At 71.5% G+C, this 224,680-nt stretch carries 219 protein-coding genes, 3 tRNA genes and 2 pseudogenes (2 of these 224 running past the window's edge); 133 read left to right on the top strand and 91 right to left on the bottom strand.

Annotation, left to right across the window (positions count from 1 at the left end; all coding sequences use genetic code 11):
• Positions 1–511, bottom strand: the beginning of a protein-coding gene (locus AB0P29_RS05735; RefSeq protein ID WP_363379031.1) for a DUF222 domain-containing protein. It extends 905 nt beyond the left edge of the window; the window shows 511 of its 1,416 coding nt (coding positions 1–511); the start codon lies at positions 509–511; its stop codon lies beyond the left edge, outside the window.
• Between the two features lie 414 nt (positions 512–925).
• Between AB0P29_RS05735 and AB0P29_RS05730 the strand changes: the two genes are divergently transcribed.
• Positions 926–1,747 (top strand): tryptophan-rich sensory protein, encoded by an 822-nt coding sequence (locus AB0P29_RS05730; protein ID WP_363379030.1) that lies wholly within the window; start codon positions 926–928, stop codon positions 1,745–1,747.
• 90 nt (positions 1,748–1,837) lie between these two features.
• Here the strand turns inward: AB0P29_RS05730 and AB0P29_RS05725 are convergent, their stop codons facing one another.
• The 4 genes from AB0P29_RS05725 to AB0P29_RS05710 form a co-directional block, all read right to left on the bottom strand.
• Positions 1,838–2,563 (bottom strand): GMP synthase, encoded by a 726-nt coding sequence (locus AB0P29_RS05725; protein WP_363379029.1) that lies wholly within the window; start codon positions 2,561–2,563, stop codon positions 1,838–1,840.
• A gap of 42 nt (positions 2,564–2,605) precedes the next feature.
• A complete protein-coding gene (locus AB0P29_RS05720) occupies positions 2,606–3,316 on the bottom strand; it encodes a LysR substrate-binding domain-containing protein (RefSeq protein WP_363379028.1) in 711 nt (236 codons plus the stop codon).
• 25 nt (positions 3,317–3,341) lie between these two features.
• Positions 3,342–3,872 (bottom strand): thermonuclease family protein, encoded by a 531-nt coding sequence (locus tag AB0P29_RS05715; protein WP_363379027.1) that lies wholly within the window; start codon positions 3,870–3,872, stop codon positions 3,342–3,344.
• A 66-nt stretch (positions 3,873–3,938) separates the two neighbouring features.
• On the bottom strand, positions 3,939–4,346 hold the full coding sequence (locus tag AB0P29_RS05710; protein ID WP_363379026.1) for a transferase: 408 nt from the start codon (positions 4,344–4,346) through the stop codon (positions 3,939–3,941).
• 96 nt (positions 4,347–4,442) lie between these two features.
• On the opposite strand from AB0P29_RS05710, the gene AB0P29_RS05705 reads away from it, so the two are divergent.
• Positions 4,443–5,108 carry a YitT family protein gene (locus AB0P29_RS05705; protein ID WP_359920221.1) on the top strand — a complete coding sequence of 222 codons (666 nt, stop codon included), beginning with the start codon at positions 4,443–4,445 and terminating at the stop codon, positions 5,106–5,108.
• Positions 5,108–5,407 carry an antibiotic biosynthesis monooxygenase gene (locus tag AB0P29_RS05700; protein ID WP_254631850.1) on the top strand — a complete coding sequence of 100 codons (300 nt, stop codon included), beginning with the start codon at positions 5,108–5,110 and terminating at the stop codon, positions 5,405–5,407. The genes AB0P29_RS05705 and AB0P29_RS05700 overlap by 1 nt, the downstream gene beginning before the upstream one ends.
• 7 nt (positions 5,408–5,414) lie before the next feature.
• Here the strand turns inward: AB0P29_RS05700 and AB0P29_RS05695 are convergent, their stop codons facing one another.
• The 5 genes from AB0P29_RS05695 to codB all read right to left on the bottom strand — a co-directional run bounded on the left by AB0P29_RS05695 (position 5,415) and on the right by codB (position 15,974).
• Positions 5,415–6,188, bottom strand: coding sequence for a DNA-formamidopyrimidine glycosylase family protein (locus AB0P29_RS05695; RefSeq protein WP_363379025.1), 774 nt, complete (start codon positions 6,186–6,188; stop codon positions 5,415–5,417).
• Between the two features lie 9 nt (positions 6,189–6,197).
• Positions 6,198–10,949 (bottom strand): ATP-dependent helicase, encoded by a 4,752-nt coding sequence (locus AB0P29_RS05690; protein WP_363379024.1) that lies wholly within the window; start codon positions 10,947–10,949, stop codon positions 6,198–6,200.
• A 59-nt stretch (positions 10,950–11,008) separates the two neighbouring features.
• Positions 11,009–12,787, bottom strand: a complete 1,779-nt coding sequence (locus AB0P29_RS05685; RefSeq protein ID WP_363379023.1) for an ATP-binding cassette domain-containing protein — start codon at positions 12,785–12,787, stop codon at positions 11,009–11,011.
• Between the two features lie 323 nt (positions 12,788–13,110).
• Positions 13,111–14,646, bottom strand: a complete 1,536-nt coding sequence (locus AB0P29_RS05680; protein WP_363379022.1) for an amidohydrolase — start codon at positions 14,644–14,646, stop codon at positions 13,111–13,113.
• Entirely contained in the window at positions 14,643–15,974 is a 1,332-nt protein-coding gene (gene codB / locus AB0P29_RS05675) for a cytosine permease (protein ID WP_363379021.1), read from the bottom strand. The genes AB0P29_RS05680 and codB overlap by 4 nt, the downstream gene beginning before the upstream one ends.
• Before the next feature lie 173 nt (positions 15,975–16,147).
• On the opposite strand from codB, the gene AB0P29_RS05670 reads away from it, so the two are divergent.
• Positions 16,148–17,233, top strand: coding sequence for a PucR family transcriptional regulator (locus tag AB0P29_RS05670; RefSeq protein ID WP_253034807.1), 1,086 nt, complete (start codon positions 16,148–16,150; stop codon positions 17,231–17,233).
• Between the two features lie 3 nt (positions 17,234–17,236).
• Here AB0P29_RS05670 and AB0P29_RS05665 read toward each other — a convergent pair whose 3' ends face one another.
• Complete coding sequence (locus AB0P29_RS05665) at positions 17,237–17,896, bottom strand: dienelactone hydrolase family protein (RefSeq protein ID WP_217529512.1); 660 nt, start codon at positions 17,894–17,896, stop codon at positions 17,237–17,239.
• A gap of 92 nt (positions 17,897–17,988) precedes the next feature.
• On the opposite strand from AB0P29_RS05665, the gene AB0P29_RS05660 reads away from it, so the two are divergent.
• On the top strand, positions 17,989–18,615 hold the full coding sequence (locus AB0P29_RS05660; RefSeq protein ID WP_217529510.1) for an NUDIX hydrolase family protein: 627 nt from the start codon (positions 17,989–17,991) through the stop codon (positions 18,613–18,615).
• A gap of 172 nt (positions 18,616–18,787) precedes the next feature.
• Here AB0P29_RS05660 and AB0P29_RS05655 read toward each other — a convergent pair whose 3' ends face one another.
• The gene (locus AB0P29_RS05655; protein ID WP_217529508.1) at positions 18,788–19,855 is read right to left on the bottom strand and encodes a low specificity L-threonine aldolase; all 1,068 of its coding nucleotides are present in this window, start codon (positions 19,853–19,855) and stop codon (positions 18,788–18,790) included.
• 65 nt (positions 19,856–19,920) lie between these two features.
• Between AB0P29_RS05655 and AB0P29_RS05650 the strand changes: the two genes are divergently transcribed.
• The gene (locus AB0P29_RS05650; RefSeq protein WP_363379020.1) at positions 19,921–21,336 is read left to right on the top strand and encodes an MFS transporter; all 1,416 of its coding nucleotides are present in this window, start codon (positions 19,921–19,923) and stop codon (positions 21,334–21,336) included.
• 57 nt (positions 21,337–21,393) lie between these two features.
• Here AB0P29_RS05650 and AB0P29_RS05645 read toward each other — a convergent pair whose 3' ends face one another.
• Positions 21,394–22,806: a DUF6421 family protein gene (locus AB0P29_RS05645; protein ID WP_363379019.1), complete on the bottom strand. Its 1,413-nt coding sequence runs from the start codon at positions 22,804–22,806 to the stop codon at positions 21,394–21,396.
• Positions 22,807–22,924: 118 nt separating this feature from the next.
• On the opposite strand from AB0P29_RS05645, the gene AB0P29_RS05640 reads away from it, so the two are divergent.
• From AB0P29_RS05640 to AB0P29_RS05615, 6 genes are all read left to right on the top strand, one after another.
• The gene (locus AB0P29_RS05640; RefSeq protein WP_217529504.1) at positions 22,925–23,383 is read left to right on the top strand and encodes an Lrp/AsnC family transcriptional regulator; all 459 of its coding nucleotides are present in this window, start codon (positions 22,925–22,927) and stop codon (positions 23,381–23,383) included.
• Positions 23,384–23,562: 179 nt separating this feature from the next.
• Complete coding sequence (locus tag AB0P29_RS05635) at positions 23,563–24,510, top strand: diacylglycerol kinase family protein (protein WP_363379018.1); 948 nt, start codon at positions 23,563–23,565, stop codon at positions 24,508–24,510.
• 59 nt (positions 24,511–24,569) lie between these two features.
• Positions 24,570–25,733, top strand: a complete 1,164-nt coding sequence (locus AB0P29_RS05630; RefSeq protein ID WP_363379017.1) for a histidine kinase — start codon at positions 24,570–24,572, stop codon at positions 25,731–25,733.
• 19 nt (positions 25,734–25,752) lie between these two features.
• Complete coding sequence (locus AB0P29_RS05625; protein ID WP_363379016.1) at positions 25,753–26,394, top strand: response regulator transcription factor; 642 nt, start codon at positions 25,753–25,755, stop codon at positions 26,392–26,394.
• Positions 26,395–26,495: 101 nt separating this feature from the next.
• On the top strand, positions 26,496–27,257 hold the full coding sequence (locus AB0P29_RS05620; protein ID WP_363379015.1) for an ABC transporter ATP-binding protein: 762 nt from the start codon (positions 26,496–26,498) through the stop codon (positions 27,255–27,257).
• A complete protein-coding gene (locus AB0P29_RS05615) occupies positions 27,254–28,723 on the top strand; it encodes an FtsX-like permease family protein (protein WP_363379014.1) in 1,470 nt (489 codons plus the stop codon). The genes AB0P29_RS05620 and AB0P29_RS05615 overlap by 4 nt, the downstream gene beginning before the upstream one ends.
• A 74-nt stretch (positions 28,724–28,797) precedes the next feature.
• On the opposite strand, the gene AB0P29_RS05610 is transcribed toward AB0P29_RS05615, so the two are convergent.
• Entirely contained in the window at positions 28,798–29,304 is a 507-nt protein-coding gene (locus tag AB0P29_RS05610) for a hypothetical protein (protein WP_253034816.1), read from the bottom strand.
• Between the two features lie 90 nt (positions 29,305–29,394).
• On the opposite strand from AB0P29_RS05610, the gene AB0P29_RS05605 reads away from it, so the two are divergent.
• Both AB0P29_RS05605 and AB0P29_RS05600 read left to right on the top strand, forming a co-directional pair.
• Entirely contained in the window at positions 29,395–31,854 is a 2,460-nt protein-coding gene (locus AB0P29_RS05605; RefSeq protein ID WP_363379013.1) for a glycoside hydrolase family 3 C-terminal domain-containing protein, read from the top strand.
• Positions 31,851–32,510, top strand: coding sequence for a 2-phosphosulfolactate phosphatase (locus AB0P29_RS05600; RefSeq protein WP_363379012.1), 660 nt, complete (start codon positions 31,851–31,853; stop codon positions 32,508–32,510). Before AB0P29_RS05605 ends, AB0P29_RS05600 begins: the two co-directional genes overlap by 4 nt.
• Here the strand turns inward: AB0P29_RS05600 and AB0P29_RS05595 are convergent.
• The 3 genes from AB0P29_RS05595 to AB0P29_RS05585 all read right to left on the bottom strand — a co-directional run bounded on the left by AB0P29_RS05595 (position 32,497) and on the right by AB0P29_RS05585 (position 34,508).
• Complete coding sequence (locus AB0P29_RS05595; protein WP_217529482.1) at positions 32,497–32,985, bottom strand: SprT-like domain-containing protein; 489 nt, start codon at positions 32,983–32,985, stop codon at positions 32,497–32,499. The genes AB0P29_RS05600 and AB0P29_RS05595 overlap by 14 nt on opposite strands.
• A 43-nt stretch (positions 32,986–33,028) precedes the next feature.
• Entirely contained in the window at positions 33,029–33,556 is a 528-nt protein-coding gene (locus AB0P29_RS05590; protein ID WP_064003759.1) for a hypothetical protein, read from the bottom strand.
• Positions 33,557–33,644: 88 nt separating this feature from the next.
• Complete coding sequence (locus AB0P29_RS05585) at positions 33,645–34,508, bottom strand: fused MFS/spermidine synthase (RefSeq protein WP_363379011.1); 864 nt, start codon at positions 34,506–34,508, stop codon at positions 33,645–33,647.
• 149 nt (positions 34,509–34,657) lie between these two features.
• On the opposite strand from AB0P29_RS05585, the gene AB0P29_RS05580 reads away from it, so the two are divergent.
• The 3 genes from AB0P29_RS05580 to AB0P29_RS05570 all read left to right on the top strand — a co-directional run bounded on the left by AB0P29_RS05580 (position 34,658) and on the right by AB0P29_RS05570 (position 38,374).
• Complete coding sequence (locus AB0P29_RS05580; RefSeq protein ID WP_363379010.1) at positions 34,658–36,328, top strand: ABC transporter substrate-binding protein; 1,671 nt, start codon at positions 34,658–34,660, stop codon at positions 36,326–36,328.
• Between the two features lie 85 nt (positions 36,329–36,413).
• Positions 36,414–37,418, top strand: coding sequence for an ABC transporter permease (locus tag AB0P29_RS05575; RefSeq protein ID WP_363379009.1), 1,005 nt, complete (start codon positions 36,414–36,416; stop codon positions 37,416–37,418).
• Positions 37,415–38,374 carry an ABC transporter permease gene (locus AB0P29_RS05570; RefSeq protein WP_064003763.1) on the top strand — a complete coding sequence of 320 codons (960 nt, stop codon included), beginning with the start codon at positions 37,415–37,417 and terminating at the stop codon, positions 38,372–38,374. Before AB0P29_RS05575 ends, AB0P29_RS05570 begins: the two co-directional genes overlap by 4 nt.
• Before the next feature lie 381 nt (positions 38,375–38,755).
• On the opposite strand, the gene AB0P29_RS05565 is transcribed toward AB0P29_RS05570, so the two are convergent.
• From AB0P29_RS05565 to galT, 3 genes are all read right to left on the bottom strand, one after another.
• Positions 38,756–40,417, bottom strand: a complete 1,662-nt coding sequence (locus tag AB0P29_RS05565) for an ABC transporter ATP-binding protein (RefSeq protein WP_363379008.1) — start codon at positions 40,415–40,417, stop codon at positions 38,756–38,758.
• Positions 40,418–40,487: 70 nt separating this feature from the next.
• The gene (gene galK / locus AB0P29_RS05560) at positions 40,488–41,666 is read right to left on the bottom strand and encodes a galactokinase (RefSeq protein WP_363379007.1); all 1,179 of its coding nucleotides are present in this window, start codon (positions 41,664–41,666) and stop codon (positions 40,488–40,490) included.
• Positions 41,663–42,847, bottom strand: a complete 1,185-nt coding sequence (gene galT, locus AB0P29_RS05555; protein ID WP_363379006.1) for a galactose-1-phosphate uridylyltransferase — start codon at positions 42,845–42,847, stop codon at positions 41,663–41,665. The genes galK and galT overlap by 4 nt, the downstream gene beginning before the upstream one ends.
• A 105-nt stretch (positions 42,848–42,952) precedes the next feature.
• Between galT and AB0P29_RS05550 the strand changes: the two genes are divergently transcribed.
• Positions 42,953–43,891 (top strand): LacI family DNA-binding transcriptional regulator, encoded by a 939-nt coding sequence (locus tag AB0P29_RS05550; protein WP_363379057.1) that lies wholly within the window; start codon positions 42,953–42,955, stop codon positions 43,889–43,891.
• A 127-nt stretch (positions 43,892–44,018) separates the two neighbouring features.
• On the opposite strand, the gene galE is transcribed toward AB0P29_RS05550, so the two are convergent.
• From galE to AB0P29_RS05535, 3 genes are all read right to left on the bottom strand, one after another.
• Entirely contained in the window at positions 44,019–44,996 is a 978-nt protein-coding gene (gene galE, locus AB0P29_RS05545) for a UDP-glucose 4-epimerase GalE (protein WP_363379005.1), read from the bottom strand.
• Between the two features lie 108 nt (positions 44,997–45,104).
• Positions 45,105–46,745 carry a phosphoglucomutase (alpha-D-glucose-1,6-bisphosphate-dependent) gene (gene pgm, locus AB0P29_RS05540; protein WP_363379004.1) on the bottom strand — a complete coding sequence of 547 codons (1,641 nt, stop codon included), beginning with the start codon at positions 46,743–46,745 and terminating at the stop codon, positions 45,105–45,107.
• 61 nt (positions 46,746–46,806) lie between these two features.
• The gene (locus AB0P29_RS05535) at positions 46,807–47,742 is read right to left on the bottom strand and encodes a LysR family transcriptional regulator (RefSeq protein ID WP_363379003.1); all 936 of its coding nucleotides are present in this window, start codon (positions 47,740–47,742) and stop codon (positions 46,807–46,809) included.
• A gap of 72 nt (positions 47,743–47,814) precedes the next feature.
• Between AB0P29_RS05535 and AB0P29_RS05530 the strand changes: the two genes are divergently transcribed.
• Both AB0P29_RS05530 and pheA read left to right on the top strand, forming a co-directional pair.
• A complete protein-coding gene (locus AB0P29_RS05530) occupies positions 47,815–48,738 on the top strand; it encodes an EamA family transporter (protein WP_363379002.1) in 924 nt (307 codons plus the stop codon).
• Entirely contained in the window at positions 48,735–49,697 is a 963-nt protein-coding gene (pheA, locus tag AB0P29_RS05525) for a prephenate dehydratase (protein WP_064003770.1), read from the top strand. Before AB0P29_RS05530 ends, pheA begins: the two co-directional genes overlap by 4 nt.
• Before the next feature lie 124 nt (positions 49,698–49,821).
• Here the strand turns inward: pheA and AB0P29_RS05520 are convergent, their stop codons facing one another.
• Together AB0P29_RS05520 and AB0P29_RS05515 are read right to left on the bottom strand one after the other, a co-directional pair.
• On the bottom strand, positions 49,822–50,865 hold the full coding sequence (locus AB0P29_RS05520) for an LLM class flavin-dependent oxidoreductase (protein WP_363379001.1): 1,044 nt from the start codon (positions 50,863–50,865) through the stop codon (positions 49,822–49,824).
• A gap of 51 nt (positions 50,866–50,916) precedes the next feature.
• Complete coding sequence (locus AB0P29_RS05515) at positions 50,917–51,951, bottom strand: LacI family DNA-binding transcriptional regulator (RefSeq protein WP_363379000.1); 1,035 nt, start codon at positions 51,949–51,951, stop codon at positions 50,917–50,919.
• 157 nt (positions 51,952–52,108) lie between these two features.
• On the opposite strand from AB0P29_RS05515, the pseudogene AB0P29_RS05510 reads away from it, so the two are divergent.
• A pseudogene (locus tag AB0P29_RS05510) lies at positions 52,109–52,624 on the top strand (beta-galactosidase); the annotation flags it as partial.
• A gap of 73 nt (positions 52,625–52,697) precedes the next feature.
• On the opposite strand, the gene AB0P29_RS05505 reads toward AB0P29_RS05510, so the two are convergent.
• Both AB0P29_RS05505 and AB0P29_RS05500 read right to left on the bottom strand, forming a co-directional pair.
• The gene (locus AB0P29_RS05505; RefSeq protein ID WP_363378999.1) at positions 52,698–54,062 is read right to left on the bottom strand and encodes a deoxyribodipyrimidine photo-lyase; all 1,365 of its coding nucleotides are present in this window, start codon (positions 54,060–54,062) and stop codon (positions 52,698–52,700) included.
• Positions 54,063–54,123: 61 nt separating this feature from the next.
• Positions 54,124–55,293 (bottom strand): diacylglycerol kinase family protein, encoded by a 1,170-nt coding sequence (locus tag AB0P29_RS05500; RefSeq protein WP_253034831.1) that lies wholly within the window; start codon positions 55,291–55,293, stop codon positions 54,124–54,126.
• Positions 55,294–55,396: 103 nt separating this feature from the next.
• Between AB0P29_RS05500 and serS the strand changes: the two genes are divergently transcribed.
• The 10 genes from serS to AB0P29_RS05450 all read left to right on the top strand — a co-directional run bounded on the left by serS (position 55,397) and on the right by AB0P29_RS05450 (position 63,533).
• On the top strand, positions 55,397–56,662 hold the full coding sequence (serS, locus tag AB0P29_RS05495; RefSeq protein WP_064003780.1) for a serine--tRNA ligase: 1,266 nt from the start codon (positions 55,397–55,399) through the stop codon (positions 56,660–56,662).
• Complete coding sequence (locus AB0P29_RS05490) at positions 56,659–57,564, top strand: HAD-IIB family hydrolase (RefSeq protein ID WP_253034832.1); 906 nt, start codon at positions 56,659–56,661, stop codon at positions 57,562–57,564. The genes serS and AB0P29_RS05490 overlap by 4 nt, the downstream gene beginning before the upstream one ends.
• Before the next feature lie 100 nt (positions 57,565–57,664).
• Positions 57,665–57,749, top strand: a tRNA-Ser gene (locus AB0P29_RS05485).
• 20 nt (positions 57,750–57,769) lie between these two features.
• Positions 57,770–59,071 (top strand): LCP family protein, encoded by a 1,302-nt coding sequence (locus AB0P29_RS05480; RefSeq protein ID WP_363378998.1) that lies wholly within the window; start codon positions 57,770–57,772, stop codon positions 59,069–59,071.
• Positions 59,072–59,145: 74 nt separating this feature from the next.
• Positions 59,146–59,234 (top strand) — tRNA-Ser (locus AB0P29_RS05475).
• 376 nt (positions 59,235–59,610) lie between these two features.
• Positions 59,611–60,132 carry a DUF1877 family protein gene (locus AB0P29_RS05470; protein ID WP_363378997.1) on the top strand — a complete coding sequence of 174 codons (522 nt, stop codon included), beginning with the start codon at positions 59,611–59,613 and terminating at the stop codon, positions 60,130–60,132.
• A gap of 77 nt (positions 60,133–60,209) precedes the next feature.
• On the top strand, positions 60,210–61,451 hold the full coding sequence (locus AB0P29_RS05465; RefSeq protein WP_363378996.1) for a hypothetical protein: 1,242 nt from the start codon (positions 60,210–60,212) through the stop codon (positions 61,449–61,451).
• A 163-nt stretch (positions 61,452–61,614) separates the two neighbouring features.
• Positions 61,615–62,079 carry a helix-turn-helix domain-containing protein gene (locus tag AB0P29_RS05460; RefSeq protein ID WP_363378995.1) on the top strand — a complete coding sequence of 155 codons (465 nt, stop codon included), beginning with the start codon at positions 61,615–61,617 and terminating at the stop codon, positions 62,077–62,079.
• A gap of 78 nt (positions 62,080–62,157) precedes the next feature.
• A complete protein-coding gene (locus tag AB0P29_RS05455; RefSeq protein WP_363378994.1) occupies positions 62,158–62,826 on the top strand; it encodes a hypothetical protein in 669 nt (222 codons plus the stop codon).
• Positions 62,805–63,533, top strand: a complete 729-nt coding sequence (locus AB0P29_RS05450; protein WP_363378993.1) for a hypothetical protein — start codon at positions 62,805–62,807, stop codon at positions 63,531–63,533. The genes AB0P29_RS05455 and AB0P29_RS05450 overlap by 22 nt, the downstream gene beginning before the upstream one ends.
• Positions 63,534–63,634: 101 nt before the next feature.
• Here AB0P29_RS05450 and AB0P29_RS05445 read toward each other — a convergent pair whose 3' ends face one another.
• The gene (locus AB0P29_RS05445; RefSeq protein ID WP_363378992.1) at positions 63,635–63,943 is read right to left on the bottom strand and encodes a hypothetical protein; all 309 of its coding nucleotides are present in this window, start codon (positions 63,941–63,943) and stop codon (positions 63,635–63,637) included.
• A 166-nt stretch (positions 63,944–64,109) separates the two neighbouring features.
• Here AB0P29_RS05445 and AB0P29_RS05440 point away from each other — a divergent pair, with 166 nt between their 5' ends.
• Both AB0P29_RS05440 and AB0P29_RS05435 read left to right on the top strand, forming a co-directional pair.
• Positions 64,110–64,532 (top strand): IS5 family transposase, encoded by a 423-nt coding sequence (locus AB0P29_RS05440; RefSeq protein ID WP_363378991.1) that lies wholly within the window; start codon positions 64,110–64,112, stop codon positions 64,530–64,532.
• A 28-nt stretch (positions 64,533–64,560) separates the two neighbouring features.
• Positions 64,561–65,010: an IS5 family transposase gene (locus tag AB0P29_RS05435; protein WP_363378990.1), complete on the top strand. Its 450-nt coding sequence runs from the start codon at positions 64,561–64,563 to the stop codon at positions 65,008–65,010.
• A gap of 9 nt (positions 65,011–65,019) precedes the next feature.
• On the opposite strand, the gene AB0P29_RS05430 is transcribed toward AB0P29_RS05435, so the two are convergent.
• A complete protein-coding gene (locus AB0P29_RS05430; protein WP_363378989.1) occupies positions 65,020–66,267 on the bottom strand; it encodes an IS256 family transposase in 1,248 nt (415 codons plus the stop codon).
• Between the two features lie 304 nt (positions 66,268–66,571).
• On the opposite strand from AB0P29_RS05430, the gene AB0P29_RS05425 reads away from it, so the two are divergent.
• The 12 genes from AB0P29_RS05425 to AB0P29_RS05370 all read left to right on the top strand — a co-directional run bounded on the left by AB0P29_RS05425 (position 66,572) and on the right by AB0P29_RS05370 (position 78,741).
• Positions 66,572–67,753, top strand: a complete 1,182-nt coding sequence (locus tag AB0P29_RS05425) for a cobalamin-independent methionine synthase II family protein (RefSeq protein WP_363378988.1) — start codon at positions 66,572–66,574, stop codon at positions 67,751–67,753.
• Between the two features lie 149 nt (positions 67,754–67,902).
• Positions 67,903–68,997 carry an MSMEG_0568 family radical SAM protein gene (locus AB0P29_RS05420; protein ID WP_363378987.1) on the top strand — a complete coding sequence of 365 codons (1,095 nt, stop codon included), beginning with the start codon at positions 67,903–67,905 and terminating at the stop codon, positions 68,995–68,997.
• A 2-nt stretch (positions 68,998–68,999) separates the two neighbouring features.
• Complete coding sequence (locus AB0P29_RS05415; protein WP_363378986.1) at positions 69,000–70,415, top strand: MSMEG_0567/sll0787 family protein; 1,416 nt, start codon at positions 69,000–69,002, stop codon at positions 70,413–70,415.
• A gap of 119 nt (positions 70,416–70,534) precedes the next feature.
• Entirely contained in the window at positions 70,535–71,062 is a 528-nt protein-coding gene (locus AB0P29_RS05410) for an MSMEG_0572/Sll0783 family nitrogen starvation response protein (protein ID WP_363378985.1), read from the top strand.
• Between the two features lie 10 nt (positions 71,063–71,072).
• Positions 71,073–71,975: a carbon-nitrogen hydrolase family protein gene (locus tag AB0P29_RS05405; protein WP_363378984.1), complete on the top strand. Its 903-nt coding sequence runs from the start codon at positions 71,073–71,075 to the stop codon at positions 71,973–71,975.
• A complete protein-coding gene (locus AB0P29_RS05400) occupies positions 71,968–72,267 on the top strand; it encodes an MSMEG_0570 family nitrogen starvation response protein (protein ID WP_363378983.1) in 300 nt (99 codons plus the stop codon). Before AB0P29_RS05405 ends, AB0P29_RS05400 begins: the two co-directional genes overlap by 8 nt.
• Positions 72,264–73,523 (top strand): MSMEG_0569 family flavin-dependent oxidoreductase, encoded by a 1,260-nt coding sequence (locus tag AB0P29_RS05395; protein ID WP_363378982.1) that lies wholly within the window; start codon positions 72,264–72,266, stop codon positions 73,521–73,523. The genes AB0P29_RS05400 and AB0P29_RS05395 overlap by 4 nt, the downstream gene beginning before the upstream one ends.
• 30 nt (positions 73,524–73,553) lie before the next feature.
• Positions 73,554–74,411: a carbon-nitrogen hydrolase family protein gene (locus tag AB0P29_RS05390; RefSeq protein ID WP_363378981.1), complete on the top strand. Its 858-nt coding sequence runs from the start codon at positions 73,554–73,556 to the stop codon at positions 74,409–74,411.
• A 33-nt stretch (positions 74,412–74,444) separates the two neighbouring features.
• Positions 74,445–75,587, top strand: a complete 1,143-nt coding sequence (locus AB0P29_RS05385) for an MSMEG_0565 family glycosyltransferase (protein ID WP_363378980.1) — start codon at positions 74,445–74,447, stop codon at positions 75,585–75,587.
• Positions 75,556–76,998, top strand: a complete 1,443-nt coding sequence (locus AB0P29_RS05380) for an AMP-binding protein (protein ID WP_363378979.1) — start codon at positions 75,556–75,558, stop codon at positions 76,996–76,998. Before AB0P29_RS05385 ends, AB0P29_RS05380 begins: the two co-directional genes overlap by 32 nt.
• 14 nt (positions 76,999–77,012) lie before the next feature.
• Positions 77,013–77,501 (top strand): hypothetical protein, encoded by a 489-nt coding sequence (locus AB0P29_RS05375; protein ID WP_363378978.1) that lies wholly within the window; start codon positions 77,013–77,015, stop codon positions 77,499–77,501.
• A gap of 49 nt (positions 77,502–77,550) precedes the next feature.
• A complete protein-coding gene (locus AB0P29_RS05370; protein ID WP_363378977.1) occupies positions 77,551–78,741 on the top strand; it encodes an aminotransferase class I/II-fold pyridoxal phosphate-dependent enzyme in 1,191 nt (396 codons plus the stop codon).
• 10 nt (positions 78,742–78,751) lie between these two features.
• Here AB0P29_RS05370 and AB0P29_RS05365 read toward each other — a convergent pair whose 3' ends face one another.
• A complete protein-coding gene (locus AB0P29_RS05365) occupies positions 78,752–79,069 on the bottom strand; it encodes a hypothetical protein (protein ID WP_363378976.1) in 318 nt (105 codons plus the stop codon).
• 69 nt (positions 79,070–79,138) lie between these two features.
• Here AB0P29_RS05365 and AB0P29_RS05360 point away from each other — a divergent pair, with 69 nt between their 5' ends.
• From AB0P29_RS05360 to AB0P29_RS05325, 8 genes are all read left to right on the top strand, one after another.
• A complete protein-coding gene (locus AB0P29_RS05360) occupies positions 79,139–79,840 on the top strand; it encodes a TetR/AcrR family transcriptional regulator C-terminal domain-containing protein (protein ID WP_363378975.1) in 702 nt (233 codons plus the stop codon).
• A gap of 68 nt (positions 79,841–79,908) precedes the next feature.
• A complete protein-coding gene (locus AB0P29_RS05355) occupies positions 79,909–80,295 on the top strand; it encodes a DUF1304 domain-containing protein (RefSeq protein WP_363378974.1) in 387 nt (128 codons plus the stop codon).
• On the top strand, positions 80,292–81,269 hold the full coding sequence (locus AB0P29_RS05350; RefSeq protein ID WP_363379056.1) for a Gfo/Idh/MocA family oxidoreductase: 978 nt from the start codon (positions 80,292–80,294) through the stop codon (positions 81,267–81,269). The genes AB0P29_RS05355 and AB0P29_RS05350 overlap by 4 nt, the downstream gene beginning before the upstream one ends.
• Positions 81,270–81,291: 22 nt before the next feature.
• Entirely contained in the window at positions 81,292–81,891 is a 600-nt protein-coding gene (locus AB0P29_RS05345; RefSeq protein WP_363378973.1) for a DUF1349 domain-containing protein, read from the top strand.
• A 51-nt stretch (positions 81,892–81,942) separates the two neighbouring features.
• On the top strand, positions 81,943–82,584 hold the full coding sequence (locus AB0P29_RS05340) for a ThuA domain-containing protein (protein WP_363378972.1): 642 nt from the start codon (positions 81,943–81,945) through the stop codon (positions 82,582–82,584).
• A gap of 120 nt (positions 82,585–82,704) precedes the next feature.
• Positions 82,705–83,850 (top strand): zinc-dependent alcohol dehydrogenase, encoded by a 1,146-nt coding sequence (locus AB0P29_RS05335; protein WP_363378971.1) that lies wholly within the window; start codon positions 82,705–82,707, stop codon positions 83,848–83,850.
• A gap of 13 nt (positions 83,851–83,863) precedes the next feature.
• The gene (locus AB0P29_RS05330; protein WP_363378970.1) at positions 83,864–84,439 is read left to right on the top strand and encodes a hypothetical protein; all 576 of its coding nucleotides are present in this window, start codon (positions 83,864–83,866) and stop codon (positions 84,437–84,439) included.
• Between the two features lie 214 nt (positions 84,440–84,653).
• On the top strand, positions 84,654–85,460 hold the full coding sequence (locus tag AB0P29_RS05325; RefSeq protein ID WP_363378969.1) for a lytic murein transglycosylase: 807 nt from the start codon (positions 84,654–84,656) through the stop codon (positions 85,458–85,460).
• 76 nt (positions 85,461–85,536) lie between these two features.
• Here AB0P29_RS05325 and AB0P29_RS05320 read toward each other — a convergent pair whose 3' ends face one another.
• Positions 85,537–85,689 carry a hypothetical protein gene (locus tag AB0P29_RS05320; protein WP_363378968.1) on the bottom strand — a complete coding sequence of 51 codons (153 nt, stop codon included), beginning with the start codon at positions 85,687–85,689 and terminating at the stop codon, positions 85,537–85,539.
• 383 nt (positions 85,690–86,072) lie between these two features.
• On the opposite strand from AB0P29_RS05320, the gene AB0P29_RS05315 reads away from it, so the two are divergent.
• The 4 genes from AB0P29_RS05315 to AB0P29_RS05300 all read left to right on the top strand — a co-directional run bounded on the left by AB0P29_RS05315 (position 86,073) and on the right by AB0P29_RS05300 (position 87,741).
• On the top strand, positions 86,073–86,363 hold the full coding sequence (locus tag AB0P29_RS05315; RefSeq protein WP_363378967.1) for a hypothetical protein: 291 nt from the start codon (positions 86,073–86,075) through the stop codon (positions 86,361–86,363).
• A gap of 98 nt (positions 86,364–86,461) precedes the next feature.
• Positions 86,462–86,779 (top strand): hypothetical protein, encoded by a 318-nt coding sequence (locus tag AB0P29_RS05310; protein WP_253035674.1) that lies wholly within the window; start codon positions 86,462–86,464, stop codon positions 86,777–86,779.
• A gap of 70 nt (positions 86,780–86,849) precedes the next feature.
• Positions 86,850–87,080, top strand: coding sequence for a hypothetical protein (locus AB0P29_RS05305; protein ID WP_253035673.1), 231 nt, complete (start codon positions 86,850–86,852; stop codon positions 87,078–87,080).
• A gap of 103 nt (positions 87,081–87,183) precedes the next feature.
• Positions 87,184–87,741 (top strand): DNA starvation/stationary phase protection protein, encoded by a 558-nt coding sequence (locus AB0P29_RS05300; RefSeq protein WP_064003810.1) that lies wholly within the window; start codon positions 87,184–87,186, stop codon positions 87,739–87,741.
• A gap of 32 nt (positions 87,742–87,773) precedes the next feature.
• On the opposite strand, the gene AB0P29_RS05295 is transcribed toward AB0P29_RS05300, so the two are convergent.
• A complete protein-coding gene (locus AB0P29_RS05295) occupies positions 87,774–88,103 on the bottom strand; it encodes a hypothetical protein (protein WP_253035672.1) in 330 nt (109 codons plus the stop codon).
• 61 nt (positions 88,104–88,164) lie between these two features.
• On the opposite strand from AB0P29_RS05295, the gene AB0P29_RS05290 reads away from it, so the two are divergent.
• Both AB0P29_RS05290 and AB0P29_RS05285 read left to right on the top strand, forming a co-directional pair.
• Positions 88,165–88,488 carry a hypothetical protein gene (locus tag AB0P29_RS05290; RefSeq protein WP_064003812.1) on the top strand — a complete coding sequence of 108 codons (324 nt, stop codon included), beginning with the start codon at positions 88,165–88,167 and terminating at the stop codon, positions 88,486–88,488.
• On the top strand, positions 88,466–88,954 hold the full coding sequence (locus AB0P29_RS05285; RefSeq protein ID WP_363378966.1) for a CinA family protein: 489 nt from the start codon (positions 88,466–88,468) through the stop codon (positions 88,952–88,954). Before AB0P29_RS05290 ends, AB0P29_RS05285 begins: the two co-directional genes overlap by 23 nt.
• Positions 88,955–89,136: 182 nt before the next feature.
• Here AB0P29_RS05285 and AB0P29_RS05280 read toward each other — a convergent pair whose 3' ends face one another.
• Positions 89,137–89,490: a hypothetical protein gene (locus AB0P29_RS05280; protein ID WP_253035670.1), complete on the bottom strand. Its 354-nt coding sequence runs from the start codon at positions 89,488–89,490 to the stop codon at positions 89,137–89,139.
• Between the two features lie 311 nt (positions 89,491–89,801).
• On the opposite strand from AB0P29_RS05280, the gene AB0P29_RS05275 reads away from it, so the two are divergent.
• Positions 89,802–90,014, top strand: a complete 213-nt coding sequence (locus tag AB0P29_RS05275) for a hypothetical protein (RefSeq protein WP_363378965.1) — start codon at positions 89,802–89,804, stop codon at positions 90,012–90,014.
• Between the two features lie 33 nt (positions 90,015–90,047).
• The gene (locus AB0P29_RS05270; protein WP_217529395.1) at positions 90,048–90,554 is read left to right on the top strand and encodes a MarR family transcriptional regulator; all 507 of its coding nucleotides are present in this window, start codon (positions 90,048–90,050) and stop codon (positions 90,552–90,554) included.
• Positions 90,555–90,583: 29 nt separating this feature from the next.
• Here AB0P29_RS05270 and AB0P29_RS05265 read toward each other — a convergent pair whose 3' ends face one another.
• Positions 90,584–91,135 carry a flavin reductase family protein gene (locus AB0P29_RS05265; protein ID WP_363378964.1) on the bottom strand — a complete coding sequence of 184 codons (552 nt, stop codon included), beginning with the start codon at positions 91,133–91,135 and terminating at the stop codon, positions 90,584–90,586.
• Positions 91,136–91,366: 231 nt separating this feature from the next.
• On the opposite strand from AB0P29_RS05265, the gene AB0P29_RS05260 reads away from it, so the two are divergent.
• The 3 genes from AB0P29_RS05260 to AB0P29_RS05250 all read left to right on the top strand — a co-directional run bounded on the left by AB0P29_RS05260 (position 91,367) and on the right by AB0P29_RS05250 (position 94,617).
• On the top strand, positions 91,367–92,359 hold the full coding sequence (locus tag AB0P29_RS05260) for a pyridoxal-phosphate dependent enzyme (RefSeq protein WP_363378963.1): 993 nt from the start codon (positions 91,367–91,369) through the stop codon (positions 92,357–92,359).
• A complete protein-coding gene (locus AB0P29_RS05255) occupies positions 92,356–93,513 on the top strand; it encodes a cystathionine gamma-synthase (RefSeq protein WP_253035667.1) in 1,158 nt (385 codons plus the stop codon). The genes AB0P29_RS05260 and AB0P29_RS05255 overlap by 4 nt, the downstream gene beginning before the upstream one ends.
• Positions 93,514–93,633: 120 nt before the next feature.
• Positions 93,634–94,617 (top strand): Gfo/Idh/MocA family oxidoreductase, encoded by a 984-nt coding sequence (locus tag AB0P29_RS05250; protein ID WP_253035666.1) that lies wholly within the window; start codon positions 93,634–93,636, stop codon positions 94,615–94,617.
• A gap of 3 nt (positions 94,618–94,620) precedes the next feature.
• Here the strand turns inward: AB0P29_RS05250 and AB0P29_RS05245 are convergent, their stop codons facing one another.
• On the bottom strand, positions 94,621–95,202 hold the full coding sequence (locus AB0P29_RS05245; RefSeq protein WP_253035665.1) for a DUF1992 domain-containing protein: 582 nt from the start codon (positions 95,200–95,202) through the stop codon (positions 94,621–94,623).
• A 93-nt stretch (positions 95,203–95,295) separates the two neighbouring features.
• Here AB0P29_RS05245 and AB0P29_RS05240 point away from each other — a divergent pair, with 93 nt between their 5' ends.
• The 3 genes from AB0P29_RS05240 to AB0P29_RS05230 are packed head-to-tail and all read left to right on the top strand — an operon-like array spanning position 95,296 to position 99,484.
• Positions 95,296–95,913: a PadR family transcriptional regulator gene (locus tag AB0P29_RS05240; protein WP_253035664.1), complete on the top strand. Its 618-nt coding sequence runs from the start codon at positions 95,296–95,298 to the stop codon at positions 95,911–95,913.
• The gene (locus AB0P29_RS05235; RefSeq protein WP_253035663.1) at positions 95,910–96,629 is read left to right on the top strand and encodes an ABC transporter ATP-binding protein; all 720 of its coding nucleotides are present in this window, start codon (positions 95,910–95,912) and stop codon (positions 96,627–96,629) included. Before AB0P29_RS05240 ends, AB0P29_RS05235 begins: the two co-directional genes overlap by 4 nt.
• Positions 96,626–99,484: an FtsX-like permease family protein gene (locus tag AB0P29_RS05230; RefSeq protein ID WP_253035662.1), complete on the top strand. Its 2,859-nt coding sequence runs from the start codon at positions 96,626–96,628 to the stop codon at positions 99,482–99,484. Before AB0P29_RS05235 ends, AB0P29_RS05230 begins: the two co-directional genes overlap by 4 nt.
• A gap of 12 nt (positions 99,485–99,496) precedes the next feature.
• On the opposite strand, the gene AB0P29_RS05225 is transcribed toward AB0P29_RS05230, so the two are convergent.
• Genes AB0P29_RS05225 through AB0P29_RS05210 form a run of 4 tightly spaced genes read right to left on the bottom strand, consistent with a single transcriptional unit; the run spans position 99,497 to position 105,040 of the window.
• Positions 99,497–100,879: an aspartate aminotransferase family protein gene (locus AB0P29_RS05225; protein WP_253035661.1), complete on the bottom strand. Its 1,383-nt coding sequence runs from the start codon at positions 100,877–100,879 to the stop codon at positions 99,497–99,499.
• A 59-nt stretch (positions 100,880–100,938) separates the two neighbouring features.
• Positions 100,939–102,300: an aminotransferase class V-fold PLP-dependent enzyme gene (locus tag AB0P29_RS05220; protein ID WP_363378962.1), complete on the bottom strand. Its 1,362-nt coding sequence runs from the start codon at positions 102,298–102,300 to the stop codon at positions 100,939–100,941.
• Positions 102,297–104,009: an amidase gene (locus AB0P29_RS05215; RefSeq protein WP_253035659.1), complete on the bottom strand. Its 1,713-nt coding sequence runs from the start codon at positions 104,007–104,009 to the stop codon at positions 102,297–102,299. The genes AB0P29_RS05220 and AB0P29_RS05215 overlap by 4 nt, the downstream gene beginning before the upstream one ends.
• Positions 104,006–105,040: an agmatine deiminase family protein gene (locus AB0P29_RS05210; protein ID WP_253035658.1), complete on the bottom strand. Its 1,035-nt coding sequence runs from the start codon at positions 105,038–105,040 to the stop codon at positions 104,006–104,008. The genes AB0P29_RS05215 and AB0P29_RS05210 overlap by 4 nt, the downstream gene beginning before the upstream one ends.
• Positions 105,041–105,106: 66 nt before the next feature.
• Here AB0P29_RS05210 and AB0P29_RS05205 point away from each other — a divergent pair, with 66 nt between their 5' ends.
• Positions 105,107–105,730 carry a TetR family transcriptional regulator C-terminal domain-containing protein gene (locus tag AB0P29_RS05205; protein WP_253035657.1) on the top strand — a complete coding sequence of 208 codons (624 nt, stop codon included), beginning with the start codon at positions 105,107–105,109 and terminating at the stop codon, positions 105,728–105,730.
• A 130-nt stretch (positions 105,731–105,860) separates the two neighbouring features.
• Here the strand turns inward: AB0P29_RS05205 and AB0P29_RS05200 are convergent, their stop codons facing one another.
• The 6 genes from AB0P29_RS05200 to AB0P29_RS05175 form a co-directional block, all read right to left on the bottom strand.
• Positions 105,861–106,496, bottom strand: coding sequence for a hypothetical protein (locus tag AB0P29_RS05200; RefSeq protein ID WP_253035656.1), 636 nt, complete (start codon positions 106,494–106,496; stop codon positions 105,861–105,863).
• Position 106,497: 1 nt separating this feature from the next.
• Entirely contained in the window at positions 106,498–107,199 is a 702-nt protein-coding gene (locus AB0P29_RS05195; protein WP_253035655.1) for a hypothetical protein, read from the bottom strand.
• A gap of 205 nt (positions 107,200–107,404) precedes the next feature.
• Positions 107,405–107,860 carry a hypothetical protein gene (locus AB0P29_RS05190; protein WP_253035654.1) on the bottom strand — a complete coding sequence of 152 codons (456 nt, stop codon included), beginning with the start codon at positions 107,858–107,860 and terminating at the stop codon, positions 107,405–107,407.
• 36 nt (positions 107,861–107,896) lie between these two features.
• Positions 107,897–108,364, bottom strand: coding sequence for a hypothetical protein (locus AB0P29_RS05185; protein ID WP_253035653.1), 468 nt, complete (start codon positions 108,362–108,364; stop codon positions 107,897–107,899).
• Between the two features lie 81 nt (positions 108,365–108,445).
• Positions 108,446–109,792 carry an FAD-dependent oxidoreductase gene (locus AB0P29_RS05180; protein ID WP_363378961.1) on the bottom strand — a complete coding sequence of 449 codons (1,347 nt, stop codon included), beginning with the start codon at positions 109,790–109,792 and terminating at the stop codon, positions 108,446–108,448.
• Positions 109,789–111,225 (bottom strand): aminobutyraldehyde dehydrogenase, encoded by a 1,437-nt coding sequence (locus AB0P29_RS05175; RefSeq protein ID WP_363378960.1) that lies wholly within the window; start codon positions 111,223–111,225, stop codon positions 109,789–109,791. The genes AB0P29_RS05180 and AB0P29_RS05175 overlap by 4 nt, the downstream gene beginning before the upstream one ends.
• Before the next feature lie 116 nt (positions 111,226–111,341).
• Here AB0P29_RS05175 and AB0P29_RS05170 point away from each other — a divergent pair, with 116 nt between their 5' ends.
• Positions 111,342–112,949 carry a PucR family transcriptional regulator gene (locus AB0P29_RS05170; protein ID WP_363378959.1) on the top strand — a complete coding sequence of 536 codons (1,608 nt, stop codon included), beginning with the start codon at positions 111,342–111,344 and terminating at the stop codon, positions 112,947–112,949.
• Between the two features lie 7 nt (positions 112,950–112,956).
• Here AB0P29_RS05170 and AB0P29_RS05165 read toward each other — a convergent pair whose 3' ends face one another.
• The 9 genes from AB0P29_RS05165 to AB0P29_RS05125 form a co-directional block, all read right to left on the bottom strand.
• Complete coding sequence (locus AB0P29_RS05165) at positions 112,957–113,292, bottom strand: cupin domain-containing protein (RefSeq protein ID WP_253035739.1); 336 nt, start codon at positions 113,290–113,292, stop codon at positions 112,957–112,959.
• A complete protein-coding gene (locus AB0P29_RS05160; protein WP_363378958.1) occupies positions 113,289–114,725 on the bottom strand; it encodes an FAD-dependent oxidoreductase in 1,437 nt (478 codons plus the stop codon). Before AB0P29_RS05160 ends, AB0P29_RS05165 begins: the two co-directional genes overlap by 4 nt.
• Complete coding sequence (locus AB0P29_RS05155) at positions 114,722–116,374, bottom strand: amidohydrolase family protein (protein ID WP_363378957.1); 1,653 nt, start codon at positions 116,372–116,374, stop codon at positions 114,722–114,724. The genes AB0P29_RS05160 and AB0P29_RS05155 overlap by 4 nt, the downstream gene beginning before the upstream one ends.
• Positions 116,375–116,377: 3 nt before the next feature.
• Entirely contained in the window at positions 116,378–117,289 is a 912-nt protein-coding gene (locus AB0P29_RS05150; RefSeq protein WP_363378956.1) for an ABC transporter permease, read from the bottom strand.
• A complete protein-coding gene (locus AB0P29_RS05145; RefSeq protein WP_363378955.1) occupies positions 117,286–118,170 on the bottom strand; it encodes an ABC transporter permease in 885 nt (294 codons plus the stop codon). The genes AB0P29_RS05150 and AB0P29_RS05145 overlap by 4 nt, the downstream gene beginning before the upstream one ends.
• Entirely contained in the window at positions 118,163–119,350 is a 1,188-nt protein-coding gene (locus AB0P29_RS05140; protein ID WP_363378954.1) for a spermidine/putrescine ABC transporter substrate-binding protein, read from the bottom strand. Before AB0P29_RS05140 ends, AB0P29_RS05145 begins: the two co-directional genes overlap by 8 nt.
• A gap of 37 nt (positions 119,351–119,387) precedes the next feature.
• Positions 119,388–120,539 carry an ABC transporter ATP-binding protein gene (locus tag AB0P29_RS05135; RefSeq protein ID WP_363378953.1) on the bottom strand — a complete coding sequence of 384 codons (1,152 nt, stop codon included), beginning with the start codon at positions 120,537–120,539 and terminating at the stop codon, positions 119,388–119,390.
• Between the two features lie 296 nt (positions 120,540–120,835).
• A complete protein-coding gene (locus tag AB0P29_RS05130) occupies positions 120,836–121,516 on the bottom strand; it encodes a helix-turn-helix domain-containing protein (protein WP_363378952.1) in 681 nt (226 codons plus the stop codon).
• The gene (locus AB0P29_RS05125; protein ID WP_363378951.1) at positions 121,509–123,023 is read right to left on the bottom strand and encodes an APC family permease; all 1,515 of its coding nucleotides are present in this window, start codon (positions 123,021–123,023) and stop codon (positions 121,509–121,511) included. The genes AB0P29_RS05130 and AB0P29_RS05125 overlap by 8 nt, the downstream gene beginning before the upstream one ends.
• Positions 123,024–123,241: 218 nt before the next feature.
• Between AB0P29_RS05125 and AB0P29_RS05120 the strand changes: the two genes are divergently transcribed.
• The 4 genes from AB0P29_RS05120 to AB0P29_RS05105 all read left to right on the top strand — a co-directional run bounded on the left by AB0P29_RS05120 (position 123,242) and on the right by AB0P29_RS05105 (position 128,200).
• Positions 123,242–124,714: an APC family permease gene (locus tag AB0P29_RS05120; RefSeq protein ID WP_253035748.1), complete on the top strand. Its 1,473-nt coding sequence runs from the start codon at positions 123,242–123,244 to the stop codon at positions 124,712–124,714.
• Between the two features lie 19 nt (positions 124,715–124,733).
• Positions 124,734–126,743, top strand: a complete 2,010-nt coding sequence (locus AB0P29_RS05115; protein ID WP_253035749.1) for a primary-amine oxidase — start codon at positions 124,734–124,736, stop codon at positions 126,741–126,743.
• Positions 126,706–127,242, top strand: a complete 537-nt coding sequence (locus tag AB0P29_RS05110) for a hypothetical protein (RefSeq protein ID WP_363378950.1) — start codon at positions 126,706–126,708, stop codon at positions 127,240–127,242. The genes AB0P29_RS05115 and AB0P29_RS05110 overlap by 38 nt, the downstream gene beginning before the upstream one ends.
• A 118-nt stretch (positions 127,243–127,360) precedes the next feature.
• Positions 127,361–128,200, top strand: a complete 840-nt coding sequence (locus tag AB0P29_RS05105) for a sulfurtransferase (RefSeq protein WP_363378949.1) — start codon at positions 127,361–127,363, stop codon at positions 128,198–128,200.
• A 3-nt stretch (positions 128,201–128,203) separates the two neighbouring features.
• Here AB0P29_RS05105 and AB0P29_RS05100 read toward each other — a convergent pair whose 3' ends face one another.
• The gene (locus AB0P29_RS05100; RefSeq protein ID WP_363378948.1) at positions 128,204–129,442 is read right to left on the bottom strand and encodes an FAD-dependent oxidoreductase; all 1,239 of its coding nucleotides are present in this window, start codon (positions 129,440–129,442) and stop codon (positions 128,204–128,206) included.
• Positions 129,443–129,494: 52 nt separating this feature from the next.
• Between AB0P29_RS05100 and AB0P29_RS05095 the strand changes: the two genes are divergently transcribed.
• From AB0P29_RS05095 to AB0P29_RS05060, 8 genes are all read left to right on the top strand, one after another.
• Positions 129,495–130,529, top strand: coding sequence for an alcohol dehydrogenase catalytic domain-containing protein (locus AB0P29_RS05095; RefSeq protein WP_253035753.1), 1,035 nt, complete (start codon positions 129,495–129,497; stop codon positions 130,527–130,529).
• A complete protein-coding gene (locus AB0P29_RS05090; RefSeq protein ID WP_363378947.1) occupies positions 130,526–131,479 on the top strand; it encodes an aldose 1-epimerase family protein in 954 nt (317 codons plus the stop codon). The genes AB0P29_RS05095 and AB0P29_RS05090 overlap by 4 nt, the downstream gene beginning before the upstream one ends.
• A 29-nt stretch (positions 131,480–131,508) precedes the next feature.
• Positions 131,509–132,984 carry a serine hydrolase domain-containing protein gene (locus tag AB0P29_RS05085; RefSeq protein ID WP_363378946.1) on the top strand — a complete coding sequence of 492 codons (1,476 nt, stop codon included), beginning with the start codon at positions 131,509–131,511 and terminating at the stop codon, positions 132,982–132,984.
• A 49-nt stretch (positions 132,985–133,033) separates the two neighbouring features.
• Entirely contained in the window at positions 133,034–133,678 is a 645-nt protein-coding gene (locus AB0P29_RS05080) for an asparagine synthase (protein WP_363378945.1), read from the top strand.
• 62 nt (positions 133,679–133,740) lie between these two features.
• A tRNA-Arg gene (locus tag AB0P29_RS05075) sits at positions 133,741–133,813 on the top strand.
• Positions 133,814–133,916: 103 nt separating this feature from the next.
• Entirely contained in the window at positions 133,917–134,108 is a 192-nt protein-coding gene (locus tag AB0P29_RS05070; RefSeq protein WP_363378944.1) for a hypothetical protein, read from the top strand.
• A gap of 36 nt (positions 134,109–134,144) precedes the next feature.
• Positions 134,145–134,585 (top strand): MarR family transcriptional regulator, encoded by a 441-nt coding sequence (locus AB0P29_RS05065; protein WP_363378943.1) that lies wholly within the window; start codon positions 134,145–134,147, stop codon positions 134,583–134,585.
• Positions 134,586–134,598: 13 nt separating this feature from the next.
• Positions 134,599–135,021: an organic hydroperoxide resistance protein gene (locus AB0P29_RS05060; protein ID WP_363378942.1), complete on the top strand. Its 423-nt coding sequence runs from the start codon at positions 134,599–134,601 to the stop codon at positions 135,019–135,021.
• 40 nt (positions 135,022–135,061) lie between these two features.
• Here AB0P29_RS05060 and AB0P29_RS05055 read toward each other — a convergent pair whose 3' ends face one another.
• Together AB0P29_RS05055 and AB0P29_RS05050 are read right to left on the bottom strand one after the other, a co-directional pair.
• Positions 135,062–136,498 (bottom strand): DUF3459 domain-containing protein, encoded by a 1,437-nt coding sequence (locus tag AB0P29_RS05055; protein WP_363378941.1) that lies wholly within the window; start codon positions 136,496–136,498, stop codon positions 135,062–135,064.
• A 45-nt stretch (positions 136,499–136,543) separates the two neighbouring features.
• Positions 136,544–138,595 (bottom strand): prolyl oligopeptidase family serine peptidase, encoded by a 2,052-nt coding sequence (locus AB0P29_RS05050; RefSeq protein WP_363378940.1) that lies wholly within the window; start codon positions 138,593–138,595, stop codon positions 136,544–136,546.
• Positions 138,596–138,734: 139 nt separating this feature from the next.
• Here AB0P29_RS05050 and AB0P29_RS05045 point away from each other — a divergent pair, with 139 nt between their 5' ends.
• Positions 138,735–139,184 carry an Hsp20/alpha crystallin family protein gene (locus AB0P29_RS05045; protein WP_253035427.1) on the top strand — a complete coding sequence of 150 codons (450 nt, stop codon included), beginning with the start codon at positions 138,735–138,737 and terminating at the stop codon, positions 139,182–139,184.
• A gap of 74 nt (positions 139,185–139,258) precedes the next feature.
• Here AB0P29_RS05045 and AB0P29_RS05040 read toward each other — a convergent pair whose 3' ends face one another.
• Positions 139,259–139,687, bottom strand: a complete 429-nt coding sequence (locus AB0P29_RS05040) for a MarR family transcriptional regulator (protein WP_064003846.1) — start codon at positions 139,685–139,687, stop codon at positions 139,259–139,261.
• Between the two features lie 36 nt (positions 139,688–139,723).
• Between AB0P29_RS05040 and AB0P29_RS05035 the strand changes: the two genes are divergently transcribed.
• The 4 genes and pseudogenes from AB0P29_RS05035 (at position 139,724) to AB0P29_RS05020 (ending at position 141,998) form a co-directional block, all read left to right on the top strand.
• Positions 139,724–140,248 (top strand): hypothetical protein, encoded by a 525-nt coding sequence (locus AB0P29_RS05035; RefSeq protein ID WP_363378939.1) that lies wholly within the window; start codon positions 139,724–139,726, stop codon positions 140,246–140,248.
• Between the two features lie 56 nt (positions 140,249–140,304).
• On the top strand, positions 140,305–140,577 hold the full coding sequence (locus AB0P29_RS05030) for an LPXTG cell wall anchor domain-containing protein (RefSeq protein WP_363378938.1): 273 nt from the start codon (positions 140,305–140,307) through the stop codon (positions 140,575–140,577).
• A 303-nt stretch (positions 140,578–140,880) separates the two neighbouring features.
• A pseudogene (locus tag AB0P29_RS05025) lies at positions 140,881–141,417 on the top strand (SDR family oxidoreductase); the annotation flags it as partial.
• Complete coding sequence (locus tag AB0P29_RS05020; RefSeq protein ID WP_363378937.1) at positions 141,414–141,998, top strand: TetR/AcrR family transcriptional regulator C-terminal domain-containing protein; 585 nt, start codon at positions 141,414–141,416, stop codon at positions 141,996–141,998. The pseudogene AB0P29_RS05025 and the gene AB0P29_RS05020, both read left to right, overlap by 4 nt.
• Before the next feature lie 41 nt (positions 141,999–142,039).
• Here AB0P29_RS05020 and AB0P29_RS05015 read toward each other — a convergent pair whose 3' ends face one another.
• Positions 142,040–144,109 (bottom strand): PhoX family phosphatase, encoded by a 2,070-nt coding sequence (locus tag AB0P29_RS05015; RefSeq protein ID WP_363378936.1) that lies wholly within the window; start codon positions 144,107–144,109, stop codon positions 142,040–142,042.
• A 218-nt stretch (positions 144,110–144,327) separates the two neighbouring features.
• Here AB0P29_RS05015 and AB0P29_RS05010 point away from each other — a divergent pair, with 218 nt between their 5' ends.
• Positions 144,328–146,037, top strand: a complete 1,710-nt coding sequence (locus AB0P29_RS05010) for a long-chain-fatty-acid--CoA ligase (protein WP_363378935.1) — start codon at positions 144,328–144,330, stop codon at positions 146,035–146,037.
• A gap of 80 nt (positions 146,038–146,117) precedes the next feature.
• Positions 146,118–147,002 (top strand): aldo/keto reductase, encoded by an 885-nt coding sequence (locus AB0P29_RS05005; RefSeq protein WP_359920072.1) that lies wholly within the window; start codon positions 146,118–146,120, stop codon positions 147,000–147,002.
• A 260-nt stretch (positions 147,003–147,262) separates the two neighbouring features.
• On the opposite strand, the gene AB0P29_RS05000 is transcribed toward AB0P29_RS05005, so the two are convergent.
• Complete coding sequence (locus AB0P29_RS05000; protein WP_363378934.1) at positions 147,263–148,981, bottom strand: RecQ family ATP-dependent DNA helicase; 1,719 nt, start codon at positions 148,979–148,981, stop codon at positions 147,263–147,265.
• Between the two features lie 66 nt (positions 148,982–149,047).
• Between AB0P29_RS05000 and AB0P29_RS04995 the strand changes: the two genes are divergently transcribed.
• Entirely contained in the window at positions 149,048–149,620 is a 573-nt protein-coding gene (locus tag AB0P29_RS04995; protein ID WP_363378933.1) for a cysteine hydrolase family protein, read from the top strand.
• A gap of 43 nt (positions 149,621–149,663) precedes the next feature.
• On the top strand, positions 149,664–151,748 hold the full coding sequence (locus tag AB0P29_RS04990) for an alpha/beta fold hydrolase (protein WP_363378932.1): 2,085 nt from the start codon (positions 149,664–149,666) through the stop codon (positions 151,746–151,748).
• 176 nt (positions 151,749–151,924) lie between these two features.
• Here the strand turns inward: AB0P29_RS04990 and coaBC are convergent, their stop codons facing one another.
• Entirely contained in the window at positions 151,925–153,166 is a 1,242-nt protein-coding gene (gene coaBC / locus AB0P29_RS04985; protein ID WP_363378931.1) for a bifunctional phosphopantothenoylcysteine decarboxylase/phosphopantothenate--cysteine ligase CoaBC, read from the bottom strand.
• A gap of 42 nt (positions 153,167–153,208) precedes the next feature.
• On the opposite strand from coaBC, the gene AB0P29_RS04980 reads away from it, so the two are divergent.
• Both AB0P29_RS04980 and AB0P29_RS04975 read left to right on the top strand, forming a co-directional pair.
• Positions 153,209–153,910, top strand: a complete 702-nt coding sequence (locus AB0P29_RS04980) for an NRDE family protein (protein WP_253035437.1) — start codon at positions 153,209–153,211, stop codon at positions 153,908–153,910.
• Positions 153,911–153,943: 33 nt separating this feature from the next.
• Entirely contained in the window at positions 153,944–154,582 is a 639-nt protein-coding gene (locus AB0P29_RS04975; protein ID WP_363378930.1) for a YdeI/OmpD-associated family protein, read from the top strand.
• Here the strand turns inward: AB0P29_RS04975 and AB0P29_RS04970 are convergent.
• Positions 154,565–155,494: an NAD(P)/FAD-dependent oxidoreductase gene (locus AB0P29_RS04970; protein WP_363378929.1), complete on the bottom strand. Its 930-nt coding sequence runs from the start codon at positions 155,492–155,494 to the stop codon at positions 154,565–154,567. The genes AB0P29_RS04975 and AB0P29_RS04970 overlap by 18 nt on opposite strands.
• A 67-nt stretch (positions 155,495–155,561) precedes the next feature.
• Between AB0P29_RS04970 and AB0P29_RS04965 the strand changes: the two genes are divergently transcribed.
• Both AB0P29_RS04965 and AB0P29_RS04960 read left to right on the top strand, forming a co-directional pair.
• On the top strand, positions 155,562–156,113 hold the full coding sequence (locus AB0P29_RS04965; protein WP_217529297.1) for an XRE family transcriptional regulator: 552 nt from the start codon (positions 155,562–155,564) through the stop codon (positions 156,111–156,113).
• A gap of 31 nt (positions 156,114–156,144) precedes the next feature.
• Entirely contained in the window at positions 156,145–156,726 is a 582-nt protein-coding gene (locus AB0P29_RS04960) for a hypothetical protein (RefSeq protein WP_363378928.1), read from the top strand.
• A gap of 3 nt (positions 156,727–156,729) precedes the next feature.
• On the opposite strand, the gene AB0P29_RS04955 is transcribed toward AB0P29_RS04960, so the two are convergent.
• Together AB0P29_RS04955 and AB0P29_RS04950 are read right to left on the bottom strand one after the other, a co-directional pair.
• On the bottom strand, positions 156,730–157,104 hold the full coding sequence (locus AB0P29_RS04955) for a VOC family protein (protein ID WP_363379055.1): 375 nt from the start codon (positions 157,102–157,104) through the stop codon (positions 156,730–156,732).
• 61 nt (positions 157,105–157,165) lie between these two features.
• Positions 157,166–157,795, bottom strand: coding sequence for a hypothetical protein (locus tag AB0P29_RS04950; protein ID WP_363378927.1), 630 nt, complete (start codon positions 157,793–157,795; stop codon positions 157,166–157,168).
• 175 nt (positions 157,796–157,970) lie between these two features.
• On the opposite strand from AB0P29_RS04950, the gene AB0P29_RS04945 reads away from it, so the two are divergent.
• Positions 157,971–159,212, top strand: a complete 1,242-nt coding sequence (locus AB0P29_RS04945) for a DUF222 domain-containing protein (protein WP_363378926.1) — start codon at positions 157,971–157,973, stop codon at positions 159,210–159,212.
• Positions 159,213–159,218: 6 nt separating this feature from the next.
• On the opposite strand, the gene AB0P29_RS04940 is transcribed toward AB0P29_RS04945, so the two are convergent.
• The 6 genes from AB0P29_RS04940 to cofE all read right to left on the bottom strand — a co-directional run bounded on the left by AB0P29_RS04940 (position 159,219) and on the right by cofE (position 165,203).
• The gene (locus AB0P29_RS04940; protein WP_253035445.1) at positions 159,219–159,575 is read right to left on the bottom strand and encodes a hypothetical protein; all 357 of its coding nucleotides are present in this window, start codon (positions 159,573–159,575) and stop codon (positions 159,219–159,221) included.
• Positions 159,576–159,583: 8 nt separating this feature from the next.
• A complete protein-coding gene (gene pgi / locus AB0P29_RS04935) occupies positions 159,584–161,266 on the bottom strand; it encodes a glucose-6-phosphate isomerase (RefSeq protein WP_217529290.1) in 1,683 nt (560 codons plus the stop codon).
• Positions 161,267–161,563: 297 nt separating this feature from the next.
• Positions 161,564–162,421, bottom strand: a complete 858-nt coding sequence (locus tag AB0P29_RS04930; RefSeq protein WP_363378925.1) for a hypothetical protein — start codon at positions 162,419–162,421, stop codon at positions 161,564–161,566.
• Positions 162,418–163,110, bottom strand: coding sequence for a response regulator transcription factor (locus tag AB0P29_RS04925; RefSeq protein WP_253035447.1), 693 nt, complete (start codon positions 163,108–163,110; stop codon positions 162,418–162,420). Before AB0P29_RS04925 ends, AB0P29_RS04930 begins: the two co-directional genes overlap by 4 nt.
• Positions 163,098–164,369: a histidine kinase gene (locus tag AB0P29_RS04920; protein WP_363378924.1), complete on the bottom strand. Its 1,272-nt coding sequence runs from the start codon at positions 164,367–164,369 to the stop codon at positions 163,098–163,100. The genes AB0P29_RS04925 and AB0P29_RS04920 overlap by 13 nt, the downstream gene beginning before the upstream one ends.
• A 63-nt stretch (positions 164,370–164,432) precedes the next feature.
• On the bottom strand, positions 164,433–165,203 hold the full coding sequence (cofE, locus tag AB0P29_RS04915) for a coenzyme F420-0:L-glutamate ligase (protein ID WP_311285321.1): 771 nt from the start codon (positions 165,201–165,203) through the stop codon (positions 164,433–164,435).
• Positions 165,204–165,236: 33 nt separating this feature from the next.
• Here cofE and cofD point away from each other — a divergent pair, with 33 nt between their 5' ends.
• Complete coding sequence (gene cofD, locus AB0P29_RS04910; RefSeq protein ID WP_363378923.1) at positions 165,237–166,208, top strand: 2-phospho-L-lactate transferase; 972 nt, start codon at positions 165,237–165,239, stop codon at positions 166,206–166,208.
• A 15-nt stretch (positions 166,209–166,223) separates the two neighbouring features.
• Here cofD and AB0P29_RS04905 read toward each other — a convergent pair whose 3' ends face one another.
• Entirely contained in the window at positions 166,224–167,570 is a 1,347-nt protein-coding gene (locus AB0P29_RS04905) for an aminotransferase class I/II-fold pyridoxal phosphate-dependent enzyme (protein ID WP_363378922.1), read from the bottom strand.
• Positions 167,571–167,685: 115 nt separating this feature from the next.
• Here AB0P29_RS04905 and AB0P29_RS04900 point away from each other — a divergent pair, with 115 nt between their 5' ends.
• The 14 genes from AB0P29_RS04900 to AB0P29_RS04835 all read left to right on the top strand — a co-directional run bounded on the left by AB0P29_RS04900 (position 167,686) and on the right by AB0P29_RS04835 (position 183,822).
• Complete coding sequence (locus AB0P29_RS04900; RefSeq protein WP_359920013.1) at positions 167,686–168,534, top strand: nitrilase-related carbon-nitrogen hydrolase; 849 nt, start codon at positions 167,686–167,688, stop codon at positions 168,532–168,534.
• 23 nt (positions 168,535–168,557) lie between these two features.
• Positions 168,558–169,994: a dihydropyrimidinase gene (gene hydA / locus AB0P29_RS04895; RefSeq protein ID WP_253036024.1), complete on the top strand. Its 1,437-nt coding sequence runs from the start codon at positions 168,558–168,560 to the stop codon at positions 169,992–169,994.
• 23 nt (positions 169,995–170,017) lie between these two features.
• Positions 170,018–171,034, top strand: coding sequence for a TIGR03842 family LLM class F420-dependent oxidoreductase (locus tag AB0P29_RS04890; protein WP_363378921.1), 1,017 nt, complete (start codon positions 170,018–170,020; stop codon positions 171,032–171,034).
• Complete coding sequence (locus tag AB0P29_RS04885; protein ID WP_363378920.1) at positions 171,031–171,912, top strand: ABC transporter permease subunit; 882 nt, start codon at positions 171,031–171,033, stop codon at positions 171,910–171,912. Before AB0P29_RS04890 ends, AB0P29_RS04885 begins: the two co-directional genes overlap by 4 nt.
• Positions 171,913–171,943: 31 nt before the next feature.
• Entirely contained in the window at positions 171,944–172,738 is a 795-nt protein-coding gene (locus AB0P29_RS04880) for an ABC transporter ATP-binding protein (RefSeq protein ID WP_253036021.1), read from the top strand.
• 7 nt (positions 172,739–172,745) lie between these two features.
• Positions 172,746–173,510, top strand: coding sequence for an ABC transporter permease subunit (locus AB0P29_RS04875; RefSeq protein ID WP_359920002.1), 765 nt, complete (start codon positions 172,746–172,748; stop codon positions 173,508–173,510).
• 72 nt (positions 173,511–173,582) lie between these two features.
• Positions 173,583–174,761 carry an ABC transporter substrate-binding protein gene (locus tag AB0P29_RS04870; RefSeq protein ID WP_363378919.1) on the top strand — a complete coding sequence of 393 codons (1,179 nt, stop codon included), beginning with the start codon at positions 173,583–173,585 and terminating at the stop codon, positions 174,759–174,761.
• Positions 174,762–174,826: 65 nt separating this feature from the next.
• Positions 174,827–176,131, top strand: a complete 1,305-nt coding sequence (locus AB0P29_RS04865) for an aspartate aminotransferase family protein (RefSeq protein WP_253036018.1) — start codon at positions 174,827–174,829, stop codon at positions 176,129–176,131.
• 20 nt (positions 176,132–176,151) lie between these two features.
• A complete protein-coding gene (locus tag AB0P29_RS04860; protein ID WP_363378918.1) occupies positions 176,152–177,660 on the top strand; it encodes a CoA-acylating methylmalonate-semialdehyde dehydrogenase in 1,509 nt (502 codons plus the stop codon).
• Positions 177,661–177,668: 8 nt separating this feature from the next.
• Positions 177,669–179,921 carry a 7,8-didemethyl-8-hydroxy-5-deazariboflavin synthase CofG gene (gene cofG, locus AB0P29_RS04855; protein WP_363378917.1) on the top strand — a complete coding sequence of 751 codons (2,253 nt, stop codon included), beginning with the start codon at positions 177,669–177,671 and terminating at the stop codon, positions 179,919–179,921.
• Positions 179,918–181,387 carry an NAD(P)/FAD-dependent oxidoreductase gene (locus tag AB0P29_RS04850; protein WP_363378916.1) on the top strand — a complete coding sequence of 490 codons (1,470 nt, stop codon included), beginning with the start codon at positions 179,918–179,920 and terminating at the stop codon, positions 181,385–181,387. Before cofG ends, AB0P29_RS04850 begins: the two co-directional genes overlap by 4 nt.
• The gene (gene fgd, locus AB0P29_RS04845; RefSeq protein ID WP_363378915.1) at positions 181,384–182,391 is read left to right on the top strand and encodes a glucose-6-phosphate dehydrogenase (coenzyme-F420); all 1,008 of its coding nucleotides are present in this window, start codon (positions 181,384–181,386) and stop codon (positions 182,389–182,391) included. Before AB0P29_RS04850 ends, fgd begins: the two co-directional genes overlap by 4 nt.
• On the top strand, positions 182,388–182,987 hold the full coding sequence (cofC, locus tag AB0P29_RS04840) for a 2-phospho-L-lactate guanylyltransferase (protein WP_359919985.1): 600 nt from the start codon (positions 182,388–182,390) through the stop codon (positions 182,985–182,987). Before fgd ends, cofC begins: the two co-directional genes overlap by 4 nt.
• 4 nt (positions 182,988–182,991) lie before the next feature.
• Entirely contained in the window at positions 182,992–183,822 is an 831-nt protein-coding gene (locus tag AB0P29_RS04835; RefSeq protein ID WP_363378914.1) for an aldo/keto reductase, read from the top strand.
• 14 nt (positions 183,823–183,836) lie between these two features.
• On the opposite strand, the gene AB0P29_RS04830 is transcribed toward AB0P29_RS04835, so the two are convergent.
• On the bottom strand, positions 183,837–185,006 hold the full coding sequence (locus tag AB0P29_RS04830; protein ID WP_363378913.1) for an RtcB family protein: 1,170 nt from the start codon (positions 185,004–185,006) through the stop codon (positions 183,837–183,839).
• Between the two features lie 407 nt (positions 185,007–185,413).
• Positions 185,414–186,202, bottom strand: coding sequence for a siderophore-interacting protein (locus tag AB0P29_RS04825; protein WP_363378911.1), 789 nt, complete (start codon positions 186,200–186,202; stop codon positions 185,414–185,416).
• 110 nt (positions 186,203–186,312) lie between these two features.
• On the opposite strand from AB0P29_RS04825, the gene AB0P29_RS04820 reads away from it, so the two are divergent.
• The 4 genes from AB0P29_RS04820 to AB0P29_RS04805 are packed head-to-tail and all read left to right on the top strand — an operon-like array spanning position 186,313 to position 190,043.
• Entirely contained in the window at positions 186,313–187,299 is a 987-nt protein-coding gene (locus AB0P29_RS04820) for an ABC transporter substrate-binding protein (RefSeq protein ID WP_363378909.1), read from the top strand.
• The gene (locus AB0P29_RS04815) at positions 187,296–188,285 is read left to right on the top strand and encodes an iron chelate uptake ABC transporter family permease subunit (protein WP_363378907.1); all 990 of its coding nucleotides are present in this window, start codon (positions 187,296–187,298) and stop codon (positions 188,283–188,285) included. Before AB0P29_RS04820 ends, AB0P29_RS04815 begins: the two co-directional genes overlap by 4 nt.
• A complete protein-coding gene (locus AB0P29_RS04810) occupies positions 188,278–189,291 on the top strand; it encodes an iron chelate uptake ABC transporter family permease subunit (protein WP_363378905.1) in 1,014 nt (337 codons plus the stop codon). The genes AB0P29_RS04815 and AB0P29_RS04810 overlap by 8 nt, the downstream gene beginning before the upstream one ends.
• Positions 189,288–190,043: an ATP-binding cassette domain-containing protein gene (locus AB0P29_RS04805; RefSeq protein WP_363378903.1), complete on the top strand. Its 756-nt coding sequence runs from the start codon at positions 189,288–189,290 to the stop codon at positions 190,041–190,043. The genes AB0P29_RS04810 and AB0P29_RS04805 overlap by 4 nt, the downstream gene beginning before the upstream one ends.
• Here AB0P29_RS04805 and AB0P29_RS04800 read toward each other — a convergent pair.
• From AB0P29_RS04800 to AB0P29_RS04790, 3 genes are all read right to left on the bottom strand, one after another.
• Complete coding sequence (locus AB0P29_RS04800) at positions 190,040–190,252, bottom strand: hypothetical protein (protein ID WP_064003883.1); 213 nt, start codon at positions 190,250–190,252, stop codon at positions 190,040–190,042. The genes AB0P29_RS04805 and AB0P29_RS04800 overlap by 4 nt on opposite strands.
• A 24-nt stretch (positions 190,253–190,276) precedes the next feature.
• Positions 190,277–191,212, bottom strand: a complete 936-nt coding sequence (locus AB0P29_RS04795) for a DNA-3-methyladenine glycosylase 2 family protein (RefSeq protein WP_363379054.1) — start codon at positions 191,210–191,212, stop codon at positions 190,277–190,279.
• Positions 191,213–191,282: 70 nt separating this feature from the next.
• Positions 191,283–192,008 (bottom strand): winged helix-turn-helix domain-containing protein, encoded by a 726-nt coding sequence (locus tag AB0P29_RS04790; RefSeq protein WP_363378901.1) that lies wholly within the window; start codon positions 192,006–192,008, stop codon positions 191,283–191,285.
• Between the two features lie 424 nt (positions 192,009–192,432).
• Here AB0P29_RS04790 and AB0P29_RS04785 point away from each other — a divergent pair, with 424 nt between their 5' ends.
• Positions 192,433–192,732 carry a GNAT family N-acetyltransferase gene (locus AB0P29_RS04785; protein ID WP_311285343.1) on the top strand — a complete coding sequence of 100 codons (300 nt, stop codon included), beginning with the start codon at positions 192,433–192,435 and terminating at the stop codon, positions 192,730–192,732.
• Positions 192,733–192,736: 4 nt separating this feature from the next.
• On the opposite strand, the gene AB0P29_RS04780 is transcribed toward AB0P29_RS04785, so the two are convergent.
• A complete protein-coding gene (locus AB0P29_RS04780; protein WP_253036043.1) occupies positions 192,737–193,069 on the bottom strand; it encodes a hypothetical protein in 333 nt (110 codons plus the stop codon).
• Positions 193,070–193,188: 119 nt separating this feature from the next.
• Between AB0P29_RS04780 and AB0P29_RS04775 the strand changes: the two genes are divergently transcribed.
• The 5 genes from AB0P29_RS04775 to AB0P29_RS04755 all read left to right on the top strand — a co-directional run bounded on the left by AB0P29_RS04775 (position 193,189) and on the right by AB0P29_RS04755 (position 199,419).
• Positions 193,189–193,446 (top strand): hypothetical protein, encoded by a 258-nt coding sequence (locus tag AB0P29_RS04775; RefSeq protein ID WP_363378898.1) that lies wholly within the window; start codon positions 193,189–193,191, stop codon positions 193,444–193,446.
• Positions 193,447–193,529: 83 nt separating this feature from the next.
• Positions 193,530–195,011 (top strand): MFS transporter, encoded by a 1,482-nt coding sequence (locus tag AB0P29_RS04770; protein WP_363378896.1) that lies wholly within the window; start codon positions 193,530–193,532, stop codon positions 195,009–195,011.
• Between the two features lie 55 nt (positions 195,012–195,066).
• Positions 195,067–196,215, top strand: coding sequence for an exonuclease SbcCD subunit D (locus AB0P29_RS04765; RefSeq protein WP_363378894.1), 1,149 nt, complete (start codon positions 195,067–195,069; stop codon positions 196,213–196,215).
• Complete coding sequence (locus tag AB0P29_RS04760) at positions 196,212–199,214, top strand: SMC family ATPase (RefSeq protein WP_363378892.1); 3,003 nt, start codon at positions 196,212–196,214, stop codon at positions 199,212–199,214. The genes AB0P29_RS04765 and AB0P29_RS04760 overlap by 4 nt, the downstream gene beginning before the upstream one ends.
• Positions 199,215–199,239: 25 nt before the next feature.
• Positions 199,240–199,419, top strand: a complete 180-nt coding sequence (locus tag AB0P29_RS04755; RefSeq protein WP_064003890.1) for a hypothetical protein — start codon at positions 199,240–199,242, stop codon at positions 199,417–199,419.
• A gap of 11 nt (positions 199,420–199,430) precedes the next feature.
• Here AB0P29_RS04755 and AB0P29_RS04750 read toward each other — a convergent pair whose 3' ends face one another.
• Together AB0P29_RS04750 and AB0P29_RS04745 are read right to left on the bottom strand one after the other, a co-directional pair.
• A complete protein-coding gene (locus tag AB0P29_RS04750; protein WP_064003891.1) occupies positions 199,431–199,988 on the bottom strand; it encodes a nucleosidase in 558 nt (185 codons plus the stop codon).
• Positions 199,989–200,011: 23 nt separating this feature from the next.
• Positions 200,012–202,078 carry an NAD(+) synthase gene (locus AB0P29_RS04745; RefSeq protein ID WP_363378889.1) on the bottom strand — a complete coding sequence of 689 codons (2,067 nt, stop codon included), beginning with the start codon at positions 202,076–202,078 and terminating at the stop codon, positions 200,012–200,014.
• A 100-nt stretch (positions 202,079–202,178) separates the two neighbouring features.
• On the opposite strand from AB0P29_RS04745, the gene AB0P29_RS04740 reads away from it, so the two are divergent.
• A complete protein-coding gene (locus AB0P29_RS04740) occupies positions 202,179–205,682 on the top strand; it encodes a TM0106 family RecB-like putative nuclease (RefSeq protein WP_363378887.1) in 3,504 nt (1,167 codons plus the stop codon).
• Between the two features lie 11 nt (positions 205,683–205,693).
• Here the strand turns inward: AB0P29_RS04740 and upp are convergent, their stop codons facing one another.
• On the bottom strand, positions 205,694–206,326 hold the full coding sequence (gene upp / locus AB0P29_RS04735) for a uracil phosphoribosyltransferase (protein ID WP_363378885.1): 633 nt from the start codon (positions 206,324–206,326) through the stop codon (positions 205,694–205,696).
• Positions 206,327–206,393: 67 nt separating this feature from the next.
• Between upp and AB0P29_RS04730 the strand changes: the two genes are divergently transcribed.
• The gene (locus AB0P29_RS04730; protein WP_311285572.1) at positions 206,394–206,822 is read left to right on the top strand and encodes a nucleoside deaminase; all 429 of its coding nucleotides are present in this window, start codon (positions 206,394–206,396) and stop codon (positions 206,820–206,822) included.
• 15 nt (positions 206,823–206,837) lie between these two features.
• On the opposite strand, the gene AB0P29_RS04725 is transcribed toward AB0P29_RS04730, so the two are convergent.
• A complete protein-coding gene (locus tag AB0P29_RS04725) occupies positions 206,838–207,950 on the bottom strand; it encodes an alpha/beta hydrolase (RefSeq protein WP_363378883.1) in 1,113 nt (370 codons plus the stop codon).
• A gap of 42 nt (positions 207,951–207,992) precedes the next feature.
• Between AB0P29_RS04725 and proC the strand changes: the two genes are divergently transcribed.
• On the top strand, positions 207,993–208,826 hold the full coding sequence (gene proC, locus AB0P29_RS04720) for a pyrroline-5-carboxylate reductase (RefSeq protein WP_311285352.1): 834 nt from the start codon (positions 207,993–207,995) through the stop codon (positions 208,824–208,826).
• Positions 208,827–208,835: 9 nt separating this feature from the next.
• Here proC and AB0P29_RS04715 read toward each other — a convergent pair whose 3' ends face one another.
• Positions 208,836–210,098: an MFS transporter gene (locus AB0P29_RS04715; protein ID WP_363378881.1), complete on the bottom strand. Its 1,263-nt coding sequence runs from the start codon at positions 210,096–210,098 to the stop codon at positions 208,836–208,838.
• A 64-nt stretch (positions 210,099–210,162) separates the two neighbouring features.
• Between AB0P29_RS04715 and AB0P29_RS04710 the strand changes: the two genes are divergently transcribed.
• The gene (locus AB0P29_RS04710; RefSeq protein WP_311285354.1) at positions 210,163–210,660 is read left to right on the top strand and encodes a MarR family transcriptional regulator; all 498 of its coding nucleotides are present in this window, start codon (positions 210,163–210,165) and stop codon (positions 210,658–210,660) included.
• A 28-nt stretch (positions 210,661–210,688) separates the two neighbouring features.
• Here the strand turns inward: AB0P29_RS04710 and AB0P29_RS04705 are convergent, their stop codons facing one another.
• The 3 genes from AB0P29_RS04705 to AB0P29_RS04695 are packed head-to-tail and all read right to left on the bottom strand — an operon-like array spanning position 210,689 to position 213,925.
• On the bottom strand, positions 210,689–211,789 hold the full coding sequence (locus AB0P29_RS04705; RefSeq protein ID WP_363378878.1) for a hypothetical protein: 1,101 nt from the start codon (positions 211,787–211,789) through the stop codon (positions 210,689–210,691).
• 29 nt (positions 211,790–211,818) lie between these two features.
• A complete protein-coding gene (locus AB0P29_RS04700; RefSeq protein ID WP_217530617.1) occupies positions 211,819–212,490 on the bottom strand; it encodes a TrkA family potassium uptake protein in 672 nt (223 codons plus the stop codon).
• Positions 212,483–213,925 carry a potassium transporter TrkG gene (locus AB0P29_RS04695; protein WP_363378876.1) on the bottom strand — a complete coding sequence of 481 codons (1,443 nt, stop codon included), beginning with the start codon at positions 213,923–213,925 and terminating at the stop codon, positions 212,483–212,485. Before AB0P29_RS04695 ends, AB0P29_RS04700 begins: the two co-directional genes overlap by 8 nt.
• Before the next feature lie 67 nt (positions 213,926–213,992).
• Between AB0P29_RS04695 and AB0P29_RS04690 the strand changes: the two genes are divergently transcribed.
• The 5 genes from AB0P29_RS04690 (at position 213,993) to AB0P29_RS04670 (ending at position 215,518) form a co-directional block, all read left to right on the top strand.
• Positions 213,993–214,397 carry a metalloregulator ArsR/SmtB family transcription factor gene (locus tag AB0P29_RS04690; RefSeq protein ID WP_064003902.1) on the top strand — a complete coding sequence of 135 codons (405 nt, stop codon included), beginning with the start codon at positions 213,993–213,995 and terminating at the stop codon, positions 214,395–214,397.
• 99 nt (positions 214,398–214,496) lie between these two features.
• Positions 214,497–214,688, top strand: coding sequence for a helix-turn-helix domain-containing protein (locus AB0P29_RS04685; protein ID WP_018186843.1), 192 nt, complete (start codon positions 214,497–214,499; stop codon positions 214,686–214,688).
• A gap of 81 nt (positions 214,689–214,769) precedes the next feature.
• Complete coding sequence (locus AB0P29_RS04680; RefSeq protein WP_003792170.1) at positions 214,770–214,868, top strand: AURKAIP1/COX24 domain-containing protein; 99 nt, start codon at positions 214,770–214,772, stop codon at positions 214,866–214,868.
• A gap of 96 nt (positions 214,869–214,964) precedes the next feature.
• Entirely contained in the window at positions 214,965–215,222 is a 258-nt protein-coding gene (locus AB0P29_RS04675; protein ID WP_363378874.1) for a glutaredoxin family protein, read from the top strand.
• Complete coding sequence (locus AB0P29_RS04670) at positions 215,219–215,518, top strand: Dabb family protein (protein WP_311285358.1); 300 nt, start codon at positions 215,219–215,221, stop codon at positions 215,516–215,518. Before AB0P29_RS04675 ends, AB0P29_RS04670 begins: the two co-directional genes overlap by 4 nt.
• A gap of 5 nt (positions 215,519–215,523) precedes the next feature.
• Here AB0P29_RS04670 and AB0P29_RS04665 read toward each other — a convergent pair whose 3' ends face one another.
• The 6 genes from AB0P29_RS04665 to aspS form a co-directional block, all read right to left on the bottom strand.
• A complete protein-coding gene (locus AB0P29_RS04665) occupies positions 215,524–216,630 on the bottom strand; it encodes an ABC transporter ATP-binding protein (protein WP_363378871.1) in 1,107 nt (368 codons plus the stop codon).
• Positions 216,627–217,430 carry an ABC transporter permease subunit gene (locus AB0P29_RS04660; protein WP_253035503.1) on the bottom strand — a complete coding sequence of 268 codons (804 nt, stop codon included), beginning with the start codon at positions 217,428–217,430 and terminating at the stop codon, positions 216,627–216,629. Before AB0P29_RS04660 ends, AB0P29_RS04665 begins: the two co-directional genes overlap by 4 nt.
• Positions 217,427–218,245, bottom strand: a complete 819-nt coding sequence (locus tag AB0P29_RS04655) for an ABC transporter permease (RefSeq protein WP_363379053.1) — start codon at positions 218,243–218,245, stop codon at positions 217,427–217,429. The genes AB0P29_RS04660 and AB0P29_RS04655 overlap by 4 nt, the downstream gene beginning before the upstream one ends.
• 122 nt (positions 218,246–218,367) lie before the next feature.
• The gene (locus AB0P29_RS04650; protein ID WP_363378869.1) at positions 218,368–219,504 is read right to left on the bottom strand and encodes an ABC transporter substrate-binding protein; all 1,137 of its coding nucleotides are present in this window, start codon (positions 219,502–219,504) and stop codon (positions 218,368–218,370) included.
• 136 nt (positions 219,505–219,640) lie between these two features.
• On the bottom strand, positions 219,641–220,789 hold the full coding sequence (locus tag AB0P29_RS04645) for a mechanosensitive ion channel family protein (protein WP_363378867.1): 1,149 nt from the start codon (positions 220,787–220,789) through the stop codon (positions 219,641–219,643).
• A 102-nt stretch (positions 220,790–220,891) separates the two neighbouring features.
• Positions 220,892–222,232: an aspartate--tRNA(Asn) ligase gene (gene aspS, locus AB0P29_RS04640; RefSeq protein WP_363378865.1), complete on the bottom strand. Its 1,341-nt coding sequence runs from the start codon at positions 222,230–222,232 to the stop codon at positions 220,892–220,894.
• A gap of 111 nt (positions 222,233–222,343) precedes the next feature.
• Between aspS and AB0P29_RS04635 the strand changes: the two genes are divergently transcribed.
• The 4 genes in view from AB0P29_RS04635 to AB0P29_RS04620 are tightly spaced (at most 24 nt apart) and all read left to right on the top strand, a layout consistent with a single transcriptional unit that may run on beyond the window.
• The gene (locus AB0P29_RS04635; protein ID WP_363378863.1) at positions 222,344–223,024 is read left to right on the top strand and encodes a DedA family protein; all 681 of its coding nucleotides are present in this window, start codon (positions 222,344–222,346) and stop codon (positions 223,022–223,024) included.
• Positions 223,025–223,048: 24 nt separating this feature from the next.
• Entirely contained in the window at positions 223,049–223,696 is a 648-nt protein-coding gene (locus AB0P29_RS04630; protein WP_363378861.1) for a histidine phosphatase family protein, read from the top strand.
• A complete protein-coding gene (locus AB0P29_RS04625) occupies positions 223,693–224,292 on the top strand; it encodes a TlpA disulfide reductase family protein (protein ID WP_253035509.1) in 600 nt (199 codons plus the stop codon). Before AB0P29_RS04630 ends, AB0P29_RS04625 begins: the two co-directional genes overlap by 4 nt.
• Positions 224,289–224,680, top strand: partial view of a cytochrome c biogenesis protein CcdA gene (locus AB0P29_RS04620; protein WP_253035510.1) — the start only. 424 nt of this gene lie beyond the right edge of the window; only the first 392 of its 816 coding nucleotides appear in the window; it begins with the start codon at positions 224,289–224,291; the stop codon falls past the right edge of the window. Before AB0P29_RS04625 ends, AB0P29_RS04620 begins: the two co-directional genes overlap by 4 nt.

Raw genomic sequence — 224,680 nt, 5'->3', positions numbered from 1 at the left:
CGTGCCGTTCCGCGAACGAGCGAGGATGCATCCGGTGCGCGAGGATCTCCAACTCGCCTCGCACCCGGTTCGGAGTATCACGCTCGCACCGGGTGATCGCCACTTGTTCGAACTCCGCCCACATCACCGCCGGCAGGGTGGTCCCGGTCTCAAGGATCGCGATCGCGTGGCCCCGGACGATGCGACCCTGCTCCCACGCCTCGACCGTTGCGGGGAAGCCCTCGACCAGAGTCCGCGCCTCACCGATCCGGCGTTGCACGGTCCGATCCGTCACGCGCATCACCCCGCCGACCTCCGCCGAGATCGACCGCAACGCCATGTCGTGGACCTGCACGCGGGCGTTGCGCTGCGCGATCTGCGCTTCGGCGAGACGGCCGGCGGTGGCCAGCATCCGCAGCTCCCGGACCTGCGCCCTCGCAAGCTCGACGGCCACATCACCCGCATCCGCGACGATGCCCGCCAGGGCGGCGAGATAGTCCTTGCCACCGGGGGTTTCCGCCGCATCCGTCATACCTGCACTCTGCCACCGACCACCGACATCCACCCCGTCGAAACCGGCCCGGATCACATGATGTGGACACCTCGAAAATGAGAGTCCTCTCATCTTCCGAGGTGCTGGATGAGCACGCGCGGATCGCACTCAGCGTCTCGCCCGGACCACGTCGCAGCGTCGGACACCGTGCCTCCCACGGCGAACCGCTCTGCGAGCCCATCGGCCGCCCGCCCGCGCCCGCACCCCACCCCGTCATCCATCTCGCCGTCCCCGGGATTCGGAGAACGTCCCCGGATTCGGATGCCAACCGCTGGTGTGGTCCGAATCCGGCGCGCACATCCGAATCCGTGACACCCGCGACCGCGCTGGGCGCCCCGGCATCCGACTGTCAAGAGCTCGCTGCGCCGCCGGGGCGCGACGTACCGTCGCGCCATGATGAGCTCCACCGCATCCCGCTCCTCCGACCTGACCCGTCAGATCGTCGTCATCTCGGCGGTGACGTTCATGATCATCGCCGCGCTGTTCGGCTCGGGCGTCTTCGGCGGCACCCCGGTGCAGGATCTGCAGAACGGCGCGCTCTCCGCGACCTCGACCGTGCTCGCGCCGGCGAGCTCCGCGTTCTCGATCTGGAGCGTCATCTACACGTTCATGATCGCGTACACGGTCTGGCAGGCGCTGCCGTCGCAGCGGGGCAGCGTTCGTCAGCGTCGCGTCGGCTACCCGATCGCCCTGACGGCCGTCCTCAACGGTCTGTGGCTGCTTGCGGCCCAGTACACGACGCTCCTGCTGACCGTCGTGACCATCGTCGCGCTCCTCGTCGCGCTCGGCTGGACCATGCGTCTACTCGTCCTGAACCCGCCGCGGACGGTGGCCGAGACGTTCTTCACGGACGTCACCGTGGGGCTTCACCTCGGATGGGTGACGCTGGCGACGGTCGCCAACACGACAGCCTGGCTCACGACCGAGGTCGCCCCCGAGTCGTGGGGTCAGGCCGCGAACGCGTGGGGCGTCGCCGTCCTCATCGTCGTCGCCCTCATCGCCGCGGCCAGCGCGATCGGCACGGGCGGCCGCCTCGCCCCGGCCCTCGCCTCGGCGTGGGGCCTGCTCTGGATCGGCGTCGGCCGCACCGTGAGTGAGCCCCAGTCGACCCCGATCGCCATCGCGGCGTTCATCGCGGCCGCCGTCGTCGTGCTCGTCCCGATCGCGCTCTGGATCCGCGGACGCCGCGGCGAACTCGTTTTCGCCCGCGCCTGACGTCCGCACGACCCGTGGGGTCGGTGTCGCCTCACGCGGCTCGCGTGTGCACACCAGCACCACGCATCGTGCAGGTGCCCGGCGACCGGGTCAGAACATGGCGGCGAAACGGCGCAGCAGACGCTGCGGCTCGGCGAGGTCGGCCGACAGCACGTGCGCCGCGACGGCGTCGTACTCGTCCGCGTCGAAGTAGCCGTGGTTGCGGTAGATCGTCATCCGCTCGGTGAAGGCGACCCCGGTCGGCTCGGGGTGGAACTGCGTCGCGTACAGCCGCTCGCCCAGCCGGTACGCCTGCACCGGGCAGTCGTCGTTCGTGGCGAGCAGCACGGCACCCTCGGGCAACCGCGAGGTGCCCTCCTTGTGCGCCGTCAGCGCGCTGAACTCCGGCGCCAGGTCGCCGAACAGCGGATCGCGTCGACCGTCCTCGGTGAGACGGATGCCGGTGGGCCCCGTCCCCTCCGGGTAGTCCCGCGTCACCTCGCCGCCCAACGCGCGCGAGGCGACCCCGATCCCGAAGCACGTGAACAGCGCGGTCGTCCGGCCCGCCGCGGCAGCCTGCGCGACCGCACCGAGGCCCGCCTCGATCCGCCGCTGCTCCACCGGCTTCGTGTCGGCGGGATCGGTCGTGTTGTACGGGCTCCCGCCGACCACGAACCCGCGCCACCGGGTGAACGCGTCGACGGGAAGGTCGTCCTCGACAAGGTCCCACCGCTCGAGCCCGGTCTCGTCGACGCCCATCGCGCGCTGGAACGACGCGTACTCGCCGTCCGCGGCATCCACCTGCGGGCGCACGCAGAGGTAGACGAGCGGGGCCATCCGTCCAGTCTAAATGCCCGGTCGGAGGCCGAACGCCGTGTGTCAGCGGGACGAGTTGGCGGTGCGGCCCCGCACGATGCCCACGAACGCATCGACCAGCTCGGTCGTCCCGTCCGCCGGCCACGCCAGGGCGACAGCGGATGCCGGGGCCCCCGCGAGCGGACGGAACGTCACGTCCTTGCGGTGATGCAGCCGTGCGAGGGACATCGGCACGACGACCATCCCGACGCCGGCGGCGACGGTCTCGATCGCCTCGCCCGTCGTCGCAGGTGCGGCGAAGCGGGGTGCCTCGGTTCCCGGCAGGTCGACGCCGAGCACATCGTCGCGCGGGACGATCCGCACCTCGCCGGCGAGGTCCTCGACGGTCAGCTCATCGGCGGCGGTCAGGTGCGAGTCCGCGGCGCACACGACGACCGTCGTCTCCTCGTACAGAGGGATGACGTGCAGTCCGTCGCGGTCGATGGGCAGCCGCACGATCGCGGCGTCGACCTCGCCCCGCTCGAACGCCCCGCGCTGCTCCGCGACGAGCAGGGGGACGAGCTCGAGCGGCGTGCGAGGCATCCGCGTCTTCCAGGTGTCGATCCACTTGCCGGGGGTCGCGCCGGGCACGGCACCCAGCCGGAACGGTCCCGCGGGCGGTGCCGCGACGGTCGCCGGCTCCGGCACGGCCTTCGCGCGCGACTTCGGCTTCGCCGAAGCCTTGCCCAGGCCGGGGCGGCCGCCCTTGCGCTGGGGTCCGCCGCGTGTCGCCATGCCTGTCAGCGTAGCCGCGCGGGTCTCAGCACGACCCCCACCGGCCGAGGCCCTCCGCCTCGGCGGTGCGCTGGGCGTCGGCGAACCGCGTCGCGTAGCGCGTGTTCGGCGGGATGCGGAGCGTCTCGGCGTGGCCCTCGGCGACGAGCGTCTCGTTCACGAACACCCCGTCGGACGTCCAGAGGTAGCGCAGCGCACGGTCGTACCGGTCGACCGCCTCCCGGTCGGCGGTCGCCCAGACCCGGCTCCCGTCGGGGGCGAGTTCGCGCAGTCGGGCGGTCGCGGCATCCGCTCCGCACTCTGGATCGGGCCGGGCCTCGGGGGTGTCGATGCCGATGAGGCGCACACGCACCTCGCCAGCCGGCCCTCGCGCGACGAGGGTGTCGCCGTCGACCACCCGTTCCACCGTGTAGGCGACCGCGTCCTCGGGGACACCCGCGTCCTCGGGAACACCGGCGGGCTCGGGCGCAGCGGACCACGCCACCCAGAGCCCGGCGAGCACCAGCAACCCGATCACGGCCGCCAGGGCGACACGACGCGACCGGGGAGTACTCACCCGCCGAGGCTAACCCGCGGCACGGACAACGACCCGACCGGGTGAGGGTCGGGTCGTCCGATCAGGTCAGGCCGCCAGTCGCAGCCCGCGACGGTCGGTCGCGACACGCTCGCCGTCGCCGATGCTCTCGTCGTCGCCGATCAGCGACTCGTTCGCCACACGGGCGCCCGCCCCGACGAAGCAGCGCACGCCGATCTTCGCGCCCGCGCCGATCACGGCGCCCGGGCCGATGTGCGCGTGCGGCGCGATCTCGGCGTTCGGGCCGATCATGACATCGGGTTCGATCCAGACGCCGCGTCCGATCCGCGCCCCGGCCCCGATCTGCGCTCCCGGTTCGACGTAGGCGCCCGCTTCGACGACCGCGCTCGGGTGCACCTTGGCGCCGTTCGCGATCAAGCCACGTCCGTTGGTGTGCTTGCGGTAGCGCAGCGTCTCGCCTCGGTCGTTCTCGATGTCGATGTAGTTCTTGCCCACGGGTCCTCCTTGACGGATACAACGTCCCACAAGGCATTTCATTCCCCCGACAGCACCGAAATCATGGGGTTGACCTCCGCTGGGTAACCTGATTCGGTGACCGTGCCCGCAGATCCGATCGACGCCGACGCCCCCGAGACAGGTCCGTCGCTCGTGTTCGAGCAGAAGGCCGCCCCGCATTCATGGCTCGACGACGTCGTGGGGTTGGCGACGGGCACTTTCACCGTCTCGCTCGGCCTGTTCCTGCTGCACCTCAGCACCGCGGTCACCGGCGGAACCGCCGGGCTCTCCCTGCTTCTCAACTACGCGGTCTCGTGGCCCTTCTGGGCCTTGTTCGCGGTGGTCAACCTGCCCTTCGGCGTCCTCGCCGTCTGGAAGCGCGGCTGGGACTTCGCGCTCCGCACCCTGGTCTGCATCGGCGCCGTCTCGGGGTTCTCGGTGCTCATCGAGCACTTCTTCGTCGTCGAGCGCATCGACCCGATCTTCGGCACCGTCGCCGGGAACCTCCTCGCCGGCATCGGGCTGCTCATCGTCTTCCGCCACGGCGCCAGCCTCGGCGGCGTCAACGTCGTGGCACTGATCATCCAGGATGCGACCGGCATCCGCGTCGGGTGGACCATGATGGTCTTCGATGTCCTCGTCATCCTGCTCGCCCTCCTCGTGGTCCCGTGGCCGAACGTCCTGCTCAGCGCTGCGGGGGCCGTCGTGCTGAATCTCGTGCTCGCCCTCAACCACCGGCCCGGCCGGTACATCGGTCACTGATGGTCGACATCGGAGGAGTGCGTCTGTCGGGCCGCATGATCTGCCACACGCAGGAGGAAGCGGATGCCGTGCGTCGCCACCTCGACGCGCACATCGAGCGCACGCGGGCCGAGCCCGGATGCCTGCTGTTCGAGATCACGCCGCTCGGCGGGGGTCGCGCCTGGTCGGTCGAGGAGCTCTTCACCGACGCGCAGGCGTTCCGCGCCCACCAGCGTCGCACGGCGGAGAGCGAGTGGGGCCGCGCGACGGCGGGCATCGAACGCCGCTACCGCGTCGAGGGGCTGCCGCCCGAGGAGTGAGCCTCTGTCACGGCTGGCAGACGGGACACCAGAAGACGATCCGCTCGCTCGTGGCGCGCGCCCCGAGCTCGGACCCCTGGATGAGCGTGCCGCACCGGCGGCACGGCTTGCCGCCGCGTCCGTAGACCCACGTCTGCTTGCCGGGTCGGTTGTCGCCCGTGAAGGTCCGCCCCTGCCGGTCGCGGTTCGCGCGGATCATCCGCACCCCGGTGTCGATGAGACCCGCCACGTCGACCTCGCGGGCGAGGGCGGTGGGACGGATGCCGCGCACGAACAGCAGCTCGTTGGCGTACTCGTTGCCGAACCCGGCCACGTTCCGCTGATCGAGCAGCGCGACGTGGATCGCGCGCTCGTCGGCGGCGACCCGGCGCACCGCCTCGGCGGCATCCCAGTCGGCGGACAGGGGATCCGGCCCCAGGTGTCCGACGACGCGGCCCTCGTCGGCGGTCGGCAGGACCTCGACCATGGCGAGCTCGAAACCGACGGCATCCGCGGGTCTGGTGCCGACGATCGCCCGCGCCTGGAACGCGGGCGCGCGCCACTTCTGCCCGGGCCGGTAGACATGCCAGCGGCCCTCCATCTTGAGGTGCGAGTGCAGGGTCTGTGTGCCGATGCGCAAGAGCAGGTGCTTGCCGCGGGGGACGACCTCGCGCACGGTCTCGCCGCGCAGGTCGACCGTCGCACTGCGCGGCACCCGCACCTCGAAACGGGTCACCTCGTGGCCGGCGAGCGCCTCGTGGAGCTTCCGCGCGGCGCGGAAGACGGTGTCGCCCTCGGGCATGCGGCCTCCCTACGCTCGCTGCGGCTCGCGAGCTCCGCGCCGCAGCGTGAGCCCCTTCGGCGATTCGACGAACCCGGCGTCGCGCAGGGCGCGGCCCGCGGCGGTCGTGTAGACGAATGCGCCGCTCACCTGCTCGATCGTGAGGGTGTCGAGCTTCCGCGCGCGGGCGGTGTCGACGAGGCTGCGGGCGGCGGCGGCGAGGACCTCCTCGTCGTCGGTGAAGGCCAGCGCCGTGCGCCCGCCGCGCTCGAGGTAGAGCACGAGGGCGCCGTCCACGAGCACGACGAGCCCGCCCGCCTTGCGCCCGGGCCGGTGGTTCACACCCTCGAGCGCGGGCCAGGTGAGCGCCGCACCGTACGGGTTCGCCGGGTCGGTCGCCGCGAGGGTCCGTGCCGTGAGCGGCGCGGGCTCGGGGACGGAGGCGAACTCCCGCAACCGGTCGACAGTGGCGGAGGTGGCGAACTGCGCGGCGCCCAGCTTCTCGACGAAGTAGCCGCGGCGGCAGTGCCCCGCATCCTCGAAGCCGGCGAGGATGCGGTAGACCTGCGCGAACCCGCCGGGCACCCCCTCGGATTGGACCGAGCCGCGCGTGACGACGCCGTAGCGTTCCAGCAGCAGGCCCGCCGTTGCCGTCGCCCGCAGCGTCGCGTCGGTGTCAGGCGCCGGCAGCAGCGACCACCGACCCCCCACCATCGCGGGCCGCTGCGGTGCGGGACGTGCGGCGGCCGCGATCGGCGTGCCGCGGAACATGCGGCTGCGCGGTGTGCGCCGGGTCACGCGGTGGGCCTGCGACCCCCCGCCGAGCAGCCCCCGGACCGGGGCGAACGTGTCGTTCGTCACCCGTCCCGACCAGGTCAAGTTCCACAGCGCGTCGATGACGGACTGCTCGTTCGGCGCCTCGACCATGCCGGCGAGCTGGCCCGCGAAGTACGCGCCGCCCGCGCTCAGCGCGTCGAGGATCGACTGCTCGAACGGCGTGGGCTCGTCCTCGGGCACCTGCAGAGTGAGGGATGCGGCATCCGCGGGGTGCAGGGCGATCCAGCCGTCCCGACCGGGCAGCGAGCCGTGACCCGACCACAGCACCTCGCCGGTCGCGGTGAGCTCGTCGAGCAGTGCGGGGGAGTAGTCGCGGACGCGCGAGGGGAGGATGAGGGACTCCCACGCGCTCGCCGGCAGCGGGACACCTGCCAGCTGCTCGACGACGGCGAGCACCCCGTCGACCCCCTCGAGCGGACGCGTCAGATGCTGCCACACCGGCAGGAAGCGGCCGAGCGCGTCGGGGGCGACGGGTTCGACGCTGCCGCGGATCGCGGCGAGCGACCGCATCCGGATCCGGCGCAGCACCTCGCTGTCGCACCATTCCAGGTCGTCGGTGTGCGCGGAGTCGGCGGGCAGGAAGAATCCGCTCGCCAGGCGCCCCTGCGCCTCGAGTCGCTGCAGCGTCAGGCGCGCGACCGCACCGCCGACGCCGAGGCGGGTCGCGACGTCGGCGGTGCGGAACGGGCCGTGCGTGCGCGCGTAGCGGGCGACGAGGTCGGCGAGCGGATCGGCGACGGGTTCGAGGAAGGCGGTCGGGATGCCGACGGGCAGCGCCGCCCCGAGAGCGTCGCGCAGGCGGCCCGCGTCCTCGATGCCCGCGACGCGGGCGACGCCGCCGAACGTGACGCGGATCGCCCGGCGTGCCTCGACGAGCTCGTCGAGGAGCGCGGCGGCATCCGCTTCGGTCGCGGCCGGCGCCGGCGCGTCGGGATCGACGGACGCGCCCTCGAGCCGCTCGGCGACCTCGGCGGCCGAGAGCGGACCGAGCAGGCGCAGCAGGTCGGCGACACCCTCGACGCCGCGCACCCGCCGCGTCGGATCGAGTCGCTGCAGTTCGCGCTCGTACTGCTCGATGACCCCCGGGTCGAGCAGTTCGCGCATCTCGATCTTGCCGAGCAGCTCGCTCAGCAGCGCCGGATCGACCGAGAGCGCGGCGGCGCGCCGCTCGGCGAGGGGCGAGTCGCCCTCGTACATGAACGCCCCGACATATCCGAAGAGCAGGTCGCGCGCGTACGGCGACGGCGAGCTGGTCGTCGTCTCGACGAGGCGGATGCGGCGGTCCGCGATGCTCCGCGCGATGCGCAGCAGGGCGGGCAGGTCGTAGACGTCTTGCAGCACCTCGCGCAGGGTCTCGAGGATGATCGGGAAGGTCGGATGCTCTTTCGCGACCTCGAGCAGTTGCGCGGAGCGCTGCCGTTGCTGCCAGAGCGGGGATCGCTTGTTCGGGTTGAGGCGCGGCAGGAGAAGAGCCCGGGCGGCGCACTCGCGGAAGCGCGAGGCGAACAGTGCGGAGCCGCCGACCTCGGAGGTCACGAGCTGCTCGAGCTCGTCGGCGTCGAAGACGAAGAGTTCTGCACCCGGCGGCTCGGCATCGGTGTCGGGCACGCGCGCGATGATCCCGTCGTCGCTGGCGACGGCGGCGCCTTCGACGCCGAGACGCTCGCGGATGCGCGCGTTCACGGCCAGCGCCCATGGGGCGTGTACGTGCATGCCGTACGGGGAATGGAGGATGACGCGCCAGTCGCCGACCTCGTCGCGGGACCGCTCGACGGTCAGTGTCTTGTCGGTCGGCAGGCTGCCCGTGGCCTCGCGCTGCTCGCCGATGTAGGCCAGCAGGTTGCCGATCGCGTTGTCGTCGAGGCCCGACTCGCGCAGTCGCTCCGTCGCTTTCTCGGGCTTCGCCGTCGACAGTTCGCGCGAGAACTTGCCGAGCGCTTCGCCGAGCTCGGCGGGGCGGCCGAGGCCGTCGCCGTGCCAGAACGGCAGCTTGCCGGGCTGCCCGTACGCGGGCAGGACGTTGACGCGGTCGTGAGTGATCTCGACGATCCGCCAGCTCGTCGTACCGAGGGTGAAGACGTCGCCGACGCGGGATTCGTAGACCATCTCCTCGTCGAGTTCGCCGACGCGGGCGTTGCGGGCCTCGCCCGAGATGAAGACGCCGAACAGTCCGCGATCGGGGATCGTGCCACCGCTCGTCACCGCGATGCGCTGCGCACCGGGCCGCCCGGTGATGGTGCCGGCATCCCGATCCCACACGACGCGGGGGCGCAATTCGGCGAACGCGTCGGACGGATAGCGCCCTGCGAGCAGGTCGAGCGTCGCCTCATAGGCCGAGCGCGGCAGCGAACGGAACGGGGCCGACCGCTTGACCGTCTCGAACCACCCCTCGACGTCGAGGACGGCCACGGCGGAGGCGGCGATCGTCTGCTGGGCGAGGATGTCGAGCGGGTTCTGCGGCACCGAGATCGCCTCGATCTGGCCCGCCAGCATCCGCTCGGTCACGACCGCGGTGTGCAGGACGTCGCCGCGGTGCTTCGGAAAGAGCGCGGCTCGGCTGACCTCGCCGACCTGGTGGCCCGCGCGGCCGACGCGCTGCAGACCGGAGGCCGCCGAGGGCGGCGCCTCGACCTGGATGACGAGGTCGACGGCGCCCATGTCGATGCCGAGCTCGAGGCTGCTCGTCGCGACGACGCAGCGCAGCGCACCCGACTTCAGCTCGTCCTCGACCTGCGCGCGCTGCTCCTTCGACACCGAGCCGTGGTGCGCCTTCGCGAGGATCGCCTCGACGCCGGCCGAGGCCCCCGCCTGCGCCGCCCTGACCGCTCCTCGAGACGTCGCATTCGCGACGCCCGGAGCCTCTGCTCCCGGGACCCTCATTGCCGCGGGCACGGTCTGGTCGGGCACGTCGATGCCGACGCGCTCGGCGTAGATCTCGTTCAGCCGGCCGGTCAGCCGCTCGGCGAGCCGGCGCGAGTTCGAGAACACGATCGTCGAGCGGTGCGCGAGGATGCGGTCGACGATCGCTTCTTCGACGTGCGGCCAGACCGAGCCCGTCATCTCGGACGACTGCGGCGGCGTGTACCAGTTGCCGCCGTCGCCGTCATCGTCGTCATCGGTCGCGGCGGGCGCCTCCTCCTCGGGCGCACCCGGCGGCGGGGGCGGGTTCGTGAGGTCGTCGATCGGGACGACGACCGAGAGGTCGAAGGCCTTGCTCGCCTTCGGCGCGACGATGTCCACCGGGGCCGCGCCGCCGAGGAACCGGGCGACCTCGTCGATCGGACGCACCGTCGCCGACAGTCCGATGCGCTGTGCGGGGGTGTCGAGCAGCGCGTCGAGTCGCTCGAGGCTGACGGCGAGGTGGGCTCCGCGCTTGGTCGCCGCCACGGCGTGGACCTCGTCCACGATGACGGTGTGGATGCCGCGCAGCGTCTCGGCCGCCTGCGAGGTCAGCATCAGGTACAGCGACTCGGGCGTCGTGATGAGGATGTCCGGCGGATCCGCGAGCAGCCGGCGTCGGTCAGCTGAGGGGGTGTCGCCCGACCGGACGCCGACCGTGACGTCGGGCGCCGGCATCCCCAGTCGACGGGCCGACTGGCCGATGCCCACCAGCGGGGAACGGAGGTTGCGCTCGACGTCCACGCCGAGCGCTTTGAGCGGGGAGACGTAGAGGACGCGCGTACGGGGGGAAGCGGCATCCGTTCGCTTCTTGGTCGGCTTCGCGTCCTGCCTCGGCGCCTCGGCGACACGGTCGCGGAAGATGCGGTCGAGGGCCCACAGGAACGCGGACAGCGTCTTGCCCGAGCCGGTGGGCGCGACGACGAGGGCGTGCTTGCCCGCCGAGATCGCCTGCCAGGCGCCGGCCTGCGCCGCGGTCGGGGCGTGGAAGGCGCCGCGGAACCAGTCCTGCGTCGCAGGACTGAAACGCTCGAGCACGTCCGCCATGCTCCTATCATCACGCGGACCACCGACATCGGGCCGGGGCTTGCGCACCGGCCCGCGCGTCAGAGCTCCGTCATCCGCCCGTCCCGCAGTTCCAGCGTGAGGTCGGGACGGATCCGCTCGAGGAACGCGTCGTCGTGGCTGACCACGAGCACGGCGCCCCGATACGCCGACACGGCGTCGACGAGCTGGTCGACCGTGTCGAGGTCGAGGTTGTTCGTCGGCTCGTCCAACACCAGGAGCTGCGGCGCCGGGTCGGCGAGCAGCAGCCGGGCGAGCGCGACGCGGAACCGCTCGCCGCCCGACAGCGCCGATACCGGCCGCAGCACCGTGTCGCCGCGGATGAGGAACCGGGCAAGCCGGTTCCGCAGCTCGGCGTCGCCGACCCCGGGCGCTCCGGCGCGGACGTTCGCCAGCACCGACGCTGCCTCGTCGAGCCCGTCGACCCGCTGCGACAGGTACCCGACCCGGTCGGTGTGCGCCTCGGCCCGTACCGAACTCCGGAAGGATGCCGTGTCCGGCCTCGCCTCAGCAGGATCGGCCCCCTCGTCACCGGAGAACGGCACCGCGGGCGCCGCCGCCCCGCGTTCCGAACTCAGTCCCGCCGAGTCGGCACCGCCCGCGGTTCGCGCCGCATCGGCACCTGCGAGCGGCTCTCGATCCGCCGAGCCTGAGTACGGAACGCCGTCGCCGACCGCCGAGGCGACGAGGCGCTCGAGCAGGGTCGTCTTGCCTGCGCCGTTCGGCCCGACGAGCGCCGCGCGCTCGGGCCCCTGGATGGTCCAGGAGCGCTCGCCGTCACCGATCGTCGCGATGCGCCGACCGGTGCCGACGCCGGGGTCGGGCAGGTCGATGTGCACCGTGTCGTCGTCGCGCACGCGCCGGCCGGCGGTGTCGACGGCGGCCCGGGCGGCCTCGACCTTCTCGTTCGCCTCGACGCGGAGCTTGCCCGCGGTCACCTCGGCGGAGCGTTTCATGGCCCCCAGCACGATCTTCGGCGCCGCCTTCTTCGCGGCGAGCTTCTTGCCGTGCGCGTTCCGCATGGCGATCGCCGCCTCGACCTGCTGCCGGTCGCGCTTCTCGCGCCGGAGCAGCTGCCGCGCGGCGGTCTCGGCCTGCACGGCCGCGGCCTGCTCGGTGTCGAGCCACGCCTTCCACGCGGAGTACGGGCCGCCGAACACCGAGAGCTCGTGCTCGTAGAGTTCGGCGGTGTCGTCGAGCTCCTCGAGCAGCGCGACGTCGTGGCTGACCACGATCAGCGTGCCGCGCCACGTGCGCACGAGTTCGTGCACCCGCGCCCGCGCGTCGCGGTCGAGGTTGTTCGTCGGCTCGTCGAGCAGCGCGATCTCGGCGCCGCGCAGCCGCACGCCGACGAGCGCGGCGAGCACCGCCTCGCCGCCCGACAGCTCGCCGACACGGCGGTCGAGCGCCCCGTCGGGCAGGCCGACCTCGGCGAGGGCCGCCGTCGCGCGCGCTTCGACGTCCCAGTCGTCGCCGACCGTGTCGAAGTGCCGCTCGTCGACGTCGCCGCGCTCGATCGCACGGACGGCGTCGAGCACCGGCGCGATCCCGAGCACGTCGGCGACGCGGCGCCCGGTGTCGAGCGTGAGCTGCTGCGGCAGCAGGTCCACGCGTCCGGCCGTCGAGATGGACCCGGATGCCGGGACGAGGGTCCCCGCGATGAGCTTCAGCAGCGTCGACTTGCCGCTGCCGTTTCGCCCGACGAGGCCGGTGCGGCCGCCGCCGAAGGCGCCGGACACGTCGCTCAGCGCGACGGTGCCGTCGGGCCAGGCGTAGGTGACGCGGTCGAGGGTGACCGCGGAGGTGAGAGTGGTGGGCATGAGCGCCTCCCTGTGATGGGGGTGCGCGGACGCCGGCCTCGACGATACGGAGGCAGCGCTTCATGCATCCGGGCAGCACGAGGTGCTGCGGTCGAAGGGGGACGGTCCGCGCCGGTCGGTGAATCGATCACCGGGCGGACCGTCGGAATCGTCCTCGAGGAGGGTCGACGGGTCAGCGCGGGATCACAGCGCGATCGCGTCGACAGCCTTCAACGGCTCTTCCTCACACTCGGGACAGGGACTCGCCCATGGTAGCCACGAAGACGAGCGGATGCCAGGGTTCGCCCCACCTGCACGGCGGCGAGCCCCGGCATCCGCTCGGATCACACCCGTTCGTGCACCCAGGCCCGCTCGTCACCGGTCCAACGGTTGACCGCGGTCTGACGGCCCGACGCGAGCTCGTACATGCGCGAGAACGCCGGCGCGAAAGCGTCGTTCACGCGGTCCAGCCGGTCCTGTTCCGCACGGATGCCGGGCATCTCGGCACGGAACGCGGCGATCACGGCGTCCTCGTCGATCAGCGTGAGCCGGCCGTTCTGGACGGTGGTCACGCCGTCGACCATGACCCGCACGATGGACGAGCCGTTCTCGCTGTAGACGAGGTGGTTCTCGAGCCTGTTCGTCGGGAGGAAGGCGAGCGTGCCGGTGTCGAACATCACGAGGTCGGCGCGCTTGCCCACTTCGATGGAGCCGACGGTGCGGTCGAGAACGGCGCTCCGCGCACCGCCGATGGTCGCGGCCGTCAGCACCTCGTCGACCGTGGACCACCGGGCCGGATCGGGCTCGGTGACCTTGTGCAGCAGCGCCGCCGTCTTCATGACCTCCATCAGACGGGGCGTGTCGCTCGAGGAGCATCCGTCGGTGCCGAGGCCGAGGTTGACGCCTGCATCGTGGTAGCGCCGCCACGGCAGGACGCCGGACCCGAGCTTCAGGTTGGAGATCGTGTTGTGCGAGACGGATGTGCCGCGTCGCGCGATGCGCTCGATGTCCTCGTCGGTGACCCAGATGCCGTGCGCGAACGTGGTCCGATGGCTCATCGCACCGATCGTGTCGAGGTGTTCCACGAGTGTCTGCCCGCCGTACAGCTCGTCACCCGTCACCGCCTGCGTCTTCGTCTCGAGCACGTGGATGTGCACCTCGGCGTCGAACTCGGCCGCGAGCTGGGTGGCGCCGACGAGCAGGTCGTCGGTGCACCGCTGCGGACCGGAGGGCGCGAGCATGTACCGGACGCGCCCGCCGGCGGTGCCGTGGTGGCGCTCGAAGGCGGTCCGCGAGTAGTCGAGGTACTCGTCGGCCGTCAGCACCGGCTGCGCCCGCACCTGCCGGACGAGCTCGTCGGGCAGCCAGTCGGTCACGAAGGGCAGCGTGTCGACGAAGGGCCGGTTGATGACGTGACCCGAGACGTTCGCCCGGATGCCGATGCTCTCGTATGCTCCCGCGACGGCCGCGAGCTGGTCGAGGTCCTGACCGGGCGTCTCGAGGACGTCGTCGACGAGCGTGGTGACGCCGTTCTTCATCGACTCCATCGCGAACATGAGCGTGCGCAGCCGCACGATGTCGGGGCTCGTGGGGGCGCCGCCGAGGATCGGGTAGGAGTACAGCATCCACAGCTCGAGCGGCATGTTGTCGTAGCGGCCCTTGTAGAGGTACTCCCACGAGTGGGTGTGCGCATTGACGAACCCGGGGGTGACGAGCATGCCCGCCCCCTCGATGACCTCGTCGCCCGGTTGTGGGGTGAGGTCCGTGCCGATCTCGACGAAGACGCCGTCCTCGATGCGGAGGTCCCGCGCCACGGGGGTGGATTCCGTCGCGGCATCCATCGTGATCACCTGGGCGCCGCGGATGAAGGTGCCGGTCATGCGCGGACCTCCGCCTCGACGGGCTCGGATCCCGCATCGGCCGTCGGGGCGCCCGTGATGCGGCGCGCCGCCGCGTGGCAGAGCGGTGCCGCGACGATGGCCACGATGATCCCCTGCACGGCGGGGCTGCCGATCCCGGTGAAGGCGCCGAACGCCGCCGCGGCGGTGCCGAGCAGGTAGGCGACGATGCCCGGCCACACGAAGGCTCCGACGCGGGTGACGTCGGTGCCCGGGTCGCGTCGCCGCCAGACGAACAGGTACGTGCCGATGATGACCCCGCCGAGCGGTGGGATGACGGTACCGAGGGTCACGAGGAACCCGATCAGCGCGTTCGCCACGCCGGTGACGGCGAGCGCGATGCCGACGACCACGCCGATGATGATGAAGGGGCGCTTGTCGTTGCGGTTCGCGAGTTCGGCACCGGCGACGCCGAAGGCGTAGGCCGTGTTGTCGTTCGTGGTCCAGAGGTTGAAGGTCAGCAGCAGGACGCCCATGAGCGCGAGTCCCATCGTGAACAGCAGGGCGGTGAAGTCGGCCTCGCCGAAGGCGATCGCGCCGATGCCGCCGAAGACGAGCATGGCGGTCTCGATGACGAGGAGCACACCGAGGCAGATGAGGAACGCCGTGCGCGGGCTCTTCGCGAAGCGCGTCCAGTTGCCGACCTGCGTGCCGCCCGAGATGAAGGTGCCGATCATCATCGTGAGGGCCAGACCCGGCGAGATCGAGCCGTCGCCCGTCGTCGCGAGCATCGCCCCCCAGCCGCCGACCTCGTCCACCGAGACCACGGTGATCCAGATGCAGAGAGCGAACATGAGGGGGACCGACACCCAGGACAGGATCTCGATGCCTTTGAAGCCCCAGTAGGCCGTCGTCGCCATGAGCAGGCCGCCGAAGATCGCAAGCGGCCACGAGACCTCCCAGCCGATCGCGGAGGCGAGGAGGTCGGCGAAGATGCCGACCGTGATGCCGTACCAGCCGACCTGCGTGCCGCCGAGGACGATCGAGGCCCATTTGCCCCCCACGCGGCCGAGGGAGAGCCGTGCGAGCAGGACGGTCGACAGACCGGTCGCGGCGCTGGTCGCGCCGAGTGTCGCGATGTAGAGCGCGAGGACGACCGAGGCGATCGCGGCCAGGCCGACGAAGGCGGCGAAGCCGAACGCCCCGGCGACCTGCCCGCCGGTGACCATGGTGGGGGTGAAGAAGATGAAGCCGGCGACGACGACGAGGATGGCGAACCATCCCTGCCGGGCGCTGAGGGGGACGCGGCCGAGCGGGTAGTCGCGGTCGACGCGCTCCGGGGCGGCGGATGCCGCTGTGGTCGAGGTCATGAGCACTCCTTTCCGAGTGGTCACATCACACCCGCGCCGTGTTTCCGATCCGTTGCACGGGCTCGAAGAGTGGACCGGGTGACAGCCCGGCGCGGCGACGGGTGTACGGATCTCCACCCGCCCGAAACGGGCGCGTCATGGGCGGGAAACGGCCCGGTCGTACCGTGGGCGGCATGACCTCCGCCGCCCCAAGCCTCGGCGACACGGACGTCGACGTCCTCCGGGTCTCGGATCTCATCCATTGGGGGCAGCCGCGGGTCGATCTGGTCGGGGACCCGGTGGGCCTCGACCGCACGGTGCGGTGGGGGCTTCCGACCGACCTCCTCGATCCCTCCCCGTATCTGCGCGGCGGCGAGCTCGTGCTGACCTCGGGGATCTCGATGCGGGATGCCGCCTCCCAGCGCGCCTTCGTCGCCGCCGTCCTCCGCACGCGTCCCGCGGCGATCGGGTACGCCCTGGGAGTCGTGGATTCGGCCGTCCCCCCAGCGCTCATCGCGGCGGCGAACGCGGCGGGGATCGCCGTCCTGTCGGTGCCTCCCGACGTCCCGTTCCTCGAGATCACGCGTCGGATCGCCCACGAGCAGCAGCGCCATGACGCCGAGGAACTCGCGCGCGAATCGGTGGGCGCGATCCTCGACATGGTCCGTCGAGGGCTCGCCAGTCCCGTCGTCCTGCGCGAGCAACTCGAGGCGGCGCTGGGCGTCGTGCCCGGTGTGTGGGTGCTGGCCGCTCGGGGGCGCGTCCTGCGGCCCGGGGATCGTTCGCTCGTCGGGACGACCGCCGGCCACTCGATCGCGATCGTGCCCGCGACCCGGCCGGGTCCGCCGCCGGACGACCTGCTCGGGACGGACGTGGGATGGAGCGGTCCCGCGGACCCCGGCGCGCTCGCCGGCGCGCTGCGGGAGGCGGTGGCCGCGGCGTCCCTCGCCTCCCGCCACGGGGCCTCACGCGGCCCGCGCGACCTCGCGACCTGGGACGGACTCATCGAGCGGCTCACCCCGGAGCAGCTCGCCCCGTTCCGCGACCGGCTCCTCGCCCCGATCGCCGATTACGACGCCCGGCACCGCACCGTGCTCGTCGAGACACTCGAACACCTCTGCCGCCTCGACGGCTCGGTGCAGGCGGCGGCGGAAGAGCTCTTCGTCCACGTCAACACGGTGCGCAAACGCGTCGGCCGCATCGAGGCACTGACGGGTCTCAGCCCGCTCGACACGCGCGGGCGTGCGGCGTTCCTCGTCGCGCTCGCCGCAGCAGGCTGACGATCAGCCCGCGCGCTTCGCGAGCTGCTTCTCGAGGAACACCCGCACGTCGCCGAGCTCCTCCTCCGAGACGCTGTGCGCCAGGTTCGGGTACACGCGTCCGCTGAGCTCGACGTGGCCCGGCAGCCACTGCGCCGTGTGGTCGACGAAGCGCGGCGGGATGACCTCGTCGCGCGCGCCGCGCCCCCAGAACACCGGCGGGCGCACCTCGGCGAGCTCGGCGTCGCCGGGATGCGGCTCGGGGAACGCGTAGCCCGCGAGGTTCACCGCGAACGCCGCGTCGCGGGGCCGCATCCGCAGCATCTGCAGTGCGATGACCCCGCCCTGCGAGAAGCCCAGAAGGCCGACGGATGCCGCGTCCCCCCGCACCTCGTCGACCCAGTCCCAGACCGCCTCGGCACTGGCGAGCACCTCGCCGTGGTCGCGGCTCTCGACGCCATCGATCGTGAACCAGGAGTACCCGGGCATCGGGAACCGGGGGGCGAGCGGGGCCCGCACGGCGGCGACGACGAACGCGGAGGGCAGGTGCGGCACGAGCCCGAACAGGTCGCCCTCGTGCGAGCCGTACCCGTGCAGCAGCACGAGCAGCGGGCGGTCGCCGCGCTCCTCGGCGGGCGCGGACCACAGGACGACATCGGGATCGAGCGGTGAGGCGGCGACCATGGGTCCATCCTGCACCAGGCCGTCGACACCCGTGCGGGCTGCGGGAGGCGCGCGCGGGGCGGCGCGGCATCCGCTCGGGTATACATGGAGGCATGGCCGTCCGCACTCCCGACCCCGACCCGAACGAGCGCGACGACGAGGGGGCCGCGCGCGATCCGCTGCGGGGGCTCGGCTCGTCGATGGGGCGGCCGGGGTCTGCGAGCAATCCGGCCTGGCTGAGCGACGTCGAGCTCGCGGAGGCGCGTCGGCGTCTGCCGATGCTCTACGTCGAGGCGGTGCCGGTGCGACTGGACGGCATGGGGGCGGTGACCGAGGTCGGCATCCTGCTGCGCGCGACACCGATGGGGGAGATCTCGCGCACGATCGTGTCGGGCCGTGTGCGGTACGGCGAGACGGTGCGCGACGCGCTGTTCCGTCACCTCGAGAACGACCTCGGCCCGATGGCCTTCCCGCTGCTCCCGCCGCAGCCCGCGCCGTTCACCGTCGCGGAGTACTTCCCGATCCCGGGCGTCAGCGCGTTCCACGACGACCGTCAGCACGCCGTCTCGCTCGCCTTCGTCGTGCCGGTGACGGGCACGTGCGAACCGCGTCAGGACGCGCTCGAGGTGACGTGGATGTCGCCCGAGGAAGCGGCATCCGACGCCCTCGCCGCCGAGATGGAGGGCGGCCGGTCGACGCTCGTGCGGCAGGCGCTCGCCTCGGTCGGCGCCCTGCGCTGAGCCGGGCGCCCTGCGCTGAGCCGGGCGCCTCGCGTCTGGCGCCGAATCACCATCCACCTGCCGAATCACCACCGAAATGTCGGCATTCGAGTGGTGTTTCGGCATTCCGGCGGTGACTCGGCGACGGTGGACGCGCAGGCGCGGCCGCGGAGTCGGCGCCCTGCGCTGAGCCTCAGCCGCGGGTCAGGCGCGAAAGCTCGGCGACGAACGCGTCGACGTCCGACTCGGTCGTGTCGAACGAGCACATCCAGCGCACCTCGTTCTTCGAGGCATCCCAGTCGTAGAAGCGGAACGACTCGCGCAGCCGGTCGGCGACGCCGTCGGGCAGGATCGCGAACACGCCGTTGGCCTGCGTCGGCTGGCTGAAGCGCACCCCGGCGATCGACCCGTCCGCGAGCCCCGCCTCGACGGCGGAGCGCAGGCGCGCGGCCATCGCGTTGGCGTGGCGGGCGTTGCGCAGGTAGAGGTCGTCCTCGTACAGCGCGATCAACTGGGCCGAGACGAAGCGCATCTTCGACGACAGCTGCATGTTGAGCTTGCGCAGGAAGGGGAGCCCCGCGGATGCCGCGGGGTCGAGCACGACGATCGCCTCGGCCGCGAGCGCGCCGTTCTTCGTGCCGCCGGCGCTGACGACGTCGACGCCCGCGTCGAGCGTGAACGCGCGGATCGGCAGGTCGAGGGCCGCTGCCGCGTTCGACAGCCGTGCGCCGTCGAGGTGCAGGCGCATGCCGCGTGCGTGCGCGTGATCGGCGAGGGCCCGGATCTCGTCGGGCGTGTAGAGGGTGCCGAGCTCGGTCGACTGCGTGATCGAGACGACGAGCGGCTGCGCGCGGTGCTCGTCGCCCCAGCCCCACGCCTCGCGGTCGACGAGCTCGGGGGTGAGCTTGCCGTCGTCGGTGGGCACGTTCAGGATCTTGATGCCCGCGACCTTCTCGGGAGCGCCGCCCTCGTCGACGTTGATGTGGGCGGTGGATGCCGCGACCACGGCGCCCCAGCGGGGGAGCATCGACTGCAGGCCGGTGACGTTCGCGCCGGTGCCGTTGAAGACGGGGAACGCCTGCGCGTCGTCGCCGAAGTGGCGGGCGAAGACGTGCTGCAGGCGCTCGGTGTAGAGGTCCTCGCCGTAGGCGATCTGGTGTCCGTCGTTCGCTGCGGCGAGGGCCGCCAGCACCTCGGGGTGCACCCCTGAGTAGTTGTCGCTGGCGAAGGAACGGATCGTCGGGTCGTGGAGCGTCGTCACCGCTCCAGCCTAGGTCGCGCGCGGACGCTCTTTCCCGTGTCGGAGGCCGGCGATACCCTCGCGGCATGAGCGACGCGACGCCGGCATCCCGCACCGTCCCGCCCGGCGGCATGCGCACGTTCCTGCACGTGCTGGTGAACACGGCCGTCGCGAACGTCACGACGAGCTTCCTGTGGTTCGCTCTGACCTTCTGGGTGTACCTCGAGACCGAGTCCGTGCTCGCGACAGGCATCATCGGCGGCGCCTACATGCTGCTGCTCGCGATCTTCGGCATGGTCTTCGGCACCCTCGTCGACCGGTTCCGCAAGCACGCCGTCATGGTGTTCTCCGGGGTCTTCACCCTCGCCGCCTTCCTCGCCGCCGGCGCGATCTACCTCGCGCAGGCCGAGTCCGCGATCCTCGACCTCGGCGGCCCCTGGTTCTGGCTCTTCTCGGGCATCATCCTCATCGGCGCGGTGGTCGAGAACCTCCGCAACATCGCCCTGTCGACGACCGTGACGCTGCTGGTCCCCACGGAGCGCCACGCCAACGCGAACGGTCTCGTCGGCACCGTGCAGGGCATCGCGTTCATCGTGACGAGCGCCCTGTCGGGTCTCGCTGTCGGCTTCGTCGGCATGGGTGGCACGCTCGCCGTCGCGATCGCCTTCACCGCGGTTCCCCTCGTCCACCTGTTGTTCGTCCGCATCCCCGAAGACGCGCCGACGCCCGACCCGGGCTCGAAGATCCTCGACGTCCGGGGCGCGGCGGCGGCCATCCGCGCCGTCCCCGGGCTGTTCGCGCTCATTCTCTTCTCCACCTTCAACAACCTCATCGGCGGCCTCTACATGGCGCTGATGGACCCCTACGGTCTCGAACTCTTCGACGTGAAGATCTGGGGCGTCGTCCTGGCGGTGACCGCGACCGGCTTCCTCATCGGCGGCGGCATCGTCGCCGCGAAGGGCCTCGGCACGAACCCGATCCGCACGCTCCTGCTCGCGGTGGCGGCGATGGGGCTGCTGGGTGCGGTGTTCACGCTGCGGGAGTGGTGGTGGCTGTACGCGCTGGGAATCTGGGCGTACATGACGCTCGTCCCCGTGATCGAGTCCGCCGAGCAGACCGTCATCCAGAAGGTCGTGCCGTTCGAGCGCCAGGGCCGGGTGTTCGGCGCCGCGACGGCCCTCGAGGTGTCGACGGGGCCGATCACGTCGTTCGCGATCGCCCCGATCGCCGAGTTCTGGATCATCCCCGCCCTGCGCACCGACGAGGGCCGGCGCACCTGGTCCTGGCTGCTCGGCGAGGGCGAGATGCGCGGTATCGCGCTCATCTTCCTCATCGGCGGGCTCGTCATGGTGGCCGCGGCGCTCGCCGCCTTCCTCACCCGCTCCTACCGGACGCTCTCGGCCGAGTACCGCGAGGCGCCCGAGACGACCGAAGCGGATGCCGCGGCCCCCGGCATCCCGTCGTCGTCCCGCGAAGCGGTGGGCGGCGTCGCGGGCGAGTGAGCCGCGCCGGGCACTGACCCGCGGCAGCCGGCTTCCCCCGGAGCCGGCCGCCGCGGATCAGGCGTCGGTGGCCCGTATGCCGGCCACGCCGGCGATGACGGGACGCATCTTCTTCTCGAGGGCCTCGAAGAACATCGACAGCGGGAACTCGTCGTCCATCACGGCGTCGGTGTAGCCCTTCGGGGGGCCGGCCAGGATCTCGTCCGACAGGCCGCGGGCCCACTGCGAGGCGGGGTGGGGGGTGACCGTCTGGCGGACGAGGTCGTAGGCGGCGAGCCAGTGCGCGACCTTCGGGCGGTCGATCGACTCCCAGTAGAGGCGGTCGATCGCGTCGCTCAGGGCGATGACGGCGTCGGCGACCCGGTCCCATTCGAACGCCAGCGAGGTGTCGGTCCAGTGCAGCACGCCGCGCTGGTGCAGCCACGCGAACAGCAGTTGCCCGCCGAGCCCGTCGTAGTTGCGCACGCGCGTGCCGGTGATCGCGAAGCGGAAGATGCGGTCGAAGATGACGGCGAACTGGACGAGTCCGGCGTGCTCGAGCATCTCGGTCTCGGCATCCGTCAGCTGGGTCTTCGCCGACAGGTCCTTCTCGATGGCGACGCATTCGCGGAAGGCGGTGAGGTCGCAGCGCAGCTCCTCGAGCGAGTACAGGAAGAACGGCATCCGCTGCTTGATCATGAACGGGTCGAACGGCAGGTCGCCGCGCATGTGCGTGCGGTCGTGGATGAGGTCCCACATGACGAAGGTCTTCTCGGCGAGACGCTGGTCGTCGAGCAGCCGCGCGGCGGCGTCGGGCAGGTCGAGCCGGGTGATGTCCGCGGCGGCGCGCACGACGCGGCGGTAGCGGGCCGCCTCGCGGTCCTGGAAGATCGCGCCCCACGTGAAGGTCGGGATCTCGCGCATCGCGACGGTCTCGGGGAAGAGGACGGCCGAGTTCGTGTCGTAGCCGGGCGTGAAGTCGAGCAGGCGGAACGACACGAACAGGCGGTTCGTGTAGGTCTGCTCGAGCTCGGCGATGAACTCGGGCCAGATCGTCTCGACGAGGACGGCCTCGACCTTGCGGTCGCGGGTGCCGTTCTGCGTGTACATCGGGAAGACCACGAGGTGGCGCAGCCCGTCGATGCGGTGCTCCTGCGGCTGGAAGGCGACGAGCGAGTCGAGGAAGTCCGGGACGCCGAACCCCTCCGAGACCCAGCGGTCGAAGTCCGCGACGCTCGCGTCGAGGTAGGCGGCGTCGTGCGGGAAGGCGGGGGAGAGCGAGCGGATGCCGGCGGTGATCGCCTCGACGTGGCGGCGGGCGGCGTCGTGGTCGGCGGCGTCGGGCACCGAGCCGTCGGTGGTCTGCAGTTCCTGCAGGGCGGTCGCGGCATCCCGCAGCATCGCCCAGGCCGTGGAGGTCTCGGCCGTGCGGGCGTCCTCGACGACCTCGGGCATCCCGATGATCGTCGGCGCAGTGGTGACGGTGCTCATGGTGGACCTCCTGTCGGTTCCTCACGGCTTCCTCCCGCTGTTGCGGGAAGATTTCCGGTCATTTCAGCGTAAGGCCGTAAGGATCTCGTGTGCAACCCGCCTGCGGTACGGTCGGAGCGTGGCCGCAGACGAGACCGACACCGCCGACACCGCGATCATCGCCGCCCTCTCGGCCAACGCGCGCGCGACGCTCAACGAGCTGTCCGCGGTCGCCGGGCTCTCGGTCTCGGCGACGCAGGCGCGCGTGCGCCGGCTCGAAGCGCGCGGGCTCATCTCGGGGTACCGCGCCGTCATCGACCCCGAGGTCGCGGGCAAGCCGCTCGCCGCGTTCGTCGAGATCACCCCGCTCGACCCCGGGCAGCCCGACAACGCCCCCGAGCTCATCGCGCACCTCGATGAGATCGAGGCGTGCCACTCGATCGCCGGCGACGCGGCGTACATGCTGTTCGTGCGCGTGGCCACCCCGCGCGACCTCGAGCGGCTGATCCGCGACATCCGCTCGGCCGCCTCGGTGGGCACCCGCACGACCGTCGTCCTGCAGACCTTCTTCGAGCACCGTCCGCTCTCGCCGGCCTGACCCGCCCCGCCCCTCACCGCCGAGTCACCACTCGGTTGCCGAATCACCATCGCGATGTCGCCAATTCGGTGGTGATTCGGCACAGGGGCGGTGATTCGGCGCCGGGCGGTGCGCGTCGGCGAACCGCGTGCGGGTGTCAAGGGGAGGCGACGGACCCCGAGGACGCCTACCGTGGCGGCATGAGCGACACCCCGATCGGTTTCGAGGTCCTCGTCGTCGCCAACGCCCGCTCGGGCGCCTCTCTCGGGCGACCCGATCGCGTCCCCGACGTGCAGCGACGGATGCCGGGCGCCACCGTGCACCGCCTGGGTGAGGACGAGACCCTCGACGACGTCGTCGCGGCGGCCGTGGCCGACGACAGTCCGCCGCGGGTCCTCGCGATCCTCGGCGGCGATGGGTCGGTCTCGCGCGCCGCGCACCTCGCGCGCCGCCACGACCTCACCCTCCTGGTGCTGCCGAACGGCACGTTCAACCACTTCGCGCGCTCGGCGGGGATCGAGGACGTCGACGCCGGGCTCGATGCCTACGCGGCGGGACACGTGCGTCCGGTCGCGGTCGCCGAGGTCTCGGTCGACGGCGGCGATCCGATCACGGTCCTCAACGCGGTCTCGCTCGGGGCGTATCCCGAGTTCCTCGCCGAGCGCGAGCGCCGCACGAGCCTCGGCAAGTGGTGGGGCGGCGCGGTCGCCGCCTGGCGCGAGGTTTACGGCGCCCACCCCGTCGACGTCGTCCGCGGCGGCAAGCGCGCCCGCGTGTGGTCGGTGTTCGCGGGCGTCGGGCGCAACGACCCCGACCACATCGCGACGATGCAGCGGGCCACCCTGCACGACGCCGTCATCGACGTCCGCGTCCACCACGCCCGCGGGTCGCGGCTGCGCGCCGTCGCCTCGCTCGCCTTCGGCAAGAACACCGTCAAGGTCCTCCGCGCGCTGCGGGTGATGCCCCCGGCATCCGATCTGGAACGGATCCTCGACGAGGACTTCGAACTCGAGGTGGCCGCCGGCAGCGCGCCCGACATCTGGGTGCACGACGGCGAGCTCGAAGAGGTCGGCGCCGACGGATTCCGGATGCGGGTGCGCGCGGTCGCGGACGGTCTGCGGGTCTACCTTCCCGCCGCCGACGGCTGAGCGCGGGATACATCCCGGGGCGGATGCCGCGCCGCCGCCGACCGCGTAGCGTCGGGGGAGTGTTCCGCAAGCTCCGCCCCTCCCAGGCCGCCGTAGATGCGGCCGTCGCGATGCTGTTCGCGCTGGTGGCCCTGCCGTACGAGCTGAACACCGGCACGATGACGTCGCCCATCGGCGGGTGGTCGGCGGTCCCGGTCGTCTTCCTCCTGGCGGGCGCCCTCGGCCTGCGACGATTCTCGCCGGGTCTCGCGCTCGCCGTCGCCTGGGTCGGCGCCGTCGTGCAGATGGGTCTGGGCCGGGGGCCGAGCTTCGCCGACATCGCGATCTTCGCCGTCCTGTACGCGACGGCGGCCTACGGGTCGCGCCGCGTCTTCTGGTTGGGGCTGTCCTCCGTCGTCCTCGGCGCCGGGACCATCACGGCCTACCTCTTCCGCTGGGCGTACCTCGGCACGGGCTCGCTGTCCGACATCCCGACCCTGATCTTCGTCCTGCTCGCCGCCCTCTTCGCTCTCGGTCTCTCGTGGACCGCCGGCGCTCTCGTCCGCACCGCCCTCCGCGCGCGAGCGAACCGCGCGGCGCAGTCGCGGGCCGAGGAGGAGACCGCGGCCGAGCAGGAGCGCACCCGCATCGCGCGCGACATGCACGACATCGTCGCGCACTCACTGGCCGTCATCATCGCGCAGTCCGACGGCGCGCGGTACGCCGCGGCATCCGATCCCAAGGCGCAGTCCGACGCCCTCGGCACGATCTCGTCGACGGCCCGGGCCGCGCTGTCGGACGTGCGCCTGCTGCTCACGCAGATGCGCCACTCGCAGGCCGAGGGGCCGCAGCCGACCCTCGCCGACCTCGAGCAGCTGTACGCGCAGGTGCGGGCGGCGGGCACGCCGCTGCGCGTCGACGTCGATCCCGCCCCCACCGCCGAGGTGCCCGCCTCGGTGCAGCTCGCCGTGTACCGGATCCTGCAGGAGGCCCTGACCAACGCGATCCGCCACGGCGGCGACGGCGGAGTCGACGTCGCTCTCGCGTGGCATCCCGACCGCATCGACCTGTCAGTGCGGAACGACCTCGTCGACGTGTCGACGGGTGAGAAGCGCGCCCCCGGGCACGGGCTCATCGGCATGCGCGAGCGGGCGCAGCTGATCGGCGGCCGCCTGGACGCCGCCCCCGCCGGAACGTCCTTCCTCGTGTCGGGATCGCTGCCGATCGGCGCACCCGCCGCATGACCCCCACTGGAGACCCCGCATGACCCCGATCCGCGTCGTCCTCGTCGACGACCAGGCCCTCTTCCGCGCCGGCATCCGCATGGTCGTCGCCTCGCAGCCCGACCTCGAGGTCGTCGGCGAGGCCTCCGACGGCGCGCAGGCCATCGAGGTCGTCCGCGCGACCCGGCCCGACGTCGTGATGATGGACATCCGGATGCCGGTGATGGACGGACTCGCCGCGACCGAGGCGCTGCTGGCCGACTCCGACCCGCCCAGGGTCGTCATGCTCACGACGTTCGACCTCGACGAGGCCGCCGCGCGGGCGATCCAGCGCGGCGCCAGCGGGTTCCTGCTGAAGGACGCCGACCCCGAGTTCCTGCTCGCCGCGATCCGCACGGTCCACGCCGGGTCGTCGGTCATCGCCGCGGCCGCGACCCGGGACCTGTTCGCCTCGCTCGGCGGGCCGACCCGTCCGGTCCCGCCCGCCTTCGACGCCCTCACCGAGCGCGAGCGCGAGATCTTTGGGCTCGCGGCACGGGGCCTGTCCAACGCCGAGATCGCCGCGCGCGAGTTCCTCTCCGAGGCCACCGTGAAGACGCACGTCAGCCGCATCCTCGCCAAGCTGAGCCTGCGCGACCGCGTGCAGCTCGTCGTCTTCGCGTTCGAGCACGGCCTGGCCTGACCCACCGTCGCGACGGGGGATGCCGGATCATCCTCACGATGTACGCGGAGGCACCGTCAGGCCGACGCGGCGCGGGCGGCCTCCTCCGTAGCGTCGAAGACATGGAGATCACGACCACCGACCTGGGCCTCGCCGCCCGCGTCCAGCACCTGACCAAGACCTACGGCGGGGGCGAGTCGATCGTCCGCGCACTCGACGACGTGACCGTCGGCATCCGCCGCGGGGAGTTCACCGCGATCATGGGCCCGTCGGGCTCGGGCAAGTCCACCCTCATGCACGTCATGGCGGGACTCGACGCCCCGGCCTCCGGCCGCGTCTGGATCGGCGACACCGACATCACGGGCCTGTCCGACGTCGAGCTGACGATCCTGCGCCGCCGCCGGGTGGGCTTCGTCTTCCAGTCCTTCAACCTGGTCCCGACCCTCGATGCGATCGGCAACATCCTGCTGCCCTTCGACCTCGACGGTCGCCGGCCGACCACGCAGGAGCGCGCCCGCATCGACGGACTCGTCGACACGCTGGGCCTCGGCCCGCGCCTGCGGCACCGCCCCCACGAGCTCTCGGGCGGGCAGCAGCAGCGCGTCGCGATCGCCCGTGCCCTCGCGACGGCGCCCGACCTGGTCTTCGCCGACGAGCCGACCGGCAACCTCGACTCCCGCAGCGGGCGCGAGGTGCTCTCGCTGCTCGCCGCCGCGAGCACCGAGCACGGTCAGTCCATCGCCATGGTCACGCACGACCCGGTCGCCGCGTCGTACGCCGATCGCGTGCTCTTCCTCGGCGACGGCCGCATCGTCGCCGACAAGCCCCGTCAGAGCGCCGAGCAGATCTCGGCCCACATGCTCAGCGCGGAGGTGACCGCGTGACCGCGCTCGCTGCGCCTACGACCCCGCCGGTCACGGTGTCCGACGCCGCTCGCGCCCCGCGCCTCGCGTGGCTCCGTGAGCGGGGCATGGGCGCGACGATCCTCGTCTCGGCGATCTCGACGGCCTTCGGCGTCGTCCTGCTGTCGGCGACGGGGTACATCTCGGTCGTCCTCGCGGCCAACCCGATGTACGGGAAGTCGGACACGATGACCGCGGTGCTGATGCTGCTCAGCGGCATCCTGCTCGCCGTCGCCGTCTACGTCGCCGCCATCGTCACCGCGAACACGTTCTCGACGATCATCGCCGGCCGCACGCGGCGCATCGCCCTCCTCCGCCTCATCGGCGCGACCGCCCGTTCGCAGCGCGCCGAGGTCGCGACGCAGGGTCTCGCGGTCGGCGCGATCGGTGCCGTCCTCGGCCTCGTCCTCACGACCCTCGCGATGCTTCCGGCCGTCCCGCTCCTCGACCGGGCGCTGGGTGTGACGAGCAACTGGTCCCCCGTCCAGGCAACCCTGCTCGTGCCGGCCGTCGCCGTCGCCCTCACGACGTGGATCGCCGCGTGGTCGGGGTCGCGTCGGGTGCTCACCGTCACGCCGCTCCAGGCGCTCGGCGGGGCGGTCGAGCGGTCCCGCGAGGAGATCGCGGAGGGCCGCGGCCGCAAGGCCGCGGCCGTCGTGCTCGGCGTCATCGGTGCCGTCCTGCTCGCTGGGGGGCTGCTGCTGGGCCTTCTGAACCCGATCGGTGTGCTGGTCGCCTTCTTCGGCGGGTTGTTCTCCTTCACCGCCGTCTCGATCAGCGCGGTCTCGATCATGCCGCCGCTGCTGAAGGCCACCGGCCGCTTCTTCGGGAAGTCGGTCACGGCGCGGCTGGCCGCCGAGAACGCCGTCCGGTACCCGGAGCGGTCGAGCCGCATGGCCATCGGCGTCGTCATGGGCGTCGCGCTGGTCGTGATGTTCGCGGTCGCGGCCGAGTCGGCCAAGTCCCTCGTCACCGCCTCGAGCGGCGGCGAACCCGACGCAGCCTTCAACCAGATGATGGACACTTTCTCGACGGTCATGATGTGTCTCGTCGCCGTCAGTGCGGTGATCGCGGCGGTCGGCCTCGTGAACCTCCTCACGATCGGCATCGTGCAGCGCAAGCGTGAGCTCGGGCTCCTGCGGGCGCTGGGTCTCACCTCGGCGCAGATCCGCCGGATGGTCCTCATCGAGGCCGCGCACGTCACGGTCACGGCGCTGCTGTTCGGGCTCGTCCTCGGCGTCCTCTACGGCTGGGTCGCCGCGCAGTCGCTGCTCGGCTCGGTCGCGATGCCGCCGCTGTGGCAGTCGCCGACGTTCGTCGCACCCGCGATCCCGCTGCTGCCGGTGGCGATCGTGATCGTCGCCACCGCCGCCCTCACGCTCGGCGCCGCCGTCGCCCCGACGCGGATCGCGACCCGCACGGTGCCCGTCGAGGCTCTCTCGGAGTAGGCGCCCCGTCGCGCGCAGATCGTCGCCCCTCCGCGCGACCTGTCCGGGTCGCACGGAGGGGCGGCATCCGTCCGTCAGTCGGTCTCCGCGGCGGGCGGGTCGTACGACCAGGTGGGGGCGAGGGCCCGCAGGCGGATGCCGCGGTACTGCCACGCCGCCCACAGCATCGGCCACAGCGGCACCGCCGCGATCCCGCCGATCGTGAGGCGATCGCGCCACAGCGTCCGCGACGGATCGCCCGGCAGCGGGCTGACCGCCATCTGGTGGTCCCAGACGTCGAGCGCCGCGAGGGGACCGGTGAGCGGGATGCCGCTGTCGCGGAAGATCCGCACCGGACCGTTCGCGTCCTCGGTGTAGCGGTCGCTCGCGTGGATCAGCTGCTGACCGACGGGGAGGAGGCCGAGGGCGCGGATCTCGACCGGGACGTCGGCGCCCGGCTCGAACGAGGTCGGGAGCGAGGCGGCCATCGGCGCCATGTCGAGGAGCGGTCCGTACAGCTCGGTGACCGCCCGCGGCGAGTGCAGGGCGCGCCACGCCGCATCCGCGGTGCAGTCGAGTTCGAGTTTCAGCAGGATCCGCATGCCTCCACTCTCGCATTCCGGCGGGGGAGTCGGTACGTTGGGAGCGCTCCCATACGCCCGTCGCCTCGGCGACCCTTGCGAAAGACCGCCATGCCCCTCGAACCCGCCATCGAATCCGGCGACCGCTCGCACACGCTCGCTCCCGTCGAGTCCGTTGCGCAGATCTCGTCGATGCTGCTCGACACCGACCCGACCCTCGATCCCGCCCTCGCCGAGATCGCGCGGGCGACCGCCACCGAGGGTGTCGTGCTGCTGACGAACGACGGCACGCTGCCGCTCGGCGAGCGCACCGTCGCGGTCTTCGGGCGGGTGCAGGTGGACTGGTTCGCCGTCGGCTACGGCTCGGGCGGCGACGTCAAGGTGCCCTACATCTGGAACCTGCTCGCCGGGCTCCGCGACGCGGGTGTCCGCGTCGACGACGACCTCGCGACCCTGTACTCGACGTGGTCCGCCGAGAACCGGCCGGTGTTCACCGCCAACTGGGGCCAGTGGCCGCACCACTTCCCCGAGATGCCCATCGCCGACGCCGAGGTCGCGGCCGCGGCATCCCGTGCCGATACGGCGGTCGTCGCCATCGGCCGCGCGGCGGGCGAGGCGCGCGACAGCATCCTCGCGCCCGGCAGCTACTACCTGACGCCGGAGGAGAGCGCCCTCCTCGACGCCGTGACCGCGCACTTCGACCGTGTGGTGGTCGTCGTGGACGCGGGCAACGTGATGGACCTGTCGTGGGTCGTCGCGTACGGCGACCGGATCAGCGCCGTGCTGCTGGCCTGGCAGGGCGGCATGGAGGGTGCCCGCGCCGTCGCGGGGGTGCTCGCCGGCGAATCGGGCCCCAGCGGCAAGCTGACCGACACGATCGCCCTCAGCTACGAGGACTACCCCAGCGCGCCGAACTTCGGTCACCTCGACGTCAACGTCTACGCCGAGGACGTCTTCGTCGGCTACCGCTACTTCGAGACGTTCGCCCCCGACCGGGTGCTGTTCCCGTTCGGGCACGGCCTGTCGTACACGACGTTCGAGCTGGCGACGACGGTGACGACGGATGCCGGTGCCCTGACCCTCGAGGTCGTCGTCACCAACACGGGGGCCGTCGCCGGAAAGGAGGTCGTGCAGGTCTACACCGGCGCTCCGGACGGCGCCCTCGGCAAGCCCGCCCGTCAGCTCGCGGCGTTCGGCAAGACCGGGCTGCTCGCGCCCGGGGCGAGCGAGACGGTCCGGCTCACGGTGCGTCTCGACGACCTCGCCTCGTACGACGACGCCGGCGCGACCGGTACCCGCAGCGCCTGGGTCCTCGAAGCCGGGGAGTACCCCGTGTTCGTGGGGACCGACGTGCGCTCGGCGACGCGCGTGGTGGCGTTCGACGTGCCCGAGACGCGGGTCGTGCGCACGGCCACCGAGGTCGCCGCCCCGGTCCTGCCCTTCGAGCGACTCACGCTCGCGCGAGCGGCGGACGGCTCGGCCGTCGTCGCCCACGAGACCGTCCCGACGCGTACCGTCGCGCGGGGCGACCGGATCCTCACCACCCTGCCCGCCGAGATCCCTCACACGGGCGACCGGGGTGTCGACCTCGCCGACGTCGCCGCGGGTGCGGCATCCCTTGACGACTTCGTCGCGCAGCTGAGCGATGAGGAACTGTCGCTCCTCGCCCGCGGCGACGTCACGATGGACAGCTCGCTGGGGGCCGCCGGCAACGCGGGCGTGCTGGGCGGGGTGTCCGAGTCGCTGCGCGCCAAGGGCGTGCCGCCGATCACGACGACCGACGGGCCGAGCGGCATCCGCCTCGCGGCCTACGCCTCGTTGCTGCCCTCGGGGACGGCGTTCGCCTCGACCTGGAACGTCCCGCTCATCGAAGAGCTCGCCGCGCTGCACGGCCAGGAGATGCTGCGCAAGGGCTCGGACGTGCTGCTCAGCCCGGGCATGAACATCCACCGCGACCCCCTGTGCGGGCGCAACTTCGAGTACTTCAGCGAGGACCCGGTCGTCTCGGGACGCATCGCCGCCGCCGTCGTGCGCGGCGTGCAGAGCACCGGACTCGCCGCCTGCCCGAAGCACTTCGCCGCGAACAACCAGGAGACCAACCGCACCCGCAACGACTCGCGGGTCTCCGAACGCGCGCTGCGCGAGATCTACCTGCGCGGCTTCGAGATCTGCGTGCGCGAAGCCGCGCCCCGCGTGATCATGACGTCGTACAACCAGATCAACGGGGTGTGGGCGCACTACCACCACGACCTCGCCACGGTCGTCCTGCGGGGTGAGTGGGGGTACGAGGGCACGGTCATCACCGACTGGTGGATCGAGGAGTCCGCCGACCCCGACTTCCCCGCCCTCGCGGACAACGCCTACCGCGTCCGTGCGCAGGTGGACGTCCTCATGCCCGGCGGGGTCAAGCGCGACGGCGCGCCGCAGGCGTACGCCGACACGTCGATCCTCGACTCGCTCGCCCGCGCGGACGGCCTCACCCGCGGTGAACTGCAGCGCACGGCGCGGAACGTCCTCGGCCTCGCGCTTGCGCTGAAGCCGGTCGTCGACGCTCGTACGCTGGAGGGATGACCGCGAGCCCGTTCGACCAGTCCCGCTACCAACTGCGTTTCGACTGGGGGCAGGACGGCCTCCGCCGCCTCGCCCCCGCGGACGTCGTCGTCGTGGTCGACGTGCTGCGGTTCTCGTCGACCGTGTCGGCGCGGATCGTGGGCGGCGAGACCGTGCCGCACGACGACGCGGCCCACGCCGTTTCGCGCAACGGCGCCGCCGTCGCCTCGGCCGCCGCGGACGCGGGCGCGGTCGTCTTCCTGGGGTGCCTGCGCAACGCGACCGCGGTCGCGCACGCCGTACTGGCCGAGCAGAACCGCCGCGCGGCGCGGACGAGCGTCAACGTGATCGCGGCGGGGGAGCTGTCCGGGCAGGGGGATGCCGCGGTCCTCCGCTTCTCGGTCGAGGACCAGCTGGGCGCGGGCGCGGTGTTCGCCGCCCTCGAGGCGCTCGGCCTCGACCATTCGTCGCCGGAGGCCGCAGCGGCATCCGAGTCCTTCCGCGGGCTGCGTTCCGCCGTCCGCCACCTGCTGACGGCGAGCGGCTCGGGGCAGGAGCTGCTCGAGGCCGACCGCCGCGCCGAGGTGCTCGCCGCCGCGGCCCACGACGCCGACGACGCGGTGCCGGTCCTGCGCGGCGGCGTGTGGCGGGCGTACGAGGCGATCAGCGCGGAGTGAGGGCGGCCCGCCGCGTCTCGGCGGTGATCTCGCGCCGCCGCCACGTGATGAGGTGGCGCGGATCGAACGTCGGTGCGCAACGCGCGCACGAGGTCGCCCGGGTGGCCTTGCGGTGCCGGTAGGCGACATGCCCCGCGGGGCAGACCCCGACCCAGGGGGCGAGCTCGGTCGCCGTCTCACCGCGGTGCGTCACGCCGCCGGTGTAACCGAGCGAGCGCGCGATGCGCTTCCAGTCCGCGCCGTGCCCGGCGGCGGCGCCCGCGATCGCGTGGGCGATCTCGTGCAGGATCGTCTGCCGGTTGGTCTCGGCGTCGTACCGCGCGGCGAGGTAGCGCGAGAGCGTGATGCGCTTGCGCAGGTAGTCGCACGCGCCCGCGCGCCGTTTGGCGTTGTCGAACGCGAAGCTCCACGAGTCGTCGAGCAGCTGCCGCAGCAGGGACTCCGCCTCGCGGCGGACGTCGATCAGATCGCTCATGCCAGCACGATAGAACGGATGTACGACACTCGCCGGGAACGGCTCAGCTGGCGACCGTGGAACGGTTGCGGCGCCGGTCGACGGCGTCGATCGCGAGCAGCGTCGACTCCAGCTGCTCCTCGGGCGCTCCGGCCTCCTGCCGCAGGAAGAGCGCCTTCTTGAAGTCCGCGCGCGCCGACGCATCGTCGCCGGCGTCGAAGTGCACCTTTCCGCGGTGCTGGCAGCCGAACGCGGCCACCGCCGCCCAGCCCTGGCCCTCGGCCTCCTCGACGCACGTGTTGAGTTCGTGGATCGCGGCCGCGTAGGCGCCGCGGAACTGCTGGACGGTGGCGTGCAGCATCCGCGCGCGCAGCAGGTCCTTGCGGGTCCCGGCCATCCGCGCGAGACGGACCGACTCCTCCGACACCACCAGCGCGTCGTCGAGACGGCCGGTCACCTTGAGGAGCCACACCTTCTCGAGCATCGCCGCGAGGCTGCGCTGCTCGCCGAGCTCGACGAGCCGTGCTTGGCATTCGTCGAGGTCGACGATCTCTCGGAGTGTCTCCGGGTCGTATCCCTTGATGAAGCCCACGGCCAATCCTTCCCACCCAGCGACGTGTGCCTCCAGTGTCGCCGGGCGGGACCCGGAATCGGCTGAGGGCGCGCCGCGCGTCGTGGCCTCAGCGGTCGAAGACGGATGCGGCGGGCTTCGGCGACGGGGTGGCGTCGGCATCCGTCATGATCCGCGCATCGCGCGCGAACGCCTCGAGCTCGGCGCCGTGGGCGACCTTCGCGGGATGCGGCCCCGCCGCCATGAGCCGCGGCAGCCAGTCCATCGGCAGTGGAGCGGGAGAGGCGGCGATGACGATGTTGCCGAACCGACCGCTCTTGAGTGTGCTGACCTCGGCGAGGATCACGACGTGCTCAAGCACCGAGCGCACGGTCGCGACCTGACGGCGCGCGAAGGCCAGCCCGCTGCCGTCGGCGATGTTGACGAGCAGGATGCCGGCGGGTGCGAGCAGCCCCGCGAGGATGCGGTAGTACTCCACGCTCGTGATGTGGGCGGGGGTCTGGGCGCCCGCGAACACGTCGGAGACGACGAGGTCGACGTTGCCGACGAGCCCCGCGGGCAGGCGCGCGGCGACGTCGCGCGCGTCGCCGATGCGCACCCGGAGCTGTCCCGTGCGGGGGAGGGGCAGGTGCGCGCGGACGAGGTCGACGAGCGCCTGCTCCAGCTCGATCACCTGCTGCCGCGACCCCGGCCGGGTGTGCTCGACGTACCGCGGCAGGGTCAGGGCGCCCGCACCGAGGTGCACGGCCGTGAGGGGTTCGCCCGGCATCCCGATCCGGTCGATCACCGCACCCATCCGGGCGACGTACTCGAAGTGGAGGTGCGACGGATCGTCGAGGTCCACGTGCGACTGGGGGGTGGTGTCGACGATCAGTTCCCAGCCGCCCGCGAAACGACCCGGCACGATGCGCGCCTGCCGGCCGTCGGACAGTCTCGCGACAGGCGGGTCGATCGGGTCGCGGGAGCGGGCCATTCGTCTACGGTAGCCCGCAAGAAGAAACACGATCGAGATGCAGATGTAACCGCTTGCCCGCAGTGCGGCAGGTAGCGTCAGCGGCATCCCCTCGGCAACGCCGCCCTCCAGGCGCATCGCCGACGAGCCTCATCGGAAGGTGCACAGCAATGCTCCCCATGTCCAGGAAGCGGGTGGTCGCGGGCGCCGCGGCCCTCGTCATCGGTGCGCTCGCGCTCAGCGCGTGCGCCAGTCAGCGCGGCGGCGAGACCGAAGGCGAAGGCTCGGCCGACGTCGACGGCACGTTCGTCTTCGGCGCCTCGGCCGACCCGGCCAGCCTCGACCCCGCCTTCGCCCAGGACGGCGAGACGTTCCGCGTCTCGCGTCAGATCTTCGAGGGTCTCGTCGGCACCAAGCCCGGCACTGCCGACCCGGCGCCGCTCCTCGCCGAGTCGTGGGAGGTCTCGGACGACTCGCTGAGCTACACGTTCGCCCTCAAGAAGGACGTCACGTTCCACGACGGCACCCCGTTCAACGCGGAGGCCGTCTGCGCCAACTTCGACCGTTGGTACAACTGGGAGGGCCTGGCCGCCAGCGAGGCGCTCGGCTACTACTACAACAAGCTCTTCAAGGGCTACGCGTCGACCCCCGACACCGCGGTCTACGACTCCTGCACGCCCGACGGCGACGACTCGGTCACCATCGCGCTGAAGAAGCCCTTCGCCGGTTTCGTCGCGGCGCTGTCGCTCCCCGCCTTCGCGATGCAGTCGCCGACCGCCCTCGAGGAGTACAAGGCCGACGAGGTCGGCGGCACCGCCGAGGCCCCGACCCTCAGCGAGTACGCAATGGGTCACCCCGTCGGCACCGGTCCCTACAAGTTCGACGAGTGGTCGCCGGGCGAGCAGCTGACGCTGAGCTCGTACGAGGACTACTGGGGCGACGCCGGCCAGATCGACGAGATCATCTTCCGCGTGATCGACGACCCGACCGCCCGCCGTCAGGCGCTCGAGTCGGGCTCCATCGACGGGTACGACCTCGTCGGCCCCGCCGACACGGCCGCTCTCGAGGAGGACGGCTACAAGATGGTGTCGCGTCCGCCCTTCACGATCCTCTACCTCGCCTTCAACCAGGCGGTCCCGGAGCTTCAGGACCCGAAGGTCCGTGAGGCTCTCTCGTACGCCGTCGACAAGGACGCGCTCATCTCGCAGGTCCTCCCCGAGGGCACCGAGAAGGCGACGCAGTTCATGCCGCCGACCGTCAACGGCTGGAACGCCGACGTCACGACGTACGACTACGACCCCGAGAAGGCGAAGCAGCTGCTCGCCGAGGCCGGCTACGACGAGGCCAACCCGCTGTCGCTGACCTTCAACTACCCGGTCAACGTCTCGCGTCCGTACATGCCGGACCCCGAGCAGATCTTCACGGTGCTGTCGAAGCAGCTGAACGAGGTCGGCGTCGAGACCACGCCGCAGTCGAACGAGTGGGGCGAGTACCTCGACCTCATCACCGGCGGCACGGACCACGGCATCCACCTGCTCGGTTGGACCGGCGACTACAACGACACCGACAACTTCCTCGGCGTCTTCTTCGGTCAGAAGTCGGCGGAGTGGGGCTTCGACAACCCCGAGCTGTTCTCCGCGCTGACCGACGCCCGCGGCATCGCGGACCTCGACGAGCAGACGCAGGTGTACTCCGACATCAACGAGCAGGTCGCCGAGTTCATCCCCGGTGTCCCGCTCGCTCACCCGGCTCCCACCCTGGCCTTCGACCCCCGCGTCGAGAGCTACCCGGCGAGCCCCGTGAACGATGAGGTGTTCAGCGAGATCGTCCTCACGAAGTAAGCCGATCGAGGCGGCCCCGGCCGCCTGACCGGTGCGGGGCGGGACACCCTCCCGCCCCGCACCGACCTCCACGAAAGCGACACCCGTGCTGCGAACCATCGGCAAAAGGCTCCTGCTGCTGATCCCCACCCTCCTCGGCCTGAGCATCCTGCTCTTCTGGTGGGTGAGAACCCTCCCCGGTGGGCCCGCCCAGGCCCTGCTCGGCGAGAAGTCCACCCCCGAAGCGGTCGCCCGCATCAACGAGCTATACGGCTTCGACCGCCCGCTCCTCGAGCAGTACTTCACGTGGATCGGCAGGCTCCTCTCGGGCGACTTCGGCAGTTCGCTGCAGACGAGCCGTCCCGTGCTCGACGAGTTCCTGCGCCGCTTCCCCGCGACGATCGAGCTCTCGCTCGCCGCGCTCATCATCGCCGTCGGCGTCGGCGTGCCCCTCGGGTACTGGGCCGCCCGCCGCCACGGCAAGGCGGCCGACAGCGCCGCCGTCGTCTTCAGCCTGCTCGGCATCGTCGTGCCGGTGTTCTTCCTGGCCTTCATCCTCAAGTACGTCTTCGCGGTCCAGCTGGGATGGCTGCCCTCGGACGGCCGCCAGAGCCCCCGGATCGACGCGACGCACTACACGAACTTCTACGTCCTCGACGGCCTCATCACGGGGGAGTTCGACGCGGCATGGGATGCCGTCCTCCACCTGATCCTGCCGGCGGTGGCGCTCGGCACGATCCCCCTCGCGATCATCGTGCGCATCACCCGGGCATCCGTCCTCGAGGTCCAGAACGCGGACTACGTGCGCACCGGGAAGGCCAAGGGCGTGCCCGGAGCGCTGCTGCGCAACCGCTTCATCCTCCGCAACGCGATGCTGCCGGTCATCACGACGATCGGCCTGCAGGCGGGTCTGCTGCTGTCGGGAGCGATCCTCACCGAGACGGTGTTCGCCTTCCCCGGCATCGGATCGTTCCTCGCCGGCGCCATCTTCAACCGCGACTTCCCGGTCCTGCAGGGCTTCATCATCTTCATCGCCGTCGTCTACGCGCTGATCAACCTGCTCGTCGACGTCTCGTACAGCCTGATCGACCCGAGAGTGAGGGTCTCATGAGCACCGTCCTTCCCCCCGCCGCCGGCGGGAGCCCCGCCGAGGACGCCACGGCCGTCGACCTGAAGGCCGGCAGCGGCGGAGCGCCGCGCGGCGGCTTCTGGCACGACGTCTTCCGCCGCCTGCGGCGCAGCCCCGTCGCGTGGACCGGCCTCGTCATCGTGCTGCTGTTCGTGCTCGTCGCGATCCTCGCGCCGCTGCTCGCCCCCTACCCCGAGACCGACCTCCCGGGTGCGCGCGAGATCACCCCGACCTACATCCCCGGTCCCGGCGAGATCGCGGCGTTCCCGCTCGGCCTCGACCGGTTCGGCGGCGACGTGCTGTCCAAGCTCATCTGGGGAGCGCAGTCGTCGCTGCTCATCGGTGTCATCTCGACCGCCTACGGACTCGTCGGCGGGATGCTGCTGGGCCTCATCGCCGGCACCTTCGGCGGCTGGGTCGACAACGTCATCATGCGACTCGTCGACATCCTGCTCTCGGTGCCGAGCCTCCTGCTCGCCGTCTCGATCGCAGCGATCCTCGGCCAGAACCAGAACTCCGTCATGATCGCCATCGGTGTCGCGCAGGTGCCCATCTTCGCGCGCCTGCTGCGCGCGTCGATGCTGCAGCAGCGGTCGGCCGATTACGTCCTCTCGGCGCAGACCCTCGGCCTCGGCCGCGGGCGCATCACGATGACCCACGTCCTGCCGAACGCGGTCGGACCGGTCATCGTGCAGGGCACCCTGTCGCTCGCGACCGCCGTCATCGACGCCGCGGCGCTGTCGTTCCTCGGCCTCGGCGGCGGACGCCCAGAGACCGCGGAGTGGGGCCGCATGCTCACCTACGCGCAGGCGGAACTCGCCATCGCGCCGTGGTTGGCGTTCCTCCCCGGCATCTGCATCGCGATCACCGCCCTCGGCTTCACCCTGTTCGGCGAGGCGCTGCGCGAAGCCATGGACCCCCGGACGCGCGGGCGCTGATCGTGAGCCGGCGGGCGCTGCTCGTCGTCGTCGGGCTGGGCAACGCGCTCGTGCCGTAGTCGCGCCGGGGTACCGCTGCGCGATCCCGGCGGGTCGGACAACAGGGCCCCTTCCCCGACTGTCCGGCCCACCGGGATCGCTTCGCTGCCCGTGCGTGCTGGGGCTGTTCGCCTGTCGCGTTGTGCGGCGTGGGGCGGCGTGTTGTGACAGGGGAGGGATGCGGGGGCGAGGCATCCGCTGTTCGCCCGTCGCGTTGTGCGGCGTGGGGCGGCGTGTTGTGACAGGGGAGGGATGCGGGGGCGCGGCATCCGCTGTTCGCCTGTCGCGTTGTGCCGCGTCGGGCGGCAATTTGTGACAGGGGAGGGATGCCGGAGGCGAGGGTCAGACGGCGATGTCGAGTTCGTTGCCGGGGATCGAGGCCAGGAGGTTCCGCGTGTACGGGTCGCGCGGGTTCGTGAAGATCTCCTCGCTCGAGGCCGCCTCGACGAGCGCGCCGTCCTTCATGACGCAGACGTAGTCGCTGATCAGCCGCACGACGGCGAGGTCGTGCGAGATGAACAGGTAGCTGAGGCCGTACTCGTTCTGCAGGTCGCGCAGCAGCGACAGGATCTGGTCCTGCACGAGCACGTCGAGCGCCGACACCGGCTCGTCGCAGACGATCAGTTCGGGCGACAGGGCGAGGGCCCGCGCGATCGCGACGCGCTGACGCTGACCGCCGGACAGCTCGGACGGGTAGCGCCGCAGCATCGACTCGGGCAGGGCGACGTCGTCGAGCAGCTTGCGCACCCGCGCGGCACGGTCCTTCGCGGAGCCGCGGTTGTAGAAGTCGAGCGGTTCCTGCACGATCCGCTCGATCGTGAACATGGGGTTCAGCGACGAATACGGGTCCTGGAAGATCGGCTGCACCTTCTGCCGGAACTCGCGCAGCTGCCGTCCTTTGAGGGATGCCACGTCCGCACCGTCGTAGCGGATGACACCCTCCGTCGGGTCGACGACCTTCAGCAGCATCCGTGCCGTCGTCGTCTTGCCCGAGCCGGATTCGCCGACGATCGCGACCGTCTCGCCGCGGGGGATCGAGAACGAGACGCCGCGGACGGCGGCGAAGTCCTCCTTCTGCCCGCGGACCTTGTAGAGCTTGGTGAGCCCCTCGACCTCGACGATGTTGTCGACCGGCTTCGGCGCGGCATCCGGTGTCGGAGCCGTGAACGCCTCGGGACGCAACCGTGCGACGGCGACCGAGGGCGCCGCCTGCACGAGGGACTGGGTGTAGGGATGCTGCGGGTCCTCGAGGATCTGCCGCGCGGGGCCCTGCTCGACGATGCGGCCCCGGTGCATGACGACGACCCGGGCGGCGCGCTCGGCCGCGAGACCCAGGTCGTGCGTGATCAGGAGGACGGACGTGCCGAGCTCGCTCGTCATGCGGCCGAGCTGGTCGAGGATCGTCTTCTGCACCGTCACGTCGAGCGCGCTCGTGGGCTCGTCGGCGATGAGCAGGCGCGGGTTGCAGGCGAGGCCGATCGCGATGAGTGCGCGCTGGCGCATGCCGCCCGAGAACTCGTGCGGGTACTGCTTCGCGCGCTCCTCGGCGTTCGGCAGACCGGCCGCCGCGAGGGTCTCGACGACCTTGCGGTCGACGTCCTTCTTCGTCGCGAGCCCGTGCGCAAGCAGGGTCTCGGCGACCTGCGTGCCGATCTTCGAGGTCGGGTTGAGGTTCGACATCGGGTCCTGGGGCACGAGTCCGATCTGCGCCCCGCGGATGCCGCGCATCGTCGCCTCGGGGGCCCCGACGAGCTCCTGGCCGTCGAGGCGGATGCTGCCGTCGGCGATGCGTCCGTTGCCGGCCAGCAGGCCGATCACGGCCATCGCGGTCGTCGATTTGCCCGACCCCGACTCGCCCACGATCGCGACCGTCTCACCCGCGGCGAGGTCGAGGTCGACGCCCTCCACGGCGCGCACCGATCCGTCGACGGTCTGAAACTCGACGGCGAGGTCGCGCACCTGCAGGAGGGGCGTGCCGGCGGCGGGGGTGGTGGCGAAGGGCATGGGTCCATCCTGCCCTCCGCCCGCCGCGGGCGCACGGGCGGATCGCCGGCTTTACCGAGCCGTAACGGGATCAGCCGTCGCGGCGGGCGCCCTCGGACGGTCGCACCGTGAAGACGTGCGGCTCGGTGTGCCCCGCCGCGGCGAAGGCTGCCAGAACCGCGTCGCGCACGGCCGGGACGGTGGCGCGGTCGATGAGCGCGATCGCCGACCCGCCGAATCCGCCGCCCGTCATCCGCGCCCCGACCGCGCCGTTCTCGCGGGCGGTCTCGACGGCGAGGTCGAGCTCGGGCACCGAGATCTCGAAATCGTCGCGCATCGAGGCGTGCGAGGCGTAGAGCAGGTCGCCGATGGCGCGGGGGCCCTGTTCGCGCAGCGTACGCACGGTGTCGAGCACGCGCTGGTTCTCGGTGACGACGTGACGCACCCGCCGGTAGGTCACCTCGTCGACGAGCTGCTCGACCTGCGGCAGCTGGTCGACGCGCACGTCGCGCAGGGCCGGGACGCCCATCGCCTCCGCACCGCGCTCGCACGCGGCGCGGCGCTCGCCGTAGCCGCCGGTCGAGTGCGCGTGCGCGACGCGAGTGTCGATCACCATCAGCTCGAGGCCCGCGGCGTCGAAGCCGAGGGCGACCACCTGCGCGTCGAGACTGCGGCAGTCGAGGAAGGTGCCGGCATCCGTCTCACCGAGCATCGACGCCATCTGGTCCATGATCCCGGTCGGAGCGCCGACGGCCTCGTTCTCGGCGCGGCGTCCCGCCTGCGCGAGTGCGACGCGGTCGAGGCCGAGCCCCCACACGTCGTTGAGCGCCGAGCCGGTCGCACCCTCGATGGCCGCCGACGACGAGAGCCCGGCGCCGACGGGGACGTCCGAGGCGAACGCGAGGTCGACACCGGTGACGGATGCGGCATCCGTCCCGGTCGCCTGCAGCAGCGCCCATGCGACGCCCAGCGGGTACCTGGCCCACTCGACGACCTCGTCGCGGCGCTCGGGGAAGAGCGCGTCGAGGTCCGCGAGGGCCACCTCGACGGGCTCGGTGTCGAAGGTGGAGACGACGCGGATGCGGCCGTCCGAGCGACGGCCGAGCGCGACGTGCGTGCGGTGCGGCGTCGCGAACGGGAAGACGAAGCCGTCGTTGTAGTCGGTGTGCTCGCCGATCAGGTTGACGCGACCGGGCGCGGACCAGAGGCCGACCGGCTCGTTGCCGGTGAGGGTGGAGAAGAGGCCGTGGGCCTCGCCGGCAGCGGTCACAGGGTGACTCCTTCGATGGCGGTGCGGAGGCGCGCGGCGGCGTCCTCCGGGGGGACGTCGCCGATCCAGGCGCCCATGGCGGCCTCGGATCCGGCGAGGAACTTGAGCTTGTCGGCGGCGCGACGGGGACTCGTGAGCTGCAGGCTCAAGCGCACGGTGTCGCGGCCGACGTGGACCGGCGCCTGATGCCAGGCGGCGATGTAGGGAGTCTCGGACTCGTAGAGGGCGTCGACGCCGCGCAGCAGTCGCAGGTAGAGCGGGGCGAGCTCGTCCTTCTCGGGCTCCGAGAGCGTCGCGAAGTCGGCGACGTGACGGTGCGGGAGCAGGTGGATCTCCAGTGGCCAGCGGGCGGCGAACGGCACGAAGGTGGTCCAGTGCTCGCCGCGCAGCAGGACGCGGGGGCCGGCCTGCTCGAACTCGAGGATGCGCTGGAACAGGTCGGGGGCGGTGCGGTCGATCGAGTCGAGCAGACGGGTCGTGCGCGGAGTGACGTACGGGTAGGCGTAGATCTGGCCGTGCGGATGCTGCAGCGTGACGCCGATCGCTTCGCCGCGATTCTCGAAGGGGAACACCTGCTCGATGCCGGGGAGGGCGGACAGGGCGGCGGTGCGGTCGGCCCACGCCTCGATGACGGTGCGGGCACGGGTGACGGACTGCGTGCCGAACGAGCCGGTGCGCTCGGGCGAGAAGCAGACCACCTCGGTGCGGCCGACGCTCGTGCGGGTGCGGCCGAGCCCGAGGTGGGCGAGGTCGTCGAGTCCGCGGGGTGGGTCGATCGCGGCGGGGACGTCGTCGGTCGCCTCGGCCAGGGCGGGTCCGAAGGAGGGTGACTTGTTCTCGAAGACGGCGACGTCGTAGACCGACGGGATCTCGGACGGGTTCGTCGGGGTCTGCGGCGTGAGCGGGTCGAGCTCGGCGGGCGGCAGGAACGCGCGGTTCTGCCGGTTCGCGGCGACGGAGACCCAGTCGCCGGTGAGGACGTCCTGCCGCATCGTGGCGGTCTCGGGGCGGGCGCCGAGGTCGCGGGTGTCGACGGCGCGCTCCGGGCCGAGGGTCGTGCCGGGGTCGTCGAAGTAGATCAGCTCGCGGCCGTCGGCGAGGCGGGTGCTGCGCTTGACGACGCCGGCGCCGAGCGCGGTCGTCTCGGCGGGCGCGTGCGTGCCGTTCTCCGGTGTGTTCACGTCAACACGGTAGCCGAAGGGCTGTGTTATCGTCAACATCACGCGAGTCCCCGCAGTTCGTGCCGGGGCCGCGCCGGGGAGGATGCCGTGCAGCGACGCGTCTCGATGGCCGACGTGGCCGCGGCGGCGGGTGTGTCCGGCCAGACCGTCTCGCGCGTCGTCAACGGCAGCCCGCGCGTCGACCCCGAGACCCGCGCGCGCATCGAGGCGGCGATGGCCGACCTCGGCTACCGCCCGCACCGCGCCGCCCGGGCCCTGCGCACGGGCCGCTCCGGCACGATCGGTGTCATCGTCGCGACCCTCGCGACCGTCGGCAACTCGCGGATGCTCGAGGCCGTGGCATCCGCTGCGGCCCGGCGCGACCTGGCGGTCACCCTCATCTCCCTCGCCGAGCGGACGGGCATCGGTGACGCCTTCGACCGCCTGCACGATCTCGGCGTCGACGGCGCGATCGTTCTCAACGAGGCGACGGCCATCGCGGAGGGCGTCGCGCCGCCCGCGGGTCTCGCGCTCGTCGCAGTCGACTCACCCGGCGGGGCGTTCGCCACGGTCCAGTCCGACCACGCCGGCGGCGCCGAGGCGGCCACACGCAGACTGACGGATGCCGGGCGTCGCGCGATCGCTCACGTCGCCGGGCCCGCCGGGTCGTTCGCGGCGGCCGAGCGCGAGCGCGGGTGGCGGGCGGCGCACGACGGGCCGCCGCCCCTTGAACCGCTGCGCGGGGATTGGGGTGCGGCATCCGGTCACGCAGCGGGAGTCGTCCTCGCCGCCGACCCTGACGTCGACGCGGTGTTCGCCGCGAACGACCAGATGGCGCTCGGCGTGCTGCGCGCGCTCGCCGAGGCGGGACGTGAGGACGTCGCCGTCATCGGGTTCGACGATGTGGCGGATGCCGCGGACTACCGCCCGCCGCTCACCACCGTGAGGCAGGACTTCGACGCCCTCGGCGAGGCCGCCGTCGCCGCCCTCGCGGCGACGCTCGACGGCGAGCCCGCGACACGCACGGTCGTCCCGACGACGCTCATCGCCCGCGCGTCGGGCTGACGCGCCGCCCGCGCGCTCGCGGTTGTTCGCGCGAAAGCGCCCCCTGCTGCCGAGAGCGCCCGTCCGAGCGCGGCAGCAAGTGGCGCTGTCGGCACGGACGCGCGCTCTCGCGCGTGACCGGGGGCTCTCAGCCGGCGGTGCGGCGGGCGTCCCAGCCGGTGCGGACCATCTCGTCGACGGTGTACCGCATCTTCCAGTCGAGGTCGCGGGCGGCGAGCTCGCCGGTGGCGACGATGCGGTCCGGATCGCCGGCGCGGCGCGGGGCGATCTCGGGGGTGAACGGGATGCCGGTGACCCGGGCGACGGCATCCATGATCTCGCGCACCGACAGACCGTTCTGCGAACCGAGGTTGTAGGCGGGCTCGACCGGTCCGCCCGCGCGCAGACGCTGCGCCGCGACGACGTGCGCGGCGGCGATGTCGGCGACGTGCACGTAGTCGCGCACGTTCGTGCCGTCGGGGGTGTCGTAGTCGTCGCCGTTGATTCGCGGCGTCTCACCCTTCAGCAGCATCTCGAAGACGATCGGGAACAGGTTGTGGGGGCTCGTGTCGTAGACCGACGGGTCGCCCGAGCCGACGACGTTGAAGTACCGCAGCGAGGTGTGACGCAGGGGTGCATCGGATGCCGCCGTCGCGACGCCCTGCGCCGCGATCAGCCACTCGCCGATGAGCTTCGATTCGCCGTACGGCGAGGCGGGACGCTTGGGCAGGTCCTCGGTCACGAGGGGCACGTCGGGGGTGCCGTACACGGCGGCGCTGGAGGAGAACACGATGTTCGTGACCCCGGCATCCGCCATCGCCGCGAGCACCACGCGGGTGCCCTCGACGTTCTGCTCGTAGGTGTGGAGGGGGCGCTGCACCGAGACACCGGCGTACTTGAACCCGGCGACGTGGATGACGCCCTCGACGCCGTGCGTGCGCAGGGTGTCGGCGACGAGCTGCTGGTCGAGGATCGTGCCCTGCACGAAGGGGACTCCCTCGGGCACGAACGCGGCGTGTCCGCTGGAGAGGTCGTCGAGGACGATCGGGTCGAGACCCGCCTCGGCGAGAGCGCGGACGATGTGCGCGCCGATGTACCCGGCGCCTCCGGTGACGAGCCAACTCATGGTCCCGAGCCTACTGGCGCGGAACCGGGCCGCCGGGCCTCAGGGACCCGGCGCCCGCGGCCTCAGGAACCCAGCGCCCGCGGCCTCAAGAACCCAGCGCCCGCGGCCTCAAGAACCCAGCGCGGCGGCGACGACCTTGCGCGCCTCCTCCTGCACCTGCGCGAGGTGCTCGGGACCCTTGAGGCTCTCGGCGTACAGCTTGTAGACGTCCTCGGTGCCCGACGGGCGCGCCGCGAACCAGGCGTGCTCGGTCTGGACCTTGAGCCCGCCGATCGCCGCACCGTTGCCGGGCGCGTGCGAGAGCTTCGCCGTGACGGGGTCGCCGGCCAGCTCGCTCGCCGACACGGCGTCGCCCGAGAGCTTCGACAGGGCCGCCTTCTGCTCGGGCGAGGCGGGCGCGTCGACGCGCTGATACGCGGATGCCCCGAACTCGGCCTCGAGCTCGGCGTACCGTTGCGAGGGGGTCTTGCCGGTGACGGCGAGGATCTCGGCGGCGAGCAGACAGAGGAGGATGCCGTCCTTGTCCGTCGTCCAGACGGTGCCGTCCTTGCGCAGGAACGACGCACCGGCGGATTCCTCGCCGCCGAAGGCGACGGAGCCGTCGAGCAGGCCCGGGACGAACCACTTGAACCCGACGGGGACCTCGAGGAGGGTGCGGCCGAGCGAGGCGGCGACGCGGTCGATGATCATCGACGACACGAGGGTCTTGCCGATGGCGGCATCCTGCGGCCAGCCTTCGCGGTGGCGGTAGAGGTAGTCGATCGCGACGGCGAGGAAGTGGTTCGGGTTCATGAGCCCGGCGTCGGGCGTCACGATGCCGTGACGGTCGGCGTCGGCGTCGTTGCCGGTGAGGATGTCGAACTCGTCGCGCCGGGCGACGAGGGCGGCCATCGCCGAGGGGGAGGAGGGATCCATGCGGATCTTCTCGTCCCAGTCGAGCGTCATGAACCGCCACGTCGGGTCGACCTCGGGGTTCACAACCGTGAGGTCGAGGCCGTAGCGCTCGCCGATGAGAGCCCAGTACTCGACCGACGCACCGCCGAGCGGGTCGGCGCCGATCCGCACGCCCGACCGGGCGATGGCCTCGACGTCGATGATGGATGCCAGGTCGGCGACGTACCCCTCGCGGAAGTCGTACTGGCCGAGGGTCGCGTCGTCGATGTCCGCGTGGCGGATGCGTCGGACGCCCTCGAGGCCGGCTTCGATGAGCGCGTTCGCGCGGTCGGCGATCCAGCCGGTCGCGTCGGTGTCGGCGGGTCCGCCGTGGGGCGGGTTGTACTTGAAGCCGCCGTCGCGCGGCGGGTTGTGCGAAGGGGTGACGACGATGCCGTCGGCGCGACCGGCATCCGATTCGTCCCGACCCTTGTTGTAGGTGAGGATCGCGTGGCTGAGGGCGGGTGTCGGCACCCACGAGTCGCGGCTGTCGACGCGGACGTCGACGCCGTTCGCGACGAGGACCTCGATGGCGGTGTGCTCGGCGGGCAGCGAGAGTCCGTGCGTGTCGCGGCCGAGGAACAGCGGGCCGGTGATGCCCTGCGCCGCGCGGTAGTCGACGATCGCCTGGGTCGTGGCGAGGATGTGGTCCTCGTTGAAGCTGCGCGACAGCGACGAGCCGCGGTGGCCACTCGTCCCGAACGCGACCCGCTGCGCGGCGACCGACGGGTCGGGCTTCAGGTCGTAGTAGGCGCCGATGAGGGCGTCCACGTCGACGAGGTCAGAGGCTTCGGCTGGCTGTCCTGCGCGGCTCATTCGCCCAGTCTGCCAGGGAACTCGGACGGGAGCGCCTGCGTGTCGCGGATCCGCAGCGAGCTCACGCCGGGAGGCGGCCCGCCTCGGTGACCATCGCCGCCGCCCGTTCCGACAGGGCGTCGAGCACGGTCCGCAGGGCCGGCGAGTCCGACATGGTCCGGCGGTGGATCGCCGACACCTCGCGGATGGACTCGGGCGACGCCGTCGGGATCGCGACGAGGTCGGGGCCGAGGGGCGGGCGGCCCAGTCGCGGAACCAGCGCGACGGCGATGCCCGCGCGGGCGATCTCGAGGTGGTTCTCGAACTCCATCGACTCGTGCACGATCCGCGGCGCGCCGCCGACGCCGTCGAACAGCCGCCGCAGCCATTGCCGGCAGATCGTCGACTCGAACGTCGCGACCCACGGCTCGCCGCCGAGGTCCTCGGGGCGCAGTTCGGTGCGGCCGGCGAGCGGGTGGTCGCGGCGCAGGATGATGTCGGCGACGTCGGTGAACAGCGGGGTCTCGACGAGGTGGTCGGGGATCGCGAGCGCGACGTTGCCCCAGCGGTGCACGAGTCCCAGGTCCCGTTGACCCGACGCGACGAGGGCGACCGTCTCCCACGGTTCGCTCTCGCGCAGCGGCAGTCGCAGATCCGGATGCCGCCGGCCGAGGTCCGCGAGCAGGGGCACCATGACGCCGCGCACGACCGTCGAGAACGCCCCGATGCGGATCTCGCCGGCGACCCGGTCGGGCTCGCCGCCTCCGTGGAGATCCGCGCGGACCCGCTCGAGGTCGGCGAGGATCGGCGTGGCCGACACGACGAGGCGCGTCGCGGACTCGGTCAGCACCACTCCTCGCCCGACTCGCTCGAGCAGGGCCACGCCGGTATCGCGCTCGAGTCGCTTGATCTGCTGCGAGACCGCCGACGGTGTGAATCCCAGGGCCGTGGCGGCGGCGGCGACGCTCCCCTCCGTGGCCACGGCGCGCAGGGACACGACGGCCTCGAGATCGATCATGAAGCGATGCTACCGATTCGCGTCGCGGAATGATCGCTTGTCCTTCACGGATGCCGCGGGTGGACTGGTCCCGTGACCCGCCGTGACATGCTCCTCGCCGCCCTCGTCGCCTCGCTGTGGGGCCTGAACTTCGTCGTCATCGACTGGGGGATGAGCGGCATCCCGCCCCTGGTGTTCGCGGCGATCCGGTTCGCCGTCGTCGCACTCGCCGTCCTCGTGGTGCCGCGGCCGCAGACCGGGTGGCGCGTGATCGTCGGAGTCGGCCTGTTCATGAGCCTCGGCCAGTTCGCGCTCCTCTACACGTCGCTCGCGCTGGGGCTGAGCCCGGGCCTCGCCGCGCTCCTCCTGCAGGCGCAGGCGGTCTTCACGATCGTGATCGCTGCGATCGCCCTGCGCGAGCGCCCCTCAGCGACGCAGGTCATCGGTGTCGGCCTCGGCGTCGTCGGCCTCGTGATCGTGGCGCTCTTCCGCGGCGGCGACGCACCGGTCCTCGCCGTCTGCCTCGCGCTCGCGGCCGCGCTGTCGTGGGCCGTCGGCAACGTGATCTCGCGCCGCGCGGGCGTCGTCACCGGGATCGGCCGCGGCGGCACGCTGTCGCTGACGGTCTGGTCGTCGCTGGTCGTGCCGATCCCCGCCCTGGCCCTGTCGTTCGTCATCGACGGTCCCGCGGCGATCGTCGCGGGGCTCGCCGCCATCGGACCCCAGGCCGTCGTCTCGACCCTCTACACCGCGGGCCTGTGCACCCTGTTCGCGTACGCCGTCTTCAACGGACTGCTCGGCCGCAACCCGTCCGCAGCCGTCGTGCCGTGGATCCTGCTCGCGCCCGTCGTCGCGATGGCCTCGGCCGCGCTGCTGCGCGGTGAGGCTCCGAGCGTCGGAGAGGTGGTCGGCGGCGCGGTTCTCGTCGCGGGCGTGCTGGTCAGCGGCATCCGTCGTCGACAGCCGGTGCCGCGGACGGTAGGGCTCATGGGGGTGCCCACTAGGCTGTCCGCGTGACATCCGAGCCCCCGGCTTCCCCCACCCGTCGCACGTACAGCTTCCTCGGCCCCGCCGGCACCTTCACCGAAGCCGCCCTCGCGCAGGTCCCCGAAGCACGCGACCAGACCTGGCGCCCCGTCCGCAACGTCGGCGAGGCGCTCGCCGACGTCATCGAGGGCCGGTCGGATGCCGCGATGATCGCGATCGAGAACTCCGTCGACGGCGGCGTCTCGACGACGCAGGACGCGCTGGCGACCGTGCCGGGACTCCGCATCGTGGGGGAGTACCTCGTGCCGGTCGAGTTCGTGCTGGTCGCCCGGCCCGGCGTGCGGCTCGAGGACGTCTCGGTCGTCGCAGCCCACCCCGTCGCCTACGCGCAGTGCCTCACGTGGCTGACGGCCGCGCTGCCCGAGCACTCGCACATCCCCGCCACGAGCAACGTCGCCGCCGCCGTGGGACTCGTCGACGGCGGGATCTCCGCGGATGCCGCGATCGCCCCGCCGGGCATCCTCAAGCTCTACGACCTCGACCTGCTGGCCGAGAAGATCGGCGACAACCCGCACGCCGTGACGCGGTTCGTGCTGGTGAGCCGCACGGCTCCGCCGCCCGCGCCGACGGGGGCCGACAAGACGTCGCTCATCGTCGAGCTGCCCGAGGACCACCCGGGTGCCCTCCTCGAGCTGCTCGAGCAGTTTGCAACCCGGGGCATCAACCTGTCACTGCTCGCCTCGCGCCCGATCGGCGACGAGCTCGGCCGGTACCGCTTCGTCATCGACGCCGACGGGCACATCGAGGACGAGCGCATGGCCGACGCGTTGCTGGGCCTGCGCCGCTTCTCGCCGCGCGTGCTCTACCTCGGCTCCTATCCGCGGGCCGACCGCGCGATCGTGCGCTACCCCGAGCGGTACTCCGATGAGGTTTTCGTCGAGGCGCGCGACTGGCTGCGCGGCCTCGTCTCGGGCGAGCCCGAGGCCTGACCCGCCCGCCTGCGCGGCACCAACCGCGGAGATGTGCCGCTGCGCGGCGGGTGGAACCGGTTACCACCGCGTCTCGGGGACGGATCTCCTCGGTTGTCGCCGCCCGCGCGCGGCGGCACGCGCCTCAGGCCGCGAGCAGCTCGAGCGTGCGGAGGCGCGAGGGCGCGGCATCCATCGGCTCGTCCTCGGTCGCGGCGGACACGGGCGACACCATGACCTCGTCGACGCCGTGGCGGGCGGCGAACTCCGCGAGCCGGCTGCGGACCTCGGGTCCGGTCCCGACGAACCAGCGCGACATCATCGCGTCGAACACGGGGGCGGCGAGCCCGTCCGAAGCCTCCGCCGCCGCGGCCTGCTCGACGGTCTCGAGCGCCGTGAGGGGCTTGCCGCCGCGCAGACGCGCCATCATGCGCGCCTGCGGCAGCGCGGCGGCGCGGGCCTGCGCGTCGGTGTGGGCGACGACGGCGTTGGCCGTGACGAAGGTGCGGGGCTCGGCGAGCGTCTCGGACGGCTGGAACTGCCCGCGGTAGAGGTCGAGCGCCCGCTCGAGGCCGTCGCCCGAGAAGTGGTTCGCGAACACGTACGGCAGGCCCATCCCCGCCGCGAGCTGCGCGGAGTAGTCGCTCGAGCCGAGCAGCCACACCTCGGGGGTGCTGGTCGACGCGGGCGTCGCCCGCACGTCGTACGTGCCGCCCGAGGTGAACCGCAGCGTCGCGCCCTCGGCCGAGACGAGGGAACGGATGTCGGTGACGTGGTTCGGGAACCGCTCGACGTCGCTCGTGGTACCCGACTGGCGCAGCAGCTGCGTGATGACGGGGTCCGAGCCGGGGGCGCGGCCGATGCCGAGGTCGATGCGACCGGGGGCGAGGGCTTCGAGGGCGGCGAACTGCTCTGCCACGACGAGCGGGGAGTGGTTCGGCAGCATGACGCCGCCGGAGCCGACACGGATGCGGCGGGTCCGCGCCGCCGCGGCGGCGATCAGCACCGGGGGAGTGGTCGAGGCGACGGCCGGCATGTTGTGGTGCTCCGCGAACCAGTAGCGCCGGTAGCCGAGCTCGTCGGCGCGCTGCGCGAGGGAGAGCGAGGCGGCGATCGCCTGGCTGCTGGTCTGCCCCGTGCGGACGGGGACGAGGTCGAGAACGGAGAGGGCCGGGGTCGCAATGCTCATATCCTGGGCTGCAACCGGCGCGGGTCGCCCGGCATTCCGTGCCGAGGCCGATCAGGCCGAGTCGCGCCAGACGACGGGGCAGGGGAGGACCGTGCCGCCGGCATCGGGATCCTCGCCGCGGAGTTGACGGAGGACCGACTCGGCGGCGGCGCGGCCGAGCTCATCGGCGGGCTGGTGCACGGTCGACAGGGGCGGATCGCAGCGCAGCGCCCACGAGCTGTCGTCGAAGCCGACGATGCCGACGTCCTCGGGGATGCGCCGACCCGCGGCCTGGAGGACGTCCATCGCCCCGGCGGCGACGGCGTCGCTCGAGGCGAAGACGCCGTCGATGTCGGGCGCGCGCTCGAGGAGCGCCCGCATCCCGGCCTGCCCGTCGGAGTACGAGTACAGCGGCACGGATTCGACGAGGCTCGGTTCGAACCGGGACCCGAGGGCGTCGACGAATCCCGCGAGGCGGTCCGATCCCGAGTCGCGGTCGAGAGCGGAGGCGATCATGCCGATCCGGCGGCGACCCGTCGCGGCGAGCCGGTTCGTGATCTCGCGCGCCGCGCCGCGGTTGTCGATGGCGACGAAGGCGGCGTCGCCGATGTCGCGCGGGTGTCCGACGAACGCGGCGGGCAGGCCGAGGTCGGCGACGGCGCGGGTGATGGGGTCGCCGACGCGGGCCGAGACGATGATGACGCCGTCGATGAGGCCTCCGCTCAGATAGCGGGCGAGGCGCTCGATGTCGCTGGTCGTGTCGGCGATCATGAACGTCAGCTGGTAGTCCGCCTCCGACAGGGCGGCGTTGGCCCCGAGGAGGATCGAGCCGATGTTCGGGTCCTCGACGAAGAGCGAGTGCGGCTCGTGGACGATGAGGCCGATCGCCTGCGAGCTCTGCATGACGAGGCTCCGGGCGGCGCGGTTCGGGACGAAGCCGACCTTGGCGATGGCGGCCTCGATGGCCTCGCGTGCCTCGTCCGAGACGTAAGGCTGCCCGTTGAGCACCCGGCTGACGGTGCCCCGCGAGACGCCGGCTTCCGTGGCAACGTCCTTGACGGTCGCGCGACGGCGGCGGCCCATGACATCCGTGCGATCGCTGCTCACGCGTTCATCGTATGTGCACGCACACACCGCGCACAGAGGTTCTGGATCAGTGTTTGACAGCCAGCGACGTCCGACCTACTCTGTACACGTTCACAGATCCTCAACGCGGAGGAACACCGCTCGGACCTGTGCACGTTCACAGGATCCAGAGGAGAACATGTCGGTCCCCGCCCGCCCCTTCGAGCACGACGGCATCGCGTTCGGGTGCGACTACAACCCCGAACAGTGGACGCCGGACGTCTGGGACGAGGACATCGCGCTCATGCGCGAGGCCGGCGTCGATCTCGTCGCGATCAACATTTTCGGCTGGGCGCACATCGAGCCGCGCGCGGGGGAGTACGACTTCGCCCGCCTCGACGACATCATCAGCCGGCTGCACGCCGCCGGCATCCGGGTGAACCTCGGCACCGGCACCGCGTCGACGCCCGCGTGGCTGACGACGGCGCACCCCGAGATCCTCCCGGTCGTCGACGACGGCACCCGCCGCTACCCCGGCGGTCGTCAGGCATGGTGCCCGAGCTCACCCGTCTACCGCGAGGCCGCCCTCGCCCTCGTCGACGCCGTCGCCGCCCGCTACGGCGCGCACCCGGCCGTCGCGCTCTGGCACGTCTCGAACGAGCTCGGATGCCACAACGCGCTCTGCCACTGCGACGAGAGCGCCGCCGCCTTCCGCACCTCGCAGACACCACGCATCCGGGCCGCGGGTCGGGCCTCCGGGCTCCGATCCGCGGCGCGGTCGCGTTCGGTCAGGACTCGCGCGAGGCCTGCTTGACCTTCTCGTAGGCGTCGAGCGCGTTCTGCCGGGTCGCCTTCAGGTCGACGATCGGCAGGGGCGGCTGCCCGTCGGCATCCCGGTACTCCGGAGCCCACCGCCCGATGTACTCGCGGTTCTTGTCGAACTTGTCGGCCTGCAGCTCCGGGTTGAAGACGCGGAAGTACGGTGCGGCGTCGGCGCCCGACCCGGCGACCCACTGCCAGTTGAACGGGTTGCTCGCCCCGTCGGCGTCGACGAGGCAGTCCCAGAACCACTCCTCGCCGCGGCGCCAGTCGATGAGAAGGTTCTTGATGATGAAGGATGCCGTGATCATCCGCACGCGGTTGTGCATGTAGCCGGTCTCCCAGAGCTCGCGCATCCCGGCATCCACCATCGCGTAGCCGGTGCGCCCCTTCTGCCAGGCCTCGAGTGCGGACGGCTTCACGCGCGGCCAGGGGAACGCGTCGAACTCCCGGCGGAGGTTCTTCGTTGCGAGTTCGGGGAAGTGGTACAGGGTGTGCCAGGCGAACTCGCGCCAGCCGATCTCGGACAGGAACTGCGAGGCGCCGGTGGCCTCGACCGCGGCGTGCCAGACGGTGTGCGGGCTCAGCTCGCCCCACCGCAGGCGCGGCGAGAGCATCGAGGTCGCCCCGGCGGCGGGCCGGTCGCGGGCGTCGCCGTAGTGGCCGAGGTCCTCGTCGAGGAACTCGCGCAGGCGGCGGCGGGCCGCCGGCTCGCCCGGCTCCCACGTGTCGCGCAGGCCCTGCGCCCAGTCCGGTGCGGTCGGCAGCAGCTGCCAGTCGCGGAGGTCGTCCGACGCGGGGTAGCGCGAGGGTCCGCTCACCTCCCGCGGTTCGGGCAGCGGCGCGCGCGGAGCGGGCTGCGCGAGGCACGCCCGCCAGAACGGGCTGTAGACCGAGAAGTGCTTCCCCGATCCCGTCTGGATGGTCCACGGCTCGAAGAGGACGGATGCCGCGAACGACGCGACCTCGACGCCGCCCTCCCGCAGGCCCGCCTTCAGCTGCGCGTCGATCTCGCGCTCGGGCCCGCCGTAGCGCCGGTTCCAGAACACGGCGCCCGCGCCGGTGTCGTCGGCCACGTCGCGGACGACCCGGGCGGCGGGTCCGCGGCGCAGGATCAGCCGCGAACCGCGCTCCGCGAGCCGTTCGGCGAGCGAGGCGAGCGAGTGGTGCAGCCACCACCGGGCCGCCCCGCCGAGCGGGCGGATGCCCTCGGACTCCTCGTCGAGGACGTAGAGACCGATGACGGGCTCGCCGCGGTCCACGGCCGCGCGCAGGGCGGGGTGGTCGGCGAGGCGCAGGTCGTCGCGGAACCAGACGATCGAAGGGGACGGCATCCCCTCATCCTCGTCACCCGACGAGGCCGGCGCCGCCCCTTGCAATCCGGCGCGGAATCCCTCAGACGGCCTCGACGGAGTGCCCGCGCGGGATCGCGAGGGTGAGTCCGCCGGCGATGACGCGGACGGCGATGCGGGTCGCCTCGCCGAACTCGTCGCCGTCGAGCTGCACGGGGTGCGCCTCCTCGGCGGCGAGGTCGATGCCCTTGCCGCGCGAGTAGCGCACGGAGTTGTCGGCGGTGCGGAGCGAGAGGATCTTGCGCCCGGTGCGGAACTTGCGCAGCACGCTGTTGTCCCACGCGAGGCGCCGCCAGACGAGCAGCCAGCCGAACGCGGAGCGCGGCTGCAGGATCGCGACGTCGAGTTCGCCGTCGGTGATGGATGCCTCGGGGATCAGCTCGAGCCCCGCCTGAAGCGACCCGCAGTTGGCGAAGAGCACACTCTGCACGTCGGCCCGGTGGATGCGGTGACCCGGCACCTGGTAGACGACCGGGAACGGCTTGGCCTGGGCGATCGACCGGGCGGCGCCGTCGACGTAGGCGACCCAGCCGACCTTCTTCTTCAGGTCGCTGTTCGTGTTGGCGATCATCGCGGCGTCGAGCCCCATCCCGCCCATGACGACGAACGCGTGCTCGGCGGTCTCGCCGTCGGGACGACGCAGCTGCGCGAGGCCCACGTCGATCGCGAGGGTGTCGCCGTCGAAGGTGGCGGCGATCATCGCCGCCGGGTCGTCGAGCGGGAGCCGGAGGTTGCGGGCCAGCAGGTTGCCGGTGCCGCTCGGCACGATCGTGAGGGGGACGGGGGAGCCCGTCATCGCCTCGCTCACGGCGCGGACGGTGCCGTCGCCGCCGGCGACGAGGACGGCATCCACCCCTTCTTTCAGGGCCTGGCGGGCGACGTCGTCGCCGAGGTCGTCGACGGTGGTCTCGTAGAAGAGGGGCTCGGACCAGCCGGCCGCCTTCGCGGCGGTCGCGACCTGCTCGCGCAGCGCGTCGCCGTCGACCTTGATGGGGTTGTAGACGAGGGCGGCCTTCGGGCTCGGCCGACCGTCCTCGTCGGGCATCGGCTCGGTCGATCCGCTGCGGTCGACCCGGCGGGCCTCGCCCGTCTCGCCGTCCTCCGTGTCGGGCGCGATGTCGTCGGGCTCGCGGATGACGCCGTCGGGTTCTGCGACAGCAGCCGGGTCGTGCGCGTCGTCGGAGCCGTGCGTCGTGCCGGGTTCGGTCGCCATGCGTACAGGATAGGGCCCGGCATCCGTCTCCCGGGGCCCCTTGCGCGGCTGCGCGATCCGCACCAGGGGAGGGGGCCGGGAGGCCCGCGACTAGACTCGACGGGTGATCGATCTCGCCCTCCTCCGTGACGACCCGGCCCTCGTGAAGCGCTCGCAGGAAGCCCGCGGCGAGTCGCCCGACACCGTCGACGCCGCCCTGGCCGCCGACCGTGAGAGGCGCGCGGCGATCACCGCCTTCGAGGAGCTCCGCGCCGAGCAGAACGCGCACGGCAAACGGGTCGCGAAGGCGCCGAAGGACGAGAAGGCGGCGCTCGTCGCCGAGGCGAAGGACCTCAGCGAGCGCGTCAAGGCCGCCCAGCAGGCGGTCACCGTGGCCGAGGAGGCCGCCTCGGCGGCCCTCGCGCGCATCGAGAACATCGTCATCGACGGCGTGCCCGCCGGTGGCGAGGACGACTTCATCACCCTGCGCACGCACGGCGAGCCCGCGACGTTCGACTTCGAACCGCGCGACCACCTCGCCCTGGGCGAGATGCTCGGCGCGATCGACACCGAGCGCGGGGCGAAGGTCTCGGGCGCGCGGTTCACCTTCCTCACCGGGATCGGTGCCCGACTCGAGCTCGCCCTCATGAACCTCGGGATGCAGCGGGCGCTCGAGGCCGGCTTCATCCCCATGATCCCGCCGACCCTCGTCCGCGCAGAGGTCATGCGCGGCACCGGCTTCCTCGGCCAGCACGCGGACGAGGTCTACCACCTCGACGACGACGACCTGTACCTCGTCGGTACGAGCGAGGTCCCGCTCGCCGGCTATCACATGGACGAGATCCTCGACCTCGAGGCGGGCGCGAAGCGCTACGCCGGCTGGTCGACGTGCTACCGCCGCGAGGCCGGCTCGTACGGCAAGGACACCCGCGGCATCATCCGCCTGCACCAGTTCAACAAGCTGGAGATGTTCGTCTACACGACGCCTGACGACGCCGAGGCCGAGCACCTGCGCCTCGTCGAGATGCAGGAGCGCATGCTGCAGGACCTCGGTCTCGCGTACCGCGTGATCGACGTGGCCGCCGGCGACCTGGGGTCGTCCGCCGCGCGCAAGTACGACGTCGAGGCCTGGGTCCCGACGCAGGGCGCGTACCGCGAGCTCACGTCGACGTCGAACTGCACCACCTACCAGGCCCGCCGCCTCGACATCCGGTACCGCCCCGAGGGCGGCCGCACGGCTCCCGTCGCGACGCTGAACGGCACGCTCGCGACGACCCGCTGGATCGTCGCCCTGCTCGAGACGCACCAGCGCGAAGACGGCTCGGTCGTCATCCCAGAGGTCCTGCGCCCCTACCTGGGCGGCCTCGAGGTGGCGGAGCCGATCGCGTGAGTCCCGAGGGAGCGCCCGCGACCGGCGAGGTCCGCGCCGTCTCGCCCGACGATGCCGCCGAGGTGGTCGACGAGATCGCGACGGATGCCGCCGAGCCCCCGCGCGAGCGACTGCTCATCGCGCTCGACGTCGACGGCACGATCCTGCTCGAGGACGAGAGCTACAGCCCCGGTGTCGTGGACGCGATCGCCGACGCGCAGCGTGCCGGGCACGAGGTCATGCTCGCGACGGGTCGCTCGTGGGAGGGGACGCGCCACATCCTCGAGGGGCTGGCGCTCACCCCCGAGTACGTCGTGTGCTCGAACGGCGCGGTGATCCTGCGGCGCACCGGCCCAGCCGGCACCCGCGAGTACGAGCGGTTCCACACCGAGCAGTTCGACGCGTCCGAGGTGCTGACACTGCTGCGCGACCACCTCCCCTCGGCGCGGTACATGGTCGAACTGCCCGACGGGCGTCGCCTCTACACCGACGACATGGACGAGTGGAACGTGTCGCGCGCCGACCGCGTCCCGTTCGAGGACCTCTCCGCGCAGCCGGTGTCGCGCGTCGTCGTGGTGTCGGAGGAGGGCACCGATCAGGATTTCGTCGACCTCGTGTCGCGGATCGGCCTGAACGAGGTCTCGTACGCGGTGGGCTGGTCGGCGTGGCTCGACATCGCGCCGCAGGGCGTCGACAAGGCGACCGGTCTCGAGAAGGTGCGCGAGTGGCTGGGCATCGACCCCGCCCACGTCGTCGTCATCGGCGACGGACGCAACGACATCGGGATGTTCCGATGGGCGCGCGCGAACGGCGGACGGGCGATCGCCATGGGCCAGGGGCCCGATGAGGTGACCTCCGAGGCGTCGGAGCTCACGGCATCCGTCACCGAGGGGGGCGTCACGGCGGTGCTGAAGGCCCTCTGACCGGCCTCGTTCAGGCCGCCCACAGGCGCTGCCGCGAGAATGGACGGGTTCTGGGGTCGGCTAGACTCGGCCTGTTCGACCGGGGCTGTCTGCGCGGTCGGGAGGGTTGTCCGAGCGGCCGAAGGATCCGGTCTTGAAAACCGGTGGGCAGCAATGTCCCGTGGGTTCGAATCCCACACCCTCCGCACTGTCCGAAAGGTGATCCGTGAGCGCAAGGCACGACGCGAAGGCGACGAAGTTCCGCCGTCAACCCGTCGCCCGTCACGGAGCGCTGACGTCGCCGCATCCGCTGCGCCAGGTCTTCACGATCCTCGCGGCCGTCCTCGCCGTCGCGCTGGTCAGCACGGTCGCCATCGGCGGGTTCTACGTGTGGGATGCCGCGCGCAGCCTCGACGAGAACGGTGTGGCGATCGGCGACGACGCCGCCCTGCCGCCGCACATCGGCGAGATCGAGGGCGGCGTCAACATGCTCGTCGTCGGCACCGACTCGTGCGAGGGTCAGGACCTCACGCTCTTCCCGCGCTGCGCGGACGACGACGGCGGCGAGCGCAACGACGTGACGATGCTCGTGCACATCAGCGATGCGCCCCGTCGGGTGACCGTCGTGTCGTTCCCGCGCGACATGATCGTGCCGATCCCGGCGTGCGAGAACCCCGACGGCGGCTCGTCCCCCGCGATGAGCGCGCAGATGATCAACACCTCTTACAGCTATGGCGGGCTCAGCTGCTCGGTGGCGACCGTCGAGGAGCTGACCGGTGTCGACATCCAGTTCGCCGGCGCCATCCGATGGACCGGCGTGATCAACATGTCCGACGCGATCGGCGGTGTCGACGTCTGCCTCAGCGACGACATCAAGGACCGGCACACGGGTCTCGACCTCGCCGCCGGCGAGCACACCCTCGTCGGGGCGGAGGCGCTGCAGTTCCTCCGCATCCGTCACGGCATCGGCGACGGATCCGACCTCGGCCGCATCTCGAACCAGCAGCAGTTCATGAGCTCGCTCGTGCGCAAGCTGCAGTCGGGTGAGGTGCTCTCGAACTACCCGGCGCTTCTGAACCTCGCCAACACCGCCCTCCGCCAGGTCAACGAGAAGCAGCTGGTCCTCAGCGAGTCGCTCGCCAACCCGCAGCGGATGGTGCAGATCGCGATGGCCGTCGCCGACGTCCCGTACAAGGACATCGTCTTCGTGCAGTACCCCACTGTCTACGCGCCGGGCGGGGCCCGGGTGCTGCCGGTGACCTCCGCAGCCGACGTGCTGTTCACAGCGCTCGCCGAGAACAAGCCGATCCGCGTCACGGGTGCCGCGAGCGGCGGGAACGGCGTGGAGGTCGTCGGCGAGGCGGGAGACCCGAACGCGACGCCCGAGCCGACCGGCACGCCGACGGGGACGCCGGACCCCGACGCCACCGCGACGCCGCCGGCGGCGGAGGACGGCACCGTCGACCTGCCCGGGGAGATCACGGGGCAGTCGGCCAACGAGGTCACCTGCACCGTCGCGCAGCGCTGACGCTCGGTTCGGCGCGGCGCCCGCGAGCGGTTATGCTTGCGTGGTGCATTCGCGCCGTTCGCGGTCGGATGCCTGGAGACGTCGCATAGTCAGGCCTAGTGCACCACCCTGCTAAGGTGGAGTCCCCTTTAGGGGACCGAGGGTTCAAATCCCTCCGTCTCCGCTCAGGTGGGCTCGTTTCAATCAGGTGAGCCGGTTTCGGCCCGATTCGCTTCGTGGCAAATCGTGGCAGAGCTGAATCCCTGGTCAGCGCCCGATCGGCGGACCACCGCGTGGGCCGCTCACATTGCTATGCCGATCGTCACGGACGCGGGCATAACGCTGTGGGTGGCGCGTTCTGCCACGAACTTGCCACGTCGGAGACCGAGGGGCTGCGTGCCTCGGTCCGAGACCGGCACGTCGAATCCCTCGGTCTCGGGGCTGTGAGACGCTCGCGCCCGCGGCTCGTCGGTTCCTCCACAGCGCGGGCTTCGAAAGCGTTCTCCCCACGGCGTCGGATGCGGCGATCGAGGCTGCGCCTGCGTCGGGATGCTGGCCGCATGGGAATCCGCTACTACGCATATGCCTTCGATGCCGACCGCGCTCAGCAGGCGGTCGATGACCCGCAGAGCATCCTCTCCAGCGATCCGCTTGCTGACGCATGGGGCCTGGAGCCGCACGCGAGCCTGAGTGTCGCGACGTTCGAGCAGGTCTCGCCGAAGCGCGACATGCTCTATCTCGACAAGGCATGGTCTGCTTTGCAGTCCCTCACGCGCTCGGGGCCCCGAAGTCCCGCCGCCGGTTCGTGCTACCGGATGTTCGAGGGGAACGTGACGATGCACGACATGGGGTGGGACCCGTGGGTGAGGACCATCCTTCCGGAGGAGGTGCCGGCGATTCGGGACGACCTCTGCGCCATCGACGAGTCTCAGGTGCGAACGTGGGCGCGCACTTGGCGCAGCCGCCACGGAGCCGGCGATGACGACGAGCTCAACTACGTCCTCGACTACCTCACGCGGGCACAGGAGTTCGTCGAGCCGCTCGCAGCGGACGCCCGTGGAATGGTCTACCTCATCGGGTGATCCGAATGACTCGCATCGCGATCGTGAGGAAGTCCGGGCTCGTGTAGCCGCTCGTGCCGGCGTGCCATGCTCGCTGTATGGCGCGCACGTGGCTGTCGGTGAGGGTGGAGCTCCTGGGCGGGCGGGGTGAGGACCTGTGGCCGTGGCCGGGGCGGATCTTCGCGGTTGCGCCGTCGCACACGTTCCTTGATCTGGCTGAGGCGATCGATGATGCGTTCGCGCGCTGGGATCGCTCGCACCTCTCGGTATTCACGCTCGCCGACGGTCGTGTCATCACCGACGACGAGACCGGGCAGGAGCTGGCGTCCAGTTCGTTCGGGCCGGTGGTGGCCGCTCTGGATATCGAGTCGGCGAAGGTGGGACGGATGCTGACGCTCGGCGCCATGTTCCAGTACACGTTCGATCTCGGCGACAACTGGGTGCACCGATGTGTGGTCGGCGAGCGCAAGATCGATCCGCTCGATACGGTCGGGATCGTGCCCGACAAGCCGCTGCCGTACTGGGGGTGGGGGAGTATCCCCGACCAGTACGGCAGGAACTGGGACGGCGATGACGGCGAGTCGCCGATGCCGCCGCGGCCACGGGTGCTGCATCCGATGCAGGCTCATCGGTGGCCAGCGGCGGATGCTCTGGCGGAGCTCGACATCCGGGCCGTCCGTCAGGCGGTCGCGGCAGCCGATCCGGCGGGTTTCCTCGATGCGCTGACGGGGCGGGAGATCGATGACGCGCTCCAGCAGCTCGGCTCCGGAATGGCCATGGCGTTGCGCAGCCGACGCCGCCAGGCGGAGCCGGTGGCGCTCTCGCTGATAAACCGGCTCATCACGCGCAGCGGCCCTGGGGACCAGGTGCTTTCCGAGGATCTGCTGGCCTTGCTGCGACGCGAGCCGCCCGCAGCGCACACGGCTCCCGTCGACCTCGACGAGCTCAGTTCGCTTCTGGAGGGCGGCTCCGGAGAGTCGAGCACGGTCTACGTCGACCTCCTGACCGGTGAGGCCTTCAGCGGAGACTTCACCGACCCTGCCATCGTTGGCGAGGACGCGGTGATTGATGTCGAGGCGGAACCTGATCGGAGGGTCTGGCTCGAGAGGGCTGGATCGCGGGAGGGGTGGGAGGACATGGAAGCGTTCGCGCTCCGCCAGCGTGATCATGCGTTGCGTGACCGACTCGCCCGTGCGATCGAGGGCGCGGGCGCGTTCCGACGGTTCCGTGACCTCGTCCACGACGAGGGCCTCGCCGAGCAGTGGCGGATCTACTCCGACGACCGCCGATGGGGGAGAGCCCGTGACGCGCTCGCGGATGCCGGCATCCGCGTCTTCTGACAGTGTCGAGCCAGTCCATGTACTGATCCGTCGGTGACGCGTGGTACTCTAATCGCAACAAACGCAACCTCCTGCGTTTACGCGTATTGAGGTGATTCCCGTGTCTCGCGCTGCAGTTGTTGAAGAGACGTACCTTCCCAGCAGAGGAGTCGAGCTTGCCCCTGTGCTGGACTTCCTCACCGCCCATGAGGCCGCTGGCAGGGCTCTTCCCGAGCCAAGGTACTTTCTTGCGGGGGCGCGTCCAGGTGACCAGGTGGAGCTTCCGGAAGAGGTCTACCTCGCTCTCCGCAAGATCGTGGACGCAATGCAGAGTGGGCTTGCCGTTTCGGTTGTGCCCCAGACAACACGGCTGACGACCCAGCAGGCCGCGGATCTTCTGAACGTGAGCCGCCCAACCGTTGTGAAGCTCCTCGACGAGGGTGAGATCCCGTTCGAGAAGGCGGGAACGCACCGACGCGTTCTCCTCGCGGATCTGCTCGAATACCGAGAGCGCCGGCGTGAGCGTCAGTACGACATGCTCGCCGCCACGCGTGATGCTGTTGACGAAGACAACGTCGAGCAGACGCTCGAGGACCTCACGGCGGCGAGGAAGGCGGTCGCAGCGAGGCGGGCTGCGAGCCGTACGTGAGCAGGCTGGCTGGGGAGCTCGCCGAATGCGCACTCGTGCCTTAGAATCATAACTGTTCGTTTGAGCGAAGGGTTACGAATGTCTGAGGTGACCACGGCGGATGCTGCGCGGCGCCTGGGGCTGTCGCAGGAGCGGGTGAGTCAGATGTTGCGGTCCGGCGAACTCGTCGGGCGACGGATCAGCGCGCGGGGCTGGCTCGTCGACCTCGCCTCCGTCGGCGAGCGCGCGCGCATAGCCACCGATGGCGGCCGACCCTGGTCCGAGCGCCGGGTGCGATCGGTCATCGATGCGCTGTCGACCGGTGAGACCACCGACGCGAGAACGCGGGAGCTGATCGGCACGACGGAGACCGACGTGTTGTGGCGCAGACTGGCGCAGTCGGTGACGGTGCGGCGCTTCACCGCCCGGCATCCGGATGTCGCTCGGGACGCTCTGGTACCTACGGGCGAATCCGCGATCGATGTGCTGGGAGAGCGGCTCGTCGGGCAGTCGGACACGATCCACGGGTACCTTCGCGAGGGCGAGCTGGACGACCTCATCGACGACGCTGGACTGGTGGAGCACGGCGACGGCGGGGTTGCGATCCACGCGTTCCGATCCGGGGACCTGTCCTGGATCGTCGGCGATACGGCGCCGCGCGCGCTCGTCGCGGCGGACTGCGCCCGGTCGGCGGCGTCCCGTGTCCGTTCGATCGGAGTGCGCGCGCTCGAAGAGATGAGGCAGGCGTGGCTGACGCGGAACACCTGATCGTCGTCCCGGGTGACGAGCGTCCCTGGAGCCTGCTGATCGAGATCGCCGACGTCACGGCCCCGGGCGATTGGGTGCTGGTTGGTGGGCTCATGGTGCACGCCCACGCGTTGCGCGCCGGCATCACCGCCTCGCGCCCGACCGAAGACGTCGACCTGCTACTGAACATCGCAGCGGCCAGCGTCAGCGCCGTCACGGGTCCGCTCCAGAACATCGGACTCCGCCCGGCGGAGTCTCACGGTCGCAGTGTGCTGCATGGATTCGACCGCGGTGACGAGTCCGTCGATGTCATGGTGGAACGAGGCGCGTCCGCGCGGTGGGCGCGGCGATCGATCTTCCAGGCCCCGGCAGCCCGGCAGGCGATCGACCGCCGAGACTGGTACGACCTGCATGGCGCAGACCGCGTTGTCCGCATTGCGGTGCCGGATGCTCTCGGCGCCATCGTTGCGAAGGCCGCCGCTTACGCCGTCGACCAGCGCGACCGAGGCCGACACCTCGACGATCTTGTGGTGCTAATGGCCGCCGCCGGAGGTCGGCGCGGTCTCGGCCTGGACCGGCTCACCCGACGCGACAAGCAGCACCTGCGGCCCGCGTTCGATCAGCTCGCCGACAGCGGCCACGACGCCTGGATGATTCTCGATGCCAACGACCGCGCCATCGGGCAGCGCGCAGCGGATGCGATCATCGCAGCCATCTCCGCGGCCTGAGTGAGGTCCTCAGGAGCGCCGTAGTGCCGCGACGTCTCTCCGACGGATCGAACCCGGCCGACCGACCGAGGACGCTGTTCGCGACGTCAGAACCCGCGGAATCATGCGTGCCCGGTGATGGCCTCGTCAAGTCGCTTGACGAGGACGAGGAAGGCGTCGGCGGCCCGCTGCTCTTCTGTGCGTGTGTTGGGAGTTGCTCCGGGGAGGAAACTGCGCATGTCGTCGGCGTGCAACTCTGCCGTGACCCTTCCGAGCGCGTGCACGAGCGCGGCGCCGCTATCGCCCACCAACGGGCCTTGGAATCTGACCAGGCCGTCGACTTCTTCGGAGTTCTGCATCAGGGCCGTCAGTGCTTCAAGGAGCAATCCGGCAGGTTCGCCTTCCACAAGGACATCGCTGTTCGTCGTCATGACGCCACGCTACGTCGCGCCCCCGACATCCCCACAGGCTCGCTGCGACGTGTGATGCTGTTGACGAGGAGAACGTCCCGCGGTCGCTGGCGGCTGAGGTCAAGTCCCGAGTGGTGGTGTAGCGCGGTGTCCTTCGATTTGAGGGGTTAGGCCGTGTTGCTAAAGGGTGCTCGTGGGCACGCGGGTGATCCTTGTGTTCGTGGCGCGTGTGGAGATCTCTGATGATGCTTGGGCTGTGATCGGCCCATTGTTTCCGGCCGTGGGCACGACTGGCCGTCCGCCGGTCAACCGTCGCGCGGTGGCCGAGGCGACGGCGTGGCGGTTCCGGACGGGATCGCCGTGGCGGGAGGTGCCCGAGCGGTTCGGGAACTGGAACACGATCTACAAGAACTTCAACCGGTGGGCCGAGCAGGGCGTCTGGACTCGGGTGCTGGAGGCGGTGCAGTCCCTCACGCATCAGCGTGGAGAGTTGGACTGGGTGACTTCGATCGACTCCACGATCGTGCGCGTGCATCAGCACGGCGCGACCCTTCCCCGAGCCACAGGGGGATCCGCCGAACTACAAGAAGTACGGCGAGGAACCGCCTGATCACTCGATCGGTCGCTCTCGAGGCGGGTTGACGACCAAGATCCACCTCGTCTGCGACGGAAAGGGGAGAACCCTGGCGTTCGTCCTCACGGGAGGACAGGTCGCCGACACGAGCATGCTCCCCGACACGATCGACGAGATCCGTGTCGTCGGCGCGAAAGGACGCCCCAGGACCCGTCCGGAACGGGTTATCGCCGACAAGGGCTACCCGTCGAAGAAGAACCGAGCCTGGCTATGCCAGCGAGGAATCGCCACGACCATTCCTGAACGCGACGACCAGATCGCGGACCGTCGCAAGAAGCCCGGCCGGCCGATCGACTTCGGGCGCGATCAGAAACGACGCTACAAAGGCCGTAACGCCGTCGAGCGCTGCTTCAACGAGCTCAAGCAGTGGCGCGGAATCGCGGCCCGATCAGACAAGACCGCCCGGAACTTCCACGCCGGGCTCAGCCTCGCAGCCACCCTCCAATGGGTTTAGCAACACGGCCTAGGCGCTGAGTTCGAGGGTGGTGTCGGTGGCCTCCTCGGTGCTGGTGTCGGCGACGAGGGTGAGTCTGCTTTTGGTGAGGATGTCGAGGCCGAGGTAGCGGCGACCTTCGGCCCATTCGTCGGTCTGTTCGGCGAGGACGGCTCCGACGAGGCGGATGATCGCGTCACGGTTGGGGAAGATTCCGACGGAGTCGGTGCGGCGGCGGATCTCGCGGTTGAGGCGCTCGTTGGGGTTGTTGGACCAGATCTGCTGCCAGAGTCCTTCGGGGAACCCGGTGAACGCGAGGATGTCTGCCCGGGCGGTGTCGAGGTGCTCGAACGCGTCGGGGAGCTTGCCGTCGACGTAGTCCAGGAGCCGGTCGAACTGGGCGTGGACGGCGTCGGCGTCGGGTTGGTCATAGACGGAGTGCAGCATCGCTTTCACCGCTGGCCACATGGTCTTCGGTGTGACGCTCATCAGGTTGGCTGCGTAGTGGGTGCGGCAGCGTTGCCAGACCGCTCCGGGGAGGTTCGCGGCGACCGCTTCGACGAGCCCTGCGTGCGCGTCGGAGGTGACGAGGCGGACCCCGCCGAGGACTCGGGCGACGAGGTCGGCGAAGAAGCTGTTCCAGGCAGCTCCCGTTTCGCTGGTCGCGACGCGTAGACCGAGGACTTCGCGGCGCCCGTCGGCGTTGACCCCGGTCGCGACCAGCACGACCGCGTTGATGACCCGCCCGCCTTCACGGACCTTCATCGTCAAGGCGTCGGCGGCGACGAACGTGAACGGGCCGGCGTCATCGAGCGGGCGGTGGCGGAACTGCTCGACATGCTCGTCGAGCTCGGCCGCCATCCGCGACACCTGCGACTTCGACAGCGAGTGAATCCCGAGCGTCTTGACCAGCTTGTCCATCCGACGCGTGCTCACCCCGGCGAGGTAGCAGTCGGCGACGACCGTGATCATCGCGGTCTCAGCGCGTTTGCGGCGCTCCAGCAGCCACTCCGGGAAGTACGTGCCTTGACGCAGCTTCGGGATCGCGACATCAACGGTCCCGACCCGGGTGTCCAGGTCGCGGTGCCGGTACCCGTTGCGCTGCGCGAGTCGGTCCGGGCTGGGCTTGCCCCATTCCGCGCCGACCACGGCGTCCGCGTCGGCGGACAGCAGCGCGTTGATCATCGTCTGCAGCAGGCTGCGCATCAGATCCGGCGACGCATCGGAGAGGGCTTCAGCGAGCACGCTCGCAGGGTCGACAATATGAGGTGCGGTCATCGTGATGATTCCGTTCGAGTGAGAAGTAGAGAGCTTTCTCGAAGGATCACACGGTGACCGCGCCCACGTCAGGAACGACGAGCCGGGCCACCATGCGCTACAACACTATGCGGGACTCAGCTGGCCGAACGTCAGACTGGCGCGGATCGACTGACCCGTCACGCGTTTCGCCTGCGCTCCGGCAGCTGGTTAGGCTGGCCAGCGGCTCGGAAACCGGAAGCCTCCGCCTTGAGCGCCGCCGTCGGTCGGCGCGAGAGCCGCGACCCGCACCGCTCCGCGGTCATCTCATCCAGGAGGCTCCTCCATGTCCGCCGTCGCCACCACCACGTCGGGGAGTCTTCCCCGCACCCAGGCCCTGATCGACGCGAATGCGGCCCGCCCGCTCGCCGACGACGGCTTCACCCTCCAGTCGACGGCCGAGTTCGCGCAGCTCACGGCGCAGGCGGTCGCGGATGTCGTGCAGCGCCAGCGCGACGCGGGCATTACCCTGGTCGGCGACGGCGAGTTCGGCAAGGCGATGTCGAACGCCGTCGACTACGGCGCCTGGTGGTCGTACTCGTTCCAGCGTGCGGCCGGGCTCTCGCTCACCGATGTCAACGCGTTCAACGAGCCGCCGGTCCGCTCGGAGCCGGGTGCGGTGAGGCTGACGAGCTTCCTCGATCGCCGCGACCGGCAGCTGTTCCCCGCCGTCTACGCGGAGGCGGTCGACACCGGTCACGGGGCCACGGCGTTCCCGACGACGACCGGCCCGATCACCTACCGGGGACACGAGGCGGTCGCCGCCGACATCCGCCACCTCACTTCGACGCTGGGTGACGGTGAGCAGGGCTTCCTCACGGCGATCGCGCCGGGATCGGCCGCTCGCGTGCGAAACGAGCACTACGCCACCGACGAGGAGCACATCTGGGCGTGGGCCGAGGCTCTGCGCGAGGAGTACCGCGCCATCGTCGAGGCGGGTCTCATCGTGCAGCTCGACGACCCGTCGCTCGCCGAGAACTTCGACCAGATCAACCCCGAGCCCTCCATCGCCGACTACCAGGCGTTCACGCAGATCCGCGTCGACGCGATCAACCACGCGATCGCCGGACTGCCGAAGGAGCAGGTGCGACTGCACCTGTGCTGGGGATCCTGGCACGGCCCGCACACCACCGACGTGGAGCTGAAGGACATCCTCCCCGTGATCCTGCAGGCGAACGTGGGCTCCATCTCGTTCGAGGCCGGAAACGTGCGCCACGAGCACGAGTTCGGGGTGTGGGCGGACGCGAGCGTGCCCGACGACCTCGTCCTCGTTCCCGGCGTGGTCAGCCACGCCACGAACGTGGTCGAGCACCCTGAGCTCGTCGCGCAGCGCATCCGCCGGTTCGCCGGCATCGTGGGCGCCGACCGCGTGATCGCCTCGACCGACTGTGGCCTCGGCGGTCGGGTGCACGCCGACATCGCGTGGGCGAAGCTCGCCGCGCTCGGCGAAGGCGCCCGTCGCGCCTGACGGTCGGGTTCATCAAGGCGGACGGATGCTGCGCACGCGGCATCCGTCTCTCTTGACCCGCCGGGCGCGTAACGGAATCTTCTCCGGGGGAAACATGTTCGCATTCCGCCCGTAGCCAGATCGAAACGGTGCGTCCGTCTACTGGATTCATGACTCCCGCCACGCAAGCCCCTGCAGAGACCTCGGCACACGTCTCGACCCGTGTGAACATCGCCCTGCTGGGCGTGCGCAGCGACGCCCCGGTGCGCCGGGCCGGCGGCGCCGGCCCCAGCGACGACGGGCACTTCATCCTCAATGGCGACGGCGCCGCGATCCCCCTCAATCCTGCCAGCCCGTACGTGGTCACCGCGAGCGGACGTCTGATGCGCGACGGCGCCGATCTCGGCTTCGACGTCGCGCCGGTGGTCCGCCCCAAGTTCTACGACCTCGAGACGGCCGAGGGCGTCAATTACGAGAAGATCGCGAAGCTCCACGGCCGCAACGTGCTGGCGACCACCGTCGTGCAGACCTGCATCCGCTACGACGAGAGCGAGCGCTGCCGGTTCTGCGCCATCGAGGCCTCGCTCGACGCGGGGCTGACCGTCGCCGTGAAGACCCCCGCCATGCTCGCGGAGGTCGCCGAGGCCGCGGTGCGGCTGGACGGCGTCACCAACATGGTGATGACCACGGGCACGTCGAACGGCTGGGACCGCGGGGCCAAGCACCTCGCCCGCTGCGTGCGGGCCGTGAAGGCCGCGGTGCCCGACCTCGAGATCCAGGTGCAGTGCGAGCCGCCGGCGGACCTCCGTGCGATCACCGACCTCTACGAGGCCGGCGCCCGGTCGATCGGCATCCACGTCGAGTCCATGGACGACGAGGTGCGCCGGCGCTGGATGCCGGGCAAGTCCCGCGTGAGCATGGACGAGTACCGCGCCGCCTGGCGCGAAGCGGTGCGCGTGTTCGGCTGGAACCAGGTCTCGACGTACCTGCTGGTGGGCATGGGGGAGGACCCCGATGAATTGGTCGAAGGCGCGCGCGAGCTCATCGAGATGGGCGTGTACCCCTTCGTGGTGCCGTTTCGGCCGCTGAAGGGCACGCTCGCGACCGATGTCGACAAGGTACCGGCCCCGCATCGCGGGGTGCTCAACTCCGTCACGAGCCGCGTGGCTGCGCTGCTCCAGGCGGCGGGCATGCGCGGCGAGGACCAGCGTGCGGGGTGCGCCGCCTGCGGTGCCTGCAGCGTGCTGAAGACAGCGGGAGCCTGACCATGTTCGAGGTCCCGGCCCTCACCGGCGCCCGCCTCCGGCAGGCGCGCCCGGCCGCGTGGGTCATCGAACGGGCCGATGCTGTGCAGACGGCCGCGTACCGGGCGATCCGGCGCGACGTGTTCGTCGCCGAGCAGGGGATCTTCGACGCCGACGACTCCGACCGCATCGACGACGACCCTCGAACGATCGTGCTCGTCTGCGTCGACGACGTGGGCCAGGTGCTCGGCGGCGTCCGCCTCGCCCCCGCCGTCGAGGGGCGTGACATCGGCTGGTGGACGGGGTCTCGGCTCGTGGTGCGCCGAGACGCGCGCGGAGCCGGCGGCATCGGGTCGGCTCTCGTGCGCGAGGCGTGCGCCACGGCCCTCGCGCATGGCGTGCTGCGGTTCGAGGCGACGGTGCAGGAGCGCAACGAGCCGCTGTTCGTGCACCTCGGCTGGCAGACGTGGGGACGCACCGAGATCGGCGGCGCGCCCCACGTGCGCATGCGGTGGCCCATCGATCGCATCCAGCAGCTCGTGCAGGCGACCAAGAACCCCCTCGGCGCCCTGGTCGGCGTCCTGCGCGAAGATGATCCGCGCGCACTCGGCGGGGCAGGATTCGTCGGCGACGACGGATCCCCGGTGCCCGGCAGCGACGTGGTCGCCGCGTGCGACGCCATCCTCCCCGCGATGGTCGAACGCGATCCGGAGTGGGCGGGCTGGTGCGCGGTCCTCGTGAACGCGAACGACCTGTCCGCCATGGGTGCCAAGCCGGTCGGACTGCTCAACGCCGTGGCGGCTCCGACGGCGTCGTTCGCCCAACGCGTGCTCGGAGGACTGCGCAGCGGCGCGGATGCGTGGGGGATCCCCATCCTCGGCGGCCACACCCAGCTCGGCGTCGCGTGCGCGCTGTCGGTGACCGCGCTCGGTCGCACCAAGCGCCCGGTCCCGGGGGGTGGCGGGCGCGTCGGCGACGACCTCAGCCTGACGGTCGACCTGCACGGGTCCTGGCGGCGCGGCTTCGAGGGGAGACAGTGGGACACCACCTCGGCCCGCTCCGGCGCCGAGCTGCGAGAACTCGGCGCGCTCGTGCGTCGAGCGCTGCCCGCGGCGGCCAAAGACGTCAGCATGGGCGGCATCGTGGGAAGCGCGGCGATGCTGGCCGAGGCATCCGGAACCGGTCTCACGATCGACGTCGCCGCCGTCCCTGCCCCCGACGACGTGTCGTTCGGGGACTGGCTCACGTGCTTCCCCGGCTTCGGCATGCTCACCGCGGACCGTCCGGGCCGCTCGCGCATGCGCTCCGACCTCGCCGCGACCTCCGTCGTGGGCAGACTCCACGGCGGAGACGAGGTGCGCCTGCGCTGGCCCGACGGCGTCGAGACCTCGGCTGTCGGCGTGCCGCCCACCGGGCTGGGGCCGGCCGGCGCGTTGTAACGGGACCTCATTCCGGACGAAACCATTCCGAAACATCCGCCCACCAGCCTGGAACCACGCTCCACCCCAGCTCCACCCCCGGCTCCACCCGTGCTCCACCTGACGAAAGAGAGACCCCCATGGCCGAAGACATCGACGCCCAGATCGCCGAGAACATCGCCCGCTCGCTCGCCGAGATCCCGCACCCGTCGCTGCCCAAGGGCACGAACATCTACGGGTCGACCAAGCTGTTCCCCGACTTCCAGGCCGAAGACGGCGAGACGTACTTCACGCTCATCCACGGCATCCCCCACGAGTCGTCGGTGAGCTTCGTCGCGATCCTGCAGGCCACCCGGGCCCTGCGCAAGGGCTTCGAGTCGGCGATCTACTTCTACGGCCCCGGCACGCTCGCCTGCACCGCGAACCGCGGCTTCCCGACGACCGGCGACTCCGGCTTCCCGGGTGAGATGAACACCAACGGCTCGCTCGAGACGTTCATCAAGGAGGGCGGCACCGTCTACGCCTGCCGCTTCGGGATGGCGCTGCACGGCATGCGCGAGGAGGACCTCATCGAGGGCGTGATCCCCGCGCACCCGCTCGACGTGCAGGACGCGCTCATCTACTACGCGCGCAAGGGCGCCATCATCAACTCCACCTACAACCTCTGAGGCGCGGAAGATGACAGTCACCGTCGCATCGGTCTCGGCGAACTTCACGCGAGACCTCGATCAGAACTACGCGCTCATCGAGCAGCTGCTCGAAGACGCGCGCGCACAGGGCGCACGCCTGGTGGCCTTCCCCGAGGCGGCCATCGGCGGGTACCTGTCGTCGCTCGGCAACCACGGCGACACCGTCCAGACCACCAAGCGCTCGCTCCCGCCGGCGGTCCGCCTGGACGGCCCCGAGATCCGCAAGGTGCAGGAGCTCGCCGGCGACACGGTCCTCACCATCGGCTTCTGCGAGCTCGACGACGACGGCGAGACCCGGTACAACGCCGCGGTCTGCCTCGACGGCGGGAACATCTACGGTTCGTACCGCAAGGTGCACCAGCCGCTCGGCGAGAACATGTCGTACTCGGCGGGTTCCGGCTACACGGCGTTCGACACCCCGGTAGCCCGCGTCGGGATGCAGATCTGCTACGACAAGGCGTTCCCGGAGGCGGCGCGCATGCTCGCGCTCGACGGCGCCGAGGTCATCGTGAGCATGTCGGCGTGGCCGGCGGCGCGCACCGCGACCGCCGAGAACCTGCAGGACGACCGGTGGACCTACCGGTTCAACCAGTTCGACATCGCGCGGGCGCTCGACAACCAGGTGTTCTGGATGGCCTCGAACCAGTCCGGCACCTTCGGGTCGCTGCGCTACGTCGGCAACGCGAAGGTCGTCGACCCGGGCGGCAACATCCTCGCCACGACGCTGCTCGGCGCCGGGCTCGCCGTCTCGGAGATCGACATCGACGGCACGTTCCGCACCATGCGCGGGGGGATGTTCCACCTGCGTGACCGCCGCCCCGACGTGTACGGCCCGGTCAGCGAGACCGACGCCGCGCACGCCAACCGCTGGAGGGAGCTCGCCCATGCCTGAGATGACCTTCTCCGTCCGCTGGCCCGACGGCCGTGAGACGTCGCACTATTCGCCGAGCCTCGTGATGCACGACTTCCTGCAGGTCGGCGAGCGCTACCCGGTCTCGGACTTCGTCGGTCGCACCAGCGAGGCCCTCGCGCTCGCGAGCGAGCGCGTGCGCGCCAAGTACGGCTTCGCGTGCACCTCCGCGATGCACTCCGAGGAGAAGATTGCCGCCGCCGCGGCGGCATCGCCCGCGGGCGAGGTCGAGATCGTCGCGATGGAGCCGGCGCTTCCGGGAGGTGCCGCATGATCCCCGTCAGCCTTCAGCCGGGCGACCACTTCGAGGCCGTCGTCGTCGGCGGTGGCCAGGCCGGCCTGTCGGTGAGCCGCCATCTCGTCGAGGCGGGTGTCGGCCACGTCGTCATCGAGCGTGACAGTGTCGCCCACGAGTGGCGCGACGGTCGCTGGGACAACTTCACCCTCGTGACGCCGAACTGGCACTGCCGGCTCCCCGGCTACCCGTACGACGGCGGTGACCCCGACGGCTTCATGACGCGCGACGAGGTCTACGCCTGGGTGCGCCGGTACGCCGACACGTTCGACGCCCCCGTGGCGGAAGGCGTCTCGGTCTCGCTGGTGGAGCAGCGCGCCGGCGGCGGGTTCGTCGTGCACACCAGTGCCGGCGTGATCACCGCAGACACGGTCACGTCGGCGACGGGCGGGTATCACGTGCCGGTGACGCCCGCATGGGCCGACAGCATCCCTCACGAGATCGTGCAGGTGCACTCGCACGAGTACTTCAACGCCGCCCAGCTTCCCGACGGCCCGGTCCTCATCGTGGGATCGGGACAGTCCGGGACGCAGATCGCGGAGGACCTGCTCCTCGAGGGGCGCGACGTGCACCTCGCGCTCGGCCGGGCGCCGCGCGTCGCGCGCTTCTACCGCGGCAGGGACTGCATGACGTGGCTCGCCGACATGGGCGTCTACGACGTGCCGGTCGCGACCCGGGGCCTCGCGAAGCGCGAGTCGACGAACCACTACGTCACGGGGCGTGACGGCGGGCGTGACATCGATCTGCGCGAGTTCTCGCTGCGAGGGATGACGCTGCACGGCCGCGCGACCGGGTTCGACGACGGCGCGTTCCGCTTCGACGAGTCGCTGCCCGCGAACCTGGATTACGCCGACTCGGTCGCCGAGTCGATCAAGAACGACATCGACCGCTACATCGAGCGCGAGGGGATCGACGCCCCCGTCGAGGACCGCTACACCCCGGTATGGCAGCCCGCTGAGGGGCCTACGGCGATCGCCGCCGGCGACATCCGCTCGATCGTGTGGTCGATCGGGTTCCGTGCCGACTGGTCGTGGCTCGGAGACCTCGACGTGCTCGACCATGAGGGTCACCCCGCGCACGCGTGGGGCGCCACGGCGGTGCCGGGATTCCAGTTCATCGGCTTGCCCTGGATGAACACCTGGGGCTCGGGCCGGTTCCACGCGATCGCGCGGGACGCCGAGCACGTCGCCGGCCTCATCACGTCGGCTGTGCGCGAACCGGCGGCCGTCGCGTGACCGGCGGATGCCGGGCAATACGCTGATCGAATGGCCACAGTCACCATGGCGGGCGTCGCGGCACACTTCGGTCGCGACATCGAGCGCACCCTCGCGAAGCTGCCCGGCGTCATCGAGCAGGCGCGCGAGAAGGGCGTCGACCTGCTGGTGCTGCCGGACGCCACCATCGGCGGCTACCTGTACGACCTGCAGCATCCGTCCGTCGAGGTCGACAGCGCCCCGCGCGCTGTCGGCCTCGACGGGCCGGAGGTCTCCGCGGTGGCCGCGCTCGCGCGCGACATGACGGTGTGCTTCGGCGTCGCCGAGCGCGCCGTCGTCGACGGCGCCGAGGTCCGGTACAACACGGCGGTCTGCGTGACCGGCGACGGGATCCTCGGCACGCACCGCAAGGTCCATCTCCCGCTCGGGGAGTCCGACGTGTACCGGGCGGGCGACGAGTTCTCGGCGTTCGACACCCCCGTCGGGCGCCTGGGCATGCTGATCGACTTCGACAAGACGTTCCCGGAGTCTGCGCGCTCGCTGGTGCTCGACGGCGCCGAGATCCTCGCGTGCCTCAGCGCCTGGCCGGCGAGCGTCACCGACCGCTCTGACCGGATCCGCAACGACCGGCAGGCGCACCTGTTCGACCTCTACGACAGCGCACGGGCGGCCGAGAATCAGGTCTACCTCGTGTCGTCGAACCAGACCGGCGTGCTGGGCGGCCTCCGCTTCCTCGGGCAGGCGAAGATCGTCGACCCCGCGGGCGAGATCGTGGCGAAGACCTGGGCCAAGGGCGGACTCGCGATCGCGACCGCAGACGTCTCGGCATCCATCGCGCGCGCCCGCCGCTCGCTCAACCACATCAACCAGCGCGCTGAGCACGCGTATCGCTGCACCACCAGCGTGTAACGCGGCTCGGCGCGGCCCTCGGGAAGGACCGGCGTGAGGATTGCCCAGATCACCTACTCGACGAAGCCGCGCGGCGGCGTCGTCCACACCCTCGCCCTGTCGGAGGCGCTCGCCGCCCGCGGGCACGAGGTGGAGGTCTGGACGCTCGGCCGCGGTGACGACACCGCCTTCTTCCGGCCGGTCGACCCGGCCGTGCGGCTGCGTGTCGTCCCGTTCGCCGCCGTCGACGGCGAGGACGTCGGCGAGCGCATCGAGCGGTCCATCGAGGTCATGGCGCAGGCGTTCTCGAGTGACGCCGATGTGGTGCACGCGCAGGACTGCATCTCGGCGAACGCCGTCATCGCCGCGGGCCGTGCGTGCGTGCGCACGATCCACCACCTCGACGCCTTCACGACGCCCCGGCTCATCGAGTGCCACGATCGTGCCATCCACGAGCCCATCGCGCGTATCTGCGTGTCCCGGGCCGTCGCCGCCGAGGTCGCCGAACTGTACGGCCACGCCGCGACGGTCATTGCGAACGGGGTCGCCGCCGAGCGCTTCGAGACCGCCGCGGGGCCTCGGGGCGCGGCGGCGCGCGAGGCCTGGCAGGCGCGGCTCGGATGCTACGTGCTCGCGCTCGGCGGGATCGAACCGCGCAAGGGCTCGATCGACCTGCTCGAGGCGTTCGCACAGCTGCGCGGAACGAGACCCGACCTGGCGCTCGTCTTCGGCGGTGGCGAGACGCTGTTCGACTACCGGCCGTATCGCGAGGAGTTCGAGCGCCGCGCCGCCGAGCTCGGCGTGACCCCCGTGGTCCTGGGAACTCTCGCCGACGACGATGTGCCGCCGCTGGTCGCCGGCGCAGCCGCCCTCGGGTTCGTCTCGACGAAGGAGGGGTTCGGGCTCGCGGCGATGGAGGCGCTCGCCGCCGGGACCCCCGTCGTCGCCCGCGATCTGCCCGTGCTTCGTGAGGTCTTCGGCGACGCCGTCACGTACGCGCACGATGTGTCGGGCATCGCGGCAGGGCTCGCCCGGGTGACGGCGGGGCGAGGCGCCCCGGATGCCGAGGCGGGTCGACGGCTCACGCACTCGTATTCATGGGATGCTGCCGCCGCCGCCCATGAGGAGTTCTACCGCGATCTGCTCGGCGCGAAGGGAGGGGGTCGTGCGACAGACGATCTCGTCGATCATCGCTGACCGCGCCGCCCGGACGCCTGACGAGGTGCTCGTCGTCGACGAGGCCGGCGAGCTGACGGCGCGAGAGCTCGAGGAGTCGGCCACGAGGCTCGCCGTGGAGCTGCGCGCCCGGGGCGTGCGGCAGGACGACCTCGTCGCGGTATCGCTGCCGAACGGACGTGACTTCGTGATCGCCTGCGCGGCGATCTGGAAGGCGGGGGCGACTCCGCAGCCGGTGAGCGCTGCGCTCACGGACGACGAGCGCTCGCGCGTCGAGGCCGTCGCACGCCCCGCCGCCGCGATCGGGACGAGACCGGCATCCGCCGGCATCGAGTGGTTCGAGTCCGTGTCGGCGCCGGCGGGCTTGGACGTGCTGCCCGATCTCGCCGCCGCGTCCTGGAAGGCGCCGACCACTTCCGGTTCGACCGGGATGCCCAAGGTCGTGCGCGCCACCGCACCGGCGCTGTTCGACCCCACCCGGCCCGTCGCGGACTTCCTGCCGATGCGGGCGGTGCAGCTCGTGGCGGGGCCGATGACCCACTCGGCCACCTTCACCTATGCGTTCCGTGGGCTTCTCACCGGGCACCGGCTGATTGTGCTGCCGAGGTTCGATGAGCGTGCGTGGCTCGACGCCGTCGAGCGGCACGGCGTCACGTGGGCGCTCGTCGTGCCGACGATGATGCATCGCCTGCTGCGCGTGCCCGCCGCCGAGCGCGAACCCGCACGGCTCCGCTCGATCGAATCGCTGCTGCACATGGGGGCGCCGTGCGGTGTCGACCTCAAGCGGGCGTTCCTCGACTGGATCGGGGCGGAGCGGGTCGTCGAGGTGTACGCCGGCTCGGAGTCGAACGGGCTCACGATGATCCGCGGCGACGAGTGGCTCGATCGCCCCGGCAGCGTCGGCCGGCCCATCGGCGGGACCGAGGTCCGGATCCGTCGCCCCGACGGAACTCGGAGCGCGCCGGGCGAGGTGGGCGAGATCTGGATGAAGCGCGGGCAGCAGGCGGCGTACGAGTACATCGGCGCCGCTTCGCGTCGCGACGACGAGGGGTGGGACACCCTGGGCGACCTCGGTAGCCTCGACGCGGACGGCTACCTGTTCCTCCGCGATCGCTCGGACGACGTGATCAACCGCGGCGGGGAGAAGATCTACCCGGCCTTCGTCGAGGCCGTCCTCGAGCAGCACCCGGCGGTGCGCGGCGCGGTCGTGTTCGGCGTCGCCGACGAAGCGCTTGGGCAGCGGGTCGAGGCGGTGGTCGACATCGGCGCGGCGAGCGTCGTTGAATCCGAGCTCGCGGCGTGGGCGCGCGCGCGGCTCGGCGTGCGCGCGCCGGCGGGCATGCGGCTCGTGCGAGAGCCGGTGCGCAGCGACGCGGGCAAGACGTCGCGGCGCTCGTGGGCGACGAGCGCGGTCGGCTCCCGCTCGGTGTAGGCGAGACTGCGACCATGCCCATCCAGCACACCGTCGTGTTCCGTCTGCGCCACCAGTCCGGCTCCCGGGAGAAGACCGCGTTCACGCTGGCGAACGGTGCACTCGGACGGCTCCACCTCTCCGGATTCCCCCACCTGCTCAGCACCGATCGGAAGGCACTCGTCTCCGAAGCCGTCCGGGTTCACAAGGATCTGCGTCCTTTCATCCGGACCGCCACCCCGTCATGGCCGCTCGGTCTCGCGCAGCGAGACGAGCAGTGGCAGGCCCTCGCCCTGCGCGACCGGACGCAGACCGTGCTGACGCTGTGGCATCAGGACGGCACGGCGACGGACGTGCGGGTGTCGCTGCCTTCTCTTCGGGGCCGCGATGTCCACGTCGAGGTCCTCTTCCCGGCCGGCGCTCCGGCGTGGGGAATCGCGTGGTCCTCCGAGGACGAGGTCCTGGAGGTGACCGCGGCGAACGCCTCCCTGACCGCGCGGGTGCTGCGACTGACTCCGCAGTAGTGTTACGGCCGGACTTGCACGGCCGCCGCGCACCCCGCATCGTCGGAGGATGAGCGCCCCGTCTCCGATCGGATCCCACCCGTTCGACCGGATCAATCGGTCGCGGTTCGATCGTCCCGAGAGCCGTAAGTGGAGCCTGCACCCGGGGTCCGTCGGCGCGTGGGTGGCCGAGATGGACTTCGGCATCGCGCCGCCGGTCTCGGAGGCGTTGCAGCGAGCGGTGACCGACGGCATCCTCGGCTATCTGTCCCCGCCGCTCGCGGCCGAACTCGGGCACGCGACGGCGGACTGGATGCGGACGGAATACGGGTGGCAGGTCGACCCCGAGCGGGTGCACCCGGTGTCGGACGTCATGGCCGCCCTCGGCGTCGCGATCACCGAGTACGCGCCGGCGGGGTCGGCGGTGATCGTGCCCACCCCCGCGTACATGCCCTTCCTCACCTACCTGCCGACCATCGGACACCCCGTCGTGGAGGTACCCGGAGCCGTGGTGGACGGCCGCTGGCAGCACGACCTCGACGGCATCGACGCGGCCTTCGCCGCCGGGGCGCGGACGCTCGTGCTGTGCAACCCGCACAACCCGACCGGCACCGTTCTGACCCGCGCAGAGCTGACCGCGCTCGCCGAGGTCGTCGAACGGCACGGCGGCCGGGTGTTCGCCGACGAGATCCATGCACCGCTGCGGTACGACGGCGCGCCCCACGTGCCGTACGCGTCGCTGTCCGAGGCGACGGCGGCCCACACGATCACCGGCACGAGCGCGTCGAAGGCGTGGAACCTCGCCGGGGTGAAGACCGCGCAGCTCATCACCTCGAACGACGCCGACCAGGCCGCGTACCGCCGCTTCGGGTTCGCGGTGCAGCACGGCGCGGCGACCGTCGGCGTCGTCGCGGCGATCGCCGCCTACCGCGAGGGGCGGCCGTGGCTCGACGAGGTGATCGCGTACCTGGATGCCGAGCGGCACGAGCTCGGGCGACTGCTCGCCGAGCACCTCCCGGGCGCGCGGTACACCCCGCCGCAGGCGACCTACATCGGGTGGATCGACGCGGCCGGCCTCGACCTGCCGACATCGCCGGCGACCTTCTTCCGCGAGGAGGCGGGAGTCGTCCTCACCGACGGCGCGTTGCTCGGCCGTGGCTACGAAGACTTCGTCCGCATCGTGTTCGCGACGCCGCGCCCGGTCCTGCGCGACGCCGTCCACGCGATGGGGGATGCCGCCCGCCGCGTCGCAGGCGCCTGATCAGCGGCTCTCAGAGACCGGCGACCTGCTCCTCCTCGTCGGGCTCCGGCACGATGCGGAGTCCGCCGGGGGAGTTCGCGGTGGCCATGAGGCTCTCGATCCACGCGGGGTTCAGCGGGCCGCTGGAACGGCTCTGGTAGCGCACGTCCCAACTGGTGGAGACGCCCACCCAGCGCGAGACGCGGCCGCTTCCGAGGCTGGGGTCGACCGTCCACGTGATGATGAACGGCTCGCGGCGCCGCAGTTTCGTCACCATCACGACTTCGAGGTGAGCGAGGAGGCGGTCATCGAGCGTGACCGTCTCGGAGCCGAATGCCAAACGTCCCATCAGCGCAAGCTTACGCTGTAAGCATGCGGATCCGCCGAGAAAGGGGGAGGATCGGCGTGGAGGCTCCTCATGAGCAGACAGACCGATCGTGCGATCACGCCGCGACTGAGTCGCGCAGGGATCGTCGACGCGGCGCTCGAGCTGGTCGATCGCGCGGGTCCCGCGGGACTGTCGATGCGCGCCCTGGGCAATCACCTGGGTGTTGAAGCGATGTCGCTGTACCGCCACGTTCACGGCAAAGAGGACCTCCTCGAAGGCGTCGTCGACCTGCTGACGTCGGAGCTCACCGAGGTGATGGAGCGCGAGGCCGAGGAGCATTGGCAGACGTTCCTGCAGAACGTGGCCCACGCCGTGCGCGAGATCGCGATCACGCATCCGCTCGCCTTCCCCCTCATCGCGACCCGCCACCCCGCCGCGCCGTGGTTGCGCCCGCCGCTGCGCAGCATCGAGGCCGTCGACATCCTTCTGCGCGTCCTGCTGGCGCACGGGTTCTCCGACGAGCAGGCCGTCCGTGCCTATCGCGGCTTCAGCAGCTTCCTGCTCGGTCAGCTGCTCCTCGAGGCCGCCGTCCGCGGTGCCGACGTCGGTGGGGCGGGGGCCGCGTCCGGGACGGGGGAGCCTTCCTTCTCGGGCCAGGGCGAGGGCGACCTGGACGACGCACCGCAGGTGCGCCGACTGCGCCCCCTCCTGAGCGAGGACCACAGCAAGGAGGAGTTCGAGACCGCCCTCGAGGTCCTCCTCGACAGGCTCGAAGCCGAGCTGTCGCCGTAGCGCGCAGATCACTCTTCGGCGACAGTTCGTGGGCTGACGAGGCCTGGTGCGTCTGGGATGATGGCGGCATGATCATCGCCGGCTTGGTGTTCGCGGCGCTCGGCGCCGCCATCCACGTCTACATCTTCTATCTGGAGTCGATCGCATGGTCGGGGGCAGCGGCGCGGCGCACCTTCGGCACGACGGACGAGACCGTGCACGTCACGAAGCCGTTCGCCTACAACCAGGGCTTCTACAACCTCTTCCTCGCGATCGCCGTCTTCCTCGGCATCGTCTTCGTTGCGACCGGGTCGACCGCGATCGGCGCGACCCTCGTCTTCGTCGGCGCCGGGTCGATGGTGGCTGCCGGTCTCATGCTGCTGCTGTCGGATCGCTCCAAGGCGCGCGCCGCGATGATCCAGCTGACGGCGCCGCTGCTCGGTGTCGTCCTGCTCGCGATCGGACTGGCGCTCTGAGACTCGCGGTCGTCGGCGCCGGCAAGATCGTCGCCGAGTTCCTGCCCCACGCCCAGCGCATCCCCGGACTCACCCTCGCCGCCATCGTGGGCACCGAGCGCAGCAGGGCGAAGCTCCAGCAGACGGCGGCGACCCACGGCATCCCGTCCGTCTTCACCGACCTCGACGCCTGTCTCGCCGACCCCGCCGTCGACACCGTGTGGGTCGCGGTGCCGAACGTGCTGCACGCCCACGTCGCGCGGCGGGCGCTGCTCGCCGGAAAGAACGTCGTCTGCGAGAAGCCGTTCGTGCTGCGTGCCGAGGACCTCGCTGAGCTCCGCACGCTCGCCGAGGAGCGCGGGCTGATTCTCGTGGAGGCCATCAGTACGCAGTACCTCGCGAACGTCGAGTGGATGCGGCAGAACCTCAGCCGCCTCGGCGACCTACGGCTCGTGCAGAGCGAGTACTCGCAGTACTCCTCGCGGTACGACGCGTTCCGCGCGGGGGACGTCGCGCCCGCCTTCGACCCGTCGGCCGGCGGCGGCGCCCTCATGGACCTCGGGATCTACGCGCTGCACCTGGTCTTCGGCCTCGTCGGCGCCCCCGACTCGGTCGTCTACACGCCCCGGATGGAACGCGGTGTCGACACGTCGGGTGTCGCCGTCCTCGGCTACCCCGACCTGACAGCCGTCTGCGTCGCCGCGAAGGACTCGCCGGGCCCCTCGCGCACGAAGATCCAGGGGACGGAGGGCGTCATGATCGTCGACGGGCCGCCCAACGAGATCGCCGCCGTCGAGCTGCTGCTGCGGGACGGGACGAGCGAGCGCATCGCCCTCGACGACGACCCGCATCGGATGACCGCGGAGTTCCGGGCCTTCGTGCGGATGATCGCCGAGCGCGATCTCGCCGAGCGCGACCGGCGGCTCGACCACAGCGCGGCGGTGCTCGACGTCGCCCTCCGCGCCGTCGCGTCCGCGGGCCTCCGCCTCGGCTGAGGCGCCCCGATAGCCTGACGGGATGAGCGCCGTCACCCGAGCAGAAGAGCCCGTCGCCTGGTCGGAGGGGACCTGGACGACCCCGCCGCAGGCAGTGGTGGAGCAGGACGGGATGCTGCGCGTCACCGCCGTCGAGGGCAGCGACGCGTGGCGGCTCACCTCGTACGGGTTCGTCCACGACACCGAGCACGCGCTGCTCGCGCCGCTCCCCGACGGGACCGCGATGGAGGTCGCCTTCGACGCGACCTTCGAGGCGCAGTTCGACCAGGCCGGACTGTTCGTCCGGGTGGACGAGACGCGGTGGGTGAAGGCCGGTGTGGAGTTCTCGGACGGCGCACTGCAGCTGGGCGCGGTCGTCACCGACGGTATGTCGGACTGGTCGCTCGCTCCCGTGCCGGAGTGGCTCGGCCGCCGCATCACGGTGCGCGTGAGCCGGGACGGGAACGCGCTCACCGTGCGGGCGGGCGCCGACGACGAGCCGCTGCGGCTGGTCCGCGTGATCCCCTTCGCGGCCGGTCTGGATGCCGCGGCGGGCCCGTTCGTCTGCGCCCCGACCCGTGCCGGGCTGACCGTCGCCATCGCGTCGTGGCGGCGGGGCTCCGCCGACGCGGAGCTGCACTGACGGCCCGAGGCAGGGCGCCGAGGCAGGGCGCCGACGCGGTAGCCTCCCGGCATGACCGTGCGCACCGTGATCCTGTCGGGTGCCGGCCGGTACGCCGACCCGTGGCATCCCTTCGCCGAGACCTCCGCCCGACTCGCGGCGATCCTGCAGGGAATCGGTCACGACGTGACGGTCCGCGAGGACGTGGACGCCGCCATGGCGTCGCTCGCGGACGCCGACCTCCTCGTCGTCAACGCGGGCGATCCGTGGCGCGGCGGGGAGCGGGGAGTGGATGCCGCGGCCGTCGCCGCGTTCGATGCGGCACTCGACCGCGGGATCGGCGTCCTCGCGATGCACTGCGCGGTCGCCTCGCTGCGCGACTACCCGCGCTGGGCGGGTGCGACCGGGGCGGTCTGGCTGCCGACGCTGTCGTTCCATCCGCCGTTCGGCCGGGTCGTGGTCGACGCCCGGGACGGGGTGCCGTTCACCGTCGAGGACGAGCGCTACTGCGCGCTGCAGGCCACCGGCGACCGGGACGTCATCGCGTGGCACGGGGGCGACGCCGGTCACCGCGAGCCGACGGCGTGGCGGCGCACGGTCGGCCCCTCCCGCGTCGCGGTGGACGTGCTCGGTCACGACGCGCGCTCGTACGACGCGCCCGGGCACGCCGCGCTCGTCGCGGACCTGGCCGCCTGGGCCGCCGCCACGCGCTGAACACCAAGGGGTACCGCTTCGAGCTCGGCGCCTCGGACTGACACGTCCCCGCGACGGGCGCAACCCCCTCGCTCGCGTGCTCCCCTCCGACCAGGCTCGCACGGAACCTGAGGAGGATCGATGAAGGCGATGACCTATCGCGGACCGTACAAGATCCGCGTCGACCAGAAGAGCGACCCGGTGATCGCTCACCCGAACGACGCCATCGTGCGCGTCGAGCTGGCGTCGATCTGCGGCTCCGATCTGCACCTGTACCACGGCATGATGCCCGACACCCGGGTCGGCCACACGTTCGGGCACGAGTTCATCGGCTGGGTCGAGGAGGTCGGCTCGTCGGTGCGGAACCTGAAGCCCGGCGACCGGGTCATGGTCCCCTTCAACATCTACTGCGGATCATGCTTCTTCTGCGCCCGCGGCCTCTTCTCCAACTGCCACAACGTCAACGCCAATGCGACGGCGATCGGCGGCATCTACGGATACTCGCACTCGACCGGCGGGTTCGACGGCGGTCAGGCCGAGCTGGTGCGCGTGCCGTTCGCCGACGTCGGCCCTCAGGTGATTTCCGACGACATCGCGTCCGAGGATGCGCTTCTGCTGACCGACGCGTTCTCGACCGGGTACTTCGGCTCGCAGCTCGCCGACATCGTCGAGGGCGACACCGTGGTCGTGCTGGGAGCCGGTCCCGTCGGGCTGGCCGCGGCGCGCTCGTGCTGGCTCATGGGGGCCGGCCGCGTGATCGTCGTCGACCACCTCGACTACCGGCTGCAGAAGGCGCGCGAGTTCGCCTTCGCCGAGACTGTGCACTTCGGTCAGGTCGACGACATCGTGCTGACGCTCAAGAAGATGACCGACGGTCTCGGCGCGGATGCCGTGATCGACGCCGTCGGGGCCGAGGCGGACGGCCACGTCCTGCAGCACGTCACGGCCGCGAAGCTCAAGCTCCAGGGCGGCTCGCCCGTCGCTCTCAACTGGGCGATCGACGCGGTCCGCAAGGGCGGGACTGTCTCAGTCATGGGCGCCTACGGGCCGCTGTTCAGCGCGATCAAGTTCGGCGACGCCATGAACAAGGGATTGACGATCCGCGCCAACCAAGCGCCGGTCAAGCGGCAGTGGCCGCGCCTGCTCGAACACATCCGCGCCGGACACATCGCCCCGCGGGAGCTCATCACGCACCGCTTCGACCTCGACGACATCGCCGAGGGGTACCACGTCTTTTCGTCGAAGCTCGACGGCATCATCAAGCCCGTCGTGACGTTCGGCGCCTGAGCGAGGAGGAACCATGCCGTACCGCGCAGACAAGCCTGGCCAGACCCCCGACCCCGAGGACCTCCGCCGCCGCATCCCCGGCTGGGGCACCGACCTCGACCCTGCCGACCGCCCCGCCTTCCCGCGCGAGCAGCCCGGGATCGAGACCGGCGCCCACTGGGACCTGCCCGAGCAGCAGCCGCACGGGTCCGGTCGCGAGCGCTCGATCGAGCACGAGCGCCTCACCCCGGTGTTCGGGACCGCACAGCCGCTCCACGGCGTCTCGGGGGCGATCCGGCGACTGGCCTACGCGAGGTTCAGCGAGGGGCAGACACCGCACTGGATGCTGCTGATCCTGGGCGACCGGGTCGAGTCGGCGGGTGCTCACGCGAGGTCCCTGTTCTCCCGCCGCCCGGACGACCCGGTGACGCAGTCGGGCATCCTCGGCGAACGCGGACGCGGCCCGATCTCCTCGCGTGTCGGGCGTGGCCGCGTGGACGTGCGTCACACCTGGATGGACCCCGTCCTCGTCGTGGGGCCGTGGGTGGTGGCCGCGGTGGTCGTCTTCCGAATCGTCCGCGCGGCGGTGGCCCCGGCATCCCGCCGCTGACACGGTCTTCCGACACGCCCGGGACGACATCGACCCCGGCGCATTCCGCGGCGTGTCCGCGGGTGACGGTGCGGTCCGGGGACCGTAGGCAGCGCTCTTCTGGTCGGTGAGGGGCGGTGACGAGCTGACCGCGACGTGCGACACGGGTAGCCCCCAGCGGGCCTTCACGCCGACGGGTTAGCGTGGTGCGGGCAGTCGGACCGGGGAGGCGCAGATGGCGGCACGCCGCAGGCGATCCCCGGCGCGCGCGCGGCGCGGCCGGCTCGCGGCGCTCGCCGTCGGGATCGGTGTCGCCCCCGCCGCCGTCGTGATCCTCCTCGCTGCGTGCCTGCCGGCGGCGCTGCGTCCCGCCGAGCCCGAGGGCGCGCCCCTGCCGCCGGTCTCGTCCCGCTGGGCCGACACCCCGCCACCTGCCCTCGCCGTCCCGGGAGCCGACCCCTCCCGCGCGCCGGCGGTCGATCTCGTCGACGCCGAGTGGGCGTCGCGGGTGGCGGCGGCCACCGGCATCCCCCGTCGCGCCGTCATCGCGTACGCGGCGGCGGATCTCACCGTCGCCCACGAGCAGCCGTCCTGCGCGATCGGCTGGAACACCCTCGCCGGGATCGGGTGGGTCGAGTCCCGGCACGGGTCGTACGGCGGGTCGCACCTCGACGACAGCGGCCTGGTGACCCCCCGCATCCTGGGGCCGCGGCTGGACGGGGACGGTGTGGCGGCCATCGCCGACACGGACGGCGGGGACCTCGACGGTGACGACCGGTGGGACCGCGCGGTCGGGCCGCTGCAGTTCATCCCAGAGACCTGGCGGCGATGGGGCGCGGACGGAGACGCCGACGGCACCCGCGACCCGAACCACATCGACGACGCCGCCCTGGCGGCTGGGCGTTACCTCTGCCGGTCCGGCCCGATGGCGACCGAGACCGCCTGGCGCGACGCCGTGTTCACCTACAACCCGCTCACCCGTTACATCGACGACGTCGCGACCCGCGCGAACGAGTACGCGCAGATGGCGCCGGCGGGCTGACACGACGAAGGCCGCACACGGGGTGCGGCCTTCGCGATCAGTGGTCGGTGCGCTTCAGCGACCTGCTGGAATCCGCCTAGTCCGGATCGACGCCCGGCTCGACCTTCTCGATGGGCACCGCCGCATCGTCCTCGACCGCCTGCTTGACCGCACCCATCGGGTCCTCGTCCGGGAGTGCACCTCCGGGAATCGGCTTGTCCGACTCGGTGTGCTGCGCGTCGTGGTCCATGACTGCTCCTCTCGTCGAGGTCCCGACGTTACGGAGACGCCGGGCCGCAGGGCAGGGGCTTGCACAGGTGAGGCCCCGGCGATAAGCCCGATCGCCGGGGCCGTTGTAAGCGCGGGAGAAAAAATCGGTGACCCGAACACCTCTCGTCTCGACCGTCCGCCTACGTACCTTGCACCGTCAACGCTAGGCGAGCGCACGTGACGTGCCGGGGGCATTGACGCCGCATCCCGGCGTCTGCTACTCCCCCCGGCTAACCCTCGGTCTCGGCGGTGTCAAGCCCCTCGGTGCGCGCCCTGCTCGGAGCGATGGTGAGACCCGCGAGGCGGTCCGCTCGCGGCAGATCGACGAAGACCTGCGAACACGCTACATCCGGAGGTGCGACCGTGAGTGAGGATCCCTGCGGGCGATTGATCCTCGAGCCGCTGTCCGCGTCGGCATGGCGGCTCTGCGACGCGACGGCGGCGGCGTCCGACGCCGCCCATCTGATCGCGTACGTCGAGGCCGCCGACGACGGCGGGTACGACGTCACCTGGGTCTTCTGCGGTCGTGGGACGGGGTGGTACCCCACCGTGGACGAGCTGCTGCGCGGGGCGATCCGTTACCTCGCGGCAGCCGCGCCCCGCCGCACCAAGCCGAAGCCGATCGCGCACCGTCCGCCGCTGGCGGCCCTGTAAGGGCTAATCGCCTCATCGCCGACTGTCAAGATCGTGACTCCGTGGGCGATCCGGCGCATGCTGGGTCTCCGATGTCCGTCCGAGGCCGAGGAGAACCGATGAACCGCATCGACATCTCATACGGCGGCCAGTGGTACAGCATCGGCAATCGCACCCTCGACGAGGTCCATCAGGAGATCCAGGAGGGGGTGGCCGCAGGGCAGCATTGGCTCGCCGTCAACGACGGGGAGGGCAGCCCCCGCCCCGCCTACCTCTTCATCACCCCGGGTGTCCCGATCGCCGTCATTCCCGTACCGGAGCCGCAGGATCCGCCCACCGACGGCCAGGCGCCGGCGTTCGACGACCCCGACCCCGACGGTTTGCCGCCGTTCTGGCGCGGCCCCCGCATCCATCCGGATCGGCAGCGGTCCGTCTGAGGTCTATCCCCGGTGCCCGTGGCGGTCAAGGGGATGACACTCACGCCGTCCAGCGCGCAGACTGTCCTGCATGAGCGACGCCATCGATCCCCGCGAAGGGGTCCAGTCCAGCCCCTCGATGTCACAGAACCCCGCGGATGCCGCGCAGAGGATCGACGGCATCATCGTCCAGTGCCAGGCCGACCTCGCCGGCCAGGAGGGCGCGGACGTGCGCCTGCTGCTGGAGCGCCGACTGCAGGATGCCGGTTTGACGCTCTCCGACGAGGAGATGACCGCCGCTCTGGCGCGCCTGGGCGCGTGAGCCCGGCTATCACCGGGGCCGCCGGCGGCGCAACCCGATGTCGTCTGCGACGACGCCGACGTAGCGTGACACACGACCCCGTTCCGAGAAAAAAGGATGTGTCATGACGACAACCCAGACGAAGTCCGCGACCTCGGCGACCCGCAACAAGCGTCGCCCCGCCAAGTCGGGTGCGCAGCTGACGGAGGAGCAGAACGCGGAGCGCGGCTTCACCGCGTCGCAGAAGCTCAGTGACAACCTGCAGGCGGTCCTCGTCGACCTCCTGGAGCTGTCGATCCAGGGTAAGCAGGCGCACTGGAACGTGGTCGGCAAGAACTTCCGCGACACGCACCTTCAGCTCGACGAGATCATCGACGCCGCCCGGGAGTTCAGCGACACCGTGGCCGAGCGCATGCGCGCCCTGCACGCCGTCCCCGACGGCCGCAGCGACACCGTCGCCGAGACCACGACGCTGCCCGAGTTCCCCCACGGCGAGGTGTTGACCTCGGACGTCATCGACCTCGTGACCGAGCGCCTCGAGGCGACCATCTCGACGTGCCGCGACGTGCACGACGAGGTCGACGAGGAGGACCCGACGAGCGCCGACATCCTGCACGGCATCCTCGAGAGCCTCGAGCAGTTCGCCTGGATGATCAGTGCGGAGAACCGCACTCCTCGGTGATCCTTCGACGAGAGCTTCCGCCGACGGCCGCGTCACTCCGTGACGTGGCCGTCGCGGTCGTCGTGGAACATCTCCGGCATGAGTTGGATGCCGCCGGAGGAGTTGGCGGATGCCGCCAGTTCCTCGATCCACTCGCGGCTGAGCGCGGGCGGCTCGGGCTCGTCGAACACGAAACGCAGGGGGATGGCGGGGTGCAGCCAGATGGTGGTGCGTCCCTGCGGCGAATCCTCGGGGTGCTGCCACGAGACGGTGAAGCTCTCGGAACGCCGGAGCTTGGTCGCGATCACGATCTTCAGGTGAGCGAGCGCGCGATCCGCGATCCGGATGGGGATCGCCGAGCTGCCGTAGTAGATCACACCCATGGGGCCACCATAATGGGAGATGTCCGTCGCGACTCCGCGATGACACGACGAGGGGGCCGCAGTGGGCAAGTTCATCTATGAGGATTCCATCAAGGTGGACTTCGAAGACCGCACCCTGGCTCACCTGCAGCAGGTCATCGGCAACAAGCTGCGCCGCGGCGAGTCCTTCCACTTCACGTGGCGCGACGACAGGAGCATCGGCGAGGGCCGCACGTCCGTCTGGCTCCACCCGCACGCGTCGCTCGTCTTCAAGTACTACGGCAGCCGTCAGTCGCGCATCAATCGCGCGTGGTCCGAGGCCCTGATGTACGCCGCCAACTCGCCGGCCGGTCTGCACCTGGTCCCCGAGCCCGCCGATCCCGGTGAGGCGGAGAGCTCTGCCTGATCTCGTCGAACGCATCGCCGACGCGGCAGGCCGCGTCGGGGTGGTCTGCGCGGTCGCCGAATCCCTCACGAGCGGGCGTCTGGCGGCCGAGGTCGGGCGCGGCTCGTCCGCCCAGGACTGGTTCGCGGGCGGGGTCGTCGCGTATCAGGTGCGCGTCAAGGAGGAGGTCCTGGGCCTCGGACCCGGAACCGATCCCTGCTCGCCCGAGTGCGCAGAGCAGCTCGCACGCGGGGTCCGTGCCCTGCTGGGCGCGGATGTCGCCGTGTCGACGACGGGCGTCGGCGGACCGGACGCCCAGGACGGGCACGCTCCGGGCACCGTCTACCTCGGCTGGGCGACGGCGGATGCCGCCGGCCACGAGCTCGTGCGGTTCGACGGGGATCCCGCCGAGGTGATCGACCAGGCGGTCGGGGCTGCGCTGGCCCTGCTGCTGCAGACCGTCGAGGCGACGCGCGCGGACGGGTGACGGGCGCGGCATCCGTGGCGTCCGCACAAGAAGCCGCCCCGCGCCGTGGGGGGTCGGCGAGCGGGGCGGCAGGGGGGGCCTGTGGGGTCACACCAGCAGGGGCGGACTCCCGAAGCGTTCGGTGAAGTCGGCAGCGAGGGCGTCCTCGAAGGCGTCCGCCTCGTCGATCAAGTCGGGGTGACTCATGCGGCGGCCACCGGGCGACGAGTCTCAGGACGGGCGGCGGTGATCTCGGGGATGTCGAGATCGGCATCGAGGACGAGTCCTCCGTTGGAGGTGGCCTGGTCGGCCATTTCACGCAGCGTCGCGGGGTTCAGGGGGATCGCCGCGGCCTGGTCGTAGACGAAGCGCAGCGGGATGGCGGGCTGGAACCAGAGGGTCGTGCGGCCCTCGCCCTCCTCTCCGGTGCCCTTCCACGAGACGACGAAGCTCTCGCTGCGCCGCAGCTTGGTCGTCGCCACGGCGGCGAGGTGAGCGAGGATGCGGTCCGGCATGACGATGGGGGAATCGACGTTCCCGTAGTAGAGGCTTCCCATGACGTTCTCCTGGTGTGGGTCGTGGTGAGGGGGTCAGTGGTGGGCCGGCCGGGCCGTAGACCGGTGGGGCCGCTGTCGTGAGAGCGAATCGAGGATGAGTGCCCTCCAGCCCGTCCGCTGCTCAGGGATGAGAGCGACCCCGAGTGCCGTGAAGGGCGCCGGGATGGGGTGTGAGGGTGTGGGTGTCATCGTTCCGTTCCTGAATTACTAGCTAAACAATACATCTAGTAGATTTCACATCTCTTGTCTATCATTGATTCTGAGAAGGACAAGAACTGTCACAGATTCGGACATGTAAGGTGGTGAAGTCGATGGAGGTGCTCGACTCGTACGGCTCCGTGGACGTCAGCGACAGCGTCGCGACGTGGCACGAGGTCGAGGCGGGCTTCTGGGTCGGCAACACCCACGGCGCGTTCCTCGGAACCGTCGAACAGAACACCGCGGGATGGATCGCCCGAGATCACACCGGCGGGTTCGTGGGGAAGTATCCGGACGCGGCTGAGGCTCGGGCGGCGATCGGATGATGTTGGACACCCGTCACGAGCCGAGGAGTTGACATGCCTCAGTCCATCGTGCGACACGAGCACACGCACCTCTACGCCGCGCAGCCCAAGACCGACGCGGGGCGTGAGTTGAGCAGCGCCATCCTCGAGCTCCGTCATGCCGAGCAGGTCCAGGCGGACCGTTCCCAGCGCATCTCCGGCCTCGGCGGCATCGACCTTGCCGCCCTCCGCTATCTCGTGCAGGCGCGGCGTGAGGAGCGGGAGGTCAGCCCGAAGGACCTCATCGTGATGCTCGGGACCTCCAGTGCCACCGTCACCAACGTGATCGAGCGACTCGTGAGCAAGGGCTACGTCATCCGGGAGCAGCACCCTTCGGACCGGCGTGCCCACTATCTCGTGCCGACGGAGACCGCAGCCGATCTCGTCGACGAGGTCTACGGCGCCCACCACGGCGCTGTCGTGTCTGTCATCGACAGTCTCGACGAGCAGGCCGCGACCGTGACGGCCGACACCATCCGCCGCATCGCCGCAGCGCTCGACGATCTCGCCCGTCGCGGCTGACCGCGACCCTCGAGGGGGTCGCGGCTTTCTCAGATGACGGTGTCCGGCCCCAACCGGTGCCACGTGCGGTTGTGGTAGACGAGCGGCGACGCCGAGTCGCGCGCGATGTTCGCCTGCAGGGCGTGCGCGGCGATGACCGTCGAACCGCCGGCATCCATCCGGTCGATCACGGCGCACCGCACCCAGGCCCGCACCCCGTGATAGACCGCTTCACCGGTGACCAGGCGCGACCACGGCAGCTCCGCGAAGCGGTCGATTCCGCTCGTCGCGCCGATCTCGGCGAGGCGCAGGTCGTCGGCGTCCAGCAGGTGGACGACGAGCGTCTCGGCCGCGGCGAGCACGGGCGCCGCCGACGACTGCGACGACACCGAGAAGATCAGGAGCGGGGGATCGGCGCTCACCGACGACACGGACGTCGCCGTGAGCGCGACGGGGCCGTTCCCGGCATCCGCGGTGATCACGGCGACACCGCCCGGGTGCCCCCGGAAGACGGCCTTGAACTCCTCGGGCGAGAGCGACTCGCCGAGCCCGGACGCAGCGGGCCGGTGATCGTCCGAAGCGGCGTGTGCGGGAGAAGTCATACCTCGAACCTACGATCACGCGGACGGGGGGAGGGCCATGTGTCCGAACCTTTCGTCCTGTTGCGCCGGATGACGACGAGAGCGGACGGACACGGATGCCGGGTGTCCGGTACCATGGCCAGGTGCTGACCCTTCGCTGTTGTCGTCGCTGACCGCCGGTTACCCGGCGATTCCCGCGACCCCATCAGCTTACGCGCCTCTGTGAGCGCGGCATCCCGTCAGGAAGAACCCGTGCGTTACGCCAGCTCCATCGCCGACCTCGTCGGCAACACCCCTCTCGTCCGTCTGAACTCCGTCACCGAGGGCATCGCCGCCACGGTCCTCGCCAAAGTGGAGTACTTCAACCCGGGCAGCTCGGCGAAGGACCGCATCGCGCGGAACATCATCGACGCCGCCGAGCGCGACGGGCACCTGAAGCCCGGGGGCACGATCGTCGAGCCCACGAGCGGCAACACCGGCGTGGGGCTCGCACTCGTCGCGCTGCAGCGCGGGTACCGCATGGTCTTCGTCGTGCCCGACAAGTTCGCCGGCGAGAAGGTCGCGGTGCTGAAGGCATACGGGGCCGAGATCGTCATGACGCCCACGAGCGTCCCGCCCGAGCATCCGGACTCCTACTACAGCGTGTCGGACCGGCTCGCCGCCGAGATCCCCGGCGCCTTCAAACCCAACCAGTTCGCGAACCTCAACGGTCCTCGCGGCCATTACGAGACCACGGGCCCCGAGATCTGGCGCGACACCGACGGTCGCGTCACGCACTTCGTGGCGGGCGTGGGCACCGGCGGCACCATCAGCGGGACGGGGCGGTTCCTCAAGGAGACGAGCTCGGGAGCGGTCACCGTGGTCGGCGCCGACCCGGAGGGCTCGATCTACTCCGGCGGCGACATCCACGGCTACCTCGTCGAAGGGGTCGGCGAGGACTTCATGCCCGCGACCTTCGACCCGACCGTCGTCGACCGCTACGAGAGGGTGGGCGACGCCGAGTCGTTCGCGATGACCCGGCGCCTCGCCCGCGAGGAGGGGCTGCTCGTCGGCGGCTCGTCGGGGATGGCGGTCGTCGCCGCGCTGCGTGTCGCCCGTGATCTGCCGGCGGATGCCGTCATGGTCGTCCTCCTTCCCGACCACGGTCGCGGCTACCTCAGCAAGATCTACGACGACGGTTGGATGACCGACCACGGCTTCACCGTCGACACCGAAACCGAGACCACCACCGGGAGCCTCGCATGAGTGCACAGTCCTCCGCTCGCGGCTTCGCGAGCCTCGCCGTCCACGCAGGTCAGAAGCCCGACGAGGCGACGGGTGCCGTCATCCCGCCCGTCCACTTCTCGACGACGTACGCGCAGGACGGCATCGGCGGCCTCCGCGGCGGCTACGAGTACGGCCGCAGCGGCAACCCGACCCGTACCGCCCTGCAGACCCAGCTCGCCGCGATCGAGGGAGGCGCGCACGCGCTGTCGTTCGCCTCGGGGCTCGCCGCCGAGGACGCGCTGCTGCGCGCCGTGCTGCGCCCCGGCGACGAGGTGCTGCTGGGCAACGACGTCTACGGCGGCACGTTCCGGCTCATCTCCCGCGTCCTCGGCGACTGGGGCGTGAAGCTGCGCGTCGTCGACATGAGCGACCCCGAGAAGGTCCGGGCCGCCGTCACCGAGCGGGCGCCCCGCATCCTCTGGGTCGAGACGCCCTCGAACCCGCTGCTGCGCATCACCGACATCGCCGGCCTCGCCGAGATCGGCCACGGCGTCGGCGCGCTCGTCGTCGTCGACAACACCTTCGCGACCCCCGCGCTGCAGCGCCCGCTGTCGTTCGGCGCCGACGTCGTGGTCCACTCGACGACGAAGTACCTCGGCGGTCACTCCGACGTCGTGGGCGGTGCGCTCGTGCTGAACGACGACGAGCTCGCCGAGAAGATCGGCTTCCTGCAGTTCGCCGTCGGCGCCGTGTCGGGGCCCCTCGACGCGTGGCTGACGACGCGCGGCATCAAGACGCTCGCCGTGCGGATGCGTCAGCACAGCGAGAACGGGCTCGCCGTGGCATCCTTCCTCGACGGACACGACCGGGTCGCGCGGGTCTACTACCCGGGCCTCGCGTCGCACCCCGGGCACGAGCTCGCATCGCGGCAGATGGCGGGCTTCGGCGGCATCGTCTCGCTGGCGCTCGAGTCGGGCGAGGCGGCGCGCCGGTTCGCCGAGTCGCTGCGGCTGTTCACGCTCGCCGAGTCGCTCGGCGGCGTCGAGTCGCTCGTCAACTACCCCGACGCGATGACCCACGCCTCGGTCCGCGGCACCGAGGCAGCCGTCCCCGTGGAGGTCGTGCGGCTGTCGGTCGGCATCGAGGACGCCGCCGACCTGCTCGCCGACATCGAGCAGGCGCTGCAGGCCTGACGCCGGCGGGGCGCGGGCGCGTGCCCGGTGCAGGAAGAACGATGCGATCGGGCCTCTAGGGGGAAACCTTCGCCTCGCTGAACCTGCATCCGGTCCGCCCGCGGGCGATAGCGTGGCCGGATGACACACGCACGATGGGCCATCCTCGGTGCGGGCGCGATCAGCGGCGACTTCGCGCACGCGCTGCCCGACTCCGACCTCGGCCGGCTGTACGCGGTCGGCGCGCGGGACGTCTCGCGGGCGGAGGAGTTCGCCGCCGCGCACGGCGCCCTCGTGGTGGGGACGTACGACGACATCCTCGACCGCGACGACATCGACGCCGTCTACGTCGGCACGGTGCACACGACGCACACGGACCTCGTGCAGCAGGCGCTGGCCGCGGGCAAGGCCGTGCTGTGCGAGAAGCCGCTCGGCGTCGATCCTGCCGAGACGGATGCCGCGATCGCGGCCGCTCGCGCTGCCGGACTGCCCCTCGTCGAGGCCTTCAAGTACCGCTTCGGGCCGTTCGCCGACCGCCTCCGCGAGCTGGTGGGCGGGCGAGCCCTCGGCGACCTGGTCGAGATCGAGTCCTCGCTCGGCTTCGCCGCCGGCAGCCGCACCGGACGCCTGTTCGACCCGGCGACGGCGGGTGGCGCGATCCTCGACGTCGGGTGCTACCCGTTGTCGCTCGTCGTCGGCGTCGCGGCGTGGGCGGGGCACGACCTCGACGGACTCGAGGTGCAGGCGGTGGCCGGCACGATCGGTGAGACCGGCGTCGACGAGAGTGCGGCGGCATCCGTCGATCTCGGTGGTGCGTCGGCGAACATCCGCACCGCGATCGTGCACGACCTGCCGCGCCTCACCCGCGTCGTCGGGCGCGAGGCGAGCCTGGAGATCCCGAACGTGTGGGGGAGCCGGACCGACAGCACCGCGGCGGCGACGCTGATCCGCACGGACGGCACCCGTGAGGAGATCGAGGTGCCGACCGTGCAGCCGATGGCGGCGGAAGCGGATGCCACGATCCGCGCCCTCCGCGAGGGGCGGACCGGGGCGCCCGAGATCCCGTGGGCCGAGACCCGCACGATCGCGCGGCTGCTCGCAGAGTGGCGCGGCGGCATCGCCTGAGCGTCAGCGGGTCCGCCACCACCGGCGACGGCGCGTTTTCTCGGGCTCGACCGGGGGAGCGGATGCCGCGGCCCGCGCCGCGCGCCGGGCGCGCCACGCGGCGACCTCCGCGTCGGGGTCGCGTGTCGGGGTGACGACGGGCGGTCCGCCGAGCAGTTGACGGCGCGCCTCGATCACGCGGCGGGAGAAGTCCGCGGTGTACTCGCGGACGTCCTCCTCCCGGTGGAAGACGTCGACGCGCTGCTCGAACTCGGCGTGCTCGATGCGCAACCGCAGGGCGGGCGGTCCGAGCCCGGACAGCTGCTCCGTCTGGATCTTGCGCTTGATCCACCAGTCGGGGTCGTGCGACCCGCCGAGCCCGTCGAGGGGCTTGCCCGCGCCGGGCAGGTCGTCGAAGTCGCCGCGGCGGATCGCCTGCTGGACGGCGGTCTCGACGTACATCGCGCGTTCGGTGCCGGTCGGTGTGCCCGTGTGGCGCTCGGGTTCGGTGGGCCGCTCGTCGCCGTGCTCTCGCGCGGCCTGCTCCACGCGGTATCGCGCGGCCCTCACTCGGGGGTCGTCGTCCGCGCCGCGGTCCTCGGCCATTCCTCCAGCGTACGGCGCGGCGTTCTTGCGGCGGCGTTGCCGAGTATGCATATACTCAGAAAACACATACCCGGTATGCAGCGAGGAGTCCCGATGTCGGTACGTTCGAGCCTGTTGGCGATCCTGGACCAGGGTCCCTGCTACGGCTACCAGCTGCGGGCGGAGTTCGACCGCCGCACCGGGTCGACCTGGCCCCTCAACGTGGGTCAGATCTACAACACCCTCGACCGCCTCGAGCGCGACGGCCTGGTCGAGAAGGGTGACGTCGACGAGCAGGGTCACGTGTACTGGCAGATCACGGATGCCGGATCCGCCGAGGTCCGCGCGTGGCTCGACGCTCCCGTGGAGCGCTCGCAGGGCACCCGTGACGAGCTGGCGATCAAGCTCGCCGTCGCCGCCACCCTGCCGGGGGTCGACCTGGCCGCCGTGATCCAGCGGCAGCGCTCCGCGTCGCTGCGGCAGCTGCAGGAACTGAACCGCGCCAAGTATGCGGGCGCGAACCCCGACGGTCCCGAGGAACTCGCGTGGTCGCTCGTGGTCGATTCGATGATCTTCTCCGCCGAGGCCGAGGTGCGATGGCTCGACCACACCGAGCAGCGGCTCGCGCGGCATCCTCATCACACGATGGGGTTGGAGCTGTCCACCGAGACCCCCAAGCGGGGGAGGCCTGCCAGATCCGAGGCGGGCAACGCCGAGGCGGTCGTGCGGTGAGCGCCGCCGTCCTGCAGCTGGTGGGGGTCACGCAGCAGTACGGCGAGGGCGAGACGAGCGTCTCGGCACTGTCGGGCGTCGATCTGACGGTCGACAAGGGGGAGCTCGTCGCGATCATGGGAGCGTCCGGTTCGGGCAAATCCACGCTCCTGTCGATCGCGGGCGGGTTGCAGAAGCCCACCAGCGGCGAAGTCGTCGTCGAGGGGACGTACCTCTCGACGGCGACACGTCGCGATCTCGCGCAGCTCCGGCGGCGCTCCCTGGGATTCGTCTTCCAGGACTTCAATCTCATCCCGACCCTCACGGCCGTCGAGAACGTGACGCTGCCGCTCGAGCTCGACGGCTTCCGAGCCCGGGTGGCGCGCCGTGCGGGTCGGGATGCGCTCGCCTCGGTCGGTCTCGAGGACAAGCTCGATTCCTATCCCGACGACCTGTCGGGAGGGCAGCAGCAGCGCGTCGCGATCGCCCGTGCGGTCGTCGGCGGCCGCCGGCTGATCCTCGCCGACGAGCCGACCGGTGCGCTCGACTCGATCACGGGGGAGGCGGTCATGAAGATGATCCGCAGCCGCGTCGACCAGGGGGCCGCCGGCATCCTCGTCACCCATGAACCACGGCACGCGGCGTGGGCGGACCGCATCGTGTTCCTGCGCGACGGCCGCATCGTCGACCAGTCGCAGCGTCGCGGCGCCGACGCGCTCCTGTCGGACGCGCGATGACCGCCGTGCAGGACCGGCCCCGAGCGGATGCCGGCACCCGCCGTCGCGTCGAGCGCCCGAAGCCTTCGCGCACGGCGCGGGTGCGCGTCGCCGTGCGCATCGCGCGGCGCCAGGTGCGCCGCGCGTGGGTGTCGTCGCTGCTCATCATGACGCTCATCGCGCTACCGATCGCGGGGATGGCGGGGGTCGCGGTATACGTCGCGAGCATGATCGCGACACCGGCGGAGCGCGTGGCGGTGCAACTCGGAGAGATGCAGGGCTGGGTGGAGCCGATCGGCGTCCCCGATGCGGGGTTCTGGCAGGCGCCGGACGAGCCGTACTCGTACGGGTACGGGACAGGGCCGGAGTGGACCTCCGAGGCAGAGGGGGAACCGTTATCGGACCCCACCTCCGCGCTGCCCGCGGGGACCGAGACGATAGAGGTGTCGCAGGGACGCGAGCGCGTCCAGACGAGCGCGGGGATCGCGGCGATCCGGGCCTGGGCGGGCGACATCGGGGATCCTCGGTTCACGGGTCGTTTCGACATGGTCTCGGGGAACGCGCCGAACGGCGACGGCGAGGTCATGGTGACCACCGCGACACTCGATCGTGTGGGGGCGCGGGTGGGCGGAGAGCTGCGCCTGGTCGACTCGGATGACGTCCTTCGGATCGTCGGCACCTTCGATGCCGCGGAGCTCGCCGATACCGAGAGCGCTGTCGCCTTCCCGGACGCGGACCGCTTCGAGGGGGCGACCTGGTACCTGCCCGAGACCTCCCTGTCGTGGACGGAGATCCGGACGTTGAACGAGCAGGGCATCGGGGTCTACTCGCGCGAGGTGGTCCTCGACCCACCGGCGTTCTCTTGGCCGGACGGTTCTCAGGTGTACACCGCGGCGACAGCGGAAGAGCAAGGACTGCTCGCCCTGGCAGCGGGCTTGGGCGCGGGTGGCCTCGCGGCCGCCTACATGGTGGTGATGCTCGCCGGAGCGGCCTTCGCGGTGAGTGCGCGGCGACAGCAGCGTGCGCTCGCTATCGCGGCCAGCGTGGGTGCCGACACGCGGGACGTGCGCAGAATCGTCCTCCTCCAGGGGACGGTGCTCGGTCTCGTCGCCGGCGGCGTGGGGCTCGCCGCCGGCGTCGGATTGGCGGCCGTCGTGATGCGGCTGACGGACAACGGCTCGGCGATGCAGTTCTGGGGCTTCCATGTGCCCTGGGTCATGCTCATCGGCATCCTGCTCTTCTCGACGCTCGTCGGGACGGCGTCCGCATTCGTGCCCGCCCGGTCCGTCGGGCGATCGGACACGATCAGCGCGCTTCGCGGAGCACGTCGTCCCCAGCGGGTGAACGCTGCGCGGCCGCTGTGGGGATCGCTGCTGATCCTCGTCGGCGTTGTCGTCACGATCCTCTGCGGCGTGGCGGCAGCGGCCGTCGCTGCGGACACGATGCTCCCCTGGGACTCGCCCTTCCGGTGGCTCCCCGTTGTGGGCATCATCGCGGGGCCCGTCCTGGCGCAGGTGGGCATCCTCATCTCCGGTCGGTGGCTGCTCTGGCTGGCTTCACGGCTGCTGTCTCGGTTCGGCATAGCGGCGCGGATGGCGTCGCGAGATGCGGTCGCGAACGGCGCTCGGACGGTGCCGGCGTTCGCGGCCATCGGTGCCACGGTGTTCGTCGGCGTGTTCGCGGTCGGGGTCGGGATGATGTCGGCCGGGACGCAGGTGCGGACGTGGGACTACTCCGCGCCGATCGGGACCGTGACCGCTGACGTGTCGAGCATGGACGGGGACCAGCTCGATCCGACCGTACGGCTCGCCGTGTTCGAGGACGTCCGCGACGCCTTCGAGCAGGCGGGGGCGACGGCGACCGCGCTCGTGCAGCGCCAATTTCAGCTGTACTGGAGCGGCGAGGAGGACATCCCCGGCGACGCTGTGCGGGCGACCGTCATGGTTCCCCAGCGGAACCTGCTCAGCGGGGACGACACCGATCAGGGATGGTCGGGAGTCTTCGGCGATCCGACCAACAACATCGCCGTGATGGACGCGTCGGACGTTCCGACCGTGATGGGGGTCGAACTGAGCGCCGCCGACAAGAGGGCGTTCGAGCAGGGCGCTGCGCTGATCACCGACAGCGACCTGATCACCGATGGACGCATCGACGTCGCCGCGTGGACCGAGCGGGAATGGGCGACGGGCAAGGCGCCGGACAACATCTTCGCTCCGGCGAACGATGCCGCGTTCGCCGAGCCGCAGTGGCGGACGACCCTCCCCGCGATCGCGCTCGACGCGCCGGATCAGCCGTTGAGCGTTGTGCTGCATCCGTCTGCCGCTGGGGAGCTCGGCCTGAACCTGGAGCCGACGGCCCTGTTCGCGGCGATGCCCGAGGACTCCCCGTATCGGAACTGGGATCGGGCGTACGCGCTGGGGGACAGCCTGACGACCGACGACCACTCGGTCTACATCTCCGTGGAGACCGGCCCGCCGAGCCCCGCCGCCTGGCTCGTCCCGCTGCTCGCAGCCGTCGCGGTCCTCGTGCTCGGCGCGAGCGCCGTCGCGCTCGGGCTCGCGCGGTTCGAGCGTCGGCCCGACGACGCGACCCTCGCCGCCGTGGGCGGCACGCCGGGACTCCGTCGTCGCATCGGCCTGTGGCAGGGGCTCGTGATCGCCGGGTTCGGCACGTTCGCGGGGGCCGCCGCCGGCATCCTCCCACCGATCGGGTTCTGGCTGCAGTCGCAGACGTCCTGGGAGCCGATGGACCTCGCCGACATCCCGTGGTGGCTGCTCGGGGCGCTCGCCGTCGCGCTGCCGCTGGGGATCGCGGCCGTCAACTGGCTCGTGCCGCCGCGCGAACCCGAGCTCACGCGACGCAACGTCATCGCGTGAGCCGGGTCGGCGTCACAGTCGCGCGGATGCCTCGGTCAGCACGCTGCGAAGGATCCCCTCGATCTCGTCGAACTCCGTCGGCCCCATCGTGAGGGGCGGCGCGAGCTGGATCACGGGGTCGCCGCGGTCGTCGGCGCGGCAGTAGAGGCCGGCGTCGAACAGCGCCTTCGAGAGGAATCCGCGCAGCAGTCGCTCGGACTCGGCGTCGTCGAAGGTCTCCTTCGTCGCCTTGTCCTTCACGAGCTCGATGCCGAAGAAATAGCCGTCGCCGCGGACGTCGCCGACGATCGGCAGGTCGAGCAAGCGCTCGAGCGACGTGCGGAACGCCGGTGAGTTGTCCCGCACGTTCTGCAGCAGCCCCTCCTCTTCGAAGATGTCGAGGTTCTCGAGCGCGACCGCCGTCGACACCGGGTGCCCGCCGAAGGTGTACCCGTGCGGGAACGAGGCCGTCCCGTGCGCGAACGGCTCGTGGATCCGGTCGCTGATGATCGTGCCGCCCAGCGGCGAGTACCCGCTCGTGACCGCCTTCGCGAAGGTGATCATGTCGGGCTGGTAGCCGTAGCGGTCGGCGCCGAACCACTCGCCGAGGCGGCCGAACGCGCAGATGACCTCGTCCGAGACGAGCAGCACGTCGTGCCGGTCGCAGATCTCGCGGACGCGCGCGAAGTAGCCGGGCGGCGGCGGGAAGCATCCACCCGAGTTCTGCACCGGTTCGAGGAAGACCGCCGCGACAGTGTCGGCTCCCTCGAACAGGATCGCCTCCTCGATGCGGTCGGCCGCCCAGGTCCCGTACTCCTCGGGGGTCGTGCCGGTGAAGCCCTGCTCAGCCGCGCGGTACCAGTTCGTGTTCGGCACGCGGAAGCCGCCCGGTGTCACCGGCTCGAACATCGACTTCATGCCCGGCAGACCCGTGATCGCGAGAGCGCCCTGCGGGGTGCCGTGGTAGGCGACGAAACGCGAGATCACCTTATGCTTCGTGGGCTTGCCCTGCAGCCGCCAGTACTGCTTGGCCAGCTTGAACGCCGTCTCGACCGCTTCGCCGCCGCCGGTCGAGAAGAAGACGCGGTGGAGGTCGCCGGGAGCGAGGTGCGCGAGTCGGTCCGCGAGCTCGATCGCGGACGGATGAGCGTACGACCAGATCGGGAAGAACGCGAGCTCCTCGGCCTGCCGGGCGGCCGCCTGCGCGAGGCGGGTGCGGCCGTGGCCGGCGGCGACGACGAACAGCCCCGAGAGCCCGTCGATGTACTTCTTGCCGCTCGCATCCCAGATGTGGTGGCCGTCGCCCTTCACGATGATGGGGACGCCCGATCCCTCGGTCATCGACGATTGCCGCGCGAAGTGCAGCCACAGATGGTCGCGGGCCATCGCCTGCAGGTCGGTCTCGGATGGTGCCATGGGTTCCTCCGGTGCGTCGATGTGGGTGGTGGGCGGATGCCGGGTGTCAGCGCATCGTGTCAGCGCATGGTGTCCAGGATCCCGACGAGGTCCTCGAACGTCGTGCGGGGGTTGAGGATCGCGAAGCGGGCGTTCGTGCGGCCGGCGTGGCTGGAGGGCGTGACGAAGGCGTGCTGGTCGTCGAGCAGGCGGTTCGACCAGGCCGTGTAGTCTTCCTTGCTCCAGCCGCGGCGCTCGAAGACGACGACGCTCAGCTGCGGACGACGCACGAGTTCGAGCTCCTCGCGGGACTCGATCTCGGCGGCGATGCGCTCGGCGAGCGAGATCGAGCACGTGATCGCCTCGCGGTAGACCTCGGCGCCGTAGGTGGCGAGCGAGAACCACAGCGGCAGTCCGCGGGCCCGTCGCGTGAGGTGCGCGGCGAAGTCCGAGGGGCTCCAATCGCTCGTCTCGGTGAGGGTGTCGAGGTACTCCGCGTGCTGCGTGTGCGCGCGGCGGCCGAGCTCGGGGTCGCGGTACAGCAGCGCACACGCGTCGAACGGGGCGAACAGCCACTTGTGCGGGTCGACGATGAGCGAGTCGGCGTGCTCGATGCCGGCAAAGTAGTGCCGGGCCTCGGGTGAGAGTGCAGCCGCGAGGCCGTAGGCGCCGTCGACGTGCAGCCACACCCCGTGCTCGCGCGTGACCTCGGCGACCGAGGCGACGTCGTCGACGATCCCGAAGTTCGTCGAGCCCGCGGTCGCCACGACGGCGAAGACGCTGTCGCCGTGCTCCTCGAGCGCGGCGCGCACCGCGTCGCCGTGCAGCACACCCCCGGCATCCGGAGCCACGGGCACGACCTCGACGTCCATCACACGGGCCGCCGACGCGATCGACGAGTGCGCCTCGGCCGAGCAGACGACGCGCCAGCGGTCCGGACGGATTCCGCGGTCCCGCGCGGTCTCGCGTGCGGCCACGAGCGCCGACAGGTTGCCGAGGGTGCCGCCCTGCACGAAGACGCCGCCGGCCGTCGCGGGCAGTCCGAACTCGCCGGCGAGCCACCGGAGCACCTCGTTCTCGGCGTGGACGGCGCCCGCGCCCTCGAGCCAGGAGCCGCCGTAGAGCGCGCTCGCCGAGACGACGAGGTCGAACGCAGCAGCCGCCTTCGACGGCGCGCTCGGGATGAACGACAGGTACCGCGGGTCGTCGGTCGTGATGCACGCGGGAGCGAGCACGTGCTCGAAGACGCCGAGCGCCTTGCGCGCCCCGATGCCCTGCTCGGTGATCGTCACGCCGGCCAGGCGGGCGAGCTCGGCGGGCGGCAACGGCTTGTCGAGCGGGTTGTCGTCCGTCAGCAGCCGCTGCCGCGAGTAGTCGAGGACGAGGTCGACGATCTGACGGGTCTCGTCGGTCACGTCGTGCATACGGGCGGGCTGGGTCATCGGTTCTCCGAGGTCGTGCGGGGGAGCGCGGGTGTGCGCGGCGGTCGGGTCCGGCGGGTGCCCAGACGTTCGAAGGCTACGCCCAGGCGCAGCAGCGCGGTGTCGTCGTAGGCGCGGCCCGCGATCGTGAGGCCCACCGGCATCCGGGTGTCGCTCATCGTGCCCATCGGCACGGTCACGGTCGGGATGCCGAGATGCCGGATCGCGAGGTTGCCGTTGGCGATCCAGATGCCGTTGCGCCAGCCGAGGTCGGCCGAGGCGGGATTCACGTCCATGTCGGCGGGACCCACGTCGGCGACGGCGGGGAAGACGACGGCGTCGAGGCCGGCGGCATCCATCCACTCTTCGAGATCGGTGCGGCGGAGGCGTTCGAGGGCACGCAGACCCTCCTCGAGCTCGGGCATGTCGCCCAGCCCGGCGCCCGGATGCGCGCGCACCCAGTCGGGGTATTCGGCGATGTCGTCGTCGAAGCCGGTGTAGCGGTCGGGGAGCGCACCCGGCGGGTGGGGGAAGATCGCGGCGCCGTCGACGTCGGCGAGGGTCGAGAGCGCGGGGTCGCCGTTGGCGGCGAGGAAGTCGTCCCACGCCCACGCCGACAGGTCGACGATCTCGCGCTGCAGATACCCCTCGGGGACGCGGTCGCGGATGGTCGAGGCACCCGCGCGGTCGCCCTCGTACTCGCTCACGACGGGGAAGTCGACCTCGACGACGGTCGCGCCCGCGGCCTCGAGGTCGGCGCGGGCCGCGCGCCACAGCGCGAGGATCGACGGGCGGGTCTCGATCCGCTGACCCGTCGGACCGCCGATGCCGGTGCCCGTCCCGGCATCCGGGTCCTCACCGATGTACATGCGGGGGATGCCGAGACGCACCCCGGCGAGCGAGGCGCCCTCCGCGAGCGCGGGATAGGACGCGGGCCGCACCTGCGACGCCGCGGGGAGGGTCACCCACGGCTGCGCGCGCCAGAAATCGCCGCGGGTCTCGGTGTCGTCGGCGACGATGACGTCGAGCACCTCGAGCAGGTCGGCCATGGTGCGGGTGTGCGGGACGACGACGTCCATCGTCGGGACGAGCGGCCAGTTGCCGCGCACCGAGATGACACCGCGCGAGGGCGTGTAGGCGCAGAGCGCGTTGTTCGACGCGGGGCCGCGACCCGACGACCAGGTCTCTTCGCCGAGGCCGAACGCGGCGAAGCTCGCGGCGGTCGCCGTGCCCGACCCGTTCGACGAGCCGGACGCGAACGGCGCGGTCAGCCACTCGGCGTTGTACGGACTCTCGGCGCGGCCGTACACGCCGCGCTGCATGCCGCCGTTCGCCATCGGCGGCATGTTCGTGAGGCCGAGGCAGATCGCGCCGCCCGCACGCAGGCGCTCGATCGTGAACGCGTCGCGCTGCGCGACGAGGTCCGCGAAGGCGGGCGATCCGGCAGCGGCGGTCAGCCCGCGCACGAGGTAGCTGTCCTTCGCCGTGTAGGGGATGCCGTCGAGGGGTCCGAGGGTCTCGCCGCGGGCGCGACGCGCATCGGATGCCGCGGCCTCGGCCCGCGCGTCGGGGTTGCGGACCACGACGGCGTTCAACGCCGTCTCGGTGTCGGGCCCGTCATACGCGTCGATGCGCGCGAGGTAGGCGTCGACGAGCTCGACCGCCGTGGCTTCTCCGGACTCGAGGGCGGCGCGCAGGTCGGCGATCGGCGCCTCGACGACGTCGATCATGCCGTCACCGCCGGCTGCTGCTGCGTGATGCAGTGGATGCCGCCGCCCCGGGCGAACAGGGGGCGTGCGTCGACCGTGACGACCTCGCGGCCCGGGTACGCCTCGGCCAGGATCGCGCGGGCCTGCGCGTCGGCCTTCTCCTCGCCGAAGCCGCACGCGATCACGCCGCCGTTCACCACGAGGTGGTTCACGTAGCTCCAGTCGACCGGGCCGTGGGCGTCGGTCAGGGTCTCGGGGGCGGGGAGCGACACGATCTCGAAGCGGCGACCGGCGGCATCCGTCTGGCCCTCGAGCTCGGTGCGCAGCTGCGCGGTCACCGCGTGATCGGGGTGCGCCGGGTCTCGCTGATCGTGGAGCAGGATGCGGCCGGGCGAGGGGATCGTCGCCACGATGTCGACGTGCCCGTTCGTGCCGAAGTCGTCGTAGTCGCGGGTCAGGCCGCGGCTCAGCCACACGGCGCGCGTCGCGCCGAGCGTGCGGGCCATCTCGGCCTCGACGCGCGCCCGGTCGGCGAACGGGTTGCGGCGGGGATCGAGCTGCACGGTCTCGGTGAGCAGCACCGTGCCCTCGCCGTCGACGTGGATGCCGCCGCCCTCGTTCACGAGGACGGACGAGACGAGCTCGGCCCCTACCTCGGCGGCGATCAGGCGCGCGTGCGCCGCGGAATCCTGCCACTGCGCCCAGTCGGGCGCGCCCCAGCCGTTGAAGATCCAGTCGACCGCGCCGAGGACGCCGGGGCGCTCGTCGTCGACGACGAAGGTGGGGCCGTGGTCCCGCATCCAATACTCGTCGACGGGGGCCTCGAGCAGCGTCACCTCGCCGGGGAGCATGCGGCGTGCGCGCGCCGTCTCGGTCGGATCGACGACCATCGTGAGCGGCTCGAACCGCGCGACGGCGGCCGCGACGGCGGCCCAGGTGGCGTACCCCTCTTCGCGTTCGGCGTCGGTGTCGCCGAGGGTGAGGCCCTCGCGGGGGAAGGCCATCCACGTGCGCTCGTGCGGGGCGGTCTCGCTCGGCATCCGCCAGGCCATGGCGTCTCCCTGGGGTGTCGGGTAGCTTATTGATCGTTTGATCAACAAGGGGAGGGTATCGAGTCCATGACGCAGACGTCAACCGTCCGCCGGCGGCGCAAGACCCCCGCCGAACGCCGCGATGAGATCGCGGCCGCGGCGCGCGGGATCGCGCTCGCCGACGGTCTCGATGCCGTCACGCTGCGCGCCGTCGCCGCGCGCGTCGGCGTCGCGCCCGGCCTCGTCGCCCACCACGCGGACGGCATGGACGCGCTCGTCGCCGAGGCGTTCGGCGCCGTCGTCGCGGACGAGCTGCGCGCCGTCGTGGGCGCGATGAGGGTGACGGATGCCGCGACGGCGCGGCTCGGCATCCTGCTCGACACCGTCCTCGGCGACGAGCCGAGCGCCGTCACGCTCGTCTGGGTCCAGGGCTGGGCGCTCGGCGCCCGCAACGAGGCGCTCGCCGCACGTGTGCGCGCCGAGATGGACGCGTGGCAGCGGGCGCTCGCCGCCGAGATCGTGCGCGGAACCGGGCGGGGCGAGTTCGCGGAGGTCGATGCGGATGCCGTCGCCTGGCACCTGCTCGCGATGATCGACGGCCTCGGAGCTCACGGCCTCGTCCGCTGGCGCGACGATCCGTCTCGCACCGACCTCACCCGCCGCGCGCTCGCCGCGCTGCTCGGCGTCGCGCCCGGCGCGCTGCACCGCTGACTCGCCGCCGAGACGTCGCAGATGGTCGCCCCGCCGCACCCGCCGGCGACCATCTGCGACGCCTCGAGCCGACGGGAACGGCGGTCATCCGCCGTGAACGGATGCCGGTGGCGTCGGCTCGAGGTCGGCGTCAGCTGTCGGGGCGCGAGATGTCGAGGGTGACGAAGTTCGTGCCGGGGACGAGGCGGACCTCGAACGTCGCGCCGTCGAGCGTGCCGAGCGGGAGGTCGAAGCGCTGCTCGAGGGCGTCCCGGCTCAGGCGGCGCAGCTCGGCCGCCTCGCCGGCGGGGGCAAGGAACTCCATGTCCCCACTGCTGGTCTGCCCGTAGGCATCCGGGTTGTCCTGCCCGATGGCGTCCTCGTACAGCTCCTCGACGATCTGACCGGGGATCTTCTTCGGCGTGCCGAGCACCTCCTTGCCCACCTCGCCGGGGGTCTCGCGCACCGCCTTGCCGATCGAGGTCCCGAGGTCGTTCGCGACGCTGTAGTCCGGCGCGGCGTGGCGTCCGGTGCGGCCGAGCTGTTCCAAACCGCGGGTGACGTCCGTGAGCATGTCGTACTTCTTGGCATGGCTGGTAACGGGGGAATCGCGCCGGTGCTTCCCCGCGTCCGCGGCGTTGCGCCGGTCCGTGCCGCGGATGCGGGCGGCGTCGGCGCGGTGCTTGCCGCCGCGCTTGCGGAACGCGCTCCCGAACCCTTTCTTGAACTCGCGGCCGGCGCCGTCGACGGCGTCGACGATCTCGCGCATGAGGCTCTTCATCGTCATGTCAGTCTCCCGAGATCTGCAGGTTGGCCAGGTCCGCGAGCAGCCGATCGGTGCGGTCCTCGATGTCGACGGCCTGCGCGTCCATCTCGTCGGCGGCCGCCTCGAGCGCCTCGATGTCGGCCTCGAACTCGTCCACGTCTCCGACGGCGCCCTCCACGACGGGCGCGTCCATGAGGGCCATGACGATCACCGGGACCTGCTCGACGAGCGGCTCGACGGCGAGGGGCAGCACCTCGTTGATGACCTGCTCGATCGTCGCCTCCATCGCCATGGCGAGCAGCTTCTTGCGCGCGAGCAGCAGCACCGCTGCGCCGCCGGCGCCGAAGGGACCCGCGGCGAGCAGGGGGACGAGCTGCACGAGCGTGAGGGTCACCTCGGCGATGACCTTGATCTTCATCGCGAGGACGATGCCGCCCGCGATGTCGATGCCCGTCGCGGCGGGGCCGAGCACGTCGAGCAGCTTCTGCATGTTGTCGGAACGGTTGCGGTTCCACCCCTCGACCTGCGCCGTGCCCGCGTTGCCCTGCAGCGCCGTGGCCAGGTCGCCGTTCACGCGGCTGTCGACGGCCTGGATGATCGACTCCATGTCGTCGCGGTAGCCGCGCACGAGGTCGGCCGCCTTGTGGACCTCGTCCTCGTCGATGTCGGGCCATTCCAGCCCCATCTTGTCCATGATCCAGATCAGCTCATTCGGCAACATCATCCCCACGGGTACCACCTCCGCCGTCGACAGTAGTGAGCACTCACCCCGACGGCGATGGGGAGAAGGCCCCATTCCGCCGCCGCTCGCGAGACGTCCCAGATGGTCGCCCCTCCGCCCGCCACGCGACCATCTGCGACGCCTCGACCCGACGGGAACGGCGGTCATCGGGTGGCGATGGATGCCGGTGGCGTCGGCTCGGCGACGATCAGATCTCGCGCAGGGTGTGGTGGGAGGGCACGTGGTTGTCGCGGTAGTACGCGACGAAGAGGTCGGCGGCCTCGTCGAGGCTGAAGACCTCGTGCGGGTGCACCTTCGTGCTGTGTCGTCCCTCGTCCCAGCGGATCGTCTCGGTCGGCTCCGACTCGCTGCCGCCGGTCGGCTTGCCGACGGTGCACTGGTGGGCGGTGCCTGCCTCGTCGACCACGCGCACCTCGACGGTCACCCCCTCGGCATCCCCGGCGCACTGGATGTACTCGTCGGAGAACGGAATCTCCGCCAACAGGTCGGCCCCGTCCGGTGAACGCCAGAGGCTGTACGCCCACAGCTTCGCGCCATCCATCCGCCGGACGGAGAACCGGATCTGGTCCTCGTACGGACGGGCCACGTCCACCAGGGGAGAGCGCGCGAACCCGTTGAGCTGCACGATGTGCGTCGGCGTCATCACAGAACTCCCAGCCGGTCGAGCTGCGGGTCGGGGTCAGGCACCGCCGAGCTCACGCAGGGTGGACTCGGCGGGCACGCGATCGTCGCGGTAGTAGGCGATGAACAGGTCTGCTGCCTCGTCGAGGGTGAAGACCTCCTTCGTGAAGACCCGCGTGCTGTGCCGGCCGCTGTCCCATCGAATCGTCTCCGTCGGCTCCGACGGGAGTCCCGTGGCGGGTGTGCCGACGGTGCACTGGTGCGCCGCGCCGAACGTGTCTACGGAGCGGACTTCGACCGTCACGCCCGCCGCGTCGCCCGCGCACTGGATGTAGTTCTCCGCCGGAGGCAAGCTCGCCCGGAGGTTCGCACCTTCGGGCGCCCGCCAGAGGCTGAGTGCCCAAAAGGAGGTGCCGTCCATCTGCGTCAGGGTGAACCGGATCTGCTCCTCGAAAGGCCGCAGATTGTCGATCAGGGGGAACCTGCTCGAACCGTGCTCCTGGAAGATGTGCGTCGGCGTGCTCAAGGTACCTCCTGCAGGATCACATGAACGGCCCATTGTGCCCCGGGAGAGGAACGAGGTAAACCTCCCACTGTCGTCGGCGCCTCACCGACCGGCGATGAGGTCGGCGATGCGGGCGACGGGCGAGGTGCCGCCGCCGCGGTCCTCGTGCGCGTCGGCGAACCGGTAGGCGCCGTAGATCCCGCGGACGGCCAGCCAGCGCAGCGGCTCGGGCTCCCACCGGCGTGCACGGTGCCCGACCCAGGGCAGCGACACGAGGTCGGACTGCTCGCCGAGCACGAGGTCGGCGAGCGTGCGACCGGCGAGATTCGTGGTCGCGACACCGGTCCCGACGTAGCCGCCCGCCCACCCCAGGCCGCTCGCACGGTCGAAACCCACGGTCGCCGCCCAGTCGCGCGGCACACCGAGCACGCCCGACCAGGCGTCCTCGACGGGGACCCCGGATGCCGCCGGGAAGAACCGTCGCAGCAGTTCCGTCAATGCGGTCACGGTCGACGCCGGTGTCGCCCCGTCCGTGTCGATCCGCGACCCGAACCGGTACGGGACGCCGCGGCCGCCGAACGCGATCCGGCCGTCGGCGGTGCGCTGCGCGTACATGTAGACGTGCGCGGCGTCGCCGAGGGTCGCGGCATCCGTCCACCCGATCTGCTCCCACGCCTCCTCCGGCAGTGGGGCCGTGACGATCATCGACGAGTTCATCGGCAGCCACGTGCGGCGCTCGCCCCGCAGGTCGGTCGTGAACCCCTCGGTCGCGCGGATGACGGCCGACGCCCGCACCGTGCCGCGGTCGGTCACGGCTCGACCGGGCAGGATCTCGGCGACGGCTGTGTCCTCGAAGATCGACACGCCGCGGCGCTCGACCGCGGTGGCCAGCCCGGTCAGCAGCTTCACGGGATGGATGCGGGCGCAGTGCGGATGCCACACCGCGCCGAGCGTGCCCGCTACCCGCACGTGCTCGGCGGTCCGCGCGGCATCCCACCGTTCCACGTCGGTGCCCGGCCAGGCCGACTCGGACGCGAACATCGCCTCGAGGCGCGCGAGCTGCGCGGGGCTGCGGGCGATCGTCAGCTCCCCGCCCGCGCGGACGTCGGCGTCGATGCCCTCGGCCGTCGCGACCCGGATCACCTCGTCGACGGTGTCGTTCATGGCGCGCTGCTGGCGGATGCCGCCGTCGCGTCCGTACCGCTCGCGCCCGCCCGTCACCGAGTTCGTCAGCCACCCGCCGTTGCGCCCCGATGCCCCGAACCCGGCGAAGCGACGCTCGATCACCGCGATGCGCAGGTCGGGACGGCGCTCGGTGAGGTAATACGCGGTCCACAGCCCCGTGTAGCCCGCGCCGACGATCGCGACGTCGACGTCGAGGTCCCCGGGCAGCGGTGCGCGCGCCGGCTCGGCGCCGTGGTCACGCCACCAGTGCGAGACGGTGGTCACGCGAGGCTCGCCATGACGTGCTTGAGGCGCGTGTAGTCCTCGAAGCCGTAGACCGAGAGATCCTTGCCGTAGCCGGAGTGCTTGAACCCGCCGTGAGGCATGTCCGACACGAACGGGATGTGCGCATTGATCCAGACGCAGCCGAAGTCGAGGTCGCGGCTGAACCGCAGCGCCCGCGCGTGGTCGGTGGTCCAGACGGATGCGGCGAGGGCGTAGGGCACCCCGTTGGCGAGCGCGAGCGCCTCGGCCTCGGTCTCGAACGCCTGCACTGTCAGGACCGGGCCGAACACCTCCTGCTGCACGATCTCGTCGTCCTGCCGCACCCCGGTGACGATCGTCGCGGGGAAGAAGAACCCCGTGTCGCCCTGCCGGGAGCCGCCCGTCGCGACGCGCGCGTGCGGGGGCAGCCGCTTGATGAACCCCTCGACGCGGGCGAGCTGGTCCCCGTTGTTGAGCGGTCCGAAGAACGCGTCGGGGTCGTCGGGGGTGCCCGTGCGGGCGTGCGCCGCCGCGTGGGCGACGAGCCGGTCGACGAGCTCGTCGTGACGCGAGGCGTGCACGAGCACGCGGGTCGCCGCGGTGCAGTCCTGGCCGGCGTTGAAGAACGCGGCCTCGACGATCCCCGGGACCGCCGCGTCGAGTTCGGCGTCGGCGAAGACGAGCGCGGGCGCCTTGCCGCCGAGCTCGAGATGCACGCGCTTCAGCTGACGGGCAGCGCTCTCGGCGACCTGCATGCCCGCGCGGACCGAGCCGGTGATGGCCACCAGCTGCGGCGTCGGGTGGTCGACGAGCGCCGCGCCGGTAGCCCGGTCGCCGAGGACGACGTTGAGCACGCCGGGCGGCAGGATGCCCGCGGCGAGTTCGGCGAGCCGGACGGTGGTCTGCGGCGTGGTCTCGCTCGGCTTGAGCACGACGGTGTTGCCGGCGGCGATCGCGGGGGCGATCTTCCAGATCGCCATGTTCAGCGGATAGTTCCACGGCGTCACCTGGGCGACGACACCGATCGGCTCGCGCCGCACGTACGAGGTGAACCCCTCGGCGTACTCGGCCGCCGCCCGTCCGTCGAGGTCGCGGGCCGCACCGGCGAAGAACCGCAGCTGATCGACGGACTGATCGATCTCGTCCGCGACGAGGGTCGCGCGCGGCTTGCCGGTGTCCTGCGACTCGAGGTCGGCGAACTCCTCCGCGTGCTCCTCGAGGGCGTCGGCGAGACGGAACAGGGCGAGCTGGCGCTTCGCGGGGGTCGTCCCGCGCCAGCCGGAGAATGCAGTGGATGCCGCGGCGAACGCGGCATCCACGTCCTCCGACGTCGAGACGCCCATGTGCCCGTAGACCTCGCCGGTGACCGGGCTCACGAGGTCGAGCACCTCGCCCGACGGCGCGCGGCGCTCGCCGCCGATGATGTTCGCGGGGGACGAGGGCGTGGTACTCACGGGGTCTCCTTCGGTGCGGAGCCGCGTCGGGACGCGGCGGCGGTCATCCGGACGGATCGTCCGGAGCGGTTAGGCTGTGCCCACCTGTGCTCCCTGGACCCGAACGGCGAGTATCGATGCCTGACACCGACGACGATCGGATGCCGGAGCGGACCGAACGTCCGGACGGCGCCGTCAGCCTGCCCCGGGTGCGGGAGGTGCTCGCCCTGGGTGCGGTGCAGTCCGGTCGGCCCGAGGTGCTCGTCGGCGGTCCGGCGCTGGATGCCTTCGTGCGGTGGGTGCACGTCTCCGACAGCCCGGGCGTCGCCCGGCTGCTCAACGGCGGGGAGCTCTTGCTGTCGACCGGGTCGGCGTGGCCCGACGACCCCGAGCGATTGGCCGAGTTCGTCGTCGAGCTCGCTCGTGCGGGGCTTTCGTGTCTCGTCCTCGAGCTCGGGACCCACCACGCCGCGGTGCCACCCGCAGTCGTCTCGGCCGCCCGCGCGAACGGTCTCGCGCTGGTAGCCCTGCACGACGAGGTGAAGTTCGTCGGGATCACCGAGGCGGTGCACCGCCGGATCATCGACGATCAGTCGGCCGCGCTGCGGGTCCGCGAGGAGGTGCGGTCGCGGTTCACGGCGCTCGCCCTGCGGGGTGCCCCGGCCGACGACATCGTCGCGCAGGTCGGTCACGTGCTGTCCGCCCCCGTCGTCCTCGAGACGCTCGCACACGACGTCGTCGTCGCGGCGGTCCCCGCTGCGATCGAGGAGGAGACCCTCACCCGGTGGGAGGTGCGCTCCCGGCTCGCGCACCGCGGCGCGGGGGAACCGGACTGGCTCATCGTGCCCGTCGAGGCGCGGGGAATCTGCTGGGGTCACCTCATCGCGCTGCCCGGCCCGCCGCATCCGGCCGGCCGGCTCAACGTCGTCGAGCAGGGGGCGCTGGCCCTCTCGTTCGGGCGCCTGACGCACGGCGGAGCCGAGGAGTGGGGTCGCATCGGCCGCAGCCAGCTGCTCGACCGGCTCATCCGCGGCCGCTTCGGCGCCCGCGGCCCGGTCACCGCGCGCGTCGAGGCTGCGGGGCTCCCCGTCGACGGCGCGCAGCTGCGCGGGGTGGTCGCCACGGGCGTCCTGCCCGATCCGCAGGTCGCCGACGACGCGGCGCGCCGTCTGGGCGGTCGCGCGCTCGCCGGCTCTCCCGCCGGCAGCGGCGTCGCGATGCTCCTGTCGCTGCCGACGCGCGACCCGTTCGACGACGACACCGCCCGCGCGTTCGCGGTCGCCCTCGGAGGCGATCCCGATCGCACGGTCCTGTCCATCGGCTCGGCCGCGACGGGACTGGATGCCGGGCTCGCCTCGCTGCAGGAGGCGATCGACCTCGCCCGCGGCGCGACGGCGCCGCGCACCGGCGGTCCGCACCTGCGGCGCGCGGAGGACCGGCCGCTCGCCCGGCTCATCACGGCCCTGCGCGACGACCATCGCGTCATCGAGCACGGCGAACGCATGCTCGCGCCGCTCATCGACTACGACCTCGCCCGGTCGGGCGACCTCCTCGATGTGCTCGAGGCGATGCTCGCCCATCCCGGCAACCGCACCGCCGCAGCATCCGCGTCGCACCTGTCGCGCTCTGTGTTCTACCAGCGGATCGCGCTCATCCAGGAACTGCTGCGCGCCGACCTCGACGACGGCGAGGTGCAGACCGCGCTGCACCTCGCGCTGCTCGTGCGTCGCGCGACGGTCGGCTGAGTCCACGTCAGGCGCCGTCCGTCACGTAGACCTTACGCAGGGTCTCGGTGACCGTCCACTCCGTCGCCGTCCCGGCCGAGAGGCGGCCGACCGCGCCGGGGAAGAGGACGAGCTCGCCGCCGGCCCACCGCACAGTGGCCCGGCCGGAGAGCACGATGAACACCTCGTCGACCTCGACGTCGGTCGAGGTGCCGGGGGTGTGCTCCCACACCCCGACCGACTCCGTCAGCTCGACCCACCCGGTCTCGGGCGCGCCGGCGACGACCTGCTCGGCGGGGAGGGGGGAGAGGGGGATGTCGAGGGCCGCGGCATCCTGTACCGTCTGCGGCTCGAGGGCACTCACGAGTCGAACCCGAGACCGAGGGCGTCCAGAGTCCGCAGGAGCGCGTTGCGCCGGCCGCGGCGATGATCGGCCCGATCCAGCGACCACCGCGTCGCCTCGATCCCGATCGCGGCCGCCGGTTCGGGCGGGAAGGGCAGCGGGCGCTTTCGCACCATCTTGAGCGCGGTCCGCTCGGTCTCGAGACCGCCGAGCAGGTCGAGCATGACGTCGGCCGCGAAGCGCGTCGATCCGACCCCGAGGCCCGTGAACCCGGCGGCGTAGGCGACGCGCCCGCGCCGGGCGGTGCCGAAGAACGCCGTGAACTGGGTCGAGGTGTCGATCGCCCCCGCCCAACGGTGCGAGAACCGCAGCCCCTCGAGCTGCGGGAACGTCGTGAAGAAGTGGCTGGCGAGCCGGCGCCAGGACTCGGGTCGGTCCTCGTAGCGCGGGTCGACGCGGCGCCCGTAATGGTAGACGGCGTCGTAGCCGCCGAAGAGGATGCGGCCGTCCCGGGTCGGGCGGTAGTAGTGGAACTGGTTGGCCATGTCGCCGATGCCCTGGCGGTTGCGCCAGCCGATCGCCTCCCACTGCGCCTCGCTGAGCGGCTCGGTCATGAGGACGTAGTCGTAGACCGGCACAGTCATGAGCCGGTTGCGGCGCAGCAGCGAGGGGAACACGTTCGTCGCGAGCGCGGCGTGCGCGGCATCCACCCGCCCCTCCTCGGTGACGACCGACACCCCGCCGGCGGACGGTGTCTCGATCGCGCGGACGCGGGTGCGTTCGGCGATGACGACGCCGCGCTCCTCGCAGGCGCGGGCGAGCTCCGCCGCCATCAGTCCGGGGTGGACGAGCGCCGTCGTGTCCTTCTCCCACACGGCGCCGAGGTAGGTGGGCGAGTCGACCTCCCGTCGCGTCGCCGCCTCGTCGAGCAGGGTGACGTGCGGGTCCTCGCGCGCCCAGTCCTCGAGCCACGCCAGCTGGTGCTCCTCGACGGCGGGGGCGAGCTGGCCCGTCCGCTCGAACTGGAAACCGATGCCGTAGTCGCCCTCTGCGGCCGCGATGGCGGCCAGGTTCTCGCGGCCGAGACGGTCGAGCGTCGGCATCTCGTCGGGCCAGCGCGCCTGTCCGTTCTCGGGCCCGTGCGTCAGACTCGCCTCGCAGAACCCGCCGTTGCGTCCCGACGCCGCCCAGCCGACCCGGTTCGCCTCGAGGACCACGACGCGGAGCCCCGGGTCGCGGGTGACGGCGAGGAGCGCCGTCCACAGCCCGGTGTATCCCGCGCCGACGACCACGAGGTCGGCGCGATGGGTGCCGCGCAGCGGCGGACGGCCCGGGCGCAGGGTGCGGGGCACGTCCTCGGTCCAGAACACGGCGTGCCGACTGTCGTCGAGGCTGTGGTCGATGACGGATGCCGCCGGTGGCCGCCGCTCGAAGACCGTCGCGTGGGCGCTCACGCGTCCTCCGACGCGTAGACGCGGATGCCGTCGACGAAGGTCTGCAGCACGCGCGTCGCGCCGATCCGGTCGGCGGGGCCGGCGAACGGATCGCGGTCGAGGACGGCGAGGTCGGCGGCCTTGCCGACCTCGATCGTGCCCGTCGTCTCCTCGAGGTGGTTCACCCAGGCGGAGCCGGCCGTGTAGGCGGTGAGGGATGTCGCGAGGTCGATGGCCTGCTCGGGCAGGAACGCCTCGTATTCGCCCTCCTCGTGTCCCGGCGCGGCCATGCGGTTGACGGCGGTGTGGATCGCTGCGAGCGGGTCGGGCGTCGAGACCGACCAGTCGCTGCCCGCCGCGAGCACGGCACCGGCGCGGAGGAGGTCGCCGAAGGGGTACTGCCACGCGATGCGCGGCTCGCCGAGGAAGGGCAGCGTCAGGTCGATCATCTGGGGCTCGTACGTCGCCCAGAGGGACTGCATGTTGGCGGCGACGCCGAGCTCCCGGAACCGTGCGACGTCGTCGGGGTGGATCACCTGCAGGTGCGCGATGTGGTGCCGGCTGTCGGTGCGACCGTTGCGGGCGATCGCGTGCTCGACGGCGTCGAGGCACTGCCGCACGGCGCGGTCGCCGATCGCGTGGAAGTGCACCTGGAAGCCGAGGGCGTCCAGCTGCGGGACGGCCTTGTTCAGGATCTCGGGGTCGACGAACGAGATGCCCGAATTGTCGGTGGGGTGGCCGTGACCGTCGTGGTAGGGCGCGAGCATCGAGGCGGTGAAGTTCTCCGCGACGCCGTCCTGCATGATCTTGATGCTCGTGGCCTGGAAACGGCCGTGGCTGAAGCGGTCGCGACGCTCGAGGAGCGACGGGATCTGCTCGAGTCCCGCCGTCCGGTCCCACCACAGCGCGCCGACGACCTTGCCGGTGAGCGAGCCGTCCTGTGCCGCCTCGCGGTACGTCTCGCCCTGGTCGACGAGGTCGCTGTAGGTGCCCACGATCGCGTCCTGCCACGCGGTGATCCCGAACGAGTGCAGGTAGCGCTGGCCGGCCAGCAGCGCCTCGCGCAGGAACGCGGGGGAGGGGTCGTCGATCAGCCGGTTCACGAGCGACATCGCGCCCTCGTGGAGCGTGCCCGTCGGGTGGCCGTCGGCATCCCGTTCGATCCGTCCGTCGTCCGGGTCGGGGGTGTCGCGGTCGATGCCGGCGAGGCGCAGCGCAGCGGAGTTCACCCATGCCCCGTGCCCGTCGCGGTTGGGGAGGAAGGCGGGCCGGTCCGGCAGGACGCGGTCGAGCACCGTGGCGGTGGGGGTCCCGCCGGGGAACGCCGACATCGCCCAGCCGCCGCCGAGGATCCACTCCTCGTCCGGGTGGGATGCCGCATACTCCGCGATCGTGGCGAGGTAGTCCGCCTCGGTGGTGCCCTCGCCGAGGTCGCAGCGGAGCAGCTCGAGTCCGCCGGAGACGGGGTGGACGTGCGCGTCCTGGAAGCCGGGCACGAGCAGCCGTCCGGCGAGGTCGACGACCTCGGTGCCCGGTCCGATCAGCTCCGACACGTCGTGCCCGACAGCCACGATGCGCCCTCCCGCGACGGCGACGGCCGAGGCGCGCGAGCGGACGGTGTCGGCGGTGAAGACCGGTCCGCCGGTGAAGACGAGATCAGCGGATGCCACGGCTCATCCTCCTCCCATGGTGCGGGCGATGTCGGTGGCGGAGTCGCCTGCCCGACGGAGCACGATCGCCACGATCGCGAGGGCGACGAGGGTCAGCAGCAGCATGACCGTCGACACCGCCGCGATCTCAGGACGCAGCCCCGACCGCACGGCGCTGAGGACGTAGACGGGCCATGGCGTCGAGCCCGACACCTGCACGAAGGCGGCGATGACGGTGTTGTCGAGACCGAGCGTGAACGAGAGGAGGAAGCCGGCGAAGACCGCGGGGGCCGCCAGCGGCAGGGTCACCCGACGGAACGTCGTGAACGCCGACGCGTACAGATCGCTCGAGGCCTCCTCGAGGTTGGCGTCCTGCCCGACGAGGCGGGCGCGGACGAGGTATGAGACGACGGCGGTCGAGAAGAGCGAGGCGCCGATCGACAGGCGGACGATGCCGTCGTCGAACACCGCCATTCCGGCATCCTGCCCCAGCATGACGAACCAGGGGAGCAGCGCGACCGCGTCGACGATCTCGGGCGTGACCGAGACGAACAGCAGCAGGCCCAGGAACCACCACACCCACCTGCCGGGGTGCCGGGCCATCGCGATTCCCGCGAGCGTGCCGAGGACGGTCGCGATCGCCGCCGAGAAGGCGGCGGTCACGATCGACACCCGGACCGCGTTCTGCACCGCGGGCTTCTCGAGGATCGTCGCGAACGCGTCGAGTCCGAAGCCGTCCCACGACACGAGCAGCCGGCCGGTGTTGAACGAGTAGACGACGATCACGATGATCGGCGCGAACAGGAAGAGGAGGACCAGCACGCCCCAGACGTTCAGGGCGATGTCGCTCCACGAGCGGTGGGCCCGGCGGTCGCTGCCGGGCAGCGTTCCGTCGCTGCGACGCAGGATCGCCTCGGTCTTGGTGGTGACGCTCATGCCGGGATCTCCAGACGGTTCCGCAGTCGCGCCGGCAGCAGGACGAGCCACACCAGGGCCGCCGCGGCGCCGATGCTCAGTGCGATGACGAGCATCAGGACGACGGCCATCGCCGAGCCCAGCGCCCAGTTCTGCGCGGTCTGGAACTGGCTCGCCACGAGCTGACCGACCATGTTGCCCTGCGCGCCGCCGAGGACGGTCGCCGTGATGTAGTCGCCCATGAGCGGGATGTAGACGAGCAGCACGCCCGCGACGATGCCGGGACGCGAGAGTGGCAGCGTCACGCGGGCGAACGTCGCGAACTTGCCGGCACCGAGGTCCTTCGACGCCTCGCGCACGAGCGGACCGACCCGGTCGAACGCGACGAACAGCGGCAGGATCATCAGCGGCAGGTAGTTGTAGACCACGCCCAGCAGGACCGCGCCCCGGGTGTAGAGCAGATCGAGCGGACCGTCGAGCAGCCCCAGTTGCTGCAGGCTCGACGACAGCCATCCCTCCGGCGCGATGATGACCTGCCAGCCGATCGTGCGCACGAGGAAGTTCGTCCAGAACGGGATGAGGATGAGCGCCAGCAGGATGCCGCGGCGCTGCGGGCGCACCTTGAACGCCATCCAGTAGGCGACCGGTGCGCCGATCGCGAAGCAGAGGGCGGTGCCGAGCACCCCCACCCAGAGGGTGTTCTGGAACGTCGTGAAGAAGGTCGGCGACAGCGCCTCGACGTAGCGGTCGAACGAGAGCACGTCGTTGGCGTGCGTCCCGAAGATCCCCGGCTTGTAGCCGAAGCTGAACCACACGACCAGGAGGACCGGGGCGACGAAGAACGCGACCAGCCATGCCCAGGCGGGCAGGGCGAGCAGGCCGCCGAGCGACCGTCTACGCACCCGCAGCGGCCTTCATCTCGTTCCAGATCTCGACGCGCGTCGTCTGCGAGTCATTGAGCTGCTGCTCGTGCATCGTCGCGAGCTGGGCCTCGGTGAAGAAGATGAGGTCGGTCAGCTCCATGCCCGCGCCCTCCGCCTCGGACTGCATGTCCTTGCCGCCGACGTTGTAACCGATGTAGTCGAGGGACAGCATGAGGGACTCGGGCGTGAGCGAGTAGTTGATGAAGGCGTGCGCCGCTTCGGGATGCGGTGCGCCCGCCGCGATCGCCCAGTTGTCCATCCAGAGCTCGGTGACGGGGCCGGGGAGGACCCACTGCCAGCGGTCGGGGTCGCTCGATTCGAGCAGCCCCAGGCGGGCGTCGCCGTTCCACGCCTGCATGAGGACCTGCGTGCCCTGCGGGATGGCGTTCGTGCCGGGGTAGGAGTCGAACGCCGAGATGTGCGGCGCGATCTCGTTCACGAGGAACGCGCGGCAGGCCTCGAGCTCGTCGGCGTCCTCGGTGTTCCAGTCCAGGTCGTTGGCCCAGAAGTACGCGCCGATGATGCCGGCGGGGTCGTCCGACATGCTCGTGCGGCCGCTCGCCTCGTTCTGGGCGGCGTCGAAGAAGTCCGACCAGGTCGTCAGCTCGCGGGTGATGACGGTCTTGTCGTACACGAAGCCGGTCGTGCCCCACGCCTTGCAGACGGAGTACTCGTTCTCGGGGTCCCACGCGCGGGCGAGCGAGGAGGGGTCGAGGTTCGAGAGGTTCGGCAGGAGGTCCTTGTTCAGCTTCGTGAGCAGCCCGTTCTCGATCATCTGCGGGATGAAGACGCCCGTGGGGACCACGATGTCGTATCCGCTCGTGCCCTTCGCGGCGACGAGCTTTGCGATGAGCTCCTCGTTGGAGCTGTACGAGTCGAGCGAGACCTTCGGTCCGAGTGACGACGTGAAGCCCGAGACGACGTCGGGGGAGTCGTAGTCGCCCCACGTGTACACCGAGAGGGCGTCCTCGAGTGCGCCGCCGCTCGCCTGCGCCTGCGGGCCGGTGCTCGACCCGCCGCCGGGCGCGCACGCGGCCAGGAGGGCGGCCGCTCCGCCGAGCGCCGCGAGACTGAGGACCTGACGACGTGAGATCTCGCGACGGATGAAGGGGATCGCATCGGCGTGGGCGAGGACGCGGATCGGGTTCGGCTCGGTCATCGGGTGCCTCCGGGTCGGTGAGGGTGCGGTGCGGGGATCATTCGGTGGGAGGGGCGACGTAGCCGGCTGCGGCGGCCGCGTCGTCCGAGGGGAACAGCAGCACGTCCTGAGGGCGCCAGCGGCAGACCACCGCGTCGCCGAGGGCCAGACGCGGCGCCTGCGGCGTCGGGCGGCGGACGATCAGGCTCTGATCGTCGCCGAGTCGGACGAGGTACTGCATGGTCTCGCCGAGGTGCGAGACGCCGAGGAGCTCCCCGCGCACCTCGTTCGGCTGCGCCGCGGCATCCGTGTCGCCCTCGATCGTGACGTTCTCGGGGCGCACCGCGGCGCTGCCGGTGCCGGAGGGGAGGACGCTCGCTGCCGCGCGGACGCGCACGTGCGGGCTGTCGATGCCGGCGCCGCCGTCGGTGACCGTGCCGCGGAAGAAGTTCTGCTGGCCGACGAACGCTGCGACGTAGGCGGTGGCCGGGCGCGAGTAGACGGTGTCGGCGTCGGCGAGCTGCTCGATGCGTCCCTCGCGCATGATGGCGATGCGGTCGCTCATCGAGAGGGCCTCGCCCTGGTCGTGCGTGACGAAGACGAAGGTGATGCCCAGGCGCGACTGCAGCAGTTTGAGCTCGAGCTGCATCTCTTCGCGCAGCTGCCGATCGAGGGCGCCGAGCGGCTCGTCGAGGAGGAGGACCGACGGCCGGTTGACGAGGGCACGGGCGAGCGCGATGCGCTGCTGCTGACCGCCGGAGAGCTGCGTGGGTCGGCGACCGGCGAAGCGGCGCATCTGCACCATGTCGAGGGCGGCGGTCACGCGCTCCTGGATCTCGGACTTCGAGGTGCGCCGCTGCGTCAGCCCGTAGGCGACGTTCTCGGCGACGGACATGTGGGGGAAGAGGGCGTACGCCTGGAACACCGTGTTCACGTCGCGCTTATTGGGAGGCGTGCCCCGCACGTCGGAGCCGGAGATGGAGATGGATCCGGCATCCGGGTGCTCGAACCCGGCGATCATGCGCAGGGTGGTCGTCTTGCCGCACCCCGACGGGCCGAGAAGCGAGATGAACTCGCCGGGCTCGATGGTCAGCGAGAGTCGGTCGACGGCGGTCTGATCGCCGTAGCGCTTCGTGACGTCGGTCAGCACGACGGAGCCTTCTCGGGCGCTCGTCCGGGTCGCGTCCTGCAGGAAGGCTTCGGGTGCCATCGTCACGGGTTCTCCGCTCTCGCGCCGGAGGGCGGCGCATTTCGCGTCATTCAATACGTCCGGATCGGTTCCGTGCAACGGGGCCGGAAGGGAATCGGACGGATCCGGACGGTGGTGCGCGGGGGCTGACAGATTGTCCGGAGGGCGTTCACCGCGCGGTAACAGACTCTTCTCGCGACGGTCGATCGCCTCCCTCCCGGCATCCCTCCCGGCGGGCTCGAACCGACGCGAAGTGCGGTCACCGCGGCCGGATGCCGACGCTTCGCGTCGGATCGGCACCGCACCGGAAAGAGGGGTCAGCTCACGAGGGGGGCGAGCTCGCCGGCGGCGTGCTCGAGGACGACCGTCAGGTCGCGGGGAGCCTCGATCCGGGCCCGCGTGCCGGAGTAGGCGAGGCCGCCGACGAGGTCGCCCGCGCCGTCGCGGATGGGCGTCGCGAGGCATCCGGACGTCCCCTCGATCCGGCGCAAGGTGCCGCGCGTCGACACGGCGGCCGTCGTCGGAGGCAGGGCCGCGCCGCGCTCGACGAGCAGCAGGCAGCCCAGCGCCGTGGTCTCGAGTTCGCGGGCGGCGCGGTGCGGGTCGGCGAGCGGGAAGTCGGGGTCCGAGTCGGCGACGACGAGCCGTCCGTCGACGAAGAGGACAAGGTGGATGCCGCCCCGCGCCCCTGATCGCAGATCGTCCAGCACCGTGCGCGCGGCGCGAGTGAGGCGCACGGGCACGGCTGCGGCGGCGAGCCCCACGACCTTCTGGCCCAGCGCGAAACCGGTGAGGTCGGGGGTGCGCACCAGGTACTCGTCCTGCACGAGGAGGTTGAGCAGCCGGTAGGTCGTCGCCCGGGGCAGGCCGAGCGCAGCGGACAGCTCGCGGGCCGAGACGCCGGCGCCGAGCTCGGCGACCGCCTCGAGCACCGTCAGTGCGCTGTGGATCGCGCGCGGCTGGCGCGCCGTGATCCCCGGCGGCGGGCTGTCAGGCATGGCCGTCGCCCGGCGTCGCGGCCTCGGCCTCGGCGGGGATGCCGCCCAGCACCTGGGCCGCCACGGGGACGTCGTAACGACCCACCGAGTCGAGGTCGGGGGCGCCCCGCCGCATCCGAACGGCGATCAGCGCCGTCGTCGCGAGTGCCACCCCCGCCGAGATCCACACGCCCACGTTGCCTGCCTGCGCCTCGACGACGAGGTACACCGCGAGGCACGCGATGATCGACACCGCGGCGATCACCGAGACGACCGTCGCGCGGCGGGTGGACTCGCCGATGCGGCGAAGGAAGCGCACCGCCGCCAGGCAGACGATCGCGTAGGCGACGATGTACCCCGACGCCGAGACGACGAGCACGACCTCCATGGCCGCCCACGGACGGGCGCCGGCGGCGACGACCACGACGGGCACGAGGGTCAGGATCGGGACGACGGCGCGCACCGCGGCGATGGGCGTGCGGTGACGCGAGTGCGTGCGGCCGAGCGTGCGCGGCAGCACGCCGTCGCGGGCCATCGCGAACACGATCCGCGTGAGAGCCGTCGTCGAGGCGATCGCACACGCGAGGAAGGATGCCGCGATGCCCACGTCGGCGACCGCCGAGAGGCCGCCCATCCCCATCGCGCCAGCGAGGTCGTCGACGGGTGCGGTCGACGAGGAGAGGTCGCGACCGAGCGCCGCGAAACCGGCGACCTGCGTCGCCGAGGCGAGCAGGTAGAGCGTTCCCGCGACGAGGACCGTGCCGACGACGGCGCGGGGGATCGTCCGCAGCGGTGAGCGCGCCTCCACGCCCAGCGTCGCCGCGCTCTCGAACCCGACGAACGCGGTGAGGGCGAGCACGGCGCCGGCGGCGACAGCCGTCGGCGAGACACCGGCCGCCGGCACGAGGACGGCGACCTGGATCCCGCCGATGGCGACGATCAACGCGATCATGAGACCCACCACGACGGTGACCGAGACGATCTCGACGACGAGTGCGACGCGGGAGGAGAGTCGGATGCCGCGGGCCAGGACGACGGCGAGCACGGCGGCCTCGGCGAGCAGCGCGCCGATCAGCGCCGAACTGGCGTCGACGCCCGGCCACACTCGGGCGAGGAGCATCGTCAGGTAGTGCGCGCCGCCCAGCAGCGAGAACACCGAGATGAAGCCGTACCCGACCACGATCGAGCCGCCGGTCGCGAGGGCGGCGACCGGTCCCGCACCGCGCGCCGCATAGGTGTAGAGCGACCCCGTCGCAGCGAGCCGCCGCGCGAACTGATTGACCGTGGCGGCGACGAGCAGGGCGAGCACGGTCGCGACGGCGACCGCCAGCACGGTGCCGCTCCCCGCCGCACCCGCCACGAGCAGGATGACGGTGGTCGCTGCGGCCGTCGGTGCGACGGCGGCGACCGACTGGGCGAGGACGTCGGCGGGGCCGACGCTGCGCCGGCGCAGGCCGTCGAGCGGCGAGGTGGCGGAGAACGCACGCACGGGCTGAGGTCGCGCGATCGCGCGCTCGAGAGCAGTCATGACGCCTCCGCGTGCCGGGATCGCAGGTGTGACGACGCTAGCGCGGGGTGGTTGCCCGTCCGCTACCGCCGTGTTTCGCCTTCGTGTCTCCGAGTGAGACGGCCACTCCCGCGGTGTCCCACTCGGCGTGCGGCAGGTTTCACGTCGGCGAGACGGTGCGGCAATCGGCGCGGGTCACGCTGGCGTCATCCTTCCCGCCCGACCGAAGGGACCCGGCCATGACCCAACTCCAGTCCAAGGGGGTCGAGAGCGCCGCGCCACGCGTGCTCTCGGGCTCGCTCGGCGCCATCGCCATCGTCTTCATGGTGGTCGCCGCCGCCTCGCCGCTCACCGTCATCGGTGGTGCCGCGCCCCTCGGCATCCTGCTCGGCAACGGCGTCGGCTTCCCCGCGCTCTACGCCGCCAGCGCGATCATCCTGCTGTTGTTCTCCGTGGGCCTCGCAGCGATGTCGCGCCACATCCCTAAGCCCGGGGCGTTCTTCACCTACGTCGGCTACGGGCTCGGCCGGTCGACGGGGCTCGCCGCCGCCTGGGTGGCGATGCTGACCTACACGACGATCCAGATCTCGGTGTACGGCTACGTCGGCTTCATCCTCTCGTACACGCTCGAGACCTACACCGGCGTCGCGGTGCCGTGGTGGGTGTCCGCCCTCGTCGTCATCGGACTCGTCGGACTCCTCGGCTACCGCCACATCGACCTGTCGAGCAAGGTCCTCGGCGTCCTCCTGATCGCGGAGGTCGGCATCGTCGTCGTCCTCGTCGCGGTCGTCCTCTTCTCGGCGCCCGAGGGTCTGAGCCTCGCGCCTTTCGAGCCGGCGAACGTCGTCAGCGGGTCGCCGGGCGTCGGACTCATGTTCGCGATCGCCGCCTTCATCGGGTTCGAGGCCACCGCGATCTTCCGTGACGAGGCCCGCGACCCCGACCGAACCATCCCGCGCGCCACCTACCTCGCGGTCATCGGCATCGGCGTCTTCTACACGGTCGCGTCGTGGGGCCTCGTGATGGCGTGGGGGCCGAGCGCCGTCGTCGACGCCGCAGCGGAGGACCCGGGCAGCCTCATCCTGCGGACCATGTCGACCTACCTGGGGGCGACGGGCGAGATCATCACCAACGTCCTGCTCGTCACGTCGATGTTCGCGTGCGTCCTCTCGTTCCACAACGTCATCACGCGCTACCAGCACTCGATGTCGACGGCGGGGGTGCTGCCCGACCGGCTCGGTGCCGTCCACCAGCGCCACCTGTCGCCGCACGTCTCCTCGCTCGTGCAGACCGTGACCGCCGTCGTGCTGACCGTCGTGTTCGCCGTCCTCGGCCTCGACCCGGTGCTGCAGGTCTTCACCTGGTTCGCCGGCGTGGCGACCCTCGCGATCGCGATCCTCATGGCCGTCACGTCGGTCGCCGTCATCGTCTACTTCGCCCGCACCCGCAGGGACCGCCGCGCGTGGAACACGGTCATCGCGCCCGGGCTCGGGTTCATCGGGCTGGTGCTCTCGGCCGTCCTGATCGTCGCCTACTTCCCGATCATGGTCGGCGATGTGGATGCCGCCGGCACCCCCGTGTTCGCGACGGTCAGCTGGTCGCTGCTCGCCCTCGTCGTGCTGTTCCCCGTCCTCGGATACCTGCAGGCGGCGTGGATCCGCTCCCGCCGCCCCGCTGCCTACGCCAAGCTCACCGACGCCATCGCCGGCTGACCCACCCAGGAGAATCACCATGAGCATCACCGACATCGAGACCGTCCCCGGCTTCACCCCGCCGGCCACGCCCCGGCATCCGCTGTCCTCGCTGACCGCCGACGAGATCCTCGCGGTGCGGGCCGTCGTCCTCGCCCTCCCGTCCACGAGCGACCGCACCCGCTTCGCGTACGTCGGGCTCGAGGAGCCCGTGAAGACGGACGTGCTGGCCTGGGAGAAGGGCGAGGCAGAGTTCCCCGAGCGGCGCGCCCGCGTGCAGCTGCTCGACATGGCGACCTCCGAGTCCCGCGATCTTGTCGTCTCGATCGCGAGGGGCGAGGTCCTCAGCGAGACGGTCCTCGACGGTTCCGCCGGGCAGCTGCCGATCCTCGACGCGGAGTTCGAGGAGGTCGGTGTCATCGCCAACGCCGACGAGGCGTGGGTCGCCGCGCTCGCCGCGCGAGGGCTCTCGCCGGCCGACGTCGTGCTCGTGCCGCTCTCGGCCGGTCACTACGGCTACCCAGAGGAGGAGGGCAAGCGAATCCTCCGCACCTTCGCCTTCCAGCAGTTCCACCCGGCCGACCACCCGTGGGCGCACCCGGTCGACGGGCTCACGGCTTACATCGACGTCGCCGAACGCCGTGTGGTGAAGATCATCGACACCCCCGGATTCGAGATCCCGCAGACCAGCGGCAACTTCGACGACCCCGAGCTGCAGGGGGCACCGCTCGAAGGGCTCACGCCGATTGTCATCTCCCAGCCCGAGGGATCGAGCTTCACGGTCGACGACGAGCACGTCGTCTGGGGCGACTGGGATCTGCGCATCGGGTTCGACACCCGCGAGGGCCTCGTCATGCGACAGCTCTCCTTCCAGGGGCGGCCCGTCATGTATCGCGGATCCATCAGCGAGATGGTCGTGCCCTACGCCGACCCCGCACCGAACCGCTTCTGGCAGAACTACTTCGACACCGGCGAGTACCTGTTCGGGCGGTACACGAATGAGCTCGCGCTCGGCTGCGACTGCGTCGGCGACATCACCTACGTCGACGCGGTCCTCGCCGACGAGCTCGGCTCGCCCCGCACCGTCCGCAACGGCATCTGCATGCACGAGGAGGACTTCGGCACGCTCTGGAAGCACACCGACCTCTTCACCGGATCGAGCGAGGTCCGTCGTCAGCGACGCCTGGTGATCTCGTTCTTCACGACGGTCGGCAACTACGACTACGGCTTCTTCTGGTACCTCTACCTCGACGGCACGATCGAGTGCGAGGCGAAGCTCACCGGCATCCTGTTCACGTCGGCCTATCCGGGCGACGGCTACCCGTACGCCTCGGAGGTCGCACCCGGCCTCGGTGCGCCGTACCATCAGCACCTCTTCTCGGCCCGGCTGGACATGACCGTCGACGGCGTCGCGAACGTGGTCAACGAGATCGACGCGGTCCGCGTCCCGATCTCGAGCGGCAACCCCGCCGGCAATGCCTTCACGAAGCAGGTCACGCCCATCGTCTCGGAGGGGATGTCGGGTCGCCTCGCCGACGGCTCACGCGGACGCGTCTGGCAGATCGCATCGACCGAACGCACCACCGAGCGCGGCCAGCCCACCTCCTATGTGCTGCACCCGACCGAATCCCCGGTGCTGCTCGCCGACGACGCGTCGTCGATTGCCTCGCGGGCCGCGTTCGCGACGAAACACCTGTTCGTCACGAAGTACGACCCCGCCGAGCGGTACGCGGCCGGCGACTTCGTCAACCAGCACCCCGGTGGGGGTGGCATCCCCGCCTTCATCGCGGGCGACGAGCAGCTCGTGGGGGAGGACCTCGTGCTGTGGCACACCTTCGGGCTGACCCACTTCCCGCGCAACGAGGACTGGCCCGTCATGCCGATGGACTACGCGAAGTTCCGGCTCTCGCCGTACAACTTCGCCGAGCGCAACCCGGCACTGCACGTGCCGGCCCCGCTGGCGCACTGCGCCCCCGGCGGTCACGAGGCGCACGGCCACGACGCGCACAGTCATGAGGCGCACGGCCACGACGCGCACGGTCACCACTGACCTGCGCGTGGAAGCCCTTCACCTCTGGGCGATCGCGCCCGCCGCGGTCGGCACGTGCTGCGTCGCTGCCGACCGCGGCCGGTCGCGGGCACCGGAACTGCTCGTCTCGCTGCTGATGGTCGCGGCGATGGTCGACGTCGCCCTGCTGGGGTTCATCGCTCCGGTCGGGTGGGCGGTCGCCCTCGTCGTCGCTGCGCTCGTGCATTCCGCCGTCCGCGGGCGGCGGAGCGGCGCGGCGGGACTCGACCGCATGGCCGTGATGAGCGCGCTCGGACTCATCGTGATGGCGGTGCAGGTCGTCGCGATGGCCGCGGGTCATGCGGTGCCCGCGCACGGACACGGTGGGATGCCGCTGGCCGCCCTCGTCGCGGCGACGGCGGTCGCGTACGCCCTCGCCGCCGCGGTGCTCGCGGTGCGGCATCCGGGCATCCTCTCCCGTCTGCAGTTCGCCGGCATGGGCGCCGCCACCCTGCTGATGGCCGCCGCCGCCCTCGTCTGACGCCCGCCCCGTCGGGCCACGGCGCTCGCGAGGCGTCGCGGATGGTCGCGTTTGGCGCCGGCGGGCGACCATCTGCGACGCCTCGGCATGCACGGGCGGACGGTCGTAGGGTCGAGCCATGGCAGCGCGATTGATCGACCCCCACGAGCTCGAGCGGATGATGCGGGATGCCGCGCCGCTGACGGTCCTCGACGTGCGGTGGCGGCTCGACCGGCCCGACGGCCGCTCCGAGTACGAGGCGGGTCACATCCCCGGCGCGGTGTACGTGAGTCTCGACGACGAGCTCGCCGCCCACGGCGCACCGGAGGACGGCCGGCATCCGCTCCCCGACATCGCCGACCTGCAGACCGCCGCCCGGCGCTGGGGCGTCGACACGGGCGACACCGTCGTGGTCTACGACGACTGGCAGACGTTCGGCGCCGCGCGCGCCTGGTGGGTGCTGACGGATGCCGGTGTGCCCGACGTGCGGGTGCTCGACGGCGGCCTCGGGGCGTGGCGCGACGCCGGGCTCCCGCTCGAGTCGGGCCCCGTGCACGCGGCTCGCGGCGACGTCGCGCTGACGCCGGGGCACTTGCCGCGCCTCGACATCGACGAGGCGGCGGCGCTGCCGGCATCCGGGATCCTCTTCGACGTGCGCGCGCCCGAGCGCTACCGCGGCGACGTCGAGCCGATGGACCCGCGGGCCGGGCACATCCCCGGCGCGGTCAACGCGCCGACGGGCGGCAACGTCGACGAGCGCGGGCGCTTCCTCTCGCCCGAGCAACTGCGCGAGCGCTACGCGGCGCTCGGCGTCACCGGCGACATGACCGTCGGCGTGAGCTGCGGCTCGGGGGTGTCGGCCGCGCAGGCGGCGTTCGCGCTGAGCCTCGCCGGCATCGACGCGGCGCTCTACGGCGGGTCGTGGAGCCAGTGGGCGAACCACCCCGACCGCCCGGTCGCGACCGGCGACCGCCCGTAACGCTCAGCCGAGGACGGCCCGGGCCGCGCGTTCACCGGAGACGAGCGCGCCCGCGATCGACGGCGTCTCGCGGTGATCGCCCGCGAGGACGACCCGATCCGACAGGCGCACCGGCGACGCGTGCCGCAGCGGCGGAGGCAGGGCCGGCAGCGCGTGGGGGATGTCGTCGCGGCGCAGCAGCTCCCAGCTCCGCGCCTCGCCGCCCCACATCCGCTCCATGTGGGCGCGCACGGCACGCTCGTCGGCACCGCTGCCCAGCAGGCAGCTCGCCGCCACGAGGTGCCGGCGGGCCGACGCGTAGGCGGGGGCCGTCCGTGACATCACGACGCTGTTGACGATCGGTCCCGAGCGCTCGCCGTCCACCGCGAGCAGAGCGGATGCCGGTGCCTCCGGCCCCGTGCCGAACCACCACGTCTGCAGCCCCTGCATCGGCGGTGCCGACAGGTCGGTGAGCCCCGCCACCGCCTCGCCTCCCACGGCGACGACCACCTCGCGCGCGGCGATCGGGGCGGCCCCGTCGAGCTCGACACGGTCTGCGCGGACGTCCATGCCGCGCACGGCATGAGAGAGGCGGATGTCGGCCCCCGCCGCACGGGCGAGGTCGGCGAGCCGTCGCGGCAGGGTCGCGACGCCCCCCGCGGGCACGCCTGGCCGGCCGAGTGCGAACAGTCGGGCGAGCAGCGTCGCGTACGCGCCGGACGTCGCGGCGCCGTCGTCGGCGAGCACGCCGGTGAGGAACGGTTCGAGCACCGAGCGGCGCAGCGGACCGGTCAGCCCGACGCGGTCCCACCTCTCATGCAGGGTCGCGTCGTGTCCCCCGGCGACGGATACCGGGCGCACCAGCGCCGGCAGGAGCCACCGCGCCGCGGCCACGAGGTCCTGCGCCGAGACGAGACCCGAGAGCGCACCCGCGACGGTGGCCGGCAAAAGCCCGGGATGCCGCAGCGGATGCGCGAGGACGTCCGACCGCCCGCCGCGCACGACGCGCACCCCGACGGGGAACGGGCGCAGGTCGAGGTCGGCGGGGTCGAGCGCGCGGGCGAGTGCGTCGTAGCGGGGGTTCACGACCTGGAACCCCCGGTCGAGGAGGAATCCGTCGACGCGGTCGGTGCGCTGCCGACCGCCGACCTCGTCGGCCGCGTCGAGGACGACGACGTCGCGTCCGGCGCGCGCGAGCAGCGTCGCGCAGCGGAGCCCGGCGAGGCCCGCGCCGATGACGACGACATCGTGGAGTGCGGCCATGGCGACAGCCTCGCACAGCGCTGCGCCCCGGCATCCGTAGTTGAATTCAAGGATGCGAGCTGCGTATATGTACGGTCCCGGTGACGTCCGCGTGATCGACGCCCCCGAGCCACGGATCGAACAGCCCACCGACGCGGTCCTCCGCACCGTCGTCGCGTGCGTGTGCGGCAGCGACCTGCATCCGTACCACTCGATGACGCCGACCGAGAAGGGGCGCTCGATGGGGCACGAGATGATCGGCGTCGTCGAGGAGGTCGGCTCCGAGGTCCGCACGGTCGCGCCCGGTGACGTCGTCATCGTGCCGTTCGTCTTTTCGTGCGGCGCGTGCGAGTTCTGCCGCGCAGGGCTGCAGACCTCGTGCCGCTTCGCGGGCCTCTCGGTGCCCACGGGCGCCGGCGGTGCGCAGGCCGAGCGTCGGCGCGCTCCGTTCGCCGACGGCACCCTGTACCGGGTCGACGTCGCCGAGGACGACGCCCGGATGCCGGGCCTCCTGACCCTCAGCGACGTCTACGGCACGGGCTGGCACGCGGCGGTCACGGGCGGCGTCGCGACCGGCACGGACGTCGTCGTCATCGGCGACGGCGCCGTCGGGCTGCTCGCCGTGCTGTCCGCGCAGAGGCTCGGGGCGGAGCGCATCATCCTCATGGGCCGCCACGAGGCGCGCACCGACCTGGGTCGCCGGTACGGCGCGACCGAGGTCGTCGCCGAGCGCGGCGAGGAGGGCGTCGCCGCCGTCCGCGAGCTGACCGGCGGCCTCGGCGCGCACGTCGTCATCGACGCGGTCGGTCACCTGCCGGCGTACGAGCAAGCGCTCGGCGCCGTGCGCGCGGGCGGCACCGTGACCCGCGTCGGCGTGCCCCAGTACCCCGACGCGCCGCTGCAGCGGGTGCAGTTCGAGAAGAACGTCACGGTCACCGGCGGCGTCGCACCGGTGCGGGCCTACATCGACGACCTCCTGCCGGGCGTCCTCGACGGTACAGTCGACCCCGGGGCCGTCTTCGATCGCGAACTGAGCCTCGGCGAAGCCGCCGACGGCTACCGCCTGATGGATGACCGCGCCGCCCTGAAAGTGATGCTCCGCCCGTGACCTCCGCCCTGCCGCTCTCCGGCACCCAGCACACTCTTCGCTTCGGCCCGTACGAGGCGGTCATCGCCTCGACCGGCGCCTCGCTGCGCGTCCTCCGCCACGACGGCCGCGACCTCATCGTCCCGTTCGACGCCGACGAGGTGCGCCCCGACTATCGCGGCACGACGCTCGCCCCCTGGCCGAACCGCATCATCGACGGCACGTACACCTTCGACGGCCAGGAGCTCGTGGCGGCGCTGACCGAACCCGAACGCTCGCACGCCCTCCACGGCCTGCTCTCGTGGGCCGACTTCGAGCGCGTCTCGGGCACCGAGAGCACGGGGACGCTCGGCGCGACCGTCGTCCCGCAGTCGGGGTACCCGTGGCGCGTGCGCGTCGAGACGACGTACGCCCTCGGCGCGGACGGGCTCACCCAGACGGTGCGTGCGCGCAATCTCAGCGACCGGCCCGCACCGTTCGGCACCGGCCCGCACCCCTACGTGAAGGCCGGCCCCGCACCGCTCGACGAATGGACGCTCGCGCTGCCCGCGGCATCCGTCCTCGAAGTCACGCCCGACCGGCTCAGCCCCGTCGCGCTCCACCCCGTGACCGACCATGACCCCGAGCGGTTCGATCGGCGCGCGCCCCGTCCGCTCGGCACCGTCGAGCTGGACCACGCGTTCACCGACCTCGAGACGGATGCCGCCGGTACGGCCGTCCTGCGCCTGACCGACCCGTCGGGTGTTGGCGTCGAGGTCACCTGGGGTGCGGAGTGCCCGTGGGTGCAGGTCTACACGGGCGACAAGCCCGACGGGCCCGCGAACCCGGCGCACCGCAACGGTGTCGCCGTCGAGCCGATGACGTGCGCGCCCGACGCCTTCAACGCCGCCTCGTACGACTACGACGCGGGCCTGCTGGTGCTCGAGCCGGGCGCCGAGTTCTCGGCGTCGTGGCGCATCGCCGCGATCTGACCCTGCGTCGTCATCCCTAGGATGGCGGCATGACGTCGACGTCCTCCTCCCTGCCCCGGTCCACCCCGTCCGCGCAGGGGGTGGATGCCGCCGGTGTCGAACGCCTGCTCGACGCCGTCGGGCAGACCGAGGCCGAGATGCACAGCCTCATGGTGCTGCGCCACGGCACCGTGATCGCCGAGGGATGGTGGGCGCCGTTCGCGCCCGATCTGAAGCACCTCGTGTACTCGCTGTCGAAGACGTTCACGTCCGCCGCTGCCGGTCTCGCCGTCGCGGAGGGGCGTTTCGGACTCGACGACGTCATGATCGACCACTTCCCCGAGCTGGTTCCCGACGACGTCGACGACAAGTACCGCCGATACCTCGTGCGTCACGCGCTGACGATGTCGAGCGGGCACGAGAGCGAGGCGCTCGACCGTGCCGCAGCCGCGGCGGAGGGTGCGGGCGGCGACGTGCTCGCGGGGTTCTTCCGCGTTCCGCCCGAGCGTGAGCCGGGCAGCGTCTTCGCCTACAGTCAGCCGACCGTCTACGGCGTCGGGCGGCTCGTCGCCAAGACGACGGGCGGGACGATCCTCGACTACCTGCGCCCCCGGCTGCTCGAGCCGCTCGGCATCCACGAGGCGCAGTGGATGATGCTCGGCGACGTCGAGATGGGCTTCAGCGGCATCCACGTCTTCACCGAATCGCTCGCCAAGACGGGGCAGCTCGTCCTCGACGGCGGCCGCTGGCAGGGCGAGCAGATCCTCGACCCCGAGTGGGTCGCCACCGCCACGTCGAAGCAGATGGACAACGACACCGCGCACCGAGGCCCCGGCGCACCCGAGCCGATCGACTGGCAGCAGGGGTACGGCTTCCAGTACTGGATGAACCGGCACGGCTTCCGCGGCGACGGGGCGTACGGCCAGTTCATCATCGTGTGGCCCGAAGAGGATGCCGTGATCGTCACGACCGGTGAGACGATCGACATGCAGGAGCTGCTGAGCCTCATCACGACGCACCTGCGCCCCGCGATGACGGGGGCGGGCACCGCCGAGGCCGATGCTGCACTCGCGGCGCGGCTCTCGTCGCTGGCGCTCCCGCTGCCGGACGACACCGGCGCGGGCTTCGCGGGGACTTTCGACGCCGACGTGTCGTCGCCGGTCGTGGGCCCGTTCTCGTTCGGTGAGGCTGTGCCGGGTGCCGAGCGCGTCGAGGTCGCCGAGGCGGGCGACGGGTGGACTCTCCGGTTCCTCGGCGACGGTCTCGATGTGACCCTTCCCGTGGGTCGAGGCGCGTGGGCGGAGGGGGAGTGGCCGGCGCCCGCCGACGGGCTCGACGCGGTGCCCTTCCGCGCCGTCGCGGGTGTCGACGCGGACGGTGCGTGGCACGCGCGGTTGCGCATGATCCAGACACCGCACTCGCTCCTGGTTGACATCGCCCCCGGCGGCGCGGCCTCGATCGCCTGGCGGTTCCCGCCGCTGCGCGGTGACGGCCCGGCCGGTCACGCGCTGCCGTCGCTCGGCTGACCGGGATCCGCTGCGCCCGCCTCGGTAGAATCTTCGGTGAGGGGTGAGCGTGACGGACAATGAGCGGGTCAGGACCCGGGACGTCGTCGCCGAGGGGCTTTACATCGCGTCCGCGGCGACGCGTTTGGCGTTGAAGAACCGCATCCTCGTCGACATCCTCGTCGACGGTGACGACTTCGATCCGGAGCGCTTCCTCGGCGATGCCCGCGACATCCTGGTCTCTCTCGCTGAAGAGGCCGAAGCGGATGCCGCCCGCACCGACCGCGAGCGCAAGGCGGCGCGCACGCGCTACTCCGACTCGAGCGGCACGCACGACTACCGCAGCCGCGACGTCCGCAACCTCCGTCGCCGCCGCAAGCAGTCGCTGCACGTCGCGAAGGAGCTGCGCGCCCGGGCCGAGGACCAGGAGGAGCTGCGCAAGCTCGTCGTCGACGCGCGGGACGCCGCGTGGGCGGAGGTGTCGAAGAACATCGACCGGTCGCTGCGGATCACGGCGGCGCGCCCCGACCTCGACGCCGACTACGAGCGGATGCGGGTGGCCCGCATGCAGGCGCTGCGCCTGGTCGACCTGCCCAAGCTCCGCGCGCACCGACGCAGCGTCGCCAAGCAGCAGGCGCTGCGCGAAGAGGGCGTCGAACCCGAGCCGATCCTCGAGGCCGGTCACGGAGGGATCGATCCGGGCGAGCTCGAATAGGCCTCGATTTCGGATGCGGCCCGCGGTGACGTATGCTGTTCCTCGGCCCGGAAACAGGCCATGCGCCCGTAGCTCAATGGATAGAGCATCTGACTACGGATCAGAAGGTTAGGGGTTCGAGTCCCTTCGGGCGCACACTGTGTTGAGACAGTCCAGGTAAGGCCCCGCTTCGGCGGGGCCTTACCTGTTCTCCGACGCGATCGCTCACGGCGGGCCATAGCCGTGTCAGGATCGTTCGGTGACGAGCGCGGTGCCGATGACGCAGACGCATCCTGCTGACGAAGTGTGGACCGACGCGGGTTGCGGCTTCCGGCGGTGGGAGACCTCGGTCGTCCTCGGTACGCGCGCTGAGGTGTGGGAGTGGGCCACCACGGTCAAGGCGTCGACCGCCGGAGATCGCGGGTCGCTCGCGACCACGCTCACCCAATAAGTTGTGCGCAATTCAATTGCGTGCAACCATTGTCGCATGAGAGCGATCGAGCAGATGGTGTGCTTCGGGGTGTACTCGGCCAGCCACGCGTTCACGCAGGCCTATCGGCGTGTGCTCGCGCCGTGGAAGCTGACGTACCCGCAGTACCTCGTCATCGTCGCTCTCGGCGAGCAGAAGCCCCGGTCGGTCAAGGAACTGGGCGAAGAGCTCTTCCTCGACTCGGGCACCCTCTCGCCCCTCATCCGCCGCCTCGAAGCGCGCGGTGTCGTCTCCCGTTCGCGCAGCCCCCACGACGAGCGTGTCGTCGAGGTCGCACTGACGGACGACGGCCGCGCTCTCCGCTCGGAGCTGTCCGTCGTCGGCGCGGAGATCGCGCGCTGCACCGGGCTGAACGAGGAGAAGGCACGGATGCTGCTCGACGTGGTCCACGACCTGAACCGCGTCATGCGCACCACCGACGAGGCGATCGCCTCCTGACGAAAGGACCCCCATGGAAGCCCTCTACACCGCAGAAGCCCTCGCGACCGGAGGCGGCCGCAACGGTCACGTCCGGACCGTCGACGGCCTCGTCGACACCGACGTGCGTGTGCCCAAGGAGATGGGCGGTGCCGGTGGCGCCCCGAACCCCGAGCTCTTCTTCGCCGCCGGCTACGCGGCGTGCTTCCACAGCGCCCTGCAGTCCGTCGCGCGCCAGCAGAAGTTGACGCTCGAGGACACCAGCGTCGGTTCGCGCGTCAGCATCGGCTCGAACGGCCAGGGCGGATTCGGCCTCGCCGTCGAGCTCGAGGTCGTCATCCCCAACCTCCCGCACGACCAGGCGCAGGCCCTCGCGGATGCCGCGCACCAGGTCTGCCCCTACTCCAACGCCACCCGGGGCAACATCGAGGTCACCGTCACGGTCGTCGAGGACTGACCTCCGCCGGTCTCAGAGGGCCGGCCTCAGAGGGCCTGACTCAGGCGACAGGGCTCACGCGCAGCCAGCGGAATCCGCAGGCGGGCAGCGTGAGCCCTTCGTCGATCCCGACGTCGACACCCTCGACGAGATCGAGGGCGGTCGGCGCGAAGCCCGACAGCGTCACGGCAGGCACGTGCACCGGTTCGGCGGCGACGTTCGCCAGCACCAGCACGACGGTCCCGTCGCCGGGGCGCTGGTAGCCCACCACCGACGGTGCGGGCACGTCGAAACCGATGAGGCGCGCCCCGTCGAACTCCGGCGTCGTATGACGCACCGCGATGAGCTTCGTGATGTCGCGATGGAGCCGGCCGGCCGAGGTGGCGGCATCCGTCATCCGGGCGTAGCGGTCCCGCGGCTTCTGACCCCGGTGCGTCCACCGTGCGTCGTCGCGTCGCTCCGGATCGTCGCGGAACGTCGGGTCGTTGAGCTGACCGACCTCGTCGCCGAGCCACAGCATCGGCAGACCCGGCACGCTCAGCAGGAGCGCGTGGGCCAGCACCACCCGCGCCTCGCCGAGCGGGTCGCCCGCCTCGACGCCGGCGAGCGAGGCGGTGGTGCCCGCGACGCCGCCGTCGGTCGCGATCCCCCGGCCGAAGGCGGAGCCGTCGGTGTAGCGCGCGGTGAGCTCGGCGGCATCCGTCTGCCACACGACCGCGTCGGCGTCGCGGACGGCGACGACGTCGCTGCGCCCGTCACGCCGCTCGAGCGCGTGCTGCAGGGGAGCGGCGTCCCCTGTGGCGAACGCCTGCCACAGCGCCGCGGACCCGGGGGATGCCGGCAGCACCTCAACCCCCGGCGCACCGATCGCGAGCACCGGGGCCGTGACCGCCGCCGTCTCGCGGTCGGGCACGAGGAAGACCTCGACGCCGCGGCCGGCCAAGAACAGCAGATCGTCGGCGAACACGCGCAGGTCCGCGGCGGCGGGGACGTCGACGGCCAGGGCGATCCCCGACAGCCGCAGCGCGGCGGCCAGGTCGGAGAGCCGGTCGATCGAGCCGAGTCCGGGGTCGCCACGGCGCAGGTCGACGGTGCCGTCCTCGCGCCGGGCGAACGGCGACTGCACGTGCAGCACGCTGACGCCGAGTTCGCGCAGCGCCGGGATCTCGTCGCGGAGCCCGGCGAGGTTGCCGGCGTAGCGATCCGCGAAGCACGCCGCGCCGAGGGTGTAGCGCGAGCGGGAACTCGGCGCGTGCGCCGCGCGCTGCTCGCCGTGCACCTTCAGGTCGAGCGAGCGACCGTTCGCGGCCATCACCGCCGCCGTCACGAGGTCGGCCGGCAGCGACGACGAGGAGTCCGCCCGCTCGGCGAGGGCGGCGTGCAGGTCGGGAAAATGCCGACGGATGCGGTCGGCGCCGGCCTCGTCGACGCGGGTGCGTTCCGCGACGGTCGACAGCGTGGCCGCGAGTTCGTCCTCGACGGCCCCCATGGTGCTCATGCGGTGGACCTCCCGCTCCCAGCGTAGAGGGCGGGCGTTCCCGCCTCAGCCGGCGCGGCCCACCGTGCTGTCGAGGAACGCGTGGATCGTCGCGTGCAGCGCCGCGGTGGCCGCCGCGTCGATGGTGCCCGCGTGACCGCCTTCGACGGGCTCGAGGTAGTGCACCTCGGCATCCGTCTCGTCCGCCAACCGCGCCGCCATCTTGCGCGCCTGCACCGGCCCGACCCGGTCGTCGCTGGCCGCCGCGTAGATGAGGGATGCCGGGTACCGCCGCCCGGGCTCGATGAGGTGGTACGGCGAGAAGGTCTTCACGAACTCCCAGTCGGCGGGGTCGTCGGGATCGCCGTACTCGGCGATCCAGCTCGCGCCGGCGGACAGGCGCGTGTACCGGCGCATGTCGAGGAGCGGGACGCCGCAGACGATCGCGCCGAAGTCGTCGGGGTTCTGGGTCAGCATGTTGCCGACGAGCAGGCCGCCGTTGCTGCGCCCGTGGCAGGCGATGCGGTCGGGGGTCGAGACCCCGCGCGCCACGAGGTCGCGGGAGACAGCGGCGAAGTCCTCGTACGCGCGGTGGCGGTTCTCGCGGAGCGCCGCGAGGTGCCATTCCGGGCCGAACTCGCCGCCGCCCCGGATGTTTGCGACGACGTACACCCGACCCTGTTCGAGCCAGGCCGGGCCCACGATCGTCGGGTACTCCGGCGTCAGCGCGTGCTCGAAGCCGCCGTAGCCGTTCATCAGCACGGGCAGCGCCCCGTGACGCTCGCGGGGGCCGACCTCGAAGTACGGCACCCGGGTGCCGTCGGCCGACGTCGCCCAGTGCTGCTCGGCGACGAGACCCGTCGCGTCGAAGGTCGCGCGGCTGCGGTCGACGACCCGCGGCTCCGCGCCCGGGTCGAGGACGAGCAGGGTGGGCGGTGTGAGGAAGCCGCGCGCGACGACCCAGAGCTGGTCGTCCTCGTCGTCGTCCGCCGTGGCGACGTTCGCGCTGAAGAGGTCGTCGTCGCCGAGCCCGAGGTCGAGCTCGACACCGGTCAGCGTCGCCGGGTCGAGCGACACCAGCCGGCTCTGCACGCGGTCGAGGATCGTCAGCACGAGGCGGGTCTTCGTCCACGTCCAGGACTCGAGCACCGCGGTGTCGGTCGGCGCGAACGCGACGCGCAGGTCCGACCCGTCCCCGCTCGTCACGGTCTCGAGGGGGCCGAGCAGGAGGGTGCCCGACGGATGCGTCGTGTCGCCGATGCGCCACGGCGTCGTCGTCCGGACGGCGACCAGGTCGCCGTGCACGTCGGCGTGCGCGTCCTGCGGCACGGCGATCAGGTGCGGTTCGGTGCCGTCCCACACCCATGCCTCGGAGTGGAAGAAGTCGTGCGCGATGACGACGATCGGCGTCGCCGCGCCGCCGGTGTGATCGACGTGCGCGAACACGCCGACGTCCGACGGGACACCCGTGAGGATCGGCGGCGCGTCCTCGAGCGATTCGCCGCGGCGCCAGGCACGGGCGGTGATCGGATAGCCCGAGTCCGTGACGCCGCCGCCGTGCAGGGCCGTGGCGACGAGCAGCGTGTCGCGGTCGACCCACGCGATCATGGACTTCTCCGCGTCGAGGGCGAAGGGGGAGCCCTCGACGAAGCGGCGGGTCTCCAGATCGAACTCGCGCACCACGGCGGCGTCTCCGCCGTCGGGGCTCAGGCGCACGAGCGCGCGGCTGCTGCCGGCCGGCCCGTGCGTCGCGCCGGCGAAGGCCCAGGTCCTCCCCTCCTCGCGGCCCAGTGCGTCGACGTCGAGCAGGACCTCCCAGTCCGGAGTGCCCGCCGTGAAGGCGGCGAGGGACGTCCGGCGCCAGAGGCCGCGCGGGTTGTCGGCATCCCGCCACAGGTCGTACATGAGGTCGCCGTGACGACTCGGGACGACGAGGCGGTCGGGGTCCTGCAGGATGCCGGTGAGCCGGGCCTCGAGCGCGTCGCGGGCAGCGCCCGCATAGGCGCCTTCGGTCTCGGCGGTGCGCTCCGCGGCCCACGCGCGAGCCTGGGATCCGTCGATCTCCTCCAGCCACAGGAACGGGTCGGCGGGCTCGGGGGCGATCTCGTGGGCGCTCATGCGGTCAGCCTACGGGGCACCTCCGCCGCGTCGTTCGCCGTGCGAGAACCATTGGCACTCTCCACACGCGAGTGCTAATCTGGACGTACTTGAGCCGCAGGGGCTCAACTTTCAGACCACTTGGACAAAGGAGAGAATCATGGCGACCTACGACCCGTTCCGTGAAATCGACCGCCTGGCGTCGACGCTCTTCGACACGCGCCGCGGCCCGCGACGGATGCCGATGGACCTGTACCGCGACGGCGACCACTACGTGCTGAACGCCGACCTCCCCGGCATCGACCCGGGCTCGGTCGACATCGACGTCGACGGCCAGCTGCTGACCATCCGCGCCGAGCGCACGCTGTCGTCGGGCGAGGGGGTCAAGTGGATCACGCGCGAGCGTGAGACCGCGAGCTTCCTCCGCCAGCTGAACCTCGGCCAGGGCATCGACACCGACGCCATCACCGCGACCTACAACAACGGTGTGCTGACCGTCACCATCCCGGTGAGCGAGAAGGCCAAGCCGCGCAAGGTCGAGGTCGTCGCCGACGGTTCGTCCCCGACCATCACCACCCGCGAGAGCGAGCCGCAGCCGATCGACCAGTGACCGGCGCACCGCTCCGACGGTGAGACGACGATCGCCCCGCACCCCGTCTCGGGTGCGGGGCGATCTTCCTGTCGTCAGACGCCGCGCAGGCGAGCGGTGAGCCGCTCGAGTTCGGCGAGTTCGTCGTCGGTGAGCACCGACATCCGCTCGGCGATGGTGCGGCCGTGCGTCGTCGCGAGCCGGCGGAACATCGCCGCGCCCTGCTCCGTGGCGCGCAGCACGGCGCCGCGGCCGTCGTTGGGGTCGGGGCACTTCGCGACGAGCCCGCGCGCCACCATCCGGTCGACCAGGCGCGACACGCTCGGCTGGCTGATGAGCATGTTCGCCGTCACGTCGCGCAGCCGCGCGGTGTGACCCTCGCAGCGCGTGACGGTCAGGAGCACGTCGTATTCGGCGCTCGAGAGGTCGTCGTCCTCGAAGTCCCGTGAGATCTCCGCCAGGACCTCGTGCTGCGCGCGGAAGAGGCTCTCCCAGGCAGCGATGGCGAGGCGGCGGTCGGTCATGGCGTCAACTGTAGCGTCGCTCATAGGGTTGACCGCGTGCAGCCCTGGTCCCGTCGTCTCGCCCGTGCCGGAGCCGTCGTCGCCGTCGCGCTCGGCGTTGTCGTGGGCGCTCCCTCGGCGGCGAACGCCGACGTCGAGGACTTCTCCTTCGACAGTCTGACCGTCGACTACACGCTGACCCGCGCCGAGGATGGCACGAGTCGGATGCGGGTGGTCGAGGAGTTCGTGGCGCGGTTCCCCGAGACCGACCAGAACCGCGGCATCCGACGGGTGATCCCCGACGAGTACGACGGTCAGCCGCTGCGGCCGAGCCTCGAATCGGCGGTGGACGCGGAGGGCGACCCGTGGGAGGTCGTCGAGACCGACGACGGCGAGGACGGACTGGTCGTGACGGCGAGATCCGAGGACTACGTCCACGGTCGCCCGAGCCGACGCCCACCCCCGAGCCGACTCCTGCCCCGCAGCCCTCGCTCCCCTCGACCGGTGGCGCTCTGCCGGCTGCGGCGGAAGGCGGCATCCAGGCATCCGTCCGCGGCGATCGCGTCGTCGTCTCGGGCCTGACCGCGGGGGAGCGCTACTACGGCTTCCTCTACTCGACGTCCACCGCTCTCGGCTGGGTGACGGCGGATGCCGCCGGCTCGGCGAGCTTCGCGCTGCCGGCAGACCTCGACGAGGGTCGCCACCGGGTGGCCGTCGTCGACGAGTCGGGTGAGCTTGTCGGCTGGGCCTCTGTCACTGTGGCCGCGGAAGAGCTCGTCGCCGTCGGCGACCAGCTCGCGTCGGCCGGCGGTCAGTCCGGTCCGGTGTGGATCGCAGGCGGTGCAGGTGCGGCGCTGCTCGCCCTCGGCGCACTGCTGGTGATGCGCCGCCGTCGGAGCGCGACCGTCTGACGCGTCACGCAGTAAGGGCCGGCTGGAGAGGCATCCAGCCGGCCCTTGTCCCTTTGCACCAAGAGTGTCCTGCAATCACATGTCGGTAGCTGCCACAGCAAAACATCTACCGTGCAATGAATGTATAACGACGAGATAACGGTGGCAAGGGTTTCTTGTTATCAATTTGTGATGCGCGAGCCAGGGGTGCGCTGGAACCGCATCGGCGATCTGCTCGACGAGGCGGGCGAGGCGCTCGCCGCCGAACTCGGTGACGCGGCGCGCTACGTGCACCTCGACGTCACGGCGTAGGAGGACTGGGAGAAGGCCGTCGCGCTGGCCGAGAAGGAGTTCGGCCGGCTCGACATCTTCGTGAACAACGCCGGCATCGCGACCTTCGGTTCGATCGAGGAGTACTCCCTCGAGCAGTGGAACCAGATCATCGCGATCAACCTGACGGGTGTGTTCCACGGCATCAAGGCCGCGATCGAGCCGCTCAAGCGCAGCGGCGCGGGCTCCATCATCAACGTCTCCTCGACGGCCGGACTCCAGGGCTACGAGGCGCTGCCCGGCTATAACGCCTCGAAGTTCGGCGTGCGCGGACTCACCAAGAACGCCGCCCTCGACCTCGGGCGCTACAACATCCGCGTCAACTCGGTGCACCCGGGCGCGATCCGCACCCCGATGACCGAGGGGCTGGATGCCTCGCAGAACCACGTCGCCCTGCACCGCATGGGCGAGGCCGTCGAGCTGTCTCGGCTCGTCCTGTTCCTCCCCAGCGACGAGTCGAGCTTCTCGACCGGCGCCGAGTTCGTCGCCGACGGCGGGGAGACGGCCGGTCTGGCACACTACGGGGCGTGACCATCGACCCTCGGCAGGCCCGGACGAGCGCCGCCTTGCGCGCGGCGCTCGTCCGCCTGCTGGCGGACCGGCCCCTCGCGGCGGTGTCGGTCGCGGAGCTCTGCCGTGAAGCGGGCGTGCACCGCACCACGTTCTACAAGCACGCCGCGGGCGTCGACGAGTTCGCCGTCCCGATGCTGACCGACGAGATCGACGCGATCGCCGCGATCGGTGTGGACATCGCCACCGAAGCGGATGCGGCCCGCGTCTACCACGCCGTGACCCGCCGCCTGCTCGAGTGGCTCGCCGGGCGCCGCGACCTCTACCGCGCCCTGCTCGAGTCCTCGGCCCGCGGCGCGCTGCTTGCCGCGCTGAGCGACAGTCTGCGCCGACGCGCCCACATCGCCCTGGAAAAACTCGCCGAGGCGGGTGTCCGCGACGCACCGCGGTCCCCGCGCGACCGCGACGAGGCCGCGGCCTTCATCGCCGGCGGCCTGGTCGGCGTGATCGACGTCTGGATCCGCCAGGACGACACGGATGCCGCAGCCGCCGAGGCCCGTACCTTCCGGCTGATGCCGGAGTGGTGGCCCGGCGTGCACTGAGGCCATCGCGACCCGGAAGCCCTCGTGCGCTGCGGCGGAGCCTAGGCCGGGTAGACCTGCACGACCGACGGGCGCGGCGCGTTCGGGACGTCGCCCCGTCGCGTCGACCCGTAGTCGGGGAAGAGTGACGTGGGAGCCGCGACCGTCCCGTTCTCGCCGGGATGCTGCACTGCGACGAAGACGAGCTTCTCGCGGGCGTGGATGACGGGTCCGCACGTCTCGGCCTCGCGGGGGACCGCGAGGAACTGCTGCACGTGACCGCGTTCCCGACCCTCGAGCGGAACGCGGAACAGTCCGTCGTTGAACCCGATCGTGCTGGGCGCGCCGTCGGTGGAGATCCAGAGGGTGCCGTCCTCATCGAACGCGAGGTTGTCGGGGCACGAGATCGGCGACACCTTGTCCTTCGGGTAGCCCGCGAAGTAGGTGCTCGGGTCGGACGGGTTGCCGCACTGCAGCAGGATGCTCCAGCCGAAGCTCGTCCCGGCCTGGCCGCGGCGCTCGGTCAGCTCGATCACGTGACCGTGCCGGTTGCCGGTGCGGGGGTTCGCCTCATCCACCATCGAGGTCTTGCCGCGGTCGGTGTTGTTCGTCAGCGCGACGTAGACCTTGCCGGTCCGCGGGCTCGGCTGCACGTCCTCGGGGCGGTCCATCTTGGTCGCCCCCACCCTGTCGGCGGCCAGCCGCGTGAAGACCAGCACCTCCTCGATCGTCATGCCCGGCACGACGCTCTTGCCGTCGCGGGTGAGGGCGACCCACTCGCCGGTGCCGTCGAAGGCGCCGTCCGCGGGCAGCGTGCCCGAACCGTCGATCTGCGCCGCCGGCGAGTCGCCGCGGAAGCGGGCGACGAAGAGGTCGCCCTCCGACAGGAGCGTCATGTTCTTCTTGCGCGACGAGCTGATGCGGTTCTTCGAGACGAACTTGTAGAGGTAGTCGTTGCGCTCGTCGTCGCCCATGTAAGCCACCACGCGGCGGTCCTCGGCCACGATGACGTTCGCGCCCTCGTGCTTGAAGCGCCCCATCGCGGTGTGCTTCTTCGGGATCGACGTCGGGTCCTCGGGGTCGATCTCGACGATGTAGCCGAACCGGTTGGGCTCGTTGACGTATCCGGCGTCGAAGGAGTTGAAGCGGGGGTCGTACTGCTCCCATCCGGTCGACGTCGTGCGCGAGGAACTCGCCTGGTAGCGCTTCTGGCCCGCCGTGTCGGCGGCCCAGGCGAAGTAGCCGTTGAAGTTCTCCTCGCCCGAGAGGATGGTGCCCCACGGCGTCGTGCCGCCGGCGCAGTTGCCGAGGGTGCCCTTGACCCAGCGGCCCTCCGGGTCGGCGGCGGTGGTCACGAGATCGGACCCGGCGGCGGGGCCGGTCAGCTCGAAGACCGTCTCGACCGTGATCCGGCGGTTGCGGCGGCCGTCGACGACGTAGCGCCAGGGCCGGCCGCGCCGGCTGCGCTTCAGCTCGACGACGGACATGCCCTGCGCCGCTTTGTAGATCTCGCCGCGTCGGCGGAGCTCGGCGGCATCCGTCGACGGTGGGAACATGATGTTCGGGTTCACGTACTCGTGGTTGTTGACGAGCACGCCCGTCTTGCCGCTGCGGTCGGCGAGGATGTCGAGGTAGTCGCTGTTGTAGCCGAACTGGCGGGCTTGCGCGGTGGGGCTCTGCGCGTCGAGCGAGAAGGTCGGTGCGTCCGAGAAGAGCGGGTCGCCCCAGCGGATGATCGGCGACCAGGTGTAGCCCTTCGGGACCGTCAGCGCGTCGACGGATGCCGGGACGGGCGCGATCGGCTGGAAGGGCAGGCCGTGGCCGTGCCCGCCGTGGCCACGGGTCGCCTCGATGAGTCCGCCCGGCGTGGCCGACGCTGCGGCGGGGTTCGCGAGGCCGAAGGCATCGGTCGCGACGACGACCGCGCCGGCCGCCGCGGCGCCGAGCAGCGTCCGGCGCGAGAGGGCGAGCTCGGCGACGCTGCGGAACGTCGGGTTGTCCGACCCGTTGCACTCGGGACCGAGGCAGGCGTCGGCGCACTTGAACCGGCAGGTCACCGCCGACCGCTTGCCGACGGCGTGGGTCGCGAGTGGGAGGGGCGTACGGGTGGTGGGGGGTTCCAGAATCGTCACCGCTCCAGGATCGGTCGCTGTTCCTGCGACCGGGTGAATCGACGGTGAACGTCGGGTGACGGTCGCGGAGCGCTACCCGGCGCACGTCGATGACGTCATTCAGGCGCTGTCGGCCGGTCTCGCCGCGTTCGATCGCCCCCGTTTACCCCCCGCGTCAACCCTCAGCCGACGCATGGAGCGCCGCCCTACGCTGGCGGGACACCGAGGAGGACATCCGCATGAGCCCGACACCCCCGGCATCCGATCTGCAGGACCGCCCCTGGCTGGCCGCGTACGCGCCCGGCGTCCCGAGCGACATCGACCCCGTCGACGAGACGCTCGTGGATCTGCTCGATCATGCGGTGGAGCGTTACGGCAGCAAGATCGCAACGGAGTTCTTCGGATCCGAGACCACCTACGCCGAGCTCGGCGAACAGGTCTCCCGCGCCGCCAACGCGCTGCGCAAGCTCGGGGTCGGGCCCGGTGACCGCGTCGCGCTCGTGCTGCCCAACTGCCCCCAGCACATCGTCGCTTTCTACGCCGCGCTGCGGATCGGCGCGATCGTCGTCGAGCACAACCCGACGTACACCGCCCGCGAGCTGCGGCATCAGTTCGAGGTGCACGAGGCGGTCGTCGCGATCGTCTGGGACAAGGTCGCCGACATCGTCGCGGAGTTCCCGAGCGACGTCGCCCCCGCCGCCATCGTCGCGGTCGACATGACCGACGCGCTGCCGTGGGCGATGCGGACGGCCCTGCGCGTGCCGGTGCCGGCGCTGCGGGAGCGGCGCGAGGCGATGACGTCGAAGCCCACCGCGCGCGGCGTCATCCGGTGGTCGCAGTTCACCAAGGCCCGCCGGCTGTCGCGCAAGCACCCGCGCCCGGTCCTCGACGACACGGCGCTCCTGCAGCTGACGAGCGGGACGACCGGGATGCCGAAGGCCGCCGTCCTGTCGCACCGCAACCTCCGCTCCAACGCGGCGCAGGGGCGCGCGTGGGTGCCGGGGCTCCGCGAAGGCGAGGAGACCTTCTACGCCGTCCTGCCGATGTTCCACGCTTACGGGCTGACGCTCTGCCTCACCTTCGCGGTGTCGATCGGCGCGCGCATCGTGCTGTTCCCGAAGTTCGACGTCGACCTCGTCGTCGGCGCGCTCAAGAAGTCGCCGCCGACCTTCCTGCCCGGTGTGCCGCCGATCTACGACGCGCTGTCGCGGGCGAGCACCCGCAAGGGCGTCGACCTCTCGACGATCCGCTTCGCGATCTCGGGCGCCATGAGCCTGCCCGTCCCGACGGTGACGCGGTGGGAGGAGGCGACGGGCGGCCTGCTCGTCGAGGGCTACGGCATGACCGAGACCTCACCCGTCGCGCTCGGCAACCCGATCGGCGCGACGCGGCGCCCCGGCACCGTCGGCGTGCCCTTCCCGAGCACCGAGATCCGCGTCGTCGACCCCGACGACCCGACCGTCGACCGTCCGGCGGGCGAAGCGGGCGAGCTGCTCATCCGCGGACCCCAGGTGTTCCAGGGGTACTGGCGCCGGCCCGAGGACACCGCCGCGGTCCTCCTCGACGGCGGGTGGCTGCGCACCGGCGACATCGTCACGGTCTCGGAGGACGGTTTCGTCACCGTCGTCGACCGCGTCAAGGAGCTCATCATCACGGGCGGCTTCAACGTCAGCCCGAGCGAGGTCGAGCAGGTGCTCACCCTGCACCCCGACGTCGAGTCCGCCGCGGTCGTCGGCGTGCCGCGGCCGACCGGCGGCGAGGACGTGGTCGCCGCGGTCGTGATGAAGGAGGGGACGGCGTTCGAGGCATCCGCTCTCAAGGACTTCGCCCGCTCGCACCTCGCGTCGTACAAGGTGCCGCGCAAGGTCGTGCAGCTCGACGACCTGCCGCGGTCGCAGATCGGCAAGGTGCTGCGCCGTCAGGTGCGCGAGCAGCTGACCGCGCGCTGATCTGTCAAGGGCTCTCACCGCCGGCATCCGTGGATGGCAGGGTGGATGCCGCACCCCCGCCACCCCGTCGAAGGAGACCCATGTCGCAGCGCACCCTCGGACCGTTCACCGTCTCGGCCATCGGACTCGGCGCCATGCCGGTCTCGATGAACGGCAACGGCATCCCGTCGCACGACGACGCGGTGGCGACCGTGCGGGCGGCGTTGGACGCCGGTGTCACCCTGATCGACACCGCCGACATCTACGCGCCCAGCTGGGACGAGATGGGCCACAACGAGCGCATCGTCGCCGATGCGCTCGCCGGCTGGGACGGCGACCGCTCGTCGATCGTCGTCGCCACGAAGGGCGGCATCACGCGCACCGCGGAGAAGGACTTCGGACGCGACGGTTCGCTCGACTACCTCCGCCGCGCCGTGCAGAAGTCGCTGCAGAACCTGCAGGTCGACGTCATCGACCTGTACCAGTACCACCGGCCCGACCGGTGGATGGTCTACGGGGAGATCATGCAGAACCTGAAGACCCTGCAGGACGAGGGCCTCGTCCGCACGGTCGGCATCTCGAACGCGAGCGTCGAAGAGATCCAGATCGCGCAGGAGGTGCTCGGCGAGGGAGGTCTCACGAGCGTGCAGAACGAGTTCTCGCCGCGGCACCCGGGCAGCTACGGCGAGCTGAAGTACTGCGTCGAGCACGGCATCGCCTTCCTGCCGTGGAGCCCCCTCGGCGGCATCGGCGGCGCGGGCACGGTCGGCGAGCGGTTCACCGCGTTCGCCGAGATCGGCCGCGACCACGGCGTCAGCCCTCAGCAGGTCGTCCTCGCGTGGGAGCTGTCGCTCGGCGAGACCGTCATCCCCATCCCCGGGGCGAGCCGCCCGGCATCCATCACCGACTCGTTCCAGGCGCGGAACCTCGAGCTCTCCGCAGACGAGCTCGCCCGCTGCTCCGCCGCGGTCGGCATCGACATCTGAGGCGGGCATCGACCTCCGGGGTCCGGTTGGGTGTGCCGGGTGCAGGTTCAGCGTGCGTTGCGTGGCCCGTACGGGCCTGATGCGGCCGCCTGACCTGCACCCGGCACGCGTCGGCCCGCGGTGACGCCCGGTCCGTCGTCGGCGATGGGGTCCGCGGCTAGCTCGACCCTGAGCCGCGGTGGTTGTGCCGAGTGCAGGTTCAGGGGGAGAAGAGGCGACCGTGGCTGCCCGAAGCCGCCGGCTGACCTGCACTCGGGACGTCAGCCGGCATCGAGCAGGTGCTCCCGCTCGACGATCTCGAGCGACAGCACCTTGTAACCCTCGCTGTCGAAGAACACCCGCATCCGGTCGTCGTCGATCGAGACGACGGTGCCGGCACCCCACTCGCGGTGCGAGACCTTCTCGTCGACCTCGAAACCCGAGTCGGAGGGGGATGCCGCGGCCCGCGCGGCGTCGGCGGCTCCCGCCGCGCACGTGTCGCAGTTGCCGCACGGCTCGTCGAGGTCCTGCCCGAAGTAGCCGAGCAGCACCTGCCGTCGGCAGCGCCGCGTCTCGGCGTACTCCCGCATCGTCTCGATGCGGGAGCGTTCGATGCGCTCGCGCTCCTCGACCCGTTCCAGCGCGGCCTTCACGGCGGCGCGCTCGTCGAGGTTGCGCCGCAGCGAGACACCTGACTTCGACGTGCGCGCCGACCCGGTGTCGACGAGCAGCGTCAGCAGTCCGGTGACGCGCCGGGGTGACAGGCCCGCGTCCGTCGCGAGGGCGGACTTCGTGCGGGCCCGGGTCGACATGGCGCGCATGAGGGTGCGGAGCTCCGCGGCATCCGGGTTCTTCGTCGCGAAGTAGCGCCGCAGGGCGAGGTCCTTGGCGCGGTAGTGCAGGGTGCCGTGGGCCTCTTCGCCGTCGCGGCCGGCGCGGCCGAGCTCCTGGAAGTAGGCGTCGATGGACTCGGGGACGTCGGCGTGGATGACGAAGCGCACGTTCTCCTTGTCGATCCCCATGCCGAAAGCGCTCGTCGCGACGACGACGTCGAGGTCGTCGCAGAGGAACTGCCGGTGCACCTCGGCGCGCTCCTTCGCCGGCAGGCCCGCGTGGTACGCGCGCGCCCGCTTGCCGCGGCCGACGAGCTCGTCGGCGTAGAGCTCCGCCGAGCGTCGCGTCGAGGTGTAGAGCAGCCCGGGGACCGGCAGCGACGCGACCTCGTCGACGACGGCGGCGCGCTTCTCGCGGTCGTCGCCGTGACGGCGCACACCGAGGCGGATCGACGGTCGGTCGACGTCGCCGAGGTGCACGGAGGGGTCGTCGAGCCCGAGACGGGCGGCGATCTCCTCCCGGACGGGAGTGGATGCCGTCGCCGTCAGCGCGAGGATCGGGGGCCGTCCGAGCCGCGCCGCGACCTCTCCGAGGGCCAGGTAGTCGGGGCGGAAGTCGTGCCCCCACGAGGCGATGCAGTGCGCCTCGTCGACGGCCAGCAGGGCGATCTCGAGTTTCGAGAGCTCGGCGACGACCTCGTCGTTGGCGAGCTGCTCGGGAGCGAGCAGGACGTAGGTCGCCTCGCCCGCGCGCAGGCGGCGCCACGCCTCGGCGCGGGCCTTCTCGCCGCGACCCGAGTGGAGGGCGACCGCTTTCGGGGCGTCGGGTGCCTCCTCGAGCCCCGCGAGCTGGTCCTCCTGCAGGGCGATGAGCGGGGAGACCACGACGGTGACACCAGGGCGCAGGGCCGCGGTCACCTGGTAGACGGCGGACTTGCCCGATCCCGTCGCCCAGACCACGAGCACGTCGCGCCCGCCGGCGGCCGCCTCGATCGCGTCGAGCTGGGCCGGGCGCAGGTGCGTCAGTCCGAACCGCTCGGCGGCGACGCGCTCGACCTCGGCGCGATCGGGGGCGGACGGTGCAGAGGTGGAGCGGCGTGGCATCCCTCCACGGTCGTCGAGGATGCGGCATCCGCGGACACCCTTGACACCGGATGCCGTGGGCACCAGTCCTGGCAGGATCCCGGCGCATCCTGACCGCCGCCCGGCAACACTCCGTGTCAGGCTCGGAGCGTGCAGATCCCGCCGCGAGACCTCGCCCTCGACCGTGCCGCGCTCGTCGTCGTCGACGTGCAGCGCGGGTTCGACGACACCGCCCACTGGGGCGAGCGTGACAATCCGGCGTGCGAGGCGAACATCGCCGCGCTCCTGGCCCGGTGGCGCGAGCGGGGGTGGCCGGTCGTGTTCGTCCGGCACGATTCGACGTCGGATGCCTCGCCGTTGCGGCCCGGGCAGCCGGGCAACGACCTCAAGCCCGAGGTCACCGGCACGCCGGATCTGCTCGTCACGAAGAGCGTCAACTCCTCGTTCCACGGGTCGCCCGACCTCGACGCGTGGCTGCGCGCGAATGACATCGCGCAGCTCGTCGTGACCGGCATCTCGACGAACCACTGCTGCGAGACCACGGCGCGCGTGGGCGGCAATCTCGGGTACGACGTGTACTTCGCCCTCGACGCGACCCACTCGTTCGACCGCACGGCGCCCGACGGCACGGTCGTCCCGGCCGCGACACTGGCGGCGGTCACCGCCACAAACCTCGACGGCGAGTTCGCGACGGTCGTCACCACCGCCGACCTGCTGCGCTGAGCCGGGTCCTGTCGCCCGGCGGGTGCGGGGTTAGCGTGGAGGGATGCCGCATACCCCCTTCGCCTCGCTCGAGGACTACATCGCCCTGCCCCGCATCGACGCCGTCGCGCTGTCGCCCGACGGCACCCGCGCCGTCCTCACCGTCGCGACGCTGAACAAAGACGAGACCGGGTACGACCGCGCACTCTGGGAGGTCCCCGCGACAGGCGGCGGCTCGGCGCGGCGGCTCACGCGGTCGGCGAAGGGCGAGCAGGGCGCCGCGTTCACGGCGGACGGCGACCTGCTGTTCGTGAGCGCCCGCCCCGACGCCGAGGGCGACGGCGACGACGACGCGGCGCAGCTCTGGCTGCTGCCCGCGGGCGGGGGTGACGCGCGAGCGATCACGCGGCTGGCCGGGGGAGTGTCGGCGATCGCGGCCGTCGCGGATGCGGCATCCGTCGCCGTCCTGTCGGCCGACCTGCTGCCGTCGGCCGACTCGTTCGAGGCCGACGCGAAGCTGCGCGCCGAGCGCAAGAAGCGCAAGCTCTCGGCGATCCTGCACACGACCTACCCGGTGCGGTACTGGGACCACGACCTCGGCCCCGCCGAGCCGCACCTGCTCTCGCTCGACCTCGGCGACCTCTCCGACTCGGTCCGGTCTTTCGCCGCCTCCGACACGGCCGAGGACGAACCGGATGCCACGACCCCCTACCCGGCATCCCTTCCGCGCCCGCGCGACCTGACGCCCGCGCCCGGCCGCACGGCCGACACCGCCGGCGCCGCGCTCACCCCCGACGGGCGCACGCTCATCGCCGCGATGCGCTTTCCGCAGGGGCGCGCCGAGCGCTTCGCGATCGTCTCGATCGACGTTGCCTCGGGCGAGCGCACGACGCTGTTCGAGGAGCGCTCGACGTACTTCGAGTCGCCAGCGATCAGCCACGACGGCCGGCTGATCGCCTACGGCCGCGCCGCGTTCTCGGACCCGACCGGTCCGGCCGATCAGGAGCTGTGGGTCGCCGGGATCGACGGCTCCGAGCCGCGCCGGCTCGCCGAGGGCTGGGACCGCTGGCCGACGAGCATCGCATGGGCGCACGACGACACCGCGCTCATCGTCACCGCCGATCAAGGCGGGCGCGGGCCGGTGTTCCGCGTGCCGCTCGACGGCGGCGCCCCCGTGCAGCTGACGACCGACGACCACGCATACTCGAACGTGTCGGTCGACCGCGCGACGGGTGCGCTCGTCGCGCTCCGCTCGTCCTGGATGGTGCCGCCGCATCCGGTCCGCATCGACCCCGACGGCACCGTGACCGTGCTGGCGACCCCCGCTCCGCTGCCGACACCGGCCGGCACGATGACCGAGGTCGAGACGACGGCCGAGGACGGCGCCCGGGTGCGCGGCTGGCTGCTCCTGCCGGAGGGGGCGGATGCGGCATCCCCTGCACCCCTGCTCCTGTGGATCCACGGCGGGCCGCTGAACAGCTGGAACGCCTGGAGCTGGCGCTGGAACCCGCAGCTCGCCCTCGCCCGCGGGTACGCCGTGCTGCTGCCCGACCCCGCCCTGTCGACCGGGTACGGCCTCGAGTTCATCGCCCGCGGCTGGAACAGCTGGGGCGCCAAGCCCTACACCGACCTCATGTCGATCACCGACGAGGTCGTGGCGCGGGCCGACATCGACGAGACGAAGACCGCGGCGATGGGCGGCTCGTTCGGCGGGTACATGGCGAACTGGGTCGCCGGCCACACCGACCGGTTCCGCGCGATCGTCACGCACGCGAGCCTGTGGGCGCTCGACCAGTTCGCGGGCACGACCGACAGCTCGTCGTACTGGCAGGAGATCTTCACGCCCGAGGGGATGGTCGAGAACTCACCGCATCGCTTCGTGCGCGACATCTCGACGCCGCTGCTCGTGATCCACGGCGACCGCGACTACCGCGTGCCGATCGGCGAGAGCCTGCGCCTCTGGTCGGAGCTCAACGAGCACTTCGGCGAGGACGACGGCACGACGGTGCACCGGTTCCTGTACTTCCCCGACGAGAACCACTGGGTGCTGAAGCCCCAGCACGCCGTCGTCTGGTACGAGACGGTGTTCGGCTTCCTCGGCGAGCACGTGCACGGCGAGCCCGCGCCGAAGGTCGCCGGGCTCGGCTGACCCGGGCGCCGCGGCGGGGGCGTGTTCCGGGGGCGCAACTGGTCGCGTCGGATGCCGGGGCGCGGCATCCCGGGCCCCCGGAACGCCGGCGGCGCCGGTTCCGGGGACGCAACTGGTCGCTCGTGCGGCGGCACGCGGCACCCGGGTCCCCGGATCGGTCGGACCCCTCCAGCGCGTCAGCGCAGTCGACGCACGGCGTCCCACAGGGCGTCGGCCACGGCGCGCTTGGATCCCGACGCCTCCGCGACGACCTCGTCGGTCCCGTCGATGAACAGCGCCGCGTTCTCGGTGGCCTCGAAGCCCTGCTGCCAGCCGACGCGGTTGACGGTCAGCAGATCGACGCCCTTCCGCGCCCGCTTGCGGACGCCGCGTTCGCGGAGTTCGTCGTCGGAGTCGGCCGTCTCGGCGGCGAAGCCCACGATCGTCTGCCCGGGCCGGCGGCGCTCGACCAGGCCCGCGAGGATGTCGGGGTTCTCGACGAGGTCGAGGGTGATGGTGCCGTCCTCCTTGCGGATCTTGACGTCCGAGACCTCGGGCACCGAGAAGTCCGCGACGGCTGCGGCCATGACGACGACGTCCGCCTCGGATGCCGCAGCCCGGACGGCCGTGTCGAGCTCCGCCGCCGTCCCGGCGCGCTCGATCGTGATGCCGGGATGCCGCTCCGCATCGCCGAGCACGCCGTCGTCGACGTGCGCCGCGACGAGGTGCACCCGTGCGCCGCGGTCGGCCGCCGCGACCGCCACGGCCACGCCCTGTCGTCCGCTCGAGCGGTTGCCGAGGTAGCGCACCGGATCGATCGGCTCGCGCGTGCCACCCGCCGACACGACGGCGCGGAGGCCGTCGAGGTCGCGGAGGTCATCGCGGTCGTGGGGGGCACCGGCATCCGTCGTCTGCTCGTCAACGGCGGCGAGGGCGGCCGCGACGATCTCGTCGGGTTCGACCATGCGCCCCGGGCCGCTGTCGCCGCCGGTCAGCGGGCCGTCGGCGGGCCCGACGATGCGCACGCCGCGCTCGCGGAGGGTCGCGATGTTCGCCTGCGTCGCGGCGTGGTCCCACATGGCCGTGTGCATCGCCGGGGCGACGACCACCGGCGCGGTCGTCGCGAGCAGGGTGACGCCGAGCAGGTTGTCGGAGATCCCGGCGGCCATCTTCGCGAGCGTGTTGGCGGTCGCCGGCGCGACGATCACGAGGTCGGCCTGCGTGCCGAGGGCGACGTGACGCACCTCGGCGACGTCGTCGTGCACGCTCGTCGTGACAGGATGGCGGCTGATCGCCTCCCACGTGGCGGTCCCCACGAAGCGGAGCGCGTCCTCGGTGGGAACAACGTGCACCTCGTGCCCGTTGGTCACCAGCGCACGGACCACCTGCACCGTCTTGTACGCGGCGATGCCGCCCGAGACGCCCACGACGACGAACATGGTCCGATCCTCCCACGGGGTCGGACGCGAAAGGCCGGAACGATGTGCACCGTCATCGTCCACGTCCCGGAGGATCCCGCCGCGGCGATCCGGCTGCTCGCCGTGCGCGACGAGGACCCGGGGCGCGCATGGGATCCGCTCGGCGCCTGGTGGCCCGACCGTCCCGGTGTCATCGGGGTGCGCGACACCCGCGCCGGCGGCGCGTGGCTCGCGGCCGATCCCGCGGGCGCGCGGCTGGCGGTCGTCCTCAACCGCGCCGACCTCATCGACGACACCCTCGCGACGGGCTCGCGCGGGCACATCGTGCTCGACGCCGCCTCCGGGGGCGGACTGCCGGACGCCCCGCCGACCCATGGTTTCAACCTCCTGACGGTGACCCCCGGTCGTGCGCGCGTCGCGATGTGGGACGGTGCCGCGGTCCGCACCGTCGACCTCGCCCCGGGCGTGCACATGATCGCGCACGACGACGTCGACGACCCGAAGACGGCGCGCATCGTCGCGTGGCACGACGCCTTCGCCGCGCCGGCGGACGACGACTGGGTGGCGGACTGGCTGGGTGCCCTCGAGCGCACGACGGCGCTGCCGCCGACCGACGACCGCGCGATCATCCGCGACAACCGGCCGCACGGGTATCCGACGCTGTCGCTGCTCGTGTGCGCGGCATCCGTCTCCGCAGGCGGCGCCGAGGTCGTCTACGGCGAGCTCGACGAGCCCGGCGCCTGGAACAGCCTGCAGCTGCGCTGAGCGGCGTCGGATGCCGGTGGTAGCTTCGCGACCATGGTGGAACCGGCATCCGAACCGATCTTCTTCGCCTCGGCGACGGAGTTCGGCGACTGGCTCGAGGCGCACCACGCGACTGCTCCCGAGGTGTGGACGGTGTTCTACAAGAAGGGCGACCCGCGTCAGGGGCTGACGTGGGTCGACGCGGTGCCCGAGGCGCTGCGCTTCGGGTGGATCGACTCGATCAGCCGCGGCATCGGCGACGGCGCCCGCATCCAGCGGTGGACGCCGCGGAAACCTCGCTCGGTGTGGAGCGCCGTCAACATCGCGCACGTCGAACGCCTGCAGGCCGAGGGACGCATGCATCCGGCCGGGCTGGCCGCCTATGAGAAGCGCACGGCCGACCTCACCGGGGTCTACTCGCATGAGCAGCGCAACGAGCTGACGGTGGAGCAGGCGGCATCCCTCGCCGCGAACCCTGCCGCCCAGGCGTTCTGGGATGCCGCGACGCCGTCCTACCGGCGGGCGGTCGCGAACTGGGTGCAGAGCGCCAAGCGCGAGCAGACGCGCGCCGACCGGCTCGCGACGCTCGTCGAGGACTGCGCGGCCGGGCGGCTCGTGCCGTTCCAGCGGTACGGCGAGCCACCCGCGTGGCTGGCACGTGCCGCCGCCGCCGCGTCAGCCGCGCGCGAGTGACGCGACCGCGGCATCCTCCGTCACGAGCGCCGCGTTGAGCCCGGCGCCCGCCATCGATCCCTGCCCCATCGACAGCGGCACGTTGCCGAACGGCGTGACGACGTTGCCGGCGGCGAACACGCGCGGGTGGCTGGTGGCGCCGCGCATGTCGACACGGAGTCCCTCGCCCGGGGTGTCGGACACGGCGAGGGCCAGGTTCTCGGCGAAGGCGAGGCTCAGCCGGGGCGTCGGCGCGGTGAGCAGGGCCTCGATCGGGTGCGCGGTCCCGTCCGCCGTCACGGCCGCGACGATCGCGTCGTCCTCGGTGCGCAGTCGGATGACGGGGGAGGTGGCGATCCGGATGCCGCGCGCCGAGAGGCGGCCCGCGACCGTCTCGTCGAGCTCGCCCATCGCGGCCGTGAACGCCGTCACGTCATCGCTCCACTGCCGGATGAGCTCGATCTGATGCAGGCTCGCGGGCGACGTCGCGAGCACGCCGAGGCGGCGGCCCGCGACCTCGTAGCCGTGGCAGTACGGGCAGTGGAAGACGCCGCGGCCCCACTGCTCGCGGAGCCCGGGGATCTCGGGCAGGTCGTCGACGACACCCGTCGTGAGCACGACGCCCCGGGCGGAGACCTCTCCGCGCTCGTGGGTGACGGTTATCCGGTCGCCGTCGTCGGCGAGCGACAGGACGGCCCCGTCGAGGAACTCGACCCCGTAGGCGCGTGCTTCGGCGCGTCCGGTCTCGAGGAGGTCGGCGGGGGAGCGGCCGTCGTGACCGAGGACGCCGTGCATGTGCGCGGCGAAACGGTTGCGGGGCGCGCCGGCGTCGATCACGAGGGTGCGGCGTCGGGCGCGGCCGAGCATCTGGGCGGCACTGAGGCCGGCGGTGCCGCCGCCCACGATGACGGCGTCGTAGCGGATGTCTGTCATGACTCCACCCTGTGTCGGTGGCTGTGCTTTCGGCAAACGGTCTTGCGGAAATGGCAAACTGATCCGCATGGCGATGGATCTCAGTCGGATCGGTGCGCGGCTGCGCGCGGCGCGGCAGCAGCGCGGATGGACCTTGGCCGACCTCGCGTCGAAGGCGGGGATGTCGACGAGCACGCTCTCGCGGCTGGAGTCCGGGCGACGCCAGGCATCCCTCGAGTTGCTGCTGCCCCTCGTGTCGGTCCTCGATCTGCGTCTCGACGACCTCGTGCGCGGGGAGCCCGCCGACCCGCGGGTGCGGCGGGCGACCGAGCGGCGGCACGGCAGGGTGGTCGCGCCGCTCACGCTCGAGCACTCGCCGGTCCAGACGTACAAGATCCGCTTCCCCGCCTCTCGTGCCGCGCCGTCGCCGAAGGTGCACGAGGGGGTGGAGTGGTTCTACGTCCTGAGCGGCACGATCCGGCTCGTGCTCGATGGGCGGGAGCATCTCATCGGGGCGGGCGAGGCGGCGGAGTTCGACACGCGCCTGCCGCACAGCATCAGCGCCAGCTCGGACGGCCCGGCCGAGGTGGTGAGCATCTTCAGCGCGTCGGGCGAGCGCATCCACGTGCACGGGGCGTGACGGTGTCGGGGGCCGGTCGTACGGTGTCGCCATGAAAGCCGATGAGCTGTTCCTCCAGGCGGATGCCGCGTTGCGCTCCGTCATCGATCGCATCGACGCGGCCGACCTGTCGAAGCCGGCGCCGCAGGAGTGGACGTCCACCCCTGACCCCACCTTCCGCGACATCCTCTTCGCGCACGCGTACGACGAGGCGTGGGTCCCCGATGTCCTCGCCGGGAAGTCGGTCGCCGACGGCGACGAGTTCCGGGAGGCGGATCTGCTCGGCGACGACCCGATCGCGTCGTACGACCGGCTGAACGACACCGCGACTGCTGCGGTGCGCGACGGTGTCGAGCCCGGGACGGTGTTCCGCTTCCAGTACGGCGACTATCCCGCCGACGAGGGGTACGCGCACCTGGCGACCTACCGCGCGTTCCAGGCGTGGCTGATCGCGAAACGGCTCGGCATCCCGTTCCACCTGTCGCCCGAGCTCATCGCGGGGTTGAACGAGCACGTCGTGCCGCACGCCGACGAGTGGCGCCAGTGGGGTGTCTTCCCGCCGGCGATCGAACCGCCCGCGGGTGCCGACGACGAAACGCGGCTGCTGTGCGCGGTGGGGTACTGGGAGTCCTGAGCCTCAGCGTTCGTGCACGGCGAGCACGTTGCCGGCCGGGTCGCGGAACCATGCGATCACCGGCTCGCCCGTCTCGCGCATGATGCCCTTCGAGTCGGTGGGCATGTCGTCGTAGATCGCGGTCTCGACACCCTTCGCGTTGAGCTCGTCGACGGCAGCGTCGACGTCGTTGACGGGGAAGTTGAGGATCGTGAAGCCGGCCGGCTCGTGGTGCGGCTTCGCATAGATGAGCACAGCGGCTCCCGACGCCAGGTGGAGCTGCAGGAAGCCGTTGTCGAGTGTGACGACCTCCAGGCCGAGGGTGTCGGCATAGAACCCTCGCGCCGCATCGATGTCGTCGACCGCGAAGCCGCTGTACGCGCCGTCTACCTGGAACAGGGTCGTCTCCTTCGCCGAGGTGTGCGACCAGGGTCCCGCTGCGGCTGGGAGTTGTCCAGGGTCAGTCGTTGCCGTTCTCGGCGTCGCTCGGTGAGGAGAAGACGGGCACGGATGCCGGTCGTCCTGAGGCGACAGCGAGGAGCGCGACGATGCCGAGACCGAGGGTGCCGGCGAGGAAGCCGATCATCCCGAGGGCGGAGGCGAGTCCGACGGTCTGCATCGCGGTCGCCTGATCCATCATGAGGAGCTGGCCGAGGGCGACCGATGCCACCTGCACTCCGAGGGCGATGGTCGGCATCCACCGCCACCGGCGCGGGACGACGCCCGCGCGTGCGATCTGAACGACGGCGACGAGGCTGAGCGCGAGGGGGACGAGGATCGTGACCTCCCATGGGACGATCGGCGTCGGGTTCGTCGGGTCCTGGAACAGGCCGATGACCCGCATCGAGGGCGACCAGAGCGCGAGGAGGATGAGCGCGATTGTGCCGAGCGGCCTCCGCGCGGTGACGCTGTCGTGCGACGACGAGCCGATTGCGAACACGAGGACCGACGCCGCCCACAGGATGTCGACGAGGAGGGCGAGCGTGTCGGTGAGGGGCGTTCCCAGGGTGGCACCCTGCAGCATCCCGGCGACACCCGCGCCGATCAGTCCGACGCCGCCGATCGTCCAGGTGAGTCTGCGTCCGCGCATGCCTGCACGCTAGCGGGTGGTGTGCGTCTGCGGTGGCCGGGTGGTGGCGCTGAGACGTCGCAGATGGTCGGCCGGCGGCATCGAAGGCGACCATCTGCGACGTCTCGACGAGCGGCGGGACGGATGCCGGGCGACAGCCGAAAGCGATGTCGGAACCCCCTCCTAGTCTGGGACTATGTCCAGTTCAGCCGATCGTCGCGATGAGGTCCCGGAAGGGATCCCGACGACCCTGGACTGGGTGGTGCTGAGCGCGGACATGGCGACCATCCATGCCGCGCAGCGGTACGCGTGCATCGTCGAGTTGTGGGACGACGCGATCGCCGACGCCCGCCGACGGGAGGAGCCGGTCGCGTTCGTGGAACGGTCGGTGCGGCTCGAAGTCGCCGCCGCGTTGCGGATCACCGAGCACGCCGCGGGACGGTTGATGGGTGTCGGGCACGCGCTGCTGCGTCGGTACCCGAAGGTGTGGGAGGCGATGAGCCGTGCGGACATCACCGACACCCACGCGACGATCATCGTCGACGGACTGGACCAGCTCGACGACGTGACCGCGGGGCTCGTGTCTGAGGTGCTGAGCCTCGCGGAAGAACTCCCGACCGGGCCGTTCCGGCGCGCGATGAAACGCATCGTCGACCGCGAGCAGGAAGCGACCCTCGCCGAACAGCACGCCGCCGCCGTCGCACACCGATACGTGCGGGCGGATGCGGGGGTGGATGGGATGGCGTGGCTGACCGCGCACCTGCCCGCAGTCGAAGCACACGCGATCGCCGGCAGGCTCACCGCGATCGCGAAAACCCTGACCGCACCCGACGATGAGCGGACGTTGGATCAGAAGCGCGCCGATGTGTTCGGGGACCTGCTCCTCGACGGCGAAACCGACGCGCTCCCCGACTCCGCGCGCGGTATCCGCCCTACGGTGGCGGTCACCGTTCCCGCCCTGACCCTCCTCACCGGTGACGGTCCCGCCGCGCAGGTCGATGGCGTCGGCCCGATCCCCCTCGATAAGGCGCGGGAACTGTGCGGGGCGGCGTCGGGGTGGATGCGGGTGCTCACCCACCCCGAAACCGGGGTCGTCCTCTCCGTCGGACGAGAGCAGTACCGGCCACCCGCCGACCTGCGACGGCTCGTCACCTGGCGGGCCGCCCGGTGCATGGCACCCGGATGCGGCATCCCCGCCGACCGGTGCGACCTCGACCACACCATCGACTGGCACCACGGCGGGAACACCGCCGCCGACAACCTCGCCCCGCTGTGCCGCGGGCATCACACCCTCAAACACCACTCCGACTGGCAGGTTGAAGCGAAACCCGGCGGCGCACTCGAATGGACCTCACCCGCCGGCCGGGTCTACCTCGTGAGGCCCGAACGCCGCATCCCGACCTTCACCACCGACCCACCCGGACCACCACCGTTCTAGCCGACCTCAGTCCGTCACCTCTACGGTCACGATGAAGCCATCGTCAGATACGTCGATGAGGCGGTCGGTGTACAGCTCGATGACGTCACCCGCGTCGTCTTCGTCCATCCCGCGGAGGGCGCGCCCGCTGGGCACACGTGCGATCGTCGTGCGCGAACCATCTCGCTCGATGGCCTCCAGCTCCACGATCGTGCCGGTGACGTCGGTGACCTCGGGGCCCTCCGTCTCATCCAAGCCGTGATGCGTCTCGAGGAATGGACCGTCGGGCACGGGGATCACGGTCCACTCCACGTGCGTGAACCGGACGAGCTCAGGGCCGCAACAGTCGTGCTCCCAGCCGCCGACCTCGATCTCGAGGCGCATCGGGCGCGTCAGGCCCGGTGGTCGCGGTAGTACTCCAGCAGCGCCTTGGTCGAGGCATCCTGCGACTCGAACGCGTCGCTGTCGCCCTCGATCGCCGGCGCGATCTGCATCGCGAGCTGCTTGCCGAGCTCCACACCCCACTGGTCGAACGAGTTGATGCCCCAGATCACGCCCTGCGTGAAGGTGATGTGCTCGTACAGCGCGACGAGCTCGCCGAGCACACGCGGGGTCAACGACGGCGCGAAGATCGACGTCGTCGGACGGTTGCCGGGGAACGTCCGCGCCGCGACGAGCGCACCGGTCGTGCCCTCGGCCTCGACCTCCTCGGCCGTCTTGCCGAACGCCAGCGCCTTCGTCTGCGCCAGGAAGTTCGCCAGGAACAGTCCGTGCACGTCCCGGTCGCCGTCCGTCAGCGCGTACGCCGGGTTCGCGAACGCGATGAAGTCCGCCGGGATCAGCCGCGTGCCCTGGTGGATCAGCTGGTAGAACGCGTGCTGCCCGTTCGTCCCCGGCTCACCCCAGAACACCTCGCCGGTGTCGGTCGTGACGGGGGAGCCGTCCCACCGCACGGACTTGCCGTTCGACTCCATCGTCAGCTGCTGCAGGTACGCGGCGAACCGACTCAGCTGCTGCGCGTACGGCAGCACCGCGTGCGACTGCGCGCCCAGGAAGTTCGTGTACCAAACGTTCAACAGCCCCATCAGGACCGGGACGTTCTGCGCCAGCGGCGTCGTCCGCACGTGCTCGTCCACGGCGTGGAACCCGGCCAGCAGCTCGCGGAACGTGTCGGGTCCGAACTCGATCACGAGCGACAGCCCGATCGCCGAATCGACCGAGTAGCGGCCGCCCACCCAGTCCCAGAAGCCGAACGCGTTCGCCGTGTCGATCCCGAACTCCGCGACCTTGTCGAGCGCCGTCGACACCGCGACGAAATGGTGGGCGACGGCATCCTTCTTCTGCTCGTCGCTGCCGTCGATCGCCCCCGCCGACGCGAGGCCCTCCCATAGCCAGTCCCGCGCGAGGCGCGCGTTCGTCAGCGTCTCGAGCGTCGTGAACGTCTTCGACGCGACGATGAACAGCGTCGTCTCGGGGTCGAGGTCCTTCGTCTTCGACGCGATGTCGAACGGGTCGATGTTCGAGACGAAGCGTGCCGAGATGCCGGCATCCGCATACGGCTCCAGCGCCGCCGAGATCATCACCGGGCCGAGGTCCGACCCGCCGATACCGATGTTGACGACCGTCTCGACCTTCTTGCCCGTGATGCCGGTGAACTCACCCGACCGCACCCGTCCGGCGAACTCCGCCATCGCGTCGAGCACGCCCTGCACATCGGCGTCCACGTCCTGGCCATCGACCGTCAGCGACGGCACGGCGTCGGCCGGACGGCGCAGCGCGGTGTGCAGCACGGCGCGGTCCTCGGTCGTGTTGATGTGCTCGCCCGCGAGCATCGCGGCGTACCGCTCGGCGACACCGGTCTGCTCGGCGAGACGCACCAGCGCGGCGACGACCTCGTCGGTCACGAGGTTCTTCGACAGGTCGACGTGCAGATCCGCGACGTCGTGCGTCAGCTTGGCGACGCGCTCCGGGTCCGACGCGAACCAGCCGCGGAGGTCCGGGGTGAAGCCCGCCTTCAGCGACTCGAGTTCAGCCCAGGCGGAGGTGGTGGTGGCATCGATCGGAGCGTTGGTCACCCCTCAACGCTACTCACGTTATCGAGGCTCCGTCCACGCATGACAGACTCCCCGCGGCGCCCGCTGATCCGGCCCTCCGCCAGTGTCACCACCTCATCGACCTCCCCGAGTACGCCGAGGTCGTGCGTCACGACGACGACCGCCGCGCCCCTGCCCGTCGCGACGCGCAGAGCGGATGCCTGGCGAGCCGCGCCAGCCCGACCGCGTCGGCTGACCTACGAAGCATCGAGCCGACGCGAAGTGCTGCCTCCACGGGGTGTGGAGCGCACGTCGCGTCGGCTCGTGGCGCGAAGCGGGTCAGTCGGCGGGGCGGAAGGTGGCGGAGCCGGCCGAGACCTGCACGTCGACGGTGCGGGTGGCGCCGTCGGAGGTGTCGAGCTGGTTGTCGAACGAACCCGCCGAGACGTCGGAGGTCACGTCGTACGGCTCGTTCGGGACGGTCGCGACGAGGGTGCCGGCGCTGACGTCGGCCCGGATCTCGTCGAGCGCGGTGCCCGTCAGGTCGGCGATGATCTGGCCGGCGCCGATCGTGAGGTTCGCGCGCGCGGCGCCGTCGACGCGCACATCCGCCTCGCCGGCGCTGACGTCGACCCGCACGTCGTCGGCGGTGCCCGAGACGTCCGCATCACCCGCGCCGACGTGCAGCTCCAGGCGCCCGTAGGTGCCGTCGGCGGTGAGCGAGCCCGCCGAGACGTCGAAGTCCGCGTCGAGCCGCTGCTGCTCCATCGCGGCGGGAAGGGTCAGGGTGGCCCGGTTGTCGTCCCAGCCGAACCCGACCTGGAACGCCCACCAGGGACGGTCGTTGGTGAGGCTGAGGGTCGCGTCGCGCCGCTCGAGCCTCCAGTTCCCGTCGCCGCCGGCGACCTCGAGGATCGCCTGGTCGACGTCGGCGTACTGCACCACCACATGGCCCGCCGAGACGTCGAGCGAGAGGGCGTCCACCCCGCTCGTGTCGGCGGTTCCGCCGCCGGTGCCGCGAACGGACGCGGCGTAGGCGATCGAGCCGATTCCCGACACCAGTGCGCCGAGCAGCAGCAGGCCGCCCAGGCACATCGCGATGATGGCGACGATCTGCGCCGACGGGCGCGGCGGCTGCGGCGGCTGCGTGCCGGTGGGTGCCGACGCGGCGGGCGGGGGAGTGAGGTCGATGCTCATCGGAGTGTTCCGTTCTGATCGGGATGCCCGGGGGCGGGCGGTGCGCTGTGTTCGAGGTGGACGAGCGCCGCGAGCACCCGTCGGTTGCCGTGCTCGTCCTGTTCGAGGCCGAGCTTCTGGAAGAGGGAGGTGATGTACTTCTCGACGCTCGCCTCCGAGACGAACAGCGCCGCCGCGATCGCGGCGTTGCTCTTGCCCTCGGCGATGAGCGCGAGTACCGAGCGTTCGCGATCGGTGAGGCGCGCCATCCGCTCGTCCCGGGCGCGGCGCGTCAGCAGTTGCGCCACCACCTCGGGGTCGAGGACCGTCGCGCCGGCGGCGATCCGATCGATCGAGTCGAGGAAGTCCCGCACATCGGCGACACGGTCCTTCAGCAGGTACCCGAGGGCGGCGTTCTGGCCGGTGATGAGGTCGCTCGCGTACCGTTCCTCGACGTACTGGCTGAGCACCAGGACGGGGAGGGTCGGATGCTGCGCCCGCAGCGTCAGCGCCGCCCGGATGCCCTCGTCGGTGAAGGTCGGCGGCAGCCGCACGTCGAGGATGCAGAGCTCGGGCCCGGTCTCGGTCACCGTGTCGACGAGGGCGTCGGCGTGGGGGAGGGCAGCGACGACGGTGTGACCGGCGTCCTCGAGCACGCGCACCAGGCCTTCGCGCAGCAGCGTGGAGTCCTCGCAGATCAGGATGCGCACGGGATCGTCACCTCCAGGGACGTCGGCCCACCGGCCGGGCTGTCGAGTGTCGCGGTGCCGCCGGCGGCGAGCACCCGGTTCATGATCCCGTCGAGGCCGCCGCCGGGGAGCACACGCGCTCCGCCGATGCCGTTGTCCTCGACGCGCGCCCAGATGAGCCGTCCGGTCTGGGCGTCGCCGCGGCTGCGGACCACGACGCGCACCTCGGTGGCGCGGGCGTGCTTGGCGGCGTTGGTGAGGGACTCGGCGATGACGAAGTAGACCGCGGCCTCCGAGGTGGCGCTGCACCTCTCGTCGAGGCGGACGTCGAGGGCGACGGGCACGTGGGACCGTGCCGCGAGGGCCGAGAGGGCGGCATCCAGTCCCCGGTCGTCGAGGACGGACGCGTGGATGCCGCGGGCCAGCTGTCGCAGCTCGGTGATGGCGGCCTTCGTCGAGGTGTGCGCCTCGTCGATCAGCGCCTTCGCGGCGACCGGGTCGGAGTCGATCTTCTGCTGCGCGAGCCCCAGAGTCATCCCGACCGAGACGAGCCGCGGCTGGACGCCGTCGTGCAGGTCGCGTTCGATGCGGGTCCGCTCGACCTCGCTGGCCCGCACCGCGCCGGCACGCTGCGCGCCGGCGGCACGCGCCTGCTCGGCGAGGACGGCCTCGCGCGAGGGGACGAGGATCGACCGGGTCAGCAGGTCGTCGAGGAGGGAGGTCCCGAACAGGATGCCGAGGCTCACCAGGGCCGCGACGACGCCCCCGGCGACGGCCCAGCCGTCCGCGACGGCGATCCCGGTAAGGGGCAGCGTGCCGCCCGCATCCCCGGTCAGCGGCGAGAACGCGAGGCCGACCGACCCGATGACCGCCCAGGTCGCCCCGATGACGATCCACCCGAGGACGGTGGCGATCGCGACGCTGCCGATGCCGCGCCACATCCCGCCGTCGACGAACTGCAGCCACAGGGTGCGGAGCAGTCCGCGGAACCCGGGCTGCCCGCTCGTGCGGATCCGCAGCTGGGGGATGCCGTGCCGGTACAGGCCCTCGGCGCGCTCGTGCTCGAGCCACGACGCCGCCCACGCGAGGTACAGCGCCGCGATGAGGAAGAGGATGCCGATGCCGAGGACGAGCACCGTACCGATCCCCGTGCTGACCAGGGTGACGACGGTGGTGAGGATGCCGGTGCCCGCCACCGCGACGGCGGCCAGCTGCGCGAGGGCGCCGAGGCGCCGCAGCGGCCGGAGCCGTCGGGGCGGGACGGAGGTGTCGGAAGTCATGTCACCACGCTAGGGGCGGGGTCCGCGGGCCACATCGGGGCCGTCCGGAGACCTCCGTTCGGGTTATCCCCCGGCCTGGGCGAGGCCGTCGGCGTGGCCGCGGGCGTACGCCTCGCGCGTTCCCTCACCGAACAGGTCCCGCTCGGCGGGCCGCACGATCGAGCGGGCGCCGGGCAGGTCGAGGTCGCCGACGAGGTCGCCGCGGCCCCGGACGACGGCCACCGGCATCCCGCTCGACTTGCGCTTGACGAGGTCGGCCGCGCCGGCGAGCTCGTCGGCGACGCAGGGGAGCGTGACGGCGAGGGGGCGGCCCGAGGCATCCGTCGCGCCGCGCAGGTCCTCGATGACGACCACTCCGGCCGCGCCGATCGCGCTGTCGGTCTGGCCTTCGCGCCAAGCGCGGCCCAGGGTGTCCGAGACGATCACGCCGATGCGGGCGCCGGTCCGTTCGCGGATGCCGGCGGCCAGCGCGCGCCCCGAGGCGTCGGGGTCTTCGGGCAGCAGCAGGATGAGCCCGTCGGGGGTGTTGCTCGCGTCGACGCCCGCTGCGGCGGCGACGATGCCGAGGCGGCTCTCGACGATGCGGACCGTGCCGGCGTCGTTCTCGGCCACGATCCGCACGGTCTCCTCAGCGATCGCGGCATCCCGCTCGGCGGCGGGACGGTAGCGGCCCTCGGCCTTGGAGACGATCTTGCTCGTGACGACGAGGATGTCGCCGTCCGCGAGCGTGCCGGCCGCGGCCCGGACGATCTCGTCGACGAGGTCCACGCCGGGCGTGATCTCGCCGATGCCGACGAGCGGCCAGACAGTGAGCGGGGCGGGGGTGTCGGGCATCGGCCCAGGATACGGCGACCGTACCCTGGGGGAGTGACCCCGACTGCTGCGCCCCGCGTCGTCCTGCTCGCCGGCGGTGTCGGCGGCTCGACCTTCGCCACCGGCCTCCGCGACGAGCTCCGGGCTCGGGGCGGCGAGCTCGCCGTCGTCTGCAACACCGGCGACGACCTGTGGCTGAGCGGGCTCCGCCTGCAGCCCGACGTCGACTCGATGCTCTACGCGCTCGCCGGCGTGAAGGACCTCGCGCAGGGGTGGGGGCGCGCCGGCGACTCGCGCCGCGTCGCCGATGAACTGGCCGCGTGGAACGTCGGCTGGGAGTGGTTCCTGCTCGGCGACCTCGATCTCGGCGCGCACATCGCGCGCACGTCGTGGCTGCGCGAGGGCCTCACCCCGACCGAGGCGATCGCGCGGCTGCAGGCCCGGTGGGACCTCGGCGCGACCCTCCTGCCGATGACCGACACCGAGGTCGACACCCACGTCGTGCTGGATGCCGGGCGCATGCACTTCCAGGAGTGGTGGACCCGCCACCGCGCCAGGCTCGAGCCCGTCCGCTTCGAGAACCCCGGCATCGATGCGTCCGTCCCCGCGCCCGGCGTGCGGGACGCGATCGCGGCGGCCGACGCGATTCTCGTCGCCCCCTCGAACCCCATCGTCTCGATCGGTCCGATCCTCGCCGTCCCCGGCCTGGCCGACGCGCTCCGTGCCGCGTCCGCGCCGGTCGTCGGGGTCTCGCCGATCATCGGCGACGCGCCCGTCCGCGGCATGGCCGACGTGTGCCTGCGCGTCGCGGGCGTGCCCTGCACGGCGGCCGGCGTCGCCGGCCACTACGGCGCGCGCGGCGGCGGCGGCGTCCTCGACGCGTGGCTCATCGCCGAAGAGGATGCGGAAGCCGCGGCATCCGTCGACGCCCTCGGCATCGCGGCGCATGTCGAACCGCTCTGGATGTCGGATGCCGCCCGCACCCGCGCGCTCGCCGTCGCCGCGCTCGGCGCCGCGGGGCTCTGAGCGCGAACGCCGCCCTCAGCCCACCGCCGGGGCCTGCGCCGCCTCGGCCAGCGCCTCGGCGACCAGGCGCACGTTCGCGGTGAGGGCACCCGCGGTGACCCGGATGTGCGGCGTGGTCACCTCGTCGGTCGGCGCGCGGTAGGGGGCGCCGGCCGAGACCGCGATGCCCGAGACGGCGAGCCGCATCCGGGCGGCGCGCTCGTCGACGACCGGCACCCACAGGTTGATGCCGTCCGGGTCGCCGACGTCCACGCCGAACCGTCGGAGTGCGGAGGCCATGCTGTCGAGGCGGTCGCGGTAGATCAGTCGTGCGGTGCGCACCCGCGCGACCGCGCCGGGATCGGTGAGCAGGCCCAGCAGCACGGTCTGCAGCAGGCGCGAGGTCCACCCGGGGCCCAGCATCCGCCTCGCCACGAGCCGCTCGACCACGCGCGCCGGGCCGCCCAGGGCGGCGATGCGCAGGTCGGGGCCGTGGGATTTCGAGAAGCTCCGGACGTGCACGACCTGCCCCGGGATCCATCGTGCGAGGGTCACATCGGGGGCCGACGATATGAGGGCGGAGTGGTCGTCCTCGATCACCGTCACGCGACGCCCGTCGGGGGCGTTCATGATGAGCTGCGCGAGCACGCGGGCGCGCTCGACGGTCATCGAGATGCCGGTCGGGTTCTGCGCCCGCGGCTGCAGCACGATCGCGGTGGGCTTCCGGGCGAGCGCTCGCGAGAGCGAGCCGGGCGTCACGCCGTCGCGGTCGAGGGCCAGCGGGATCGGCTCGGCGCCGAGGGCATCGAGCAGGTCGAAGAAGTACGGGAAGCCGGGGGACTCCACCGCGACGCGGTCACCGAAGCGGACGACCTGCTCGAGGGTCCGCGAGATGCCGTCGAGGGCCCCGTCGACGACGGTGAAGGTCTCGATGCCCGGCGCCGGCCACGTCTCGGCGATGTGCGCGTGGAGCTCGGGCAGCACGGGCAGATCGTGGTAGCGACCGGTGTCGGCGCGGGGCGCCACGTGCGAGAAGGCGTTCTCGAGCGCCGGGAGCATCGCCGGGTCGGGTGTGCCGTGCGAGAGATCCAGCCGCACCGGCTGTGCGCTCCCGGCGAGGCCCTGCACGCGCGGACTCAGCCACTCGCGCGGTTCGGCCCGCACGAAGCTGCCGGCCCGGCCGCGCGAGACGATCGTGCCCGCATCCGAGAGGGCGCGCCACGCGGCGGCGATCGTGCCCGCCGAGACACCTAGGGCCGCCGCCATCTCGCGCACCGTCGGCAGACGCTCGCCCGGCTCGAGCGAGCCGTCGGCCACGAGACGCGCGATCTCGCCCGCCATGCCCAGCGGGGTGCGGGACTCGAGCGACTCGGGGCGCAGCATCCGTCGTCCTCACGTGCGGGGAGGTGTCCAGAGGATTAACGACCGCGACACATCCGGAAACTGTCGAGAAATGTTCAAGCAGGACAGTAACAGAACCGAGGGAAGGAAGACCGAGATGGCAACGGTGAGAGCGGCGATCACGCAGACGACGTGGACCGGCGACAAGGAGTCGATGCTCGACAAGCACGAGCAGTTCGCGCGGGAGGCCGCAGCGCAAGGCGCTCAGGTCATCTGCTTCCAGGAGCTCTTCTACGGTCCGTACTTCGGCATCACGCAGGACAAGAAGTACTACCGCTACGCCGAGCCCGTCGACGGCCCCATCGTGCAGCGCTTCGCCGCGCTCGCGAAGGAGCTGAACATGGTCATGGTCCTCCCCATCTACGAAGAGGCGCAGACCGGCGTGTACTACAACACGGCGGTGGTGGTGGATGCCGACGGCACGATCCTCGGCTCGTACCGCAAGCACCACATCCCGCACGTCGAGAAGTTCTGGGAGAAGTTCTACTTCCGTCCGGGAAACCTGGGGTACCCCGTCTTCGACACCGCGGTCGGCAAGGTCGGCGTCATCATCTGCTACGACCGGCACTTCCCCGAGGCGTGGCGCGAGCTCGGTCTCAACGGCGCCCACCTCGCCTTCAACCCGAACGCGACGAAGCCGGGTCTGTCGAACCGCCTGTGGGAGGTGGAACAGCCCGCCGCCGCCGTCGCCAACGGCTACTTCGTCCTCGCCCCCAACCGCGTCGGCCGCGAGGACAACGAATACGGCGACGAGGCGGTCACCTTCTACGGCACCAGCCAGATCGTCGACCCGCGCGGCAACTACGTCGGCGCGCTCGGCTCGGGCACCGACGAGGAGATCCTCATCCGCGACCTCGACATGGACCTCGTCCGCGAGATGCGCGACGACTGGCAGTTCTACCGCGACCGCCGCCCCGACTCGTACGCCGAGATCGTCGCCCCGTAACCGCACGGCACATCGGAGGACCCATGACCACCACGCTCATCACCGGCGGCACCGTCGTCTCGTCGACCGGACGCGGCCCCGCCGACGTCCTCATCGACGGCGAGACGATCGTCGCCGTGCTGACGCCCGGCTCCACCCTGCTCGGGCACGACCTCGCGGCATCCGTCGACACCGTCATCGACGCGGCGGGCAAGTACGTGATCCCCGGCGGCATCGACGCGCACACGCACATGCAGCTGCCCTTCGGCGGCACGAGCGCCTCCGACACCTTCGAGACCGGCACTCGCGCCGCCGCCTGGGGCGGGACGACCACGATCGTGGACTTCGCCGTGCAGCGCCAGGGCGAGCGGGTCGAGGACGGCCTCGCCGCCTGGCATGCGCTCGCCGCGGGGGAGTGCGCGGTGGACTACGGCTTCCACCAGATCATCGGCGGGGTGGACGAGCACTCGCTCGCCGCGCTCCCCACCCTGATCGATGAGGGCATCACGAGCTTCAAGATGTTCATGGCCTACCCCGGGGTCTTCTACGCCGACGACGCGCAGATCCTGAAGGCCATGCAGGTCTCGGCCGACACGGGACTGCTCACGATGATGCACGCCGAGAACGGCCCGGTCATCGACGTCCTCGCCGAACAGCTCGTCCGCGCCGGCAACACCGACCCGTACTTCCACGGCAAGGCACGCGTGTGGCAGGCCGAGGAGGAGGCGACCCACCGCGCGATCATGCTGTCGAACATCACCGGTGCACCGCTCTACGTCGTGCACGTGAGCGCGAAGCAGGCCGTCGAGCAGCTCGCCTGGGCGCGCGACAAGGGGCAGAACGTCTTCGGCGAGACCTGCCCGCAGTACCTCTACCTGTCGCTCGAGGAGCACCTGGGCGCCAGGAGCGAGGAGTGGGGGTCGTTCGAGGGCGCCAAGTACGTCTGCTCGACGCCGCTCCGCTCCCGCGCCGAGGGCCACCAGGACCACATGTGGCAGGCGCTGCGAACGAACGACCTGCAGATGGTCTCGACCGACCACTGCCCGTTCTGCATGAAGGACCAGAAGGAGCTCGGCAAGGGCGACTTCCGGGCGATCCCCAACGGCATCGGGTCGGTCGAGCACCGCATCGACCTCATGTACCAGGGGGTCGTCACGGGCGAGATCACCCTCGAGCGCTGGGTCGAGCTCACGAGCACGACGCCGGCGCGCATGTTCGGCATGTACGGCAAGAAGGGCGTCATCGCCCCGGGTGCCGACGGCGACGTCGTGATCTATGACCCCAACGGTCACACCTCGATCGGCTACGAGAAGACCCACCACATGAACATGGACCACTCCGCGTGGGAGGGATTCGAGATCGACGGGCACGTCGACACCGTCCTCTCGCGCGGCAAGGTCATCGTCGACGACGGCGCCTACCTCGGGCGCAAGGGCGACGGCCGCTTCGTCAAGCGCGGTCTCAGCCAGTACCTCATCTGACCCGAACACCCGAAAGAGGACCCATGGACTTCGGCGTCGTCCTGCAGACGAACCCACCCGCCTCGCGCACCGTGCAGCTGTCGACGCTCGCCGAGGCGCACGGCTTCAGCCACGTCTGGACCTTCGACTCGCACCTCCTCTGGGAGGAGCCGTACGTCGTCCACGCCGCGATCCTCAACGCGACCAAGCGCATCACCGTGGGGCCGTTCGTCACGAACCCCGCCACCCGCGACTGGACCGTCACGGCATCCGTGTTCGCGACCCTCAACGAGATGTACGGCAACCGCACGATCTGCGGCATCGGCCGCGGCGACTCGGCGGTCCGGGTCACCAACGGCAAGCCGGTCTCGATGCGGGAGCTGCGCGAGTCGATCCACGTCATCCGCGAGCTCGCCAACTCGCGACCTGTCGAGTACAAGGGGGCGACGCTGCAGTTCCCGTGGAGCCGCGGATCCGAGCTCGACGTCTGGGTGGCCGCGTACGGGCCGATGGCGCTGAAGCTCACCGGCGAGGTCGGGGACGGGTTCATCCTGCAGCTGGCCGACGTCGACATCGCCGCGTGGATGATCAAGGTGGTGCGGGATGCCGCCGAGGCCGCCGGCCGTGACCCCGATTCGATCGCGTTCTGCGTCGCCGCCCCGATGTACATCGGCGACGACTGGGAGCACATGCGCGACCAGTGCCGCTGGTTCGGCGGGATGGTCGGCAACCACGTCGCCGACATCGTCGCGAAGTACGGCGCGGACGGCGATGTGCCCCAGGCCCTCACCGACTACATCGCGGGCCGCACCGGGTACGACTACAACTCGCACGGCAAGAGCGACAACGACCACGTCGACTTCGTCCCCGACGAGATCGTCGACCGGTTCTGCCTGCTCGGCACGGCCGAGGACCACATCGCCAAGCTCGAACAGCTCAAAGCGCTCGGCGTGACGCAGTTCGCCGGCTACCTGCAGCACGACAACAAGGAGGAGACGATGCGGGTCTACGGCGAGACCGTCATCCCCGCCCTCTCCGACCACATCACGGCCAAGTCATGACGCGACGCACAGCAGCCGCGTGGGGGTGGGGCGTCGTCGGCGTCCTCGCCCTCGTCGCGCTGTGGGAGGCCTACAAGTGGCTCGGACCCGCCGACGGTCTCGTCCTCGGTAGCGAGGACGGCGTGCGCGTCCTGCCGCGCACCCACGACCGTGCGATGCCCCACGTCACCGACATGATCGCGCGGCTGTTCGACCCCACCAGCGGCGCCGCGACGGCACCGCTGTGGGCGACCGTCGCGAGTGCCGGCCTGCTCACCCTCGGCATCGCGCTCGTCGGGTGGGTCATCGGCGTCGTCGTGGGTGTCGGCTTCGCCCTGCTGATGCAGCGCTGGCGCATCGTCGAGCGCGGACTCCTGCCCTGGATCGTCGTCTCGCAGACCGTGCCGCTCATCGCCTTCGCCCCCCTCGTCGCCCGCATCGGGTCGCAGATCGACCGAGCCGGGCTGCCCTGGCCGGAGTGGCTGTCGGTGGCGGTGATCGCCTCGTACCTGGCGTTCTTCCCGGTCTCGATCGGTGCGCTCAAGGGCCTGTCGTCGCCCGACGCGATCCATCTCGACCTCATGCGCAGCTACGCCGCCGGTTACGGCCAGACCCTGCGCCGGCTGCGCTTCCCCGCCGCGGTCCCGTACCTGATCCCCGCAGCCCGTCTCGCCGCGGCGAACGCCGTCGTCGGCGCCATCGTCGCCGAGGTGTCCATCGGCATGCGCGGCGGCCTCGGACGGATGCTGCTGCAGGCCGCGCAATCCGCCTCCGCCGACCCCGCACTCCCGTGGGGTCCCATCTTCGGCGCCGTCCTGCTCGGCCTCCTCGTCGCCGGGGTCGTCGCGCTGCTCGCGACGGGCCTTCGCCGGTACCGCCGCGGGGAGGCATCCGCATGATCCCCCGCCCTCACCCGAGAGGAACGTCCGCATGAGCGAGATCGCCGTCCGCGCCACCGGCGTCGGCCGCACCTTCGGAGGCCGCCGCACCGCTGAGGTGCACGCCCTCACCGGGGTCGACCTCGAGATCGCGGCAGGCGAGTTCGTGTCGCTGATCGGCCCGTCGGGATGCGGCAAGTCGACGCTCATGCGGCTGATCGCCGACCTCGATCAGCCCACGGCGGGCTCGCTCGAGGTCTTCGGCAAGACGCCGAAGAAGGCGCGCCTCGACCAGGACTACGGCATCGCCTTCCAACAGGCCGGGCTCTTGCCGTGGCGGACCGTGCTCGAGAACATCGTGCTGCCCCTCGAGCTGCACGGCGTCGGCGGCGCCGAACGACGGGCCCGCGCGGCAGAGCTCGCCGAGCTCGTCGGCCTCACCGACTTCGGCAAGCGGTACCCCGACGAGCTGTCCGGCGGCATGCAGCAGCGCGTCGCGATCGCTCGCGCCCTCGCCGCGCGGCCGAAGCTCCTCCTCATGGACGAGCCGTTCGGCGCGCTCGATGAGATGACGCGCGAACGGATGCAGACCGAACTCACCCGCATCACCGGGGAGACCGGCGCCGCCGTCGTTTTCGTGACGCACTCGATCCCCGAAGCCGTCTACCTGTCCGACCGCGTCGTCGTCATGTCGCCGCGACCGGGCCGCATCACCGATCTCGTCGCCGTGCCGTTCGGGCACGACCGTCCCGACCTCCTGCGGGAGTCGCCGGAGTTCTTCGAGAAGGTGACCGAGGTGCGCGAGGCGCTCCACGGCACGCCCGTCGCCCGAGCGAACGAGCGGTGACGGCATCATGACCGCGACCGAGCGGATCGCCCGCATCGCTGCACCGGTGGCCACCGGCATCCTGCTTCTCGTCCTGTGGCAGGTGCTCTCGGGCGTCAAGATCGGGCGGCTCGCGCTGATCCCCGCCCCCGCCGACGTCGCCGAGACCGCCTTGCGGATCGGCGGCGTGGTCGCCGAGGACGCGCTGGTCACCGGGGGCAACACGCTCGTCGGGCTCGTCGCCGGCACGGTGCTCGGCGTCGCCCTCGCGGCGCTCGCCGCGTGGCTGCGTCCGGTCGACGGCATGCTCGCGCCCCTCGTCGCGGCGATCGCGGTCGTTCCGATCGTCGCGCTCACCCCGCTGCTGAACACGATGCTCGGGGCCTCGGCGCAGACGGGACGCCAGGTGGTCGCCGCGGTCGCCGCCTTCGTGCCGGTCTTCGTCAACGTCCTCCGCGGCCTGCGGCAGTCCCGCCCCGTGCAGCGCGACCTCTTCCTCGCCTACGCCGCGACACCCGGCCAGCAGTTCCGCGGGCTGACGCTCCCCGTCGCGCTGCCCTATCTGGTCACCGGCATCCGCATCGCGAGCTCGGTCGCCGTCATCTCCGCGCTCGTCGCCGAGTATTTCGGCGGTCCCACCGACGGCCTCGGCACGGCCATCGCCAGTTACGCCAAGACCGGGAACGCCGCTGTCGCCTGGACCTACGTCGGCGCGGCCATCGCCGTCGGTCTCGTCTTCTTCCTCGTCACCGTGCTCCTCGAACGCATCGTGACCAGGCGGAGGCCGGTCTGACACCCGTCGGGCCGGTCCGCTCCACCCACCCACCGCACCACCCGCACCATCCGAACACCCGAAAGGAACACCATGCGTCACAGCACCCGACGCCGGTTGGCGGTCGTCACGACCCTGACCGCCGGCGCCCTCGCCCTGTCCGCGTGCGCGGGCACCACGAGCACCACACCCACCACCGGCGGTGACGACGCCGACTTCACGCCGATCACCGACATCAAGCTGCAGCTGCAGTGGCTGCCGCAGGCGCAGTTCGCCGGCTACTACGTCGCACAGGAGAAGGGCTACTTCGAGGAGGAAGGCTTCGACAACGTCGAGATCGTGCCCTCGGGCGGCGACATCGTCCCGCAGGACGCACTCGCCGCCGGCGACGTCGACTTCGCCGTCGCGTGGGTGCCGAAGGTGCTCGGGACCATCGAGTCCACGGGCGTCGAACTCACCGACATCGCGCAGGTCTTCCAGCGCTCGGGAACGACGCAGGTCTCGTGGAAGGGCGACGGCATCACCGACGTCGCCGACTTCGAAGGCAAGCGCATCGGCTCGTGGGGCTTCGGGAACGAGTGGGAGATCTTCGCCGCGATGGCGGCGGACGATCTCGACGCCTCCACCGTGTCGATCACGACGCAGGACTTCTCGATGAACGCCCTGCTCGACGGCGACGTGGATGCCGCGCAGGCGATGACGTACAACGAGCTCGCTCAGGTGCTCGAGGTGGTCAACCCCGACACCGGCAAGCTGTACACGCTCGACGACCTCGACGTCATCTACTACGACGACACCGAGGGCGCGATGCTGCAGGACGCGATCTGGGCCGACACGCAGCGGCTCGACGAGGACCCGGCGTACGCCGACGCGGCGGTGCGCTTCCTCAAGGCGATCGCGAAGGGCTGGCTGTACGCCCGTGACAACGTCGAGGACTCCGCCTCGCTCGTGTGGGACGTCGCCTCGAACGCCGAAGCCGCCTTCCCGGTCGGACCGGTGCACCAGCTGTGGCAGCTCAACGAGGTCAACAAGCTCATCTGGACCGACGCGCCCTTCGGGACCGTCGAGCAGGACAAGTGGGACCAGACGGTCGACGGAGCCCTCGCCGCGGTGAACCAGGACGGCATGAACCTCATCACCGAGGAACCCCCGGCATCCGCGTTCTCGAACGAGTACATCGAGAAGGCGATCGCGGAACTGGCCGATGAGGGAGTCAGCCTCGACGGGGCGTACACGCCCATCGACGTGACCCTCACCGAGGGTGGACAGTAGCAGCACCACCACGACGGTCCCGGGGTGCGAGCCCCGGGACCGTCCTGACAGAGAGCACTCCTCAGATGACCTCCGAAGACCTCGATCTCCGCACCCGCGAACTCGACCGTGCCCACGTCTTCCACTCCTGGTCGGCGCAGGCGCTCATCGACCCGTTCCCCCTCGCGGGCGGATCGGGGGCGACCGTCTGGGACCACGCCGGCACACGCCTGCTCGACTTCTCGAGCCAGCTCGTCAACGTGAACATCGGGCACCAGCATCCCGCCGTCGTCGACGCGATCAAGGCGCAGGCCGACATCATGACCACCGTCGCCCCCTCGACCGCCAACCTCGCCCGGGGCGAGGCGGCGAAGCGGATCGTGGATCTGGCGCCCGACGGGTTCTCGAAGGTGTTCTTCACGAACGGTGGTGCGGATGCGAACGAGAACGCGATCCGGATGGCGCGGTTGCACACCGGGCGGGACAAGGTGCTCTCGCGCTACCGCAGCTACCACGGCAACACCGGAGCGGCGATCGTCGCGACGGGGGATTGGCGCCGCATCCCGAACGAGTACGCGCGGGGCCACGTGCACTTCTTCGGCCCCTACCTGTACCGGTCGGAGTTCTGGGCGACCACCCCGGAGGAGGAGTGCGAGCGAGCGTTGCACCACCTGCGTCGGGTCATCGAGGCGGAAGGGCCGAGCTCCATCGCGGCGATCCTGCTCGAGTCGGTGCCGGGGACGGCGGGCATCATGATCCCCCCGCCCGGCTACCTCGCGGGGGTGCGGCGTCTGGCCGACGAGTTCGGCATCGTCCTGATCCTGGATGAGGTGATGAGCGGGTTCGGGCGCACGGGCCGGTGGTTCGCGTTCGAGGGTCACGACGTGGTCCCGGATCTGATCACGTTCGCGAAGGGCGTGAACTCGGGGTACGTCCCGATCGGTGGGGTGATCATCTCGGATGAGATCGCGGCGACCTTCGACGAGCGGGTGTTCCCGGGCGGGTTGACCTATTCGGGGCATCCTCTCGCGGCAGCATCGGTGGTCGCGACGATCGACGCGATGCGGGAGGAGGGCATCGTGGAAGGCGCCCGCCGCATCGGGGAGACCGTCCTCGGTCCCGGGCTGCGCGCTCTCGCCGAGAAGCATCCGATCATCGGGGAGGTGCGGGGTGAGGGGGTCTTCTGGGCTCTCGAACTGGTCGCCGACCCCGTCACCCGCGAACCCGTCGCCCCGGCGGTGATCGGCGCGCTGAAGAAGGACCTCATGGCCCGGGGCCTGTTGCCCTTCACCGCCGACAACCGCCTCCACGTCGTCCCGCCCTGCGTCGTCACCGACGACGAGGTGCGACGCGCGCTCGAGATCTACGACGCGGCGCTCGCCGCGCTCTGACCCACCCCATCGGAGGAACCATGACCGACCAGCCTGATGTCGCCGTGCTCGAGCACTGGGTCGACGGCGCCGCGTGGAGCGGCGAGTCCGACCGCACGGCCCCCATCCACAATCCCGCCACCGGAGTCGTCAGCGGCCGGGTCCGCCTCGCGAGCACTGCCGACGTGGGCGCCGCGGTCGACCGTGCCGCCGCCGCCCTGCCGGCGTGGCGCGACGCGAGTCTCGCGAAGCGGCAGGGCGTCATGTTCTCGTTCCGCGAGATCCTGAACGCGCGCAAGGACGAGCTCGCCGCGATCCTCACGGCCGAGCACGGCAAGGTGCTCTCCGACGCGCTCGGCGAGATCGCCCGCGGTCTCGAGGTCGTCGAGTTCGCCTGCGGGGCGGGTCACCTCCTCAAGGGCGAGTACTCCGAGAACGTCTCCACGGGCGTCGACGTCTACTCGGTGAAGCAGCCCGTCGGCGTCGTCGGGGTCATCAGTCCCTTCAACTTCCCCGCGATGGTGCCGCTCTGGTTCCTTCCGATCGCGCTCGTCTCGGGCAACACGGTCGTGCTGAAGCCGAGCGAGAAGGATCCGTCGGCGTCCGACTGGATCGCGCGTGCCCTCGTCGAGGCGGGGCTGCCGGCTGGCGTGCTCAACGTCGTCCACGGCGACAAGGAGGCCGTCGACGCGCTCCTCGACCACCCCACGGTGCGCGCGATCTCGTTCGTCGGGTCCACCCCGATCGCCCGCTACATCTACGAGCGGGCGAGTGCGCAGGGCAAGCGCGTGCAGGCCCTCGGCGGCGCGAAGAACCACATGCTGGTGCTTCCGGATGCCGACCTCGACCTGGCCGCCGACGCCGCCGTCAACGCGGGGTTCGGGTCGGCGGGCGAGCGCTGCATGGCGATCTCGGTGCTGCTGGCGACCGAGCCGATCGCCGACGCCCTCGTCGCGAGGATCGCCGAGCGCGTCGCGACGCTGCGCACCGGCGACGGCACGCGTGGGTGCGACATGGGACCGCTCATCACCCGAGAGCACCGTGACAAGGTCGCCGGATACCTCGACATCGCGGCATCCGACGGCGCCGAGATCGTCGTCGACGGCCGCGACGTGGTTCCGGATGCCGACGGTGACGGCTTCTGGCTCGGTCCCACCCTCATCGACAAGGTGCCGACCTCGTCCTGCGTCTACACCGATGAGATCTTCGGGCCGGTTCTTTCGGTCGTGCGGGTGGCAGGGTACGAGGAGGGTCTCGCGCTCATCGAGGCGAGCCCGTACGGCAACGGCACCGCGATCTTCACGAACGACGGCGGTGCCGCCCGCCGGTTCCAGCGCGAGGTGAGCGTCGGCATGGTCGGGGTCAACGTTCCGATCCCGGTGCCGGTGGCCTACCACTCGTTCGGCGGCTGGAAGGCGTCGCTGTTCGGCGACGCGAAGGCGTACGGTCCGCAGGGGTTCGCGTTCTTCACCCGCGAGAAGGCGGTGACCTCGCGCTGGCTCGACCCGTCGCACGGCGGCCTGAACCTGGGCTTCCCGCAGCACGACTGAGGCCGCCGATGTCCCACCCCACCGACGACATCCTCACCGACCCGGTCGAGGCCGAGCGCCTGCTGGCCTCGACCGGGCGCGAGCTCGAGATGCTCCTGGCGCGCGCCGCCGCCGTCCGCAACGCGGGCCTGGCCACCGCGGGCCGTCCCGGCGTCGTGACCTACTCGCGCAAGGTCTTCCTCCCGCTGACCACGCTCTGCCGGGACCGTTGCCACTACTGCGCGTTCGTCGACACCCCCGCCCAGCTCCTCCGCAAGAAGGCGCCCGCCTACCTCGACGACGCGCAGATCCTCCGGATCGCGCGCGCGGGCGCGGCGCAGGGCTGCAAGGAGGCACTGCTCACCCTCGGCGACCGGCCCGAGGACCGCTGGCCCGAGGCGCGGGCGTGGCTCGACGCGCACGGCTTCGCCTCGACGATCGACTACGTCGCCCATGCGGCGCGGCTGGTCACCCGTGAGACCGGGCTCCTCACGCACGCGAACCCGGGGGTCATGTCCGCCGCCGAGCTCGCGACGCTCCGCCCGGTGTCGCCGTCGATGGGGATGATGCTGGAGACGACCTCGCGCGCCCTGTTCGAGACCCCGGGCGCCGCGCACCACGGCTCTCCCGACAAGGATCCCGCTCTCCGTCTCGCCGTGATCGAGGATGCGGGGCGAGCCCGCATCCCGTTCACCACCGGCATCCTGGTCGGCATCGGCGAGACCCTCGCCGATCGTGCGGCCTCCCTGTTCGCGCTGCGCGACGCGCACGCCCGTCACGGGCACGTGCAGGAGGTCATCGTGCAGAACTTCCGGGCGAAGCCCCGGACGGCGATGGCGGCGGTGGCGGATGCCGATCGCGACGCCTACCTCGCGGCGATCGCGGTCGCGCGACTCATCCTCGGACCTGGCATGCGCATCCAGGCGCCGCCGAACCTCTCCGATCCAGCGGAGCTCGCGTCGCTGCTCGCTGCGGGGGTCGACGACTGGGGTGGGGTCTCGCCGCTGACCGCCGATCACGTCAATCCGGAGCGGCCGTGGCCGCATCTCGACGACCTCGCCGCCCACACCGCTGCGGCAGGCTTCACGCTCGTCGAGCGGCTGACCGCCCACCCCGAGTACGTGCGGGCGCCCGCCGCCTGGATCGACCCTGCCCTCCACGCCGCCGTCGCCTCGCTCGCCGAGCCGGGGACGGGTCTCGCGGGCCGCGCGCGCGCCGCGACATCGCGGCGTCGTCGCGGCACGGCGCTGCTCGAGACGGCGGCGACGACCCCGCGCGAGCTCGATGCGGCCGACTGGGAGCACCTGCTGACGGCGACCGGCGATGATCTGGAACGACTCATCCGCACCGCCGACGACCTGCGGCGCACGACGATCGGCGACACCGTGAGCATCGTCGTCAACCGCAACCTCGCGTCGTCCGGCCTGCACCGCGCACCCGTCGGTGCGGGGGCGTTCGGGCTCGCCGACGTCGAGGCGATCGCGAGGGATGCCGCGTCCCTCGGCGCGACCGAGCTCTGCATCCAGGGGCGGCTGGACCCCAGGGAGGACCCGCGCCTGTACGTGGACCTCGTGCACGCCGTGCGCGCGGCCGCGCCGTCGCTGCACCTGCACGCCTTCCGGCCGCAGGATGTCGCCGACCTGGCCGACCGCACGACCATCGGTGTGCCGCACGCCATCGCCGCTCTCCGCGAGGCGGGCGTGGGGACGATGCCCGGAACGGGGGTGAAAGTCCTGGACGACGACATCCGGCGCCGCATCGCCCCCGGCGACCTCGACGTCGATCGGTGGCTCGAGGTCATCCGCGCCGAGCATGCGCACGGCATGCGGACGAGCTCGGTCCTCTTCTACGGCCACATCGAATCGGCGGCCGACCGCGTGGCCCACCTGCTGACACTCCGCGGACTGCACGACGAGACCGGCGGGTTCACCGAGTTCGTGCCGATCCCGCTCCCCGGCGGCGGCACGCGCACCGCCGAGCGATCGGACCTCGATGAGCACCGTGCGATGGTCGCCGTCGCGCGCCTGCTCCTGAACGACGGCATCCGCCACATCCAGATCCCCTGGACCCGACACGGGCGGGTGGTCACCGCGGAGCTGCTGCGCAGCGGCGGCGACGATCTGGGCGGCACCCTCCTCGACGGGCGCATGCGCCCCGACACCGGGGTCGAGCGGGGGCTCGAGCTGCCCTTCGGTGACGCCTCCCGCTTGGCCGGGTCGCTGCGCCGCCGGCTGCGCGAACGCACCACGACCTACGGGACACCGGCGGAGGCGGCCGCATGAGCGGCCACGCCGAGGTCGTCGTCGTCGGCGCGGGTTTCGCGGGCATCGCGGCCGCGATCGAGCTGCGCGAGGCCGGCCACGACGTGGTGGTGGTCGAGCGGGCGGATCGGGTCGGCGGGACGTGGCGCGAGAACGTCTATCCGGGCGTCGCGTGCGACGTCCCGGCGCACCTGTACAGCCTCGAGCGTCACCCCCACCCCGGCTGGTCGGCCGAGTTCGCCCCGGGCGCCGAGATCGCCGCCTACCTCGAGGGGGTCGTCGACCGCGAGGGTCTGCGGGACGCGATCCGCTTCGGGACGGCACTGACGGATGCCGAATGGGACCCCTTCGCCGAGCGCTGGCGGCTCGGCTTCTCGGCCGACGGCCCCGACTCGGCCGATGTGCTGGTCCTCGGCTGCGGGCGGTTGTCCGAGCCCCGCATCCCCGACGTCCCCGGGCTGCCCTCTTTTCCCGGAGCAGTCGGCCACACGGCGCGCTGGGACGCGACCGGGTCGGTCGCCGGCACCCGCATCGCCGTCGTCGGGACGGGGTCCAGCGCCGCCCAACTCGTTCCCGAGCTGGTCCGCTCGGGCGCCGAGGTGGTCCTCTTCCAGCGCTCTCCGGCGTGGGTGCTTCCGCGCGGTGGGCGCCGGTACGACGCTCGCGACGCCGAGCTGTTCTCGGCGCCCGGGGCGATCGCGCGCGAGCGGGAGAGGCTCGCGGCGGGCGACGGCGAGCGGTTCGCGGCACGGTCGGGGCGGGGCGCGGCATCCGCTCGGGCGCGGCGTGCGGCACTCGCGCACCTGGTCGCGAGCGTGCCCGATCGCGGCCTGCGACGCGCGCTGATGCCCGGGTATCCGTTCGGCTGCAAGCGCGTCGTGCTCTCGGACACGTTCTACCCCGCCGTCGCAGGCGAGGCCGTGACGCTCGAGGCCTCGGCGCTGGCGTCCGTCGCCGGAAACCGTCTCACCGGGGCCTCGGGCGCGGTCCACGACGGGATCGACCGGATCGTCCTGGCCACCGGGTTCGAGACGACGCACCAGCCGTACGCCGGCATCGTGCGCGGCGAGAACGGCGTGACCCTCGCGGAGCACTGGGCGGGCGGCATGAGCGCCGTCGCCTCGACCATGGTCGCGGGCTTCCCCAACCTCTTCGTCATGAACGGGCCGCACTCCGCCCTGCCGCACGCCTCGTCGCTGCTCGTCCTCGAGCGGCAGGCGGACTTCATCCGCCGCACGATCGCGGGCGGCGGCGTGGTCCGGGTCGACGCGGATGCCGAGGCCCGCGCGAGCCTCGATGTCGCCGCACGCGCGGCCGGCACGGCGTGGCTCGGCGGCTGCGAGAGCTGGTATCTCGACGCCCGGTCGGGCGGGGTGGGCGTCCTCTGGCCGGGGACGGTCGCCGAGATGGCGGCGGCGATGGCGGACGCCGCACGCAGCGCCGTGTCGCGGACCGAGCGGTCCGCGCTGACAGGAGGAGCACGATGAGCGTCCCCATCCGATTCGGGTACAAGGCTTCGGCGGAGCAGTTCGGGCCGGTCGACCTGCTCGAGTTCGCCGTCGCGGCGGAGGATGCCGGGTTCGACAGCGTCTTCATCTCCGACCACTTCCAGCCGTGGATGCACGACGGCGGTCACGCGCCCGCCGCACTGCCGTGGCTCGGTGCGCTCGGCGCCCGGACCTCCCGCATCCTCATGGGGACCTCCGTCCTCACGCCGACCTTCCGTTACCATCCGGCCGTCGTCGCCCAGTCGGTCGCGACCCTCGCGGTGCTGAACCCGGGGCGCATCGTGCTGGGCGTCGGGACCGGCGAGGCGCTCAACGAGGTGACCCTCGGGCTCGACTGGCCCGACCCGCCGGAGCGCTTCCAGCGGCTCAAGGAGTCGATCGCGCTCATGCGCGACCTCTGGGACCGCGAGCGTGTCACGTTCGACGGGGCGTTCTGGAAGGTCCAGGACGCCACCGTCTATGACCGGCCGGACCAGCCGGTGCCGATCTACATCGGTGCAGCAGGTCCCGCCGCGGCGCGCCTGGCGGGGCGGGTGGCCGACGGATTCATCACGACGAGCGGCAAGGCCCGCGGCCTCTACACGGACACGCTGCTGCCGGCCGTGGCCGACGGTCACGCCAAGTCGGAGCGGGGCGACGAGATCGACCGCATGATCGAGGTCAAGGTGTCGTACCATCCCGATCTCGACGTCGCTCGGGAGCGCACCCGGTTCTGGGCCCCGCTCGCGCTCTCCGCCGAGGAGAAGATGGGCATCCACGATCCGCGCGAGATGCAGCGTCGGGCGGCAGCGCTGCCGATCGATCGCGCGGCCTCGCGATTCATCGTCTCCGACGACCCGGACGAGCACGTCGAGCGGATCGCGGAGTACGTCGACATGGGGTTCCGGCACCTGGTCTTCCACGATCCCGGCGCCGACCAGCGCGCCTTCCTGCAGCGGTACGCCGACGACATCCTGCCGCGACTGCGCCGGAGGTTCGCGTGAGGGATCGCGGCTGGGCGGTGATGATCCCGGTCAAGCCGGCTGCCGCGGCGAAGTCGCGCCTCGGCGACGACGCGCGCCGCGGCGACATCGCCCGGGCGCTCGCCCTCGACACGATCGACGTCGCCACCCGGGCGGCGGGGGTGGCGCGCGTCCTGGTCGTGACGGCGGATGCGGCCCTCGCGGATCTCCTCCCCGGTGGCGTCGAGCTCATCCGGGAACGCGCCGCGACCGGGATCGACGCGGCGCTGGCCGCCGCATCCGCCCGCGTCGGACTGCGCCGCCCTCGCGCGGCGCTCCCGGCGGACCTCGCCGCCCTCGCCCCCGCGGAACTGTCGGCCGCACTGGCGATGGCGTCGGCGGCGCCGCGAGCCGTGATCCCGGATGCCGCAGGCACCGGCACGACGCTCCTCACCGCGCGAGCGGGTGTGCCCTGGGCGTCGGCGTACGGTCCCGATTCGTTCGCACGCCACCTCGCGCTCGGCTGCCGCCCGATGCCGGTGCGGGCGACATCGGGGCTGCGGTGGGACCTCGACACGCCCGACGACCTGGCCGGACTGCTGCCGCGAGCGGGGGAGCGCGTGCGGGGCGTAGCGTGAACGCATGGTCACCATTCCCACGGTCTCCCTGAACGACGGCACCGCCTTCCCCCAGCTCGGCCTCGGCACGTACAACCTGCGTGGCGAGGACGGCATCCGCTCGATCGTCGCCGCCATCGAGGGCGGGTACCGCCTGCTGGACTCGGCGGTCAACTACGAGAACGAGCGCGAGGTCGGCGAGGCCGTGCGGCAGAGCGGCATCCGCGACGACCTCATCGTGACGACGAAGGTCCCCGGCCGGGACCACGGCTACGACGAGACCCGCCGCAGCGCCGAGGGCTCGCTCGAACGGCTCGGGCTCGACCGGATCGACCTGTACCTGATCCACTGGCCCAACCCGAGCGTCGACAAGTACGTCGACACCTTCCGCGCCATGGTCGAGCTGCAGAAGGAGGGCCGCGTCGGATCGGTCGGCGTCTCGAACTTCACCGAGCCGATGCTCGCCCGCGTCATCGACGCGACGGGTGTCGTCCCTGCCGTGAACCAGGTCGAACTGCACCCCTACTTCCCGCAGGCGGCGCTGCGCGCCTTCCACGTCTCGCAGGGCATCCGCACCGAGAGCTGGAGCCCGCTCGCGCGACGCTCCGAATTGTTGAGCGAGCAGATCGTGCTCGACGTCGCCGCCGCCCACGGGGTGACGCCGACGCAGGCGGTGCTGCGCTGGCACGTGCAGCTCGGCAGTACCCCGATCCCGAAGTCCGCCGATCCCGTCCGCCAGGTCGAGAACGCCGACGTCTTCGGGTTCTCGCTCACGGACGACGAGGTGGCGGCGATCTCGGCCCTCGAGCGCGGCCGGCTGTGGGACGGCGACCCCGACACCCACGAGGAGATGTAGGGGCCGCCGCCCGTTCAGTCGCCCTTCACGTTGACGAGCTGGCGCAGCGTGTGCCGGATCTCGACGAGGTCGGCCGCGTCGGCCATGACCCGGTCGATCGGCTTGTACGCCTGCGGGATCTCGTCGATGAACGCGTCCGTGTCACGGAACTCGATGCCCGTCATGGCCTCCCGCAGCTGCTCGTGCGTGAACGTCCGACGTGCCGCCGACCGCGAGTACTCCCGCCCCGCGCCGTGCGGGGAGGAGTTCAGCGAGAGCGGGTTGCCGAGTCCGGAGACGACGTAGGACGCCGTCCCCATCGACCCCGGGATGAGCCCGGGCCGTCCCTTGTCCGCCTGGATGGCGCCCTTCCGCGACACCCACACCTCCTTGCCGAAGTGCTTCTCGCGCTCGGTGAAGTTGTGGTGGCAGTTGATCCGCTCGTGCTCGACGACGTCCTCTCCCATCACCTCGGAGAGCTGCCGCGAGACCCGGTCCATCATCTCCTCCCGGTTGAGGAGGGCGAAGTGCTGGGCCCACCGCAGCTGGCGGATGTACTCCCAGAACTCGTCCGTCCCCTCCACGAGGTAGGCGAGGTCGCGATCGGGCAGCTCGATCCACCACTGCGTCGCCAGCCGCTGCGCGACGGCGATGTGATGCGTGGCGATCTTGTTGCCGACCCCTCGCGAGCCCGAGTGGAGGAACATCCACACCGCATCGGTCTCGTCGACCGAGATCTCGATGAAGTGGTTCCCCGACCCGAGCGACCCGAGCTGGTTCCGCCAGTGCCCTGCGTAGGATGCCGGGTCGAACCCGTTCTTCGTAGCGAGCTCCTCCAGCTCGGCGACGCGCGGCTCGGCGGTGGCGACGATCTTGCGGTTGTCGCGGCCTGCCGACAGCGGGACCGCGCGTTCGATCTGCTCCCGCAGGTCCGCGAGGTCGCGCTCCACGAGCTGCGCCTTCGTGAACTGCGTGCGGACGGCGATCATGCCGCATCCGATGTCGACGCCGACGGCCGCCGGCATGATGGCGCCCAGCGTCGGGATGACCGAGCCGACGGTCGCCCCCTTGCCGAGGTGCGCATCCGGCATGAGCGCCACGTGCGGGTGGATGAACGGCAGGCGTGACGAGGTGCGAGCCTGTTCGACGGTCTTGTCGTCGATGATGCTCGCCCACGACAGCAGCCTGTTCGAGAGCTTCTCCATGGTTCCTTTCCTTCGTGGAGGCCCGGGAGCCTTCGTGCGGAGAGGAACACACGAGAAGACGCCCCGGACCTGTGCGGTGCGGGGCGTCGGACGGTGATGGCGTCAGACGGCGCGCGCCGGAGGGTACGGCTCGTAGCGGAACGGGACCTTGGTCTCGTTCCGCTGGAGCAGATCACGCTGCTGCGTGGTCATGGCGTCCTCCGGGTTCTCGCCGTGCCGGTCGGCACAGCCCTGCTACGTTAGCGGCCCGGGCGTGTCGCGTCAAAGGTCGATCGTGCTCATGCCTGCGACGTGTGGCAGGGCGGCCGCATGGACCGTCGCTCCCGCGTGGGGTAGGTCTTGAGCGCGGTAGCCCCAGCATCCGTCACGGAGGCTGACCGCCCCGCACGTGCTCACCGTGGGCGTCGTCAGTGGGGCGCGTGGTACTCGGCCTCGCCGCTCTTCCAGTAACCCTTCACGACCACCTGGTCGGATGCCAGACCCCACCGCTCGAGCAGCAGGCGTCGCCCGGACTTCACGATCCCCTGCTCGGCAGCGACGAACCCGAACACGTCGCCGTCGGGGCGATCCTGCTCCGCGAAGCGGTCGAGTTCGGCGGCGAGGGCCACACCCGGGAACGCGTCGCCACGGTGCACGAACGAGACGTCCACTCCGCGCGGCGCCGCCACCGGCAGCTCGTGGGCGGCATCCGTCACCTCGACGAGGATGCGGCCGACCGCGTCCGCGTCCATCAACGCGGCGAACCGACGGATCGCGGGCACGGCGGTCTCGTCGCCGGCGAGGAGCCAGGCGTCGGGACGGCCCGCGATCACCATCGAGCCGCGGGGTCCGCCCACACCGATCGTCGAGCCCAGGGGAGCGGATGCCGCCCACGGCGCCGCGATGCCCTGATCGCCGTGCACGGCGAACTCGACCTCGAGCCACCCGGCCTCGGCATCCCACGCCAGCGGCGTGTACTCGCGGCTGGGTGACTGTCGGATCGCGTCGAGGTCGACGGCGGACTCGGCGGGGAAGAACAGGCGCATGTGATCGTCGCTGCCGAGCGACGTGAAACCGCGCAGGTCGTCGCCCTCGAGCCGGACGCGCATGTACGTCGATGTCTCCCACGTCCGTGCCGCGAGGACGGCGCGGCGGAAGCGGAGGTCGAGCGGCTGTCGCTCCAGCCGGAAGGAGGGGGCGGATTTGACGAAGCTCACACAGGTAAGGCTAACCTAAAAACTGCCTGGCACTCGCCGGCGATCCCCTTCCGACCGACGGCGCCAGCGTGCTCATACACGCCCGCTCCGTCGACGACAGGAGCAGTCACATGCGCAGCATCCGTCCCCTGACCGCCACTCCGCTCGTCGCTCTCGCGGCGCTCGCCCTTGCGGGGTGCGCCGGCACCGCCGCCGACGCCGAGCCGGCCGCCGAGACCGACACCGAGACGGTCACCGTCGAGGACAACCACGGCGAGCAGACCGTCACCACCCCGCCGCAGCGGGTCGTCGCCACCGACAACCGCACGATCTCGATGCTCGACTCCTGGGGGGTCCCGGTCGTCGGGGCGCCGCTCGACATCTTCCCCGACGGTCTGTCGTTCAAGGACGACCCCGCCGTCGCGAACCTCGGCAACCACAACGAACCCGACCTCGAGGCGGTCGTGGCCGCCGACCCCGACCTCATCGTCAACGGGCAGCGCTTCTCGAGCTACTACGCCGACTTCGAGACGCTCGTCCCAGACGCCACCATCGTCGAGCTCGATCCGCGCGACGGTGAGCCTCTCGATGAGGAGCTGCGTCGCCAGGTCACGACCCTCGGCGAGATCTTCGGCAAGCAGGAGGAGGCCGCCGCCCTCGTCGCCGACTTCGACGCTGCCATCGAACGGGTCCTGGCCGCCTACGACGACAGCGAGACCGTCATGGGTGTGATCACGTCCGGAGGTGAGATCAACTACGCCGCGCCGACCACGGGTCGCACGCTCGGACCCGTCTACGACATCCTCGGGCTGACGCCGGCGCTGGAGTCCGACGGCTCGACCGATCACCAGGGCGACGACATCTCGGTCGAAGCGCTCGCCGCCGCAGACCCCGACTGGTTCCTGGTGATGGATCGGGATGCCGCGGTCAGCGTCAACACCGATGAGGCCTACACCCCGGCGAACGACATCCTCGCCGGATCCGAAGCGCTGCAGAACGTGACCGCCGTCCGCGAGGGCAACATCGTCTATATGCCGCAGGGCACCTACCTGAACGAGGGCATCGAGACGTACACGCAGTTCTTCGAGGACTTCGCCGACGCGCTCGAGAGCCGGTGACCCTCACTCTCGAGCACCAGGTGAACAGGCGCCCGCGCGGGCGCCTGTTCACCTGGCAGCTTCTGCTCGGCGCTGTCGTCGTCGCCGGGCTCGTGGCGCTCTCCCTCTTCGTCGGCGTCTACGACGTGATCGGCGAGGAGGATGGCGCGGAGATGTTCGCGATCACGCGCATCCCTCGGACCGTCGGCCTCGTCCTCGCCGGCGCAGCGCTCGCCATGTGCGGACTGGTCATGCAGCTGCTGACCCAGAACCGGTTCGTCGAACCGACCACCACCGGGACCACCGAGTGGGCGGGCCTGGGACTCCTGCTGGTCATGCTGCTCGTCCCCGACGCGCCCCTTGTGGTGCGCATGATCGGCGCTGTCGCGATGGCCTTCGTCGGGACCATGCTCTTCTTCCTGTTCCTGCGCCGGGTCATGTTGACCTCCTCGATCATCGTGCCGATCGTGGGGATGATGCTCGGCGCTGTCGTCGGCGCGGTCTCGACCTTCCTCGCGCTGTCGACGAACCTGCTGCAGAGCATGGCGATCTGGTTCACGGGCTCGTTCACCTCCGTCCTCCGGGGGCAGTACGAACCGCTGTGGATCGTGCTCGTCGTCGTCATCGCCGTCTTCATCGCGGCCGACCGCTTCACGATCGCCGGGCTCGGCGAGGACGTCGCGACCAACGTCGGACTGGACTACCGGCGCATCGTTCTGCTGGGCACGGTGCTCATCGCCCTCGCCGCCGGCGTCGTCACCGTCGTCGTCGGCAACCTGCCCTTCCTCGGACTCATCGTCCCGAACGTCGTCTCGCTGATCCGGGGGGATGATCTGCGGTCGAACCTCCCGTGGGTCGCGCTCGGCGGTATCGCACTGATCACTGCCTGCGACATCCTCGCCCGCGTCGTCAACGCGCCCTTCGAAGTACCCGTCTCGCTGATCCTCGCGATGGTCGGCGCCGTCGTGTTCATCGGCCTTCTGCTGAGGCAGCCTCGACGTGGCTGAGGTCGTCGCCCTCTCCGGTGCCTTCCCGACGGCGACCCGCGCGCGCCGCTACGCCGTGACCGTGGCGGTGCTCTGTGTCCTCGCCGTGGCGGTGGCGGCCGGCATTCTGCTCTGGGACAACCCTGCCCCTACGGGCAGCGACGGCTTCTGGCGCATCGCACAGTTGCGCGTCACGAGTGTGATCGTGATCGCGATCGTCGCCGTGTGCCAGGGGATCGCCACCATCACCTTCCAGACCGTCACCGCGAACCGCATCGTCACGCCGTCGATCATGGGCTTCGAGTCCCTCTACACCGCGATCTCGACGGCGGCGATCTTCTTCCTCGGGGCCGCCGGTGCGCTCCTCGTGCAGGGGCCCGGTCCCTACCTGCTGCAGATCGCGGCCATGCTCGCCTTCTCGGGAGCCCTGTATGGATGGCTGCTGTCGGGGCGCTATGCCAACGTGCAGATCATGCTCCTCGTGGGCATCATCCTCGGAGGCGCGCTCGCCGCCTTCTCGACGTTCCTGCAACGGTTGCTGACGCCCACCGAGTTCGACCTGCTGACGGCGCGACTGATCGGCAGCGTCGCGAACGCCGACGCGACCTACCTCCCCATCGCGCTGCCGCTCGCCGTCACCGCCGGTGGCCTCCTGGCCTTCGGTGGCGGGCGACTCAACCTCCTCGGCCTGGGGCGCGAGGTCGCGCTGAGCCTCGGGTCGTCCCAGCGGCGCGACTCGATCCTGGCCCTCCTGCTCGTCTCGGTTCTGATGGCCGTGTCGACCTCGCTCATCGGTCCGATGACGTTCTTCGGGTTCCTCGTCGCGATGCTCACGTATCAGCTGGCCGACACCTTCGACCATCGGCGGATGTTCGCCCTCTCCGGACTCGTCGGCTTCGTCGTGCTCGGCGGCGCCTACGTCGTGCTCAAGCACGTCTTCTACGCCGCCGGCTCGGTCGGGATCATCGTCGAGATCGTGGGCGGCACGCTCTTCCTCATCCACCTGCTCCGAAAGGGACGCCTGTGATCTCGCTCACCGCCGTCGAGAAGCGCTACAGCACCGAGGTCGCGATCGGCCCGGTCACCCTCGACCTGCCCGCCGGCGGCATCACCGCCCTCATCGGACCCAACGGCGCCGGGAAGTCGACGCTCCTCACGATGGTCGGACGCCTCCTCGCCGCAGACAAGGGATCGATCTCGGTAGGCGGACACGACGTCGCCGCGACGAAATCCCGTGAGCTCGCGAAGGTCATCGCGATCCTGCGGCAGGAGAACCATTTCGTCACCCGGCTCACGGTGCGTCAGCTCGTCGGCTTCGGACGCTATCCGCACTCGCAGGGTCGCCTCACCGTCGTCGACGAGGAGATCATCGATCGGTCGATCGACTTCCTCGGCCTGCGCGGGCTGGAAGGCAGGTACCTCGACGAGCTCTCGGGCGGACAGCGGCAGCGCGCATACGTCGCGATGGTCCTCGCGCAGGACACGGAGTACGTCCTGCTCGACGAGCCGCTCAACAACCTCGACATCCAGCACGCCGTGCAGATGATGAGCCACCTGCAGCGGGCGGCGACCGAGCTCGGACGGACGATCGTCGTCGTCCTGCACGACATCAACTTCGCCGGCCACTACGCCGACCGCGTCTGCGCGATGAAGGACGGTCGGGTCGCCGCCTTCGGCACGCCGGGCGAGATCATCCGCGCCGACGTGCTCACCGACATCTTCGAGACGCCTGTCGATGTCGTGGACGGCCCGCGCGGGCCCCTCGCCGTCTACTACTAGAGCTGCGCGCCGTCGTCGTCGCGGTCGTAGATGCCCTCGTTGCGCCCGCGGCGCGACTCGTACGCGATGAGCCAGCCGATCGAGATCGCCGCGGCCAGCACGAGACCGATCCACACGTTCTGCAGGATCAGTCCGAACAGGATGCCGCCGACGAACAGCAGCACCGTGCCGATCACCCAGAACCGTCGTCCCCGCTGCCGCTGCGCCATGCGCCCAGCCTACGGGCGGGGTCCTCAGCGGGCCCGGTGATCCTCCGGCGCGAGGCGCGGACCGCGCCGCGGCTCCACGACGCCGCTCGCACCGATCAGGCGGATCACCCGCTGCCGGTGGCCCTTCCACGGTTCGAGCAGCTCCCGCATCCCGTCGTCGTCGACGCGCGATCCGGTCAGCGCGTACCCCACCTGGTGGGCGACGTGATAGTCCCCGAAGCTCACGGCGTCGGGGTCGCCGAAGGCGCGGATGCGGGTCTCGGCGCTCGTCCAGACGCCGACGCCCGGCAGGCTCGTGAACACCCGGTCGCGTTCGTCGCCCGTGGTCGCCGCGACGGCGGCGCGTTCGATCGAGGTGCGGCGGCGGGCGGCATCCACGATCGTTCGGGACTGCGGTGGCTCGAGCCCCGCACGATGCCACGACCAGCTCGGGATCATGCGCCAGTCCGCCGGGGGCGCGTACATCGGCCGCGGCGTCGGGCCGGGGGCGAGCTCGCCGTGGTGCGTCAGGATCCAGCGCCACGCGCCGAACGCCTGCAGCCCCGTCACCTTCTGCTCGAAGACACTGCTCGCCAGCGCGTCGAAGACGAGGTCGGTGGCGCCGATCCGCAGGTCGGGTCGCCTATGGTGGGTCGCCGCGATGAGCGGATGCCGCGACGCGTCGAACCCCTCGGGGTCGTCGCCCGCGCCGCACAGCCGCGGCAACTGATCCAGCGTCCACGCCGCGCCAGGACCCCACGCCGCCGCACGCACCGTCCGGAGCCCGGGCCGGATCGCGACCGTGGCGATGCCCTCCGGTGTCCGCGTCGCGCGCCAGATCACGCCGTCGACTGTGGTCTGCGACGGGTCGTGCGCGCCCCGCTGCTGATAGCGGATCGCGCCCGCCGCATCGGTCGGGACCTTCGGTCGGTACTCGGCCTCGAGCGGCTTCGCCGACGAGGGCGGCGGCGGATGCGGCATCCGTTCGCGCAGTCCCGTCCTCATGCCGACACCCTACGTCCGGGTGCTGACAGCGCACCCGGCGCGGCGGTCAGAAGCGGTCGGGCGAAGGGGTGCCGTGGCCGTAGCGGATGACGACGTCGGCGTGGCGGTCGAACCGGTAGCCGATGCCGCGCACGGTGCGGACGATGTCCTCGTAGCGGCCGAGCTTCGAGCGCAGGCGGCGCACGTGCACGTCGATCGTGCGCTCACCGGGAGCGTCGTCGCCGTCGGCGTGGCTCCACAGCGACGAGACGAGCTCGGTGCGCTCGATCGTGCGACCTTCGCGCAGCACGAGGTACTGCAGCAGCTCGAACTCCTTGAACGTGAGCGCGGCGGTCTCACCGTCGATGTGCACGCGACGACGGGAGATGTCGATCGTGACGCCACCGGGGACGTGCTCGTCGAGCGGTTCCTCGGGCTTCGTGCGGGCCACGGCGGCCGGCTCGTGCAGCGCGAGGCGCACGACGTCGACGTCACGGCCGCCGGCGCCGACGGGGGCGAGGGCGACGGTCGCGTGCGTCTCGGCGGAGGGCGCGAGCTCGGCGATGGTGCGGCGGAGCGCGTCGACGATGACGGAGAGGCTGACACCGTCGGCGGCGGCCTTCAGCTCGTCGAGGCCGACGTAGAGGGCGAAGCCCCGCGGCGCGGTTCCGGCGGGCAGTCCGCTCGCGGACGGCGCGGGGCGGGGCGCGGCGGGGCGGGCCGGAACGATGTCCTCCACGGCGCGGAGGTGACGGGGGGCGGTGGGAGCGGAGAGGAGAGCGGAGGTCGACATGGCGATGTCCTTCGAAGGGGGGAACCCGGAGCGGGACGCGGGTTCGGGAGTGTTGCGCGGATGGCCTCACTGGGGCCGATGTGCGAGACCACCGGCATCCGCGTTGTGGGCGGAGGAACCGGAGCCTCGGGGGTCGGACGACGCCGTGTTCAGAAACGGCGGCGCGACCCGGCGGGGATCACCGTGTCAGCGACACATTCGGCAACACATGACAGCACGCTGCGGCATCATGATGCCGGCAGTTCCGTTCGCCTCCCGGGCGGACAGAGTGCGTGCGAAGTCAGTCATGTGGCCGATTATGACGAAGCGCGTCGCCATGTGTCAAACCGCCCGCCCTCGACAGCGTCCGCATGACGGAATGTGACAGATTGCTCAATCCGCTGGGCATCGTCCGCGCGTCGCCGGATCGGCGTAGCGTGATCGCATGAGCGACCTGATCTTCACCGATGAGAAGGATGCCGCGCGCTACACCCTGCACCGCGGCAAAGACCTCGTCAGCGTCCTCGATTACAACGACGACGGCCGCACCGTGGCCCTCACGCGCGCCTACACGATCCCCACGTTCCGAGGGTCGGGCTACGCCGGCGAGCTGGTGCGCCGCGCGGTCGACGACCTCGAGCGACGCGGCGACCGTCGTGTCATCCCGGTCTGCTGGTACGTCGCCGACTGGTTCGAGGCGAACCCCGGACACGAGAGGCTCCTGCAGGAGCGTCGCACGGCCTGAGCGATCAGGCCTCGCCGGGTCGCGGATCGCGGATCCGCCACCCGACCCGCTCGAGTGCGCCCTTCAGGCGGTCGGCCGCGGCCCGTGCGACCTCGCCCGACTCGTCCGAGCAGACGTCGATCGCGAGGGGCGGCGGATCGCCGAACTTCGGGATCTGCACCTCGGCCCATGCCCCCGGCGACAGGCTGACGCGCGGGTAGGCGGTGCGCGCATGCTCGACGACACCGTCGCACGCGAACGCGATCGTCTCGAGGGCGTCCGGCTTGGCGATCGGCAGATCGACGACGAGGGTCACCACGAAGGGCCCTCCCGCCGTGTCGCGCCCGTGTCCCGACATCCTGCTCCCTTTCCGTGTCCTCCTCGTTCGTAGCCGTCCCGCGGCGACGAGGTCAAGCCCGTCGACGGCGACGCCGCCGCACCGGACGATGGCTGCACCAGATGACGGAGGAGACGGCCATGGAACACGACGCGGACGACCGGACGAGCGAGGCCGCCCCGGCCGGCGGCTGGTCGGAGGACGAGTCCTCCATCATCGCCTCGGGCGCGGTGACGAACGAGGAGAAGGAACAGCAGGATGCCGCCGACCGCGGTCGCGGTGAGGGTGCGCCGATGCCGGATGCCGCCGCCGACCCGTTCGTCGAGAGCGCCGAGATCCAGCAGGGGCTCGACCCCGACGTGCTGACCGACGAGCAGGCGGAGCGTCGCGCCGAGTGACCCTGGTGGCGGGGGCGGGCGCGCCGCGGCATCCTGAGTGCGCCCGCCTCGAGCCATCGCCGGGCCGGTAGCGTGGGACGGTCATGACATCCCCTGCCACCGCCAGCATCCCCCTCTCCTCCTTGCAGCGCTGGCGGGCCTTCTGGGTCTGCGTCTCGGTGGCGGCGTTCACGATTCTCGACCTCAGCAAGGTCAACGTCGGTCTCCCGGCGATCGAGGCGTCGCTGGGCGCGACGTCCACGCAGCTGCAGCTGGTGGTCTCGGGCTACATCCTCACGTTCGGGCTCGCGCTCGTGCCCTTCGGGCGGCTCGGCGACCAGCGGTCCCGCAAGGCGCTGTTCATCGTCGGGCTGAGCCTGTTCACCGTGACGAGCGCCGTCTGCGCGCTCGCCCCGAGCATCGAGGTGCTCATGGCCGCGCGGCTCGTCCAGGGCATCGCCGCGGGCATCCAGATGCCGCAGGTCATGGGCACGATCCAGCAGCTGTTCACCGGCAAGGAGCGCGGCCGCGCGTTCGGTCTGTTCGGGGCGACGATCGGCATCGCCACCGCGTTCGGCCCCACGCTCGGTGGCCTGATGATCGCGATCGGCGGCGAGACCGACGGCTGGCGCGGCATCTTCTGGTTCAACGTGCCGCTGTGCCTGCTCGTGCTCGCCGGGGTGATCTGGATCCTCCCGCAGACCCGTCAGGCCAGCGGCCTGCCGCTGCAGCTCGACCCGGTCGGCATCGTGATCTTCGGCCTCATGATCGTCTCGCTGATGTGGCCGTTCCTGTTCACGACCGGCTCGCCCGACGACGACCCGAACCGCTGGTGGCTGCTGACCGCATTCGTCCTGTTCGCGGCGCTGTTCTTCTGGTGGGAGCGGCGGTACGCGGCATCCGGTCGTCAGCCCCTCATCCCGTTCCGGATGTTCCGCATCCGGTCGTTCCGCAACGGCACGCTCGTGGTCGTCGCCTACTTCACGGCGATCCCGCCCATGTTCCTGCTCGGCACGCTGTTCCTGCAGCTCGGGGTGGGCCTCGAGCCGGTGTTCGCCGGCATGGTCTCCATCGGATTCGCCGTCGCGAGCGCGGCGAGCTCGTACTACGGCGGTCTGCTCGTGAACCGGCTCGGCCGGCAGCTCGTGACGATCGGGCTCGTGACGGTGCTCGTGAGCGTCGTCGCGCTGACGATCGTCGCCTACACGATGCCCCGCGAGACCGTCGCCTACGGCATGGCCGCGGCGCTGCTCGTCGCCGGAGCGGGCGGCGGGCTCGTCGTCTCGCCCAACCAGACGTTGACGCTGTCCGAGATCGCCGTGCGCGAGGGCGGCCTCGCCGGCTCGGTCGGCCAGCTCGGGCAGCGCGTCGGGACGGCGGTGGGCACCGCGATCGGACTGTCGCTGTTCTACGCGTCGATCTACCGCGAGAAGGATGCCGGGCTCGACTCCCTCGCGGTGTACCACGACGCGTACGCCTACGGCATGGCCGCGGTCGGCGTCTTCCTGGCGATCGCGACCCTCGTCTCGGTCGTCGACCTCATCGGGCTGCGACGTCGCGGCACCCTCGTTCCGGGCGCCGACTGACGCGGTCCCGGCACGCCTCGAAGGCGATGTCCGAGGCCCGATCTACCGTGTGAGCATGCGCATCCTGCACACCTCCGACTGGCACATCGGGCGGACCTTCCACGGTCACTCCACGCTCGACGCCCTCCGCGGCGTGCTCGACGAGCTGACCGCCCAGGTGCGCGCGCACGACGTCGACGTCGTCATCGTCGCGGGCGACGTGTTCGACTCCGCGACCCCCGCCGCCGCGTGCTACACCCTGCTCTCCGACGCGCTCCGCGGCATCGCCGACGCCGGCGCCCGGGTCGTCGTCACGAGCGGCAACCACGACTCCGCCGCGCGGCTGGGTTTCCAGGCGGGGCTGCTGCGCGACGGCATCCACGTCCTGACCGATCCGGATGCCGTCGGCACCCCGCTCACGATCGACGACGCCCACGGGCCGGTGCACTTCTACGGCATCCCGTACCTCGAGCCCGCGCTGCTGCGGCACCGGTGGGAGGGGGTCCGCACCCAGGCCGCGGTCCTCGGCCGGGCGATGGACCTCGTCCGCGCCGACCTCGCCGAGCGGGGCGGCCGCTCGGTGGCGATCGCGCACTGCTTCGCCGCGGGCGTCGAGCCGACGCCGCACCTCGAGCGCGACATCCAGCAGGGCGGGCTCGACGTCGTGCCGCTGTCGACCTTCGACGGCGTCGACTACATGGCACTGGGGCACATCCACGGACGACAGCGACTGGCCGATCACGTCCGTTACGCCGGGGCGCCGCTGCACTACAGCTTCGGCGAGGGCGACAAACCCCGCGGGTCGTGGCTCGTCGACCTCGACGCCGACGGACTCTCGACCGTCGAGTGGCTGGCGCTGCCGGTGCCGCGCCGGCTCGTGACCCTCCGCGGCCCGTTCGCCGACATCCTGGCGGACGAGGCGCACGCCGACGCCGCGGATGCCTGGGTGTGCGTCGAGTACACCGACGACCTCCCCGAAGCCGACCCGCTGCGTCGTCTGCAGCAGCGCTTCCCGTTCTGCGCGAAGGTCGTGCACGCCCCCGCCGTGGTGCGACAGGGGGACCGGCAGAGTTACGTCGAGCGGGTGCGCGCGGCGCGCACCGACCGCGAGCTCGTCGAGGCCTTCCTCTCGCACGTGCGCGAGGGGCAGGGGGCGACCGAACGCGAGGCCGAGATCCTCGAGGACGTGCTCGACGAGCGGGTGCGCCAGGAGGCGCTCGCGTGAAGCTGCATCGCCTCGAACTGACCGGCTTCGGGCCGTTCCGCGAGCGCCAGAGCGTCGACTTCGACGCGTTCGACGACGACGGACTCTTCCTCATCTCGGGGCGGACCGGCGCCGGCAAGTCCAGCATCCTCGACGGGGTCAGCTTCGCGCTCTACGGCTCGGTGCCCCGGTACGACGGGGGCGACCGGCGGCTGCGCAGCGACCACAGCTTCCTGACCGACCCGACCGAGGTGCGGCTCGAGTTCACCGTCGGCGGCACGCGGTGGCGAGTCACGCGCGCGCCGGAGTACGAGCGTCCCGCCAAACGCGGCGGCGGCCTCACCCTCGAGCCCGCGCGAGCCGAGCTCGAGGAGTGGGTCGATGGCGCCTGGGTGGGGCGCGCGGCGAAGCAGCGCGAGGTCGGGATCGCCCTCGACGAAGTGCTCGGGCTCAGCGCGCAGCAGTTCCAGCAGGTGATCCTGCTCGCGCAGAACAAGTTCTCACGGTTCCTCCTCGCGCCCAACGCCGAGCGGCAGCAGCTGCTGCGGACCCTCTTCGGTACGAGGCGCTTCGAGACCTACAAGGAGGCGCTCGAGGAGCGCCGCCGTGACGCGCAGAAGCGGCTCGACGAGGGCAGCACCCGCGTCCGGACGCTGCTCGACGTCGCCGAGCGCGAGATCACCGAGCACGGACTCCATCCCGCCGACGGCGGCGAGCCGCCGGCCGAGGCGGACGTGCTCGCGCGGACGTCCGCGGTCGAGCGCGCGCTCGTCCGGGCGGAGTACCGGGTCGAGGCCCGCGGCAACGAACGAGCGCTCGCGACCACACGCGCCGACGCCGCGGTCGCCGAACATCGACGACTCCTCGAGGTCGCCCGGCGGCGCGCCGACCTGCAGACCGCGCGGGACGACCTCGCCGCCCGCGAGGCGGAGACCCCCGAGGTCGCCGCCCTCCGCGCCCGGGTCGAGCGGGCCCGCGCCGCGGATGCGCTGCGGGCTCCCGTCGAATCGGCCGTCCGTGCCGCGGGCGAGTGGTCCGCCGCGCAGGAGTCGCGCCGTGCGGCCGAGGGGGAGTGGGTCGCCGCGGGCGGCTCCGCGGACGACGACCTGCCCGCCGTGATCGAGGACCTCACCGGCCGCATCGCCCGCGCGCAGGCCGCCGCCGAGGAGGAGCGGGATGCCGCCGCCCTCACCGACGCGCAGCGGCTGCGCCGCGAGGACCTGGCCGAGGTCGACGCGGCGCTCGACGCCCTCGACGCCGCGCTCGCCGCCGTGCCCGAGCGCCGCCAGCGCGTGGCCACCGACCTCGCAGAGACGCGTGCCGTCGCGGGCCGGCACGACGACCTCGCCGGGGCGCGGGCCGAGCTCGCGACCCGCCTCGACGCGGCACGGTCCCTCGAACGACTGACGCCCAGCGCTGCGGCCGCCGACGCGGCCTACGCCGAGGCCAACGCGCGATCCGCGGCGGCCTCCGCGCACGTGGGCGAGCTGCTCCGCCGCCGCCTGCGCGGGTACGCGGGCGAGCTCGCGGCATCCCTCGTCGACGGCGAACCTTGCACCGTCTGCGGCGCCACCGCGCACCCCCGACCCGCCGCCCACGACCTCGCGCACGTCACCGACGACGACCTCGCCGCCGCCGAGCGCGACCGCGACGAGGCTGCAGCAGCGGAGCGGGATGCCGCGCAGGCCGCCGCCGCCGCGCGGGAGGCCATCGCGGCCGCCGCGGCCACCGCGGGCGAGCGGGACGTCGACGCCCTCGCGACCGCGCTGGCCGACCTCGACGCCGACCTCACCGCCGCCCGCGCCGCCCGCGACCGTCTCGACGGTCTCGAGAAGGCCGCCGCCGAGATCGATGAGCTCGAAGCCACGGCCCAGGGCGAGGCGGTGCAGCTGCGCCAGCGCGCCGGCGCACTCCGTGAGGAGATCGCCGCGGCCGAGGGCGCGCTCGCCTCGGCACGGCGAGCCGTCGACGCGGCCCGGGGCGACTACGACAGCGTCGCCGCGCGGATCGCGGTGGACGACGACCATCGCCGGCTCGCCGGTCGCCTGCTCGAGGCCCGCCGCCACGAGCAGACGCGTCGCGAGGCCGCGGACGCCGCCGATCGCGACCGCGACGAACGCCTCGCGGACTCCGCGTTCAGCGGCCCGGCCGACGTCCTCGACGCGCTGCTCCCCGCCGCCGAGCTGACCCGGGTCTCGGAGCGCATCGACGCGCACGCCGCCGCCCTCGCCGCCGCGAAGGCACGCGCGTTCGAACTCGAGCTCGCCTCCGTCGACGAGACCCTCGACCCCGGGGCGGTCGAGGCCGCAGCGGATGCGGCCGCGGCGGCCGACGAGGCGCGCACCGCCGCCATCGCCGCCGAGGCCGATGCCGCGGGCGTGGCGACGGGGCTGCGCGACCTCCTCCATCGCATCGAGACGGCCAACGGTGCCGTCGCGACGCAGACCGAGGAGGCCGCGGCGGTCACGCGTCTGGCCGACACCGTCGCGGGCCGCGCGCCCAACACGATGAAGATGGACCTCGAGACGTTCGTGCTGGCCGCGGAGCTCGAGGAGATCGTCGCCGCCGCGAACCTCCGGCTCGCCGAGATGTCGTCGGGCCGGTACACGCTGCGGCACTCCGACGCCAAGCAGGCCCGGGGCGCGGCATCCGGTCTGTCCATCGAGGTCCTCGACGCGCACACCGGTCGACTCCGCTCGCCGCAGTCGCTGTCGGGCGGGGAGACCTTCCTCGCCTCCCTCGCCCTCGCGCTGGGACTCGCCGAGGTGGTCACCTCGCGCGCCGGCGGCATCCGGCTCGACACCCTGTTCATCGACGAGGGGTTCGGCTCGCTCGACCCCGAGACCCTCGAGCTCGCGATGCGCACGCTCGACGAGCTGCGCGCCGGCGGGCGGGTCGTGGGGGTCATCAGCCACGTCGAGGCGATGAAGGACCAGATCCCCGCTCAACTCGTCGTCGAGGCGACACCGGAAGGACCCAGCGTCGTGCGGCAGGAGGCGCTGAGCCCCGCCGCCGGATGAGCGCCACGTCCCCTAGGCTGGAACCATGAAGAAGGGCATGATCTGGACGGTCCTGGGCGTCATCGTCGCGATCGTCATCGCGTGGATCGTCGTCGACGTCGTGCTGAAGCTCGTCTTTTTCGCGGCGAAGCTGGTCGTCGTGGCGATCGTCGCGCTCATCGTCTTCTTCGTGCTGCGCTCGCTCTTCGCGCGCCGCGACGCCTGACGACCGCGGGCTCAGACGCCGTAGAGCTCGGTGATGCGCTCGCGCAGCTGGACGCTGCACGCGGCGACGGCCTCCCGCCAGTCGGTGATCGCGTCGTCCTGCGCGCTGTCGGACACGGCCTTCAGCACCCGGATCGGGACGCCGAACTGCTGCGCCACCCAGATGTACGCGTAGGCCTCCATGTCGACCAGCGTGCCGCCGAGGGAGCGGATCGCCTCGACCGTGTCGGCGTCGTCGACGAAGTGGTCGCCCGTGGCGATCGTCGTCCCCTCGCGGCCCGCGATCGACACCGTCGTCGGGAGCGACACGTGCTGACCGGCGATGCCGTCGACGTCCGACACGTCGTGCTGCAGTGCGGTGGTCACATCGTGGACGCCGACGGCGGCGGCATCCACCGAACCCGCCGTCCCCACGACGACGATCTCGTCGTAGTCGGCCCGGTCGAGCGCGCGCGTCAGGGCGTACGTCGCCTGCAGCTTGCCGGGGCCCGTCACGAGCCGGTCGAAGCCGGGGAGCTCCTCGGGGAAGGCGACGAGTTCGGAATCGAGAGCGGCGACGAGGAGCTTCACCGATCCATCATCCCATCCGGCGATCAGTCCGAAGGGCGGGGGAAGGCGGCATCCAGCTCGGCGAGCCAGGCCGCGGCGTTCCCGTCGGACGGCGCCCGCCAGTCGCCGCGCGGCGACAGCGAGCCCGCGGGCGACACCTTCGGCGCGTTCGGCACCGCGCTGCGCTTGAACTGCGCGAAGCCGAAGTAGCGCTGCAGGAACACCCGCAGCCAGCGCACGATCGTCTCGCGGTCGAAGGCGTACCGCTCGTCCTCGGGGAAGCCCGGCGGCCACGCCCCGGCATCCGCGTCCGCCCAGGCCTGCTCGGCCAGGAACACGATTTTCGAGGGGCGGAACCCGTAGCGCAGCACGTGGAACAGGGTGAAGTCGTGCAGCGCGTACGGTCCGATGGTGCTCTCGGTCGACTGCACCTTGCCGTCGGCGTCCGCCGGCACCAGCTCGGGGCTGATCTCGGTGTCGAGGACGGCTTGCAGCACCTCCTTCGCCCGGTCGGTGAGGGTCGTACCGGATTCGTCGCTGTGCGCGATGACCCACCGGATGAGGTGCTGGATGAGGGTCTTCGGCACGCCGGCGTTGACGCCGTAGTGCGCCATGTGGTCGCCGACGCCGTAGGTCGCCCACCCGAGGGCGAGCTCGGAGAGGTCGGAGGTGCCGATGACGATGCCGCCGCGCTGGTTCGCGAGGCGGAACAGGAAGTCGGTACGGGCGCCCGCCTGCACGTTCTCGAACGTCACGTCGTACACCGGCTCGCCCTTCGCGAAGGGGTGTCCGAGGCCGGCCAGGAGCTCGGTCGCCATCGGCCGGATGTCGATCGTCTCGATCTTCGCGCCGATGGCCTCGGCGAGGGCGATCGCGTTCGACTTCGTGTGGTCGCCGGTTGCGAAGCCCGGCATCGTGAAGGCGAGGATGTCGCTGCGGGGGCGTCCCATGCGGTCCATCGCGCGGGCGGTGACGAGCAGCGCATGCGTCGAGTCGAGACCGCCCGAGACCCCGATGACGGGCTTCGGCTGTCCGATCGCCCGCAGGCGCTGCTCGAGGCCGGACACCTGGATGTTGAACGCCTCGTAGCAGTCGAGGTCGAGTCGGGCGGGGTCGTCGGGGACGAACGGGAACCGGTCCAGGGGGCGGCGCAGGCCCGCGACCGACGCCGACGGGGCGACGGTGAAGGGGATGCGGCGCACCTGCGCCCCGGTCGTGCGCAGGTTGTCTTCGAAGGTGCCCTGGCGCAGCCGGTCCTGGCGCAGCCGGTCGAGGTCGACGTCGGCGATGGCCCGACGCGGACCGTCGGGGAAGCGCTCGGTCTCAGCGAGGAGGGTGCCGTTCTCGTAGATGATCGTCTGCCCGTCCCACGAGACGTCGTTGGTCGACTCGCCCTGTCCGGCGGCGGCGTAGACGTAGGCGGCCAGGCACCGGAAGGACTGCGACTGCACAAGGATGCGGCGGTCCTCGGCACGGGCGATCGTGATCGGGCTGCCCGAGAGATTGGCGAGCACGGTCGCCCCGGCGAGGGCCGCGTGCGAGGACGGCGGCACGGGCACCCAGAAGTCCTCGCAGATCTCCGCGTGGACGACGAGCCCGGGCACGTCGGTCGCCTCGAACAGCAGGTCGGTGCCGACCGGCACCGCGTCGCCCCCCAGGGTCACGGTCGCGGGGGCGTCATCGCCGCGCGCATACCAGCGCGACTCATAGAACTCGCGGTAGGTGGGCAGGTGGGACTTGGGGGCGACGCCGAGCACCCGGCCCCGGTGGATGACGACGGCGCAGTTGTAGAGCCGGTTCTCGATCCGCAGGGGCGCGCCGACGATGAGCAGGGGGGAGAGGTCGGCGGATGCCGCGGCGAGCCGCTCGATCGCGACGAGGACCGCGTCGAGGACGACGTCCTGCATCACGAGGTCCTCGATCGCGTATCCGGTGAGGCCCAGCTCGGGGAAGACGGCGACCGCGACGCCGTCGTCGTGGCAGGCGCGCGCGCTCGCCAGGATCGCGTCGGCGTTCGCGGCGGGGTCGGCGATGACGACCGGCACCGTGCACGCCGCGACGCGCGCGTACCCGTGCCGATACGGATTCTCGAAGGGCAGGTCCTGGGTCACGCGTCCAGTCTGTCAGGTGGCCCGTCGGCCGCCAGGGGGCTTGTGCGCGTGCGGGAGGCGTGTCGGTGACCGCGGATAGTGTCGATTCCGAGAGGGGATCATGCGATACATCGAAGACGACGGCCGGATCGTCTGGAGCGCGAGCGACCTGAAGGCCGCGGCCGAGTGCGAGTTCGCCTGGCTGCGGGCGATCGACGCGAAGCTCGGCCGGATCGCGGCGGTCGAGGACCCCGAGGACCTCACGCTCGAGCGGGCGGGCCGGCTGGGCACGCAGCACGAGCGTCGCGTGTACGAGGCGTACCGTGCCGCGCACGCCGGGGCGGTGGTCGAGATCCCCGAGACACGGTCGTCGGATGCCGCGGGCCTTGCCGCGGCGGTCGCGGCGACGGATGCGGCGCTCGCCGACCCCGCCGTGCACGTCGTCTACCAGGCGGCGTTCTCGACCGAGGAGTTCGTCGGATTCGCGGACTTCCTCGTGCGTGCCGACGACGGCCGGTGGATCGTGCAGGACACGAAGCTCGCCCGGCACGCCCGGGTGACCGCCCTCATGCAGCTGGCGGCATACGTGGATCAGCTCGACCGGCTCGGTGTCCCCCGCGCCGACGAGGTGCAGCTGCTGCTGGGCGACGGCACCGTGTCGACCCACGCGGTCCGCGACCTCCTCCCCGTGTTCGGGCTGCGCCGTGCCCGCCTCCGGGCCCTCATCGCCGACCGCGACGTCGCCGCCGGGTCCGCGGGGTCGCCCATCCCGTGGGGCGACGACCGGGGTGACCTGCGCGTCGTAGCGTGCGGACGGTGCGCGACGTGCGACCTCGAGGTCGTCGCGCACCGCGACCTGCTGCTGGTCGCGGGGATGCGGCCGGTCCAGCGCGACCGGCTGCGGGCTGCCGACGTCACGACGATCGACGCGCTCGCCGCCTCCCGCGAGGCTCCGCCGCGGATGTCGTGGGACACCTTCTCGGGGCTGCGCACCCAGGCGCGGCTGCAGCTCGAGAGCCCCGCCGGCGGCGTCGACGACGCCCCCGCGCAGACGGGCCCCGTGATCCCGACCTTCGACGTCGTCTTCCCGAAGGCGCTGGGTGCCCTTCCCCGACCCGACCACGGCGACCTGTTCTTCGACTTCGAGGGCGATCCGCTCTACACCGAAGGGGCGGCGATGCAGTGGGGGATCGACTACCTCTTCGGCTGGGTCGACGAGACCGAGCAGTACTCCGCGCTCTGGGCGCACTCGTTCGCCGACGAGAAGCGGGCGCTCGAGGACTTCCTCGAGTTCGTCGCCGTCCGCCGGCGGGCCCACCCGGGCCTGCACATCTACCACTACGCCCCCTACGAGCCCACGCACCTGCTCGCGATGGCGGCTCGGCACGGTGTGGGCGAGGCCGCCGTCGACCGGCTGCTGCGCGACGGCGTGTTCGTCGACCTCTACCCGATCGTGCGCCGCGCGCTGCGGGTCGGGTCGCGCTCGTACTCGATCAAGAAGCTCGAGCCGCTGTACATGGGCGACGAGGTCCGCACGAGCGACGTGCAGCGCGGCGACGACTCGATCGTCCGCTACGTCGAGGCGCGGGCGCTGCAGGACGCCGGCGACGACGCGGCGGCCCGCCGCATCCTCGACGACCTCGCCGATTACAACCGGTACGACTGCGTGTCGACGCGGCGCCTGCGCGACTGGCTCGTCGACCGCGCGCGCGAGGCGAAGCTCGTGCCCTCCCGCGAGCCGGAGGCGGGCGAGGCGGTGTACGAGCCGTCGCCGCGCGCCGAGGCGCTCTCGCGGTTCGCCGCGGATGCCGAGGACGAGGCCACCGCGCAGGCGCTGCGCCTCGGCGCGGCGGCCATCGACTACTACCCGCGCGAGGCGAAGACCTTCTGGGCCACGCACTTCCTCCGCCTGCGCGAACCGGTGTCGGTTTGGGAGGACACCCGCGACGTCGTCGTCGTCGACCGCGATCGGTGCCGCGTGCTGACGGACTGGCACCGTCCTGAGGGGCTCACGGCCGTCCGCCGGGTCGTCGAGATCCGCGGCGAGTTCGCCCCCGGCACCCGGCTGACGGTGGGGCAGAACCCGTACACCGTCTACGAGCTGCCGGCGCCGTTCCCGATCGAGACCAGCCCGCGGTGGATACACGCCGCGCGCTCCGTGTCGGTCGTCGACGTCCTCGACGACGGCGTCGTGATCGAGGAGAACGCCTTCCAGGGCTTCACGTGGCAGGAGCTCCCGGTCGCCCTGACACCGCCCGCACCGCCGCGCGCCGGCAGTCAGCAGGCGGCGATCGACGAGTGGGCGGATGCGGTCCTCGCCGCCGCTCCCGCGCTGCCCGCCGATCCCGCCACCGACCTCCTGCTGCGTCGCCCGCCGCGGCGCGAGACACCGCTGCCGCGCACGGGCGACGACGTCGCCGACATCGCGGCGGCGCTCGCCGGCCTCGACGACGGCTACCTCGCCGTGCAGGGTCCGCCCGGCACGGGCAAGACCTATGTCGGATCGCACGTCGTGGCGCGGCTGGTCCGCGAGCGCGGGTTCCGGGTCGGCATCGTCGCGCAGTCGCACAACGTCGTCGAGCACATGCTCGATCGCATCGTCGAGGCGGGGCTGGATGCGGCCCAGGTCGCTAAGGCCCCCAAGGGTGCGGCGACGGGGGCCGAGCGGTTCACCGCGATCGCCAAGAACCAGCTCGCGGCCTACATCGGGTCTCAGCCCGCCGGCTTCGTCGTGGGCGGTACGGCGTGGGACCTGACCCACACCGGGCGGGTGGGCCGCCGTTCGCTCGACCTGCTCGTGATCGACGAGGCGGGGCAGTTCTCGCTCGCCTCCACGATCGCCGTCGCCGCCTCCGCTCGCCGTCTGCTCCTGCTCGGCGACCCGCAGCAGTTGCCGCAGGTCAGCCAGGGCACCCACCCCGAGCCGGTCGACACGTCGGCGCTCGGTTGGGTGATGGACGACCACGCGGTGATCCCCGCCGACCGCGGCTACTTCCTCGCGCGCACCCGCCGGATGCGTCCGGAGGTCGCCGAGCCGGTGTCGCAGTTGGCCTACGAGGGGCAACTCGAGGCGCACCCCGACACGGCGCTCCGCCGCCTCGACGGCGTCCCCGCCGGGGTCGTGCCCGTGCCGCTCGCGCACACCCGCAACGCGACGCAGTCGCCCGAGGAGGCGGACGAGGTCCTGCGGATCGTCCGCGACCTCGTCGGCACCCCGTGGACCGACGGCGCGACCTCACGCCCGCTCGGGCCGGAGGACGTCATCGTCGTGACGCCGTACAACGCGCAGCAGGTGCTCGTCGAGGAGGTCCTCACCGCCGCCGGGTTCTCCGGCGTCCGGGTGGGCACGGTCGACCGGTTCCAGGGGCAGGAGGCGGCCGTCGTGATCGTCTCGCTCGCCGCCTCGTCGGGTCGGGATGCGCCGCGCGGGCTCGAGTTCCTGCTGCTGCAGAACCGCATCAACGTCGCGGTCTCGCGCGCGATGCACACCGCGTTCGTCGTCTACGGCACCGGCGTGCTCGACGACCTGCCGCGCACCCCCGACGGCGTCGCGCGGCTCAGCGCGTTCGCCCGCCTCGTCGGAGCCACCGGCATCCCATCGGAGGCCGTCGCGGTCCCGCGATAGGCCGCGCGGTGTCAGACCGTGCCGTACAAGCGGTCGCCGGCGTCGCCGAGACCGGGGACGATGTAGCCCTTCTCGTTCAGGCGCTCGTCGAGAGCGCCCAGGACGAGGGTGACGTCGCGCCCGCCGACCTGCTTCTCGATCGCCGCGAGACCCTCGGGCGCTGCGAGGATGCAGACCGCCGTGACGTCCTGCGCGCCGCGCGCGAAGAGGAAGTCGATCGCCGCGCCGAGCGAGCCGCCCGTGGCGAGCATCGGGTCGAGGACGAAGCACTGGCGGTCGCTGAGGTCGTCGGGCAGACGCTCGGCGTACGTGTAGGGCTCGAAGGTCTCCTCGTTGCGCGCCATGCCGAGGAAGCCGACCTCGGCCGTCGGCAGCAGCGTCGTCATGCCGTCGAGCATGCCGAGGCCCGCGCGCAGAATCGGGACGACGAGCGGCCGCGGCTCGCTGATCTTGAGCCCGGTCGTGCGGGTGACGGGCGTGTCGATCTCGATCTCCTCGACACGTACGCCGCGGGTCGCCTCGTAGGCGAGGAGGGTGATGAGCTCGGCCGTCAGCTGGCGGAACACCGGCGACGTCGTGCGCTTGTCGCGCAGCACCGTGAGCTTGTGGGTGATGAGGGGGTGGTCGGCGACGTGCACACGCATGGGTCCAGGCTACCGGGGCTACGCTGACGACGTGAGCCTGCCCGTCCCCGCCGCCGACGACGCGGCGATGGTGCGGGCGCTGGAGCTCGCCGCCCTCGCGTCGGGCCACGGTGACGTCCCCGTCGGCGCGGTCGTCACGCAGGCGGGCCGGGTCGTCGGGGAGGGACGCAACCTCCGCGAACGCGACGGCGACCCCCTCGCTCACGCGGAGGTCGTGGCGCTGCGAGCCGCGGCATCCGCCCTCGGATCGTGGAACCTCGACGACTGCACCCTCGTCGTCACTCTCGAGCCGTGCGTCATGTGCGCGGGTGCGATCCTGCAGACGCGGGTGGCGCGCGTCGTGTTCGGCGCGTGGGACGAGAAGGCGGGTGCGGCCGGTTCCGTCCACGACCTGCTGCGCGACAGGCGGATGCCGCACCGCGCCGAGGTCCTCGGCGGGGTCCGTGCGGGCGAGGCCGCGACCCTGCTGCGCGGCTTCTTCGACGCGAAGCGCTGAGGTGCTGCTCGCTCGTCAGTCGGACGAACTGAGGATGATCGCCTCGGTGGGCGGCGCGGGGGACGCGGGCGAACCGATGTACCCCGTCAATTCGAGCAGCGCACGACGGAACACGGCCGGCCGCTCGAGGTGGGGGGTGTGCCCCACGCCGGGCAGGGCGAGCTCGGTCGCGATGCCCCCGGCATCCGTGTAGCGACGGAGCACCTCGCGGGTCTGTGACACCATCGGCTGGGCCGGGGCGACGTCGGCGCCGGGCCAGTCGGGGAGGATCCCGAGCGACCCGAGGTGGCCCGGGTCCGAGAAGGACGTGTCGGAGATGAGCGGGTCGAGCACGCCGCGGATCCAGAGGATCGACGGCTTCTCGGGCAGGTCGACGATGCCCGAGACGTCGAAGTTCTGCGGCGCGAGGGCGTTGAGCACACCGAACCGGCCGGGCGCGTAGCCGGGCCAGTGCGGGCTCGGGACGGATTCGCCGGGATAGTTGCCGGTCGCGGTGGAGGTGGAGAGCATGGCCTCGACCCAGAGGTCTTCGTGCTCGGTCTCGAAACCCTCGGCGACGAAGGAGGCCCGGAAGACGCTCCGCGGCGAGGTGGATGCCTCCGCGCCCGCCTCGCGCGCGGTCAAGCGGCGCACGAACTCGGGGTTCGCGGTCCCCGCGCCGCAGCCGGCGTCGTCGTCGGTCAGGCGCGACCCGTCGAGCCGCGTGCCGCCGAGGCCGAACGGCGAGACGGGGGACTCGAGCAGGATCGTGCGCACCGGGTGGTCGAGCGCGAACTGCAAGGCGACCGCTCCGCCGAGGTCCCATCCGACGAGGTGCGGCGCCTCGATGCCGAGCTCGGTGAGCGTGAGCGCCACGTCGTCGCTCAGGTCGCGGACCCCGCGGGAGGCGTCGACGGGCATGTGCTCGGTGCCGCCGAAACCGCGCAGATCGACGGCGACGACCCGGAACTCCGCGGGGAGGTCCTGCATGAGCTCCTGCCAGACGAGGGCGGAGGACAGGGCGCCGTGCAGCAGGACGACGGTGCGCTCGGGGGCGGCGTCGACCGTATCTCCGGCGCGCTCGAGGATGTTGACGCTCAGCCGGTCCGTGTCGATGATGCGGGACGTGATTCCGTCGAGGAGGGTCATGAGCCGATGATAAGCCGCGGGGGTGGATGACAGGATGGGGGCATGACGCACCACCTCCCTCCCGTCGCCATCCTCGGAGCCGGTTCGATGGGGGGTGCGATCGCGCAGGGGATCTCCCGCTCGGGCCGGGCCTCGTCCGTCGTGGTGACCAACCGCACGGCCGCGAAGGCCGCCGAGCTCGAGGGGCTCGACGCCGTCTCGAGTGCGGCGCTCGCGGAGGTGCCGTCGGCGAACACGGATGCCGCGGCGTCCGCCGACATCGTCCTCATCGGCGTCAAGCCGGCGATGGTCCCCGACCTGCTGCGCGAGATCGCCGGCGCCCTGCGCCCCGGGACGATCGTCGTCAGCCTGGCGGCGGGCGTCACGATCGAGACGTTCGAGTCGATCGTCGGGCCCGAGATCCCCGTCATCCGCTCGATGCCGAACACGCCGGCCGTGGTCGGCAAGGCCGTCACCGGTCTCGCCGCCGGGTCGACCGCGACCGCGGAGCACGTCGCGCTCGTCCGTGCGCTGTTCGAGACCTGCGGCGTCGTCATCGAGGTGCCCGAGGCGCAGATCGACGCGCTCTCGACCATCTCGGGATCCGGCCCCGCCTACGTGTTCCTGCTCGTTGAGGCGCTCACAGAGGCCGCCCGCGGCAAGGGCTTCGAGGAGGCCGACGCCCGCCTCATGGCCGAGCAGACCTTCATCGGTGCGACGGCTCTGCTCGCCGCCACTGGCGACGACCCCGCTGAGCTCCGCCGCCGGGTGACCAGCCCCAAGGGCACGACCGAGCGCGCGATCGGCGTTCTCCAGACAGCGAACCTCGACGGGCTGTTCTCGCAGGCGACGGATGCCGCACTGGCCCGCGCCCGCGAGCTCGCGACCGGCGTCTGAGGCATCCGCTCAGGCGTCGCCGAGCGTCAGGTCCTCGGCGGTCGTCCGTTCGGTGAGCCGGGCGGTGTGGTCGGCGCGTCCGATGAGCCTCCGGAACGCGAACAGGAGCGCCGCGCCGGCGGCCGCCGACAGGGCTGCGGCGGCGTACGGTGCGCCGACGCCGAGGACGGCCAGGGCGGTGCCGACGGGGGCGCCGATCGCGCCGCCGAAGAACCGGAAGCCGGAGTAGGCGGAACTGGCGACGGCGCGGGGGAGCGCGGTCGCCTCCATCGCGGCCTCGGTGAGGATCGTGTTCACAGCACCGATCTCGATGCCGAGCAGCACGACGCAGACCACGAGCAGCGGCCGGGATCCGGCGCTCAGCGCCGCCAGCACGTGCGTCACGGCGAACGCGACGAGGAACCAGAGCAGCACGGTCACGACCGAGAAGCGCCGGGTCAGCCGCGGAGCGATGAGGACGCCCGCGATGGCGAGGCCGACGCCGAAGCCCATCATGACGAGGCCGATGCCGACCGCCGGCAGTTCCAGGGCGTAGGGCGTGTACGACAGCGTCACGAAGAAGCCGGCGTTGTAGAGGAAAGCCACGACGCTGATCGCGAGCAGTCCGCGATCGGCGAAGGCACGGAAGGGGGCGCTGACCCGGCTGCGCTCCGCCGCGTGACCCGGGTCGCGGACGAGGGTGAGGAGGGCGGCGACCCCCACGGCGAACAGCGACGCCGTTCCCCAGAAGGGCGCGGACCACCCGATCTCGCCCAGCAGGCCGCCCAGCAGCGGGCCGACCGCCAGTCCGATTCCGAGCGCCGCCTCGTAGAAGATCACGGCGTGCTCGCTGCGCCCGCCCGAGGCGGACACGATCGAGGCGAGCGCTGTCGAGAGGAACAGGGCGTTCCCCAGCCCCCAGACGGCGCGGAAGCCGATGAGGGCGCCGATGCTGGGGGACAGTGCGCAGCCGATCGCGGCGAGGGCGATGACGGCGAGGCCGAGGATCATGACCGCGCGGGTGCCGATGCGGGTGGACAGCCAGCTCGTGAAGAACATCGCCGAGGCCGTCACCGTCAGGTAGCTCGTGAACAGCAGCGAGGTCTGCACGGGGGTCGCCTGCAGCGCGGCGGCGACCGTCGGGAGGATCGGACCGACGAGGCCGATCCCCATGAACGCGACCATCGCGGCGAAGGCAATGGCCCAGACGGCGGGCGGCTGCGAGAGCAGCCGCGGTCCGCGTGTCGACGCGGCGGGGACGGTGGGGCGGGTTCCGGTGTCGAGCGCGGTCATTCCTCCGATTATACACAGATGCTTCACCAGTGAAATAAATGGTTCGCCTCGCTACAGTGGAGCGGTGACCGAGCGCGCCGACTTCATCGCCCGCATCCGTGCCGCGTGGGCGGAGCAGATGCCGGCGATCGACACGTCGCCGATCGACGTGTGGGGCAGGCTCAACCGCGCCTCCGCGTTGGCGACCGCGCAGATCGAGCGGCTGCTGGCCGACAGCGGCGTCTCGCGATCGGAGTTCGACGTCCTCTGCGCGCTGGCCCGCACCGGTCGGCCCCTGCGTGCCAGCGAGGTCACCGCCGAGACGATGCTCAGCGGTGCGGCCACCACGAAGCTCACGAGCAGGCTCGAATCCGCCGGGCTCCTGCGCCGGGAGCGGTCGACGCGCGACGGTCGGGCGGTCGAGCTCTCGTTGACAGATGCCGGTCGTGCCGTCGTCGAGCGGGAGATGCCGCGCGCGCTCGCGCACGACGCCCGCCTGCTCGACGGGCTCAGCGAGGCCGAGCAGCAGACGCTCGCCGACCTGCTCGCCCGGCTGCTGGCGAACGCGCAGCGCGAGGCCTGAGGTCGGGCGGCGGCCGGGCGCTGCGACCTCAGGCGGAGGCGCGGAAGCTCAGACGTGGCGGGTCGAACAGCAGCGCGTCGGCGCCGCGCCCTCGGCGATGCGAGTCGATCCGGTGGATGAGCGACGAACCCACGGTGAGCGCGATGAATCCGGAGATCATTTTGTCGATGAGCGAGGAGATCAGGTTCGCGGACAGCACCGCGGTCCAGAGGGCATCGCCGAGGTGGAGCAACTGCTCCGTGAACGTGACGGTCGCGACATGTGCGGAGTAGCCGCCGTAGACGGCGAGGGTGATCGGTGTCGCCACCAGGGTGCTGGCCAGCGCGACCATCACCGTCAGGACGAAGAACCGCAGGGGCGTCCGTCCGAGGCCCCACGAGCGCGTGCCGTACCCCCACAGCAGCGCACCGACGATCCCGACGGCGGTGAACGGCAATCCGATGGGGCTCGAATGGTAGGCCGCGCCGGTCAGCTGGGTCGCGATCGCGACCAGCACCCCGTACCAGGGACCGAGGACGATCGATGCGACCGCAGTGCCCACCATGTCGAGGAACAGCGGGAGAGACGACCACAGCACGAGCTGGCCCCCGACGACGTTCGCGAGGGTGCAGAGGGCGATGATGATCGCCATCACCCCGACGCGCGAGGCCAGCGTGCGCGGCGGGCGCGGATCGAGCGTCCGTGGCTCGTCGGCGTCGCGCCGCGTCGCGGTGTGACTGCGCGATGGTGTGGGATCGTGCGGCGGCGGCTCCGGGGTCTCCGGGGCGGCAGCGGGCGGGGCCGGTGCCTCGGCGGCCTGCTCCGGTCGGTGTCGGAGGGCGTTCGCGACCGCGGCGTGGCGACGCCAGTGGGCGGCGTCGTGCTCCGCTCCACCGAGGGCGAGGATCACGTCGGCGACGAGGGCGGGGTCGACTCTCGTACGGTCGGGCCGGAAGAGGTCGTAGACGGTCGAACGAGCGACCGTGACGCTGCGGGCGCCACCGACGCGGCTCGCGCGCAGCCGTGTGACCCGTGCGGCTATCTCGGCGTACGACGGCCCGCCGGCGGCGAATCGCATCGACCGCAGCGCCTCATGGAGCCGCGCGTCGTGCGGCGGGGTCGCCCGCTCGGCGTCATCGGATGATGCCATCGATGTGTCCTGGTGTCGCCTGAGCGGGCTCAGCGGTCGAGCGAGGCGAAGCGTTCGATGTCGGAGTTCGTCCCCGACACGATGATGAGGTCGTGGTTGGTCACGACGGTCGTCGCTTCGGCGTAGCGGAACGGCTTGCCGGGGCTCTTCACGCCGACGACCGTCACGTTGTACTTCGAGCGGACGCCCGACTCGTTGAGGCCGACGCCCCGAATGAACCGCGGCGGGTACATCTTGGCGAGGACGAAGTCGTCGTCGAAACGGATGAAGTCGAGCATGCGCCCGCTGACGAGGTGCGCGACGCGCTCGCCGGCTTCGCGCTCGGGGTAGATGACGTGGTTGGCGCCGACGCGGGCGAGGATCTTGCCGTGCGACTGCGAGACCGCCTTCGCCCAGATCTGCGGAACCTTCAGGTCGACCAGGTTGGCCGTGATGAGGACGGATGCCTCGATCAAGGATCCCACGGCCACGACGGCGACCTGGAAGTCCTGCGCACCGATCTGCTTCAGCGCCTCGATGTTGCGCGCATCGGCCTGGACGGCGTGCGTGACGCGCTCGGACCATTTCTGCACGAGGTCGAGGTTGTCGTCGATCGCGAGGACGTCGCGGTCGAGGCGGTCGAGTTCGCCCGCGCACGCGGCGCCGAAGCGACCGAGTCCGATGACGAGGACGGGCGAATCGCTGCGCAACTGCTCAACCAACGATGGGCCTTTCCACGGGCAGCGCGTAGTGCTGCGTTCGGCTGGTCGCGGCCACCGCCGCGGCGAGTGTCACTGTACCAACGCGGCCCATGAACATCGTCAGCGCCATGACGAAGACGGCGGGGTCGGGGAGCTCCTGCGTCAGCCCGGTCGACAGCCCCACGGTGGCGAAGCCCGACACGACGTCGAAGAGGACCTCGTCGAGGGGCGCCTTCGTCAGGTGCGCGATCGTGATGGTCGACAGCGCCACGATCGTCGCGCCCCACGCGACGACCGAGAGGGCGACGCGCTGGACGTCGCTCGGGATGCGGCGCCCGAACGCCGAGACGCTCGGCCGGCCCTTCGCCTCGGACCACACCGCGAGGGCGAGGACGGCGAGGGTTGTGACCTTGATGCCGCCCGCCGTCGAGGCGGATCCGCCGCCGACGAACATGAGCATCGACCCGACGACGATCGAGGATTCGTGCAGCTCGCCGATGTCGATGATCGAGAAGCCGCCCGAACGGGTCATCGCGGACAGGAACAGGGCCTGGAACGTCGTGTCCCAGGCATCCATCGTCCCGAAAGTCTTGGGGTTGCCGTACTCCAGGATCACGAACGCGATCGCGCCCGCGAAGAACAGGACGACCGTCGTGATGAGCGTCAGCTTGACGTGGATCGACCATCGACGGACGTGCCAGTGATGCTTCCAGAGGGCGTAGATGACCGGGAAGCCGATCGAGCCGAGGAAGACGCCCGTCATGAGGACGCTGAGCAGCAGGTAGTTCTGCGCGAACGGCGCCAGGCCCTCGGAGTTGGGCGCGAAGCCCGTGTTCGTGAACGCCATGGCCGCGTAGTACGGGGCCTCCCACAGTGCGGTCAGCGGGTCGATGCCGCTGGCGAGCAGCATGGGGTACAGCAGGACGGCGAGGGCGGCCTCGATGACGAGGGTCGACAGGGCGACGGTCGCCAGCAGCTGACCCACCTCGCCGAGCCGGACGGCCTGGCCCTCGTTGACCGGTCCGCCGTGGGCGCGCATCGGGTTGCTGTCGCCGGCGGCGAGCAGCTTGGCGCGGAGCCCCAGACGCTTGGAGATCACGAGGCCGAGGATCGAGGCGAGGGTCAGGACGCCGAGGGCGCCGACGTTGACGCCGATGAAGACCACCACATGACCGAGGGGCGACCAGTGCGTGGCCATGTCGACGGTCGCGAGGCCCGTGACGCAGATCGTGGAGACCGCCGTGAACAGGGCGTCGGGGAGGGGCGTCACCTGCCCGTCCGAGGCCATCACCGGCAGCGAGAAGATCGCCGTGAAGAGGAGGATGAGGGCCGAGAAGATGAGCACGGCGAAGCGCGAGGGCGACGCGGTCGCGAGATCGCGCATCGCGGAGAACGCGCGGCGATGCCACGACGGTCCGCGCCGGGGGGCGCGCTCATCGACGGCAAGGCCCGTCATTCGCGCCCCTTCCTCGTTCGGATCGTTGTCATGGTACTCCTGCGCGCGGGCGGGCTAACCTAATGCCATGGCGGACATCTTCGACGTGATCGCCGACGGGACCCGTCGGGACATCCTCCAGCTGCTCCGTGAACGAGGGGCGTCGGGGGAGAAGGGGACGAGCGTCTCGCAGATCGTCTCCGCCCTCGGGGTCAGCCAGCCGACGGTCTCGAAGCACCTGAAGGTACTGCGGGAGGCATCCCTCGTCTCCGTGCGCGAAGAGGGCCAGCACCGCTACTACAGCCTGTCGCCCGCGCCGCTGGACGCCGTGGATGACTGGCTGTTCCCGTTCTTCGCGGTCGACGAGGACGACGCGCCGGCGGCGCACGCCCTGCCGGACGGCGCAGCGCATGCCGCCGAGGTCGTGGGTCGCGCGGCCGCCTCGGCGAAGCATGCCGTGACGAGCGTGTTCAACAAACTGCCGGGCCGCTGACCAGCCTTCCGCCCCACGAGTCACACAGGTTTACACGCGTCTCACCCACCCCCTAATGTGGAGGGATTCACGGGGGCTGATAACCACAAAGGGGACACGATGTCGGACATCTCGGATGTGCGCTTTCTCACGGTCGCGGAGGTCGCCGACCTCATGCGCGTCTCGAAGATGACCGTCTATCGCCTCGTCCACTCGGGGGAACTCCCCGCCGTGCGCTTCGGTCGAAGCTACCGGGTGCCCGAAACCGCGGTCACAGCCGCTCTGCAACGTCCCATCGCCGACGTCGGCTAGACTGATCCGAGGCATTTTTCCGTCTTGCCGTTCCCGGACGCCGACACCGCGCGTCCAGACCCCGACTTAGTGAGGTTTACCGTGGGTTCAGTCATCAAGAAGCGCCGCAAGCGCATGGCGAAGAAGAAGCACCGCAAGCTGCTTCGCAAGACTCGCCACCAGCGCCGCAACAAGAAGTAAGCGGCATCGCACACAAGCGCCCCCGTCCGGTCCGCCGGACGTCGGGGCGCTTCGTGTTGCGTCCGCGGCGTGGATGAGCGGGGGAGAATGGATGCCGTGACCGCACTCACCCTCATCTCCAAACCCGACTGCCACCTCTGCGACGTCGCCCGCGAGATCGTCGACGCCGTCGTCGCCGAGCTCCCCGAGGGGCGGGTCGACGTCGAGGAGCTGTCGATCACCGAGGACCCGGCCCTCTACGCGACATGGTGGGAGAAGATCCCCGTGGTCCTCATCGACGGCGACCTGCACGCGCACTGGCGCGTCTCCGCCGACCGGCTGCGCGCCGCGCTCGTCGAGAAGGCCTCCACATGATCCGCCACGTCGTGATCTGGAAGATGGCGGCCGCCGACGCGGACACCCGTGCCGAGCACGCCGCCGAGGTGGTGCGCCTGCTGCGGGGTCTCGAGACCGCCGTGCCCGTCATCCGCTCCCTCAGCGTGGGGACCAACGTCGCCGTCCCCGAGGCCAACGCCGACGTCTCGCTCGTGATGGACGTCGACGACCTCGACGCGCTCGAGGCGTACCAGACGCATCCCGCGCATCAGGAGGTCGCCGCGTACATCCGCAGCGTCGCCGGCGGACGCATGGCCGTCGACTTCGAGGTCTGAGAGCCTCAGCCGCGGGGCCGGGCGGGCACCGGGACCGGCGCCACGGCGATGCGGACCCGTTCGCCGTACTCGAGTCGGTCGTCGGCGGGATGCTGCAGCCGCACCAGCGCGCCGTCGTCGGTGCGGACCAGGGTGCGGCGGATGCTGCCGAGGAACGTGCTCTCCTCGACGACAGCGCCGATGCCCTCGCCCGCGCCCACCAGGCGCACGTTCTCGGGACGGATGAGCGCCTCGACGGGGCCATCGGGAGCGTCACCGAGGATCGGGACGGACGTGCCCCACACCTCGACCGCTCGGGCCGCGGCGGTCCCCGGGACGACGCTGGAGAGCCCGACGAATCCGGCGACCTCGGGGGTGGCGGGTCGGAGGTACAGGTCCTCGGGGGTGCCGATCTGCGCGATGCGCCCCGCTGCCATGACGGCGATGCGGTCCGAGACCGCGAGCGCTTCCTCCTGGTCGTGCGTGACGAACACGGTCGTGATCCCGAGGCGCAGCTGGATGCGGCGGATCTCGTCGCGGAGCTGGACCCGCACCTTCGCGTCGAGCGCCGAGAGCGGCTCGTCGAGGAGGAGCACCCGCGGCTCGGTCACCAGTGCGCGAGCGAGGGCGACGCGCTGCTGCTGTCCGCCGGAGAGCTGGTGCGGGAAGCGGACGGCGAGGTGGTCGAGGCCGACCAGCTCGAGCGCCTCGCCCGATCGGCGGCGCGCGGTGGCGGTGTCGACGCGCCGCCGGCGCAGCCCGAAGGCGACGTTGTCGACGACGCGCAGGTGCGGGAAGAGCGAGTACGCCTGGAACACCATCCCGATGTCGCGCTTGTTCGTCGGTGTCCGCGAGACGTCCGTTCCGCCGAAGGCGACGATCCCGCCGGTCGCGTCCTCCAGGCCGGCGATGACACGCAGGGCGGTGGTCTTGCCGCATCCGGACGGCCCCAGCAACGACACGAACTCGCCGGGAGCGACGTCCAGGTCGACGCCGTGCAGCACGCGGGTCGGGCCGTAGTCCTTCACGATGCCGCGCAGCTCGACCCGCGTCCCCTCGCTCGCGCCGGCGAGCAGGGTGTTGTCGGCGGTGAGGGGGAGGATCCGGGCGGTGGGGGTGGATTCGAGGGTCACGGGGTCTTCCTTCCGGTGCCGACGCGTCCCGCGCGGCCGATGACGAGGAGCAGGACGAAGGCGAACGCGAGGGCCAGCAGCGTGAAGATCGCGGAGGCCCAGGCATCCTGCTTGTTGATGACGACGAGCCCGGTCTGCAGCACCTGCCGGTTCAGCAGCGAGGCGATCGTGAACTCGCCGAGGACGACCGCGACGGAGATGAGGGATGCCGCGAGCAGCCCCTGGCGCAGGTTCGGCGCGACCACGCGCACCAGCACGGTGCCCCACCCCGCGCCGAGGGTGCGGGCGGCCTCGGTCAGCGTCGCGAGGTCGACGGCGTCGATCGCGGCCTGGATCGAGCGGTAGGCGAACGGCAGGACGAGCACCCCGTAGGCGAAGGCGAGGGTCCAGGCGCCCGTCCCGAAGGTGCGGCCGATCTGCAGGTAGATGGGGGCCAGGCCCACCACGAGGACGATCGCGGGGATCGTGATGGGAAGCAGGGCGAGGAACTCGAAAGCGCGGCGCAGGCGCGGGAACCGCAGGTTCACCAGCACCATCGTCGGCGCGAACACCAGAAGGACGATCGCCACCGTCACGGCCGCGAGGATGAGCGAGTTGACGAGGCCCGTCCACACCGGCCGGTACTTCGCCGAGAGCGCCGGGTCGAACAGGGCCGCCCAGCGGTCGAGGGTGAGCGAGCCGTCGGCGGCGGTCAGGGTGAACAGGGCCGTCGCGACGAACGGGACGGCGAAGACCGCCCCGACGAGGAGTCCGATCGCCCAGCGCGTCGCCGCCGACGGGGCGAGGGTCGCGCGGCTCACGACTGCCACCGGGCGGCGCGGCGCTGGATGAGGGTGTACGCGACCATGACGACGGCGACCACGACGATCATCCCCAGGGCGAGCGCACCGGCGAGGTTCTCGCGTCCGAGCACGGTCTCGCTCGTGAGGGCGGTACGGATCTGCAGCGGAACGATCTGCGACCCCTGGCTGGCGAGGGCGGCCGCCGTCGCGTACGACGAGAACGCGTTCGCGAACAGCAGCAGGAAGCTGGCGAGGAAGGACGGGGCGAGGACCGGCATCCCGATCTGCGGCCAGAAGCCGCGCCGGGTGCCGCCGAGGGTGAGGTGCGCCTCGAGCCACTGCGGTTTGAGCGCCGACAGCGCCGGCATGAAGGTGATGACCATGAGGGGCACCTGGAAGATGATGTAGGCCGGGATGAGCCCCGGCAGCGCGTAGATCCACGCCCCGCCGGCGAAGATCTGCAGCCCGAAGAGGTCGCTGAGCAGGCGGGTCACGACGCCCTGCGTCCCGATGGTCGCGATCAGGACGAAGGCGAGCATCACGCCGCCGAACTGCGCGAGGACCCCGGATGCCGCATCCACCGTCGTCCGCACGATCCCGGTCTCGGGGAGCCCCAGCATCGCGAGGCAGACGAGGGCGCCGACCACCGCGCCGATCAGGGCGGTCAGGAGGGACACCCAGGTCGAGTTCGCGAAGGTGGCGAGGACGACCGGATCGACGAGCGCCGCGAGGTTGTCCCCCGTGAGGGCTCCCGACCCGTCGACGAACCCGGTCGCGAGGGCGAGGACGGTGGGCAGGACGAGGAAGGCCGCCAGGTAGACGGCGAACGGCATGAGGCCGACCCACGACCAGTCGATGCGGCGCCGCCCGCGAGGGGCCGGAGCGTGCTGCTCCGCCCCCTCGGGGGCGCCGTGCGGGACGCCCGTCGCCGGGATCCCCGCCGGTGCCGTGGTGGTCACTGGACCGCGGCGGCCCAGTTCGCGCCCAGCAGCTCGCCCGCGGCGGTCGACTGCGCCTCGGTCGGCACGACGGTCTCGGCCGGGGCTTCGGGGAGCGCGGCGGCCAGGTCGGCGTCGATCGTGCCGGCATCCGTCATAGCCTCCATGCGGACCGGACGCGCCCCGCCCTTCAGCCACAGGTTCTGCACCTCGTCGCTGTAGAGGAACTCCTGCCAGAGCCGAGCGGCGGCCGGGTTCGGGGCGTCGACGTTGATGGCCTGGTTGTAGTACCCGGCGTAGCCGACACCGTCGAAGACCACCGTCTCCCAGGTGGGGACGTCGGCCTTGTGCGCGGCGTTGAGGTAGTCCCAGTCGAAGACGACGGGGGTCTCGCCGCTCGCGACCGTCGCGCTCGTGACGTCGAGCTTGAGCATGTTGCCGGCCTTGTTCAGTTCGCTGAAGAAGTCGATGCCGGGCTGGAAGTCGTCGAGCGTCCCGCCCGACTGCACGGCGGCCAGGCCCACGGCGGCGAAGGCCGCGCCCGCCTGCGTGGGGTCGCCGTTGATGGCGACCGAGCCGCGGAACCCGTCGCCGAGCAGGTCGTCGAGGTCGGCGGGCGCGTCGAAGGTCGCCGAGTCGTAGCCGACCGACATGTACCCGCCGTAGTCGCCCACGAACAGACCCGTCGGCTCCTTGAGCGCGTCGGGGATCTCGTCCCACGTCTGCACCTTGTAGGGAGCGAAGCGGTCGGTGTTCTGCAGGGCGACCGTGAGGCCGAGGTCGAAGACGTCGGGGGCGGTGTCGAGGCCCTCGTTCGTCTCGGCGGCGGTGATCTCCTCGGCACTCGAGATGTCGGGCGACTGCTCGTTGATCGTGATCTCGGGGTAGCGCTCGGCGAAGAGGTCGAGGATCTCGCCGTAGTTCGCCCAGTCGCGGGGGAGCGCGATGACGTTCAGGTTGCCCTCGGCCTTGGCCGCGGCCTCCAGGTCGGCGAACGAGCCGAAGTCGGCGACGCTCGTCGCGGTGGCGGCCACCGACGTCTCGCCGGCGGCGTTCTCGGCGTCGGGGTTGCCGGCGCAGGCCGCCAGCGACAGCGCGGCGATGGTGGTGAGGCCGACGGCGACGGACGCGCGGCGCGGGAAGGGACGGGACATGCGGTTCCTCTCGGGTGGTCCTGCGCGCGCTGATGAGCGCGGCGCACGGGGGGACGAGGGGAAGTTACGACCGCCGGATGGATGGCGGGCCCACGGCGGGTGAACGGGCGGTGACGCCCGAGCAACGGATGCCCGCTCAGCGCTCCGCGTCGGACTCACGGACGGTCTGGATCGCGTTCGTGAAGGTGGACGCGCGGCGCTCGGCCTCGACGCTGCCGGTGAAGAGGCCGTCGTGGGGGCGTGCCGCGGGGTCGTCGGCCGGTGCCGCACCGGCGGCATCCGTCATCCGCACCCGCTGCACGGGGACGGCGTCGGGCAGGGTGCGCTGCACCCAGGTGACCATCGCCTCGCGGACCAGGCAGCGCAGGTCGAAGAGCGTCGGAGCGTCCTGCGCCGTCACGAGGATGCGGACGCGCACGTAGCCGGCGACCGCGTCGGTCACCTGCAGTACGGCCGTGCGCCCGTCCCAGAGCTCGGTCGCCGCCACGACCTCGTGCAGGTGCTCCCGCATCCGGTCGGGGGACACGTTCCAGTCGAGGTCCATCTCGACGGCGCCGAGGAGCTCCGAGCCCCTCCGGGTCCAGTTCTCGAACGGGGTCGTCGTGAAGTAGGTGCACGGCAGGACGAGGCGGCGGTCGTCCCACAGATCGAGCACGACGTAGCTGAGGGTGATCTCGCCCACGCGCCCCCACTCGCCGTCGGCGACGACGACGTCGTCGACACGCAGCGCATCGCTGAAGACGATCTGCAGCCCCGCGAAGACGTTCGCGAGGACGGACTGTGCGGCGAGGCCCGCGACGATCGACGCGATCCCCGCCGACGCGAGCACACTCGCCCCGATCGCCCGGACCGCGTCGAAGGTCAGAAGGACCGCCCCGATGCCCATGATGACGATGATCGCGATGGCGAGGCGTCGCACGACGAGGGTCTGGGTGCGGATGCGGCGGGCCACCCGGTTGTCGGGCACATCGATGCGGTAGCGGCCGAGCGCGACGTCGGTGGCGACCACGACGAGCGAGGCCAGCAGCCACGCGCTCGCCGCGATGATGAGGATCGTGAGGAGCTGATCCAGGATGCCGCGCCACGTGTCATCGGGGAACGCCGCACGCACGGCGGCCCAGAGGGCGACGACGAGCAGCAGCATCCGGAACGGTGCCCGGGACTGCCGGCTCAGGACCCCCGCCCACCGGCGACGGCGCGCGACGATCGCCAGCACGATCGTCGCGACGACGGCGACGACGATCCCGACCGCGATCCCGACGAGGGTCGCGATCGCGAAGTTCATCCAACCATCCCACATGCAGCTGATCCTTCCATCGGGGAATCAGCCACGATACGACGAGCGCCCGGCCGAAGCCGAGCGCTTGCCGAACGTGCGGGTCTCGCCTTACGGCGCCAGACGGGTGGGTCCGCGGAAGAGGTAGGTGACCTCGCGGATCGAGTCCTGCCCGAGCAGCAGCATGAGGACACGGGCCAGGCCCATGCCGAAGCCGCCGTGGGGCGGGGCGCCGAAGCGGAAGAAGTCGAGGTAGAAGTCGAGGTGCTCGGGGTCGAGACCCTTCTCCTTCGCCTGCTCGATGAGGACGTCGACGCGGTGCTCGCGCTGCGCGCCGGTCGTGATCTCGACGCCGTTGAAGAGCAGGTCGTACGACTTCGTCAGCCCGGTCTCGTCGTCGCGCATGTGGTAGAACGCGCGGATCTCGGGGTGGTAGTCGGTGATGAACACGAACTGGTGACCGTAGGTCTCCTGCACGTGCGCGGCGATCTGACGCTCGCCCTCGGGGTCGAGGTCGCCGTCGGTGCGGGGGATCTCGTAGCCGCGGGCGGCGACGATCTCGCGCGCCTCGGCGAGCGGGATGCGGGGGAACGGCAGCTCGGGGACGACCACGTCGATGTCGAAGAGCGCCTTGATCTCGTCGCCGTGCTTCTCGGCGACGGCGCGGATCGCGGTCTGCAGGAGCTCCTCCTGCATGCGGGCGACGTCCTCGTGCGAGTCGATCCAGCTGATCTCGGCGTCGATCGAGGTGAACTCGGTCGCGTGGCGCGAGGTGAAGGAGGGGTCGGCGCGGAACGCGGGGGCGATCTCGAAGATCTTGCCGAAGCCGGCGACCTGGGCCATCTGCTTGAAGAACTGCGGGCTCTGCGCGAGGTAGGCCGTCTTCTCCTCGAAGTAGGGAACCTCGAACAGCTCGGCGTTGGACTCCGAGGGCGACGCCATGAGCTTGGGGGAGTGGACCTCGATGTAGTCGCGCTCGATCCAGTACGAGCGCATCGCGTGCTCGAGGGTCGTCTGCACCCGGAACACCAGGTTGTTGCGGCGCTGGCGCAGGTCGATGAAGCGCCAGTCCATGCGCTTGTCGAGACCCGAGTCGGCCGCGATCGGCGTCTCGGGGAGGGCGGCGGCCGCGATCTCGAGTCCGCTGATCTTGATCTCGACACCGCCGAGCTTGACCCGCTCGTCGTGCTTGAGCTCGCCCGCCGCGGTCAGGAAGGTGCCGGTCGACAGGTTCGAGATCAGGTCGGTGAGCGCCAGGGCCGTGGCATCCTGCTCCGTGCCGTCCTCGGCCGGACGGGTCGCGGGGTTCACGAGCTGCACCGCGCCGGTCTCGTCGCGGAGGATGACGAACTGCACCTTCTTCTGATCACGGACGGTCTCGACCCATCCGGAGACCGAGACGGGACCGTCTTCACGGGACTGCAGCTGCTGGACGAGGGTGCGTTCACTCACGAGGGACGAGTCTACGCGGCACCCAGCCGGCGCCCATGCCCGCCCGCCTAGGCTGGAGCACCACAGGGGGCCCGGCCGGGCATCCGATCACCGAGCGCGAGAGAGCACCCGATGACCGACATGTTCCACGCCGCGTCCGGCTCCGGCTCCGGCGGCGGCTCCTGGCTCTCCGCGCTGGCCGACTGGCTCGTGACGCTGATGGAGACGATCGGTCCGATCGGCGCGGCGATCGCGGTCGGTCTCGAGAGCCTGTTCCCGCCGATCCCGAGCGAAGCGGTGCTGCCGGTCGCCGGTCTCGCCGCGTCGCGCGGCTCGTTCACCCTCGCCGAGGCGATCGGCTGGACCACGTTCGGGTCGGTCGCCGGCGCCTACCTCCTGTATGGGCTCGGCCGCGTGCTCGGCGCCGAGCGCCTCACGCGCGTCGCCGAGAAGATGCCGCTCATGAAGGGCGAGGACGTCACGAAGACGGTCGCCTGGTTCGACCGTCACGGGCCCGCGGCCGTGTTCTTCGGCCGGATGGTGCCCCTCTTCCGCAGCCTCATCTCGATCCCGGCGGGCGTCTCGAAGATGCCCTGGTGGAAGTTCGGCCTCCTCACCGCGGCGGGCAGCCTGATCTGGAACTCGATCTTCGTGCTCGCAGGCTTCTTCCTCGGCGAGAACTGGCACATCGTCGAGCAGTACGCGGGGGTGTTCCAGAACATCGTCATCGTCATCGTCGTCCTGCTGGTGGCGTGGTTCCTGTTCGTCCGCATCCGCGCCGCCGTGCGCGACCGGCGCTCAGGCCCTGCATAGGAGGGCCGCACGTAGACTGGAGAGGTGCCCGCCGCCCGCCTCCATCCCGCCGCCCGCCTCCATCTCGTGCGCCACGGGGAGGTCCATAACCCCGAGCGCGTGCTGTACGGACGCCTGCCGGGTTTCCATCTGAGCGACGACGGCCGCGACATGGCACGCTTCGCCGCCGAGCACCTCAAGGCGCAGGGGCGACCGGTCACGTCGCTCGTGTCCTCGCCCCTCGAACGGACACGCGAGTCCGCGGCGCCGATCGCGGAGCTGTTCGGCCTCACGCCCGTCATCGACGCCCGCGTCCTCGAGCCGACGAACGTCTTCGAGGGCAAGCGGATGCAGCGTGCCCTGCGCAACCCGCTCAACTGGTGGCACCTGCGCACCCCCGCCCTCCCCAGCTGGGGCGAGGCCTACCTCGACGTGGTCGAGCGCATGCAGGCCGCGATGCGCGACGCGTGGAACCGGACCCCGTCGGGCGACGCCGTCATCGTCTCGCACCAGCTGCCGATCTGGATCACGCACCTCTCGGTCGCGGGCCTGCCGCTGCGGCACGACCCGCGCCGACGCCGGTGCGACCTGTCGAGCATCACGAGCTTCGAGCTCGCGGGCGACGTGTGGCGCGAGGTCGACTACGTCGAGCCCGCCCCGACCGCCGGCGCCGTGGACGTGGGGGCCGTATGAGGCGCCGCATCCTCGCCGCCGTCGCGGCGATCGCGCTCACCACCGGCCTGGCCGCCTGCTCGGGGCAGAACGACGACCTCGCGAACCTCTACCGCGAAGGCAACACGCAGGGTTTCATCTCCAGCGACGGGCGGGTCGAGACGATCCCCGCCGACAAGCGCGGCGAGGCGCTCTCGTTCTCGGGGACCGCCGTCGACGGGTCGACGATCTCGAGCGACGACTTCGCGGGCGACGTCGTCGTGCTGAACTTCTGGTACGCCGCCTGCGGCCCCTGCCGCGTCGAGGCGCCCGTCCTCGAGGAGACGTTCCAGGACACGAAGGCCGACGGCGCCCAGTTCCTCGGCGTCAACATCTACGACGGCCCCGAGCAGGCCACCTCGTTCGACGAGACCTACGGCATCACCTACCCGTCGATCCTCGCCCGCGGCGACGTCGACCTGAAGCTCGCGTTCGCCGAGTGGACCTCGCTGCAGGCGGCGCCGACGACCCTCGTCGTCGACCGCGAGGGGCGGGTGGCCGCGCGCGTGTTCGGCGAGCTGCCGGATGCCACGACCCTCCGCGACCTCGTCGAGGACACCCTGGCGGAGACGCCGTGAACCCCGGCGCGGTCGTCGCTGACGGGGCGCTCTGGATCGCGATCCTGATCGCCGCGCTCGCCGGTCTGGTCTCGTTCCTCTCGCCCTGCGTCCTCCCGCTCGTCCCCGGCTATCTCGGCTTCCTCGGCGGCGCGATGACCCCGAAGGAGGGACGACGGATGCCGGTGGCCCGGGCCGCGGCATCCGGCACCGGCGTCGCCACGGCGACCGCGGCACCCGCCCGCCCCGCCATCGGACGTGGCCGACTCGTCGTCGGCGTGCTGCTGTTCATCGCCGGGTTCACCGTCGTGTTCCTGTCGATGGGAGTGTTCGCGGGAAGCCTCGGACGCCTCTTCCTGCAGTACGAAGAGGTCATCACGCGGGTGCTCGGCGCCGTGGTGATCGTCAT

The sequence above is a fragment of the Microbacterium sp. NPDC080220 genome (genome assembly GCF_040686395.1).
Lineage (GTDB): Bacteria > Actinomycetota > Actinomycetes > Actinomycetales > Microbacteriaceae > Microbacterium > Microbacterium gawkjiense.
The sequence above is the reverse complement of the archived record's forward strand: the minus strand, read 5'-3'. Positions and strand labels throughout refer to the sequence as shown.

Bases quoted from the DNA above. Each gene is read 5' to 3' on its own strand.
- AB0P29_RS05730 (WP_363379030.1), top strand. From the start codon at position 926: ATGATGAGCTCCACCGCATCCCGCTCCTCCGACCTGACCCGTCAGATC.
- AB0P29_RS05725 (WP_363379029.1), bottom strand. From the start codon at position 2,563: ATGGCCCCGCTCGTCTACCTCTGCGTGCGCCCGCAGGTGGATGCCGCG.
- AB0P29_RS05720 (WP_363379028.1), bottom strand. From the start codon at position 3,316: ATGGCGACACGCGGCGGACCCCAGCGCAAGGGCGGCCGCCCCGGCCTG.
- AB0P29_RS05700 (WP_254631850.1), top strand. From the start codon at position 5,108: ATGGTCGACATCGGAGGAGTGCGTCTGTCGGGCCGCATGATCTGCCAC.
- AB0P29_RS05695 (WP_363379025.1), bottom strand. From the start codon at position 6,188: ATGCCCGAGGGCGACACCGTCTTCCGCGCCGCGCGGAAGCTCCACGAG.
- AB0P29_RS05690 (WP_363379024.1), bottom strand. From the start codon at position 10,949: ATGGCGGACGTGCTCGAGCGTTTCAGTCCTGCGACGCAGGACTGGTTC.
- AB0P29_RS05685 (WP_363379023.1), bottom strand. From the start codon at position 12,787: ATGCCCACCACTCTCACCTCCGCGGTCACCCTCGACCGCGTCACCTAC.
- AB0P29_RS05680 (WP_363379022.1), bottom strand. From the start codon at position 14,646: ATGACCGGCACCTTCATCCGCGGCGCCCAGGTGATCACGATGGATGCC.
- codB (WP_363379021.1), bottom strand. From the start codon at position 15,974: ATGACCTCGACCACAGCGGCATCCGCCGCCCCGGAGCGCGTCGACCGC.
- AB0P29_RS05670 (WP_253034807.1), top strand. From the start codon at position 16,148: ATGACCTCCGCCGCCCCAAGCCTCGGCGACACGGACGTCGACGTCCTC.
- AB0P29_RS05665 (WP_217529512.1), bottom strand. From the start codon at position 17,896: ATGGTCGCCGCCTCACCGCTCGATCCCGATGTCGTCCTGTGGTCCGCG.
- AB0P29_RS05660 (WP_217529510.1), top strand. From the start codon at position 17,989: ATGGCCGTCCGCACTCCCGACCCCGACCCGAACGAGCGCGACGACGAG.
- AB0P29_RS05650 (WP_363379020.1), top strand. From the start codon at position 19,921: ATGAGCGACGCGACGCCGGCATCCCGCACCGTCCCGCCCGGCGGCATG.
- AB0P29_RS05645 (WP_363379019.1), bottom strand. From the start codon at position 22,806: ATGAGCACCGTCACCACTGCGCCGACGATCATCGGGATGCCCGAGGTC.
- AB0P29_RS05635 (WP_363379018.1), top strand. From the start codon at position 23,563: ATGAGCGACACCCCGATCGGTTTCGAGGTCCTCGTCGTCGCCAACGCC.
- AB0P29_RS05625 (WP_363379016.1), top strand. From the start codon at position 25,753: ATGACCCCGATCCGCGTCGTCCTCGTCGACGACCAGGCCCTCTTCCGC.
- AB0P29_RS05620 (WP_363379015.1), top strand. From the start codon at position 26,496: ATGGAGATCACGACCACCGACCTGGGCCTCGCCGCCCGCGTCCAGCAC.
- AB0P29_RS05610 (WP_253034816.1), bottom strand. From the start codon at position 29,304: ATGCGGATCCTGCTGAAACTCGAACTCGACTGCACCGCGGATGCGGCG.
- AB0P29_RS05605 (WP_363379013.1), top strand. From the start codon at position 29,395: ATGCCCCTCGAACCCGCCATCGAATCCGGCGACCGCTCGCACACGCTC.
- AB0P29_RS05600 (WP_363379012.1), top strand. From the start codon at position 31,851: ATGACCGCGAGCCCGTTCGACCAGTCCCGCTACCAACTGCGTTTCGAC.
- AB0P29_RS05595 (WP_217529482.1), bottom strand. From the start codon at position 32,985: ATGAGCGATCTGATCGACGTCCGCCGCGAGGCGGAGTCCCTGCTGCGG.
- AB0P29_RS05585 (WP_363379011.1), bottom strand. From the start codon at position 34,508: ATGGCCCGCTCCCGCGACCCGATCGACCCGCCTGTCGCGAGACTGTCC.
- AB0P29_RS05580 (WP_363379010.1), top strand. From the start codon at position 34,658: ATGCTCCCCATGTCCAGGAAGCGGGTGGTCGCGGGCGCCGCGGCCCTC.
- AB0P29_RS05570 (WP_064003763.1), top strand. From the start codon at position 37,415: ATGAGCACCGTCCTTCCCCCCGCCGCCGGCGGGAGCCCCGCCGAGGAC.
- AB0P29_RS05565 (WP_363379008.1), bottom strand. From the start codon at position 40,417: ATGCCCTTCGCCACCACCCCCGCCGCCGGCACGCCCCTCCTGCAGGTG.
- AB0P29_RS05550 (WP_363379057.1), top strand. From the start codon at position 42,953: ATGGCCGACGTGGCCGCGGCGGCGGGTGTGTCCGGCCAGACCGTCTCG.
- galE (WP_363379005.1), bottom strand. From the start codon at position 44,996: ATGAGTTGGCTCGTCACCGGAGGCGCCGGGTACATCGGCGCGCACATC.
- pgm (WP_363379004.1), bottom strand. From the start codon at position 46,745: ATGAGCCGCGCAGGACAGCCAGCCGAAGCCTCTGACCTCGTCGACGTG.
- AB0P29_RS05535 (WP_363379003.1), bottom strand. From the start codon at position 47,742: ATGATCGATCTCGAGGCCGTCGTGTCCCTGCGCGCCGTGGCCACGGAG.
- AB0P29_RS05520 (WP_363379001.1), bottom strand. From the start codon at position 50,865: ATGAGCATTGCGACCCCGGCCCTCTCCGTTCTCGACCTCGTCCCCGTC.
- AB0P29_RS05505 (WP_363378999.1), bottom strand. From the start codon at position 54,062: ATGCCGTCCCCTTCGATCGTCTGGTTCCGCGACGACCTGCGCCTCGCC.
- AB0P29_RS05500 (WP_253034831.1), bottom strand. From the start codon at position 55,293: ATGGCGACCGAACCCGGCACGACGCACGGCTCCGACGACGCGCACGAC.
- AB0P29_RS05470 (WP_363378997.1), top strand. From the start codon at position 59,611: ATGGGAATCCGCTACTACGCATATGCCTTCGATGCCGACCGCGCTCAG.
- AB0P29_RS05465 (WP_363378996.1), top strand. From the start codon at position 60,210: ATGGCGCGCACGTGGCTGTCGGTGAGGGTGGAGCTCCTGGGCGGGCGG.
- AB0P29_RS05455 (WP_363378994.1), top strand. From the start codon at position 62,158: ATGTCTGAGGTGACCACGGCGGATGCTGCGCGGCGCCTGGGGCTGTCG.
- AB0P29_RS05445 (WP_363378992.1), bottom strand. From the start codon at position 63,943: ATGACGACGAACAGCGATGTCCTTGTGGAAGGCGAACCTGCCGGATTG.
- AB0P29_RS05430 (WP_363378989.1), bottom strand. From the start codon at position 66,267: ATGACCGCACCTCATATTGTCGACCCTGCGAGCGTGCTCGCTGAAGCC.
- AB0P29_RS05425 (WP_363378988.1), top strand. From the start codon at position 66,572: ATGTCCGCCGTCGCCACCACCACGTCGGGGAGTCTTCCCCGCACCCAG.
- AB0P29_RS05420 (WP_363378987.1), top strand. From the start codon at position 67,903: ATGACTCCCGCCACGCAAGCCCCTGCAGAGACCTCGGCACACGTCTCG.
- AB0P29_RS05415 (WP_363378986.1), top strand. From the start codon at position 69,000: ATGTTCGAGGTCCCGGCCCTCACCGGCGCCCGCCTCCGGCAGGCGCGC.
- AB0P29_RS05410 (WP_363378985.1), top strand. From the start codon at position 70,535: ATGGCCGAAGACATCGACGCCCAGATCGCCGAGAACATCGCCCGCTCG.
- AB0P29_RS05405 (WP_363378984.1), top strand. From the start codon at position 71,073: ATGACAGTCACCGTCGCATCGGTCTCGGCGAACTTCACGCGAGACCTC.
- AB0P29_RS05400 (WP_363378983.1), top strand. From the start codon at position 71,968: ATGCCTGAGATGACCTTCTCCGTCCGCTGGCCCGACGGCCGTGAGACG.
- AB0P29_RS05395 (WP_363378982.1), top strand. From the start codon at position 72,264: ATGATCCCCGTCAGCCTTCAGCCGGGCGACCACTTCGAGGCCGTCGTC.
- AB0P29_RS05390 (WP_363378981.1), top strand. From the start codon at position 73,554: ATGGCCACAGTCACCATGGCGGGCGTCGCGGCACACTTCGGTCGCGAC.
- AB0P29_RS05375 (WP_363378978.1), top strand. From the start codon at position 77,013: ATGCCCATCCAGCACACCGTCGTGTTCCGTCTGCGCCACCAGTCCGGC.
- AB0P29_RS05370 (WP_363378977.1), top strand. From the start codon at position 77,551: ATGAGCGCCCCGTCTCCGATCGGATCCCACCCGTTCGACCGGATCAAT.
- AB0P29_RS05365 (WP_363378976.1), bottom strand. From the start codon at position 79,069: ATGGGACGTTTGGCATTCGGCTCCGAGACGGTCACGCTCGATGACCGC.
- AB0P29_RS05360 (WP_363378975.1), top strand. From the start codon at position 79,139: ATGAGCAGACAGACCGATCGTGCGATCACGCCGCGACTGAGTCGCGCA.
- AB0P29_RS05355 (WP_363378974.1), top strand. From the start codon at position 79,909: ATGATCATCGCCGGCTTGGTGTTCGCGGCGCTCGGCGCCGCCATCCAC.
- AB0P29_RS05345 (WP_363378973.1), top strand. From the start codon at position 81,292: ATGAGCGCCGTCACCCGAGCAGAAGAGCCCGTCGCCTGGTCGGAGGGG.
- AB0P29_RS05340 (WP_363378972.1), top strand. From the start codon at position 81,943: ATGACCGTGCGCACCGTGATCCTGTCGGGTGCCGGCCGGTACGCCGAC.
- AB0P29_RS05335 (WP_363378971.1), top strand. From the start codon at position 82,705: ATGAAGGCGATGACCTATCGCGGACCGTACAAGATCCGCGTCGACCAG.
- AB0P29_RS05330 (WP_363378970.1), top strand. From the start codon at position 83,864: ATGCCGTACCGCGCAGACAAGCCTGGCCAGACCCCCGACCCCGAGGAC.
- AB0P29_RS05325 (WP_363378969.1), top strand. From the start codon at position 84,654: ATGGCGGCACGCCGCAGGCGATCCCCGGCGCGCGCGCGGCGCGGCCGG.
- AB0P29_RS05320 (WP_363378968.1), bottom strand. From the start codon at position 85,689: ATGGACCACGACGCGCAGCACACCGAGTCGGACAAGCCGATTCCCGGA.
- AB0P29_RS05310 (WP_253035674.1), top strand. From the start codon at position 86,462: ATGAACCGCATCGACATCTCATACGGCGGCCAGTGGTACAGCATCGGC.
- AB0P29_RS05305 (WP_253035673.1), top strand. From the start codon at position 86,850: ATGAGCGACGCCATCGATCCCCGCGAAGGGGTCCAGTCCAGCCCCTCG.
- AB0P29_RS05300 (WP_064003810.1), top strand. From the start codon at position 87,184: ATGACGACAACCCAGACGAAGTCCGCGACCTCGGCGACCCGCAACAAG.
- AB0P29_RS05295 (WP_253035672.1), bottom strand. From the start codon at position 88,103: ATGGGTGTGATCTACTACGGCAGCTCGGCGATCCCCATCCGGATCGCG.
- AB0P29_RS05280 (WP_253035670.1), bottom strand. From the start codon at position 89,490: ATGGGAAGCCTCTACTACGGGAACGTCGATTCCCCCATCGTCATGCCG.
- AB0P29_RS05275 (WP_363378965.1), top strand. From the start codon at position 89,802: ATGGAGGTGCTCGACTCGTACGGCTCCGTGGACGTCAGCGACAGCGTC.
- AB0P29_RS05270 (WP_217529395.1), top strand. From the start codon at position 90,048: ATGCCTCAGTCCATCGTGCGACACGAGCACACGCACCTCTACGCCGCG.
- AB0P29_RS05265 (WP_363378964.1), bottom strand. From the start codon at position 91,135: ATGACTTCTCCCGCACACGCCGCTTCGGACGATCACCGGCCCGCTGCG.
- AB0P29_RS05255 (WP_253035667.1), top strand. From the start codon at position 92,356: ATGAGTGCACAGTCCTCCGCTCGCGGCTTCGCGAGCCTCGCCGTCCAC.
- AB0P29_RS05250 (WP_253035666.1), top strand. From the start codon at position 93,634: ATGACACACGCACGATGGGCCATCCTCGGTGCGGGCGCGATCAGCGGC.
- AB0P29_RS05245 (WP_253035665.1), bottom strand. From the start codon at position 95,202: ATGGCCGAGGACCGCGGCGCGGACGACGACCCCCGAGTGAGGGCCGCG.
- AB0P29_RS05240 (WP_253035664.1), top strand. From the start codon at position 95,296: ATGTCGGTACGTTCGAGCCTGTTGGCGATCCTGGACCAGGGTCCCTGC.
- AB0P29_RS05230 (WP_253035662.1), top strand. From the start codon at position 96,626: ATGACCGCCGTGCAGGACCGGCCCCGAGCGGATGCCGGCACCCGCCGT.
- AB0P29_RS05225 (WP_253035661.1), bottom strand. From the start codon at position 100,879: ATGGCACCATCCGAGACCGACCTGCAGGCGATGGCCCGCGACCATCTG.
- AB0P29_RS05220 (WP_363378962.1), bottom strand. From the start codon at position 102,300: ATGACCCAGCCCGCCCGTATGCACGACGTGACCGACGAGACCCGTCAG.
- AB0P29_RS05215 (WP_253035659.1), bottom strand. From the start codon at position 104,009: ATGATCGACGTCGTCGAGGCGCCGATCGCCGACCTGCGCGCCGCCCTC.
- AB0P29_RS05210 (WP_253035658.1), bottom strand. From the start codon at position 105,040: ATGGCCTGGCGGATGCCGAGCGAGACCGCCCCGCACGAGCGCACGTGG.
- AB0P29_RS05205 (WP_253035657.1), top strand. From the start codon at position 105,107: ATGACGCAGACGTCAACCGTCCGCCGGCGGCGCAAGACCCCCGCCGAA.
- AB0P29_RS05200 (WP_253035656.1), bottom strand. From the start codon at position 106,496: ATGACGATGAAGAGCCTCATGCGCGAGATCGTCGACGCCGTCGACGGC.
- AB0P29_RS05195 (WP_253035655.1), bottom strand. From the start codon at position 107,199: ATGATGTTGCCGAATGAGCTGATCTGGATCATGGACAAGATGGGGCTG.
- AB0P29_RS05190 (WP_253035654.1), bottom strand. From the start codon at position 107,860: ATGACGCCGACGCACATCGTGCAGCTCAACGGGTTCGCGCGCTCTCCC.
- AB0P29_RS05170 (WP_363378959.1), top strand. From the start codon at position 111,342: ATGCCTGACACCGACGACGATCGGATGCCGGAGCGGACCGAACGTCCG.
- AB0P29_RS05150 (WP_363378956.1), bottom strand. From the start codon at position 117,289: ATGAGCGTCACCACCAAGACCGAGGCGATCCTGCGTCGCAGCGACGGA.
- AB0P29_RS05140 (WP_363378954.1), bottom strand. From the start codon at position 119,350: ATGACCGAGCCGAACCCGATCCGCGTCCTCGCCCACGCCGATGCGATC.
- AB0P29_RS05135 (WP_363378953.1), bottom strand. From the start codon at position 120,539: ATGGCACCCGAAGCCTTCCTGCAGGACGCGACCCGGACGAGCGCCCGA.
- AB0P29_RS05130 (WP_363378952.1), bottom strand. From the start codon at position 121,516: ATGCCTGACAGCCCGCCGCCGGGGATCACGGCGCGCCAGCCGCGCGCG.
- AB0P29_RS05125 (WP_363378951.1), bottom strand. From the start codon at position 123,023: ATGACTGCTCTCGAGCGCGCGATCGCGCGACCTCAGCCCGTGCGTGCG.
- AB0P29_RS05120 (WP_253035748.1), top strand. From the start codon at position 123,242: ATGACCCAACTCCAGTCCAAGGGGGTCGAGAGCGCCGCGCCACGCGTG.
- AB0P29_RS05115 (WP_253035749.1), top strand. From the start codon at position 124,734: ATGAGCATCACCGACATCGAGACCGTCCCCGGCTTCACCCCGCCGGCC.
- AB0P29_RS05110 (WP_363378950.1), top strand. From the start codon at position 126,706: ATGAGGCGCACGGCCACGACGCGCACGGTCACCACTGACCTGCGCGTG.
- AB0P29_RS05105 (WP_363378949.1), top strand. From the start codon at position 127,361: ATGGCAGCGCGATTGATCGACCCCCACGAGCTCGAGCGGATGATGCGG.
- AB0P29_RS05100 (WP_363378948.1), bottom strand. From the start codon at position 129,442: ATGGCCGCACTCCACGATGTCGTCGTCATCGGCGCGGGCCTCGCCGGG.
- AB0P29_RS05095 (WP_253035753.1), top strand. From the start codon at position 129,495: ATGCGAGCTGCGTATATGTACGGTCCCGGTGACGTCCGCGTGATCGAC.
- AB0P29_RS05085 (WP_363378946.1), top strand. From the start codon at position 131,509: ATGACGTCGACGTCCTCCTCCCTGCCCCGGTCCACCCCGTCCGCGCAG.
- AB0P29_RS05065 (WP_363378943.1), top strand. From the start codon at position 134,145: ATGAGAGCGATCGAGCAGATGGTGTGCTTCGGGGTGTACTCGGCCAGC.
- AB0P29_RS05060 (WP_363378942.1), top strand. From the start codon at position 134,599: ATGGAAGCCCTCTACACCGCAGAAGCCCTCGCGACCGGAGGCGGCCGC.
- AB0P29_RS05055 (WP_363378941.1), bottom strand. From the start codon at position 136,498: ATGAGCACCATGGGGGCCGTCGAGGACGAACTCGCGGCCACGCTGTCG.
- AB0P29_RS05050 (WP_363378940.1), bottom strand. From the start codon at position 138,595: ATGAGCGCCCACGAGATCGCCCCCGAGCCCGCCGACCCGTTCCTGTGG.
- AB0P29_RS05045 (WP_253035427.1), top strand. From the start codon at position 138,735: ATGGCGACCTACGACCCGTTCCGTGAAATCGACCGCCTGGCGTCGACG.
- AB0P29_RS05040 (WP_064003846.1), bottom strand. From the start codon at position 139,687: ATGACCGACCGCCGCCTCGCCATCGCTGCCTGGGAGAGCCTCTTCCGC.
- AB0P29_RS05010 (WP_363378935.1), top strand. From the start codon at position 144,328: ATGAGCCCGACACCCCCGGCATCCGATCTGCAGGACCGCCCCTGGCTG.
- AB0P29_RS05005 (WP_359920072.1), top strand. From the start codon at position 146,118: ATGTCGCAGCGCACCCTCGGACCGTTCACCGTCTCGGCCATCGGACTC.
- AB0P29_RS04990 (WP_363378932.1), top strand. From the start codon at position 149,664: ATGCCGCATACCCCCTTCGCCTCGCTCGAGGACTACATCGCCCTGCCC.
- coaBC (WP_363378931.1), bottom strand. From the start codon at position 153,166: ATGTTCGTCGTCGTGGGCGTCTCGGGCGGCATCGCCGCGTACAAGACG.
- AB0P29_RS04980 (WP_253035437.1), top strand. From the start codon at position 153,209: ATGTGCACCGTCATCGTCCACGTCCCGGAGGATCCCGCCGCGGCGATC.
- AB0P29_RS04975 (WP_363378930.1), top strand. From the start codon at position 153,944: ATGGTGGAACCGGCATCCGAACCGATCTTCTTCGCCTCGGCGACGGAG.
- AB0P29_RS04970 (WP_363378929.1), bottom strand. From the start codon at position 155,494: ATGACAGACATCCGCTACGACGCCGTCATCGTGGGCGGCGGCACCGCC.
- AB0P29_RS04965 (WP_217529297.1), top strand. From the start codon at position 155,562: ATGGCGATGGATCTCAGTCGGATCGGTGCGCGGCTGCGCGCGGCGCGG.
- AB0P29_RS04960 (WP_363378928.1), top strand. From the start codon at position 156,145: ATGAAAGCCGATGAGCTGTTCCTCCAGGCGGATGCCGCGTTGCGCTCC.
- AB0P29_RS04950 (WP_363378927.1), bottom strand. From the start codon at position 157,795: ATGCGCGGACGCAGACTCACCTGGACGATCGGCGGCGTCGGACTGATC.
- AB0P29_RS04945 (WP_363378926.1), top strand. From the start codon at position 157,971: ATGTCCAGTTCAGCCGATCGTCGCGATGAGGTCCCGGAAGGGATCCCG.
- AB0P29_RS04940 (WP_253035445.1), bottom strand. From the start codon at position 159,575: ATGCGCCTCGAGATCGAGGTCGGCGGCTGGGAGCACGACTGTTGCGGC.
- AB0P29_RS04930 (WP_363378925.1), bottom strand. From the start codon at position 162,421: ATGAGCATCGACCTCACTCCCCCGCCCGCCGCGTCGGCACCCACCGGC.
- AB0P29_RS04920 (WP_363378924.1), bottom strand. From the start codon at position 164,369: ATGACTTCCGACACCTCCGTCCCGCCCCGACGGCTCCGGCCGCTGCGG.
- cofE (WP_311285321.1), bottom strand. From the start codon at position 165,203: ATGCCCGACACCCCCGCCCCGCTCACTGTCTGGCCGCTCGTCGGCATC.
- AB0P29_RS04905 (WP_363378922.1), bottom strand. From the start codon at position 167,570: ATGCTGCGCCCCGAGTCGCTCGAGTCCCGCACCCCGCTGGGCATGGCG.
- AB0P29_RS04900 (WP_359920013.1), top strand. From the start codon at position 167,686: ATGGCAACGGTGAGAGCGGCGATCACGCAGACGACGTGGACCGGCGAC.
- hydA (WP_253036024.1), top strand. From the start codon at position 168,558: ATGACCACCACGCTCATCACCGGCGGCACCGTCGTCTCGTCGACCGGA.
- AB0P29_RS04890 (WP_363378921.1), top strand. From the start codon at position 170,018: ATGGACTTCGGCGTCGTCCTGCAGACGAACCCACCCGCCTCGCGCACC.
- AB0P29_RS04885 (WP_363378920.1), top strand. From the start codon at position 171,031: ATGACGCGACGCACAGCAGCCGCGTGGGGGTGGGGCGTCGTCGGCGTC.
- AB0P29_RS04880 (WP_253036021.1), top strand. From the start codon at position 171,944: ATGAGCGAGATCGCCGTCCGCGCCACCGGCGTCGGCCGCACCTTCGGA.
- AB0P29_RS04875 (WP_359920002.1), top strand. From the start codon at position 172,746: ATGACCGCGACCGAGCGGATCGCCCGCATCGCTGCACCGGTGGCCACC.
- AB0P29_RS04870 (WP_363378919.1), top strand. From the start codon at position 173,583: ATGCGTCACAGCACCCGACGCCGGTTGGCGGTCGTCACGACCCTGACC.
- AB0P29_RS04865 (WP_253036018.1), top strand. From the start codon at position 174,827: ATGACCTCCGAAGACCTCGATCTCCGCACCCGCGAACTCGACCGTGCC.
- AB0P29_RS04860 (WP_363378918.1), top strand. From the start codon at position 176,152: ATGACCGACCAGCCTGATGTCGCCGTGCTCGAGCACTGGGTCGACGGC.
- cofG (WP_363378917.1), top strand. From the start codon at position 177,669: ATGTCCCACCCCACCGACGACATCCTCACCGACCCGGTCGAGGCCGAG.
- AB0P29_RS04850 (WP_363378916.1), top strand. From the start codon at position 179,918: ATGAGCGGCCACGCCGAGGTCGTCGTCGTCGGCGCGGGTTTCGCGGGC.
- fgd (WP_363378915.1), top strand. From the start codon at position 181,384: ATGAGCGTCCCCATCCGATTCGGGTACAAGGCTTCGGCGGAGCAGTTC.
- AB0P29_RS04835 (WP_363378914.1), top strand. From the start codon at position 182,992: ATGGTCACCATTCCCACGGTCTCCCTGAACGACGGCACCGCCTTCCCC.
- AB0P29_RS04830 (WP_363378913.1), bottom strand. From the start codon at position 185,006: ATGGAGAAGCTCTCGAACAGGCTGCTGTCGTGGGCGAGCATCATCGAC.
- AB0P29_RS04820 (WP_363378909.1), top strand. From the start codon at position 186,313: ATGCGCAGCATCCGTCCCCTGACCGCCACTCCGCTCGTCGCTCTCGCG.
- AB0P29_RS04800 (WP_064003883.1), bottom strand. From the start codon at position 190,252: ATGGCGCAGCGGCAGCGGGGACGACGGTTCTGGGTGATCGGCACGGTG.
- AB0P29_RS04795 (WP_363379054.1), bottom strand. From the start codon at position 191,212: ATGCCGCATCCGCCGCCGCCCTCGTCGGCGAAGCCGCTCGAGGCCGAG.
- AB0P29_RS04790 (WP_363378901.1), bottom strand. From the start codon at position 192,008: ATGTCGACCTCCGCTCTCCTCTCCGCTCCCACCGCCCCCCGTCACCTC.
- AB0P29_RS04785 (WP_311285343.1), top strand. From the start codon at position 192,433: ATGAGCGACCTGATCTTCACCGATGAGAAGGATGCCGCGCGCTACACC.
- AB0P29_RS04780 (WP_253036043.1), bottom strand. From the start codon at position 193,069: ATGTCGGGACACGGGCGCGACACGGCGGGAGGGCCCTTCGTGGTGACC.
- AB0P29_RS04775 (WP_363378898.1), top strand. From the start codon at position 193,189: ATGGAACACGACGCGGACGACCGGACGAGCGAGGCCGCCCCGGCCGGC.
- AB0P29_RS04770 (WP_363378896.1), top strand. From the start codon at position 193,530: ATGACATCCCCTGCCACCGCCAGCATCCCCCTCTCCTCCTTGCAGCGC.
- AB0P29_RS04765 (WP_363378894.1), top strand. From the start codon at position 195,067: ATGCGCATCCTGCACACCTCCGACTGGCACATCGGGCGGACCTTCCAC.
- AB0P29_RS04755 (WP_064003890.1), top strand. From the start codon at position 199,240: ATGAAGAAGGGCATGATCTGGACGGTCCTGGGCGTCATCGTCGCGATC.
- AB0P29_RS04740 (WP_363378887.1), top strand. From the start codon at position 202,179: ATGCGATACATCGAAGACGACGGCCGGATCGTCTGGAGCGCGAGCGAC.
- upp (WP_363378885.1), bottom strand. From the start codon at position 206,326: ATGCGTGTGCACGTCGCCGACCACCCCCTCATCACCCACAAGCTCACG.
- AB0P29_RS04730 (WP_311285572.1), top strand. From the start codon at position 206,394: ATGGTGCGGGCGCTGGAGCTCGCCGCCCTCGCGTCGGGCCACGGTGAC.
- AB0P29_RS04725 (WP_363378883.1), bottom strand. From the start codon at position 207,950: ATGACCCTCCTCGACGGAATCACGTCCCGCATCATCGACACGGACCGG.
- proC (WP_311285352.1), top strand. From the start codon at position 207,993: ATGACGCACCACCTCCCTCCCGTCGCCATCCTCGGAGCCGGTTCGATG.
- AB0P29_RS04715 (WP_363378881.1), bottom strand. From the start codon at position 210,098: ATGACCGCGCTCGACACCGGAACCCGCCCCACCGTCCCCGCCGCGTCG.
- AB0P29_RS04705 (WP_363378878.1), bottom strand. From the start codon at position 211,789: ATGGCATCATCCGATGACGCCGAGCGGGCGACCCCGCCGCACGACGCG.
- AB0P29_RS04695 (WP_363378876.1), bottom strand. From the start codon at position 213,925: ATGACGGGCCTTGCCGTCGATGAGCGCGCCCCCCGGCGCGGACCGTCG.
- AB0P29_RS04690 (WP_064003902.1), top strand. From the start codon at position 213,993: ATGGCGGACATCTTCGACGTGATCGCCGACGGGACCCGTCGGGACATC.
- AB0P29_RS04685 (WP_018186843.1), top strand. From the start codon at position 214,497: ATGTCGGACATCTCGGATGTGCGCTTTCTCACGGTCGCGGAGGTCGCC.
- AB0P29_RS04670 (WP_311285358.1), top strand. From the start codon at position 215,219: ATGATCCGCCACGTCGTGATCTGGAAGATGGCGGCCGCCGACGCGGAC.
- AB0P29_RS04655 (WP_363379053.1), bottom strand. From the start codon at position 218,245: ATGCCGTTCGCCGTCTACCTGGCGGCCTTCCTCGTCCTGCCCACCGTC.
- AB0P29_RS04650 (WP_363378869.1), bottom strand. From the start codon at position 219,504: ATGTCCCGTCCCTTCCCGCGCCGCGCGTCCGTCGCCGTCGGCCTCACC.
- AB0P29_RS04645 (WP_363378867.1), bottom strand. From the start codon at position 220,789: ATGAACTTCGCGATCGCGACCCTCGTCGGGATCGCGGTCGGGATCGTC.
- AB0P29_RS04635 (WP_363378863.1), top strand. From the start codon at position 222,344: ATGACCGACATGTTCCACGCCGCGTCCGGCTCCGGCTCCGGCGGCGGC.
- AB0P29_RS04625 (WP_253035509.1), top strand. From the start codon at position 223,693: ATGAGGCGCCGCATCCTCGCCGCCGTCGCGGCGATCGCGCTCACCACC.